173 protein-coding genes, 4 tRNA genes, 7 pseudogenes and 1 riboswitch (1 of these 185 only partly in view) are annotated in these 197,312 nt (G+C 34.8%); of the genes and pseudogenes, 98 read left to right on the top strand and 86 right to left on the bottom strand.

Annotated elements, in window-relative coordinates; translation table 11 throughout:
- Window positions 1-185 precede the first annotated feature (185 nt).
- Window positions 186-1,619, bottom strand: a complete 1,434-nt coding sequence (locus A9G45_RS11345; protein WP_065568441.1) for a sodium:proton antiporter — start codon at window positions 1,617-1,619, stop codon at window positions 186-188.
- 295 nt (window positions 1,620-1,914) lie between these two features.
- Here A9G45_RS11345 and rlmF point away from each other — a divergent pair, with 295 nt between their 5' ends.
- From rlmF to dld, 3 genes are all read left to right on the top strand, one after another.
- Window positions 1,915-2,907 carry a 23S rRNA (adenine(1618)-N(6))-methyltransferase RlmF gene (gene rlmF / locus A9G45_RS11340; RefSeq protein WP_065568440.1) on the top strand — a complete coding sequence of 331 codons (993 nt, stop codon included), beginning with the start codon at window positions 1,915-1,917 and terminating at the stop codon, window positions 2,905-2,907.
- A 305-nt stretch (window positions 2,908-3,212) separates the two neighbouring features.
- Window positions 3,213-4,049 (top strand): YcxB family protein, encoded by an 837-nt coding sequence (locus A9G45_RS11335; protein WP_065568439.1) that lies wholly within the window; start codon window positions 3,213-3,215, stop codon window positions 4,047-4,049.
- Between the two features lie 467 nt (window positions 4,050-4,516).
- On the top strand, window positions 4,517-6,214 hold the full coding sequence (dld, locus tag A9G45_RS11330; RefSeq protein ID WP_065568438.1) for a D-lactate dehydrogenase: 1,698 nt from the start codon (window positions 4,517-4,519) through the stop codon (window positions 6,212-6,214).
- A gap of 96 nt (window positions 6,215-6,310) precedes the next feature.
- Here the strand turns inward: dld and mutS are convergent, their stop codons facing one another.
- Window positions 6,311-8,872: a DNA mismatch repair protein MutS gene (gene mutS / locus A9G45_RS11325; protein ID WP_065568437.1), complete on the bottom strand. Its 2,562-nt coding sequence runs from the start codon at window positions 8,870-8,872 to the stop codon at window positions 6,311-6,313.
- 294 nt (window positions 8,873-9,166) lie between these two features.
- Between mutS and A9G45_RS11320 the strand changes: the two genes are divergently transcribed.
- Complete coding sequence (locus A9G45_RS11320) at window positions 9,167-9,823, top strand: hypothetical protein (protein WP_065568436.1); 657 nt, start codon at window positions 9,167-9,169, stop codon at window positions 9,821-9,823.
- A gap of 962 nt (window positions 9,824-10,785) precedes the next feature.
- Here A9G45_RS11320 and cydC read toward each other — a convergent pair.
- The 3 genes from cydC to trxB are packed head-to-tail and all read right to left on the bottom strand — an operon-like array spanning window position 10,786 to window position 15,110.
- Window positions 10,786-12,417, bottom strand: coding sequence for a heme ABC transporter ATP-binding protein/permease CydC (cydC, locus tag A9G45_RS11315; protein ID WP_065566771.1), 1,632 nt, complete (start codon window positions 12,415-12,417; stop codon window positions 10,786-10,788).
- Complete coding sequence (cydD, locus tag A9G45_RS11310) at window positions 12,411-14,141, bottom strand: heme ABC transporter permease/ATP-binding protein CydD (RefSeq protein WP_065566772.1); 1,731 nt, start codon at window positions 14,139-14,141, stop codon at window positions 12,411-12,413. The genes cydC and cydD overlap by 7 nt, the downstream gene beginning before the upstream one ends.
- Before the next feature lie 15 nt (window positions 14,142-14,156).
- Window positions 14,157-15,110: a thioredoxin-disulfide reductase gene (gene trxB, locus A9G45_RS11305; RefSeq protein ID WP_065566773.1), complete on the bottom strand. Its 954-nt coding sequence runs from the start codon at window positions 15,108-15,110 to the stop codon at window positions 14,157-14,159.
- A 367-nt stretch (window positions 15,111-15,477) separates the two neighbouring features.
- Between trxB and A9G45_RS11300 the strand changes: the two genes are divergently transcribed.
- On the top strand, window positions 15,478-15,663 hold the full coding sequence (locus A9G45_RS11300) for a hypothetical protein (protein WP_065566774.1): 186 nt from the start codon (window positions 15,478-15,480) through the stop codon (window positions 15,661-15,663).
- A 79-nt stretch (window positions 15,664-15,742) separates the two neighbouring features.
- Here the strand turns inward: A9G45_RS11300 and A9G45_RS11295 are convergent, their stop codons facing one another.
- Window positions 15,743-16,414 carry an NAD(P)H-dependent oxidoreductase gene (locus A9G45_RS11295; RefSeq protein WP_065566775.1) on the bottom strand — a complete coding sequence of 224 codons (672 nt, stop codon included), beginning with the start codon at window positions 16,412-16,414 and terminating at the stop codon, window positions 15,743-15,745.
- Window positions 16,415-16,423: 9 nt separating this feature from the next.
- Entirely contained in the window at window positions 16,424-17,686 is a 1,263-nt protein-coding gene (locus tag A9G45_RS11290; protein ID WP_065566776.1) for an AmpG family muropeptide MFS transporter, read from the bottom strand.
- A gap of 285 nt (window positions 17,687-17,971) precedes the next feature.
- Here A9G45_RS11290 and A9G45_RS11285 point away from each other — a divergent pair, with 285 nt between their 5' ends.
- Both A9G45_RS11285 and mltB read left to right on the top strand, forming a co-directional pair.
- Complete coding sequence (locus tag A9G45_RS11285; protein ID WP_065566787.1) at window positions 17,972-18,961, top strand: 2-hydroxyacid dehydrogenase; 990 nt, start codon at window positions 17,972-17,974, stop codon at window positions 18,959-18,961.
- Window positions 18,962-19,018: 57 nt separating this feature from the next.
- Window positions 19,019-20,092, top strand: a complete 1,074-nt coding sequence (gene mltB, locus A9G45_RS11280) for a lytic murein transglycosylase B (RefSeq protein ID WP_065566777.1) — start codon at window positions 19,019-19,021, stop codon at window positions 20,090-20,092.
- Window positions 20,093-20,163: 71 nt separating this feature from the next.
- Here mltB and A9G45_RS11275 read toward each other — a convergent pair whose 3' ends face one another.
- Window positions 20,164-20,970 carry a sulfite exporter TauE/SafE family protein gene (locus A9G45_RS11275; protein WP_065566778.1) on the bottom strand — a complete coding sequence of 269 codons (807 nt, stop codon included), beginning with the start codon at window positions 20,968-20,970 and terminating at the stop codon, window positions 20,164-20,166.
- Window positions 20,971-21,188: 218 nt separating this feature from the next.
- Between A9G45_RS11275 and A9G45_RS11270 the strand changes: the two genes are divergently transcribed.
- The 4 genes from A9G45_RS11270 (at window position 21,189) to A9G45_RS11255 (ending at window position 26,221) form a co-directional block, all read left to right on the top strand.
- Complete coding sequence (locus tag A9G45_RS11270; RefSeq protein WP_065566779.1) at window positions 21,189-21,608, top strand: OsmC family protein; 420 nt, start codon at window positions 21,189-21,191, stop codon at window positions 21,606-21,608.
- Between the two features lie 106 nt (window positions 21,609-21,714).
- Window positions 21,715-23,061: an APC family permease gene (locus A9G45_RS11265; RefSeq protein ID WP_065566780.1), complete on the top strand. Its 1,347-nt coding sequence runs from the start codon at window positions 21,715-21,717 to the stop codon at window positions 23,059-23,061.
- A gap of 84 nt (window positions 23,062-23,145) precedes the next feature.
- A complete protein-coding gene (locus tag A9G45_RS11260) occupies window positions 23,146-23,772 on the top strand; it encodes a LysE/ArgO family amino acid transporter (protein ID WP_065566781.1) in 627 nt (208 codons plus the stop codon).
- A gap of 490 nt (window positions 23,773-24,262) precedes the next feature.
- Window positions 24,263-26,221 carry a glycoside hydrolase family 3 protein gene (locus A9G45_RS11255; RefSeq protein WP_065566782.1) on the top strand — a complete coding sequence of 653 codons (1,959 nt, stop codon included), beginning with the start codon at window positions 24,263-24,265 and terminating at the stop codon, window positions 26,219-26,221.
- A gap of 362 nt (window positions 26,222-26,583) precedes the next feature.
- Here the strand turns inward: A9G45_RS11255 and A9G45_RS11250 are convergent, their stop codons facing one another.
- Window positions 26,584-27,543, bottom strand: coding sequence for a tetratricopeptide repeat protein (locus A9G45_RS11250; protein WP_065566783.1), 960 nt, complete (start codon window positions 27,541-27,543; stop codon window positions 26,584-26,586).
- A gap of 677 nt (window positions 27,544-28,220) precedes the next feature.
- Here A9G45_RS11250 and A9G45_RS11245 point away from each other — a divergent pair.
- Entirely contained in the window at window positions 28,221-28,442 is a 222-nt protein-coding gene (locus tag A9G45_RS11245; RefSeq protein WP_081297903.1) for an EexN family lipoprotein, read from the top strand.
- Window positions 28,443-28,569: 127 nt separating this feature from the next.
- Here the strand turns inward: A9G45_RS11245 and A9G45_RS11240 are convergent, their stop codons facing one another.
- The 4 genes from A9G45_RS11240 to A9G45_RS11225 form a co-directional block, all read right to left on the bottom strand.
- The gene (locus A9G45_RS11240; RefSeq protein ID WP_065566785.1) at window positions 28,570-29,178 is read right to left on the bottom strand and encodes a tetratricopeptide repeat protein; all 609 of its coding nucleotides are present in this window, start codon (window positions 29,176-29,178) and stop codon (window positions 28,570-28,572) included.
- Between the two features lie 367 nt (window positions 29,179-29,545).
- Window positions 29,546-29,621: transfer RNA gene (locus tag A9G45_RS11235), tRNA-Lys, on the bottom strand.
- 9 nt (window positions 29,622-29,630) lie between these two features.
- Window positions 29,631-29,706, bottom strand: a tRNA-Val gene (locus A9G45_RS11230).
- A gap of 35 nt (window positions 29,707-29,741) precedes the next feature.
- Window positions 29,742-29,817, bottom strand: a tRNA-Val gene (locus tag A9G45_RS11225).
- Window positions 29,818-30,020: 203 nt separating this feature from the next.
- Between A9G45_RS11225 and A9G45_RS11220 the strand changes: the two genes are divergently transcribed.
- The 6 genes from A9G45_RS11220 to tusA all read left to right on the top strand — a co-directional run bounded on the left by A9G45_RS11220 (window position 30,021) and on the right by tusA (window position 34,306).
- The gene (locus tag A9G45_RS11220; RefSeq protein ID WP_065566786.1) at window positions 30,021-30,968 is read left to right on the top strand and encodes a PilN domain-containing protein; all 948 of its coding nucleotides are present in this window, start codon (window positions 30,021-30,023) and stop codon (window positions 30,966-30,968) included.
- Window positions 30,961-31,434, top strand: coding sequence for a hypothetical protein (locus tag A9G45_RS11215; protein ID WP_065572410.1), 474 nt, complete (start codon window positions 30,961-30,963; stop codon window positions 31,432-31,434). The genes A9G45_RS11220 and A9G45_RS11215 overlap by 8 nt, the downstream gene beginning before the upstream one ends.
- Entirely contained in the window at window positions 31,431-31,802 is a 372-nt protein-coding gene (locus A9G45_RS11210; protein WP_065566161.1) for a hypothetical protein, read from the top strand. The genes A9G45_RS11215 and A9G45_RS11210 overlap by 4 nt, the downstream gene beginning before the upstream one ends.
- Entirely contained in the window at window positions 31,795-33,126 is a 1,332-nt protein-coding gene (gene pilQ / locus A9G45_RS11205) for a type IV pilus secretin PilQ (protein ID WP_218057114.1), read from the top strand. Before A9G45_RS11210 ends, pilQ begins: the two co-directional genes overlap by 8 nt.
- 120 nt (window positions 33,127-33,246) lie before the next feature.
- Window positions 33,247-34,053, top strand: a complete 807-nt coding sequence (locus tag A9G45_RS11200; RefSeq protein WP_141672097.1) for a Cof-type HAD-IIB family hydrolase — start codon at window positions 33,247-33,249, stop codon at window positions 34,051-34,053.
- A 16-nt stretch (window positions 34,054-34,069) separates the two neighbouring features.
- The gene (gene tusA, locus A9G45_RS11195) at window positions 34,070-34,306 is read left to right on the top strand and encodes a sulfurtransferase TusA (protein WP_065566163.1); all 237 of its coding nucleotides are present in this window, start codon (window positions 34,070-34,072) and stop codon (window positions 34,304-34,306) included.
- Window positions 34,307-34,352: 46 nt separating this feature from the next.
- Here tusA and A9G45_RS11190 read toward each other — a convergent pair whose 3' ends face one another.
- Window positions 34,353-34,757, bottom strand: a complete 405-nt coding sequence (locus A9G45_RS11190) for a protein YgfX (protein ID WP_081297902.1) — start codon at window positions 34,755-34,757, stop codon at window positions 34,353-34,355.
- Between the two features lie 257 nt (window positions 34,758-35,014).
- Here A9G45_RS11190 and A9G45_RS11185 point away from each other — a divergent pair, with 257 nt between their 5' ends.
- The 4 genes from A9G45_RS11185 (at window position 35,015) to A9G45_RS11170 (ending at window position 38,527) form a co-directional block, all read left to right on the top strand.
- Window positions 35,015-37,546, top strand: a complete 2,532-nt coding sequence (locus A9G45_RS11185; RefSeq protein WP_065568160.1) for a PBP1A family penicillin-binding protein — start codon at window positions 35,015-35,017, stop codon at window positions 37,544-37,546.
- Between the two features lie 13 nt (window positions 37,547-37,559).
- Window positions 37,560-38,123 carry a 16S rRNA (guanine(966)-N(2))-methyltransferase RsmD gene (gene rsmD / locus A9G45_RS11180; protein ID WP_065568156.1) on the top strand — a complete coding sequence of 188 codons (564 nt, stop codon included), beginning with the start codon at window positions 37,560-37,562 and terminating at the stop codon, window positions 38,121-38,123.
- Window positions 38,123-38,380, top strand: coding sequence for a DUF1145 domain-containing protein (locus A9G45_RS11175; protein WP_065568155.1), 258 nt, complete (start codon window positions 38,123-38,125; stop codon window positions 38,378-38,380). The genes rsmD and A9G45_RS11175 overlap by 1 nt, the downstream gene beginning before the upstream one ends.
- A 71-nt stretch (window positions 38,381-38,451) precedes the next feature.
- Window positions 38,452-38,527 (top strand) — tRNA-Gly (locus A9G45_RS11170).
- 679 nt (window positions 38,528-39,206) lie between these two features.
- Here the strand turns inward: A9G45_RS11170 and A9G45_RS11165 are convergent.
- Window positions 39,207-39,468, bottom strand: a pseudogene (locus A9G45_RS11165) (integrase core domain-containing protein); the annotation flags it as partial.
- A 40-nt stretch (window positions 39,469-39,508) separates the two neighbouring features.
- Window positions 39,509-40,142: pseudogene (locus A9G45_RS15070) on the bottom strand (integrase core domain-containing protein).
- A gap of 110 nt (window positions 40,143-40,252) precedes the next feature.
- Between A9G45_RS15070 and A9G45_RS14765 the strand changes: the two are divergent.
- From A9G45_RS14765 to A9G45_RS15065, 9 genes and pseudogenes are all read left to right on the top strand, one after another.
- The gene (locus A9G45_RS14765) at window positions 40,253-40,384 is read left to right on the top strand and encodes a hypothetical protein (protein WP_255307152.1); all 132 of its coding nucleotides are present in this window, start codon (window positions 40,253-40,255) and stop codon (window positions 40,382-40,384) included.
- Between the two features lie 3 nt (window positions 40,385-40,387).
- On the top strand, window positions 40,388-40,942 hold the full coding sequence (locus A9G45_RS11155; RefSeq protein ID WP_176701649.1) for a hypothetical protein: 555 nt from the start codon (window positions 40,388-40,390) through the stop codon (window positions 40,940-40,942).
- On the top strand, window positions 40,914-41,333 hold the full coding sequence (locus tag A9G45_RS11150; protein WP_065568154.1) for a DUF596 domain-containing protein: 420 nt from the start codon (window positions 40,914-40,916) through the stop codon (window positions 41,331-41,333). Before A9G45_RS11155 ends, A9G45_RS11150 begins: the two co-directional genes overlap by 29 nt.
- A gap of 478 nt (window positions 41,334-41,811) precedes the next feature.
- Window positions 41,812-42,078 carry a hypothetical protein gene (locus A9G45_RS11145; RefSeq protein WP_065568153.1) on the top strand — a complete coding sequence of 89 codons (267 nt, stop codon included), beginning with the start codon at window positions 41,812-41,814 and terminating at the stop codon, window positions 42,076-42,078.
- A gap of 80 nt (window positions 42,079-42,158) precedes the next feature.
- Entirely contained in the window at window positions 42,159-42,533 is a 375-nt protein-coding gene (locus tag A9G45_RS11140) for a DUF3969 family protein (protein ID WP_065568152.1), read from the top strand.
- A 300-nt stretch (window positions 42,534-42,833) separates the two neighbouring features.
- Window positions 42,834-43,535 (top strand): annotated as a pseudogene (locus A9G45_RS11135) (hemagglutinin repeat-containing protein); the annotation flags it as partial.
- Window positions 43,536-43,537: 2 nt separating this feature from the next.
- Window positions 43,538-43,771: a hypothetical protein gene (locus A9G45_RS11130; protein WP_065568150.1), complete on the top strand. Its 234-nt coding sequence runs from the start codon at window positions 43,538-43,540 to the stop codon at window positions 43,769-43,771.
- Between the two features lie 7 nt (window positions 43,772-43,778).
- Window positions 43,779-44,312: a hypothetical protein gene (locus tag A9G45_RS11125; protein ID WP_065568149.1), complete on the top strand. Its 534-nt coding sequence runs from the start codon at window positions 43,779-43,781 to the stop codon at window positions 44,310-44,312.
- A 258-nt stretch (window positions 44,313-44,570) separates the two neighbouring features.
- Window positions 44,571-44,759, top strand: a pseudogene (locus A9G45_RS15065) (hemagglutinin repeat-containing protein); the annotation flags it as partial.
- A 172-nt stretch (window positions 44,760-44,931) separates the two neighbouring features.
- On the opposite strand, the gene A9G45_RS11120 reads toward A9G45_RS15065, so the two are convergent.
- The 6 genes from A9G45_RS11120 to A9G45_RS11095 all read right to left on the bottom strand — a co-directional run bounded on the left by A9G45_RS11120 (window position 44,932) and on the right by A9G45_RS11095 (window position 50,586).
- Window positions 44,932-46,167 (bottom strand): MFS transporter, encoded by a 1,236-nt coding sequence (locus tag A9G45_RS11120; protein WP_065568148.1) that lies wholly within the window; start codon window positions 46,165-46,167, stop codon window positions 44,932-44,934.
- A gap of 185 nt (window positions 46,168-46,352) precedes the next feature.
- Window positions 46,353-47,465: a ribosomal protein uL16 3-hydroxylase gene (locus tag A9G45_RS11115; RefSeq protein ID WP_065568147.1), complete on the bottom strand. Its 1,113-nt coding sequence runs from the start codon at window positions 47,463-47,465 to the stop codon at window positions 46,353-46,355.
- A complete protein-coding gene (locus A9G45_RS11110) occupies window positions 47,455-48,240 on the bottom strand; it encodes a YchF/TatD family DNA exonuclease (protein ID WP_065568146.1) in 786 nt (261 codons plus the stop codon). Before A9G45_RS11110 ends, A9G45_RS11115 begins: the two co-directional genes overlap by 11 nt.
- Before the next feature lie 12 nt (window positions 48,241-48,252).
- Window positions 48,253-49,431, bottom strand: a complete 1,179-nt coding sequence (gene lapB, locus A9G45_RS11105; protein WP_065568145.1) for a lipopolysaccharide assembly protein LapB — start codon at window positions 49,429-49,431, stop codon at window positions 48,253-48,255.
- A gap of 12 nt (window positions 49,432-49,443) precedes the next feature.
- Window positions 49,444-49,749 (bottom strand): LapA family protein, encoded by a 306-nt coding sequence (locus A9G45_RS11100; RefSeq protein ID WP_065568144.1) that lies wholly within the window; start codon window positions 49,747-49,749, stop codon window positions 49,444-49,446.
- Window positions 49,750-49,866: 117 nt separating this feature from the next.
- Entirely contained in the window at window positions 49,867-50,586 is a 720-nt protein-coding gene (locus tag A9G45_RS11095) for a phosphatase PAP2 family protein (RefSeq protein ID WP_065568143.1), read from the bottom strand.
- A gap of 102 nt (window positions 50,587-50,688) precedes the next feature.
- Between A9G45_RS11095 and ribA the strand changes: the two genes are divergently transcribed.
- A complete protein-coding gene (gene ribA, locus A9G45_RS11090; protein WP_065568142.1) occupies window positions 50,689-51,300 on the top strand; it encodes a GTP cyclohydrolase II in 612 nt (203 codons plus the stop codon).
- A 179-nt stretch (window positions 51,301-51,479) separates the two neighbouring features.
- Here the strand turns inward: ribA and A9G45_RS11085 are convergent, their stop codons facing one another.
- From A9G45_RS11085 to zipA, 4 genes are all read right to left on the bottom strand, one after another.
- A complete protein-coding gene (locus A9G45_RS11085) occupies window positions 51,480-51,668 on the bottom strand; it encodes a 2-hydroxymuconate tautomerase (RefSeq protein ID WP_065568141.1) in 189 nt (62 codons plus the stop codon).
- A 9-nt stretch (window positions 51,669-51,677) separates the two neighbouring features.
- Window positions 51,678-52,193, bottom strand: a complete 516-nt coding sequence (gene luxS / locus A9G45_RS11080; RefSeq protein WP_065568140.1) for an S-ribosylhomocysteine lyase — start codon at window positions 52,191-52,193, stop codon at window positions 51,678-51,680.
- A 71-nt stretch (window positions 52,194-52,264) separates the two neighbouring features.
- The gene (ligA, locus tag A9G45_RS11075; protein WP_065568158.1) at window positions 52,265-54,295 is read right to left on the bottom strand and encodes an NAD-dependent DNA ligase LigA; all 2,031 of its coding nucleotides are present in this window, start codon (window positions 54,293-54,295) and stop codon (window positions 52,265-52,267) included.
- A 225-nt stretch (window positions 54,296-54,520) separates the two neighbouring features.
- Window positions 54,521-55,471, bottom strand: coding sequence for a cell division protein ZipA (zipA, locus tag A9G45_RS11070; protein ID WP_065568139.1), 951 nt, complete (start codon window positions 55,469-55,471; stop codon window positions 54,521-54,523).
- A gap of 402 nt (window positions 55,472-55,873) precedes the next feature.
- On the opposite strand from zipA, the gene A9G45_RS11065 reads away from it, so the two are divergent.
- A complete protein-coding gene (locus tag A9G45_RS11065; RefSeq protein ID WP_065568138.1) occupies window positions 55,874-57,073 on the top strand; it encodes an efflux RND transporter periplasmic adaptor subunit in 1,200 nt (399 codons plus the stop codon).
- A 14-nt stretch (window positions 57,074-57,087) separates the two neighbouring features.
- A complete protein-coding gene (locus tag A9G45_RS11060) occupies window positions 57,088-60,297 on the top strand; it encodes an efflux RND transporter permease subunit (protein WP_065568137.1) in 3,210 nt (1,069 codons plus the stop codon).
- A gap of 147 nt (window positions 60,298-60,444) precedes the next feature.
- On the opposite strand, the gene ruvC is transcribed toward A9G45_RS11060, so the two are convergent.
- From ruvC to A9G45_RS15060, 7 genes are all read right to left on the bottom strand, one after another.
- Complete coding sequence (gene ruvC / locus A9G45_RS11055) at window positions 60,445-60,933, bottom strand: crossover junction endodeoxyribonuclease RuvC (protein WP_065568136.1); 489 nt, start codon at window positions 60,931-60,933, stop codon at window positions 60,445-60,447.
- Window positions 60,933-61,676, bottom strand: coding sequence for a YebC/PmpR family DNA-binding transcriptional regulator (locus A9G45_RS11050; RefSeq protein WP_065568135.1), 744 nt, complete (start codon window positions 61,674-61,676; stop codon window positions 60,933-60,935). The genes ruvC and A9G45_RS11050 overlap by 1 nt, the downstream gene beginning before the upstream one ends.
- A gap of 183 nt (window positions 61,677-61,859) precedes the next feature.
- The gene (gene fis / locus A9G45_RS11045) at window positions 61,860-62,156 is read right to left on the bottom strand and encodes a DNA-binding transcriptional regulator Fis (RefSeq protein WP_034883623.1); all 297 of its coding nucleotides are present in this window, start codon (window positions 62,154-62,156) and stop codon (window positions 61,860-61,862) included.
- A gap of 7 nt (window positions 62,157-62,163) precedes the next feature.
- Complete coding sequence (gene dusB, locus A9G45_RS11040; protein WP_065568134.1) at window positions 62,164-63,171, bottom strand: tRNA dihydrouridine synthase DusB; 1,008 nt, start codon at window positions 63,169-63,171, stop codon at window positions 62,164-62,166.
- A gap of 37 nt (window positions 63,172-63,208) precedes the next feature.
- Complete coding sequence (gene prmA, locus A9G45_RS11035) at window positions 63,209-64,075, bottom strand: 50S ribosomal protein L11 methyltransferase (RefSeq protein WP_065568133.1); 867 nt, start codon at window positions 64,073-64,075, stop codon at window positions 63,209-63,211.
- Entirely contained in the window at window positions 64,050-65,510 is a 1,461-nt protein-coding gene (panF, locus tag A9G45_RS11030) for a sodium/pantothenate symporter (RefSeq protein ID WP_065568132.1), read from the bottom strand. The genes prmA and panF overlap by 26 nt, the downstream gene beginning before the upstream one ends.
- A gap of 7 nt (window positions 65,511-65,517) precedes the next feature.
- On the bottom strand, window positions 65,518-65,754 hold the full coding sequence (locus A9G45_RS15060) for a YhdT family protein (RefSeq protein WP_065568131.1): 237 nt from the start codon (window positions 65,752-65,754) through the stop codon (window positions 65,518-65,520).
- 174 nt (window positions 65,755-65,928) lie between these two features.
- Here A9G45_RS15060 and ilvC point away from each other — a divergent pair, with 174 nt between their 5' ends.
- Both ilvC and A9G45_RS11015 read left to right on the top strand, forming a co-directional pair.
- Complete coding sequence (gene ilvC / locus A9G45_RS11020; protein WP_065568130.1) at window positions 65,929-67,407, top strand: ketol-acid reductoisomerase; 1,479 nt, start codon at window positions 65,929-65,931, stop codon at window positions 67,405-67,407.
- A 292-nt stretch (window positions 67,408-67,699) separates the two neighbouring features.
- Window positions 67,700-68,263: a cell division protein ZapC gene (locus A9G45_RS11015; protein ID WP_065568129.1), complete on the top strand. Its 564-nt coding sequence runs from the start codon at window positions 67,700-67,702 to the stop codon at window positions 68,261-68,263.
- A gap of 82 nt (window positions 68,264-68,345) precedes the next feature.
- Here the strand turns inward: A9G45_RS11015 and A9G45_RS11010 are convergent, their stop codons facing one another.
- From A9G45_RS11010 to greB, 3 genes are all read right to left on the bottom strand, one after another.
- A complete protein-coding gene (locus tag A9G45_RS11010; protein WP_176701648.1) occupies window positions 68,346-69,959 on the bottom strand; it encodes an SEL1-like repeat protein in 1,614 nt (537 codons plus the stop codon).
- A gap of 151 nt (window positions 69,960-70,110) precedes the next feature.
- Window positions 70,111-71,211, bottom strand: a complete 1,101-nt coding sequence (locus A9G45_RS11005; protein ID WP_065568127.1) for a YcbX family protein — start codon at window positions 71,209-71,211, stop codon at window positions 70,111-70,113.
- Window positions 71,212-71,304: 93 nt separating this feature from the next.
- Window positions 71,305-71,787: a transcription elongation factor GreB gene (gene greB, locus A9G45_RS11000; RefSeq protein WP_065568126.1), complete on the bottom strand. Its 483-nt coding sequence runs from the start codon at window positions 71,785-71,787 to the stop codon at window positions 71,305-71,307.
- Between the two features lie 292 nt (window positions 71,788-72,079).
- Here greB and A9G45_RS10995 point away from each other — a divergent pair, with 292 nt between their 5' ends.
- On the top strand, window positions 72,080-73,516 hold the full coding sequence (locus A9G45_RS10995) for a hypothetical protein (RefSeq protein ID WP_065568125.1): 1,437 nt from the start codon (window positions 72,080-72,082) through the stop codon (window positions 73,514-73,516).
- Between the two features lie 161 nt (window positions 73,517-73,677).
- Window positions 73,678-75,847 (top strand): annotated as a pseudogene (locus A9G45_RS10990) (Tex family protein); the annotation flags it as partial.
- Between the two features lie 282 nt (window positions 75,848-76,129).
- Here the strand turns inward: A9G45_RS10990 and A9G45_RS10985 are convergent.
- The 10 genes from A9G45_RS10985 to A9G45_RS10940 all read right to left on the bottom strand — a co-directional run bounded on the left by A9G45_RS10985 (window position 76,130) and on the right by A9G45_RS10940 (window position 89,103).
- On the bottom strand, window positions 76,130-76,996 hold the full coding sequence (locus A9G45_RS10985) for a YjjW family glycine radical enzyme activase (RefSeq protein WP_065568123.1): 867 nt from the start codon (window positions 76,994-76,996) through the stop codon (window positions 76,130-76,132).
- On the bottom strand, window positions 76,971-78,518 hold the full coding sequence (locus A9G45_RS10980) for a YjjI family glycine radical enzyme (RefSeq protein WP_442903046.1): 1,548 nt from the start codon (window positions 78,516-78,518) through the stop codon (window positions 76,971-76,973). Before A9G45_RS10980 ends, A9G45_RS10985 begins: the two co-directional genes overlap by 26 nt.
- Window positions 78,519-78,532: 14 nt before the next feature.
- On the bottom strand, window positions 78,533-80,218 hold the full coding sequence (ushA, locus tag A9G45_RS10975; RefSeq protein ID WP_065568121.1) for a bifunctional UDP-sugar hydrolase/5'-nucleotidase UshA: 1,686 nt from the start codon (window positions 80,216-80,218) through the stop codon (window positions 78,533-78,535).
- A gap of 28 nt (window positions 80,219-80,246) precedes the next feature.
- A complete protein-coding gene (locus A9G45_RS10970) occupies window positions 80,247-81,548 on the bottom strand; it encodes a pyrimidine-nucleoside phosphorylase (RefSeq protein WP_065568120.1) in 1,302 nt (433 codons plus the stop codon).
- Window positions 81,549-81,721: 173 nt separating this feature from the next.
- Entirely contained in the window at window positions 81,722-82,126 is a 405-nt protein-coding gene (locus A9G45_RS10965; RefSeq protein ID WP_442902724.1) for a cytidine deaminase, read from the bottom strand.
- Window positions 82,127-82,149: 23 nt separating this feature from the next.
- A complete protein-coding gene (locus A9G45_RS10960) occupies window positions 82,150-84,123 on the bottom strand; it encodes a bifunctional 2',3'-cyclic-nucleotide 2'-phosphodiesterase/3'-nucleotidase (protein WP_065568118.1) in 1,974 nt (657 codons plus the stop codon).
- Between the two features lie 25 nt (window positions 84,124-84,148).
- Window positions 84,149-85,318, bottom strand: coding sequence for an adenosine deaminase (add, locus tag A9G45_RS10955; protein ID WP_065568117.1), 1,170 nt, complete (start codon window positions 85,316-85,318; stop codon window positions 84,149-84,151).
- 346 nt (window positions 85,319-85,664) lie between these two features.
- Window positions 85,665-86,906, bottom strand: a complete 1,242-nt coding sequence (locus A9G45_RS10950) for a nucleoside permease (protein ID WP_065568116.1) — start codon at window positions 86,904-86,906, stop codon at window positions 85,665-85,667.
- Between the two features lie 198 nt (window positions 86,907-87,104).
- Window positions 87,105-87,821: a purine-nucleoside phosphorylase gene (deoD, locus tag A9G45_RS10945; RefSeq protein ID WP_065568115.1), complete on the bottom strand. Its 717-nt coding sequence runs from the start codon at window positions 87,819-87,821 to the stop codon at window positions 87,105-87,107.
- 52 nt (window positions 87,822-87,873) lie between these two features.
- On the bottom strand, window positions 87,874-89,103 hold the full coding sequence (locus A9G45_RS10940; protein ID WP_065568114.1) for a phosphopentomutase: 1,230 nt from the start codon (window positions 89,101-89,103) through the stop codon (window positions 87,874-87,876).
- 429 nt (window positions 89,104-89,532) lie between these two features.
- On the opposite strand from A9G45_RS10940, the gene murB reads away from it, so the two are divergent.
- From murB to birA, 3 genes are read left to right on the top strand one after another with little or no spacing between them, the layout of a single operon-like run.
- Entirely contained in the window at window positions 89,533-90,543 is a 1,011-nt protein-coding gene (gene murB / locus A9G45_RS10935) for a UDP-N-acetylmuramate dehydrogenase (protein WP_065568113.1), read from the top strand.
- Window positions 90,544-90,600: 57 nt separating this feature from the next.
- Complete coding sequence (locus A9G45_RS10930) at window positions 90,601-91,743, top strand: MFS transporter (RefSeq protein WP_065568112.1); 1,143 nt, start codon at window positions 90,601-90,603, stop codon at window positions 91,741-91,743.
- The gene (gene birA, locus A9G45_RS10925) at window positions 91,718-92,671 is read left to right on the top strand and encodes a bifunctional biotin--[acetyl-CoA-carboxylase] ligase/biotin operon repressor BirA (protein ID WP_065568111.1); all 954 of its coding nucleotides are present in this window, start codon (window positions 91,718-91,720) and stop codon (window positions 92,669-92,671) included. The genes A9G45_RS10930 and birA overlap by 26 nt, the downstream gene beginning before the upstream one ends.
- A gap of 68 nt (window positions 92,672-92,739) precedes the next feature.
- On the opposite strand, the gene A9G45_RS10920 is transcribed toward birA, so the two are convergent.
- Entirely contained in the window at window positions 92,740-95,046 is a 2,307-nt protein-coding gene (locus A9G45_RS10920) for a heavy metal translocating P-type ATPase (RefSeq protein WP_065572408.1), read from the bottom strand.
- A gap of 329 nt (window positions 95,047-95,375) precedes the next feature.
- Here A9G45_RS10920 and A9G45_RS10915 point away from each other — a divergent pair, with 329 nt between their 5' ends.
- The 9 genes from A9G45_RS10915 (at window position 95,376) to A9G45_RS10875 (ending at window position 101,255) form a co-directional block, all read left to right on the top strand.
- Window positions 95,376-95,726 (top strand): hypothetical protein, encoded by a 351-nt coding sequence (locus A9G45_RS10915; protein WP_065568109.1) that lies wholly within the window; start codon window positions 95,376-95,378, stop codon window positions 95,724-95,726.
- A 199-nt stretch (window positions 95,727-95,925) separates the two neighbouring features.
- Window positions 95,926-96,423: a CPCC family cysteine-rich protein gene (locus tag A9G45_RS10910; protein WP_065568108.1), complete on the top strand. Its 498-nt coding sequence runs from the start codon at window positions 95,926-95,928 to the stop codon at window positions 96,421-96,423.
- A gap of 85 nt (window positions 96,424-96,508) precedes the next feature.
- Window positions 96,509-96,946 carry a hypothetical protein gene (locus A9G45_RS10905; RefSeq protein WP_065568107.1) on the top strand — a complete coding sequence of 146 codons (438 nt, stop codon included), beginning with the start codon at window positions 96,509-96,511 and terminating at the stop codon, window positions 96,944-96,946.
- Between the two features lie 123 nt (window positions 96,947-97,069).
- Window positions 97,070-97,552 (top strand): competence protein ComJ, encoded by a 483-nt coding sequence (comJ, locus tag A9G45_RS10900; RefSeq protein WP_065568106.1) that lies wholly within the window; start codon window positions 97,070-97,072, stop codon window positions 97,550-97,552.
- Window positions 97,553-97,616: 64 nt separating this feature from the next.
- Window positions 97,617-98,030, top strand: coding sequence for a DUF6985 domain-containing protein (locus tag A9G45_RS10895; RefSeq protein ID WP_065568105.1), 414 nt, complete (start codon window positions 97,617-97,619; stop codon window positions 98,028-98,030).
- A 273-nt stretch (window positions 98,031-98,303) separates the two neighbouring features.
- Window positions 98,304-98,690 (top strand): hypothetical protein, encoded by a 387-nt coding sequence (locus A9G45_RS10890; protein WP_065568104.1) that lies wholly within the window; start codon window positions 98,304-98,306, stop codon window positions 98,688-98,690.
- A 35-nt stretch (window positions 98,691-98,725) separates the two neighbouring features.
- Window positions 98,726-99,007, top strand: coding sequence for a hypothetical protein (locus A9G45_RS10885; protein ID WP_065568103.1), 282 nt, complete (start codon window positions 98,726-98,728; stop codon window positions 99,005-99,007).
- A gap of 352 nt (window positions 99,008-99,359) precedes the next feature.
- Window positions 99,360-99,752 (top strand): hypothetical protein, encoded by a 393-nt coding sequence (locus A9G45_RS10880; protein ID WP_065568102.1) that lies wholly within the window; start codon window positions 99,360-99,362, stop codon window positions 99,750-99,752.
- A 291-nt stretch (window positions 99,753-100,043) separates the two neighbouring features.
- Complete coding sequence (locus A9G45_RS10875) at window positions 100,044-101,255, top strand: MFS transporter (protein ID WP_065568101.1); 1,212 nt, start codon at window positions 100,044-100,046, stop codon at window positions 101,253-101,255.
- Between the two features lie 64 nt (window positions 101,256-101,319).
- Here A9G45_RS10875 and ypfJ read toward each other — a convergent pair whose 3' ends face one another.
- Window positions 101,320-102,174 (bottom strand): KPN_02809 family neutral zinc metallopeptidase, encoded by an 855-nt coding sequence (gene ypfJ / locus A9G45_RS10870; RefSeq protein WP_065568100.1) that lies wholly within the window; start codon window positions 102,172-102,174, stop codon window positions 101,320-101,322.
- A gap of 222 nt (window positions 102,175-102,396) precedes the next feature.
- Here ypfJ and A9G45_RS10865 point away from each other — a divergent pair, with 222 nt between their 5' ends.
- Both A9G45_RS10865 and proP read left to right on the top strand, forming a co-directional pair.
- Window positions 102,397-103,278, top strand: a complete 882-nt coding sequence (locus A9G45_RS10865) for a DMT family transporter (RefSeq protein WP_065568099.1) — start codon at window positions 102,397-102,399, stop codon at window positions 103,276-103,278.
- Window positions 103,279-103,629: 351 nt separating this feature from the next.
- A complete protein-coding gene (gene proP, locus A9G45_RS10860) occupies window positions 103,630-105,135 on the top strand; it encodes a glycine betaine/L-proline transporter ProP (protein ID WP_065568098.1) in 1,506 nt (501 codons plus the stop codon).
- Between the two features lie 372 nt (window positions 105,136-105,507).
- Here proP and A9G45_RS10855 read toward each other — a convergent pair whose 3' ends face one another.
- Window positions 105,508-106,389, bottom strand: coding sequence for a helix-turn-helix domain-containing protein (locus A9G45_RS10855; protein ID WP_065568157.1), 882 nt, complete (start codon window positions 106,387-106,389; stop codon window positions 105,508-105,510).
- Window positions 106,390-106,683: 294 nt separating this feature from the next.
- Here A9G45_RS10855 and fsa point away from each other — a divergent pair, with 294 nt between their 5' ends.
- From fsa to A9G45_RS10840, 3 genes are all read left to right on the top strand, one after another.
- On the top strand, window positions 106,684-107,346 hold the full coding sequence (gene fsa, locus A9G45_RS10850) for a fructose-6-phosphate aldolase (protein WP_065568097.1): 663 nt from the start codon (window positions 106,684-106,686) through the stop codon (window positions 107,344-107,346).
- A 164-nt stretch (window positions 107,347-107,510) separates the two neighbouring features.
- Complete coding sequence (locus tag A9G45_RS10845; RefSeq protein ID WP_065568096.1) at window positions 107,511-108,317, top strand: siderophore-interacting protein; 807 nt, start codon at window positions 107,511-107,513, stop codon at window positions 108,315-108,317.
- 17 nt (window positions 108,318-108,334) lie between these two features.
- Complete coding sequence (locus tag A9G45_RS10840) at window positions 108,335-108,916, top strand: acyl carrier protein phosphodiesterase (RefSeq protein ID WP_065568095.1); 582 nt, start codon at window positions 108,335-108,337, stop codon at window positions 108,914-108,916.
- Between the two features lie 71 nt (window positions 108,917-108,987).
- On the opposite strand, the gene A9G45_RS10835 is transcribed toward A9G45_RS10840, so the two are convergent.
- Window positions 108,988-111,222 carry a 3-hydroxybutyrate oligomer hydrolase family protein gene (locus A9G45_RS10835; RefSeq protein ID WP_065568094.1) on the bottom strand — a complete coding sequence of 745 codons (2,235 nt, stop codon included), beginning with the start codon at window positions 111,220-111,222 and terminating at the stop codon, window positions 108,988-108,990.
- Between the two features lie 137 nt (window positions 111,223-111,359).
- Entirely contained in the window at window positions 111,360-112,262 is a 903-nt protein-coding gene (ilvY, locus tag A9G45_RS10825) for an HTH-type transcriptional activator IlvY (protein ID WP_065568092.1), read from the bottom strand.
- 206 nt (window positions 112,263-112,468) lie between these two features.
- On the opposite strand from ilvY, the gene prfC reads away from it, so the two are divergent.
- The 12 genes from prfC (at window position 112,469) to A9G45_RS10765 (ending at window position 127,624) form a co-directional block, all read left to right on the top strand.
- Window positions 112,469-114,061 carry a peptide chain release factor 3 gene (prfC, locus tag A9G45_RS10820; RefSeq protein WP_065568091.1) on the top strand — a complete coding sequence of 531 codons (1,593 nt, stop codon included), beginning with the start codon at window positions 112,469-112,471 and terminating at the stop codon, window positions 114,059-114,061.
- Between the two features lie 113 nt (window positions 114,062-114,174).
- Complete coding sequence (gene ptrA, locus A9G45_RS10815; RefSeq protein ID WP_065568090.1) at window positions 114,175-117,072, top strand: pitrilysin; 2,898 nt, start codon at window positions 114,175-114,177, stop codon at window positions 117,070-117,072.
- A 100-nt stretch (window positions 117,073-117,172) separates the two neighbouring features.
- The gene (locus tag A9G45_RS10810) at window positions 117,173-118,045 is read left to right on the top strand and encodes a helix-turn-helix domain-containing protein (RefSeq protein ID WP_065568089.1); all 873 of its coding nucleotides are present in this window, start codon (window positions 117,173-117,175) and stop codon (window positions 118,043-118,045) included.
- A gap of 21 nt (window positions 118,046-118,066) precedes the next feature.
- Window positions 118,067-119,344, top strand: coding sequence for a 3-phosphoshikimate 1-carboxyvinyltransferase (gene aroA / locus A9G45_RS10805; protein WP_065568088.1), 1,278 nt, complete (start codon window positions 118,067-118,069; stop codon window positions 119,342-119,344).
- A 4-nt stretch (window positions 119,345-119,348) separates the two neighbouring features.
- Window positions 119,349-120,029, top strand: coding sequence for a (d)CMP kinase (gene cmk, locus A9G45_RS10800; protein ID WP_065568087.1), 681 nt, complete (start codon window positions 119,349-119,351; stop codon window positions 120,027-120,029).
- 111 nt (window positions 120,030-120,140) lie between these two features.
- On the top strand, window positions 120,141-121,823 hold the full coding sequence (rpsA, locus tag A9G45_RS10795) for a 30S ribosomal protein S1 (protein ID WP_065568086.1): 1,683 nt from the start codon (window positions 120,141-120,143) through the stop codon (window positions 121,821-121,823).
- Between the two features lie 97 nt (window positions 121,824-121,920).
- Window positions 121,921-122,211 carry an integration host factor subunit beta gene (gene ihfB / locus A9G45_RS10790; protein WP_065568085.1) on the top strand — a complete coding sequence of 97 codons (291 nt, stop codon included), beginning with the start codon at window positions 121,921-121,923 and terminating at the stop codon, window positions 122,209-122,211.
- A 333-nt stretch (window positions 122,212-122,544) separates the two neighbouring features.
- On the top strand, window positions 122,545-124,851 hold the full coding sequence (locus tag A9G45_RS10785; RefSeq protein WP_065568007.1) for a DNA internalization-related competence protein ComEC/Rec2: 2,307 nt from the start codon (window positions 122,545-122,547) through the stop codon (window positions 124,849-124,851).
- A gap of 101 nt (window positions 124,852-124,952) precedes the next feature.
- Window positions 124,953-125,960: a tetraacyldisaccharide 4'-kinase gene (gene lpxK, locus A9G45_RS10780; protein ID WP_065568008.1), complete on the top strand. Its 1,008-nt coding sequence runs from the start codon at window positions 124,953-124,955 to the stop codon at window positions 125,958-125,960.
- A 3-nt stretch (window positions 125,961-125,963) separates the two neighbouring features.
- A complete protein-coding gene (locus A9G45_RS10775) occupies window positions 125,964-126,149 on the top strand; it encodes a Trm112 family protein (RefSeq protein WP_065568009.1) in 186 nt (61 codons plus the stop codon).
- 14 nt (window positions 126,150-126,163) lie between these two features.
- Window positions 126,164-126,928: a 3-deoxy-manno-octulosonate cytidylyltransferase gene (gene kdsB / locus A9G45_RS10770; protein ID WP_065568010.1), complete on the top strand. Its 765-nt coding sequence runs from the start codon at window positions 126,164-126,166 to the stop codon at window positions 126,926-126,928.
- 3 nt (window positions 126,929-126,931) lie between these two features.
- Window positions 126,932-127,624, top strand: coding sequence for a DUF2461 domain-containing protein (locus A9G45_RS10765; protein WP_065568011.1), 693 nt, complete (start codon window positions 126,932-126,934; stop codon window positions 127,622-127,624).
- A gap of 22 nt (window positions 127,625-127,646) precedes the next feature.
- On the opposite strand, the gene A9G45_RS10760 is transcribed toward A9G45_RS10765, so the two are convergent.
- On the bottom strand, window positions 127,647-128,309 hold the full coding sequence (locus tag A9G45_RS10760; RefSeq protein WP_065568012.1) for a MarC family NAAT transporter: 663 nt from the start codon (window positions 128,307-128,309) through the stop codon (window positions 127,647-127,649).
- Between the two features lie 311 nt (window positions 128,310-128,620).
- On the opposite strand from A9G45_RS10760, the gene A9G45_RS14170 reads away from it, so the two are divergent.
- From A9G45_RS14170 to A9G45_RS10750, 3 genes and pseudogenes are all read left to right on the top strand, one after another.
- Window positions 128,621-128,767 carry a helix-turn-helix domain-containing protein gene (locus tag A9G45_RS14170; RefSeq protein ID WP_065568013.1) on the top strand — a complete coding sequence of 49 codons (147 nt, stop codon included), beginning with the start codon at window positions 128,621-128,623 and terminating at the stop codon, window positions 128,765-128,767.
- A gap of 129 nt (window positions 128,768-128,896) precedes the next feature.
- Window positions 128,897-129,072 (top strand): annotated as a pseudogene (locus A9G45_RS14755) (helix-turn-helix domain-containing protein); the annotation flags it as partial.
- A gap of 620 nt (window positions 129,073-129,692) precedes the next feature.
- Complete coding sequence (locus tag A9G45_RS10750; RefSeq protein WP_065568014.1) at window positions 129,693-130,760, top strand: beta family protein; 1,068 nt, start codon at window positions 129,693-129,695, stop codon at window positions 130,758-130,760.
- A 951-nt stretch (window positions 130,761-131,711) separates the two neighbouring features.
- Here A9G45_RS10750 and A9G45_RS14495 read toward each other — a convergent pair.
- Together A9G45_RS14495 and A9G45_RS10740 are read right to left on the bottom strand one after the other, a co-directional pair.
- Window positions 131,712-131,870 carry a hypothetical protein gene (locus A9G45_RS14495; protein ID WP_176701642.1) on the bottom strand — a complete coding sequence of 53 codons (159 nt, stop codon included), beginning with the start codon at window positions 131,868-131,870 and terminating at the stop codon, window positions 131,712-131,714.
- Window positions 131,871-132,240: 370 nt separating this feature from the next.
- Window positions 132,241-132,762 carry a single-stranded DNA-binding protein gene (locus A9G45_RS10740; RefSeq protein WP_065568015.1) on the bottom strand — a complete coding sequence of 174 codons (522 nt, stop codon included), beginning with the start codon at window positions 132,760-132,762 and terminating at the stop codon, window positions 132,241-132,243.
- Window positions 132,763-132,981: 219 nt separating this feature from the next.
- On the opposite strand from A9G45_RS10740, the gene corA reads away from it, so the two are divergent.
- The 4 genes from corA to A9G45_RS10720 all read left to right on the top strand — a co-directional run bounded on the left by corA (window position 132,982) and on the right by A9G45_RS10720 (window position 135,779).
- A complete protein-coding gene (corA, locus tag A9G45_RS10735; RefSeq protein WP_065568016.1) occupies window positions 132,982-133,923 on the top strand; it encodes a magnesium/cobalt transporter CorA in 942 nt (313 codons plus the stop codon).
- A 203-nt stretch (window positions 133,924-134,126) separates the two neighbouring features.
- The gene (locus A9G45_RS10730) at window positions 134,127-135,086 is read left to right on the top strand and encodes a glucokinase (protein ID WP_065568017.1); all 960 of its coding nucleotides are present in this window, start codon (window positions 134,127-134,129) and stop codon (window positions 135,084-135,086) included.
- 25 nt (window positions 135,087-135,111) lie between these two features.
- A complete protein-coding gene (locus A9G45_RS10725; protein WP_176701643.1) occupies window positions 135,112-135,360 on the top strand; it encodes a YcgL domain-containing protein in 249 nt (82 codons plus the stop codon).
- Window positions 135,357-135,779 (top strand): YcgN family cysteine cluster protein, encoded by a 423-nt coding sequence (locus A9G45_RS10720; protein ID WP_065568018.1) that lies wholly within the window; start codon window positions 135,357-135,359, stop codon window positions 135,777-135,779. The genes A9G45_RS10725 and A9G45_RS10720 overlap by 4 nt, the downstream gene beginning before the upstream one ends.
- 273 nt (window positions 135,780-136,052) lie before the next feature.
- Here A9G45_RS10720 and tpiA read toward each other — a convergent pair whose 3' ends face one another.
- Window positions 136,053-136,817, bottom strand: a complete 765-nt coding sequence (gene tpiA, locus A9G45_RS10715) for a triose-phosphate isomerase (protein WP_065568019.1) — start codon at window positions 136,815-136,817, stop codon at window positions 136,053-136,055.
- Between the two features lie 100 nt (window positions 136,818-136,917).
- On the opposite strand from tpiA, the gene zapB reads away from it, so the two are divergent.
- From zapB to A9G45_RS10695, 4 genes are all read left to right on the top strand, one after another.
- Entirely contained in the window at window positions 136,918-137,163 is a 246-nt protein-coding gene (gene zapB / locus A9G45_RS10710; protein WP_065568020.1) for a cell division protein ZapB, read from the top strand.
- An 81-nt stretch (window positions 137,164-137,244) separates the two neighbouring features.
- Complete coding sequence (locus A9G45_RS10705; RefSeq protein WP_065568021.1) at window positions 137,245-138,549, top strand: DUF2868 domain-containing protein; 1,305 nt, start codon at window positions 137,245-137,247, stop codon at window positions 138,547-138,549.
- Between the two features lies 1 nt (window position 138,550).
- Window positions 138,551-139,909, top strand: a complete 1,359-nt coding sequence (locus tag A9G45_RS10700; protein WP_065568022.1) for a GTPase/DUF3482 domain-containing protein — start codon at window positions 138,551-138,553, stop codon at window positions 139,907-139,909.
- A gap of 22 nt (window positions 139,910-139,931) precedes the next feature.
- Window positions 139,932-140,396 (top strand): C40 family peptidase, encoded by a 465-nt coding sequence (locus tag A9G45_RS10695; RefSeq protein WP_065568023.1) that lies wholly within the window; start codon window positions 139,932-139,934, stop codon window positions 140,394-140,396.
- Between the two features lie 77 nt (window positions 140,397-140,473).
- Here A9G45_RS10695 and A9G45_RS14665 read toward each other — a convergent pair whose 3' ends face one another.
- The 7 genes from A9G45_RS14665 to A9G45_RS10665 form a co-directional block, all read right to left on the bottom strand.
- A complete protein-coding gene (locus A9G45_RS14665; protein ID WP_442903102.1) occupies window positions 140,474-141,010 on the bottom strand; it encodes an aminotransferase class I/II-fold pyridoxal phosphate-dependent enzyme in 537 nt (178 codons plus the stop codon).
- A 26-nt stretch (window positions 141,011-141,036) separates the two neighbouring features.
- Complete coding sequence (locus A9G45_RS14660; protein ID WP_218057110.1) at window positions 141,037-141,660, bottom strand: aminotransferase class I/II-fold pyridoxal phosphate-dependent enzyme; 624 nt, start codon at window positions 141,658-141,660, stop codon at window positions 141,037-141,039.
- Between the two features lie 276 nt (window positions 141,661-141,936).
- Entirely contained in the window at window positions 141,937-145,479 is a 3,543-nt protein-coding gene (nifJ, locus tag A9G45_RS10685) for a pyruvate:ferredoxin (flavodoxin) oxidoreductase (RefSeq protein WP_065568024.1), read from the bottom strand.
- A gap of 619 nt (window positions 145,480-146,098) precedes the next feature.
- Window positions 146,099-146,854, bottom strand: coding sequence for a hypothetical protein (locus A9G45_RS10680; protein ID WP_141673670.1), 756 nt, complete (start codon window positions 146,852-146,854; stop codon window positions 146,099-146,101).
- Window positions 146,855-147,344: 490 nt separating this feature from the next.
- Window positions 147,345-147,650 (bottom strand): hypothetical protein, encoded by a 306-nt coding sequence (locus tag A9G45_RS10675; protein ID WP_065568026.1) that lies wholly within the window; start codon window positions 147,648-147,650, stop codon window positions 147,345-147,347.
- Window positions 147,651-147,804: 154 nt separating this feature from the next.
- Window positions 147,805-148,119 carry a hypothetical protein gene (locus tag A9G45_RS10670; protein ID WP_065568027.1) on the bottom strand — a complete coding sequence of 105 codons (315 nt, stop codon included), beginning with the start codon at window positions 148,117-148,119 and terminating at the stop codon, window positions 147,805-147,807.
- A 96-nt stretch (window positions 148,120-148,215) separates the two neighbouring features.
- Window positions 148,216-148,521 carry a hypothetical protein gene (locus tag A9G45_RS10665; RefSeq protein WP_065568028.1) on the bottom strand — a complete coding sequence of 102 codons (306 nt, stop codon included), beginning with the start codon at window positions 148,519-148,521 and terminating at the stop codon, window positions 148,216-148,218.
- A 373-nt stretch (window positions 148,522-148,894) separates the two neighbouring features.
- Between A9G45_RS10665 and A9G45_RS14165 the strand changes: the two genes are divergently transcribed.
- The 5 genes from A9G45_RS14165 to A9G45_RS10645 all read left to right on the top strand — a co-directional run bounded on the left by A9G45_RS14165 (window position 148,895) and on the right by A9G45_RS10645 (window position 152,000).
- Window positions 148,895-148,984 carry an integrase core domain-containing protein gene (locus A9G45_RS14165; protein WP_141673669.1) on the top strand — a complete coding sequence of 30 codons (90 nt, stop codon included), beginning with the start codon at window positions 148,895-148,897 and terminating at the stop codon, window positions 148,982-148,984.
- A gap of 245 nt (window positions 148,985-149,229) precedes the next feature.
- Complete coding sequence (locus A9G45_RS10660; RefSeq protein WP_065568029.1) at window positions 149,230-149,619, top strand: DUF1161 domain-containing protein; 390 nt, start codon at window positions 149,230-149,232, stop codon at window positions 149,617-149,619.
- Between the two features lie 129 nt (window positions 149,620-149,748).
- Window positions 149,749-150,417 carry an SMI1/KNR4 family protein gene (locus A9G45_RS10655; protein WP_065572407.1) on the top strand — a complete coding sequence of 223 codons (669 nt, stop codon included), beginning with the start codon at window positions 149,749-149,751 and terminating at the stop codon, window positions 150,415-150,417.
- A 140-nt stretch (window positions 150,418-150,557) separates the two neighbouring features.
- A complete protein-coding gene (locus tag A9G45_RS10650) occupies window positions 150,558-150,911 on the top strand; it encodes a hypothetical protein (RefSeq protein ID WP_065567236.1) in 354 nt (117 codons plus the stop codon).
- 711 nt (window positions 150,912-151,622) lie between these two features.
- Entirely contained in the window at window positions 151,623-152,000 is a 378-nt protein-coding gene (locus A9G45_RS10645) for a hypothetical protein (protein WP_065567237.1), read from the top strand.
- 162 nt (window positions 152,001-152,162) lie between these two features.
- Here the strand turns inward: A9G45_RS10645 and A9G45_RS10640 are convergent, their stop codons facing one another.
- The 10 genes from A9G45_RS10640 to A9G45_RS10595 form a co-directional block, all read right to left on the bottom strand.
- Window positions 152,163-152,615 (bottom strand): hypothetical protein, encoded by a 453-nt coding sequence (locus tag A9G45_RS10640; protein ID WP_065567238.1) that lies wholly within the window; start codon window positions 152,613-152,615, stop codon window positions 152,163-152,165.
- Between the two features lie 41 nt (window positions 152,616-152,656).
- Window positions 152,657-153,778, bottom strand: coding sequence for a hypothetical protein (locus A9G45_RS10635; RefSeq protein WP_065567239.1), 1,122 nt, complete (start codon window positions 153,776-153,778; stop codon window positions 152,657-152,659).
- A 278-nt stretch (window positions 153,779-154,056) separates the two neighbouring features.
- Window positions 154,057-154,596 (bottom strand): methylated-DNA--[protein]-cysteine S-methyltransferase, encoded by a 540-nt coding sequence (locus A9G45_RS10630; RefSeq protein WP_065567240.1) that lies wholly within the window; start codon window positions 154,594-154,596, stop codon window positions 154,057-154,059.
- Between the two features lie 196 nt (window positions 154,597-154,792).
- Window positions 154,793-155,560 carry a histidine phosphatase family protein gene (locus A9G45_RS10625; protein WP_081295803.1) on the bottom strand — a complete coding sequence of 256 codons (768 nt, stop codon included), beginning with the start codon at window positions 155,558-155,560 and terminating at the stop codon, window positions 154,793-154,795.
- A 12-nt stretch (window positions 155,561-155,572) separates the two neighbouring features.
- Window positions 155,573-156,901: an OprD family outer membrane porin gene (locus A9G45_RS10620; RefSeq protein WP_065567241.1), complete on the bottom strand. Its 1,329-nt coding sequence runs from the start codon at window positions 156,899-156,901 to the stop codon at window positions 155,573-155,575.
- Between the two features lie 278 nt (window positions 156,902-157,179).
- Window positions 157,180-158,574, bottom strand: a complete 1,395-nt coding sequence (locus A9G45_RS10615) for a glycoside hydrolase family 1 protein (RefSeq protein ID WP_065567242.1) — start codon at window positions 158,572-158,574, stop codon at window positions 157,180-157,182.
- Between the two features lie 2 nt (window positions 158,575-158,576).
- A complete protein-coding gene (locus tag A9G45_RS10610; protein ID WP_065567243.1) occupies window positions 158,577-160,475 on the bottom strand; it encodes a beta-glucoside-specific PTS transporter subunit IIABC in 1,899 nt (632 codons plus the stop codon).
- Window positions 160,476-160,657: 182 nt separating this feature from the next.
- On the bottom strand, window positions 160,658-161,509 hold the full coding sequence (gene licT, locus A9G45_RS10605) for a BglG family transcription antiterminator LicT (protein ID WP_065567244.1): 852 nt from the start codon (window positions 161,507-161,509) through the stop codon (window positions 160,658-160,660).
- Window positions 161,510-161,686: 177 nt separating this feature from the next.
- Window positions 161,687-163,561 (bottom strand): molecular chaperone HtpG, encoded by a 1,875-nt coding sequence (htpG, locus tag A9G45_RS10600; RefSeq protein ID WP_065567245.1) that lies wholly within the window; start codon window positions 163,559-163,561, stop codon window positions 161,687-161,689.
- Window positions 163,562-163,875: 314 nt separating this feature from the next.
- The gene (locus A9G45_RS10595) at window positions 163,876-165,237 is read right to left on the bottom strand and encodes a sodium-dependent transporter (RefSeq protein WP_218057109.1); all 1,362 of its coding nucleotides are present in this window, start codon (window positions 165,235-165,237) and stop codon (window positions 163,876-163,878) included.
- A 308-nt stretch (window positions 165,238-165,545) separates the two neighbouring features.
- Between A9G45_RS10595 and ubiG the strand changes: the two genes are divergently transcribed.
- Window positions 165,546-166,244, top strand: coding sequence for a bifunctional 2-polyprenyl-6-hydroxyphenol methylase/3-demethylubiquinol 3-O-methyltransferase UbiG (ubiG, locus tag A9G45_RS10590; protein WP_065567246.1), 699 nt, complete (start codon window positions 165,546-165,548; stop codon window positions 166,242-166,244).
- 175 nt (window positions 166,245-166,419) lie between these two features.
- The gene (gene guaB, locus A9G45_RS10585; protein ID WP_065572406.1) at window positions 166,420-167,886 is read left to right on the top strand and encodes an IMP dehydrogenase; all 1,467 of its coding nucleotides are present in this window, start codon (window positions 166,420-166,422) and stop codon (window positions 167,884-167,886) included.
- Window positions 167,887-168,253: 367 nt separating this feature from the next.
- On the opposite strand, the gene pssA is transcribed toward guaB, so the two are convergent.
- Both pssA and ydiK read right to left on the bottom strand, forming a co-directional pair.
- Window positions 168,254-169,609 (bottom strand): CDP-diacylglycerol--serine O-phosphatidyltransferase, encoded by a 1,356-nt coding sequence (gene pssA, locus A9G45_RS10580; protein ID WP_065567248.1) that lies wholly within the window; start codon window positions 169,607-169,609, stop codon window positions 168,254-168,256.
- A gap of 199 nt (window positions 169,610-169,808) precedes the next feature.
- A complete protein-coding gene (gene ydiK / locus A9G45_RS10575) occupies window positions 169,809-170,861 on the bottom strand; it encodes an AI-2E family transporter YdiK (RefSeq protein WP_065567249.1) in 1,053 nt (350 codons plus the stop codon).
- Between the two features lie 120 nt (window positions 170,862-170,981).
- Between ydiK and eco the strand changes: the two genes are divergently transcribed.
- The 9 genes and pseudogenes from eco to A9G45_RS10530 all read left to right on the top strand — a co-directional run bounded on the left by eco (window position 170,982) and on the right by A9G45_RS10530 (window position 179,183).
- On the top strand, window positions 170,982-171,476 hold the full coding sequence (gene eco, locus A9G45_RS10570) for a serine protease inhibitor ecotin (protein ID WP_065567250.1): 495 nt from the start codon (window positions 170,982-170,984) through the stop codon (window positions 171,474-171,476).
- A 339-nt stretch (window positions 171,477-171,815) separates the two neighbouring features.
- The gene (locus A9G45_RS10565) at window positions 171,816-172,925 is read left to right on the top strand and encodes an extracellular solute-binding protein (RefSeq protein WP_065567251.1); all 1,110 of its coding nucleotides are present in this window, start codon (window positions 171,816-171,818) and stop codon (window positions 172,923-172,925) included.
- 100 nt (window positions 172,926-173,025) lie between these two features.
- The gene (potG, locus tag A9G45_RS10560; RefSeq protein WP_218057107.1) at window positions 173,026-174,162 is read left to right on the top strand and encodes a putrescine ABC transporter ATP-binding subunit PotG; all 1,137 of its coding nucleotides are present in this window, start codon (window positions 173,026-173,028) and stop codon (window positions 174,160-174,162) included.
- A gap of 318 nt (window positions 174,163-174,480) precedes the next feature.
- A pseudogene (gene potH, locus A9G45_RS10555) lies at window positions 174,481-175,353 on the top strand (putrescine ABC transporter permease PotH); the annotation flags it as partial.
- A gap of 243 nt (window positions 175,354-175,596) precedes the next feature.
- The gene (locus A9G45_RS10550; protein WP_081295587.1) at window positions 175,597-176,355 is read left to right on the top strand and encodes an ABC transporter permease subunit; all 759 of its coding nucleotides are present in this window, start codon (window positions 175,597-175,599) and stop codon (window positions 176,353-176,355) included.
- A 110-nt stretch (window positions 176,356-176,465) separates the two neighbouring features.
- A riboswitch (FMN riboswitch) is annotated at window positions 176,466-176,645 on the top strand.
- Between the two features lie 163 nt (window positions 176,646-176,808).
- On the top strand, window positions 176,809-177,453 hold the full coding sequence (ribB, locus tag A9G45_RS10545; protein WP_065567252.1) for a 3,4-dihydroxy-2-butanone-4-phosphate synthase: 645 nt from the start codon (window positions 176,809-176,811) through the stop codon (window positions 177,451-177,453).
- 257 nt (window positions 177,454-177,710) lie between these two features.
- Window positions 177,711-178,025: a hypothetical protein gene (locus A9G45_RS10540; RefSeq protein WP_065567253.1), complete on the top strand. Its 315-nt coding sequence runs from the start codon at window positions 177,711-177,713 to the stop codon at window positions 178,023-178,025.
- A gap of 493 nt (window positions 178,026-178,518) precedes the next feature.
- Window positions 178,519-178,842: a DMT family transporter gene (locus tag A9G45_RS10535; RefSeq protein ID WP_218057105.1), complete on the top strand. Its 324-nt coding sequence runs from the start codon at window positions 178,519-178,521 to the stop codon at window positions 178,840-178,842.
- 26 nt (window positions 178,843-178,868) lie between these two features.
- Entirely contained in the window at window positions 178,869-179,183 is a 315-nt protein-coding gene (locus tag A9G45_RS10530) for a DMT family transporter (RefSeq protein WP_065567254.1), read from the top strand.
- 93 nt (window positions 179,184-179,276) lie between these two features.
- On the opposite strand, the gene A9G45_RS10525 is transcribed toward A9G45_RS10530, so the two are convergent.
- Both A9G45_RS10525 and srmB read right to left on the bottom strand, forming a co-directional pair.
- Window positions 179,277-179,879 carry a peroxiredoxin C gene (locus tag A9G45_RS10525; RefSeq protein ID WP_065567255.1) on the bottom strand — a complete coding sequence of 201 codons (603 nt, stop codon included), beginning with the start codon at window positions 179,877-179,879 and terminating at the stop codon, window positions 179,277-179,279.
- Window positions 179,880-179,997: 118 nt separating this feature from the next.
- A complete protein-coding gene (gene srmB / locus A9G45_RS10520) occupies window positions 179,998-181,308 on the bottom strand; it encodes an ATP-dependent RNA helicase SrmB (protein ID WP_065567256.1) in 1,311 nt (436 codons plus the stop codon).
- A 349-nt stretch (window positions 181,309-181,657) separates the two neighbouring features.
- Between srmB and trmA the strand changes: the two genes are divergently transcribed.
- From trmA to A9G45_RS10505, 3 genes are all read left to right on the top strand, one after another.
- Window positions 181,658-182,755: a tRNA (uridine(54)-C5)-methyltransferase TrmA gene (gene trmA, locus A9G45_RS10515; RefSeq protein ID WP_065567257.1), complete on the top strand. Its 1,098-nt coding sequence runs from the start codon at window positions 181,658-181,660 to the stop codon at window positions 182,753-182,755.
- Between the two features lie 362 nt (window positions 182,756-183,117).
- Window positions 183,118-183,804, top strand: a complete 687-nt coding sequence (locus A9G45_RS10510; protein ID WP_065567284.1) for a heavy metal response regulator transcription factor — start codon at window positions 183,118-183,120, stop codon at window positions 183,802-183,804.
- Window positions 183,782-185,194, top strand: a complete 1,413-nt coding sequence (locus tag A9G45_RS10505) for a heavy metal sensor histidine kinase (RefSeq protein ID WP_065567258.1) — start codon at window positions 183,782-183,784, stop codon at window positions 185,192-185,194. Before A9G45_RS10510 ends, A9G45_RS10505 begins: the two co-directional genes overlap by 23 nt.
- On the opposite strand, the gene A9G45_RS10500 is transcribed toward A9G45_RS10505, so the two are convergent.
- The 6 genes from A9G45_RS10500 to A9G45_RS10475 all read right to left on the bottom strand — a co-directional run bounded on the left by A9G45_RS10500 (window position 185,187) and on the right by A9G45_RS10475 (window position 189,980).
- Window positions 185,187-185,387, bottom strand: coding sequence for a YaeP family protein (locus tag A9G45_RS10500; RefSeq protein WP_065567259.1), 201 nt, complete (start codon window positions 185,385-185,387; stop codon window positions 185,187-185,189). The two genes, A9G45_RS10505 and A9G45_RS10500, sit on opposite strands and share 8 nt — an antisense overlap.
- 23 nt (window positions 185,388-185,410) lie before the next feature.
- Window positions 185,411-186,373 carry a lipopolysaccharide heptosyltransferase RfaC gene (gene rfaC / locus A9G45_RS10495; RefSeq protein WP_065567260.1) on the bottom strand — a complete coding sequence of 321 codons (963 nt, stop codon included), beginning with the start codon at window positions 186,371-186,373 and terminating at the stop codon, window positions 185,411-185,413.
- Window positions 186,373-187,422 carry an ADP-heptose--LPS heptosyltransferase RfaF gene (gene rfaF, locus A9G45_RS10490; protein WP_065567261.1) on the bottom strand — a complete coding sequence of 350 codons (1,050 nt, stop codon included), beginning with the start codon at window positions 187,420-187,422 and terminating at the stop codon, window positions 186,373-186,375. The genes rfaC and rfaF overlap by 1 nt, the downstream gene beginning before the upstream one ends.
- Window positions 187,423-187,437: 15 nt before the next feature.
- Window positions 187,438-188,364, bottom strand: a complete 927-nt coding sequence (rfaD, locus tag A9G45_RS10485; protein ID WP_065567262.1) for an ADP-glyceromanno-heptose 6-epimerase — start codon at window positions 188,362-188,364, stop codon at window positions 187,438-187,440.
- Window positions 188,365-188,474: 110 nt separating this feature from the next.
- A complete protein-coding gene (locus A9G45_RS10480; RefSeq protein ID WP_065567263.1) occupies window positions 188,475-189,245 on the bottom strand; it encodes a methyltransferase domain-containing protein in 771 nt (256 codons plus the stop codon).
- A gap of 3 nt (window positions 189,246-189,248) precedes the next feature.
- The gene (locus tag A9G45_RS10475; protein WP_065567264.1) at window positions 189,249-189,980 is read right to left on the bottom strand and encodes a 1-acylglycerol-3-phosphate O-acyltransferase; all 732 of its coding nucleotides are present in this window, start codon (window positions 189,978-189,980) and stop codon (window positions 189,249-189,251) included.
- An 87-nt stretch (window positions 189,981-190,067) separates the two neighbouring features.
- Here A9G45_RS10475 and mnmD point away from each other — a divergent pair, with 87 nt between their 5' ends.
- Complete coding sequence (gene mnmD, locus A9G45_RS10470; protein WP_065567265.1) at window positions 190,068-190,781, top strand: tRNA (5-methylaminomethyl-2-thiouridine)(34)-methyltransferase MnmD; 714 nt, start codon at window positions 190,068-190,070, stop codon at window positions 190,779-190,781.
- Window positions 190,782-190,832: 51 nt separating this feature from the next.
- Here mnmD and tamB read toward each other — a convergent pair whose 3' ends face one another.
- The 4 genes from tamB to tadA form a co-directional block, all read right to left on the bottom strand.
- Window positions 190,833-194,654, bottom strand: coding sequence for an autotransporter assembly complex protein TamB (gene tamB, locus A9G45_RS10465; protein WP_065567266.1), 3,822 nt, complete (start codon window positions 194,652-194,654; stop codon window positions 190,833-190,835).
- A gap of 1 nt (window position 194,655) precedes the next feature.
- Window positions 194,656-196,371, bottom strand: coding sequence for an autotransporter assembly complex protein TamA (tamA, locus tag A9G45_RS10460; protein WP_065567267.1), 1,716 nt, complete (start codon window positions 196,369-196,371; stop codon window positions 194,656-194,658).
- A gap of 17 nt (window positions 196,372-196,388) precedes the next feature.
- The gene (gene hpt / locus A9G45_RS10455; protein ID WP_065567268.1) at window positions 196,389-196,928 is read right to left on the bottom strand and encodes a hypoxanthine phosphoribosyltransferase; all 540 of its coding nucleotides are present in this window, start codon (window positions 196,926-196,928) and stop codon (window positions 196,389-196,391) included.
- 132 nt (window positions 196,929-197,060) lie between these two features.
- A protein-coding gene (gene tadA / locus A9G45_RS10450; protein WP_065567269.1) for a tRNA adenosine(34) deaminase TadA crosses the window boundary here: on the bottom strand, window positions 197,061-197,312 show its 3' portion. 246 nt of this gene lie beyond the right edge of the window; 252 of the gene's 498 nt are visible here — the last part of the coding sequence; the start codon falls outside the window, past its right edge; the stop codon is at window positions 197,061-197,063.

Raw genomic sequence — 197,312 nt, 5'->3', positions numbered from 1 at the left:
TGCCACCATAATTAATGAGTGGTGAGGGCTATTTAAAACGCCAAAATGAAAATTTATTAAGGCGTTATTCTTGTCGAATTTAAAGCAAAATTCACAATATGGCGGTAAATAAAAATTATTTTATCCATAGGTATTTTAGTGCTTAATTTTTAAATGAAATAGTCATATTATTTGATTATGTGCTACTACTCGCTAAAAAACACAAAAAAGACTAAATTATCGATAATAAACACAGGAATTAATATACATATTGACCATTTCATATAACCAAAAAAGCTGGGCATGTTAATCTTATTTTGAGTGGCAATGCTTTTGACCATAAGATTAGGCGCATTGCCGATATAACTCAGTGCCCCCATAAAAACCGATCCCATTGATATAGCGAGTAATGTCTTGTTAAGTGTTGTCATTAATATTACCGCATCACCCGATGCCAAATTGAAAAAAACAAGATAGGTTGGTGCATTATCTAAGAAACCCGAAAGCAAACCAGATAACCAAAAGTACATACTATTAACTGGCTCGCCTTGAGAGTTGGTTACTAGCGATACTAAAGGCGCTAGCGCGCCGTTGCTACCCTTGTGCAAAATAGCGAGTACAGGCACAATAGTAATAAAAATGCCAATAAATAGCTTTCCAACTTCAACGATGGGAGCCCAATTAAATTCATTACCTGCACGTACTTGTTTCGGGGTTATTTTTATCGAAATTATTGTTATGGTAATGAAAATAATATCGCGAATTAAATTAGGTAAAGTAATGTGTGCATCTAAAACGGTAAAGTAAATTGATGAGTGCCAAATGCCCGACATTAGTACACTAGCAATAATTACCAATAATAAAAAAATATTTCTTATACCATAAATTTTAACTTTTGTACTTTTTGTGGTTGAAGCCAAAGTGGGCAAATTACCATATTGTAAACGAAAGTAGTGGCAATCAATCATATAATAAATAAATAATAACAACAATGAGTTAAGTAAAATCGGCAATAACATATATTTAACTGTCCAGCCAAAATTAACACCTTTTAAAAAGCCAATGAATAAAGGTGGATCGCCCAGTGGCGTTAGCCCGCCACCAATATTGGCGACTAAAAAGATAAAAAAGATAATCGTGTGCACGGCGCAGTTTCGCTCTCGATTGGCTCTGATTAAAGGACGTATCATTAACATTGCTGCGCCTGTAGTACCCATGATTGAGGCTAATACCGTTCCGATTGCCAGCAAACCAACATTTAGCTTGGGTGTGCTAAGCACATCGCTTTTAATCAAAATTCCGCCTGAAACAGTAAATAGTGCTAACAATAACAAGATAAAGGGAAGATATTCCACCATAATTGCATGAACGGTAATATTGATGGCGGTTTGCAAACCAAATGAAAACAATAGAAAGGCTAAAAATAACAACGTCCAAAAAATAATGATTTTGCCGTAATGGTAGTGCCAAAGTTGCGGCAAAAATAGTGGAATTAACGCAATAGACAGTAATATCCCCACAAAAGGAATCACCCAAAGTAGTGATAAATCATATTCGTTAAAATCCATTGCATAAAGATCAAAAGGGAAAAGCAATAATGCAAAAAGTGATACCAGCGGTAAGTTAAAATAATTTTTCATGTCATTTTTTACTTTTTTAAATTGGTGCAATTATAACAAATAAAAACTAAAATTAATTTTAAAAAGCGTTTTATTACTTTTTATTCAGTTTTATCAATTAAATACCACAACAGAGACAATGAAATATTATAATCACGCCATTATAAGCTGGCGTTAACCGATAGAGGGTAATAAATTTCTGTACTGATTATTTTTTAGTGATATTACTCTTGTTTTGCAATGTCGGTATTTTCGCTTAATTGCTCTAAATATTTTATAATAGCGACTATTTAATTTTCAATAAAATAGGAACAGTGTGCCAGTATCATTCAAAAAGCCTTCTTTGCATAACCGTAATAAACATCAAGACGGTTATCATTTTGATCTGCTCATTCAAACTTTGCCTAGTTTGGCACAGTTTGTTAAGCCCAATGGTTATGGCAATTTGTCGATTGATTTTGCCGATCCTAAAGCAGTTAAAATGCTCAATAAGGCGCTTTTACTCCATTATTACCAGTTATCGTGGTGGGATATTCCTGATGGTTATTTATGCCCACCAGTTCCTGGAAGGGCAGATTATATTCATTCTTTAGCAGATTTATTAGCACAAGACAACGGTAATCAGATCCCTTGTGGCAAGCAAGTGAAAGTGCTTGATATCGGAGTTGGTGCAAATGTGATTTACCCTATTCTTGGGCGTGCTGAATATGGCTGGTCGTTTGTTGGTAGCGACATTAATCCGATTGCTATTAAAACAGCATCGTTAATTTGCCAAGCTAATAACCTATTAAATGGATCTGTGTTATGTCGATTGCAGAAAGACAAGACGGCCATATTTAAACATATTATTAAACCCAAAGAATTTTACCTGCTAACACTTTGCAACCCACCATTTCATTCTTCTGAGCAAGAAGCATTGGCCAGCACGCGTAAAAAGCTGACAAATTTAGGTAAGTTAACAAGCCCAACACAAAAAGCAGTTCTTAACTTTGGCGGGCAACATGCCGAGCTTTGGTGTCAAGGTGGTGAAAGTGTTTTTATAACAAAGATGATTAAAGAAAGTGTAGTGTTTAAACATCAATGCTTATGGTTTACTTCGTTAGTATCTAAAAAATCCTCATTAGAATTAATACAAAAACAATTAAAAGTGGCAGGTGTCATTGATAGTAAAATTATACCCATGGCACAAGGACAAAAAGTAAGCCGATTTGTAGCGTGGACATTTTTTAATAAAAATGAGCGTAAAGATCTTTTTAAAAAGATTTCAGGAAATACATCCGTTTCAATAAAAAACAACTCAGCATATTAACTACATTGATTTTAAAAGCATCACAATGGTAAACCAAATATGGGGAGAGGCGTGTCAATTTAGATTTTATTGGTGGTTGGATCTTAATATCGACACCGTTTTTAAGGTATTTAATAGAATAGTAAGTCGTTTTAAATAAAAACGTTAAGTATTGGTGGGTTATTTTACTCGCTTTGGATAAGCTTTGAGTAAATTGTTGTGTGCGTTTTGTTCTGATAACCAATAGGCGTAATTAAAAATAGTATACATAATTGGAATTATTAAATAGTATATTTAATAATAATTATTCAATGAAGAGCTAAACAATGAATAAAAAAATAACTGTAGAATATAAAATCAACTCGCAATATTTGTTAGATTCGTACTATGCTCAGTCAGGCGTGCTAGATAAAGAGTTTGCCGAGAATTTAGACCGCTCAATAGCCGACAATATGCGAAATTTTCTAATCACATTTGATGATGAAAAAATGATATTACATAATCAGGATAAAAGTGAAACCAATACTTACTATTATCAAGACTTTTATCAAATCCATAAAAAAGCAGATGGGTATCTATTTTTTGTTAATTGCACAATATTTTATTTTGTTAAATTTGAACTATTTAAGCCCGAACATTTAATAATATTAGACAATAACTTAAAGCCATATTACGAAAAAGAGTGTGACGCACCATTAGCTGTTATTGAAAATTACGAAGTGACAACACAAAGAATCCTAACGGGGCTCAAGTATTTGTACCGTAATATAACGATCGGAATGTTTGTAATACTTTTTATTATACTGATAGGTTTTATTTTTGATCAAATTTCTCTATCTATGTTATTGGGTTCTATTTTTGCCTTGGTTGGGTATCCATTGTGTTTGCGATTATCGGTGAATCGCATTGTTAAATCGGTGAATAGCGTTTACCGCCATGCAATTATCACATTTTATAATGATAAATTAGAATGCACATATAAAGAAAAACTATCTGGAGTTAAAATTAAATATTCGGAATTTTATAAGATAAGAAAATTAAAGAAAGGCTATTTAATACAAATACAAAAATATTCTTTTTATTTTCTTTTTTATGACGAATTTACTCATCAGCAACGGCAAAAACTTGAGGAAAGTTTTAAGCAAAATAAGAATTATTGTTAGTCATATTTGGTATGCATTTAATCTTACGCCTCTCAACCTTCCAGAAGGATATTTTCTTGTCTTATTTCTACGGATGTTACGTTGTTATTTCTAAGATTAAAGTTAATGATTAAGCAAGAAAGCAATAATACATCTCAAAGTAAGATAAATCATATCAAATAACTTTTTTATTTTTAATGATAAAAATTGCATATGCCCACTCCATCATAAAAAAGTGAATGTATAAGAAAGCGTAAATCCTTGCACTTGATGCTCAATGATAACCGATAACTTATCCATTATTTACGCTTAAACTTAACGACTATACTTCACGGTTAATCTATTTTTCATGAAAAATAACGATTAATGCGCGGTAAAGATTGATGAAATACCGATAGCTAATTGTATTGCTTTTAGTTAAGATGGTTGATTATTAAATAACCAGTGTTAACGCAATACAATTTTCAATATACATGGGACATACCGATATGAAAAGTAATCAAACAGCTAAACTCATTGAGAAGCTACAAAGTATTGTTGGACATAAATATACTTTAACTACTCCTAGCCGAACACTCCCTTACCGTCAGGGTATTCGCTTTGGTAAGGGAGATGCCTTGGCGGTAGTTTTGCCAGGCACACTTGTTGAGCAATGGCAAGTTTTAAAAGCTTGTGTTGAGGCTGATGTGATTGTGATTGCACAATCAGCGAATACAGGTTTAACAGGTGGATCTACGCCAGATGGCAATGATTATGATCGCCCCATCGTTATTGTTAGCACTCGCAGATTGGACGGGATTAATGTTATTAAAAATGGTGAGCAAGTTGTTTGCTTGCCAGGTAGCACGCTCTATCGGCTAGAAAAAGAATTAAAAAAATATCATCGAGGCCCACATTCGGTGATTGGCTCATCTTGCATTGGTGCATCAGTGATGGGAGGCGTTTGTAATAATTCTGGCGGTGCGCTTATTCAGCGAGGACCTGCGTATACTCAAATGGCTGTTTTTGCTCAATTAGATCAGCAAGGACAATTGCACTTAGTTAATCATTTAGGTATTGAGCTGGGGGATGAGCCAGAAACGATTTTGCAGAATTTGCAAAATCATACTTATACCGATAAAGATATAAATGCAGATGCAGGTTTAGGTCATGATCATCATTATTGTGAGCATGTTCGTCAAGTTGATGCTAATACACCTGCTCGGTTTAATGCCGATCCAACCCGCCATTATGAAGCGTCGGGCAGTGCCGGACGTTTAATGGTTTTTGCCGTGCGCTTAGATACCTTTCCTTTAGAAAATAAATCGGCTGTATTTTATATTGGCACAAATAATATTACTGAATTAAATGATATTCGCCGCCATATTTTGCGTCAATTTAAAACCTTACCTGTGTCGGGCGAATATATGCATCGTGTGGCTTTTGATATTGCAGCTATTTATGGTAAACCAACCTTTCTTGCTATTCAGAAATTAGGCACAGATATGATGCCACGCCTGTTTGTTTTTAAAAATGTTGTAGATCGCATTACCGCTAAAATTCCGTTTTTCCCTAAGAATTTTTCGGATCGGTTTTCTATTTTTGTTTGTCGATTATTACCAAAGCACTTGCCTAAGTCGTTACGCAATTATCGTGATTGTTATCAGCATCATCTTATCTTAAAAATGGCAGATGATGGAATCGCTGAGGCCGAAGCTTTTTTAAAAGGCTATTTTCGAAATAAAAATGGTAATTATTTTTTATGCAATGAAAAGGAAGCACAAGCAGCGATGTTACACCGCTTTGCTGCCGCAGGGGCTGCAACGGCTTACCGCAATGTGCATAGTAAAACAGTAGAAGACATTGTGGCACTTGATATTGCATTAAAACGCAATGATACCGATTGGTTTGAAACGCTACCAAAAGATATCGATCAACATTTTATTCACAAAATGTATTATGGGCATTTTTTCTGTTATGTTTTTCATCAAGATTATATTGCCAAAAAAGGCGTGGATTGCGATAAAGTTAAGCACGATATTTTAGCATTACTCGACCAGCGAGGGGCTCAGTATCCAGCAGAGCATAATGTTGGGCATTTGTATCATGCGAATGATGATTTGAAAAAATTCTATCAACAGCTCGATCCAACAAATAGCTTTAACCCTGGTATTGGTAAAACATCAAAGAAAAAGCATTGGGCGTAATCACACCTAAAAATCTAACTGCCAAAAGTCAATTTGGCAGTGATTATTGATAGTTGTTAAATTGTAATGTGATAAAACGATTATTGCGCTTGCACATTACAATAATTTTTTTAATTGATATAGCATTTCTAAAGCTTGTTTAGGTGTTAAAGCATCAGGATCGATCTGTTTTAATGCTTCTTCGACTTCTGACGTTGTTGGCTCACTGATCATCAACGAGAGTTGCGATTTATCAATATGGCTACCAGCAGATTGTTTGGAAATAATTTCTAGCTCTTTCAATTTTTGTTTAGCTCGTTTTAATACTACTTTGGGTACGCCAGCAAGCCCAGCAACAGCAATACCAAAACTTTTACTAGCCGCACCTTCAGATACTTCGTGAATAAAAGCAACAGTATTATCGTGTTCAATAGCATCAAAGTGGATGTTATAAACACCTTGCAGATGTTCAGGTAGTTGGGTTAATTCAAAGTAATGGGTGGCAAACAGTGTCATTGATTTGATTTCATTAGCTAAATTTTCCGCACAGGCCCAAGCTAAAGAAAGCCCATCATAAGTTGAGGTGCCTCGACCGATTTCATCCATTAAAACAAGGCTTTGTTCTGTGGCATTATGCATAATGTTGGCCGTTTCAGTCATTTCAACCATAAACGTAGAACGCCCTGAAGCTAAATCATCTGAAGCGCCAATTCGGGTAAAAATGCGATCTACTGGGCCAATTGTTGCTTTTGATGCAGGTACAAAACTACCAATATAGGCAAGCAACACAATCAAAGCCGCTTGACGCATATAAGTACTTTTCCCTCCCATATTTGGTCCAGTAATAATTAACATGCGTCTGCTTGGTGATAATGATAGTGAATTGGCAATAAAAGGCGTCTGTAATACTTGTTCAATAACCACATGCCGCCCATCTTTAATTTCTATACCTGCGTTGGTTGATAGTGTTGGTGTTTGATAGTTAAGTGTTAATGCGCGCTCTGCAAGGTTGGTTAAAACATCAAGCTCGGCAATGGCATCAGCGCTAATTTGCATATCGGCGAGTTCGGGCATTAATAGATCAAATAGCTGTTCGTAAAGTTGTTTTTCGAGCGCTAATGCTCGCCCTTTAGCTGTAAGGACTTTATCTTCATACTCTTTAAGCTCGGGGATTATGTACCGTTCAACATTTTTCAGTGTTTGACGACGAGTATAATGAATTGGCGCTAAATGGCTTTGACCTCGGCTGATTTGGATATAGTAGCCATGCACCGCATTGAAGCCCACTTTAAGCGTATCAATGCCAAGCGTTTCACGCTCTCGTATTTCAAGCTGTTCTAGATAATTGGTTGCACCATCAGCAAGGCTTCGTAGCTCGTCTAGCTCTGCATTATATCCACCTGCAATCACACCGCCATCACGAATAATCACGGGCGGGGCATCAACAATAGCATGATTTAAAATATCTGCTATGCGATCAAATTGGTTTATTTTGGCTCGCAATGTGATTAATGCGGGCGAAGTAAGGCAACTCAATAGATTTTGTAACTGTGGTAATAAATTATAAGCATCACGCAGACGAGCAAAATCACGAGGGCGAGCGGTTCGCAACGCGAGCCTTGCCAAAATACGTTCTAAATCGCCAATTTGTTTTAATAATGGGTTGGCATCATCAATATAATTTTGTAATTCACTGATCGCAAGTTGGCGATTTTGTAATATTGTCAAATTGCGAATTGGTGCATGTAACCAACGCTTAAGCATTCGACTACCCATTGGCGTTTGGGTTTTATCGAGTATTTCAGCAACGGTATTTTCAGTGCCACCAGCTAGATTTTCAGTAATTTCTAGATTACGCCGAGTGGCTGCATCTAATACCACAAAATCATAGGCTGATTGTTTGATAATTGAACGTATATGAGGCAGCGCCGTGCGTTGGGTATCTTTAACATATTGCAATAAGCACCCCGCTGCACAAAGTGCGTAATGGCAGTCTTCAACACCAAATCCGACAAGGTCATTGGTACCAAATTGTAAATTAAGTTGCTGTTTTGCCGTTTCAAGGTCAAAATCCCATTGTGGGCGACGGCGCAAACCATGACGATGTTCAATTAATGGCATGGATTGAAAATCTTCGGGGTAAAGCAATTCAACGGGACTTGTTCGTTGCAATTCGGCTTGAATTGCCTCGAAATTATCACATTCAAAAACAAAAAATCGACCTGAACTGATATCGAGTGTCGCATAACCATAATGGCGGTTTTGTTGCCAAATTGAAGCCAGTAAATTGTCTTTGCGATCCTCTAGTAACGATTCATCACTGACAGTACCTGGGGTAACAATACGAACAACTTTACGTTCAACGGGACCTTTACTGGTGGACGGATCGCCAACTTGTTCACAAATAGCGACGGATTCACCTAGCGAAATTAACTTGGCTAGATAGCTTTCAACAGCATGATAGGGCACACCTGCCATAGGAATAGGCTCACCATTTGAAGAGCCACGTTTAGTGAGCGAAATATCTAAAAGCTGCGAGCCACGTTTAGCATCGTCATAAAACATTTCGTAAAAATCACCCATGCGATAAAAAAGCAAAATATCGGGGTTTTCGGCTTTCAGTTTTAAATATTGCCGCATCATGGGTGTATGGTCGGAAAAATTGTCTTCATTAATCATGGCGTTATTTTTTTAATTTCGTTATGTTCCAATCTGGTAAAACAATAAGCAAGTTTCGTAACGCATTATTGCAATGTATAAAATGATAGGTAGTGCTTATATTATAACTGATTATTAGTTTATCACAGAAAGCTATTTTATGGCATCAGCTATAAAATCAATATCTATATCATAATCAAAAAATTGCATCAAATATTTAACATATTGATTATTATTTATTGTAAAAGTTAGATTCCTTTAATTAGCTTTGTATAGGTGTTATTTTATAAATCTAACTTAAATTAAGGAGTATAAATGTTTAAATTTTTTAGAATGTTATGCGTAGTGGCATTTGCGCTATTTATCGTATCATGCTCCACTTATAAAAGTTCTGCCGAATATCATATAGCGCAATGGCAAGCAGAATTTCATGCTAAATTTTTATCAAAAAGTCGTTTTTATTCTGAAGTTGAACCAACGGGTAATCAAACTAAAGCAAGAGTTACCGTTATTCAAATAGGGGCAAGTGATGTTAACGTAAAGATGCGGATATATGATGAAGCAACCCATTATGACAATGGTGGTCTGGTTCCTTTTCGATTTGGTGATACAGAGGCCGTAACTCCGGTTACAGATATTCATGGCGTAACGGTTTTGGGTGATTACGTCAAACCATTAAATCAAATTAATGTCATTCCAAATAAACCATTTATTTTTGGTTTTACAGTTGGAATGTCAACTAAAGTTGAACCAGGATGGTTTCGTCAAGGTTATACCAAGTTTTTTGTTTGCAACGGGATTAACCGCGCATTTGAATTTACTCCTGAAGCAGGCAAAGATTATTTATTCTCCGTTGGCGCTAAACCGGCACAAGACGAAAACTACCATCTTTGCTTACTCAAGCTAGAAGAATGGGATAAAAGAACTAAACAATATAAAAAAATACCATTTATACTTTATGCTAAAAAATAATGCTTATCAAAAATGTTAAACCGCTTATACTGCGGTTTAACATTATCAATAAAAATAACACGCCAAATCAATCACTAAAAAGTAAATAAAAACATGAGGAAGATAGGAAGCCTTAATATCATCCAAAATTACTATTTTTCCTGAAGGCTAAGTGGTTTGTAAAATCGGCACCATTTCGTTAAAGTCTCTGTGGCAAAAGTGGAGCAAATTTTTCTGCAAAAAATTTGAACACCTTAGCATAGCAAAGATGACCTAGAAGAGACGAGTATCATGGATGATACGAGTAATTATAAGTAGAGCGCATTCTGTGCTATGTGCAGGAATTAAAATACCCCGCTTTGGTGTTATTATTAATCGCTTATTTTATTTACAAAAATTAAAACGCCGGAAATCACAGCTTTCCTATAAGTTGTTTTTCATCCTAAAAATTAGTCAGAAAAGCTATTGATTTTATTGAAGTTTTTGTTTTATAAAAATTAGCGATTTTTTATTTAATTTATGCGTGTGAGTAGAGGATTTCGCATAAAATCCCCGCTTTGGTATTATTATTAATCGCTTATTTTATTTACAAAAGCTAAAATGCCCGAAACCGCAACTTCCCTATAAGCTGTTTTTTATTCTAAAAATTAGTCAGAAAAACCATTGATTTTATTGGGGTTTTTATTTTATGAAAATTAGCAATTTTTTATTTAATTTATGCGTGAGGTTAGGGTATTTCACATAAAATTCTCACTTTGGTGTTATTATTAATTGCTTATTTTATTTACAAAAGCTAAAACGCCCGAAACCGCAACTTCCCTATAAGCTGTTTTTTACCCTAAAAATCAGTCAGAAAAGCCATTGATTTTATTTAAGTTTTTATTTTGTGAAAATTAGCGATTTTTTATTTAATTTATGCTTGAGGTTTGGGGATTTCACATAAAATCCCCGCTTTGATGTCGTTTCTTAAGATCTTATATTTGTTAAAGCGAAATAATTCGATCAAATAGCGGATTGTTGGTCAGGCGATGGGTGACCATGAGCAATGTTTTATCTTTACAGGTTTTCTTTATTAATTGAATAATTTGTTGCTCGGTTTGTCGATCAAGACTTTCTGTTGGTTCGTCCATTAAAATTAATGGGGAATTATGCAGTAAGGCTCTTGCAATGCCGATACGGCGAATTTCGCCACCGGATAGTGTTCGGCCACCTTGTCCAATAAGCAAGTCTAAACCTTGATCCGTAGCTAATAGTTTGTCGAGCTCAACTTGGTGTAATACATCTATTAATTGTTGCTCGGTCGCTTGTTGATTGCCTATGAGTAAATTTTGCTTTAAGGTGTCACTAAATATCGTGATCACTTGTGGCACCATAGCAATCGTTTTCCGTAATGTTTTTTCATCAAGTTGATTGAGTTCAACATTGTTGATATAAATATTGCCTGATTGAGGTTGCCATATGCGATTTATTAGGCTTAGCAATGTCGATTTACCACAACCTGTTTTACCAATTATGCCAATATGTTCACCATGTTCAACTGTCAATGAAAAATCAGTTAATACCGCAAAAGGCTGATTGGGATAAGTGAAATTGATTTGCTTAAATTGTAATTTTGCCAGGTTTAGATCTATCGTTCTGCCTTTTGGCACAAATTTAATATCTGGTGTTTGATTGAAAATAGCGGTGGTGCGTGTGGCAGAAGAAAGCACTTGTCCTAAAAAGATAAATGCACCAGGAATTGGCATAAGGATCTCGGCACTAGCAAGGCTAACAAATACAAATAAAGCCACTAAAGGTGATAAGGTGTATTGGGTAATTAACCATAGCACAAGTAACGTTAAAAAGCCTGCAATTAGTAAGACTAATGCACTTGATAGCGCCATTAATGTTGATTGGCGCTGCTGATTATACAACCAATCTGATTCCAGTTCATCAAGCTGAGTACGATAGCGCAGTTGCGCATTAAATAGAGTCAGTTCAGCTTGCCCTTGCAGGTAATTGATTAATAATGTTCGATACTCACTTTGTTGTTTAGCTAGCGTTTTTCCTAGCTGCTCTCCTGCTTGGTAAAAAATAACGGGCACGACAAGTAACGTAGTTGTAAGTATGATAGTAATGATTAGTGCAATGGGTAAATTGATAGTTGCAAGTCCAATAAATAAAATGCCAATGGTCACTAAAGCAGTTACAATAGGGGCAAAGAGTTTTAGGTATAAATGATCAAGCGCATCAATATCAACAATGAAGCGATTAAGTAAATCTGCTCGTTGGTAGTGGGCAAGTTGATTAGCACTTAATGGCAAAATTTTACGAAAAGCAAGCGTTCTTAGATAAGCTAAGATTTTAAATGTAGTGTTGTGATCAACCAAACGCTCCATATAACGTGAAGCGGTGCGAGCAATCGCTGCCGCACGTACGCCGGCTGCTGGCAACATATAATTAAACGAATACAAACCAGCAACGCCAACAAAAGCGGTAGAAGCTAAAAACCATCCTGATAAAGATAATAGAAAGACACTAGCAAATAGGGTAAGAATTGATAACAATAAACCAGCTAAAATTTGCCAAAAATAGTGTTTATAAAGAACTATATAAGGGCGCAATATGGCTAACATAAATCCTCCTCGCTATCACAAGGCAGCTTACCTTGATGTAGCTTGCTGTGGGCTAGTTGCCAGATTTGTTCATAATTCTGCATATCATCTGTTTGGTGAGTAATGGTAATGCTGTTGGGGGCAATAGGCTGTTGATCTAGATTTTGCATGGTTTGCTTGTCTAAACTAGCCGTTGGCTCATCAAGAATAATTAATTGGCAAGGTTTTAGCATAGCTCTAGCTAAAGCAATTCGTTGTGCTTGTCCAACAGATAAACGCACGGCATCTTCGCCAACTTGGGTTTCAATTCCTTGTGGTAATTTGGCAATTACATCGGTTAATTGTGTTTTGGTGATTACCTCTTCAAGTTCTTGCATTGTGGCGTTTGGCTTACCAAGTAAAATATTATCGCGAATAGTGCTATTTAGCAGATAAGGATTTTGCCCTATCCAACTCACCTTTTGCTGCCAATCATTTATATCTAATTGGTTAAATTCAATGCCATTAATTTTTAGCGAACCTTGATAAGGTAAAAAACCAAGCAACACTTGCATTAACGACGTTTTTCCTGCGCCACTGGTACCAATCAAAGCCAATTTAAACGGTGCTTGCAAATTAAACGATAGTGGACCAACGATAAATTGTTGTTCACTGGATAGTACAATTAAGTTATTTGCTTCAATGGTTTGTAATGGTTCATCCAATTTGATGTTAGTTGCTTTAATGTTAGGTTGTTTTTGCACAATGTTTTTACTTAAAAAAGTTTCGATATTATCAGCCGCTGCGATTGCTTCTGCTTTAGCATGATAGTAGGTGCCTAAATCACGTAATGGTTGAAAATATTCAGGTGCTAAAATTAACGCAAAAAAACCAGCAAATAAGGTAACAGTTCCGTTGTATGCGCCAAAATCAAATTCTCCCAAATAGGAAAAACCAAAATAAATCGCCACAATGGCGATTGAAATTGATGTGAAAAACTCTAATACAGCAGAAGATAAGAATGCAATTTTGAGTACTTGCATCGTTTTTATACGAAAATCCTCAGAAGCACGAGCTATTTCGTTAGTTTGTTTTTCGCCTTGGTTGAATAGTCGAATGGTATTGAGACCTTTTAGACGATCTAAAAAGTGACCACTTAAATAAGCGAGGGCTTTAAAATGGCGACGATTGATATCGGCAGCCCCCATTCCGACTAAGATCATAAAAATAGGAATCAGTGGTGCTGTGCAAAGTAAAATTGTAGCGGCGGCCCAATTAAAAGGGAATATCGCTATACAAATTAAAATCGGTGTCATGCTTGCCAATCGCATTTGTGGCAAATAGCGTGCAAAAAAGTCATGCAATTTATCGACTTGTTCAATAAGTAACGTACTCCATGCGCCGATCGTGCTTTGATTTAAGTAAGCCGGACCATGCAATTCAAGTTGGTTAATTAATTGGTGTCGAATTTGCTTGCGAACTTTTTGACCTATGGCAAAGTTGATTTTTTCACGCAGATAAATAAAAAATGCCCGACCGAGTAATACCCCAATTAGTCCGCCCCAAAAAGGTAAGATATCCGTAAAATGGTGTTGATCAATAATGATTTTTTGTAAAATGATTGCAAGCAACGCAGCTTGGATAATCACTAATATTGTTAAAACAAAGCCAGTTAAAATCGAAGCCCACAAATTACTTTTATGCATTTTTGCATACTGTTTTAACCAGCCAAGTAAATAGGCTTGGCGTTTTTTATCTAATGACATGAAGCTCTTTACTGTTTATTTTAAGTTGTCCAAATAGTGTTCGGCATCTAAAGCCGCCATACAGCCCGTACCTGCTGAAGTAATCGCTTGACGATAAATATGATCCATTACATCACCCGCTGCAAATATTCCCTCGATACTGGTTTGTGTTGCATTTCCTTGTGTGCCTGATTGCACTTTAATATAGCCTTCATTTAATTCAAGCTGTCCTTCGAAAATGGTCGTATTGGGTTTATGTCCAATAGCAATAAATACGCCTAAAACAGAAATTTCTTCAGTTAAATTTGTATCTTGTTTGCTACGGATTCGAACGCCTGTAACGCCCATGTTGTCGCCTAAAATCTCGTCAACGATGCGGTGTGTATGTAAGATCACTTTACCTTCTTTTATTTTTTGGTCTAAGCGATCCATTAATATTTTTTCAGCTCTGAAGCTATCTCGACGATGGATTAAATGTACTTCGCTAGCAATATTGGCTAAATAAAGGGCTTCTTCAACGGCAGTATTACCACCGCCAACAACGGCCACTTTTTGGTTACGATAGAAAAAACCATCGCAAGTTGCACAAGCTGATACCCCTTTGCTTTTGAAAGCCTCTTCTGATGGTAAGCCCAAATATTGTGCTGAAGCCCCTGTAGCGATGATCAATGCATCACAACTGTATTGCGTTTCACTACCATAAAGCTTATAAGGTTTTTCGCTAAAATCGACACGATCGATGTGATCTAAAATAATTTCGGTGTTAAACCTTTCAGCATGTTCTTTCATTTTGACCATTAATTCTGATCCCGTTAAGTCAGGCGCGCCAGCAGGCCAGTTTTCAAGATCTGTGGTTGTAGTAAGTTGTCCACCTTGTTGCATTCCTGTAATTAATACGGGGGAAAGGTTTGCACGTGCAGCGTAAACTGCTGCGGTATAACCTGCAGGGCCAGAACCAAGTATTAACAAACGGGCATGTTTGGTTTTCATTTTAAATCCTTACTTATTTTGACTTTGGTCATTTTTAGCAAAACTAGTGCAATTTATAGCAGATAAGTCTAACATTATTAATCCTTATAGTGTAAAAAAAATTGATTATTGTATCAATAGGCAATCATAACAGGCTGTATTTGTATTATTTGCGTTGAGTTAATTTTTTGCGAATTAATTGGTTATCTTTTTCTTTTCAATTATTTTAAAGATATTTATTCCTTTTTAAACTTTGTTTGTTTTGGTTTTTTACTTTCAGTGTTTAAAATATGCGCTTTTCTTATTCTTAAATTTTTTCCTATCATTTAGCAATAACATTTTAATTATTAGTTTACTCGACATCCTAACAAAACAAGGGGGAGATAAGATGAACAATCCTTCAAAAGAAAATGTAGAAGCAGTGCTTAGAAAAATTGGTTGGGCACAAGAGATTTTAAATTCGGTACAACAAAATATTAGCGATCCTCAAGTTGGTAATATTTTATCTGGTGTTGCCTTTATCATGGATTCGGCTTCATCTGAAGCTGAAGCGCTCTATCAATTAATTAAATAAACAATTAATTAAATAAAGCTCTGCTGTTTTTTCATTTATACCTTCATTCGCCGTTTGGCGATTGAAGGTATTCAATTGGTTAGCTCGTTGAATTGTCATCCGATAAATATGTTGTTATATCTAGCAATGGCCAGCGAACACGTGCTGTAGGCTCTCCGGCTCGATAGCCGAATGCTAAACATAGCCCAACACCAAATGATTCACTACTTAATTGCGGTATATATTTTTCTAAAATTTGTATTACTTTATCGTGATCAAATCCACCTATTGCACATGAGTCAATGCCTCGAAATGCAGCTGCTGTCATCATATTGGCGCTAGCGATATAATCTTGCATTTCTGACCAGTGATTAATGGTTAAACCATCAGCAAGTCCTTGCTCGCAAAAATTAATAAATGCTTGGCAAGCAATGTCGATTGCTGTTTGATCATTGGGATTAGGTAAAGTACGAGCAATAGCTCGGCGTAAGTAATCACTTTGCGAAGTGAAGTTATTGGCTTTGCGATAAAGTATGATCACAAAATGTGAACAGCTTGTCACTTGCTCTTGATTGTAGCAAACCGATCGCAATTGTGCCTTTATTTTATCACTGTCAATGACCACAAAATGCCAAGGCTCCATACCAAATGATGAGGGAGATTGTCGGCCAGCTTCTAATATATATTCAATATCATCATTATTGATTTTTTTTGTTTGATCAAATTTTTTACATGCATGTCTAAAATCAAATGCTTGGGTTAGCTTATCCATATTTTCTCCTTATGATTTGGTATTCCATGGGGCAACTTTTAATAATAATAACATACCTGGGATGGCGAGAATCGTACATAAACTAAAAAATGTTGTCCACCCCAAATATTCAACCATAATGCCTGTTGTCGCATTAATTAATGTTCTTGGAATTGATGCTATGCTAGTAAATAAAGCAAATTGTGTTGCAGTATAAAGCGGATTGGTTGTTTTTGCGATAAACGCCACAAATGCGGCGGAACCAAGGCCAACGCCAAGTGATTCGAAACCAATTACTATTGCTAATAAAGCTTTTTGGTATGTCCCTATAGCATTAAAAGGACCTTCCACCGAAAGCCAAGCAAATCCTAAAATTGAAATAACTTGTACAAGACCAAAGGACCATAGTGCGCGGTTTATTCCTATTTTTATCATCAAAATACCGCCAATTAGTGCACCCAATACGCTTGGCCATAAAGAGGCATTTTTTGCTATCCAGCCAATATCGGGGCGACTATAGCCCATTTGTAAATAAAAAGGTGTGGCTAATGAAGTAGCCATACTATCACCTAATTTATATAAAAAGATAAATGCTAATATTAAAATTGCTGTTTTAAGCCCATTTCGAGTAATAAATTCATTAAATGGTTCAATGATGATATCTTTAAAATGGTGATTTTTTGGCATTTGATTAAGAGGCTCTTTGACCAGCAATGTCATTATGATAGCCGGTAGCATAAATAGTGCTGTAATGATAAAAACACTATTCCACGGTAAATAGTTTGATAATATAAGTGATAATGAACCAGGTACTAAACCTGCAATTCGATAAGCGTTTGTATGAATACTATTACCGAGCCCTAATTCTTTATCAATTAATAATTCTCGTCTAAATGCATCAAGCGCAACATCTTGAGTGGCGGAAAATAGCGCAATAATAAAGCAGGTAATCGCAATTAACCAGATGTTTAACTTAGGCGAAAAAAATCCCAATATTGCGATTGAAAAAGTAAGTATAATTTGGCAACCCAACATCCAACCGCGGCGTCGCCCTAAATTAAACGGTGAAATATTATCCATAAATGGCGACCAGATAAATTTCAAAATATAAGGAATTTGCGTTAACGAAAAAGCACCAATTGTTTTTATATTTACACCATCGCTTGTTAACCAAGCAGGTAATAGTTGTAATAATAAATAAAAAGGAAGACCAGAAGCAAAACCCGTAAAAATGCAGATTAGCATCTTGGTGTTAAAAATTGTTTTCAAAAGTGAATTTTGCGCATTATTCATTATCTATCTTTATTGTTAGTTTTTAGCAAAGTGCTATCATAGCATATAACCTATAAAAATAATTCGATAAGCGAAGGTAAACACTGTTACCTAAAGTGATATTGCCAACATAACAAATTGATACGCAATATTTTTTTGAAAGCTAAAAGTCGTTTTTGTTAAAAATTGTAAAGACTATGTGTTGTGTTTCAGTATAAAAATTGTTTGAGTATAAAGATTAACGCCAACAACCAGTAAAAAATAACTAATTACCATTAAGAGGGGTTTAGTAATATGAAAAGTTCAATTAAAGTCGCTGTCTTTAGTAGCAAGCATTACGATAAAGAACACTTAGAAATGGCAAACAAAAAGTTTGGTTTTGATATTGAATATTATGAACATAAACTCAGTCATAAAACGGCTGTTACAGCTCAAGGGTATGATGCTGTTTGTGCATTTGTTAATGACGAAGTCGATAAAAAAGTACTACAAAAATTAGCCAGTTATGGCATTAAAATTTTAGCACTTCGTTGTGCTGGCTTTGATAATGTTGATTTAGCAGAAGCTGAAAAATTGGGGATTACTGTAGTGCGAGTGCCTGCTTATTCGCCAGAAGCCGTTGCAGAACATGCAGTGGCTTTAATGATGACGCTAAATAGAAGAACGCATAAAGCCTATCAACGCACTCGTGATGCTAACTTTTCGTTAGATGGATTAACTGGCTTTAATATGCACAATCGTACTGCTGGCGTGATTGGTACCGGCAAAATTGGTCAAGCGGTTATTCGTATATTGAAAGGTTTTGGTATGCATATTCTTGCTTATGATCCTTATCCTAATGATATTGTGGTTGAATTAGGAGCGCAATATGTTGAATTAGATGAGCTATATGCCAAATCAGATGTGATCACATTACATTGTCCAATGACACCAGAAAATTATCATTTATTAAATAAAGATTCATTCCAAAAGATGAAAAATGGCGTGATGATTATCAATACCAGCCGTGGAGCATTACTTGATGCAACAGCTGCTATTGAAGCATTAAAACAAACCAAAATTGGTGCTTTGGGCATGGATGTTTATGAAAATGAACGTGATCTATTTTTTGAAGACAAATCAAATGATGTCATTTTAGATGATGTATTCCGTCGTTTGTCTTCTTGCCATAATGTTATTTTTACAGGTCATCAAGCCTTTTTGACGCAAGAAGCATTGTTGAATATTTCTGACACCACTTTGAGCAATATTAAGCAAGTTGCGGAAGGTAAATCATGCTCAAATATTGTTAAATAATAAGAAATCCCTTATGATGTTGTCGATTTTTTAATTACTTAAGATATGGATTTTTTTATGCGCCGTATTATCGTTTGTCTTAATTTAATTTTATTGCTTGTAGCTTGTAGCAGTAATAGATCTTCAACATCGCCAATGAAAGAACACCGTGGGCATGCAAATGTCAAAGGCGGTGTTTATCTCGAAAAAGATCACAACCCATCTAAAACCGCAAGTCCGTCATTAGAAATAGATAAAGAAAAATTTATCGATAGAATGGTGAGCAAGCATGGTTTTAACCGTCAACAGCTTCGCAATGTGCTTGCTCAGACCAATAAACTTGATTGGGTAATTAATTTAATGGATAAACAAGCACCAAAATCAGGACCTGCAACAGGACCAAATGGTGCTTGGATTCGTTATAAAAATAAATTTATTACGGCAAGCAACCTCCCTCGTGGTGTTGAATTTTGGAACCAATACGAAAAAGAGTTAAAGCGTGCTTATACCGAATATGGTGTTCCACCTGAAATTATTGTTGGCATTATCGGTGTCGAAACAGGTTGGGGTAGAGTAATGGGTAAAACGAAAATTATTGATGCGCTATCAACGCTTGCCTTTTACTATCCAAGGCGTGCACAATATTTTTCTAACGAATTAGAAGACTTTTTGGTGATGTGCCGTGATGAAAGCGTTGATCCGTTTGATTTAAGTGGATCATTTGCTGGCGCAATGGGATATGGTCAATTTATGCCGTCAGCGTTTAGACGCCATGCCGTTGACTTTAACCATGATGGTCATGTTGATTTGTGGGATCCAGTTGATGCTATCGGTAGTGTTGCAAACTATTTTAAGTCATATGGTTGGCAACGAGGTAAGAAAGTGGCGGTAATGGCTGATGGTCAGGCTCCATCACTTAACTCAGGTTTTAGCACTAAATACTCAATTGAAACGCTTGCAAAAGCTGGCTTGAAACCACAAGGCTCACTAGATGGTCATACTCAGGTGAGTCTATTGCGCCTTGATATGGGTGATCGTTACCAATTTTGGTATGGCTTACCGAATTTTTATACCATAACCCGCTATAACCATAGCATGCATTATGCCATGGCAGTTTGGCAATTGGGACTTGCAGTTAAAGAAGCAAGATAACTATCGAATATTTAATATCAAATTTTATTAGGTCGTTGTTATGCGACCTTTTTTATATCTGCCAATAATATTTAAGAAATAATCAGTTTTATTGCAAGTAATAATAAAAATACACCAAAAAACTTGATCAGCTTTTTTATTGATAATTTTTGTGCAATTTGTACCCCCACTTTTGCCATAGGAATGCTCGCCAGCATAATAGTTAATGCCGCAGGTAAATAAATAAAGCCTAAGCAATATTGGGGTAATTGTGGGGTATGCCAACCCGCAATGATGTAGCCAACTGTACCACCGATAGCAACGGGTAAAGTGAAAGCAGCCGATGTTCCAATTGCTTTTCGCATATCTATGCCACATTTTTGTAAAAATGGTACAACTAAAACACCACCACCCACGCCGACAAGTGCAGCAAAAATGCCAATTAAGGTTCCTGCAAATATAAAAATGCTGTTATTAATAGAAATATTTTTACTAGTATGATTTTGTGAAACTTTACTCGCTTGTAAAATAAATTGGCCACTAACATAAATAAGAAAAATGATAAATATCCATTTTAACCAACCCCCTGGAATATAAGGCGTCATATACGAACCACCTAAAGTGCCTATGATACAACCTAAAACCATTTTTCTAAGGATATTCCATTGAATATCATTGTTTTTATTATAAATATAGCTTGAAGATAAACTTGTGCCAATGATGGTTGCTAATGAGGTTGCAATCGCGATATGGTTAACCCAAGCATTACCTAGATTAAAATAATTTAAGGTAAAGATTAAGGAGGGCACTATTAATGCACCACCGCCAACACCAAACATACCAGCTAATAATCCCGCAACAGCGCCTATAGAAAGGAATATAATAAATTCAAGAATCATGTTTAATCCTTAAAGTATGGTAACACTAATAACCCATCTTTTTTGTTAAGTAAAAATTAAGATTAGATAATTGATTCTACTGATCTACCGTTTAATATCATTATCAGGTTTGATTGCAAAATAGTAAATTAAAAGATGACAAGATGGTTAAAAAATCTTATGTTATTTAGCCGACGGTAACGAATAAAAGTTTAAAAATAAATTGACGGGAGTGAATAATGAAAGATCGTTTAAAGTGGATTGATGATTTTGGTTTTTTAGGCGAAACAGCCAGTGGGCACTCGTTAGTTATGGATGGCGGTATTGAACATGGAGGGCGTAATCGTGGCGCTCGCCCTATGGAGCTTTTGTTACATGGTGCAGCAGGTTGTATGGCTTATGATATTATCGCTATTTTAAAAAATAATAAAAAAGATATTCGCGATCTTTGGATAGAAATTGATAAAACTCAAGCAGAATCTTCACCAAAAGTCTATACATCTATTAATTTCCATATTGTGATTACAGGTATCAATATAGATGATCAAGCCGTAGAAAGAGCCGTGAAACTTGCTTCAGAAAAATACTGTAGTGCCTCTATCATGCTAGGAAAAACCGCAAAAATGTCTTATACCTATGAGATTAGGGAATATCACTAAAGTTTATTCTTATAACGAATAATTATAATCTAATAACAAGCTGATCTTAGTGTATTTTGCATTAATCATTTAACATTTTATTAGTCAGAGCAATAAGAGAGTGGTTATGCAACAATTAAGTAAAACTATGCGATTTCGGGATATGGTTATTCTGGGATTGCTTTTTATTGGTCCAGCAGCACCAATAGGGTTATTTGGTGTTTTAGATGCAATCAGTGATGGTGCAGTTGTTTTAGTTTATATTGTAGCAACTTTGATAATGGCATTTACCGCATTTTCTTACGCTAGAATGGCAAACGCTTTACCTCATGCAGGAGCGGTTTATGCTTATTGTTCGATTGGTATTCATGCTAATGTGGGATTTTTAGTCGGTTGGTTGTTATTGCTTGATTATATGTTTATTCCTGCTGTTGCTTACTTATTTAGCGGTATTTCGTTCAACGCCTTAATGCCTGACGTACCGGTATGGGGATGGACTTGTTTGGCGGTTGTATTAACTACCACGTTGAATTTAATTGGCATCAAAAAATCAGCTAAAATTACATTAATTATCTTACTATTTGAAATTATTGTATTGTTTGCTGTGCTATTTGTTGGTATTTGGCTAATAGCAACTAGTGATATTAGTCGAGATTGGTTGAAACCTTTTTGGGGCGGTGATTTATTTAGCTGGGCTAATTTGTTTAATGCTGTATCTATTGCGGTACTCTCTTATTTGGGATTTGATGCTATTGCGACTTTTTCTGAAGAAAACGGTGGCTCCCATAATTTAGTGAGTAAAGCCATTATGAGCTGTTTAATTTTAGCTGGCTGCCTATTTGTAATTCAAATTTATGTTGGTGCTTTACTTAATCCTTATAATCCAGAATATTTGCGTAGTCATCCTGAACTACAGGGTAAAGCTTACTATAATATTGTTAATCAAGAAATTAACTTATATCTAGGATGGGCGCTAAGTTTGATGAAAGCCATTGGTGCATCATTTGCTGCAATGGTTGGGCAAGCTGCCGCAAGTCGTCTTTTATTCAGTATGGGGCGCGATAAGCGTTTACCTTCATTTTTTGCTAAAGTGGGTAAAAAAAGTGGCGTGCCGGCAATGGCTATTTTATGCTCTGCGCTATTTAATTTATGCTTAGTTGTTATTGCCGCCAATCATGATAAAGGATTAGCAACTCTAGTGTCATTTGTTGATATTGGTGCGTTAACGGCATTTATTATGTTACATTTATCTGTAATCGGTTACTTTAAGTTCAAAAAACATTCAAAGGGTTGGCGTTCTTGGGTTTTAAATATCTTTATGCCTATTATTGGTATTATAGTGTTATTACCTGTATTACTACATATTGATAATGATGCAAAAATTGTCGGTGTAATTTGGTTAGCAATTGGTATGATTATTCTCTATTTAAACAAAGAGCAGGCCCAATTAGTTTGCTTAGAAAAACATGAATAATAAGCTTAATACATTTATTGAAGATTTATTGCATCTTAATTAAAATGACAATATTTTCCTATTTTCTTCAGGCGTTATAATAAAATGCTATCAGAAATATTACGTGGCGCGTTAATTTCCGCTAGCCTAATTATCGCTATTGGTGCACAAAATTTATTTGTTCTCAAACAGGGAATATTAAAAAACCATATTTTCTATGTGTCGGCAATTTGTTTTATTTGTGATTTTGTATTAATGTCGATTGGCATTCTAGGGGTGGGCTCTTTCATTAGTCGTAATCCTTTAATCACAAATCTGCTAGCAATATTGGGGGCGTTTTTTTTAATTTGGTATGGTTTTAGTGCGTTTAAAAGTGCAATTAAAGGCACAAGTAATATGCAAATAGAATCTCAAGATGTGAATAATAGCCGTTTAATCAAGGTGGTAGTTGCAACGTTAGCGGTCACTTTGCTTAACCCACATGTATATTTAGATACGGTTGTGATTGTTGGGGGAATAGCTGGCACACTAAATAGTGAACAAAAACTGGCATTTTTGATTGGCGCTGTTTGTGTCTCTTTTGTATGGTTCTTTGGTATTGGTTATGGTGCAAGATTGTTAGCGCCATTATTTAAACAAAAAAAGATGTGGATAATCTTAGATTGCCTAGTTGGCACTGTCATGTTGTACATCGCTTACCGACTAGTTTTTTATGTCGTTTATAACAATTAAAGCTAGAACAGTAAATAGGCTATAGCCTATATGATTCAAAGAGCGTTCGGTCTATTAATAAACATCCTTACTTTGCTCATCAAACATCCATTTAAGATCTTTAAATAATAAAGGCTCTTTTGGGCATTTTTATCCCCCTTGAGAGTAATTATCAAATAACATTATGAAATAATAATGTGACTATTATCACAATTACATGTATTTGTTAAATTATAAGATATCTTCTTTATATAATTAGTGTTAGCTTACATAGTATAAATTTGGATTGTTACTGTACAGCTAATTGTTTATACAGGCAAAACCTAAACATTTTGGTTAATAAAGTGTTTAGGTTTTTTTATATAAGGGTTTTGTTTTATATAAAGGAAAGTTGAAGCGTATGGATTAGTTATAGCGTAGATATAAGATGGTTTATTACAGTTTATTCAATTCAGTTATTTTATAAATTTACTATTAATAAATGCGTAATAGATCACTTAAGGAGAAAACAATGAAAAGTAATATTTTAAAACTAACACTATTAATTAGTGCGGTTCTTACCACAAGTCCATTATTTGCTATTGACCAAGTCAAAATTGAAAGCAATCAATTAAAAAAAATGACTGTGGATGGTCTTGAGTTTAAAGATATGGATAAAAATGGAAAATTAACTCCATATGAAGATTGGCGTTTATCGCCACAGCAACGAGCACAGGATTTGCTTTCAAGAATGTCATTAGAAGAGAAAGCAGGGATAATGATGCATGGCAATGCGCCAAGTGTAAATAATGAAATAGGGCGTGGTGATAAATATGATTTTAAAAAGCTGACTGTTTTGATTCTGAAAGATAAAGTTAATAGCTTTATAACCAGATTAGAAGTTAATCCTAAAGATTTTGCAGAGCAGAATAATCAGTTACAAAAAATAGCTGAATCTTCTCGTTTATCCATTCCATTGACAATAAGTGTTGATCCTAGAAATACGTTTTATTATGGTAATGAGTTAGGTATAAAAAGTGGTTTTAGTCAGTGGCCTGGAACATTAGGCATGGCGGCTATTGGTCGTGAAAAAGATATCAATGAATATGGCGATATTATTCGTCAAGAATACCGATCATTAGGTGTAACGCAAGCCTTGTCACCCATGGCCGATTTAGGTACAGAACCGCGTTGGGCTAGATTTGAGGGGACATTTGGTGAAAATCCTGAGTTAAGCAAAAAAATGGTTCGTGGTTATATATCTGGAATACAAAATGGTAGCAAAGGTCTAAATTCGCAAAGTGTCGCTGCCGTTGTGAAACATTGGGTGGGATATGGTGCTGCCGAAAATGGGTTTGATAGTCATAGTGCTTATGGTAAATATGCGCTTTTTACCCATAAAGATAGTTTAAAAGAACATATTATTCCATTTACAGGCGCTTTTGAGGTAAATGTTGCAGGTGTCATGCCAACTTATTCTATATTAAAAAATGCTCAGTTAGGTGATCATAAGTTTGACGCTGTTGGCGGTGGGTTTAATTCATTTTTATTGCAAGATCTATTACGTAATACCTATCAGTTTAAAGGTGTTGTTATAAGTGATTGGAGTATTACTAATGATTGTAATGATGTTTGTGTCAATGGAACAGCTCCGGGGGGTAAACCTAAAGTTGAAGGCATGCCATGGGGAGTTGAGGATCTTACTAAAGAGCAACGCTTTATTAAAGCTTTTCATGCTGGCATTCAACAGTTTGGCGGGGTTAGCGATAGTTCAATTATTGTAACTGCTGTTAAGAATAAAAAAATTGCCGAAAAAGATATCGATAAAGCCGTTTTAGCGATTTTGATTCAAAAATTTTCTCTAGGTCAATTTGAAACACCATATGTAGATCCAAACAAAACAAGTATTGTTGGCAACAAAGATTTTCAAAAGATGGCGAGTCAGGCCCAATATAATTCTTTGGTATTACTTGAAAACGCACAAAAAACATTACCACTAAACGCCAATAACAAAATCTATTTATATGGCTTTTTACCAAATGCTAAAAATCTGTTAAAGAATAAAGTGAATATTGTTGATAAATTAGAGCAAGCTGATGTGGTTGTTGCCCGAATAAATGCACCTTATGAGCAAAATCATAAAGGTTACTTTTTTGGCTTAGAGCATCATGAGGGATCTTTAGCATTTCCTCCTAAAGATAAAGATATTGAATTTATTGCGCAAGCAAGTAAAACGCATCCTGTTGTTGTTACTGTTTATTTAGATAGACCAGCAATTGTCACTCCATTAAAACAATACGCTAGTGCTGTTATTGCTAATTTTGGGGTAAATGATGAAGTGTTGTTTGATAGATTATTTGATGACAAACCTTACGTAGCTAAAATACCATTTTCACTACCAGACTCGATGGATAGCGTACAGCAACAATCTTCAGATCTGCCTAATGATATGAAAGCACTCTATCCGCTTGGTTATGGTTTAACGCAGTAAGGGATAACGCATTGGCTTTATAAATTATTTTTGTAAATTATTTTGTGTGTTTGCCTGTTTTTAACGCATTCTAATGCACAAAGAAAGCCAATAAACATGGATGAAAAAAGATTAATAGGCTTGATAATAGAATTAGCGAAGATATTAAAACTAAAATATTAAAAATTAAGACGATTTGGGTAATTTTGAATAAATTAAATCATCAAAATTACCCTCAATGCAGAAATAGGGTAATTAATAATGTTGCCGATACAAAGTTATTTTCCCATCCACAAATCATTTATATCATTGCTTGTTTAAATAAAAAGTTATTTATTAGCAATACAATAAGGTCTGAAAAATTCGTTTGGGAATAATCATAATCAAAGAATATTTTTTACATATTTACAAGCATCTTTATGGTTATTTTTACAAGCTTGCTGAAAATAATATTTTGCTTTGTAAATATCTTGTGCAACTCCTTGGCCATTTTGATACATGATACCTAAATAGTATTGAGCTTCCGCATAATTTTGTTGCGCAGAAAGCTGAAACCACGCTAATGCTTTACTGTAATCTTTTGCAAACCATGACCCTTGATAATATAACCAGCCTAAGCTACATTGCGCATCTGGATTGCCAGATTCCGCAGCTTCAGTATCTAACTCAACGCCTTTGGCAAAATCTTTTTTTAACCCACCCAATCCATTGTAATACATATTAGCTAAATTATGTTTTGCCATCATATTGCCTTTTTGGGCTGCTTGCTCATAAAGTTTTCTGGCTGTCGTGTAGCTTTTTTTTACCGCAGTTCCGTTATAATAGAAAACACCTAGATTATTGAGTGCCTCTTTATTACCTTGTTTTGCTGCTTTTTCATACCACTCTTTGGCTTTATAATAATTTTGACTGATACTGTTATCATTTAAATTTTGTTCAATTCCTTTACGATAATGTTTTTTTTCTGCAAATTCGTAAAGTGTCCCCATATTATATTGACCTAGAGCATTACCACTCAATGCTGCTTTTTCATATAACTCTTTTCCTTTTAGTAAATTTTGCTCTACACCTTGACCTGTAGCATACATATAGCCTAAAGCTACTTGGGCATCAGAGTGATTTTGATTAACTGCTTTTTGATACCATTCAATAGCTTTTGCATAATCTTGTTTAACACCTAGGCCATAGTTATACATATAACCTAAATTGTATTGTGCTTCAGCGTTATTTTGTTCAGTTGCTTTTTTATATTCAACATTAAAATTGTATTTTGTATTGAGTTGTGCAAAAACTGAAATGTTTACAGATATTAATAAGCAAATTATCAATGTTAATTTTTTCATTTATCTGCCTGTGTTAATTGGGGAAGATTGTTTTTATTAAAGGATCTTTTTTATTTATTTGCAAGCTTATTTATGATTATTTAATAAGCATAAATATCTTTTTTATCTTTATCTGATTACATATCGATTTATTTTAATGTGCAGACATGTTCATTTATTATTGCTGTCTAGTTTTCAAGTTTACGTGATGGAACGTGAAGATAAAGAATTACAGTATACCGTATAGAAACAAGCACCAAAAAGAATCATAATATTTTTATTCGGATGTAATGAGAAGATCTATATTGTAGAAGATTTCAAAAATAACAAAGAACTATTAGATAAATACCTTAAAAAATGTGAACATGGTTAACTTGATGGTGATAGTTTAAATTGTCAAAACTTTTTCAAAGCTATTTGAAGTTTAAACTTATCAAAACACAATCCTCACGCACGGGATTAATTTAACTAAGAAACTACATTGTGGCTTTTAATATTCTTTGTGATGACGCTTTTATAATAAATTGATTTTTCTTATTTATTATAAATATGTCACCATTTTGAATAGTCATCTTATTTCTTGGCAAAGTTGACTTTGAAAACAGTTTCTGATTTATTTAGGTTAGCTGTAAATGATTTTTTAATAAAACACAATAAAACATTTATCTAATGTTAACCAACGATTGTAAGGAATTTATATGAAAAAAATACTAATATTGATTACTGCCATGTTCTTATTCGGATGTAATGAGAAAACCTATACAGTTGACGATTTCAAAAATAATAAAGAACTACTAGATGAATACCGTAAAAAATGTGAGAACGGTGAAATAGATGGGGATAGTTTAAATTGTCAAAACTCTTTCAAAGTAATAGTTGAACTTAGTAGACCAACTAATACGGGAAAATGGACGGATTAATTTAAAAGTATAAAAGCCACTTATGTGGCTTTGAAAATTTTATCTGTGATCAGTTTATAGACTTAATTTGATTCTTATTCATTATAAACTTAATGTCGCTATTATTTGATTTGAGCCTCATTGGGCTTTAGTCACAACCGCAATCATTATCACTAGCTTGTTTTTTCTTAGCTTGCTGTTTGGCTACAATGGCATTGACCTTTTTTGTTACAACAATTAAATGATCTTTTGCATCAGAATAATTTTGTTCTGCAGCCTTAGCAAACCATTGTTTTGCTTTAAAATAGTTCTTTTTTACACCTGTGCCTTGGTAGTAGAGCATGGCTAATGTATATTGGGCAATTGCATCCCCTTTTTTAGCAGCTTTTGTATCCCACTCAATTCCTTTTGAATAGTTTTGTTTTGTGCCTTGTCCGTTAAAGTACAATAAAGCTAAGCTATGTTGAGCGGCAATATTGCCTTGATTGGCTGCTTTTTCAAACCACTCTTTTGCTTTAATATAGTCAGGCTGTGTTTCTGATTGCTGTTCGAATCCATTTTCGATCCCTTTAAATTGGCGTTTTTTAGCGTATGAACCATCGGCATACATAAGACCTACGTGGTACTGCGCTTCAGCATCATTTTGTTCTGTTGCTTTTTGATACTCTTGATTAAAATCAAACATAGTTTGTTGATCGGCATTTGCCGCAATACTAAAACATAAAACTAGTGATAACGTAGCAAAAAACTTTAGCATACAACTTCCTTCAAAAATAAATACCAAGTATTTTATCGTATTTATTTGTTTAGTATAGCTTAATTAGTTTGTTTCAACCTTAATCGCGATTGTAAAAGAAGTATAATATTGTTATTTATTCAATAATACACTGTAATTAGCCATGACTTTTTAGCTTAGGGAATGAGTATTGATTAGACTTTAAAGCGAAAATAGTAAATTGTGATCTTAACTATTCAGCGCGTTATGAGTTTTATTCGTTTAAGGCAGCACTACCAATTATAACAGTTTATTTTAAATAAATTTGCTAGATACTAGTTAGCATTTCTATTACTTTTCTTACTTGATATTAGGTAATGTCTATCTGCTGAGTGTCAATATGATGAAATGGTGGGTCGTGAGCGATTCGAACGCTCGACCAACGGATTAAAAGTCCGCTGCTCTACCGACTGAGCTAACGACCCATCTAAAGATGGTGGGTGATACCGGGTTCGAACCAGTGACCCCCTCCTTGTAAGGGAGGTGCTCTCCCAACTGAGCTAATCACCCCAAGTGTTTCATTACAGAAACGTCACGGTAAAGATTGGTGGGTGATACCGGGTTCGAACCAGTGACCCCCTCCTTGTAAGGGAGGTGCTCTCCCAACTGAGCTAATCACCCTTACCGTGTGGATGTGCATTATAAGGCACGCCTTATTTCAGTCAACCTTTTTTTTTAAATTTCTTTAAAATTTGCTTTGTTCGATTTAATTTTAAACATTTTTTGGGTAATAGTTCGCAAAAATACCTTTTATCCATTCTTATTTTAAAAAGGACGATTAGGATTAAGCCATGTTGTTAGCTAAAATAAAAAGATAATCCATCATGCTTTTTAATAAAAAACGTATCATTATTTATGTCGAACCTACTATTTTACGTTATAGGATAGTGAACGCAGTTAAGCAACACACTACATCAAATGCTAGCGAAGATCTAATTGTATGGAATTATCAAAATGAGGCTGATTTAGCGGTTTTCATTGATGATCTACAAAAAAAATTTTCTGCTCGTACTGAATTTGAGCTCAATTTAGACATTAATTTAACCCAAATGCAACAACTAGCTTTGCCAGATGTAAAGCTCAAATTCAATGAATTGAATTTATATGTTGAAGCTAACATCCATAAATTATTTCAATTACCAGCTAAAAGCGTGTTTTTTGATTTTGCTTATACAAATGAACAAACAAAACAAATTACTGTGGTGATAGCTGAACGTCATTATATTGAAAATTGGATTAATCTTTTTAATAAGTATGGATTGTTATTAACGTTTGTGGGGTGTGGGTTTGAAAATACTAAAATTAATTTTTTACCTTGGCGGCAAGAGAAGCAAACAAAGCAACAACGGCAACTGATATTCGTGGCGACTAGTGTTATTGGCGCAATCGGTTGCTTGCTTTGTTATTTGTGGATGCAAGCTCAAAACGAGCTACAAACTTATGATGAAAAACGCTTGCAACAACAAGGTATAACACAAAAACTAACTGAAGAACTAATGCATGATTTGCCTAATCCATCATTAAGCCAAAAACAAATTCAGCAATCTTTAGTATTGTTTTCACAGCAGTTACCTTCTGTAATTTGGCTTGATTGTTTTTATTATGAACCACAAAAAGTAAAGATTGAAGGGCAAAGCTTTAGTTATGTTGAGCTAACTAAATTTAATCAAAGTTTGTTAACGCTAAAAAATATAAGCAACAGTCAAGTTAAAACAATCTTATCCAATAAAAATCATTTATTTTTTGAAATGGAAATAATGCTTAGTGAATAGTGATTTTTTTGAACGCCCAATTTGGCAACAATATATGCTTTGTGTTTTATTTGGTTTGGCGTTTTTTGTAATCGTTTATCTGTTGTTTATTAAAGATATTCGGCAACAAGCACAGCTAGCAGTCGAGTCATATCAGCAAATAGTTATTGAAAATGAGCAATTACAAGCAAAAGCTAGTCGTTATCAGGCAAGTAAAAATACTTTATATAGTTTGATATCAGATAGGGAATTCGCATTGGCGATCGAGCAAAATCATCTTTCATTAGTATCTTTTAAGCATTATCAAACAGATAAAACAGCTAATTGGGAGATTGAGTTAGAGGGGAAGTTTTTTGATTTTATGAATTTAATTTCATCATTAACCGATGATTTTTACTATCTTGATTTTAAAAATCTTAAAATCAGCAAGCAAGATCAGCAGTTACAAATAATGTTTACTTTATTGTTTGAAAAGGACTATCAATGAAGCCCTATCTTTATAAATATATCGTTTTATTTTGTGCTATCTGTTTTGAGTTAAAAGCTAATATCCTGTTGGAAAGCGATCCTTTTCAACAACATTACCGAGTTTCTTGTAGTGAACAAACAACATTACTACTTGAGCAAATTCAAGCTTGGCATTTTAGAGGGTTTATGAAACAAATTGATCCGAATTATCAACAAATTTGGTTAGCTTCTGATAATCATTGGCTAGCAATAACTGATAATACAGTGCCAAATGTTTTGTTTCCTTGGTATGTACAATCTTCACTAAACGATAAAATAATATGGCAAGCAGATTTACCTGATTATTGCCATAATATTGTATTATGGACGATGTTGCTAAATGAGTAATAAAATTGCCGAAAACAAAAAATATCAAGATTTACAATTGGTTATTTACATATTAACTAAGGTTAAAAGCCGTTTGCTGATAGTATTTATATTTTTAGCAATCAACACAAATGTTAGTAATGCCAATATACTCCCATCATCAAACGCTGATCAGCAAAAAAATATTTCAATGGCATTTTATCAAACGGATATTGCAATTATCTTGCAAGCGTTAGCCGATAGTAAACAAATGAACCTGGTTATGTCAGAAGATATATCAATTAAACAGACCATTAAACTCAATAATGTTGATTGGCATAAAGCGCTAAAAATCATATTAGATTCAGCGAATTTACAAGCAGAAATTGATGATAATATTTTGCTTATTTCTAAAGCGATAGATCCTGAAATTTTATTGCAAAAACAACAATCAGAACAAAGAGAAAAAGAATTAAACCAACCTATTAGTTCTTTATTTATAGCTGTTAATTATGCAGATCCAACAACTTTAATTGAAATGATTCAACAGCAAGATTTGTTATCACAACGAGGCCGGGTTACATTTGATAAACGGACCAATTCCCTCGTTATTGCTGATGTGCCAAAACAATTTGCAAATATCAAAAAATTAGTTAAAACACTGGATAAACCGATGCCCCAAGTTCATATCTCAGCGCATATTGTTACCATGAGTGATGAAAGTATGTCAGAACTGGGTATTAAATGGGGGTATGAAGGGTCTTCATCGCAATTATTAGATAAGTTTGATGTTGGGCTTGGGGTCAGCCATTCAACCTCTACAGTTGGTTTTAATTTAGCTAAACTATCGGGACATTTACTCAATTTAGAGCTGTCAGCGCTTGAATCTGAGAATCAACTTGAGATTATAGCCAGCCCTAATTTACTTACAGCTAATCAAAATATGGCGTCGATAAAACAAGGTACTGAAATTCCTTATGAGGTTTCTAGCGGTAGTAATGGTGCTACTTCAATTGAATTCAAGCATGCTGTTTTGGGGTTAGAAGTGACACCTAAAATATTATCTGATGAGCTTATGGTTTTAGATTTGTATATCACGCAAAATACGGCTGGGCGTTCAATAAAACGTAGTGATAACGGTGAAGTATTAGCTATTGATACGCAAGAGATTAAAACACAAGTTCAGATAAAAAATGGAGAAACCGTTGTATTAGGTGGTATAGTTCAACAAGTTAATACTAAAAATAAGCAAAAAGTGCCTAGTGCTGGGGACATACCATTAATTGGTCGCTTATTTAAACACAATAGTAACAAACAACAAAAACGTGAGCTGGTTATTTTTATTACACCACAATTGGTTGAGTAAATGTCAATGGAGTTGTATTATATTTTAACTTGTTTTAGCTTTGGCTTTGATAAGTAATTATTGTTTTAAAGTCTATAATTTTAGTCGTTATTATTACCATTTATTATAAAAGTAGAGAATATTATGCATGTTGTTGCTTCTGATCTAGACGGTACTTTATTAACACCTGAACATAGCTTATCGCCTTATACCAAACAAGTTCTTCAAGCGCTTCGTAAAAAAGGTATCCATTTTGTTTTTGCAACTGGTCGGCACCACATTGATGTTGCCCAAATGCGGGAAAATATGGAAATTGATGCTTTTATGATTACTTCTAACGGTGCGAGAGTGCATGATAGTGCGGGCAATTTAGTTTTTAGCCAAAGTATTGAGCCATCGCTTGCTTGTGAAATAGCTAAAATGAGTATGGATGACCCTTTAGTTTATACTCATTTATATCGTGGTGATCATTGGTTAATCAATAAAGAAGATACATTTTCATTAGAATTTTACCAAGACACCCAGTTTACTTATCAGTTATTTAACCCACTTGATTTTGATACTAATGATATTGCTAAAATTTATTTTACTACTACTGACGATGCGCTTTACCCACATTTGGTTCAGTTAAAAAATCGGTTAGAAGCAAAATTCGGTAATAAAATTAGCATTGCCTTTTCAACATTAAATTGCCTTGAAGTAATGGCTGAAAATGTGTCTAAAGGTAGTGCATTGAAAAAGGTTGTTGAAAAACTAGGCTACAGTTTACAAGACAGTATTGCTTTTGGTGATGGCATGAATGACTACGAAATGCTAAAAGCTGCCGGTAAAGGTTGCATAATGCAAAATGGCAGTGCTGAGCTAAAGGCATTGTTACCAAAATTAGAGGTTATTGGATCAAATGCTGAAGAGGCTGTGCCACATTACCTAAGTAAATTATTTTTATAATGATCAGATTCAAAAAATGAATATAATTTTTGATAAAGAACTCAATACATTAGGACTGCGCTGTCCTGAACCGATTATGTTAATCAGGAAAGCAATTCGAGATCTGGCTATCGGGCAAGTCCTTTATGTGATTGCCGATGATTTGGCGACGACCCGTGATGTTCCTAGTTTTTGTCGCCATATGGAGCACCAATTGCTGTCATCACAAATAGAGTCTCAACCTTATCAGTACTGGATTAAAAAATCACATTAGTTAAACAGCTATTTTGATGAAAAATTTTATAAAAAAAGTACGTGAGTTAAGTTAGATCAACTTGTTTTAGGTAAAAACGTAATGCACGCCAGTCATTGGCTTGAAGATTATCGGCCATTAACAAAAGTGTACAGTGCTTACCGTCATGTCTGGATTTTAAATTCAGGATAATAACATAGCGGAATATAAGCGGTGTATGCATTAAATACCAGCGCTGTTTATGCCAATAAATTTGATTGATAGTGTGAAATAACACAAATTCACCTTTAATTGTTTTGAAATAACATAGGCTATGCCACCATTGAATTATTAATAAGATTAGAATAATAAAGGTATAAGTATTTAAGGATGTATTAGCAAACATGACTAGACAAAGCATCATAAGTATTGAATAAAACAGAGTTGAAATCATTAATTGTAGCTTGGATACGTTAAGTTTTATGCTCCACATAATGTAAGATGTATTGGGTTAAAATAGAATTATTTCACGATTTCTTTAAAAATTGCTTAAAATAATGCTAAAGATGGGAGATAATGCACACAATTTTAGTGTGTTTTAATGGGTGAGCGATCAATCATTAGCATTTTCTTTTAATGTCAATGTGAAGATCCTTATCGAAAGATAGGTTGAGTAAATTTGGCGCAGAGATAACTCTGATGCCATTATTTTTGCCTCAAAAATTTAGATAGGAAAGATTTGTGATATTAATTAAAGTGTTAAAATTTCTTCTAAAATTATTCATCGGTTTATTTCTTTGTGGCTTGGTTATTGGTATTGCTGGTTATGCTTATTATTCTAAAGACCTTCCGGACGTTACAACATTAAAAGATGTTCGATTACAAACGCCAATGCAAGTATTAAGTAAAGATGGCGAGCTAATCGCTACCTTTGGTGAACGTCGTAGAACCCCATTAAAATATAACGAAATTCCTCCAATTGTGGTTAATGCCGTTATAGCAACCGAAGACGCTCGTTTTCATGAACATTTTGGTATCGACCCAATTGGTATTGCTCGAGCGATGTATATTGGTTTAAAACATAAAGGGTTTTCTCAAGGTGGTAGTACAATCACTCAGCAAGTCGCAAAAAACTTTTTCTTAACTCCTGAAAAAAGCATAACCCGTAAAGCTAAAGAAGTAATTTTGGCTATTCGTATGGAAAAAGAGTTATCGAAAGAAGAAATCATGGCACTGTACCTTAATATGATTAATTTTGGTTCTAGAGCATATGGTGTTGCAGCGGCATCTTATACATTTTTTGGTAAAACACCAGAACAGTTAACCATTGATGAAGCTGCTTTATTAGCAGGCTTACCAAACGCGCCATCTGCGTTTAACCCTATTTCACACCCTGATCGTGCATTGGCTAGACGTAATTGGGTGTTAGGTCGTATGTTAGATCAATCCTATATCACTCAAGCTGAATATAATGAAGCGATTACAAAACCTTTAGGAGCAAGTTATCACTCACCACAAATTGAATTTTCTGCTCCTTATGTAGCTGAAATGGCGCGCCAATTTATGTACGATAAGTTTGGTGAAAATGCTTATACGGACGGCTATAAAGTCTATACGACTATCTCGAAAACAGATCAAATAGCGGCTACTGAATCAGTACAAAAACATATTATTGATTATGATATCAGGCATGGTTATCGAGGTGCTGAAAAAGTATTATGGAAGCAAAATGAAACGCCATGGAATTCGGAGCAAATTCAACAAACTCTTGATAAATATATTTGTTATAGCGGTATGTGCCCAGCGGTTGTCATGACTTCATCAGATAAAGAAGCAACGGCTGTATTATCTGATAAAAGTAATATTACTATTACATATCAAAATATGAAATGGGCTCGACCATTTATTAGTGATACTCGGCAGGGGGCATTTCCTAAAAAGGTGTCTGACACGTTAACAGCAGGACAACTAATTTGGGTGAAAAAATCTGCTGATAATTGGGAGTTAGCACAAATCCCAGCAGTTAATGCTGCTTTAGTATCGCTTGACTCAGATAATGGCGCCATTAAAGCAATTGTAGGCGGTTATGATTTCAATTTAAGTAAATTTAACCGAGCAACTCAAGCGCTTCGACAATTAGGTTCGAATATTAAACCGTTTATTTATACTTCAACGTTAGAGCAAGGTTTAACAATGGCTACACTTCTTAATGACGCGCCAATTGTCCGCTCTACAGGTAGTGCTACATGGCGCCCGAAAAACTCGCCGCCTAATTATGCTGGCCCATTACGTTTAAGAATAGGGCTAGGTATGTCTAAAAATGTAATGATGGTAAGAGCCTTGCGTGCAGTTGGTATTGATTATGCTGCGACTTATTTAGAGCGTTTTGGATTCCCTAAAGAAAATATTTCACATAATGAATCGTTAGCGTTAGGCTCTGCTTCATTTACACCGTTACAAGTAGCAAGAGCATATTCTGTTATCACTAATGGTGGTTATTTAATTACCCCATACTTAATTGAAAAAATAGAATACAATAATGGATCTGGTACAATTTATCAGCATCAACCGGTGATTGCTTGTCAAAATTGTAATGATGATGTTGTTACAGAAGAAGCAAAATCAATATCATTAGATAATGTTGAGAATGAATCTGATGGATCTGATAATGAAGAACCAGAACAAGCCAACCTTAAATCAGATGATAATATCGTATTGCCAGATATAAACCTCGATAATAAAACGATTGATGTAACGCCAAAATATGCACCGCATACGGTAAATAGTGGAATCGCATTTATTATGAAAGATGGTCTTCGCTCTATTGTATTCGGTGGTTCAAATTGGCAAGGTACTGCATGGCGTGTAAAAGCATTGGGCAGGAAAGATGTTGGCGGTAAAACAGGAACGACCAATGCATCTAAAGACGTTTGGTTTTCTGGATTTGGTGGCAATATTGTAACGACTGTTTGGATGGGATTTGATGATCACCGGCGTGAGTTAGGGCGAACTTTCCGAGCTGAAGCAGGGGCTGTGACTGCAAATCCTGTATGGGTTGATTATATGAAAGTTGCCCTAAAAGATGTACCAATAAGAGAAGATGTCAAACCAGAGAATGTCATTTCTGTTACTATCGATGAAAAAACAGGATTACTGCCTCAATCTGGCTCTAAAACAATGTCAGAATATTTTATCAAAGGGACTGAACCAACAAGTTATGCTACGCAGGAAGTTGGTACTAGTGTAACAGATTCAGAGGGTAATACTTCAGAGCTTTTCTGATAAAGGATTTAAAATGAATGGTTCAATAAGAATTATTGGCGGAAAATGGCGTGGGCGTAAATTGCCAGTTTTAGACAAACAAGGGTTGCGTCCAACCACGGATCGTATCAAAGAAACTCTATATAACTGGTTAATGCCAGTGATACATGATAGTGATTGTTTGGATTGTTTTTCAGGGAGCGGCTCATTAGGATTTGAAGCCGCATCGCGAGGCGCTAAAAGTGTTACCTTGCTTGAAAAAGATAAGCAAGTAGCACAACTACTTAATAAAAACAAACAGCTTATTGATAAAGATACTATCAATGTCTATCATACTGACACCTTACAGTGGTTAAATAAGCCTGCTGAAAAACAGTTTGATATTGTATTTATCGATCCACCATTTCATCAAGCATTGGTAGCAAAAACGGTGAGTGCGCTTGGTAATAACAACTGGTTAAAACCATCAGCTTATATTTATATTGAAACAGAAATAGGGCATGATTTAACAGCTTATATTCCAACTCATTGGCATTTGCATCGCGAAAAAACTGCTGGGCAGGTTCACAGTTATCTTTTTATACAAGAAGGCATTTAATGTTTATATTTATTGGTAAAGTATTATATTCGTTTATATGGTTGTTTTTATTATTTAACCTTATTCACCCTTATCCAAAGCCAGCCAATGTGGTCGCCAATGTTGGTTTAATTGCGTTTGCTGTTACTCATGGTTTGCAAGCGTTGATGTTAAATTCTACCATGACCAATCAAGAAAAGCAGCAAGACAAATTTAAAGTATTACGTTTGTTCTTATTTGGTGTTTTTGAATCACTTAGCTGGAAAGATAAAAAATGAAAGCAAAAATAGTTGCCAAATAAAAAATTTTTTGTATAATGCTCTCCACTTCTTCCGAAGTATTCAAATAAGCGGGAATAGCTCAGTTGGTAGAGCACGACCTTGCCAAGGTCGGGGTCGCGAGTTCGAACCTCGTTTCCCGCTCCAATATAACATCACAGTATTGTAATACTCGCCAAGAAAATGGGTAAATGCCTTCTCTAGAATATAAGTAAAAATCATACGAGAATACATTATAGTACCGAAAGTTTAGGACAGATTATAAACAATAGACGGTGAGTTATGCCTTATCTAATATGCAGCTTGCTAAAAAACTGAAAATGACAAATAGCATCTTAAAAAAGTGTCAGTGTGCTTTATCAATAATCCAAATCGGTGAAGTATAAATATAGGGAACAACATTTGTCATAGCATTTTGTACCTCCGATCAGCCGTCAATTAAAGATTAGCGTGCCAGATTATTACACTTGGCGTAAACGTGAATCAAAATCAAATCGGTTATTTGATAATATCAAAACGCTCTATTAGCAACATAAAGTACGGTTAAGCTCACCAATCAGGGAGATAGGTTATGCGGTGTCAAAAAGAACGGGGAATCGAGTATGATAAAAGTCATTCAGAAAAGCTATTGATTTTATTGAAGTTTTTTAAGTGGTAACAAATGGTAACATTAATCCTTTTGCAGCAAGACTATTTTATGATGTACAGGCCAATATACTATGTACTAGCTCAAACCTAATCTGACAGTTACCAGTTTTTATTGGGTGTCTGTCAGGTTAAATCTGGTTCAGATTTTTTCCCAGATCCGTTTTCCATCAAGCAATGTTTAAATTGGTGTTCGACCACAGCACATTTTTCCCTGATGAGTTCGTTCATTATTGTAATAATGCAGCCAATTGTCCAGATCTGTTTGGAGTGTTTCTAAATCTGAATAACGCTTTTTTACGGAATGTCACCATATAAAACTCATGTAAAATAGTTTTATGAAAGCGCTCGCAGATCCCATTCGTTTGTGGCAACATAGCTTTTGTCTTAGTATGGTCAATATCATTAATCGCCGGATAAAGTTGATAATCATGCTTTTCAATTGTAAATACCCCAAACTTAGTACACAACTCACGTAGAAAATTAAGCAGCCTGTTTTAGTGTTTTGTATTCAATCGGTGTCATGTTATTTAGTGCCTCATACGGTCTTTCGGTGTTATAAAGGGTTAGCTATTCTTCGATTACCTTTCTTGCTTGTTCTAGATTATTAAATAGGTATAAATCGAGCACCTCAGTGCGATAGGTACGATTAAATCGTTCAATATAGCCATTTTGATATGGGCTACTAGGCTCTATATAATCAATGGTTATATCATGTGATTTAGCCCAGTTTATCCAAATAACGAGTCGCTCTACCTGCGGGTAAACTCACGCCAATATCAATGCCTAATGCCTCGTAATAATGACTGAATGATTTTTTTTAGCGCCTATGCCTACGTTTTACGTGCCTTTGTGGGCACTAAAGCTTTTTTATGATTTCTTCCTGGAGCTGTGATTTTAAACTTAGCTCAGCAAACATCTGTTTAAACTTACGGTTTTCGGCCTCCAGCTCCTTTAAGCGTTTAATATCCGACGTTTCCATTCCGCTCTATTTTTCCCGCCATTTATAAAAAGTTGAATTACCCATGCCCTATTTACGGCACAACTCTTTAACGGGAATACCTGCCTCTGCTTCTTTTAAAATAGATACGATTTGATGTTCAGTCATTTTTTTCATAATTGAATCCTCTTTTACTTTTATCAGAGAATTTTATAATTTTTTGCTGTACTATTTTAGGGGGTAGTTACAGGATTGCTGCGGGGAAAAATGCGGTTGAGAATAATAATTTGTGTGTTACCGATTCCTGTAAATATCGCTATGGTGATGTAAGAATGATAGGTGGTGGTGGTGCTATCGTTGGTGGGGTAGTAGTCGGTAGTGCAATTCTAGCAGAAGAAACGGAATCATTTCAAGAATAGTTGATGACAGGTAGAGATGGCGTTCTTATAAAATCTGATGATGATTCATCAAATGATAATAACTCGCCAAATAAAGAACAAGAAGACTCAAGCCCTGCTGTGGCAAACGGAGCCCCAGGATTACCGCCTGATGATGACGGAGATAATGATAAGCGACAAAATGAAAATAGCCAAAAATATCAAAAACAAAAACAACAAGAGCGATTTGACGAATTAAAAGATATCTACGATAAAAATAACCCTACCACAGATTTAAAAATTGATGGACAATTAATTAGGCAAAATGGTGGTAATCGTTATACAACTCGAATTTACGAAAGTCAAAATTTGACCGATAAACAAATATATAATTATGCGGAGGAACTAGCTGGACAGCCATTAACCAAAGTTAGAGATGGTATTTATACAGCACGATTACAAGATGGTACAAATATTACATTAAGAAATGTGTCGAGTTCTAATACTGGTGCACGTTGGACCGTTGAAATAAGAAATAGTCAAGCATTAGCTAGGTTATATAGGGGATTGCATGATAAAGTTGAAATTAAATTTAGATAAATATTTTATAAAGAATCAAGAAGAATACAATGAAATAGTTGAATGCTCTAGATTACAGTCTTTTAATGGGTTATGGGCATATACTTCACCAAATATGCTTTCAGCTCTAAAATCTAATGAAGAAAAATTTCCATTTCAAGAGAGAAAAGAACTCTTTTTTTATTTTGTGAAAAGATTATTAAAAGAAGGTCGGCTTAAATTAGCAAAAAATGGTCAGTTATTAGGAGGCTCAATCGATGAACAAGTCAAACTGTTTTATGATGCTTTTCCAAAAACAGAAGACGGCATGTTTGATAAACAAAAACTGATGGATGATTATTGGTTTTTTGATGAGTCTTGTCCAGCAGAAGCGGTGTGGGTTAATGAAGATGGTTCGTTAGAGTGGACTTAGTTTGCTGAGTTGTTTAAGCTTCTTGTAAATTTTGGGCATTAAATAGTTAAGGGTGATAGTTAATTTGTTAACCTGACATACCTTATAAAACTTTTATTTATTTGGTGGCAGTTAACACTGTCACCAAGTCCTCTAATAATAACTGAAGAATAATAGTTTTAAATTGATTTTTACACATAGTGCACTTGTTTTTGCCTATTCAAAATACAAAATAACACGCCAATCTACCGTTTTACTCACAAAAATTGGTCAGAAAAGATATTGATTTTATTTGGTTTTTTATTTTAAGAATGATAGCTAAGAATAACATGAACTCTTTTACAACATCATCGACCTAAAAGGTGTAAATACCCCAAACTTAGTACACAATTCATGTAGAAAAACATTAGGAATTTTTACGGTTATTGGTTATGAGGTGATAGATGCAAGTATAAATAATAATTCACCAAATAAAGTATAAGAAAACTCAAGCTCTACTGTGGTAAACGGTGTCCCAGGATTACCGCCTGATGATGACGATGATAAAAGTGATAGGAATAACATCTCAAGAGATCCTAATGAAATTAAAAATACTTATAATTCTATTAAAGATTCACCTAATTATCCAAAAGGGTTTAGAGATGTACAAACTGGAACAGTTAATAATACAGTTAAAGATAAACCTTTGTTGGAACAATTAAGAAAAATTGAATCAGGGCGTTGGAGCAAGGTTTATAAAGATGGATATGACGCTACAGGAAAATAAAGTATCAATTCACTATTTTCGTAGCCAAAGTGGTAGAGTTTTTAATGTGAAAGTCAAAACAGATTGGAGCAATTTATAAAATGAAGCTATATTACAGTATTGATAAAGAGCAATCAGAAAAGTTTGTTGATCTTTTTTTATTAGGCACTCTATATGCGTTAAAAAATAAAGTAATTTCGATTGATGAGGCAGAGGGGTTTATTTTTACTCCAAAAGTATCAAAATTATTATCCCAAAATAATTTTACAAATGACTTATCAAACCTAATTATTGATGGTTGTGAGCTTGAAGACTATGAAAGCCTATTGCCTGATAAATTAGACGATAGAATTGATGAATTAATTGTTAATGTAATAAATATGATTAGAAAACAGCCTGAATTTGGTCGATTAATTAATAAAAATATTTCTATTCATACTTCTGAAGCATCAGGTAGTAACCATTATCCTAAATAGCACAGAAAAAAGTAGAAAGTTCTCTATGCTAAAAGTAAGAGGGAATTTAGTTATAAAAAATGACTGAACATCAAACCGTATCTATTTTAAATGAAGCTGAGGTTGGTATTTCCGTTAAATAACTGTGCCGTAAATATGACATGGTGTGTCAGTTCAAACTTAATCTGACACGCCTTATAAAATTTTTATCTATCTGGTGGTAGTTAATTTTTCTATCAAATCCCAACCAAAATAAAACGGTATAGACTCCTGAATTATTTTTACAAAACGAAGCTGTAACTATCCTCTAACTTCCGCTTTAAAGGCAATGCCAACTTTAGCCGAGAGCGAGAAAATGCGGACGGTAGTGCTTGGACAGAAAGCGTGATTGATGCCAAAAACAAGCTCACCATCAAAACGGGCAACGATACTAACCTCATCGGCGGACAATTAAAAGGCAACACGGTCAACATGGATGTGGGTAACAACTTAAACATCCAATCACTGCAAGATACGGACGGCTATGATTACGAAAAAATCAGTGCTTCGGTCAGTGGTAGTGGTGGCTTTAGTGCCAACGGCTCATTATCGAGTATGGACATCGACAGCAAATGGGCAAGTGTCACCGGCCAATCGGGTATTTTTGCCGGCAAAGGTGGTTTTGACATCAAGGTAGGTAACAACACCGACCTAAAAGGAGCGGTAATCTCCTCAGAAGCAAAAGACACCAGTAAAAACCGCCTTGATATAGGCACAATCAGCTTTAGTGATATCAAAAACAAAGCCGAATTTAACGTCAGCCATATCTTGGTCAGTGGAGGCACAGGTGGCGCGAGCGCTCAAATGGCGTACCATAACAGTGAAAAAGATTCAAGCATTACCCATTTAGCGATAGAGCAAGGTCAACTCATCATCCGCAATCAGGACAAACAACAACAGGATATCAACGCATTAAGCCAAGATACCGAGAATGCGAACCACACGCTAAAACCGATTTTTGTAATGGCACAACTTGCTCAATAGAAGTGAAAAATTATAATATAGAAAAATATTCTGATAATCTGATTAATAATATTTCTAAACAAGCCATTGAACGACAAAGACATTTACCAAATGGTATGCAACAACAAGTTCGGATAGATGTTAGAGGGCAGCATTTAACGCCAGCGTTAGAATTTAAAATAATACAAGGAATCATTCGAAAATCTAACGGAATCATTAAACGAGAACAAATTGAATGTTTAAAAGATAAAAGGTAATTAAATAATGTTAATAACTATTGGTATTAGAGGTGGGAGCTCTGTATTTATTCTAGGTACGGACAGTGATATGAAATTATTTTTTGATTGTATTTCATATTATCTGCAACCCAAATACCCCGAAGAAAATTGGTCTATTTTAACAGACCGTTTATATCGTCGATATTTAAAATTAGAAGAGCTAGATACGGCTGAATCTTTAATGAAATTGGTTGAGGAAGAGTTTAAACAGTTAGATAGAGAAGCCATTGATTGGGGTCCTATTTTATCAGGTAAAGCCAAAAGTGATTTAGACAGAACAAAATCAACTTTATATGATATTTTTAATGGTTATTTTTATGCATTTCATTATTGTGTTGAATCTGCCAAAATAAATTATGAGGGCTTTAAATCAGATCCGGATTATGAGTATGAACCAGTAATGGTGGCTATAACTACATTACCTTACTCAATAAGTTATAAATATATACCTTTATCTGTTTTTGATAACTTAGGCGCGGATGAAAAGCCGATTTGGTGGACAGGAAAAATTCCTAAATAGCGAATGTTTTTTTGATTTATTGGTTTTCAGCTTTGGCAAGATATCGCTGAGCTGAAACCAACATCTCATAAAAAGGCAAGAAACAATCTAAAACAAGCTCAACAATAACCCAAAACCAAATCCAACCAAACAAAAAACCAAAACGAAACGGTATAGACTCCTGAATTATTTTTACAAAATTGGTTGTAATTATCCTCTAACTTCCGCTTTAAAGGCAATGCCAACTTTAGCCGAGAGCGAGAAAATGCGGACGGTAGTGCTTGGACAGAAAGCGTGATTGATGCGAAAAACAAACTCACCATCAAAACGGGCAACGACACTAACATCATAGGCGACCAATTAAAAGGCAACACAGTCAACATGGATGTGGGTAACAACTTAAACATCCAATCACTGCAAGATACGGATCACTATAAAACCAATTATAAGCGGGTTCGCCGACATTGAGCTGATGGCTGGATATCACCAGCGCAATACCCAAATCCGTATTACCTTAATAACGCATTGATATCGGCGAGTATAGTCTCATATTTTGGCGAGGATTAGTTATTATTAGGTTAAGTTGATATAAACGCTGATATAAAAGACAGAACAAGCGCCCTGTCTTTTATTTATCTATTTATTCTAGCGCTTTACCTTTTGTTTCAGGTATTAAAAAGACAAATGCAGCTGCTGATAATAAGTAAGCCGCTGAAAGTAATGCAAGTGCATAGCTAGTTGAGTATATTTCGGCTAAATAAGCGATAAGCACTTGGGATATTCCCGCGATACCTCGCCCAACGTTGAAGATAATATTTTCGGCGCTTGAGCGTGCATCAGTTGGATAATGTTCAGCAAGCAATGCACCGTATCCGCCCATCATGCCATTGACAAAAAAGCCAATGACTGAGCCAAATATGATTAATATCAACATATCCGTTTGATGGAAATAGAACCAAATCGAAACAGCTGAAATGAATAAAAATAGGATATAAGAAGGGCGACGGCCAAATTTATCACATAACCAGCCAAAAATTAAGATCCCTAATGACATGCCAATGGTGGTTGAAATGGTCCAAAACATGGTGTTTTTAAACGGTAATTTGAGTTCTGTTGCAATCATATTTGGCATCCAAACCATCAGCCCATAAAAGCCGAAGTTTTGTACAGCACAAGCAATGGTTAATCCTAGTGTTGTTGCTGTAGTTCGTGGAGTTTTAAATAATTTACCTATAGCAATTTGGTTTTTGTTTTGGTTTTTTAGATTTTGCCATATTTCTGGCTCTTTTAATCCATTACGTGTCCATGCAACAAATAGAGCAGGTAGAACCCCCATGGCAAACGCCCAGCGCCAACCATAAACTTCACCAATAAAGTTTACCGTTAGTGCAGCCAAAATGATACCGACTTGAAAGCCTAATGCCACAATTGATGTGGCTCTTGAACGTTTATGTTTAGGCCAGCTTTCAGAAACTAAGGTCATACCAATGCCGAATTCGCCACCAAGTCCAAGCCCACTTAAAAAACGGAATATCAAAAAACATTCATAGTTAGGTGAAATTGCACATAACCCAGTAAAGAGGGAGAATATCAAAATTGTCCATGAAAAGACTTTTACTCGTCCATATTTATCTGCAAGCACCCCAAATAAAATACCACCCAATACTGCGCCAAGTAAGGTTACTGATGTTAAAGTTCCTAAATCTGTTTTTGTTAGGTTAAAACTGACTGAAATTAGGTTAAAGCAGACGGCTAAAATCATCATATCCATGCCATCCAGTGCATAACCTACTGTGGATGCAAAAAGTGTTTTCTTTTGATATGGGGTTGTGTGTTCACTTTCAGCTTGCGTGGCGAAGTCTACGTCAGGTTTCATGTTTACCTCTAGTTATTAAAATAGATAGTTACTTAAAATTTGTGTTTTATGGTGTTTAATTTGTGATTAAACGGCAGGTAAATTATAGCGGGGCAAGTATATACTTAAAACTTATAAAAAGCCAAGTTTAAAGCTTTTAAATTGTATTTTTATCCACCTATTTTATTATCGGTGGATAAGTTATGTTATTCTTCAGTAAAATACCAATAGCCTTTGTTGACAAAATCATGCATTACTTGAAGTGTATTTTTGTCTTGTATCTGTTGGTAACATAGTGTGTCTGTTTTACAAAGCAGATCAATAATTGGCATAGGTAAATCAATTTTTTCACCATGAATGTAGCCAAAATCACCCACTTTAAGTATACGAATGCTGGGAACCCGATGTAACTGTGCGCCATTTTTTAGTAGTGATTCAAATTCATAATAATCGTATGGCGTTTCAACTGGGATAATATTTAAATCGTGCATAGGTATTGTAATATGCTTGCCAAACCAGTCGTTGAATAATTTGGGTGTTTTGATTAAGTCGATGAGTTGATCTTGTATTTTTGCAAGTTCATAAGGTTGGATTCGGTACGGATCGTCAGGTAGCTTCAAATCTTTATCTTGATAATAAATAGCTGTTGGTAAGTTATCAATGATATAATCGGCAAAGTTACTTAGCAATGTTTGCGATGTTTGCGTTATAAAACCGACAGAATAACTTAATGATTCACCAATTGATACGCCATTATGTGGACAACCTAGGGGGATGTATAAAATATCACCAGCGGTGATCTCTTCGTCAATGATTGGTTGATAGTCTTCAACATGCAATAATGCTTTGTGTGCACTATATTGCTTATAATTTTGATTGCGATCACCTACTTGCCAACGTCTACGCCCCATACCTTGAATAATAAAGACATCATAATTATCAATGTGTGGTCCAACGCCAGCACCTTGTGTTGCATAAGAAATCATTAAGTCATCAAATTGCCATTGTGGAAGGCATTTAAATGGTTCAATTAAGCGCGCTGCTTGCGTATGCCAATGATCAACGGCTTGAACTAGCAAGCTCCAATGATCTTCACCTAAGTCATCATATTGGGTAAATGGCCCAAATTGCGCGTCCCAGATACCATTTTTATTCGATACGATACGGCTATCTATCTCTTCTTCCATTGCTAGACCTGCTAGTTCATCAGGCGTAATAGGATCAATAAAATTAGCAAACGCTTTACGCAAGATTACAGGCTTTTTTTGCCAATAGTTTGTTAAAAAATCATCCCAATCAATGGCTAATTTATAATTCATTTAATTTTCCTTGCAGATTGAATAATTGACAAAAATTATACGTGGTTTTTTGTGCGATCTGTTCCAATGAAACACCTTTTAACACAGATAAATATTGTGCAACTTCACGAACATAAGCGGGTTGATTTTCTTTTCCTCGGTATGGAACAGGGGCAAGATAAGGAGAGTCAGTTTCGACCAAAATACGATCAAGCGGTACATATTTAGCAACTTCTCGCAGATTTTCGGCATTTTTAAAGGTGATAATCCCTGAAAATGAAATATAAAAACCAATGTCTAATAGTTGTTTTGCGGTTTCGATGTCTTCTGTGAAGCAGTGTAGTACACCTGAATAGACATGCTCGTCTTTTAATATTTTTAAAGTGTCTTGTTTAGCATTACGGGTATGAACAATAATTGGTTTGCTGTACTTTCGACCTAGTCGAATATGTTCTTTAAATATAGTTTGTTGTAATTCTAGGTTGTCTTGTTGGTAATAGTAATCGAGCCCTGTTTCTCCAAGTGCTACAACGTTGTCTTCTTGTGCTAAGATTTCAAATCTTTCCGCATCGTACGTTTCATCATCAAGGTTAAGCGGATGAATTCCACATGAAAACGAGCATTGATTTTTGTAGGGCAAAAGTTGCTTTTTCATCGATTCATAGCCCGATAATGTTGTTGCCACGCTTAAGCAGTGTTTAACATCGTTGTTGTTTGCTTCTTGTAAAACATCTTCGATAGATTTAGTACTAAAATCCAAGCTATCCAAATGACAGTGGGAATCAATTAAAAACATAAAGATCTCTTTTTATTTATCAGAAAGTTGTTCAAAATCACGAACGGGTTTGATTGTGGACCAAGAACGGCAAGCTGGGCATAACCAATAAATGGAATTAACTGTAAATCCACACTTTTGGCATCGATAATTGGGCACTGCTTTTATTTGTTCTCCCACCATGTTGCGTAAAAGTAAAAGACTTTGTTTTGCTTTGCCTTGTTCCGCATCAGCAACATGATAATCCATTAATCGATAAAATCCTTTTAAGTTAGGATGTTTAAGTAATTCACGATACATGTAGTATTGTGCTGCATCTAGACCTTTTTGTTTTTCAATAAGATCGGCAAGCATTAATTCAGCTACACTGCCAGAGTCTTGATCGACACATAATTGTAAAAATTGCTGAAATTCATGTTGGTTATTTAATTTTAAATAGCACTCTTTTAATAAAGGTAACGCTTCGCCAATAAAGGCTTTATCTTGCTGTAATATTTGTTGAAAACAGTTGATAGCTTGCTCTGTTTTATTTTGCATCATAAAAATTCGTCCTTGCATGAGCGAAGTTCGAGCGCATTTTGTGTCAGCGTTTGCTGATTTTTGTAATAAACTATTTGCTTTGTCAAGCTCATCATTAGCAATAGCCTGTGATGCTAATTCGCAGTAAAATTGTGCAATGTCGGTTTTATATTTTTCATTACCAAGTTTGACCAGTTTTGACGCCATGTTAATGGCATTTATCCATTCGCTGGTTGATTGATAGATGATGATAAGTTGTTGCAATGCGTATTGTTGGAAATCCTCTTCATCAATTAATTGTAAAAACATCTCTTCGGCACGATCGTAAAGACCTGCAACCATATAATCACGACCAAGTTGTTGAATGGCTAATAGTCGTTGTTCAAACGTTAAAGACGAGCTTTCTAATAGCGCTTGGTGAATTCGTATTGCTCTGTCAACTTCTCCCCGTGAGCGAAATAAGTTACCTAATGTTAAATGAGCTTCAAGCGTGCCTTCGTCTTCTTTTAACATGTCTAAGAAAAGATCGACGGCTTTATCTTTTTGGTTAGACAAAAGAAAGTTCAACCCATCTACATATTCACGAGATAGGCGATTAGATTGGTTTAGATGTTTTTGTTTAGCATTTCTGTCACCCATATACCAACCGTATCCAGCCGCAATAGGAAGTAACAGAAATAACAGTTCAAACATAGTAATCTGTTCTTAATGGTTTTTAGTTAAGTTTAATTGTTGATGATTAGCCATGCTTTCATCATATTTTTTTTGTAGCTTGTTCAGTTTTCGTTTTGTTGATGAATGCTGTAATTTAGATTTTATAAAGAAAATACCAGTTAAGATCCAACCAACAAGGAAACCAGAACCAAATAAAATGGCTAATAACACCGATAAGCGGATTTCAGTTTTAGCAACCAAATAATTAAATGTGACAATTTGATCATTGGACGAGCCTATCGCAATTGAGATAGCAAAGATGATAATTATTAATAAAATTGAGATAACAAATTTCATAATGTTGACCTTTCTTTTTTATTTTTAGTTAAAACGTTTTTGTTTATTATACCTGTTTATTTATACAAATTGCTTTGGCCAGTTAATCTATCTATCAAATATAGTGACGTTCGAAAATTACCTTTCTACTATATGCCATTTTCTATTACAAAAACAGCAGATTAATGAAATTATCCATGCAATTAATACGCTTGCTATTATATCAATAGGGCTGTGCATTCCTAATAATAATCGGCTGATTTCAATTAATATCGACCAAATAATCATAACCGATGTTATCACATAATGCTGTTTGAATTTCAGTAATAGCAAAGCTAAAAAAGCCCAAGTTACAGCAAATAAAGTATGCCCAGACGGAAATGAAAAACTAGTTTCATTTTGCCAGTGGTAAGATAACCAACTTGGGATTGTAGATGAATTTTTAAATAATTGCTGGATAAACTCTTTTTTTTCTGATGTCGTTTGTGAATAAAATTGTTGTTTACTAATATTAAATTCTTTTTCCATCCAAAGTACATAAGGCCTTGGTTCAGTTGTTTGTAATTTTAAAAAGTGTTTAATTATTTGCCCACTTAATATTGCGCTAACAAGAAGCAACCATAATAATATAATTTTATTTTTGGTTTTACTGGACTGTAATAGGCAAAAGACTAAAAATAAAATTGTCGATGTAATTATTGCCCAAGGAAAGCTTGCTGTTTCAGTTATTAAGAATAAATATTTAGATGTATTATTTAATGATGCTGGTTGCCAATGCCAATTTATGGCTATAATAATTAAAGGTGCAATCAAGAAAATAGCTAGTATGGCTATTGTTTTTTTTATTACTAAACCCATTTATAAACTCAATTAAGTATAATCTTGCTTAATATTTTAGCATAGAAGATAAATTTATTTTTATAAAATATTTTTTATGTTTTACTTAAAACGGAGACAATAATGCAATTAAAACGTGTTGCACAAGCAAAACTGCCAACGCCATGGGGATGTTTTACTATTGTTGGATTTGAAGAAATTGCAACAAAAAAGGATCATGCTGCATTAGTATTCGGTGATATATCCGATGATACACCAGTTCTTACAAGAATTCATTCTGAATGCTTAACTGGCGATGCGCTTTTTAGTTTACGCTGTGATTGTGGTTTTCAGTTAGAGGCAGCTTTAAAACAAATTGCAAAAGAAGGCAAAGGTGTTTTAATTTACCATCGCCAAGAAGGACGTAATATAGGTTTACTAAATAAAATTAGGGCTTATGCGTTACAAGATCAAGGTTTAGATACTGTTGAAGCCAATGAAAAGTTGGGTTTTGCAGCCGATGAACGTGATTTTACTCTATGTGCTGATATGTTGACGTTATTAGGTGTATCTCAGATACGTTTATTAACCAACAATCCAGAAAAAATAAGAGTGCTTGAACAGTCTGGAATTAAAATTACGCAACGTGAGCCATTGGAAGTTGGCGAAAATCCTAATAATGAACACTATTTAGAAACAAAAGCAAGCAAGATGGGGCACTTACTTCATTTGCATCACTGTCATTGTAAACATTAAGCTATTTGGTTAAATAGCGGTCAATTCATTTATGATTGAATGTTTATAAAACAGTAAAAGTTGTTAGAATAAAAAATCTCAAATGTTTTATATTTGAGATTTTTTTACAAAATGTAATATAAGAGCGATTTTAACTTATTGATCTTGTCTGTTTTACCAATAATTTTTTAATGTTAATATCAATCTTTATCACTGCGCAGCACGCCACCATTAGCGATCTGATCTTTTGATATTTCGTGCATGATAATTTGTACGGCTTCTGGCTTGCAGTTGAGGGTTTCAACAATAGCATTAGTGACGCGTTTTGCCATTTCTCTTTTTTGCTCTATTGTACGACCTTCTAAAAAGTCGATAACGACATTTGGCATAGTTTGCTCCTAGTTATTTATTTTAGCTAGTTGTTCATCCGTCAATGCAATTTCATCATTATGACATATGCCAATACCCGATTTTATAATTTGTTCAGCAATGGCTTTGGCTTCATCTAATGAGTGCATTTTATAAGTACCACACTGATATTCGTTTAATTCAGGAATCTGGTCTTGTGATTTTACAGCTAATACTGCATGCATTGATTTTTGCCATGCATCAACAACTAATTCCTCGTTGGGTTTGCCAATTAAGCTCATGTAAAATCCTGTACGGCATCCCATTGGTGAGATATCGATGATTTCAATTTTATCACTGTTGAGATGCTCACGCATAAATCCTGCAAATAAATGCTCTAATGTATGAATCCCTTTTTCAGGTAAATTGTCTTTGTTTGGAATAGTAAAGCGAAGATCAAACACAGTAATGTCATCGCCTTTTGGGGTTATCATTGTTTTTGCAATTCGCACAAAAGGTGCTTTCATTTTTGTATGATCAACTTTAAAACTATCTAATAAAGGCATAATATCCTCCTTGTTTTTTTGATACTCGTTATTTTAATCAACCTATTAATTAGCAACAATAAAATTTATATTTATTGAGCAATTAAATTTAGCATTTCCTGCTCGTCAATCACTTTTATTCCCAGTTCTTGGGCTTTATTTAGTTTAGATCCAGCGGCTTCTCCAGCAATAACTAGATCGGTGTTTTTTGATACGCTACCTGTTACTTTGGCACCGAGTTGCTTTAATTTGTTTTTGGCTTCATCTCGTGTTAAAACCGATAAAGTACCAGTTAATACTATAGTTTTACCTGAAAAAGGTGAATTAGAGTCAGATTTTTGTTCTTGTAGATTAAGATCTTGCCAGTGAATGCCAATTTCATTGCTGGTTAATTGTTCAATAACATCGCGATTATGCGGTTCTTGGAAAAAGTCTATAATGCTTTCTGCAATAACGGCACCAATGTCATTTACTGTTTGTAGCTGTTCAAGTGAGGCATTTTCAATCGCCGGTAAACTGCCAAGCTGGTTAACCAGATTCTCGGCTGTAACTTCACCAACATTGGGAATGCCAAGCGCAAAGATGAAGCGGTTCAATGTTGTATTTTTAGATGCTTCTAGTGCATTTAGTAAATTATTAGCAGATTTTTCGCCAACTTTATCTAAGCTACATAGCATTGGCAGTGTTAGTTTATATAAATCTACAGGCGTTTTAACATAATTTTTATCAACTAATTGCTCGATAAGTTTATCACCCATCCCATCTACGTTCATTGCTCGGCGTGAAACAAAGTGCTTTAAGGCTTCTTTGCGTTGTGCAGGGCAAATTAGACCTCCTGCACAACGTGAAACGGCTTGACCTTCGTCTCGAACTATTTGTGAGCCACAAATTGGGCAGTGCGTTGGAAATATGATTTCTTTTGTGTTTTTGGGTCTTTTATCTAATATAACAGCAACAATTTTAGGAATAACATCACCTGCTCGACGTATTGTTACATAGTCACCTTCACGGATACCTAATCGAGCAATTTCATCACTATTATGTAATGTTGCATTGCTGACAATAACACCCGCCACTGAAACAGGTTTAAGTCTGGCTACGGGAGTAATTGCTCCTGTGCGTCCAACTTGAAAGTCTACTTTGTTTAATTGTGTCACTTCTTCTTGGGCGGGAAATTTAAATGCGGTAGCCCATCTTGGTGCACGAGCAACAAAGCCCAGTTTATTTTGTTGTTCAATGCTATTGACTTTGATGACCACTCCGTCGATATCAAAATCTAATGACATTCGTTGTTCACCAATTTGTTTAAAATAGTCTAAAGCAGCTTGCGCACCTTGACGTTTTTCTACTTTATCACTTACTGGTAATCCCCACGCTTTAAATTGCATTAAGCGATCATAATGAGTGTTAGGTAATGCAACACCTTCGACAATACCTACACCGTAACAAAAAAATGTCAGTGGCCGTTTAGCGGTGATTTTAGGATCCAATTGTCTTAATGAGCCAGCGGCTGCGTTACGTGGATTGGCAAATATTTTTTCATTGCGTTTTTCTGCGTCTGAATTGAGTTTTTCAAATCCTTTATGTGTCATAAATACTTCACCGCGCACTTCTAATCGAGTTGGGATATTGTCTCCTTTTAAGATTAGCGGAATCATTTTTATGGTTTTTACATTTGCGGTGATGTCTTCGCCAGTTGTTCCATCGCCTCGTGTTGCGGCTTGTATAAAGTGCCCATTTTCATAAAGTAGGCTGACGGCAAGTCCATCAAGTTTGAGCTCACAACAATATTCAACATGTTCATTGTCATTAAAATGAAGACGATCTTTAACACGTTTGTTAAATGCAATAAAACCAGTATCATCAAAGACGTTATCAAGTGATAGCATAGGTATTTCATGCTTTATCGATGAAAATTGCTCTAATGGGGTGCCACCAACCCGTTGAGTTGGTGAATCGGGAGTAATAAGAGCTGGATATTGTTGTTCTAATGTTTGTAGCTGTTTTATTAATTTATCATATTCAACATCGGGAATTTCTGGGGTGTCAAGTACATAATAACAGTACTCATGATGCCTAATTAGGCTTCGTAGCGAGGTCAATTGTTCTGTTATATCTTCAATCGATTCAGTTAAATTTACTGGGTGTTCATTTTTATTCGATAGGGACATGATAATAGGCTCTTAAATTAAAACGTCGGGTTTGGGAATATTATTACAACTTTAATTGAAATAATGTATGACTAAATGAGATCATTTAAATAAACATTTTTCATCAATATTCATTCGCACTCACCAACCGTGGTTGGTGATTTGTGTTAAATTTACTGATAAATATTGATGTTGTGGTTAAATTTTGTTACAAGATTTTTTAATTCGCTCTTTGTAACTGTCGATTTTTTGTGGTGTCAGCATATGGTGTTCATCATCTAATACCACACCGTTGACATCATCCGCTATGCGTTGTGCTGTTTGTAACATTAATTTGAAGTTTTGCTGGTTGTTACCTTCAGTTGGAGCTATCATAAAAATAGATACCCCTGGAGTGGTAAATTCATGCATGGTTTCAGGATCCAGATATCCTGGTGTGACCATATTAGCTAAACTAAATAATATTGAGCCGTTACCTGCAGGATCTACATGGCGGTGAAAAATTCTCATATCACCAAATTGAAAACCTGATTGCATAATACTTGCAAGTAGTACATCACCTTGAAGTAATTTTCCATTAATACCGGTGACATTTAATACGATAATTTCGGTTGCGGGATCCTCTTCATTTATATCTAGTTTTTCAGGTTTGTTGTTATGGTTAATTTGATTATTGGTATCAATATTAACATCACCATCAACATCAACATCAACATCAACATCAACATGTTTTTCCTTGGTGGTTTGGATTAGATTAAGTTGTTGTTCATTTTCAAAAAGGTCATGATTTTCGTCGATAGCGGGTTCTTTTGCTACGTCTGTATTAATTTGGGGTAGCTCATCCCGATCAGTAAATAAATCATCTTGTTGTGGTATATTTTCTTTTATAGATTCATTGATAATTACTTTATTTTCAACGATTTCATTATTTTTTGTTGTTTTTGGAGTGAGTAAAATGACCTCATCCTCTTTTTCTATATCATTTGTAGGAAAGTTTTGATCTTGTTGCGCGCTTTGTGAAAATTTTTCTTTTTTATCTGAACTAAAAAGTGAAGATCGTTCCTTTTTATTAATCCAAAATCCATGGATGAACAATGCAATAATGACTAAGGATGCAACAACAACTAGAACAATACGTAAATTATCCATAATAACCATCTCTGTATTAAATTAAATATAGACTTAAATTATTCAATCATATTTTGAAAAAAATGATTATGGAGTATAGCAATGTAAATATTAATTTCTTTAACAATCTAGATTAATCTTCATTAAAGCAACCCCACCTAGTTTTTAGTATAACATTTTCTTTGAAATACGTTATAGCACTAAAAATTAATTAATATATATTACTTGATTTCTGACAATATTCATAATTATCAATATATATTTTTAATATCATAACTTAGTTCTTCATTTTTTAGAACTCCGTGCTATTAACTTGTAAAGTTACTTACAATTTATGCATATTTTTTGTAAAATCGCCAATTACGTTTAAAGATAAGATCTATTTTTAATAAAATAATTATTAAGTGTACTGAGGTCATTTTTATGAGATTTAATAAGCTATTATTAGCCTTGCCTGTGGCGCTTGCCAGCCTACTTTTACTAACAAGTTGTGATAATGGTAAACCGCAGAGGGGTTTACCAAAGGTAACTGTATTTAAGGTTGAGCCATTAAGTTATACATTAAAAATTAATTTACCAGGTAGAGTTGTCGCATCTCAAATTGCCGAAATTAGACCTCAAGTGAGTGGTATTGTTTTAAAACGTGAGTTTGATGAAAGTTCAAATGTTAAGGCAGGTCAGTCTCTTTATCAGATAGATCCAGCTATTTATCAAGCTAACTATGATAGTGCGGTAGCTAGTGTTGCTAGTGCTAAAGCAAATGCAAATATTGCTCAACTTACTCTTAAGCGTTATGCTGGATTATTAAATAGTAAGTCGATTAGTCAACAAGATTACGATAAAGCTGCCGCTGATGCTAAGCGAGCCGAAGCTGCAGTATTAGTTGCACAAGCTGCAGAGCATACAGCTAAAGTCAATTTGGATTATACGAAAGTGTATTCGCCGATTGATGGCTATATTGGTAAATCAAGTATTACCGAAGGCGCTTTGGTTTCAGCAGGGCAACCTTCCCCATTAGCATTAGTTCAACAACTTGATCCTATTTATATTGATATGACTGAAGCAGCAACTCGTTACAATAAATATCTTCAAGATGAAAATGTAATTTATGAACCAATTAAGAGCAATAATGTTGAACTCTTTTTCAGCGATGGTTCAAAATATCCCGAAGCTGGTACTATTAAATTCTCTGATATGACGGTTAACGAAACAACGGGTACTGTAACTTTGCGTTCGCAATTTTCAAATAATGATGGAAAGATTTTACCAGGTATGTTTGTTAAACCTAGACTAACATTAGGCATAATAAAAAACGCTATACTTGTTCCACAAAAAGGAATTACGAGTAATCAATTTGGACAATATACTGCAAAAATTTTAAAACCAGATAATACAGTAGAATATCGCCAGGGTATCCAAGTATATGCAGGAATAGGTGGCTACTGGATTGTAACAAAAGGGATTAATGCAGGAGAAGAAGTCATTATCACTGGATTACTTAATTTAACCGCTGTCGAAAAGCCAATTAAAGATGCCCCTCCAATGAAAGTAACAAAAATAGGTGATCCTGATAAGCTTTCGCAGGAGCAATTAGATGGTATTCTCCAAAATAGTATGAAATAAGGGTAGATTGAATTATGGCTAAGTTTTTTATTGATAGACCAGTGTTTGCATGGGTAATTGCTATCATGATGATGCTAGGCGGTGCCTTATGTATAAAGTTGCTGGCTGTTGAACAGTACCCAGATATTGCTCCCCCTTCTGTAACTGTTAGTGCAACTTATCCGGGTGCTGATGCACAAACTATTGAAAATACAGTAACTCAGTTGATTGAACAAAATTTAACAGGGCTAGATAACCTCATTTATATGAAATCAACCAGTAGTGCACAAGGCTTTGTTCAAACAACATTGACTTTTGCGCCTGGTTCTAATCCTGATTTTGCTCAAGTGCAAGTTTTAAATAAGATAGAGAGTATTAAGTCTCGCTTACCTGAGAGTGTGCAAAAAAATGGCGTATCTGTTGCTAAAAACAATACCAGCTTTTTAAAAGTTGTTGGTTTTTATTCAACTAATCCGAAAAAAACACAGGCTGATATAGCTGACTTTGTCTATTCTACTGTGCAAGATCAAATTCGACGAGTTCAAGGGGTGGGTGATACTCAATTATTTGGTTCTGAATATGCTATGCGTATCTGGCTTGATCCCAATAAATTAACCTACTTTAATCTATCAATTGAAGAAATTATTGCAGCCATTCAAGCGCAAAATGCACAAGTAACCGCTGGACAGTTAGGCGCTTTACCTGTAAATGAAGGGCAAGAACTTAATGCAACCATTACCGCACAATCGCGTTTAAAAACACCTGAACAATTTCAAAATGTTCTTGTTCGAGTTAATACCGATGGTTCTAACATTTTATTAAAAGATGTGGCAATCGTTGAAATTGGCGCGTCGGATTATAACTTTATTTCTCATTATAATGGCAATGTATCAGCTGGTCTCGGGATATATTTAGCAACGGGCGCTAACCAATTAGATACTTCGGTAAAGGTAGATAAAAAATTAGAAGAGTTATCTCAAATTTTTCCAGAAGATATTAAATATTCTTTTCCATATGATACAACTCCATTTGTTAAGTTATCCATTAACAATGTAATTCATACATTAATTGAAGCAATCATTTTGGTTGTTATTGTCATGTATGTGTTTTTACAAAATCTTCGATCGACACTTATACCTACCATTACTGTACCTGTTGTATTATTAGGGACATTTGCGATCCTCTATATTTGTGGATTTACCATTAACACCTTATCCATGTTTGCTATGGTACTTGCGATTGGATTGTTGGTGGATGATGCAATCGTTGTTATTGAAAATGTTGAACGTATCATGCACGATGAGGGGTTATCGCCTTATGATGCAACGGTTAAATCAATGGAGCAAATCACTTCAGCATTAGTTGGGATTGCTGTTGTTTTATCTGCTGTATTTGTGCCGATGGCGTTTTATGGTGGTGCTGCTGGGGGAATCTATCGCCAGTTTTCAATTACCATAGTAACGGCAATGGGATTATCAGTATTGATGGCGATTATATTGACGCCGGCACTTTGTGTGCAGATTTTAAAAGCGCCGTCTAAAAATAAAGTTAAGAAAACTTCATTAGGTGAGAAATTAGAGTCGGTCCCTCCATTTAGTTGGTGCTCAATAGGCACTAAACGCTTTTTTAAGTGGTTTAACAACTTTTATGATAAAAGTTTACGTTCTTATGAGAAAAGCGTTATTAAGGTTATCCGTAAGCCTATAATTGCTTTTGTTTGTTATGCTTTAATACTGGTTGGATTGTTATTCGGTTTTAACCGTTTACCTACAGGTTTTTTACCAAACGAAGATCAGGGCGTGCTTTTGGTTTTAGTTGAATTACCACCGGGTTCCACATTAGAGCAAACCATGTCAGTTTTAAATAAAACCTCTCGTTTTTATACTGAAGAAAAAGTAAATTCTGTTGAGGAAATATTTACTGTTGCTGGTTTTAGCATGGTTGGTCGTGGGCAAAATATGGGGATGGGTTTTATCCGATTAAAAAATTGGGATGAGCGCAAACGTGCCGATCAAAAAGTTAACGCTTTAGTTGGAGACGGCATGAGATTTGCGTCAACCATAACCGAAGGTCGTGTAATTGTAACTAATTTACCAGCAGTGCCATCTTTAGGTATGGCTAATGGTTTCTCTTATATGCTTAAAGACACTGCGGGATTAGGGCATCAAGCATTAGTTGCTGCGTTTTTCCAAATGCTTGAGCAAGCCTCTCATCATCCTGATTTGCAACAAGTACGTCCGGCTAGTATGTTAGATGTTCCTCAATATAAAATTAATGTTGATTTTGAAACGGCTCAAGCCCTTGGTGTCTCAGTCAGTAGCGTCAATACTGTATTATCAACCGCTTTAGGTTCTGCATATATTGATGACTTTGTTTATAATAACCGTGTAAAAAAAGTTTACTTACAATCAGAAGCACCATACCGTATGTTGCCTGATGATTTTAGTTATTGGCATGTCAAAAATAAAAATGGGCAAATGGTACCTTATGATGCATTTGCGAGCACATCAAAAACTTATGGTTCACCCTCTTTAGAACGTTATGATGGTGTAGCAGCAATGGGTATAAGTGGTTTAGCTGCGCCTGGGATGAGTTCTGGTCAAGCAATGACTGTGATGGAAGAATTATCAAAACAGTTACCAAAAGGTTTTACATTTGATTGGACAGACATTTCGTATCAGGAACGTCAAACAGGCTCACAAACAACGACACTTTATATTATTTCAATCATTGTGGTATTCTTGTCACTAGCCGCATTATACGAAAGCTGGACAGTACCTATTTCGATTTTGTTCATTATTCCTCTTGGTATTTTGGGAACGGTTTATGCAACGATGTTTAGAGGACTTGATAATGATATTTACTTTATCGTTGGTTTATTGACCACTATGGGGCTGTCAGCTAAAAATGCTATTTTGATTGTTGAATTTGCCAAGGATGCGCTTGAAAAAGAAGGTAAATCGTTAATAGATGCAACACTTGAAGCTTGTCGTTTGCGTCTACGTCCAATTTTGATGACTTCATTTGCCTTTATTCTTGGTGTACTACCGCTAGCATTAAATAGTGGTGCTGGTTCTGCAAGTCAAAATGCAGTAGGTACTGGGGTAATTGGTGGTATGTTAACAGCAACATTTTTAACTATATTTTATGTGCCGTTATTCTTCTTATTTATAACTAAATTATTTACTAAACATAAAAATAAAGCTGTGTTACCAACCAACTGCTCAAAAGCAAAAACTGAATAGTTAGTTTTAATGCATGTACCGAATTGCATATTGGGCATGCATTTTCAATGCGATATTAAGATAAAAAATACGCCAATTTATTGGCGTATTTTTTTGTCTATATTTTTTGTTTATAGATGTGTACCATTACTTGATATTTAGTATATGTTACTTACGGGACTGTATTAACTGTTGGCTGGTATGCGCGTGGGTAATTGCTATAGCTAAAGCGTCAGCAGCATCGGCTTGCGGGCTAGCTGGTAATTTTAATAATAATTTTACCATATGCTGTACTTGTTTTTTATCTGCAGCACCAGTTCCTACTACACACTGTTTAACTAAACGAGCAGCATACTCAAAAACTGGTAAATTATTATTAACCGCAGCGACAATAGCAGCACCTCTGGCTTGACCTAATTTTAACGCAGAGTCGGCATTACGAGCCATAAATACTTGCTCAATAACAAATATATCGGGTTGAAATTGGAGTATAATTTCACTGACACCTGCATATATCCGTTTTAAACGAGTAGGCAGATCATCAACAGAAGTACGGATACATCCACTGCCAAGATAGGAAAGTTGACGCCCAGTTTGACGGATTACACCGTAACCCGTCAAACGAGAGCCAGGATCGATGCCAAGAATAATGGCCATTAGAGCGTTGCTGCGACCTCGTCAGAAACTTCACCGTTATGATAAACTTCTTGAACATCATCGCAATCTTCGAGCATATCAATCAGACGTAATAATTTTGGTGCAGATTCAATATCAAGATCGACTTTTGTTGCTGGGATCATTGATACTTCAGCGGCTTCAGCAACTAATCCTGCTGCATCAAGTGCATCTTTTACTTCACCAAATGTTTCAGGTGTGGTAAAAACATCAATAGCGCCATCATCGTAAGTAACAACATCATCAGCACCTGCTTCAAGCGCAGCATCCATCACTTGATCTTCATTGGTACCCGTCGGATATGAAATAACTCCTTTTTTGGTAAATAAATATGAAACTGAACCATCAGTACCTAAATTGCCACCTGTTTTAGTAAAGGCGTGGCGCACTTCTGATACGGTACGATTACGATTATCACTTAAGCATTCAACCATGACAGCAGTACCAGCAGGGCCATAGCCTTCATAAATGATTGTTTCCATATTGCTATCATCTTCACCACCAACACCACGAGCAACGGCTCGATTCATGGTATCGCGGGTCATATTATTTGATAATGCTTTGTCCATTGCTGCACGTAACCGTGGATTTGACGCTGGATCGCCGCCACCAAGTTTTGCTGCGGTTACCAACTCACGAATAATTTTGGTAAATATTTTACCGCGTTTTGCATCTTGCGCTGCTTTACGGTGTTTGGTATTGGCCCATTTACTATGACCTGCCATAAAATTCTCCAGATTAAATAATTTTAAAATCGCTGTATTTTAACAAACTTTTACTTAAAATTCATTATCAATATGTCTATTCATGTTTGATAGATTGATTATAGTGATTTTTTAGTTGTTAGCAAAAAAGCGCCTTATGTTAAGGCGCTTTTTTGTCATAGTATAATATAAAACAATAGGTGATTAACTCATTCCATACTGTTTTAGTTTTTTGCGTAGTGTACCGCGGTTGATACCAAGCATGTTAGCTGCTCTAGTTTGATTACCACGTGTATATTGCATAACCATATCAAGGAATGGATGTTCAACTTCAGCTAACACTAACTCATAGAGATCAGTAGGGTCTTCACCATTTAATTGAGATAAATAGTTTTTTAAAGCTTGCTTCACTGAATCCCGCAAAGGTTTTTGTGTTATTTGGTCTTGAGAATTTACAGTCGTAAATTTAAGTGCTGCAGCTGTAACGCGTTGTTCTGACATAGTATTCTTAACTCTTTGGGTTATTTCTAATTTGACTAAAAAATGCTTTTAGTGTGCTTACTTGCTCACTTGTATTGCTAAGTACACTAAAAAAGCGCCTGAATTGATCGCTGTCAGCATAATTCTTGGTATACCAATTTACATGCTTTCTGGCAATCCTTAATCCTTTGTATTCTCCATAGAATTGATAAAGCTCATCAAGATGCGATAACACAACTTGTTCTACCTCATCAATACTTTTATTTTTTTGTAACTGTCCATGTGTTAAATAGAATGCAATTTCTTCAAATATCCAAGGTCTCCCCTGTGCCGCTCGACCGATCATTATAGCATCGGCTTGCGTATATTGAAAAACATCTTTTGCCTGTTCGGGTGTACAAATATCTCCATTGGCAATTACAGGAATCGTAACATTTTCTTTAACTGCCTTAATCGAGTCATATTCAGCCACACCGTTGAATAAGCATGCACGTGTTCTTCCATGAATAGTAATTGCCTTTATGCCACAATCCTGTGCAATTTGTGCGATTTCAATGCAATTTCTATGATCTTTATTCCATCCAGTCCGCGTTTTTAATGTTACCGGCACATCGACTGCGCCGACAACTTTCTGCAAAATATTTTTAATAAGTTTAGGATACTGCATTAAGGCAGATCCAGCCAATTTTTTATTGACCTTTTTTGCAGGGCATCCCATGTTAATATCAATTAATTGGGCGCCATGTTTGACGTTAAACTCAGCAGCCTTTGCCATTTCATCAGGATCTGAACCGACAATTTGTACTGCACGAATACCAATATCATCACTTGCTTTCATTCGCAAAGCTGATTTATCAGTATGCCAAACATCCGAATTTGCTAAAAACATTTCTGAAACTGTCATACCAGCACCAAATCGATAACATAAATTACGAAATGGTTTATCGCTGATTCCAGCCATTGGTGCTGCAATTAAATTATTCTTTAATTTTACTTCACCAATGCTAAGCAAATTAAGGTCGGCTATATTACGCATTTTTTTTCTAACTTAAAAGGGGGTAATGTTATTTTTTTTACTTTTTTTTGCCAGTGATACGGCACCACTCTTCTTGTTCAACTACAGGGTCTAGTTCAAAATGGGGTTGATAAGCCATGCAAACACTAGATGATTGGCTGGACAAAATACCAGATAACCCTAGCTTACCTTGTGGTTTTACTAATTTGCTTATATGTGGCTCAAGCTCTTTTAATGGCCCAGCTAAAATGTTGGCAACAACAACATCTGCCTGTAAATCATTAGGGATATCTTTTGATAAATAGAGTTCTAGTTTTTCGCTAACATCGTTACGCTGTGCATTGTCTCGGCTAGCTTGGATGGCTTGAGGATCGATATCAATACCAATTACACGTTTTGCACCTAATTTTAGTGCTGCAATGGCTAAAATACCTGATCCGCAACCATAATCAATAACCAATTTATCTGTAAGATCTAAACTATCGAGCCAAGTTAAGCATAATGCAGTAGTTGGATGAGTACCTGTGCCAAATGCTAAGCCTGGATCCAACATAACATTAACTGCGTTTGAATCAGGTACCTTGCGCCAGCTTGGGCAAATCCAAAGGCGTTTACCAAATTGCATAGGATGAAAGTTATCCATCCATTCACGTTCCCAATTTTTATCTTCTAATTGCTCAATTTTGTAAGAATATTGCTCAATATTTAATATTGCTTTTAATTCATCAATGTTTGTTTGCGCATCATATAACCCAATAACATCGGTATCTCCCCAAAGCTTAGTTTCACCCGGTAAAGGTTCAAAAACAGGATTATCATAAGTATCTTGAAATGTGACCGATACTGCACCTGATTCTTCTAACTGTTCGCTGATTTGTTCAGCAAGTTTGTTAGTTGTGTTAATTTTGAGTTGAATCCAAGGCATAATTTTTCTCTCTATTACAAAATATACCGAATATATTGGCTATAATAAAAACAATTAATCCAATAGCTAAAGATGGCACAATTGGATGAAGTGATAGTAGTTTAATATTATAACCAGCTAATAATGTGTAACTCACTGCTCCAGCAAGCATTGAGTAAAGCGCACCAGTTGCATTGGCTTTTTTCCAATATAATCCAAGGACTAATGGCCATAAAAATACTGCTTCAAGCCCACCAAAAGCGAGTAAATTTAGCCAAATTATCATATCTGGTGGATTCCAAGCAGCCAAAATAAGTAATCCGCCAAAAATAAAGGTGATAATAACGGATAGGCGAGTTAGCGTTTTATCACTATAGCTTTTACTATGTCTTGTGCTTAAAAATAGGTCTTTAATTATTACCGATGAAACTTGTAATAATTGAGCATTAATTGTTGACATAATAGCAGCAAGTGGCGCAGCCAAAAAGATTCCAGCAGCAAAAGGGGGTAATACCTTGATGATCAATGTCGGCACTATTTGATCAGGAATTGTTAGATCATCAACAATAGCACGACCTAAAGCGCCAGATAGGTGCATTGTGAGCATGATAATGGTAACAACAATAGTACCAATAATAATCCCCTGATGTACAGCTTTGCTGTCTTTATAAGCCATACAGCGCACAGCGGTATGAGGTAAACCAACTACACCAAAACAGACTAATATCCAAAATGAAGCCATGAACGGAAAATCCATAAAATCATTTGGTCCTTGTGGTGTTAGCAGTGCGGGATCAATTTGTGCTAATCGAGTGATAATTGCCGTAATTCCACCACCATTATAAATGATAGCCCCAAGTAATAATATAGCACCAATGATCATTATTAAACCTTGAAATGCATCATTTAAAATGCTAGCTCTAAAGCCACCAAAAGCGGTGTAAATTACAGTGCCAATACCAAATATTAATAATCCAGTATGATAAGGAATACCAACTGAAGATTGAAGTAAGCGAGCACCACCGACAAATTGTACTGTCATTGCGCCAATAAAGGCAACGACAAGCGCTATGCTTGCAAACCAAACAATAAGTTTACTTCGGTAATGGGCATAGAGCATATCACTTAAGGTAATTGCATTATATTTACGTGCTAAAATCGCAAATTTTTTACCTAAAATACCAAGTGAAAGTAAAACGGTAGGGACTTGAATCATGGATAGCAATACCCATCCAAGGCCAAGTTTATAGGCTGCACCAGGACCACCAATAAACGAGCTGGCACTAATATAAGTTGCAGCTAATGTCATGGCGAGTAGAAATCCACCCATAGTTCGATTACCAATAAAGTAATCAGTAAATTGATTTACTTTTTTGCGTTTAACATAAGCATAAATTGATAACGCAAATACAAAAATAAGGTAGATAACAAGCGGTAAAATAATATCAAAATGCATTGGTTAATCACTTAGTTTGTTCTAACGAGATATTTTTGAATTGAAATTTTACAACTACCCAACACAGCAATATAAAACCTAAAGGTACCATAATGCAAGATAGTTCAAACCACAATGGGAGTCCTAAAAAACCTAGTTTATTGCTAACGCAGTAAGCACAAACAACCCAGCTAAGAAGATAAATAAAAGTTAATAATAACGATAGTTTAGCTTCTTTATTTGCTTGCTTATATCGAGCATCCATATTGATTTATTGGTGAATTGAAGGTTGCTTAGATTAAAAGAAAGTGCTTAACTTAGCAAGTTTATTGCAATTTATGCAATATAATTTTTTAAATATATCAATTTCAGCAATAACAAAAGTAATATATAGTGCTTGATAAATTGATTATGAATAATTCAACTCATGGAGAGAATAATGTCAAATTATTTTAATACACTAAATTTACGTGAAAAATTAGAACAACTAGGTCAATGCCGTTTTATGGCTCGCAATGAATTTGCGTCGGAAGCTGATTTTCTAAAAGGTAAGAAAATTGTAATTGTTGGTTGTGGTGCTCAGGGACTGAACCAAGGTCTTAATATGCGTGACTCGGGTTTAGATATTGCTTATACATTACGTAAAGAGGCTATTGCTGAAAAGCGTGCATCATGGAAAAAAGCAACCGAGAATGGTTTTAAAGTTGGCAGTTACGAAGAGTTAATTCCTACAGCAGATCTTGTTATTAACTTGACACCAGACAAACAACATTCAGCTGTTGTACAAGCTATCCAACCATTGATGAAACAAGGTGCAACGCTAGGTTATTCACACGGTTTTAATATTGTTGAGGTTGGGGAAAAGATTCGACCCGATATCACTGTTGTAATGGTAGCACCTAAATGCCCAGGCACAGAAGTGCGTGAAGAGTATAAACGTGGCTTTGGAGTGCCTACACTTATTGCTGTTCACCCAGAAAACGATCCAAAAGGTGAGGGGTTAGCTATTGCTAAAGCATGGGCAGCAGCAACTGGTGGGCATCGAGCGGGTGTTTTACAGTCATCGTTTGTCGCTGAAGTTAAGTCAGATTTAATGGGAGAGCAAACCATTCTTTGCGGCATGTTACAAACAGGATCATTACTTTGTTTTGATAAATTAGTGTCAGATGGTGTTGATCCAGCTTATGCATGTAAATTACTCCAATTTGGTTGGGAAACGATCACTGAAGCCTTAAAACAAGGGGGTATTACTTTAATGATGGATCGTTTATCAAACCCAGCTAAATTAAGAGCAAATGCTTTAGCAAAAGAATTAAAAGTGATCATGACCGATCTTTATCGTAAACATATGGATGATATTATTTCTGGCGAGTTTTCATCAACGATGATGAAAGACTGGGCTAACGATGATGTTAACCTGCTTAAATGGCGTAAAGAAACTGGCGAAACCGCATTTGAAAAAGCCGCTGAATATCAAGGTAAAATTGACGAGCAAGCTTATTTTGATCAAGGCGTTGTTATGGTCGCGATGGTTAAAGCTGGTGTTGAACTTGCGTTCGAAACTATGCTTGAATCTGGTATTTTACCTGAATCAGCTTATTATGAATCATTACATGAATTACCACTTATTGCTAATACTATTGCGCGTAAGCGTTTGTATGAAATGAATGTCGTCATTTCAGATACAGCTGAGTATGGTAACTATCTGTTTGCTAATGCAGCGGTACCATTGCTAAGAGAGAAATTTATGCCAATGTTGCAATCTGGTGATCTTGGTAAAGCGATTCCAGAAGGTCGCGTTGATAATGCTTATTTACGTGATGTAAATGATGAAATTCGCAATCATCCAATCGAAATTATTGGGCGAAAACTGCGTAGCTATATGACAGATATGAAACGTATTAATGTTGCAAGCTAAACTATGTTATCACGGAATAGAAAGGTGCTCAAAAGCACCTTTTTTATTTAAAATTATGCTTTAAAGTTTATTGTAAAAACTATTCAGGAAATAGCGGATCTGAGTATAGAATAAATAGATTAAAAACGCTCAAAATTAGATCATCTTTATTTTAATGATTTAAATAGATATTTAAAGTTTTTAAAAATTATATAATTAAATAATTTTTATTTTAGCTTTTTATTTATTTTTTTGTTAAGTTATGTTATCTTTTTGAGTAAATTTAGTTCAATTATAAGAGGATAACATATTAATGAAATTGGCTTTTCGACCAACTGATTGTTGGCGATGGTATTTTGATAGTGAATATGATAGTTTGATGCTTGAAGTTTCATCTGAAATGTTATTCCGTTCTTGTTATCCAAGTAAGATATTAATTCCTGATGTTTTTTGTGAGTTTCCATTTTCAGTTAGTGATGCAACATTTTATTATCAATTTCATGATAGGTGTCAGTTGCTTAATTTGACTGATTCGCAAAAAATTGAATTATCAATTAATGCTATTGTGGCGGCTAATTTTTTAAAACCGCAGATGCCCAAAAGTTGGTATTTTTCTCAACAACCTATGTTTTATAAACCGAAAGTTGCTGATATTGTAGAAGTGAACTTACAAGAAACTGGGCAAAAAGTTTGTTTATTGGTGGTTGAAGCTGGCGAAAAAGCCTCGCTTTGTATTGTTGCTCAACCAACATTTGTTGCAATGAATAAAACCTTCTGCTTTTCAGAAGCGATTAAAGTGATGAATGATCGATTAAAGTTTATGCAAGATAATAAAACTCATCACTTAGAAGATCTGAAATTAGAAGCCATTTCGTAACATTAAAACCGCACTTTATTATTTAAGCTGTAAAACGTCGTCGTTCAGTATCAGGATACCTATAGCACGGTTATTAAATAATCTAACATGAAAAGCAAGGCGCTTTAGGGAGATATGGATTTATAATATAAAGAATTTTGGCTTTTTCATGACCTTGATCTGCTGCCAATTTAAGGTAATATAGTCCAATCTCCTCCAAACCCGATGGCTTAACAAATTTGACTCCAAGTTCATATTGTGCTTCTTTATTGCCACCATCAGCTTTTGCAATCAAATTAATCATGTCTTTAGTATCGCCAAGAAAAGGTTCACAAAAACTTTCAAAACCATATCCACTGTTAATTGAAATTTTACAATAGTCACCATACCAATACAGTGCTTTTGTATAGTTTTGTGTAAAATATTTTCCACTTTCAAATAGTTTTGCCATTTCCAATTTTGCTTTGGCAGATCCTGTAATTGCTGCTTTTTTCAACCATGCTAAACCTATTTTATTTGTTTCAGAAGCAGGATCATCATAATCCATTGAAGGATAGTAAAGTAAGTAAATTTCATATTTGATATCACTACGATCAACAAAACTATCATACTTAGTATAGATTTTAACAAGCATATCTGTTTTTAAGTCGTAATTTAGATCTGACTTCTTAAATAATGCTGCTATTTTAAGTAATAACTCGGGATCTTTATTAATAATATATGAATAGTAATTAATTGCTTTATATAGCTTCTTTGAATCTTCATACCATTTCGCAATATCTGTAGTGATTTTAATATCAGGGTTAGTTTTGTCAAATTGACGAAATAATGAATATATCTTGTTTTTTTCGGGCTGTTTTAGCTGTTTTTGATATAAATTACATGCACTAGATGATTTTATATTACAAGCTCGTTCAAAATACTCAATTGCTTTATTTAATTTTTCATCGTCAGCATAATAAAGACTAAGATGCAATGTATGTAAAACATCATTAGGAGTTAATGTTTTTTCAAGTTGCTTTATAATTTCAGCATGTTTTGTGTGGTGATTATTACTATTTTGTAAAATAGAGATATTATAAACATCACTGGATGGCGATTCAATCATTTCTTCCATTTTTGCAAATACAAGAAAATACCATAATTCATCACCTTGAATATCTTTTGCCTTTTCAAATAATTCTATTGCCTTATGGAGATCTCTACTGAAAAAGCGTTCATCAATATATAATTGACCAACTAAGAAACTACCATATGGATTATTACTGAAACTATTATCTTCTGAAAAGTCATAGAGATAATTCCTTGGAATTTTATAAGTTGCAAAATCAGTTAACAATATTGGTATTGATTCAATATCACCATTTAATATTGCTGTTTTATATAACGAAACACCCTCATCAAATAGCTTAGGTAATAAAATATAATTTATTTCATTATCGGTTAATCCAGTTAATTTACAACCAAATTTTTTATAATTGTCATCTAAATCTTCGTTTTCATAATAATCTTCTTCATAATCTAAGTTAACTTTTTCTTTTTTTGTATTGAACAGATCGGAAAGTGTTTTCAACTTATTGCAGTCGTTAGGTGTCAGATTATTAGCTAAATTAATATAAGCTGCTGCTAATTTTCTCATATTACCTAAATCATTCGTATCTTGATTTGATTTTTTTTGGTTTTGTTTTTGGTGATTATCTTCAAAACTTTTTATCACGAGACTAAAATCATTAGCTGAAAATACAGCAGGTGAAAACATAAATAACAGAACAAATAACCCTATTTTTTTCATGATTAACCTTATATTTCTATTTTAATTCTTGGTATTATGAGTATTACAAAACAAATATTATATAATTAATGTTATATTACTTTTTAAATTCTATTGCGATATCCCCTTTTGGTATACAACTACAGGCTAAAATTTGCTTATTCTTTTTTATCGCTGATGAAGTCAATGCTTCTACTTCTCCTTTTTCCAAAACCACTAAACAACGCCCGCATACGCCAGCCCGACAAGAATTGGGTAGGGCAATATGCTGTTGTTCAAGCTGTTCTAAAATAGTTTGTTGATTATTACCTATAATTTTCTGATTTTTATAAGTAATAGTGCAAGGCTGAATGTCTTTTTGTGCTTTTTTAGGAAGATTTTTAAGGTAGTTTTTGGCTGTTTGTCGTTCAAGTATTTCAATTTTATCACCGATAGACACCGTTCCACTGTTTCGGGCAATCATATTCATCCCAAAATCAATGTCACCTTCTGAATCAGAACGAAAATATGCTAATGTTGTTAAAGGTTCATTATTGTGTAGTGCTTTTGCTGAATTGACATTGAAAGTGGTTAATACACAACGAGTACAAGGTTTTACAATATCAAAAATCACCTCGCCAATTTTAATGGTCTTCCATCCATCTTCAGCAAAAGGCAATGCGCCATCAATAACAATATTTCCTCGAAATTGTCGAATATCCAATTTTTCAGGGCAATGTCGCTCAAGATAATTAAATGAAGCTTGATTTAACAACAAATAAGGATAACCATCAGCAAAGCTAACTGGCACATCAGGATAGCGCTTGGTTCGACGATTTAATTGTTTGCCGATCCAGCGTAATTGAACATCTTTTTGAAGGAAATGACTAAAAAATTGATTCACTTTAATTGGCGCAATATGTGATGTAAAGTGATTTCCCCAAACTTCTGTAGCTTCGTTACTTTGCGAAAATTCATCAAAATTAATTGCTATCGACTCATTGGTTGGTAATGAAGTTTCTATCTGATTATCAATTATTGTCGTTTTAACTTTTAAAAGTTCAGGATACCGCCTTGCAGTAATAAATGTACCATCTGGTTCACTTAGCATTAAAATGCGATCATGTTCAAAACCACCATCAACACATTTAGCATTAGCTAACGCAATACCTTGCATTGACTTAATTGGGTAGATAAAGAGCTGGTTAACGGCAATCATAAAGTTAAGCATTTAATTAGTTTTTCAAAATTATAGCGTTAATCATTTCGAATTCATACATTGAAACACAAAATGCGATAAATTGGTTCAATTTTACACAAAATCCCGATAACTAATATCAACAACATAATAATACGTTTTACCGTTTGGCGTAATGACCGATATTTCATCATCAATTTTATGCCCTATTAGCGCTCTTGCTACAGGGCTGTTAATCGATATCCAATTTTTTTTAGGATCAAATTCATCCGTTCCTACAATACGATAAATATGTAGATTTTCTTTTTCATCTTCTAATTTTACCCATGCACCAAAAAATACTCTGCCTTCCTGTTTTGGATTAGGATCGACAATTGTCAGTGATTCTAATCGTTTAGTTAGAAAACGAACCCGCCTATCGATTTCTCTCAACCTTCGTTTGCCATAGATATATTCGGCGTTTTCACTGCGATCGCCAAGGGCTGCTGCATCAGATACTGCTTGAGTAACTTTAGGTCTTTCTTCTTTCCACAAATATTTTAATTCGTGTTCGAGCGCTAAATAGCCTTCTCTTGTTATGTAATTTGCTATTCGCATAATTTAACGTCCTTTCGTTTTTATTTTGTGTATTTTAGTGTTTAATTGAGTATTTAATACGCATTACAATTATTTTTATTGTTTTTCTTTTGTTATTTTTGATTTAAATTGTACCGCAAGGATAAAAATAAAGTTTTATCATGGTTTTTCGTTTTTTTCTTTCTGTTAATGATAAATGGTTTACCTAATAATTATATTAAGTTATGTGCACTACATAAATAGGTTTAATTCAACAATCATTGAAATTCAATAACAGATTTTATATAACTTGAAATTATTATTAGGTATTAATATGGCTACACGGTACCAATTAGCTTTTAACTTAGTTTTTTTTGTAAGTTTTTTCTCAACAGAGTCTTTAGCATTATCGGCTGTTACCACTAATGTTATTGAAGGACACAGCCCTCGCTTTATTACTTCGATTGAAAATAGTATTGAATCGAATGCTGAATTTGATTATTTTGGTGTTACCTATGATGGAAAAACTTATTTTAATACAAATGATTTAGATTCTGCACTAGGCATTAATATTGCGACTAAAACTCCAGTGAGTTTGAAACTATCCTCTGCAATCAAACAACCGCAAAATACAGATGTAATAGATGTTGATGGTGATGGTGATATTTCTTTATCAGAAGATACAGCCCATCCTCTTTCTCTAGTATGGTATTATGAAGATTCAGATAACAATGAGGTTAAATTAACAGCAGCTCAGACAACAACGACATTTAGTACATTATTGAAAAATGGTGTTTACCCATATATTAAAGTAAGTGGCTCTGTTTCTTTGAATACAAAGTATGGTGTGCCAAACTCTCAGAATTACCCAGATAATAAGATAGCCATAACTAAGACTCCTTATCGAAGATTTCATATCAAAATAGGTGGCGAAGCAATTAAATATGCCAGCCCAAATATGTCTTATGCTGGTGGAGGCTATACCTATGGCGATAAAAGCATTTTTGACCCAACAACTAACAATGGTCATGTACCACAATCTGATTATTTAGATAATTTCCCATCAACAGGTGCAAATGGGCTTTATTTCTATTTAGTGACCAATGGAATAGATAATTCATTAGATACAACAACATGGGCGGTAAAAACATCAAATGTTGATGATAGTTCGCTTAATGCAATTACCGCAAGCATAGAAAAAACAGAAGCTCCAAGCTCAAAAGGATTCAAAGTTTATGATAACAAGAATATGGTGCTTGTCACGTTAAAAGGTCCTGACTCATCAAGTAAAGGTGAAGATAAAGCTACAGCACCAACAGCCAACTTACCTGTTGATATTGAATTAATTGGCACAACAAAACAGGGTGTAAAGCTCATTTATAAATTTAGAATAACGCAGTGGTTTATTAATCGAGGGGATTTTGTTGCTTGGCCTGCTCAGCAAAAAGAGTGGTGTGAAGGGTTAGGCAATTATCGACAAGCAAATGTTAGGGATTTGAGTAATGCTAGGTTAAATAGTTTAAGTGATAATTTTCATCCTCATCATAATTATAAAAGAGCTGTTCACCAAGGATTGCTTACTGAATGGGGAGCAATGGCGTATTTTTCAGGGGCTAATTTTTATAATCAAACTTATGGTTGGACGAGTGGAATTTCACCAAGTAATGGCAATGTTATTTATGTAAATATGAATACTGGAGCATTGTATGATAATAAAGTGACGACTAAGGAACCAAGTTATGATTATTATGGGATATGTGTTGCTAAATAAAATGGTGAGTTTAATTATCAGTTTTATTTAATATTCTTTTACGCAATAAAAATTAATGATAAGTCGTGCTATTTTTAGATAACTGATCAAATTCGTTAAATTGCAACAAAAACGAAGATAGGTATATAATTACCGCATGTTAAAAAATAGATAAAATAACCATGATTAATAAACAAATTAGCCATATTATAGCTAGTGAGCTGACGGTAAAACCAGAGCAAGTTTTAGCTGCAATCCAATTATTGGATGAAGGTAGTACCGTTCCATTTATTGCCCGTTATCGAAAAGAGGTGACAGGAGGCCTTGATGATACTCAATTACGCACTTTAGATAGCCGATTGAGCTATTTACGTGAACTTGAAGATCGCAAACAAACGATTTTAAAGTCAATTGAAGAACAAGGTAAATTAACACCAGAATTAAGCCAAAGTATCATACAAACGTTAAGTAAAACCGAACTTGAAGATCTTTATTTGCCTTATAAACCTAAGCGTCGTACTCGTGGTCAAATAGCTATTGAAGCGGGTCTTGAACCATTAGCTAATGACTTATGGCAAAACCCAATACTTGATCCTGAAATTGAAGCGGAAAAGTATATCAATTCGGACAAAGGTATTGCGGATACTAAATCTGCATTAGATGGCGCACGCTATATCTTAATGGAGCGATTTGCTGAAGATGCAGCATTACTGGCAAAAGTACGGCATTATCTTTGGAATAATGCGCATTTAGTTTCACAAGTGGTTAGTGGCAAAGAAGAAGATGGCGCAAAATTTCGAGATTATTTTGCACAAGGTGAACTTATTTCAAAAGTGCCGTCTCATCGAGCTTTAGCGATGTTTCGCGGTCGAAATGAAGGCTTTTTACAACTTTCAATTAATGCTGATCCTCAATATGAAGAAGCACCGAAAGAAAGTTATTGTGAACAAATTATTACCGATCATTTAGCGATACATTTCAATAATGATCCTGCTGACAAATGGCGTAAAGCTGTTATTAATTGGACATGGCGTATTAAAATTTTAATGCACATGGAAACCGAACTTATGACGACCCTACGTGAACGCGCCGAAGAAGAAGCGATTAACGTATTTGCCGCTAACTTGCATGACATGTTAATGGCTGCGCCAGCGGGTATGAAAGTCACGATGGGGATGGATCCTGGATTAAGAACAGGGGTTAAAATTGCGGTTGTTGATGCGACAGGCAAATTAGTCGCAACTGAAACAATCTACCCACACACAGGGCAAGCCGATAAAGCCGCTATGATAGTTGCAGCGTTTTGTATTAAATATCAAGTCGAATTAGTTGCTATTGGCAATGGTACTGCATCGCGCGAAACAGAACGCTTTTATCTTGATGTTCAAAAAAAATATCCAGAAGTTAAAGGGCAAAAGGTCATTGTTAGCGAAGCTGGAGCATCAGTTTATTCTGCATCTGAGCTTGCAGCACAAGAGTTCCCTGATCTTGATGTGTCGATCCGTGGTGCGGTATCAATTGCAAGGCGCTTACAAGATCCATTAGCCGAACTTGTTAAAATTGATCCTAAATCAATTGGCGTTGGTCAATACCAGCATGATGTCAGCCAAACGCAGCTTGCTAAAAAACTTGATGCCGTGGTTGAAGATGGTGTAAATGCGATTGGTGTGAATTTGAATACTGCTTCGATGATGTTACTTGCGCGTATTGCTGGGCTTAATAAAGTTATTGCCAAAAATATTATTGATTGGCGTAATGAAAATGGTCAATTTACTGATCGTAAACAATTATTAAAAGTATCGCGCTTAGGTCCTAAAGCCTTTGAACAATGCGCTGGTTTTTTAAGAATTATGGATGGTAAAAACCCACTTGATGCATCAGCGGTTCATCCAGAGGCTTATCCTGTTGTTGAGCGAATTTTAGAAAAAAATCATAAATCTTTAAAAGAAATTTTAGGTGATACAAATTACTTAAAATCCCTTAAAGCGATAGATTATGTGGATGACCATTTTGGCGTTCCAACCGTCACAGATATTATTAAAGAGCTAGATAAACCAGGGCGAGATCCAAGACCTGAATTTAAAACAGCTCAGTTTGCAGATGATATCGAAACAATGGAAGATCTAAAACTGGGTATGATTATGGAAGGTACAGTAACCAATGTTACTAATTTTGGCGCATTTGTTGATATTGGCGTACACCAAGATGGCTTGGTACATATTTCAGCATTGTCAAACAAATTTGTTGATGATCCAAGAACTGTTGTAAAAGCTGGTGATATTGTTAAAGTGAAAGTGATTGAAGTAGATATTCCTCGCAAACGTATCGCTTTAACCATGCGTCTTGATGATCCTGCTTCATTAACTAAACAGGAAGATAATCGATCTTCTAAAAGTCGCTCACATACTAGCAAACAAAATAATATGCCATCATTAGGCAACAGCGCGATGGGGAACGCATTTGCTGTAGCGTTTAAAAAAGGCAAATAATAAGTTATCACATGCTAGCAAATATTTCTTGTAATACATCACAATAAATTGAGTCAAACAAAATAATAAAGAGGCTGGGGGAAGCTCCCCACCTCTATAACGTATATTTAATTTATCCGTTATTACTCAATTTCAGCAAAATAGATTATAAATATACAGATGGTAAGGTAATTTTATTTAACCCATTTTGTTCTAATTGTTCTGCAAAAAGTTCGACTTGCTGTTTAGTGGCTACAGACCATGTTTTAGCGATACCGTGCACTCCATGATTATGAAATGCATTAATTCTTATTCGAATATTAGGATCCAAATCCATTAAAAATTCAGCAATATTTTTAGCATTGTCTTGTAGATCGGTTTGTTTTGGAATAATTAAAAATCTTACTTCATATAATTTATTTATCTGTGAAAGATATTTAATCGTCTCTTTTACGCGTAAATTATCCCGACCTGTTAGCTTTTTATGAACATCACTATTCCAAGCTTTAAGGTCGATCATCGCACCATCCATTACGTTTTCTACTTTTTGCCAACCTGTTTTCACTAAGTAACCATTGCTATCAATAAAGCAGGTAAGGTGCTTTAAATCCTCGGCTTGTTTAACAGCATGAAAAAGCCTTTCAATAAAAGGTAACTGTAATGTCGCTTCGCCACCACTAATGGTAATACCATTCAAAAAAGGCAAGTATTTACGGATCTCAAGTAAAACATCTTCAACACTATATTGATAGGTCATTGGAGTAGAACTGTGACGACAAGTATTAATACATGTATCACATTGCTCACATTGTGAAGATTGCCAGATAACTTTATTATTGATAAATGTTAACGCTTGATGGGGACAAGTTGCCACACAATCACCACAATCCTTACACGGCGAAATAGTATAAGGGTTGTGGCAATTTAAACACTTAAAATTACAGCCTTGTAAAAAGATGACTAACCGGTTTCCCGGTCCGTCAACACAAGAAAAGGGTAACAGTTTATTAATGATTGCCCATGGCTTGTTCATGGCTGATTACTCGAGGTGTGCGGCATAAGTAACTCTTGTTGTCAGGCGCTTCCGCTGCTTCGCTACCTAAAAATGTCGTATTAATCCGCGATCCTTCTTGTTTATATTTTTTGATATCCGATAGTCTTACCATATAGCCAGTTACTCGCACAAGATCATTACCACTGATATTAGCCGTAAATTCACGGAAACCAAATTTAAATGCGGCTTTACAAATTTGTACTAATGCTAATGGATTATTTTTTATCGTTTCATCAATCGTTAAAATATCACTAATGCCAGAGGTGTAATATTTATGGTGTTTAAATAATGCCATAATATGTGTAACAGGATCAGGTTCATGCCCATAAGGTATGCGTAAACCAGGGGTGGCATCTCTATCGGAACTGATGCCCGATTGCGCATGTAACATCGCCTTTCCTTTCCAAGCGTAGTTAACCTTATGATTATCAACAAACTCAGCAAGTTGTTTAGAAATTGCTGAAGCTAGCTCATTGGCCTCTTCGTTTTTACCATAACATCCTGCCAATCCTGATTTTTCTTGTAAAATATTAACCGCTTCTGCCATCGCATAAATACCAAACATTGGTGCGAATCGAGTTGCGTCAATTAATCCTTCATTAACTAAAAAACTATTGCTAAAAAAGTTAGATTTTTCAAAAAGAAATGCTGATCTTGCTTGAATTAAATTCATCTGTAATTGGCAGTAGTGCGGAAGAACATGTTTTAAAAAATCATCAATATCTTGACTACGTAATGCTACTTCTTTCAAATTAATTCTGGATAATGTGCTCCCACCACCAGCAACAGGCAGTGAGTTATAACAGCTCACCACACCGTAGCCTTTTTCATCAAAATCTTTTTTAATCATCATATTATTAGCAATATGAGGTTTTGCTGTTTCGCAAATATTCTCAATTGCGGTATTGAGTAACGATTCTGGCGTGATATCTTCATCATAAATAAACGTTAGATTCGGAGCAACTTGTTTAAGTTCGCGATCAACACGTAAAATAACGCGGCAGATCACATTATCTGTTGGCCCAATATTGGCATGCATGAATGCATCTGGTAAATTACGATCAAGCATAATCCAAAAGCGCTTTAATCGCTCATAAACTTCATTTTCTGTTAGATTGCCAACATAAGGGAGTAATATTTGATCTAAACAGCCTAAATAAACAGGCATACCAGTTACAGAAGGAACGTGATGATAAATGATGGTAAGCATATTTAATGCATCATCAAATGTTTTTGCTGGCTCAAGTTCTAGCCATTTTGAACCTTGCTTTAAAAATTTAGCATAATCAGGTAGCACATAGCGGGGCTTATAGGGCGCATGACCTTCATACATATCGCAAATCACACGTTCATCTAAAGCATGTCGGGTTTCACTATCTAGATTTACATAAGGTAAATTATTTTCTGCTGCAAGTGCAAGTAAATGGGATTTTTGTTTAGGTGATAGATTAGGATCAGTCACTATATTATAACAATTTAGTTGAAATTCTGTCATGTTCATAGCTACCTCAGTACTTATTTTTCAATAATAAATGGTGTTGGTTCATAATCTGATGCATTAATAGGCGAGTATTTCTCAAAATACTGTTTTACTACATCAGCATCACGATAACCCGTATCAACATAAGTTGGTGAAGTATTGGTTATTGGGTAACCATCACCACCAGCAGCTAAAAAGTCTAGCGTAACTATGCGATATGATTTTTGTAAATCGATAGGTTCATTTTTAATTTTTATATCTTCAATGTTATTGTTTGATCGTGTCAAGGTGATATTTTTCATATGCGCATATCCGCCAGAACCTGGTTTTTTGTTAAGAGCTATTTTAAGGTAATCAATTAATTCACTACCCGTCAGATCAAAATAAACAACGTTATTACCAAAAGGCTCAACTTTTAAAATATCGCGATAAGTAATATTACCTTCAATTAATGAATCGCGAATCATACCACCTGACATAATCCCCATATCAGCACTGGTTTTTTCAATAAAAGCGCTAAGCAATAATTGTCCCATATTGCTTTGTTGATATCTTACAATATTACGATCACCTTCAAGTCGGCCGGATAACTCTCCGCTTTTAATTAGTAAGTGTTGCTTTCCTTGTTCTTGATAAGGCTTTAGATTTTCAAGTAATTTTTTATCTTGTAATATCTCTTCACTGTAATATTCAAGGCGTTTTGTACCATCACCATTATCAACTTCTTTTTTTAAATTGATAGGGATTAGTTGATAATTTTGCAAAGTTATTTTGCCGTTTAAAAAGGTAAAATCTGCACGCCCAACATATTTACCCCATTCATGCGCTTGAACAATCCAAGTTCCGTTTTGCTGATCGGGTGCACAAGGGGTTCCTGGGACATATTCGGTAATGCGCTTATTTGGACTTGCCATACAAACGGGATTTTGTGAATGACCACCCACAATCATATCTAATTCACCACTTTTTAACCCGCGGGCTAATTCAACATCTCCAGGCGCCATTGAACCATGTTCGCCATTTTCATAATGTCCCATATGCGTTAAAGCAATAATCATATCAGGATGTTCCATCTTTTTTATCTGAGCTATAATTTTTTGCGCCTCGGGTAAGGTTTTATGAAATTCAATGCCATCAGTATTTTTAGGTGAAGCTAAAAAAGTTGTATCATCCGTGGTTAATCCAAATACTGCCACTTTAATACCATTTAAATCAAATGTTGTGTAGGCATCAAAAACGCGATTATCGGTGCCTTTAAAGTAAGTATTTGCAGATAGAAAAGGAAAATTTGCCCATCTTTGTTGTTCACGAATAATCGTTAAAGGGTGATCAAATTCATGATTACCCACAGCCATCGCATTGTAGCCAATTTCATTCATACCTAAAAAATCAGGTTTTGCTTGAAGCACATCGGATTCAGGAACGCCAGTATTAATATCACCGCCAGATAGAAGCAACAATTTTCCGCCTTTAGCAGCTACCTCCTTTCTTATTTTATCAACGACTGTTTTTTGTGCAGCAAGTCCATATTCACCAATATCATTTTGCCAAAAACGACCGTGGTGATCGTTAGTGTGTAAAATAGTAAATTGATAAATTGTGTTCTTTTCCCAAGTGGGTGTTGTTTGTTTTTTGTTCGAAACAGTCGCTATAACATTAGCTGAAAACATACTCAAAACAACAAGTAGTGATATTTTTTTATTTAATTTTGGTTGAAACATGGTTCCTCCTAAATCCTTATTATAATGACTACTCCGTAATCACTTTATAAATCAATTGTGGCTCGCTTGCACTATCACTAACAATAATATTGTCATACAATTTTTGTTTGATTGCATCAAGCTTATCAGTATTGGCATGAATCGTTAATAAAGCTTCACCCTCATCAACTTTATCGCCGACTTTTTTATGTAATACGATTCCAACCGCTGGATCGATGATATCATCTTTGGTTGCTCGCCCCGCGCCTAATTGCATTGCAACAATGCCAATTTGATCCGCAATAATCTTTGTAATGTAGCCTGATTTTTGCGCAGGTAGTGCGATTTGGTATGGCGCGCTTGCTAATTTTTCAGGATGATCAACAACCGAGCTATCACCACCTTGCGCTTCAATTAAGGTTTTAAATTTTTCAATTGCTTTACCATTTTTTATGACCTCTTGCAGTTTAGCTCTGGCTTCTTCTAATGTTTTCGCTTTGTTGGCAAGCACAACCATTTGGCTACCTAATGTTAAAACTAGCTCAGTTAAATCAGCAGGACCTTTACCTTTCAAAGTATCAATCGCTTCTTTTATTTCAAGTGCATTACCAATTGCAAAACCAAGTGGTTGTGACATATCTGAAATAATAGCCATGGTTCTGCGACCAATTTGGTTACCGATATTGACCATTTCGTGAGCTAAATTTTCTGAATCAGCCATATTTTTCATTAGTGCGCCATCACCGGTTTTAACATCAAGCACAATAGCATCAGCACCAGCAGCTAATTTTTTACTCATAATTGAGCTTGCAATAAGTGGAATAGAATTAACGGTGCCAGTTACGTCACGTAGTGAATAGAGCTTTTTATCGGCTGGTGTTAAATTACCTGACTGACCAATTACTGCTAAACCCTTGGTATTCACCTGATTAATAAAATCTTGTTTGCTTAATTCAATTTTGAATCCCGCAATCGACTCAAATTTATCGGTGGTGCCACCAGTATGCCCAAGTCCACGCCCTGACATTTTAGCGACCGGTACATCTAATGCTGCAACTAAAGGAGCAAGTACTAATGTTGTGGTATCACCCACACCACCAGTTGAATGTTTATCGACCTTAATTCCTTTTATTGATGATAGGTCAACAGTATCACCTGAATACATCATGGCACTGGTTAAATCCGCACATTCTTTTGATGTCATACCTTGATAATAAATTGCCATTAATAAAGCGCTAACTTGGTAATCAGGGATAGTACCATTAGTGTAATTAGTAATAAAAAATTGAATTTCGTCAGTGGTTAATGCATGTCCATCACGTTTTTTTTCAATAATATCTACAAATCTCATTATTCGTCTCTCTTAATATCAATAAATTAGGATTATATTCTTCTCATCCATAATTTGGCTTGATGAGAAGGCTAATCCTAGCTAACAATAAGTATCAATTTCTTTTTATTTTTAATTGCGTTCAATTTTAACTATTTTCAATATAGCTAAAATTACATTGCTCACAAGCAAAACTAATCTAAATCACTTGGCGAAAAAGACCAAGGTAACAATTCACCAACAGTGGTTTCTTGGATTTTACCTTGCATATTCGTTAAAATAACTGGCATATCTTTAGCACAAAACTCACTGATTACTTGACGGCAAGCTCCACAAGGTGAAATTGGACCGTCAGTATCACCAATTACCACTAATTTTTTAAATTTTCTTTTACCTTCTGAAACTGCTTTAAAAATAGCGGTGCGTTCTGCACAATTGGCTAGGCCATAAGAGGCATTTTCAACATTGCAACCTAAAATCGCCTCATCATCTTCAGTGATTAATACTGCACCAACCTGAAATTTGGAGTAAGGAACATAAGCTTTAGAGCGAGCAGTTTTAGCGAGTTCAATGAGTTTTTCAATTTTCATATTGAGAATCCTTTGTTTCGTAATAATATTAATTAAATTTTAGGTTGAGCGTTAGCTGATGACTGTAAATCTAATCGATAAACACCAAAACCTAATTTATCTTTTTCGATAAATTCAGTAGGGTATAGTGAATGTTTTTCAATATAAGTTTTAGCTTCATCTGTTGGAGATGATTCAAAACGAATATCTAATTTGGTATCACTTGATATTGGCGCAATTTGCCAGTTGTTATCAACAATAACATTGACCGATCCTTCTTGTTTAGTAACCTTAGTGATATAAGCTGACAGGATCACTCTTAAATCATCCGGTGAATTAAATTTAACATTTTTTTCACCAGTACCTGGGAATATGCCGCTATAAGCTCGATAATTATTTGTAGCAATTAAAAACATTTGATTAGGATCAAGTGGTTTTTGTTGGTAAGTCAGATTAGTTATTCTTTCAGATGTTGGATTGATTAACTGGCAGTTAGCATCATAACGTGGAGGTTTGGTGATATCAATTTGATAATTTACACCATCAATTGTATCAAAATTATAGGTTCTAAATTTATCCCAATTAATTAGGTATTGTGGATTTGCTGTATGAATATCTATTTGGTTATACATACCCGCAGAACATTCAAGCCATTCTTTTACATTTTTGCCTGTAATTTTAATCACAGATAAAATATTAGGATACAGATAGATATCTGCTGCATTTCTAAAGGTAAGATCACCCTTTTTTACATCAACAAAAGCGCTTGGATCGTTTTTTCTGCCACCAGCTTTAAATGGTGCAATAGCTGATAAAACTGGCAGGCCATCCAGATCTGGATCGCCTTGAATAAATTGCTTAACGTAATCGGTTTGTGCATCATTAATAATTTGTAAGGCAGATGTATCTTCGACTAGCGCTAAATAGCTAGTAATATCGGTTGAAACTTTACCAATAGGTTTACTTACAAATTTACGCGTACCTTGGTGGTCTGTTGTTAGAATATCAACGAGTTTTTGATCAGCTTCAACTAAGGCTTTTTTATTCATTTGGTCATAAATTGGCCGTGCTTCAGATTTCCCTGAAATAGCTTGCCAATTGGATTTATCTCCCGTTAGAACTAAATCCACTACGCCTAAATGGCTTCCCCATTGTCCTGGCATGACCGCGGGAACATGATTGATATTTCCTGTTTTTATATCAGTATTAGGCAGTGATTTAAATTCTTCACTTGGGAAGACGCCATGTGAGTGACCAAACATAATTGCATTAATTCCCTCTACTTGGCTTAAGTAATAAACCGAATTTTCAGCTAACGCTTTATAAGGTTCAGCCGACACGCCAGAGTGTGGAATTGCAATAATGACATCAGCGCCTTGTTTTTTCATTTCCGGTACTAGTAATTTAGCGGTTTCGGTAATATCTTTGACAACAACTTTGCCATTAAGGTTAAGTTTGTCCCATTGCATAATTTGTGGCGGGACAAAACCAATATAACCAATTTTGATAGTATGCTTATTATCATCTCTATCAATAACAGGAGTATCTACAATAATATATTGCTTGAAATATGGCTTATTGGTTTTAGCATCATAAACATTGGCATTAATGTAAGGAAATTTAGCTCCAGAAAGGCTTTTTTTCAGAAATTCCAATCCAAAATTAAATTCGTGGTTACCAATATTACCAACAACATAATCAAGGGTATTGAGTGCTTTATATACTGGGTGTATCTCGCCCTCACTAAGGCCTTTATCAACTGCATAATCAGCCATTGGGCTACCTTGAATTAAATCACCATTATCAACAAGAACACTATTTTTTACTTCACCTCTTGCTTGATGAATTAAATTGGCAGTTTTAACTAACCCATATGAATCAATAGTTTGATCTTTAAAATAATCATAATTCATCATATTGCCGTGTAAATCAGTCGTTTCGATAATTCTTAAATCGACTGTTGCAGCATTAACAGCACCAGATATAAATAGGGGTAAAAAACTTAGGGCTAACTTATTTTTTTTCATGTAAATCTCCAAATATTCTGATGAGTTAATTAATGGGGATAGCTAATAATAATTTTTGATATGTTAAAAAACGTTCAATGATTGCTGGATGATATTTTTTATCATGAATAAATTTTTTCAGTAATTTTCTATCATCCGAGGTAAAGTATGAGAGTGCCAAATTCATTAAACGAACTCTAATAGGCTCATCAACAAAAGCTGCTTGGATACCACATAGTGTTATATCAAGCAATTCTAATCGCGAAAAAGAAAATATCGATTGAGCAATATGGTATTCTTTTTCAATGTCGGTACCAAAAATTCCGGCATCATCCGTGTTAAGAGTAATGCGAACACCTTGGTCATACAGTTGTCTAATTGGATGATTAAGTATATCACCCTGTAATTTATTCACTAAAATACGATTGCTGGTGAGAGCAATTTCTAAAGTGATTTTGTTATCAACTAATTGCTTAATCAATTTATCATCTTCAATAGCAGCAATACCGTGCCCAATTCGATTTGCGCCATGTTTTAGCGCTTGAATAATACTTTCCGCTGAGTCAATTTCACCAGCATGGTAAGATTTTTTTAAATTTAATTCAGAAGCAAGTTGATGAGCCTTTTTAAAATCATCAAAATGTCCTGCTTTCTCATTGCCAGCAATATTAAATCCAGTAATAAATGGATGATAATTATTTTCAATAAAACGCAGTGTATCATGCACCACATCGGCGCCAAGGTGTCGTACGCCAATTACATGGTACCTAACGGTAATATTATGCTCTTTTTGAACATCAATAATTGCTTTATCCATTTGATTAAGAGTTTGTTGAAATCTTTCTTTGTCCCAAACAACTTTTCCTTGTCTTTCTGTTGCGCAAATATGATAGGGCGACAAGAACAGTTCACAATAGATTAACCCTTGCTTGGCATTTCTGCTTAAAAAATCGTAAGTAATCAGGTAATAATCGTCAGGATGTTTAACAAAACTCGAAACAGTGTCATAAGTTTGAATAAATGAAACAAAGTCGGATTCATCATAGTTATATCGACCATTTTTATACTCGGTCGCATCATATTCGCCTTGTTGATAACATAATGAATCAGGGAAAGTTAAATGATTTTTATTGGCTAATTTTTTAGCCATAAAGGGAGTAATACTGCCTTCGACATGCTCATGAAGTATAACTTTGGGGATTATGTGTTTATTCATCTTGTTCTAATCTGCTTAAATACGCTTATAAGGTACTTGTAATAGTGATTATTAATCAACTGGCAAACGTATCAAATACCAGAATTGATACACTTATTATAAGCATTTTATGCTATCTTGATAAGATACTTGTTTTCCATACCTTTGTTTCCCATCAATTTATTTTCTATACATTTTGTGCAATTTATCGATTTTCTGTGAGGCCGATAACATTTTGTCACAATCAGGAATTAGGCAACAATTAAACTGTTGCCTATTTATAGAACAAATTATTAGTAGAATAATCTGACTTATCTATCTATTTCAACATTAATTAGGTAGTTAATGCCAATTCACTGCTTGATTTTTAGGCTAATTTTTTATCGGCGTCATCATTTTTGAAAATAAAAACAAAAACAATTGCAAGCACTAATGAATAGCCTGCAAATATAAGCCAAACAGAATGCCAATCTACAATTTTTTCTATTGTATAGTAATTAACCACAAAACCACTAGCCATGGTACCAATATAAGCACCAATACCATTTGTCATCATCATAAATAGCCCTTGCGCGCTATTACGGATATCTGATGATACAGTCTTATCAACATACATAGAACCTGAAATGTTGTAAAAATCAAAGGCACAACCGTAAACAATCATTGAAAGAAGCAGCAATACAAAACCAACAGGGGATGGATCACCATAAGCAAATAGCCCAAAACGAGCCACCCATGCAAGCATACTGATTAGCATGACATATTTGATGCCTAAACGTTTCATAACGAAAGGAACAAATAAGATAAAGACGACTTCTGATATTTGCGAAATAGAAAGTAATACTGCGGGATACTTAATAACTAAACTATCTTTAAATTCTGGAATATCTTTAAAACTATGCAAGAATGGGTCACCAAAAGTATTGGTAATTTGTAAAATACCGCCTAATAACACTGCAAATAGAAAAAAGATCAACATTCTAGGTTGTTTTAAAAGCACAAATGCATCTAAACCTAATGAACTCAAAATCGATTTTTCTTTACTAGTATCGTGAGTAATTTGAATTAAAGGTAAAGTTAAAGAATACAGACTTAACAACACAGAGCTTCCAGCTGCAATATAAAGTTGCATATTACTGAGTTCTAATTGCATAAAGCTCACTAACCACATCGCAACAATAAAACCGACGGTACCAAAGATACGAATTTTAGGGAATTGCGTAATAACATCAAGCCCTTGTGACTCTAAACAAGAGTAAGAAATCGAATTAGAAATCGCAATAGTTGGCATGAAAGCAAAACAATGGATAAGCATCACAATCATCATTAAAAATGGTGACGTGATAGATGCAGCAATGAATAAGGTTATAGCACCAATCAAATGGCAAAGTGCATACAATCGGTTAGCAGGTATCCATCTATCAGCTACGATACCAAGTAAGCTCGGCATAAATAATGAAGCAATACCCATGGTACCATATACGGCGCCGACATCAATGCCAGTAAAATTTAAATTGTTCATCATATAGGAGCCTAAGGTAATTAGCCAACTTCCCCAGATAAAAAATTGTAAGAAAAATATAATTCTCAGTTGTAGCTTGATATTCATTTTTGTTCCTTATTAAATGAGCTCTTTTCTAACCTATTAGATAAAAATTAATGAATAAATAAAAATTTGTTATCGCTATTAAAAACTAGCTATAACGCTAAAAATATTCACGTTTAAAGCTGTTGGTTTACAGCTAATGCGACAATTAGTTGGTTTGTTTTTAACCTAAAAAAAATGGCAGAAATTCTGCCATTAATTTTAATTTGAATTAAGTAATACCGATTCTAACGCAACATTAATCATATTTTTAAAGCCTAATTGTCGCTCTTCTGCCGACATTGCTTCGCCTTTTCGTATGTGGTCAGATACTGTACAAATTGTTAATGCTTTAGCTCCATATTCACTAGCCACACCATAAATGCCCGCTGCTTCCATTTCAACGCCTAAAATATTGTACTTTTCCATAATATCAAACATATCAGGTTCAACACTATAAAACAGATCGGCAGAAAAAAGATTGCCAACTTTAACATTTACGCCTAAGTTTTTAGCAGCATTAACGGCATTGCAAGTCAAACCAAAATCGGCGATAGCGGCAAAATCGTGATCTTTAAAACGTAAACGATTGACTTTTGAATCGGTACAAGCACCTAAGCCAATAACAACATCACCAAGATTAACATCAGGACTGATTGCGCCACACGAACCGATACGAATGATATTTTTAACACCATAAAATTTGATCAATTCGGTTGTATATATAGAACAAGATGGAATCCCCATACCATGTCCCATAACAGAAACTTGCTTACCTTTATAGTGGCCTGTAAAACCAAGCATTCCTCTTACATTAGTCACTTCTTTTGCATTTTCTAAAAAAGTTTCGGCAATAAACTTAGCTCGCAATGGATCGCCAGGCATTAATACCGTTTGAGCAAAAGCATTATCGGTGGCGTTAATATGTGGGGTAGGCATTTAACTCTCCTCAATTTATTACTAAAAATGTACTACACTAACTAAAAAATCGTTATTTACGAATAAATGATTTGCCATAATCCATTGGTGACAAATCAAAGTAATCAGCAACACTTTGCCCAATATCTGCAAATGTCTCTCGATGCCCCAAAGATCCAACAGGCACGCTATCACCGTAAACGATGACGGGAATATGTTCACGAGTATGATCGGTTCCTGGCCAAGTTGGATCACAACCATGATCGGCACTGATAATAAGCAGATCACCAGGCTTAATAAGTGCTAACATTTCAGGAAGGCGACTATCAAAATATTCTAATGCGGCAGCATAACCCGATACATCTCGTCTGTGCCCGTAAGAGGAGTCAAAGTCAACAAAATTAGTAAATACAATCGTGTTATCTTTAGCTTGTTTTATTTCTTCAAGCGATGAATTAAATAGTGCTTCAAGACCAGTTGCTTTCACTTTTTTGGTAATACCAACTTGTGCATAAATATCAGCAATTTTACCGATTGACACAACGGTACCTTGTTTTTCATCGACTAGCTTCTTAATCATTGTTGGTGCTGGTGGCTCAACTGCTAAATCATGGCGATTACCTGTACGTACAAATTCGCCTGACTTATTGCCTAAAAATGGGCGAGCAATAACTCGACCGATATTATAATTGCCTTTGTTAAGCTCATCACGAGCAATTTCACAAACTTCATAAAGCTTATCTAAACCAAATGTTTCCTCATGACAGGCAATTTGGAATACAGAATCAGCAGAAGTATAAAAAATAGGTTTTCCTGAAGCCATATGTTCTTCACCAAGCTCATCAAGAATAATTGTGCCTGAAGAGTGACAATTACCAAGGTAGCCAGGGAGTTTTGCTCGAGAAATAATTTTATTTAAAAGATCTTGAGGAAAGCTGTTAGTTGTATTTGTAAAATAGCCCCAGTCAAAAAGTACGGGCACACCAGCTATTTCCCAATGCCCTGATGGTGTATCTTTACCAGAAGAAATTTCGCTAGCATAACCATATGCGCCAATAATTTCGCTTTCAGTTTTCATGTCTTTAGGATATTGACCAGTTGATTCATATGCCGCTTCTATTAAACCTAATTTGCTTAAATTAGGCAATTTTAATGGGCCGCTACGACCGTGCTCTGCTTTACCTAAAGCACAAGCTTCAGCAATATGACCTAAAGTATTAGCGCCTTCATCACCATATTTTTTTGCATCCTCAGCGCCACCGATCCCAAACGAATCTAGGATCATAATAAAAACTCTTTTCATAATTTCCTCTAACTCATAAGCAATGTAATCAATAATAGCTAGTTAAATAATAATCACTGCATTTTGTGCTGACTAAATAAGTTGATTATAATTTATAAAAACATTATTCAGCTAGTTATAATACACGATAACAAAAAACAAAAAAGATTTAAGCGCTACTTTAGGCGAATATTTGCTTAAATAGAGCAAGGAATTTGATCTTAGTCATACTTTTGAAATAAAAATGTGAATAAACCTGTTTTTATTGAGCTGATTCAATAGCAAATTTACACTAATTTTGCGCAACCCACGCTTAAATAATTAATAAAATAAGATTAACCAATGTGGTAATATAGTTGCTAAATACGAAAAATTCCAAGCTATAAAAAAATAACATATAAAATAGATTCATTTTTGGGCATATATACAAAAATAAAAAGGTAGTTATCAATGAAACAAAAAATTCCTAACACTTTTGGTCTTACTGTTTTTGCACTAAAAGTTATTACTGTAACCACCGTTGAGCAATTACAACAAGTTTGGCAAGATAACTCCCAAAATTTGCCCATTATGATTATTGGTGAAGGTAGTAATTCGCTTTTTACTTGTGACTTTGATGGTATTGTTATTGTTAATCGAATCAAAGGGATGACCATAACCGAAACTGAACAAGCATGGCATTTAAAAGTGGGGGCTGGTGAAATTTGGCACGATTTAGTGTCAACAACTATCGAACAAAATATATCAGGGCTAGAAAACCTTGCATTGATTCCTGGTTGTGTTGGATCTGCGCCCATTCAAAATATTGGCGCTTACGGTGTTGAGTTTCAAAAAGTTGCTGATTATGTGGAACTGCTTGAGCTTGCTACAGGTAAAATTATCACTGTCACCGATGGTCAATATGGATATCGTGAAAGTATCTTCAAAAAAGCGTATTTGCAAGGCTATGCGGTTATTAATGTCGGAATCAAGTTACCAAAAGATTGGCAACCAGTTTTAACTTATGGAGAATTACAAAACTTTGACCCTAAAAGTGTTACGGCAAAAATAATATTTGATAAAGTGTGTGACATTCGGCGCAGTAAATTGCCCGATCCAAAAGTGCTTGGCAATGGAGGCAGTTTTTTTAAAAATCCTGTAGTCGATAAAATTGTGGCAGACAAGCTACTTGAAATTTATCCAAACATGCCAATATATCCACAAGATCATCATCAAACAAAATTAGCCGCTGGCTGGCTTATTGAGCAATGTGATCTAAAAGGATATCAAATAGGTGGTGCTGCTGTGCATCAACAACAAGCGTTGGTATTAGTTAATAAAAGCCACGCAACAGCGGAAGATGTGGTTGAATTAGCACGCTTTATTAAAAAAAGCGTTTTACAAAAGTTCTTGGTGAATTTATCGCCAGAAATCCGGTTTATCGGCAACACGGGCGAAATTGATGCAGACAATTATTTGTAACTAGCAAAAATTATAATTGATTGTAAATTTAGTCCATAAATTAAACTCAATAACACTATGAAACGTTCGTATTCATTTCCGATTTTATTAACTAGTTTACTCTTTGTGACAATCTCATTGTCAGCATTAAATACGCAAGTGCCGCTGTGGTTAGTGCGTAATGAGTTTTCGCTCGGGCAAATTGGTTTTGTGGGTTCAAGTTATTTTACTGGCAACTTGATTGGTACTATTTTTGCCAACTGGTTTATTAGTAAATTCAATGCTCGTTACACATATACTTATAGTTGCATTATTTTTGCAATAGCAACGATTGGCCTAGGTTTTTCAATGAATTTTTATAGCTGGATAGTGTGGCGATTTTTTATTGGTATTGCTTGTGCTGTCACTTGGGTGGTCATTGAAAGTTGCATCTTAGTTACTGGCAGTGTGCGTACTCGCGGTAAAATGCTGGCAGTTTATTTAACTACTTATTATTTAGGAACAGTTCTTGGGCAGGCTCTATTACAGTACTTTCCACAAGATGTATTGTATTTTGGATTGGTTATTACATTATTAATGGGATTAGCGATTTTATTTATTTTGCTCACTCATTATAAATTACCAAAAAGAAAGAGCAGCAGTTTTAATATCATGCCAATGATATTAAATAAACCTTCACGTATTGGGCTTATTGGTTGCGTTATTGCAGGTATGTTAATTGGATCGTTATATTCGCTCTTACCCGTTTATTATTCGCATCTAGGTTATAGTGATATTCAAGTTGCTAATTGGATGATTTTACTTATTCTATCTGGAGTGGCTGCGCAAATGCCAGCTAACTGGTGTGCTGACAAATTTGGACGGCAAATTATATTGCTGGTTGAGTCATTGTTAATGCTAACCGCATGCGTAATGCTAATATTTAATTGGTTTGGTGTTTTGGCGATTATTTTATTAGGTGCAACCATTTACACTATTTATCCAATATCCATGGCTTGGGCCTGTTCGTGTGTAAAAAAACAAAATATTGTGGCGATGAATCAAGCTATGCTGTTGACCAATACCTTGGGTAGCTTGATTGCTCCTGCACTAATAGCACTTATTATGGATAAAACCAGTAATGCTTATTTATTTGTCAGTTTTGCTATAATTTCGTTATACTTCATAATCTTGTTAGCTAAAAAAAGAGGAACGGATGCGCAGTTACAAAAATCCACTTAAATTAATTGAAATACTCTCTGATGGACAGTTTCATTCAGGCGAAGAGTTGGCAGATGTATTTGGTATAACTCGCGCTGGTATTAATAAATATATTAAACAGCTGCGTGAATGGGGAATAGCGCTAACGTCAGTACAAGGCAAAGGTTATTGCCTTGCATCTCCTCTCGATTTACTCAATAAAGCTAAAATTGACCAGTATTACCAGTCAAATAGTCATTGCGAAATATTGCCAATTATTGATTCGACTAACCAATATCTGCTCGATCGCATTGATCAACTCACGTCTGGTAATTGCTGTGCAGCTGAATTTCAATCAAAAGCGAGAGGAAGACGAGGACGTAAATGGTTTTCTCCGTTTGGTAGTAATATTTACTTTTCGATGTATTGGCGGTTAGATCAAGGTATAGCGGCAGCAATGGGGCTAAGTTTAGTTGTTGGTATCGTTATTGCAGACACTTTACGTGCATTATCAGGTCAAGATATCAAAGTTAAATGGCCAAATGACCTTTATCTTAATGATCAAAAGCTAGCAGGTATTTTAGTTGAATTAGCAGGGAAAACGGGGGATTGTGCTCATGTTGTCATTGGTGTTGGTGTCAATTTAACTATGACTAATCCAGATATTAATATTGTTAACCAAAAATGGGCTAATTTAGGTAATATTAATCGTAATTTGTTAGTTGCACAGATTGCTAAGGCCTTAAAAAGTAAATTAACGGAATTTGAAAAATATGGTTTAACGCCATTTATTAACGATTGGAATAGATTAGACAACTTTACTAATCGTCCAATAAAACTATTAATTGGCGAAAACATCATTCGTGGGGTTGCTAAAGGCATCAATGAGCAAGGCGCCCTAATGTTAGAAAAAAATGGTAAAATCGACGCTTATATTGGTGGTGAAATATCTTTAAGAAGTGATGAATGATAATTTTCAAAAAACATGAGAAACCTATTCCACTTTTTTTAAGCGAAATAGGTTAAATAATAAAGTTGTTAACTTTTATTTTTAAATCTTAAAACTCGAAGAGCATTTGCCGTCACAATCGCAGTTGTGCCTGAGTCGGCTAACACAGCGAGCCATAGTCCAGTAAAGCCAAATAAGCTAGTAATTAAAAATACTAACTTAACCCCTAATGCAATCGTAATATTTTGTTTAATATTACGACGGGCAAAGCGTGTTAAATGAATTAATTTAGGTAAACTAGACAAGCTATTTTTAGTTAATGCGGCATCGGCAGTTTCTAATGCAACATCTGTACCTCCTCCCATAGCAATGCTAACCGTTGCGGCTTTCATTGCTGGTGAATCGTTAATACCATCGCCCACCATAGCAATTGGCATGGTATTACGAATTCTTTCAATTTCAACCAATTTATCGGTTGGTAATAGCTCTGCGCGATAGTCCATTTTTAATTGAGAGGCAATGGCTTTAGCTGCTCGTGCATTATCTCCTGTTAACATTAAAGATTTGAGTCCAAGCCGATCAAGTTCATTCATTGTCGTAATTGCATCTGAACGCAATACATCTTGCAATGCAATAATGCCTATCAATTGTTGACTTGTCACTGCAACTACCACTGTTTTACCTGCATTTTCAAGCTCCTCAATGATTTGGGCGTGTTCATTATTTAAAGGTAGTGAAACGGTTGCTACTTTGTTTGGTGAAACAATATAAAAAGTCTTGTGATCCACTTCGCCTTGAATACCAACTCCCGCAATAGCTTTACGATTATTAGCCTCATTAATGCTTAGTTGATTTTGTAATGCATAATCAACAATCGCCTTAGCTATGGGATGATGTGACCCACTTTCAATCGCAGCAACTAATGTTAATAACTGTTCTTTTGTTATACCTTGATTAATTACATCGGTTACTTGTGGTTGACCTTTGGTTAAGGTGCCTGTTTTATCAAACGCAATCAATTTAACAGAACCAATATGCTCTAAAGCCGCACCACCTTTAATTAGCACGCCTTGTTTTGCGGCATTAGATAAAGCCGATGTTATTACCGCTGGTGTTGATATAACTAGTGCACAAGGGCATCCAATTAATAATAGTGTCAAGCCACGATAAAACCAAGTATACCAATCAGAATTAAGTAATAATGGTGGCACAATAATTACTAATAGTGCAAACAAAGCAATTGCTGGCGTGTAATAGCGGCTAAATTTATCAATAAAACGTTCAATAGGCGCTTTGCGCTCTTCGGCATCTTCAATGAGTTGTAAAATGCGATCAACCGCATTTTGTCCAACTTCTGAAACTACTTTAAGTTGAATCGTATTATCAACCACTAGCGATCCCGCCAAAATCTTATCACCAGAAAGATAATTAATCGGGATAGATTCCCCTGTTAATGCGCTTTCATCTATATTGGCTTGTTCGCTTATTAAAATGACATCGGCGGGGAAAAGTCCACCCCCCGAAAATTTAATAATATCATTGGGTTTTAAACTATGGCTAGCAACAGTTTTTCGTTCGCCATCAATAATTATCACAGTTTCTTCTGGCATTAATTTAGCAAGTGATGATATCCCCGTTTTGGCTTTATTTGTTGCTATGCTTTCCAGCATTTCACCAATCATAAATAAAAAAATGACCATGGTGGCTTCTTCTGCTGCACTAATAAATAATGCACCAATAGCCGACACACTCATCAACGACTCAATAGCAAATGGTGTACCATTACGTGTTAAAATCCATGCTTCTTTCAAAATAGGAATTAACCCTATTATTGCCGTTGCCATAAATGCATATTCGCCAACGGTTTGATTACATAATAACAGGATATAACTCATCACAATTAAAGTTCCTAATACAACTAAAGGGATTAGTGCCTTTTTGTCAAAATGATGATGATCGTGATGATGCGAATGGTTATTGGAAGGCTCGAAAATAGGTTTATAACCCAACTCGATAACTTTATTTTCAATTAATTGAATAATTTCCTGATTTTTTTTGGGAACAAAAACCATTAATTTTTCGGTAGAAAATATCATCTTTGTTTGGCTAACATTGGGTAAGGTTTTTAAACCATTTTCAATTTTTTGAGCGCAACTGGCACAATCCATACCGGCTATTTTCCATGTTAATTTAACATGTTGGCTTTGCCTATCAGGATCTTCTGGAGGATCGTCAAAGCGACTTTGGGATTTGGTAGTATGTGTATCTCCTCCGCAACAAGGCGTGGATTCTTGATGACAATTTATATCATCAGGTATCTGTATATGATTGTGCGCTATATTTTGACAATTACCATGACAACTATGATGGTGTATGTATTTGTTATTATATAACATAACATTACCTACGTGAGTGGATGATTTTGATTGTACGCTAAAAAATAAAAAAGGAAATTATTTTTATTTTCATTATGTGCTAAATAAGGAGGATCAATTAAAAATGAGTTGAGCAAGTATGTTGTAGTTGCATTAGTTGTTTAGTTTTTTTTAGTTATTATAAATGGCTAGTTTACCAAACATTTAGCTAAATCTATAATCGTTATTTTTGTGATGTAATTACCCTATGTCTTATTGATGATAGGATATTAATTTTGTTTTATTATGTAGATTCCAACCCTAATCGTTTTTCAACTTACTATAAACAACGTGAGGACTTTCTATAAATTATGAAATTTATTTATAGCAATGATAAGGCAAGGGCTCTTCATTGGGCGCTTTGTGAGAAAAAGCGAGCTCCTTTTATAGAGTTAAGTAAGATTAATAATCAATACACTAATATTTTTTATGATATAACAAATTATCATATTTCTTTAGAAGAAATCTCTAATGATATAAAAAAATTATATTTAGCCTACCTTGAGTTTTTTATGCTTTCCGACCCTATGATTGATGAGTTGTATGATCAATATTATTTTTTTAATTTAATAGTAAAAAGTGAACATGCTAATTTTTTTGCGGAAAAATTATATGACTATCTTTTGTTTAAATTAGATAATTTCAACCACAATAAAACTTAATACTATCAATGATGAAGGAAAATCACATTGAAGCTTTACAACATATTTAATGATATCAAAAGATTGGTTTTAAATAGATGAACCTAAATCAAAGTAACTTTAATTGTGACATATTAAACAACATTTAATTTTGCATAACATCATGAAATAGATAGGTTAATTTATACGTGAGAAATGGAATAATGATAGGGCATTTGCAATGAAGACACTTAGCCGTAAACTTGCTTTAACACAATTAGCTATTAATATGATTATACAATATCCAACAAAAGAGATTGAGAATATTCTCTTTGCTGATTACCTTGATGAGCATGGTCAATCTTTAACATATACAAGTATTTTTGATGGTGCCGTTCAAACATTTTTATTGGACTATTTTATTGATATTAAGCTGAAAGGATATTCTAATCACTATTTAAAAAAATACATTAGTGATTTATATAATGAACCTATCACTATTATTGGCGATGAAGATATTTTGTATATATGCCCATGTTGTAGCTATTTAACCTTAGAACATCAAGGGCAATACGATGTTTGCCCATTATGTTCTTGGGAGGATGATGGCACTTTGCATCATGAGTTAGATAAATACAGTGTAGTTAATCATTCAACTTTAAAGCAATATAAAGGAAAATTTGAAAAACAAAAAGTTAACTTCATTAATATTCCATATAAATCAGGTAATGATAATTAATAACAATTGTATAAAACGAGTATTTCAGGGTACATACAACAAAATGCTTTTTGATATCTATTTATAAGTATTAAAGGATGATTAGATGACCAAAATATTGGCGTTATGGGATAGGCAAACACTACCGATAAAAGATGGCATTTACTTTGCCACTGGTGATTCAATTTCTTTTACAACCCAATTTTATCCCCAATTATTTATAAAAAAGGGGAAGCCATTTAATTTGAATTTTTTTTTGAGCGAAGATCCTGATAATATAACTAGTATTGATATCATCAAAAAAATAACCCTAAATGATGGTAATAACTGCTATTTAGGAGAGGGGAGTTATGGCTCTGAAGGTTTTATCGCCTACTTAACACCAGAAAATGCTTTAAAATGGGTGATCTATTTTGAAACATCAAATCCATTTATTAATGCAATTGAACTACCTAACAATTTCCTTATGGTACAATCCAGCGCTAATTTTAAAATAACTATCGAATTAAATAACCCAATTAACCTTGTTTTATCTAAGAATTAGCAATAACAATCCTAACATAGAATGTCATTCTACAATAAGCCAAATATTGATAATATATATTACTTATAATAAATATTATTTTTGATTTGATGATTTTATCAAATGTAAACGCGAGTATTATTTATGAGGCAAAATAACCAACAAATTGTGGATTTGTTAATATCAAATAGTCAAATTTTAGTCAGATCCAAACCGTATTGTGAAACGTTGTCGCAGTGGGGGCAGAAAAACATTGAGCAAGGTGCAGTGATTCATCGTGATTATGCCATTTTTGATCCGTTACCTGATGATACTTTCGGTGCAAATGTTTTTTTAACATTAGCAGATAGTTTTACAATAGATACCCAAACCTTACGATGTATTGCTATTCCTTTTTACACCCATCATGAATATAGCGTTGAAGTTGCCTCTGCTACAGAAAAGTTTACCATTGACTTACCATTAAGTGCGCCATTGTATTCGCTGTATTATGAAATTTGTGAAAGTGATGAAGTTTTTTATAAATTTACTTTTGTAGCTACCTCAACCCCAATCGTCGCACACTATATGATTGATGACGAATGGGGAGGAAAAAAACAAAAAATAATTCAATCAGGAGTACTATAATTCCACCTTTGCTATGATTAGCTCTAATTTATAGCCTGTTGTCAAAGCGAATAAAGAACAATAAATGAAAAAGAAAAATAGCCAAAACACCATAAGCTATGTTGTCGAAGACGAAGGCATCGCAGTAGATATTATTTTGCCCCGCTTTGGCCAGCAACCTATCCCAGTTATTTATTTGGAATCATTTGAGTATAACAAGCAAATGAAAGATGCTATTGATTTCATTACATCCCATCAAATTGAATTATACAACATCATCAATAATGAAATGACGACTTATATCTCTCAAGTTTATAATCAAGATGGTAATAAAGCGCTATCACAAATTTCATTAACTAAAATTTACATCTTGCTAGATGAAAAAGATGAGTACGGCTTGATGTTTGCGTGGTCAGGGGATAGTGAACATGGTATAGGTATTAAAATGAAAAACATGTCAATAGTAAAAATAGGTGCTGCAGAAATCGCATTTTTATAAAGAAAGTTTGCTATTAGGAATAGAATGTGATCAAAAAGCAATCCCTTCTTTGTAAAAGATCATGTGAAAAATTTGCAATGCTTTCAAATATTATTAAAATAATATCATTTAGCTAATTACTTGAATTAATATACTTTAATGCTCCGAATTGGAATTAAGTTAGCATAATGAAGTCGTAGTCAAAAAATATTGCGCTGAATCTTGGCTAATTAACTTAATTATAAGTAACGTAATTATCAGCAACATAACCGTTAAAATCTAAAATTAAGCAAGATGTATGAACTAAAAAAACTATGTCATGATTTACATTTACCAAGTGGTGATAAATTCACTCAAGATTGGGCGTATGAATTGCCAGAGCAATACCGAACCGAAGAATGGTTAGATAGATATATTCGTGCTTATACTCATTCAACTTATTCAAAAACACAAAAACGTATATTAATGACTTTGATACTGGATGTCACGAATGATTTAGTTTCATCAGGCATTAGTGTATCCTCCTTAACGATTAATAAAGCCCTAAAACTTTTATTGCAGGATTATAATTATCATATGGAACTAATTGAGTATTGGTCATTATCTGACGAACCATTGGCGGACTGTTTTGCGCTAACTCCTGAAATAAGAAAGCTAAAAATGCAATTAACTAAAAAATAATATCCATTATCATCAATTTGCCAATGAGGTTGATTATGCAACAAACGACTAATCTATCTGATGATGAATTAAAACTGATACAAATGCGATGTGAGAAAGCAACGGCAGGACCTTGGATCTCTTATCTTGAAGGTCGCGATCATAACAGTGGCAGTAATTTTATTATGACAGGTGATAAAAGTAACCGCGGTGAAGATATTGAACTTATTGGTGCAACTATTGCCGATCAAGAATTTATTGCTCATGCTCGACAAGATATACCAAAATTAATTAATGAAATTAGAAGATTAAAGAAGTTAATTGCAAGTTCTACATAATATTACCCAAACACATAAATGAAAGAACAACGCTTGATGAATTTACCATAGTGGGGGCTACTACTTATTACCTATATTCTTTTTCAACGCATTTATAGATTAATATAAATTGATAGAGAATCTTGGCAGATTAAAATGTTTTTAGTGAATGGATTAGCGATGGAAATATTTGTAAACCAACAGTAATGCAACAAAATCAATGAACACTATTTTCATGGTAAGATGCAGTATTCAATGTGACTATTTAAGCTTATTTTACGACTATTTTGTGTACTTTATTGCAATGAATAAAAACATTATAACGGCTTAATATATTATAATTGTTAATATCATAAAAAACACAAATAACCCAATGAAAAATTATTACGCATTTGAAAAGTTAAACCCAAAAGAATTTATATTAGGAGCAGAAAAACAGCATATATTTCTTAATATGTTAGATATCGTATGCAAGGGAAATTTAACTTTATTTACGCAATCTTTTTCAAATTTTGTTCATCTATTTCAAAGTGATAGCTTTTACATAGCACATAACCTAGTTTTCTATAAAGGTAAAAAAGCTATATGCAAAGGGCATGTTGTGAAAGCATTAAAAACTCAATTTATTGATTTTATAGAATATGCAATTAATCATGATGATCTTCGTTCATTTTTAATAACGCCTATTATAGCTAATCCAAATAACAAACAGGTTTTTTATCTTACGGAGGAAGGATTTTATTTATACGAAATATCAATAATTTAAGTTTTTTCTAAATTTTAGTATAACGATAAGTGGTGATCATTACTTCTTTAATTTTTACAATCTGGTGTGACTAATTCTTAATGCCCCGCCATTTTTGCAAACAGAGTTATCATTACCATATAAACATAATAAATCCTATATTAATAAAGGTAGCAAAATCTAAAGGCATATTTATCAGTAAAGTGAGGAAAAATACGTTGCCTTATTTATTTTTAATTTTATTACGTTTATATTAAATTTAAGTATATAATTGGTCAAAATCCCTTTAATCTAATTCTTCAGTGTATTTTTATGACTAATATCTCTTCGTTTCGCCAAAAGCAAAGCGTTATTTTTGTTGCTTTTTTAGTCACTACATTTGTTGTTGGAATTGCTGGTGCTTTACAAGCCCCCACATTAAGTCGGTTTTTAACTTTCGATGTTAATGTTAATTCACGTCTGGTTGGGCTTTTTTTCTCGGTTAATGCCTTAGCCAGTATTGTTGGGAGTTTTCTATTGGCTAAATATTCCGACACAAAAGGTGATAGGCGTTATATTGTTATCTTCTGCTGTTTAATGGGCGTAGCTAACAGTATCACTTTTGCGTTTACGCGCCATTATTTGATATTAATTACCTTGGGCGTTTTATTTGCGGCGTTATCGTCGGCTGCTATGCCACAAATTTTTGCATTAGCGCGTGAATATGCTGTTAAAACAGGGCGTAATGTTGTGGCATTTAATTCGCTTATTCGGGCTCAACTTTCATTGGCTTGGGTGTTTGGTCCACCAATCTCATTTGGTTTGGCTATTAATTTTGGTTTTACGGCAATGTATTTAGCTGCCATGGGTATGTTTATGGTGGCGATGCTATTTGTTGCTGTATTTTTACCTTCAGTTGAAAAAAATCCTACCTCATCAATAAATAACAACCTAGATCTAAAAGTAGCAAATCAACCACTTTGGCAGAACAGAAATGTGCTATGTTTACTGTTATCTACTGTATTTATGTGGGCTGCGAATATGATGTATATCATCGATATGCCACTTTATGTTGATGAAGTCTTACATTTGCCAGATTCTTTACCTGGCGTATTAATGGGGCTAGCTGCGGGTATTGAAATTCCAGTAATGCTCATCGCTGGATATTTAGTGCCTTATTTAGGTAAACGAAATCTGTTTTTTATTGCGATTACTTGTGGGCTAATTTTTTATACTGGTTTGATTCTTTGCACTGATAAATATGCTTTATTAATACTACAACTTTTTAATGCATTATTTATTGGGATTGTTGCAAATATTGGTATTATTTACTTTCAGGATCTATTGCCAACTCGAATGGGGGTCGCATCGACTTTATTTAATAATGGTGTCATTTTTGGCGTAATTATAGCTGGAATGTTGCAAGGGGTGTTATCTGATATTTATGGGCATAAGATTATTTATTGGGTTGCATTGATTATGGTGGCAATATCGTTGTTATTTTGCCTGTTGGTTAAAAAAGACACTGCTAGCCAAGTCAATTAAAGGCGAACGAGTAACCAAAGTTAATAAGTAATCATTAACGCATAGCCTATTCGCCTTTTATTATCTATTCCGTAAAGGTATTGCATTGGTTGATTGCACCACTATCAAACCCACGTTTAAACCACGTGTAACGTTGTTCAGATGTGCCATGAGTAAAACTATCGGGTACAATGCGCCCCTCGCTTTGCTGTTGTAAGCGGTCATCGCCAATGGCTTTTGCAGTGTTTAACGCTTGTTCAATATCGCCAACTTCAAGAATATTCTCTTTTTGCATGGCATTCCCCCACATCCCCGCGTAGCAGTCGGCTTGCAATTCTAACTTAACGGATAATTTATTATCGATATTTGCTTGGCCTTGCTTTAACCGCTCCACTTGGTCAAATGTTCCAAGCAAATTTTGCACATGATGACCAATTTCGTGAGCGATTACGTAACCCTGTGCAAAATCACCTCCACCGCCCAGCCGTAGTTTTAACTCTTGATAGAACGAAGTATCAAGGTAAACAGTTTTATCAATACTGCAATAAAATGGTCCCATAAAAGCTTTACCCATACCGCAAGATGTTTGGGTTGCGCCATTATAAAGCACTAATTTAGGAGGAGTGTAGGTTTTACCTAAATGTTGAAATTCTTGATGCCAATAATCTTCAGTGCTTGCTAAAATGATTGATGTAAATTTGGCAGCATCTTCATCATTAATTGAATATTGGTTTGAGCTTTGTTCAGTGCTATTTGTGTCAATAAGATCTGAATTTAGTAGCCCTGTTAAATCAACACCATAATAGCCAGCAACTAATACCACCAGCAATAACGCAACTTTACCTTTACCACCAATAGGGATTCGAGCACCTGAATCACCAATCGATTGTGAGCGACGATCTTCAATATTATCGCTTTCTCTTTGGTCTCTCCAACGCATAGTCATTACCTTTGTTAGTTTTTATTCATTTTAGATGATAACAAGTAAGGATTCTAGATTAAACTGATGTTATCGTTGCAATTTGAAAAACTTAATAATAAATAACCTGCTTTACAATCTTTACGATGAGTAAAGCATTTGTTCTCAAAAAAGTTATTTCTTATTATTTTTAGGTATATAATATCACTATCACAGTGTTGTTTAATATTTAAAGGTATTATCATGCCATATTTATTGCTGACATTAGCGGCTTGTTTTTGGGGCGGTAATTATGTGGTGGGGCGAGTTTTAGTTACCCAAGCCGATCCCATGGTGATATCTGAAGGGCGTTGGGTTATTACTGCGCTGTTACTATTGTGCCTTTATTATAGCCAAGTGCGTAGCGACTTATCCAAAATTAAAAAGTCAATCTGGCCAATATGTTTGCTAGCTATTTTTGGTCAAATTATATTTCCATTAGCGCTATATATTGGGCTTCAATATACTTCATCGCTCAATGCGTCAATTTATTTGTCAGCCACACCTGGAATGGTTTTAGTAATGAATAAATTACTATTTAATGATGCAATTTCAAAAAATAATATTTTAGGCGTTTTGTTCAGTACTATGGGGGTTATTTATCTTATTCTGCAAGGAAATATCGCCAATTTAAGTGAGCTCAGCAATATTAATAAAGGTGATTTATGGGCGATGGCATCAGCAATAAGCTGGGCTTGCTATAGCGCATTTTTACGGTTAAAAGATAAATCGATATCAGGTAATGCCTTTGTGACTGTGAGTGCCGTATTAGGCTCGGTAATGTTGTTGCCTATTGGGTTAGTCTATTTTTATTTTCATCCTATTGAGAACCTTGCTCATTATACTGATACGAGTTTTTTGCTTGGCTTATTGTATATTGCCGTTTTTGCATCTTGGCTTTCTTATTTATTTTGGAATAGAGGCATTGTGGCTATTGGTGCAACACGAGGGCAAATATATACTCACATTATTCCTTTGTCAGCAGGCATTTTCAGTATTGTCTTTTTACATACACAAGTTGCGTATTTCCATATTGTTTCGATCATATTCATTGTCATTGGGATCTATTTTTGCTCAAAAAGATAAATTGCTAACTCAGTATAAAATAGTGTGTAAAATATTTAGTATTAGTTGGTTAATTAGCCGAATATTTACAATATCATGTTATTTTGCTATAGTTAGCACTCAATTTTCACAAAAAGGAATTGTTTTGTTGTTATTTAGTAGAAATCAAGATAGACAATAAAACATCGGTTTTTGCTTTTTTATTATCCTCATTTTTTATCTTTGCTGTATTTTTGCTTCAATTTTAATTAGCTGATAAACACATTTTTAATGTGTAATCTAAAAAGTACGTTCTTTGTGTATTAAAAGGTAACCGTTTACCTTGTTGCATCATTCCTTTTTTATTCTTTGCATGTAAACAGGCGGTATTTTATGAAAAAGACAAAAAGATCCAAAAACAAACCATTAAATATTAACGATATTACCATAATTGATGATAACAAGTTAAAAAAAGCCATTACTGCAGCAGCGCTCGGTAATGCGATGGAGTGGTTCGATTTTGGTGTGTATGGCTTTTTAGCTTATGTGTTAGGGCAAGTGTTTTTTCCTGATGCATCGCCTAGTGTTCAAATGGTGGCGGCATTAGCCACGTTTTCGGTCCCGTTTTTGGTCAGACCGTTAGGTGGGGTGGTTTTTGGTATGCTTGGTGATAAATTTGGACGCCAAAAAGTACTATCCATCACTATCATCATTATGTCGTTAAGTACTTTTTGTATTGGTTTAATTCCTTCTTACGCTTCAATTGGCATTGCTGCGCCAGTGTTATTATTGTTAGCTAAATTTGCGCAAGGGTTTTCAATTGGCGGTGAATATTCTGGCGCAGCGATATTTGTTGCCGAGTATTCGCCAGACCGCAAACGTGGTTTTATGGGGAGCTGGTTAGATTTTGGTTCTATTGCTGGTTTTTTAGTGGGTGCGGGTTTGGTGGTATTGTTATCAAGTATTCTTGGCAAAGAAGTGTTTCATAACTGGGGATGGCGAATTCCATTTTTATTTGCCCTACCATTAGGATTGATTGGGCTTTATTTACGTCATGCATTAGATGAAACGCCTGCATTTCAACAGCATACTGATTTAATGGATCATAATGATCGCAATCATATTGAAAATCAACCTAAAATGACATTTAAACAGATCATTACAAAATACTGGCGGAGTTTGCTTATTTGTGTAGGGCTGGTGATTGTGACCAATGTGACTTATTACATGCTATTAACCTATATGCCTAGTTATTTATCTCACAATTTAAATTATGATACAGATCATGGCGTGTTAATTATTATAACCATCATGATTGGTATGTTATTTGTGCAACCATTGATTGGTTTTATTAGCGACAAAATCGGGCGAAAGCCATTTATTATTGGTGGTAGCTTAGGGTTATTAATTCTTGCTTATCCTGCATTTGTTATGATCAACAGCGATATTATTGGGCTTATTTTTTTAGGATTGTTGATTTTGGCTATATTACTTAACTGTTTTACTGGTGTTATGGCCTCTATTTTACCTGCTATCTTTCCAACCAGTATTCGTTACAGTGCGTTGGCTATATCTTTTAATATTTCGGTATTGGTGGCTGGTGCTACACCAACAGTTATCGCTTGGTTAGTTGCAGAAAGTCATAATTTATATATGCCAGCTTATTATCTAATGGCTGTGGCATTAGTTGGTTTACTTACTGGCATAAAAATGAAAGAAACCGCTAATCGACCATTGCGTGGCGGAACGCCTGCGGCATCTGATCGGTCAGAAGCAAAAGAAATTTTATCAGAACATTTTGATTCGATTGAACATAAGGTCGAAGATATTGATGAACAGATTGAAACATTGCAAGAACAGCGCCAAAACTTAGTCGATCAGCATCCTAAATTAGATTAATTTTTGTTGCGTAATTTTAGTGCATCCGAGTTAAGACATTTTCAGTAACTAACTCGGATTTTTTTATAATGAGATTATGTAAGCATAACAAACCTAAAATTTTTCTCAATGATAACGACAAAATAGAAATAACAAAATAAATGGGTAAGTGTAAGGTTGGATAAAAACTTCAATAAAATCAATTACTTTTCTGAACGACTTTTATAAGTTTAAAACCTATTTTTTAAGTGTGAAAACGAGTATAAATTTAGTCTAAAAATAACTATTTGCGGTGTTTTGCGCTGTGCCAGTTTTGGCATTATCGCTGAATATCAAAAGTTTGGAAATTAACAACAAATAGCTTATTCAATACTAATTTATATCTATCAAAACCTATTTTATGCTAGCTGACTTCATCATTAGTTTACTATGATACTGTCGCCGATACTCAGTTGGGGTTCGATCTGTCTTTTTTTTAAAAATCCGACAAAAATAATTACTATCTTTAAATCCTGATGCTTGAGCAATTTCTTTTATATTTAGATCATAATCTTTCAATAGTGATTTTGCATATTCTAAGCGAATTTGATTAAGATATTCATTTAATCCTATTTTACCTTCGCGTTGAAATAGATGTGATAAGTAATTGGGCGAAATGTAAAACATATCGGCTAAAAAATCACGCGTAACATCTTCACGAAAATGCGTATCAATGTATTGGCGAATCGCCTCAAAAAGACTGGTAGTTTTGGATGATGTTTTAATATCGACATTTAGCAAATCAAGGGTGTTGCTAAATAAACTGTGAATAAGGTGATAAGCTGTTTTATTTTGTTTGCTCGGCTGGTTATACCGAGTTAACTCGGTCAGTGCTTGAATAATAAATGATCCAACCCGAGGACCACGCCTTGGGATATTGGCTTGCCCATGGGGAATCAATTGTCTGCCATCCCAATGTAATAGTGTTATAGCAATTTGCTGTTTGCCAAATAAAATAGTTAATAAGGTGGATGGGGCTTGCCAAATGGGTTTGTTCCAGCTGTGAGCAGCGATATAAAGTAAATCGTTGGTTGAAAGTACTTTTTCAAGTACGTTGCCGTCGTTATTAGCCCATAGCATTTTTTGTTTACCATCTAAGACGATCTCAATTCTAGGAAAATCGACTTGATAGGCATGTAAAGGGGCACAATTGCTGTTATTAGCGAAATAGATGTGATTGATTGTTAGCGGGTGATTGACTAACTTAGTTAATTTGTTGTTAATGAAATCTGTCATAAGATTAAATTGATGATAAATCAAGTTGTGCGCAATTGTTGAGATTATATACAGATATAAAAAATATGAAATCAACATAAATTATTTTTTATTTAATAGGCTATTTTTAATTTATGATTGTGTGATCTAAGTCTAAATTTTTCATCTAACGTATATAAATCCAGTAAATGGCAAAAACGTCTTCTAGGCGGTTGGGTGATTTTTTTTTACTATGTTTAGTATAAAAATGATGTTTAGTATAAAAATGTTGTTCTAAGTTAATAGATGATGATTGATCTGAATTAGGAGTGAACCATGGAACTATATCTAGATACCGCTGATGTTACGGCCATTAAACGTTTAGCTAAAGTGTTGCCAATTAATGGCGTAACCACCAATCCTAGTATTGTGGCAAAAGCAGGTAAGTCTATTTTTTCATTATTGGCTGAATTACAAGACGTGCTGGGTGCTGATAAACTGTTATTTGCGCAAGTATTGTCAAGCAATGCTGAAGAGATGATAAAAGAAGCGCATCAGCTAAGAAAAGCAGTGCCATCGATTGTGACAAAAATTCCCGTTAATGCGCAAGGGTTGATGGCAATCAAAGAACTCACCCTGCAAGGTATTCCAACCTTAGGTACTGCTGTTTATGGCGCAGGGCAGGGGTTTTTAGCAGCATTAGCGGGCGCTAAATATATTGCGCCTTATGTTAATCGTATTGATGCTCAAGGTGGAAGTAGCAAAGATACTGTACAAGAATTACAAAAATTGTTAGATTTGCATTGCCCACAGTCAATGGTATTAGCTGCCAGTTTTAGAACACCGAGACAAGCGTTAGATTGTATGCTGGCTGGATGCCAATCGATTACTTTGCCCATAGATGTGGCTGAACTGTTTATTTCTGATCCAGCAGTCGATGCGGCAATCACTAAGTTTGATGACGATTGGTGTAGTGCTTTTGGTGCACTAACGTTTTAACTTTGTTTACCTATTTTTGTTTACCTATTTTTTGACTTGAGCTTGTTTTGCTGCTTTGGCGTGGAACAAGCTGATCTGCCTTTTTCAATTGTAAAAATAGCATAACTCTAACATTTTTTATTGTATGATGATTCTTAATATTAATCACTATAAGGTGCAATGCTATGGATGAAAAAAATAATAAAATCAAAGTAAATAAAAAAGCTATTGTTAATGCATTACTCACAGTATTAAATGTTGAAAAAATCTCGCCTAGTTTTATTCGTGTCCAATTTAGTTGTAATAAGCAAGTTGATATTAATCCTTTATGGATTTGTCCTTACTTAAAATTGTTATTTCCTGATCCTTTAACTGGTAAAATAGAATTTCCCAAGTTTGATGATAATAATAAAATCGTTGTTGACGATAAATTACGCCGACTTATTCGTAGTTATAGTGTGCGTGAGTTTGAATGTGCTAATAATGAGTTTTTTGTCGATTTTGCTATTCATCAGACTGGTTTAGCGTCGGTTTGGTCACAAAAAGCTAAGATTGGGGATCAAATTGGTTTGATTGGTGCTGCCAGTAAATTGCAGTTTACTGATGATCGTTTGGTGTTAATGGGGGATGTTTCAGCCATGCCAGCGATCTGTTATACGCTTGAGCATCTACCTAAAAAGCATAAAGCTTTTGCCTTCATTGAAGTAAATCATAAAAATGATATTGTTTCATTATCAGACAATAAAAATATTGAAGTTTGTTGGCTAGTACAAAATCCAGATAATCCCCATCAATTAATTAATGCGGTAATCAACGCTAATTTATCAAGGCAAGGTAAACTGCTGTTTTGGGGAGGAATGGAGCGCTCGCTTGCACAAGCTCTTCGCCATGCGGTTAAGGATAAATATACACATTTACCGCCGGATGCTTTTCATATTACTAGCTATTGGCGAGAAGGTTTTGCCGAAGGTGAATTTAAACATCGTGAATAATTAGCGGTTGCTTTTTTATGAATATTCTTGCTCATTTACATTTGGCCACGTTAGCACATAGCTCATTAATTGGTAATACTGTGGCCGATTTTGTTCAAGGTGATCCGTATTTAATTTATGATACTGATATTGCTGATGGCATTATGTTGCACCGAAAAATTGATAGCTTGACTGATAACCTGCTTGAAGTTAAACAAGCTAAATTACTGTTCCGTCAATCGTATCAGCGCGTTGCTGCCATTACATTGGATATTGTATGGGATCATTTTTTGTCAAAGCATTGGGATAGCTATGGGCTGTTGCCTAGTGTAGCTCAATTTAATGAAGCAACCAAAGCGCATATCCAACCATATATTAGCGCTTATCCAGTTGATTATCAGCACTTTATGAATGCGATGTGGCGTGGGTTGTGGCTCGAAAATTATGCATCTCTCGATTTTGTTGGCGACGTGTTAGCTGGTATGGCACAGCGGCGACCGAAATTATATTTGCTAGAAGAAACGATTATTGATATCAAACAACATTATGGCCAATTAGAGGCGCTGTTTTTTTTGTTATATCCTAAAATTTGTTTAACAGTAAAACAAGGCATTAACTAAGTTGGATTTAGTGCTATCGGTTTAAGTTTTATACACTGTAGCTTAAGCCGATAGCGGTGAGTATTTTTCGATTAATTAGGTAATATTAGTTTACCATCGTTTATTTGGATAACATCCTTACGATTTGGCAATTGGCTAATCGGTTTTAGATTTTTGTTTGTTACTTGTGGGGCATAGCCACTTTTACCACCTCGAGGTTTTGTGCGCACAACTTGGCTTACAGGTAATGTTGCTTTGTTGGTTAAGTTAGCCCATAACCATTCAATGGCGTCTTCACCATAATAATCAATCGGTAATAAGGTATTGTCAAACGGTGGCCTACCATCTAAGTAACTAGCGTTTTCAACTTCAATATATCGCAGTTGTGACTGACTTCCTTCAACTAAACTATTTAATGCCACATAAGGGCGCGATGTGTAGTTTGATAGTTGTTTAACATTATTACGTCCATGTATAATAAAGGTTTTTATGCCATGTAAGTTGCCAGAAGCGCTAACTTGTTTTATACCTTGTTCAACGCGTGGCTCTTGTGATTTTTTATAAACACAAATAGATCCTTTAGTACCATAATCAACTATCCCCTTCGTTTGAGAGCTAGAATAGAACTCTCGCCTTGGTGTATTGAGATCCTCGTTTTCAACGAGATCCAAAATAGTTGCATTCGGTCCATTCCACAGCGGTAAATGCCCGTTGGCCATTCCCCATATTTGCTGAAACGATATTTCCTCTAATGGTGCAACCTTACCTGTATAATTAATTGGATTTTGCTGAGTGCTTGCCACTGAAAAGTTACACATATTTTCGGTGACATCGTATTTACCATATGCGCTAATATATTGGTAAGGCAGTCCGATAGATTCAGTATAGTAAAAATACGGTAGCTGGATATCCATTTCTGGTGTCCAACCATATTTGTGTAGTTTTTCTAGTGCTTCTTTGGGCGTGCCTGTGGTGAGTAATTTTGCTTTTTTAAGGGCGTTACAGCGTTCTTGTGAATAAAGAAAGTAATCGGCATACGGCACGTAAGAATCATTTTTATGTGCTTTTATTGCTGGGATTGCACATGGTATATATAATGCGCCATAAGCACTGTAATTGGCAATGGATCTGGCTTGTAGTTTGTGTGATTTGCTATCGCCTATCTTGATCGAGACAGGGGTATTATCAAGTTTTGGTTGAATTTGTGGATTGACCGCAACAATACCATCAATCATATTTTGGTCATCTAATTCGCCGGCTTTTAATGCTGCTCCACCACCATCGCTTGCGCCATAGACTAAAACAAGGGTGTTATCTTTGTTAAAGATAGCTTGATCATTAGGTGAAAACATACTATTGAGTTCATAAAAGGCAAATTCTATGGATTTTAATACATGCTCACCCCAGCGGGATTCGGCATTTAGTTTTGAGTGCAACTGTTTTACCGCATAGCGATGCGGGTATTTTTTTATGTATTTTTCTTTATTATCAATTGAAGTATAAAATAAGATATTACCAGTTTGTACTTCTCCCCATACGGTAAAGCCAACTTTGTGTTCCATATCATAAATACCGTTGCCTAATCCTTTGTCATTATAGACCACTGCGCAGTTGTGACGAAGTCCCCATAATCCACGAATTTGGACATCTTTGGCATTTAATATCCCGTCCGAATCACTAGCTGGAACTGCAACAATGCAGGGCTTATGTTTATTAAAATCAATTGGGATTTGTAATAACATACCTACGCCATCATTTCTTTGTACGGCTGTTATTTCGGTGCCTGCAAATTTGCCGTCAAATAAAGGTGTTAATTCTTGCTTCCTAAAACCAAATAGTGATCCTTCCCCAATTTTAGTATCAATATAGCGATTTAGCTTGGCTTGACGGCGTTCTTGAAAGTGTGGTTTGGTCGGAATTTCAACGTCAGGCGTGATACTACTGGTTGATAATGGCGTAAAACCGAGCCCAGCAGTAACAAGATCGTTGCTATCGCCATCATAATATGCCAAGGTACTGCGAACTAGCCATTTAGGTTTTACTATTGTATTGTCAATTTTTTTTGTGTTATGGCTCTGAGCATCTACATTCTCATTTACTACTTTCTCATTTACTGCTGATTCCATGCTCGCAACGGTATTGCTTGAATCAGGAGTTGTTTTATTGTCAGTATTGGTGATTTTGCTAGTATTTTCTTGAACTGTGTTCGTTTTTGCGGTTTCGCCCAATGAAGTTGATTTTGTTGGTTTTCCTTGTGCAATTAATGGCATGGCGACAAGGGCAAAAAATACCAATTTGGCTAATGTTTTTATTTTTTTCTGTTTCATTTTTAATTCCGTTGCAATCACGTTTTAGCAGATATAATTATTATGGTTTATTGCAAAAATTAGATGGTTATTTATTGATTAATATACCTATTATGATAGTTTTAGTCTTTTACTATGTAATTATACACGAATTTTTGTTATTCGTTATTGAGTAAATTTAAATTACAAATTTTCCAAAAAGCGGCAATGATTTTTTCAGATAAGCGTCTTTTTTGCACACAAATCCCTACATCAAATGGCTCCATTAAATTGGTGGACCATTCTGTAATTCGTTCTCGGACTCTTTCTGGACTGTTGTCCATCACGACTTTTGGCAATAAGGCGACACCACAACCCAAAGCAACCATCGACACAATCGCTTCATGCCCTGCGACAGTAGCATAAATTTTGGGGTTGGTTATTTTCTTTTGTTTAAACCATAAATCAATGCGGTGACGGCTTGGGCCATGTTCTGGCAATATAAAAGGGATATTGTGCCAATCAGGTTTTTTTTGATGCAATTTATCGCTAAATGAGCTATTTAGTTTGGGAATCAACAAAACCATGTCAATTTCACCAAATTTTAAAAACTCAATGCCCGTAGGTAGCTGTTTAGGTTTTCCTGCAATGGCTAAATCGGCGGCATTGGATTGTATTTTTCCAACCGCATCGGCGGCATCGCCCGTTGATAGTTTGATTTCAACTAATGGGTAGTGGATCCTAAAACGATCAAGTATTTCAGGCAAATGGCTGTAGGCTGCAGTAACAGAGCAAAATAGAGTTAACTCCCCAACTAATTGTTGTTCTGATTGATCTAAATCCTGTCGCACTTGTTGGTGTAAATTGATCACTTGCTGGGCAAAACGCTTTACTTTTTCCCCTTCATGAGTCATTTGTACTTGCCGATTATCACGAATAAACAGTGCATGGCCAAAGTGTTCTTCTAAACGTTGAATTTGTCTCGATAACGTTGATGGGCTGACATGCATGGCATTAGCTGTCATGCCAAAATGACAAGTTTCACACAAATGTAAATACAATTTTAGATCTCGAATATTCATAACTAGTTCCGTTTTTATACTGAAAAGTTAGGTTTAGCCTGAAACTTTTTGGCAAAAAGACAAACAGCATTTAGCAATATTAAAGTCAAATATTATGCATAGATAAGGCAATAAGGCAAATAACAGCAATAATAACATCAATGGCAAAATAGATAGATACCTGCTAAAATAAATGATTATTTTGTGTGGATTAAAAAGTTAATTTTATGACAGAACAAGCGTATTTAGACGAAGTCAAAGCTCGTCGCACTTTTGCGATTATTTCTCATCCTGATGCGGGTAAAACAACGATTACCGAAAAGGTGCTATTATTTGGTCATGCTATACAAACTGCGGGTACCGTAAAAGGTCGTGGTGCCAATGCTCAACATGCTAAATCTGACTGGATGGAGATGGAAAAGCAACGTGGTATCTCAATAACAACCTCGGTCATGCAATTCCCATATAATGACTGTTTAGTCAATTTACTTGATACCCCTGGACATGAGGATTTCTCAGAAGATACTTATCGCACGTTAACTGCGGTTGATAGTTGTTTGATGGTGATTGATGCGGCAAAAGGGGTTGAGGATCGCACACGTAAATTAATGGAAGTGACAAGGCTACGCAATACACCAATTTTAACGTTTATGAATAAATTAGATCGTGATATTCGCGATCCTATGGAACTGCTTGACGAAGTTGAAAACGAGCTAAATATTATGTGCGCACCCATTACTTGGCCTATCGGTTGTGGCAAGTTATTTAAAGGAGTTTATCATTTAGCGAAAGACGAGACTTACCTTTATCAAACAGGTCAAGGCCATACTATCCAAGAGATTCGAATTATTAAAGGGTTAACTAACCCCGATTTGGATTTAGCTGTTGGCGATGATTTAGCGCAACAACTACGTGAAGAACTTGAATTAGTACAAGGCGCGTCAAATGAATTTGATCTAGAGGCCTTTTTATCAGGTGATTTAACGCCCGTTTTTTTTGGTACGGCATTAGGCAATTTTGGTGTTGATCATATGCTTGATGGTCTAACAGCATGGGCACCAACGCCACAACCACGGCAAAGTGATAAGCGAGAAGTCAAATCTTCGGAAGAAAAATTCAGCGGTTTTGTGTTTAAAATTCAAGCCAATATGGATCCTAAGCATCGTGACCGAGTTGCATTTATGCGTATTGTGTCAGGTAAATATGAAAAAGGCATGAAGTTACGTCATGTTCGTATTGCTAAAGATATTAATATTTCTGACGCCTTAACGTTTATGGCTGGTGATCGTGAACATGTTGAAGAAGCCTATGCTGGCGATATTATTGGACTACACAATCATGGTACTATTCAAATCGGTGATACTTTTACTCAAGGGGAAGATTTGAAATTCACAGGTATCCCTAACTTTGCACCAGAATTGTTCCGCCGAATCCGCTTAAAAGATCCACTTAAACAAAAACAGTTATTAAAAGGACTAGTGCAATTGTCTGAAGAAGGCGCTGTACAAGTATTTCGCCCACTAGCTAATAATGACTTAATTGTGGGCGCTGTTGGGGTTCTTCAGTTTGATGTGGTTGTTGCACGTTTAAAATCAGAATATAACGTTGAGGCGATTTACGAATCAGTTAATGTCACAACCGCTCGCTGGGTAGAGTGTAGTGATGTAAAAAAACTAGAAGAGTTTAAACGTAAATGCGAGCAGAACCTTGCTTTAGATGGCGGAGATAACCTTTCTTATATTGCGCCAAGCATGGTTAATTTGAATTTGACTCAAGAACGGTATCCTGATGTTAAATTTAGGAAAACTCGTGAGCATTAATTTAGTCATCTACCAAATCACAGAGTTTATCAAGATGCTGTAGTATTATTGATAAATTTGTTGTTTTTATTTTTTGTTATTGCTATTAAAACTGAGTTGAGCGAGCAGAAATTATGATTTATAAGAATAGAAGAAAATTAGTTAATTTTATTATTAGTGGATTTATTGGGGCTTTACTTACCACTTCATATTCATCTTTTGCCATCGAAAACAAGCTTGCTAACCCAGTTTTGTTAGAAAAGGTACAACAAAGTGAGCGCGACAAGCGTCAATATGAGGTTATTGAACTGGCGAATAAAATGCGCGTTTTATTGGTTTCAGATCCTAAAGCGGTTAAATCGTTGGCGTCATTAGCATTACCAGTTGGTTCGTTGCAAGATCCCAAAGATCAGCAAGGTTTAGCTCATTATACTGAACATATGGTATTAATGGGATCGAAAAAATACCCTGAACCAGCGAGTTTTTCGCAGTTTTTAAGCCGTCATGCTGGTAGTTATAATGCTAGCACTGCTGCGCATCGTACTGCGTTTTATTTTGAGGTCGAAAATAGCGCATTTGAAACAGCATTAGACCATTTGGCTAATGCTATTGCTCAGCCAAATTTAGATCCTAAATTTGCCGATAAAGAACGTAATGCGGTAAATGCAGAACTGACCATGGCGAGATCAAATGATGGTTTTCGTATTGGACAAATTGATTCGGAAACTATTAATCAAAACCACCCAGCTTCTCAATTTTCGGGCGGTAATTTACAGACATTGAGTGACAAAGAAAGCAGTAAACTACAAGATGCTTTAGTTAATTTCCATCAAGGCTATTATTCTGCCAACATTATGGTAGGGGTAATTTATAGTAATCAGTCTATTAATAAATTGGCAAAGTTAGCAGAAAGCACTTTTGGTCAAATTGTTAATAAAAATATTGATGCACCTAAAATTGATAAGCAAGCGCTGACCGTTGAGACATTAGGTAAACAAATTACGATGGTACCAGCGCAACCAAAAAAATTGTTATTATTGCAATTCCCCATTGAAAATAATGTGGCTAAGTTTGCTGACAAGAGTGATGAATATATTGGCTATTTAATTGGTAACCGTAGCAAAAATACATTAGTTGATCAGCTTCAAAAGCAAGGTTTGATTGAGAGCATTCAAGCGTCAAGTAATCCAATTAAATATGGCAATAGTGGGTTATTTAGTATTTACGTTAATTTAACAGAAGATGGTCTTGCCCAAAAAGATAAGGTTATTGCAGCTATTTTTAATTATTTACAATTAATTCAACACGAAGGGCTTTCTGACGCTTATTATAAAGAAATGCAAAAAGTGCTAGCGTTAGAGTTTAAATATCAAAATGTTGAACGTGATATGTCTTATGTGGAATGGCTGTCTGATCAAATGTTGTTATACCCTATTAAAAATGTGTTGAATTCTGATTATGTTGCTACGCATTTTGACAAAACAACGGTAGTTAATCGTTTAAAAAGTTTCACCGTTAATAATGCAAGGGTTTGGGTTATTTCTCCTAATCAATTGACGAATAAGACCGCTTATTTTGTTGATGCCCCGTATAAAATTGATAATATTACTAATGAAGAAAAAGTAAATTGGCTAAATTTAAGTAAAAGTTTTTCGTTTAGCTTGCCTGAACTCAACCCTTATATTCCAGATGATTTTACGATTTTGAGCCAAAACAGCAATCAATCACAACCAGCGGGATTCAGCAAGCGCGGAAACCATTTCCATTTCGTTAGTCAGTATTTTCGTCAAGAACCGAAAGCTGAAATTGTAGTTTCGTTACGAAATAATGAAGCTTTTATTGATGCGAAATCCAAAGTGGCGTTTGATTTACTCGATTACATTGTTAGCCGTCAATTAGCGCAATTACAATTTCAAGCAAGTATTGCTGGTATAGCCTTATCTACGGGTAGCGATGATGGTTTGATGATTACGGCTAGTGGCTTTAATCAACACTTACCTGAAATGATATTAGCGATACTTAATAGTTATCGCCAAATAACGATTGATGAACAAAGCTTAGCTTTAGCCAAGTCATGGTATTTGCAAAAACTTGATGCAGCGGAACATACAAATAGTTACCAATTAGCTGTTAATCCTGTGAGTGCATTATCTTCTGTTCCTCATTATTATGAGCGAAGTGTCAGGCGTCAAATCACAGAAGATATGAGTATTAATGATATTTTAGCTTATCGTGATAATCTAATGACTAATTCTGTACCTTATATGCTAAGTTTGGGAAATTTATCTAATGAGAATTCATTAGATCTTTATCATGCTATTCAAAAAATGCTTGCACGCAAAGCTGAATTTACCCCAATGAAAAGCATCAAAATTAAATCACCTTTATTGGCACAAATTACTCAGCAGGCTAAAAGTACTGATAACGCCTTGATGATGAGCTATATCCCAACGAATTATGATCGTATTACAAGTAGTATGTTAAGTTATACACTTTATAAAATAATCTCACCATGGTTCTTCGATCAGTTGCGAACTAATGAGCAACTTGGTTATGCTGTATTTACAACACCAATTACGGTTGGGGATTCTGCGGGGATGAGTTTTATTATCCAAAGTAATCAATATGATCCAGCTTATTTGCTTAAGCGTTATCAAGAATTTTACCCAATTATGTTAAGTAAGTTAGAAGCTTTATCAGAAAATGATATTGAGCAATACAAAAAGGCGATACTTGAGGAGCTGACAATGCCACCTCAAACATTGGATGAAGAATTAAGCCGTTATATGCCAGATTATCGTTTATCACGTTTTGCCTTTGATTCACGCAGTAAAAAAATAGCGAAGGTAAAAAACATCAATAAACAAGATTTGATCGATTTTTATCGTTATTCAATAATCAATCAAAAAGGCTTAGTGCTTGCTTCGCAAGTGCTTGGTAAGCGTTCAGATGATATTAAACAGCCTAGTGCAATTTCAGAATTTACTGAATTTGAAAATGCATCAGCACTACAAGATATTTTATTAAAATAATATACTAAAATGTATATATTACCTGAAATATTTTTATAGAAAATTGGCAATGTAACTACCTTGTGATACACTGCCAAAATTCGAATAATTTGAGTTAATTATGGTGAATGGAACAGTCGATTATTTGGCTATAGGACAGCGGTTACGTGCTTATCGCATCGCTGCTTCGCTTAAAGCTGAAGATGTAGCTCAAAGCCTGAAAATATCAAGAGCAGCGGTTTATCGTTTAGAAAAAGGCGAAATCGTTAAAATTGAGACATTAGCTCGTTTAGCCCTATTGTTGGATACTTCTTTAGCCAGTTTACTTGGTATAGATACTGAATATTACTCTAGTGGTGAAGGTTTTTTTGAGCGAATGCGTCAGCTAGAAGAGCAATCAACCCACATCTATTCCCATTTTGATCCATTTTCTTTTTTATTAACTTCTCCAAACTATCTATCTCATTTAGCCATGATGCTTGAAGAATCAAGTGAATCGGCTGAGATGAAAAAATACGCAGTCATTTTATCAATTTTAAAAGATCGTAAAACACAGTTTTACCAATCAGTTCCTAAAGTAATTAATTTGATTAGTTTGCGTAATATAGAGCGGTTTTTGCACCTTGGCTTAGTAGGCGATTTAACCATTTCGCCGGGTAAAAAATCTGAAAGAATGTTGTTGGCACGCAAAGAGATTTACCATTTAATTGAACTATTAGAACAACAATCTTATGCGCCAACTATTGCAATTACGCAACAAGCAATTCCATCGATTGCTTTCCAAATTTTTTATCAAAGCGAGACTCCAATTTCGCTAGCAATTAGCCCATTTCGATTAGGTGAGTTACCAAATGTAACAACGGGCATTGCATCGATTACCTCATCGCCTGACGCAATTAAACGTTATCGTTCATTATTTGATAAACTATGGCAAAATAGCGCTAAAGAGCAACAAGCCATTGATTTGCTAAAAGCAACGTTAGATAAATTTTAAAGAATATTAAAGAGAGTCATTATGTTATCCTTAACATTACAACCCATAAAAAGATTTAATGGCACCATTAACTTGCCAGGATCAAAAAGTGTTTCTAATCGAGCACTATTACTATCCGCTTTGAGCCAAGGCGATACTCGCTTAACAAATTTACTCGATAGTGACGATGTTCGTTACATGCTTGATGCATTGACGGCTCTCGGTGTGAAATATCAATTATCCCATGATCGTACTATTTGTGATATTGAAGGTGTAGGCGGCAAACTATGCTCTTCACATGCATTAGAACTATTTTTAGGTAATGCAGGCACAGCAATGCGTCCTTTAGCAGCTGCGCTATGCCTTGGCCACAATAACATTGTATTAACTGGCGAGCCACGTATGAAAGAGCGCCCAATTGGTCATTTAGTGGATGCATTGCGTCAAGGAGGGGCTAAAATTGACTATCTTGAAAATGATGGTTATCCTCCGTTACATATTCATGGTGGTTTCATCGGAGGAAAAATTCAAGTTGATGGTTCTGTATCAAGCCAATTTCTAACAGCACTATTAATGGCTGCGCCATTAGCTGAACAAGATACTGAGATAACTATTATTGGTGATTTGGTATCTAAACCTTATATCGATATTACTTTAAAAATGATGGCGATATTTGGCGTTACAGTGGTTAATCAAAACTACCAAACTTTCATGATTAAAGCGAAGCAAAGTTACCAATCCCCGAAAAATTACTTGGTTGAAGGCGACGCTTCTTCTGCATCTTATTTTCTAGCCGCAGCCGCCATTAAAGGTGGCACTGTAAGAGTAACAGGGATAGGTAAAAAAAGTTTACAAGGAGATACACAATTCGCTCATGTTTTAGAAAAAATGGGTGCTAAAGTGACTTGGGCTGATGATTATATAGAATGTTCGCATGGCCAATTAAATGGTATTGATATGGATATGAATCATATTCCTGATGCGGCAATGACGATTGCAACCACCGCTTTATTCGCTAAAGGGAAAACCACTATTCGTAATATTTATAATTGGCGAGTTAAAGAAACTGATCGTTTATACGCTATGGCAACAGAATTACGTAAAGTCGGAGCAACGGTTGAAGAGGGTAGAGATTATATTACTATTGAGCCACCGGCAAAATTAGCCCACGCTGAAATTGAAACTTATAATGATCACCGCATTGCCATGTGTTTTTCACTTGTTTCGCTATCCGATACACCTGTGACAATTTTGGATCCTAAATGCACCATGAAAACATTTCCAGATTACTTTGAACAATTTAAAAGATTAAGTGAATAATAGTATGAATAACACTATCCCAGTTATAGCCGTTGATGGACCCAGTGGAGTAGGAAAGGGCACTCTGTGCCAAGCGTTAGCGAATCATTTTAATTGGCACCTTTTAGACTCGGGGGCAATTTATCGTGTACTGGCATTATCGGCGTTGGAAAAAAATATTGCACTAGATGATGAGAATCAGTTAGCTAACTTAGCATTAAATTTACCTTTATCTTTTGACACAAGTGATATTGAAGTTAAAGTGCGATTAAATGGGATTGATGTGTCTAAAAATATTCGCACAGAGCAAACAGGCGGGGCAGCATCAAAAGTGGCTTCGCTTAATCAAGTTAGAGTTGCGTTATTACAACGTCAGCGTGATTTTAGACAGGCTCCAGGATTGATTGCTGATGGTCGAGATATGGGTACGGTTGTTTTTGCTGATGCGCCAGTCAAAATCTTTCTTGATGCAAGCGCCCAGTCTCGTGCAGAAAGAAGGATGAAACAGTTGCAAGATAAGCAGAATCATGCTAAATTTGCCAACATTTTGCAGGAAATAACTGCACGTGATGAACGCGATCGTAATCGAGCCATTGCGCCGTTAAAACCTGCTGTTGATGCGCTAATAATTGATACCACATCACTGTCTATTCAAGATGTTTTTAATCAATCTATTACGTATATAAACGAAAAACTTGCGCTGTAAGCTAACTTACGGCGTGAACTAAGCTCCATTATATGGATGAGTGGAGTATCGTAAACAACCCCACAAGACATGATGTAATGTGGACGTTAATATTAATTTAAGTATATAAATATGACTGAATCTTTTGCTCAACTCTTTGAAGAGTCTTTAAATCAGCTAGACACTCGTTCTGGTAATATGATCCGTGGTACTGTCGTTGCAATCGACAAAGATGTTGTTTTAGTTGATGCTGGATTAAAATCTGAATCAGCAATCCCAGTAGAGCAGTTTAAAAATGCCCAAGGCGAATTAGAAGTTCAAGTTGGCGACGTTGTTGACGTTGTACTTGACTCAATTGAAGATGGCTTTGGTGAAACCATCTTATCTCGTGAAAAAGCTAAACGCCATGAAGCGTGGTTAGTATTAGAAAAAGCAGTTGAAGATGCTGCAACAGTTTTAGGTGTTATCAATGGTAAAGTTAAAGGTGGCTTTACGGTTGATCTTAATGGCGTACGTGCGTTCCTTCCTGGTTCACTTGTTGATGTTCGTCCATTACGCGATACTTCTCATATCGAAAACAGAGAAATTGAATTAAAAGTTATTAAGTTAGATCAAAAACGCAACAACGTTGTTGTATCACGTCGTGCGGTTATTGAATCTGAAAATAGCGCAGAAAGAGAACAACTTCTTGAAAATCTACAAGAAGGTTCAGAAGTTAAAGGTATTATCAAAAATCTTACTGATTACGGTGCGTTTGTTGATCTTGGTGGAGTTGACGGTTTACTTCATATCACTGATATGGCTTGGAAACGTGTTAAACACCCAAGTGAAGTGGTTGAAGTAGGACAAGAATTACTTGTTAAAGTACTTAAATTTGATAAAGACCGCTCACGTGTTTCTCTTGGCTTAAAACAATTAGGCGAAGATCCATGGGTTTCAATCGCTAAACGTTACCCAGAAGGCACTAAAGTAACAGGTAAAGTAACCAACTTAACTGATTATGGTTGCTTTGTTGAAATTGAAACTGGCGTTGAAGGTTTAGTACACGTTTCTGAAATGGATTGGACAAACAAAAACATTCATCCTTCTAAAGTTGTTAGCCTTGGTGATGAAGTTGAAGTTGTGGTACTTGAAATTGATGAAGAACGTCGTCGTATTTCTCTTGGCCTTAAACAATGTAAACCAAACCCATGGTTACAATTTGCTGATTCGCATAGCAAAGGCGATAAAGTTAGTGGTAAGATCAAATCAATCACTGATTTTGGTATCTTCATCGGCTTAGAAGGTGGTATTGATGGTTTAGTTCATCTTTCTGATATTTCTTGGAATATGCCAGGTGAAGAAGCCGTTAAAGCTTATAAGAAAGGCGATGATATCGAAGCTGTTGTACTACAAGTTGATGCAGAACGTGAGCGTATCTCTTTAGGTATTAAGCAACTAGAAGACGATCCATTTAGCAGTTTTGCTTCTAACTTCAAAAAAGGTGCAATTGTTAAAGGAAATGTGACTGCAGTTGATGCTAAAGGCGCAACCGTTGAAATTGCAGATGGTATTGAAGGTTATTTAAAAGCACAAGATATTGCTCGTGAGCGTATTGAAGATGCAACAACTGCATTAAAAGTTGGTGATGAAGTTGAAGCTAAAATTATCAATATCGATCGTAAAACTCGTGCAATTTCGTTATCAGTGCGTGCAAAAGATGAAGCTGACGAAAAAGAAGCACTTGCGGCTGTAAATAATTCTTCAACTCAAGAAGATGCATCATTTACTAATGCAATGGCTGAAGCATTCAAAGCTGCGTCAAAAACTGAGTAAAAAATGTTTATGTAAAGAGTAAAGAGGGCTTGCCCTCTTTTTCTTTTGTGGTATAGAATGGGTAAATTCCATGCCACATAAAAAATTAGGAGTGATCATGAACAGATCAGATTTAGTAGAACGAATTGTAAACTGGCGGACACACCTTCCTGTGCAACTAGTTGACGATTCGGTTAGAGATATCATCGAGCAGATCGCTTTAGCCATGGAAGGTAACGATCGTGTAGAAATTCGAGGCTTTGGTAGTTTTAGTTTAAATTATCGAGCTCCACGCAAAGCTAGAAATCCAAGAACTGGCGGTAATGTTGAAGTCAAACATAAGTACATTCCTCATTTCAAACCAGGTAAAGAGTTGCGTGAAAGAGTAAACAACGCTGCAAAAGCATAATCTCTAAATTCTATATTTAACTAAAAGCCTTTGAGTAAAATCAATGGCTTTTTTATTTTAAGTAATGCCATTACTGTTATTTAATTACACTCATCAGTTTAGTAAATTCATTTACTCCTATTGATTAACTAAGATCTTCTCATATTTTGTTTTTCATCATTATGAATTGTTTGCAATTTTTAAAATTTGAAAGATTATTAACAATTTTTAGTAAATTGTATCTGGTTTAATGATCAAATTGGAAGACTTCTCAAAAATTTCAAAACCATTTATTTTTTTATGATAGTAAGTGATAGGCTAGTTGTTAGTTTAGACTAACAATAGTAGGCACTAATGAGACAAAGTTGTTCCCTTGATTTAATGGCTATTATGTTTTCATTAGGTTGCCTACCATTACTATTTTTACCACATTTATTTTCTGATTTTCAGTGGTATTTTATTGCCGTTACCTTAGTTATTTTGTTGTTAGTGACTTCAGATAAATTTCGTTGGCTTCTATCTATTTTTATTATATTTTGTTTAGGTTTTTTATGGTCTATTGCTTATTCTAAGCAATATTTAACCAATATCACGCCTTATATTGACAAAATATTAATTGTTAAAGCTAAAGCAGTAAGTATCAATACACGCCAAATAACAACAAATGAGCCTTATCATTTGTCGTTTTCTATTTTTTCTGTTTCAGACCATATGCTTCCTAATAATATTCCAATCACAGTTTATTGGGATAAGTTAGCACTTCCTAAATCTGGCCAAATTTGGCAATTAACATTAAAAGTTAAAGTAGCACACGGTTACTTAAATGAGGGAGGATTTGATAGCCAACGTTTTTCTATTGTCAATCGAAGTTTATTATCAGCTAAATTAGTTGATGCAGAATTATTGCTAGATGAATCTGATGTAAAGCAAGCAATTACTGATTCGGCATTACCCTATATCAATTTGTTTCGTTATAAAGGCATTTTACTTGCTCTCGCTTTTGGCGATCGTTCCCAATTAGATAATTCACATCGTACAGTGATGATGCAAACTGGTATTGCCCATTTAATGGCAATATCGGGTATGCATATCTTAATAGTTTTTGGGATGAGTTGTTTTTTTATCAAAGTTTGCTTGTTTTTTATTCCAAAGCGTTTTATGCATTTTTTCGTTCCGATTATAGCAGGCTGGTTATGTGCATTTTTTTATGCATGGTTAACAGGCTTAAATCCGCCAGCTTTGCGCGCCATATTTGCTTTATCTATCTGGATTTATTTGCGTTATAAAAAAAAACAAATAAGTGCATGGCAAAAAGTCAATCGAATTATTGCGTTATTATTGTTATTTGATCCGTTAATGATTTTATCTGAAAGTTTTTGGTTATCTTGCTATGCGGTAATAAGCTTGATTTTTTGGTTTGACTGGTTACCACTCCCTAAAATAATGAAGTATAAAAAACGTTGGTATGTAATAAGGCTATTGCATTTGCAGTTTGGGTTAACCTTATTATTGCTACCTATTCAATTTTTTGTCTTTCAAGGAGTGAGTGCCGTCTCGATCTTAACTAATTTAATTGCGATTCCCATTATTTCACTATTTACATTTCCAATTATTTTAATTGCGTTAATATGTAGCGCAGTTGACTGTTTTTATATTGCATTATGGTTTTGGTTTATTGCTGATAAGTCTTTGGAATGGTTGTTTTTAAGTTTAGATTGGCTTAATTGGTTATGGATTAAAATTCCTTCCGACTTTTATTTATTAAGTTTTTTCAGCTGGATAATTATAGTTATAATACGCACCGGTGTTTGGCGCCGATTTAGCATGACTTTGCTGGTAATTTTGCTGATGTTACTGTTGCCATTTTTTAAAGATCAGAACTATCGTTGGCGGCTAGATATGTTAGATGTTGGGCATGGGTTGGCTATGGTTATTCATAATGGCAAATCAGCAATTTTATATGATACAGGTGCAAAATGGGATAAAAGTTCGGCTGTGGAAAGAGTTATTATTCCTTTTCTACAGTGGCATAATTTGAACGTGGAAGGTATTATCATCAGTCATCAACATAATGATCATGCAGGCGGTTTGACTATGCTTCAACGTGTTTATCCAAAGGCATGGTTAATGAGTTCATCTTCTGATTACAATAATACTTATCCATGCTTAGCGGGTAATCGTATTATTTGGCATGATTTGACATTTAATGTGCTGTGGCCGAAAAAATTGGTTGGTTATGCACAAAATGACGATTCCTGTGTGGTACAAGTTACTGATGGGCGATTTTCTGTATTATTAACTGGAGATTTAGAACGAAATCAGGAGTATCAATTAGTCACAACATATCGAAACCAGTTGGCATCTACCATTTTGCAAATTCCACATCATGGTAGTAACACTTCATCAAGCTATGCATTTTTAAATCATGTTAACCCCGTAGTCTCGTTGGTATCAACGTCCCGTTATAATCCTTGGAAACTGCCATCTCATAAAGTAATGAAAAAATATCAAGATCTAAAGCTAAATCATTATATTACCGCAAGGTCAGGGCAAATAAGCCTGTTTTTTGATAAACAAAAATGGAGCTTAAAAACCATGCGAAAAGAAATTACTCCTCGTTGGTATCATGATTGGTTTGGTAGTTTACCAATTTATGAGTAAAATAGATTATCTTTCGCTATAGATAGCCGTTTTAATAATTGTTATATCGATATTAAGATATAAAACAATTTTACTAAATGTAATTGAGTGATGTTAAAGTTATGATTGAAAAACTATGGTATGGTAAAAATTGTTTATTTTGGTTATTCATACCATTTGCCTTGTTGTATGGTTTGATTGCATTTGTTCGTCGCTTTTTATATCGAGTTGGCGTGCTTAAGTCTTGGCGCTCTCCTGTCCCGATTATCGTTGTTGGCAATTTATCCGTGGGTGGCAATGGTAAAACACCACTGGTTGTTGGTTTAATTGAAGCACTAAAACAAAAAGGATTACAAGTTGGCGTTGTTTCACGGGGTTATGGTGGTAAGTCTGATAACTATCCGCTTATATTGAATGATACCACCACAACGGCGCAAGCGGGTGACGAACCTGTACTTATTTATCAACGCACTAATGTGCCTGTCGCGGTGGCTCCACATCGTTCGCAAGCTGTTCAAGCATTATTAAACCAGTACCAATTAGATGTTATTTTAACAGATGATGGGTTGCAACATTATGCATTAGAGCGCGATATTGAAGTCGCCGTGGTTGATGGAAAGCGCTTATTTGGTAATGGATGGTGGATGCCAGCAGGACCAATGAGAGAGCGAGAAGACCGTTTAAAATCAGTTGATTTAATTATCATAAATGGGGATAGCATAAATAATTTAGCAACGAAATATGCCCATAAAACCTATACAATGCAATTAACGCCATTATATGCAGTGAACTTGCTTACTCAAGAAAAAAAGCCATTATCATCCTTGCAAAATATTTGTGCTATTGCGGGTATTAGCCATCCGAAACGCTTTTTTGATATGTTGGAAAAAATGCAAGCTAATGTGACTAAAACCGTTTCTTTTGCTGATCATCAAAAATTTACTTTGTCGTTATTAAATGATGTGGCAAGTTGTCAGCAAACCCTTTTAATGACAGAAAAAGATGCAGTTAAATGCAGGCAGTTTGCCCAACAAAATTGGTGGTACTTACCTATTGATGCGCAGATACCAGCGCCAGCTATTGAGCAAATCTGTTTGCTATTAACGAAGATACAATCCCAAAGAGAATAAAATATGAAAGAAACCCTTTTAAATGCACTTGCTTGTCCTAAATGCCATGGTCAGTTGCAATATGATGCCCATAATCAACAGTTAATCTGCTATGCTGATAATTTAATCTATTCAATCAAAGATAACATTCCCGTATTGCTTGAGTGTGAAGCTAAACCGCTTAACCGACCACAGCCTAACCAAGAATAAATAAGGTATTAATTATGAATTTTTCGGTTATTATTCCCGCTAGATACGCATCAAGCCGCCTACCTGCTAAACCACTAGCGGATATTCATGGTAAACCTATGATTGTACGAGTAATGGAACAAGCAAAAAAATCATCAGCCAATCGTGTCATTATTGCAACCGATCATCAGCAAGTCTTTGATGTAGTCAAGGCGTACGGTGGTGAGGTCATACTTACTAGCGATAAACATAACTCTGGTACTGAACGGTTGGCCGAGGTGATAAATAGCTATCAGTTTGCTGATGATGAAATTATTGTCAATGTGCAAGGCGATGAACCTTTAATCCCGCCTATTGTTATTGATCAAGTAGCTGAGAATTTAGTGCAATATAAAACAGGAATGGCTACGTTAGCCGTGCCGATCCATTCTGCTCAGGAAGCGTTTGATACTGGTGCTGTTAAAGTTGTGACCGATAAAGATGGCTATGCGCTTTATTTTTCACGTGCTACAATTCCTTGGGAACGCGATCGTTTTGCTAAATCGACTGATCTATTAAAACAATCCAGTATTGGTGATTTTTATCTTCGTCATATTGGTATTTATGCTTATCGTGCAGGTTTTATTCGCCAGTATATTAATTGGATGCCAACTTCACTTGAACAAATTGAGATGTTAGAACAACTTAGAGTGCTTTGGTATGGCGAAAAAATTCATGTTGCTGTGGCAAAACAGCCTCCTGCAATTGGTGTTGATACGCTTGAAGATTTAGAAAAAGTAAGAACGTTATTTAAGGAATAAGCAATGGCAAACTTTACGGGGTTTACACCAGCTGGACTTAATTTTTTACAAGATGCTTGGATCAACAATAGCAAAACATGGTTTGAAGAACATCGTGCGATTTATGATAACGATTTAATTAGGCCGTTTAGGCTATTGGTGGAACAGTTAACCCCCGAAATGCTCAAAATTGATGAATGGTTTGAAACTAAACCCGCTATAGGTAAAACCATTTCACGCATTCATCGAGATACACGTTTTTCAAATGACAAATCACTTTATCGTAGCCGATTATGGTTGACCTTTAAACGACCTAATCGAGATTGGAAAGAAGCACCAGCCTATTTTTTTGAAATCAGCCCAAGCAGTTATCAATATGGACTTGGCTATTACTGCTCATCCAAAAAAACGATGGATATTTTTCGAGAAGAAATTCTTCATGATACTAAAAAGTTTTTATTGATGACACGTTGTATTAAAAAACCATTTGAACTTGTAGGTGAGAGCTATAAACGACCGTTAATCAAAGAACAAGATACCCAAATAGCGACATGGTACAACCGTAAAAATCTTGCTGTTATGGTGACAAGCAATCATATTGAAGATATATTAAATGCTGATTTACCACAAAAATTGGTTAAAGGATTTAAGCAATTAGTTCCGCTTTATGATTATTTAATGCGGGTTGAGTTAATTAAAAACATACCCGCATTTTAGTTTTGTAACATGAGCTTTAATATTAGATATTAGGAAAGTTTAATATTAATTCTTTAACGCCATTGATAATAAATTGCGTTCCAACGCAAACCAATAAAAATCCTAAGATTCTTGTAGTGGCTTCAATGCCACTTTTCCCCATAAAACGCATTATGCTACCTGCGCTGCGCATACAAAACCAAAGAATAATACATAGCAGTAAAGGCACTAATATTGAAGCAGAGTAAATAACCCAAGTTGCAACATCATAACCACCGCTTTTTACTGTTGATGACATACTGATTATCATGGCAATGGTTCCCGGTCCTGCGGTGCTTGGCATGGCGAGCGGGACAAAAGCAATATTATTTGACACTTCTTTCTTTTTGGCATCGGCCTCCAGCGTTTTATGCGCAGGCTGCTGAGGAAATAACATTCTAAAGCCAATAACGCCAACAATCATACCGCCTGCAATGCGTAATCCTGGAATTGATATACCAAATGTATTCATGACCAGTTGCCCGCAATAAAACGATACCACCATAATCATAAACACATAAATACACGTGAGTTTCGATTGGTAATTGCGCTCCTCATTGGTCATATCGCCCGATAAACCTAACAACAGTACCACAGTGGTTAATGGATTAGTTAATGGAATAAATAAAATTAAACCAAAACCGACAGTTTGTAAAAGTTCTAACATAAATGTGCTTGGTATCTAACAAAAACTGTAGCTAAGTATAATTGAAATATATAAAAAATGCTCGAAATAAAGTTATTTAAAAATAACTAAAAAATAGGATAAAGCAGTATTGGTTTTTATAAAGCATTGAAATAAAATTAAATAAAATCAATACCTTTTCTGACTAATTTTTAGGGCGTAATCGCAGGTTGAAATGCTTTAGAAAAACAATTTATATAAATAAGAGGTAATAAAATGAGAAAGTGATTCTCGCAAAAAAATAGACAAATGTTACCTCTATGATATAACTAACAATCATAGGGGAACACATTATGGTCAAAAAATTCAGTGCAGGCTTCAAACAACAAGCGATGGATTATGCTTTATCTAATGTTCACTTTTCATTAGCTCAAATCGCTAACCATTTAGGAATAGGCAAATCAACACTGGATAAATGGGGTAGACAACTTAAATCCTAACAAAACCAATAAACTTGAGCTAACTAGTGATCAGCAAAAAATTATTGAACTAAAAAAGGCACATGTGTGTTTCATCAACAATCGGAATCGGAGTTATTTTATAATTAAAAAAGGCGTGGCAGAAAAGAAATGAATCAAACAGCAAAAATCATCAACCTAAATTAGGTCTTTTAGCGTTCAGCAAACAGTTAGGAAATGTTCGACAAGTCTGTAAAGTGATGGGGTATAGTCGGGATAGCTATTATCGCTTCAAAAAAGTTTATAAGCAAAGCGGTGTGCTAGCGCTTCAGAAAATAATTCGTAAAAACTAATTTATAAACTTTATTTTAGCTTCGAAGATGCAAAGTACACCAAACCAAAGTATACAGCCAACAGATAAATGAGATTGGTGAGCAATTTTATAAAACGATGAAAACCGAATGTTATGATGTGATGTTCTGATGTAAGATTTATAATGAATTGTCTAAAATTCAATAGGATATTAAAAAAAAGCTGAAATTTTATAATAAAGAAAGAGCGCATTTAGGCAAGTATTTTTGTGGCAAAACACCGTGGTCAACTTGGCTAAACACAAAGGCGTTAGTTAAAGAAAAGTAACTGGAGAATTTATTTTGTGCATTAGACATACATTTTGTTAAAATAAATTCTGGTGAATAATTAGTGTTCGTTAGTTTAAGTTTGAGCTACTATACGTAATTTATATGCCAAACGATTACAAGTAATATAAAAATATTATTCGGGTGAAATCCGACAATAAACTGTACGACTCGTGAAAAATACATGAAGATGAGCTAGATCAACTTTACATACACGGCAAGGTAATGTTAAGCCAATCAATACTATTAAGAAAACACAGCTAGCCGCTTGAGTTTTTTGAATATAATAAAATAGATAATATAACCAGTTAGAAAGTAAGGAGAAAACAATGTTTCATATAGTAAATTTAAGATTAGGAATGAATGATATCAATGCATTAGTTAACACGTATGACAGCGATAAAAATCAAATTCTGCCGTTTATAAATACAAGAGGAGAATTAAAGGCGGATTACTTATTCAATAATTTTCTCCCTAATTGGGGTAATTATCCATTTATGATTGACGCTTCTTTTATTACTCCTGATATGTATGATGAGTATAATCAAGTTAATGGTTTATTAGATCATACTAATGCTTTTCAACATAAATACGAATTTTATGAAAGAATTGTTAATGTTAATAACAATTTAATCCCAGTTATCAGTATATTACCGTCTAGAACGAGAGATAATCTTCAATTTTTATTTAAACTTGAAAATAGACAATACAAAAAAATTGCATTAAGAATAACGGATTTGTCACAAAGCTCAATTAATAACTTATTTGCATTATTAGCGGCATCATATGATGTTAAGAAGATGCTAGTATTATGCGATATAGGATCAATAGTTGGTGAAAATATCAATGTAATTCAAAATAGATTGGATTATATTTTACAGAGGCTTTCAATTGAATATGAGGGTATTGATGTTTCAATAATCTCAACATCATTTCCATCACAAAAAATACCCAATCGAGATGTTGGGGAAGCAATGCCTCACTCTGAAACACCCAATCGAGATGTTTGGGATGTAATACCTAATCTTGACTTACTTCTATATTTTAACTTAAAAAGTTCATTTCAAGGAATAAACCTAATTTATGGAGACTATGGTGCAACTAACCCAACATCTCCAATTGAATATGTTCCTGGAATGCAAATAATACCATGTGTAACTTACTACGATAATTATAATTGGTATCAAATGAAAACGGGCAATAACCATGAATTTAGTAAATTTATTGATTTAGCTAATTGCCTTGTTTCAGAAAATTTTTATCACGGTAATTATTTTAGTTGGGGAGACACTCAAATTTATAACATTGCAAATAAAACCATTAATAATGGTCATTCAGGAACATGGGATGGCATAAGGATTAATCAACATATTACTTCTATTGCCAGAATGCCTTAAGCTTGATCCTGTAAATAAATTTGTGTATTTGCCTATTTTTAACTTATTCTAATGTACAAAAAATAGGTGAATAAAAATGGATGAAAAAAATCAAGAGAGTTAGTGACTGAACTAGCCAAAAACATAGAAACTCAAGACGATTTAGGCGTAAAAAAATGCATAATTCAGTATAAATATTACGACTGAACATTACATTGTAATATTCGGTGTTTATTGTCTTATGAAATCGTTCACAAATCCTATTCGTCTGCGGGCTATAAGCTTTGGTTTTGGTGTGTTCAATCTCTGCTAGTTAGGATAAAGTTCATAAGCATGGCTTTCCTTTATGTCCATTATATTCTGTGCCTAGGTTGATTGGTGTGCGTAATAGTGGCATCTGTTCTCTATCGAAAAAGAAAGCGCTTTATCAGCTACAATTAAACTGATTTTTTAGTATAGACTTTGGCAAAAGCCCGCCTTGAATAGGTATCAATAAACGTTTGTTAGTCTATTTTGAGTGAGTTACAAACTAAATACTTATCAATATACTTTATGTATTAGTCAGCACATCATAATGATAGGCTTGTAGCAAAAGAATTAATGTGATTATTTTTCATTATGTTATAAAATAAAAACTTTAATAAAATCAATGGTTTTTCTGACTGATTTTTATCATGCTCAGCTAATCTAATCTAATCTTTCTTTATGATACATCCTAGCCCTTGTCCTTGATATCATCTACTAAGCTTGGTGCATCTAAACGAGCTTTATGTTGCCAATAAAGCGCTTTGATATTCTCAAATAGTTCATTTGATTTGATTCACGCTTTAGCCAAACAGAATAACCTGATACGCTAACTTTTAACTGACGGAAGATTAGCGGTAATGGGTATGGTAACAAATGTTGCTTCGTATATTGGTACTTCACCGACTTGGATGGTTGATAAAGTACACATACGCCTTTTTTAGCATTTCATTGGCTATTTTTTTGTGCTTTGTTTTTTTCTAGCGCAATCATTTTTTGTTGCTCACAAATTAGCTCGCGTTTACTAGTTTTGTTAGGGTTAAGTTGCCTAAGCCATTTATCCAGCGTTGATTTATCAATACCTAAATAGTTAGTGGTTTTAGCCAATGGAAAATGCGCATTAGCTAATGCATAATCAACCGTTTGTTATTTGAACTCTGTGCTGAATTTTTTGACCATAATGTGTCCCTTATGATTGTTAGTTATATCATAGAGATGGCATTTGTTCATTTTTTGCGAGGATCATACCGGTTTCAGCTACTTTTAAAGGTTCAGCTACTTTTAAAATAGTTACGATTTGATGTTCAGTCATTTTTTTATCATTAAATCCCCTTTTACTTTTATCATAGAGAATTTTCTACTTTTTTGTTGCACTATTTTAGGGGGTAGGTACATAAAGCGTGACCAACAAATGTAAAAAAGAGATGCATTGATATTAAATGCATCTCTTGGTTTCTTTATGTTTTATGTATAGTATTTAAAATGGAATATCGTCATCAAAATCCATTGGAGGCTCAGGCATAGCTGCGGGTTGAGGGGCTGAAGTTGGTGCACCTTGCATTGTTGGGCGAGATTGTGCTTCTGGCGCAGATGAATAATTATTGGCACTTTGTCCCCATGAACCGTTACTTGCTGCTTCGTTGTTATTGCGAGAACCTAAAATTTGCAATGTACCGCCTATTGGGTTGATAACAACTTCTGTTGTATAACGATCGTTACCTGATTGATCTTGCCACTTTCTTGTTTGTAATTGACCTTCAATATACACTTGAGTGCCTTTTTTTATGTACTCACCTGCAATTTCGGCTAATTTACCAAAAACAACAACTCGATGCCATTCAGTGCGCTCACGAGTTTCGCCAGTCTGTTTATCTTTCCAGGATTCTGATGTTGCTAAACTAAGATTAGCAACCGCGTTACCATTCGGCATGTAACGAACTTCTGGGTCTTGACCTAGGTTACCAACTAAAATGACTTTATTTATTCCTCGATTGGCCATTATTAACTCCTAAAAATTGCATAAGTATTTTAAACTATGTATTGTAGCATGAGACTATAGTAATATCAGCGAATTTAATTCTATTAATGGAATTTTGTTCACATTTTGTAAAGATATAGAAACATTAGTCTAATCATAGGAATTTGTTACTATAACGAGTATAATACCCGACATTTGTTGATGTATTGTTCTAAACATATTTCCCCTACTGGAGACCTTATGATTAATGCGTTTGGGTTAAAAAACAAACAATTGGTAAAAATTAATGAAGACGATATAAATAATGCGACTTGGATTGATTTAATAGAGCCAGAAGAGGCCGATCGTGATTTTGTTTTAACACATTTAGGGCAAAACTTAGCAACGAGTATTGAATTAGATGATATTGAAGCGTCAGCTCGTTTTTTTGAGGATAATGAAGGATTACATGTTCACTCTTTCTTTTTTTATGCTGATGCAGAAGATCGAGCAGGCAATTCAACAGTAGCATTTACTGTGCATAATGGGCGACTATTTACATTGCGAGAACGTGATCTACCCGCATTTCGCTTGTACCGAATGCGCTCACGTTATCAAACTATGATTGATGGTAATCCCTATGAAGTATTGCTTGATTTATTTGAAGTTAAAGTGGAGCAATTAGCTGATCAAATCGAAAATATTTATAGCGAATTAGAAGAGCTAAGCTCCATTATTATGGATCGTTCTGCACAGGAACATTATGATGAAGCGATCACCTCATTGGCAGAGCTTGAAGATACTGCATGGAAAGTACGCTTATGTTTAATGGATAGCCAACGTGCGGTTAACTATTTAGTTCGTCGCGCCAAAATGCCGACCGATCAGCTTGAACAAGCACGTGAAGTTATTCGAGATATTGAGTCGCTTGTTCCTCATAATGAGTCGTTATTTCAAAAAGTAAACTTTTTAATGCAAGCTGCGACTAGCTTCATCAATATAGAACAAAGCCGAATTATTAAGATTTTCTCGGTTGTGTCGGTTGTATTTTTACCGCCAACTGTGGTTGCTTCTGCTTATGGTATGAACTTTGAATTTATGCCCGAATTAAAATGGGAATATGGTTATCCATTTTCGTTACTATTAATGTTGTTAGCGGGGGTTGCACCTTATATTTATTTTAAACTAAAAAAATGGTTATAGTTCTTGGTTATTTTAAATAATCTTTAAGACTTTTTCTCCGCTAACTTAGCTTAGCGGAGCCTCGCCTAAGTAATATCATTAAGGTAAATTAGTTAAATGATGATAAATAGTTCATAATATTACCTGTTGCACTTTGTATAGCGGATACATATAAATACTGCTATTTGAATTAGTATAATTAATTTGTCACAGAAGGGAACAACATGAGTCAATATGCACTAGTTACTGATATTGGTGGAACCAATGCGCGATTTGCACTGTATGATTTAACAACTAATAAGTTATCGGCAATCACTAAAATTCTTATCTCAAAAAATGATGTTTTATTAACATTAATTAAAGATTATTTAGCATCCCAATCAGTAACTGTTAAAATGGCTTGTATTGCTATTGCTTGCCCCATTGATAGCGAGGATGTGATCAATCTGACAAACAATGATTTGTCATTTTCACGTTCTGAGTTGATTCAAGCATTAAATCTTACAAAACTGGAAGTAATTAATGATTTTACCGCTGTGTCAATGTCGATTCCTCAATTATCAAAAAATGAATTAGTTAAAATTGAGGGCGGTGAGCCTGATTTAAATTATCCAATTGCAATTTATGGCGCTGGCACTGGGCTTGGTGTTTCTCATTTAATCAAAGTTAACCAACGCTGGGTTAGTTTATCTGGTGAGGGTGGGCACACAGAGCTACCGATGATTAGTGATGAAGAGGATCGTATTTTAGCTCAACTAAGAAAAAAATTTGGACGAGTTTCGACCGAGCGGTTTCTTTCAGGCAGTGGCATTGTTAATATTTATCAAGCTTTGTTACATATTAATAATAAACCTATAGAAGAGGTGACACCTGACATTATTGTCAACAATGCTTTATCAAATAGTTGCCCACTTTGTTTGCAAACTTTAACTTATTTTTGTACCTTTATGGGGCGGTTTGGTGGTAATTTGGCTTTAACACTTAATACACAAGGTGGGGTTTATATTGCTGGAGGGATTGTACCGCGTTTTATTGAGTTTTTTAAAGCATCACCATTTAGAGAGGCATTTGAGCATAAAGGTCGAATGTCATATTTAGTCAAAAAAATCCCCGTTTATGTAATAACTCATGAGGATCCAGGGCTATTGGGTGCAGGTGTTTATTTGCAAAATAGTCTTAAATAAAGATTTATTGATAAGGTTTTATTTTATGATGTGGTGTTATATTTATCGAAGTACCAAAAAAGAAAACTGTTATTTATATATGGAACATGAAAATAACTTTTCAAGCATTCCAGATAAGATACTTTCGATTTTTGGTACGCCAGTATTTGTGATGAAAGTATTACTTGATGGCAAACGACGTTTTGTTGTTGGCTCTTCAGATGAAATCGAACAAAAAATAAAAACAGATGGCTTTTTCTTGCAGATGTTAAAAGAAGATGATTTTAAGGTATGATTGAACCATTTTGGGAATATAAAACGTTAGATAAAATGAGCGACGAAGAGTGGGAACAACTTTGCGATGGTTGTGGTCAGTGTTGCCTGAATAAACTTATGGATGAAGATACGGACGAAATCTTATACACCAATGTGGCTTGTAATTTGCTTGATTCTAATACTTGTCAGTGTAAACATTATTATAATCGCTTTGATTATGAACCAGATTGTATTAAGTTAACACGTGAAAATTTACTTACTATCGAATGGTTACCTGTTACTTGCACGTATCGTTATTTTTCTGAAAAAGGCACGCTACCTGATTGGCACCCACTTATTACAGGCAATAAGAAGCTTATGCATAAGCTAAAAATATCGGTTAAAAATCGCATTGTTTACGAAAAAGATGTGATCTGTTGGGAAGATCACATTATCTAATACAGACCAGCATTATTGCCTTCTTAAAACTGTGGTTAAACCTGCGTTTTTAATAGGTATTTCTATACTCAATTTGGTATGGATTGTTAATAACCTAAAGTGATTTTTTGTTGTTAAAAATCAGACAGATAGTCTCAATAGGAAGTAATTAATTTAGTCCTCAGTAGAAATAAAGGCATCAATAAATAGACCTCGAATTATATCGAGGTCTATTAACAATGAGCTAAGGCGCAATAAATGCCTTTTCTTATATATTTTTCTTATATATGTGGTTTATTTTTTAGCTTGCTCAGCGGCTTTAACAATTGCTGCAAAAGCATCTGCTTTTAGTGATGCCCCACCAACTAATGCCCCATCAATATCTGGTTGAGTAAATAGCTCAGCGGCATTTTTGTCATTAACCGAACCACCATATTGAATGATTACTTGTTCAGCAACTTTAGCATCTTGTTTAGCTATATGGTCACGAATAAATTTATGAACAGCTTGTGCTTGTGCTGGAGTTGCTGATTTGCCAGTTCCAATCGCCCAAACGGGTTCATAAGCAATAACTGCGCCGATAAATGCTTGAACGCCAAGCGCTTTAATTACCGCATCAATTTGGCGAGCGCAAACAGCTTGTGTTTGTCCAGCTTCGTTTTCTGCTTCTGTTTCACCAATACATAAAACAGGGACTAAACCAGCTTCTTTTATTACACCAAATTTTTTAGCAATAAATTCATCAGATTCTTTGTGGTAAGTGCGACGTTCTGAATGCCCAATAATTATATGGCTAACGCCGATATCTTTTAGCATTTCAACAGAGACTTCACCTGTATAAGCACCAGACAGATTAATGCCGACATCTTGAGCTCCCAAAATAATATTAGAGCCATCTAACTGATGTTTTACCAAATCAAGGTAGACTACCGGTGGTGCTATTGCAACATTGCAAGCCGTGTTATTTGATAGCTCATTTCGTAGCCCTGCGACTAAGCTTTTAGCCATGTCGGTACTACCATTGAGCTTCCAATTTCCCATAACAAGTGGTTTACGCATAATTTTCTCCAACTTAAAGTTTAAAATAGTGTTGATTTTAGAATGAATTCGGTATAATGATTGGCATTATACACCAAATAATTTGAGCTTGAGGAAAAATATGTCATTAGAAATATTGAATCAATTAGAGAGTAAAATCCAACATACTGTTAATACTATCACGACATTACAACAAGAGATTGCTACTTTAAAACAAGGCAATCAGGAGTTGGAACAGTTGATTAATGATAGTTCTGATGAAATGAAAGCGTTGCGTGATGAAAATGACAAGCTAAAACAAGATCAACAAATGTGGCAACAACGTATTCAAACGTTATTAACTAAAATAGGTGAAATTACCCAATAAGTTAGCTACTTTACTTGTAAACGCGACTTATGTCGCGTTTGTTTTATTTTTTACTAAAGGCTATGACGAAATTTAAGTTCAATGCGAGAAGAGCTAAAATCTTTATGGATCACTCAGACTATTCATTTAATTGAAAACGAATCTGGGCGGTTTGCAGATCAAGATATTAATAGACAAGTAAGAGCGATGCAGACATCACTTACTAATCGTATTGTGATGCGTGCTGTCATGTTGTCTAAAGAAAATGGTTTGCTTTCAGCGCAAAAAACATTATTACGTGCAGCAAAACTTTCTTTTATTATATTACTTTTTTTATCCACTATATTTGGGGCAACCTTGGCTTTTGGCGCTTTAAGCCAAGATCCGATTAATTTGTATTGGGCTATTTTTAGCTTATTAGGCGTACATTTAGTTACCTTATGCATTTGGTTACTTTCTTTTTTCTTTTTTTCAAATCTTGGTGGGAGTTTACTTGTTTATTGTTGGCTATGGCTGACTAAAAAATTTTCTCAGAAAAAGACAGTACAGCAGCTTATTCCCGCTTTTGTTGAGTTATTTGGTGTACGTATCCGTTGGTTAATTGGTTTTGTTCTCAATCTTTTTTGGACCCTTATATTAAGTAGTGCGCTATTAGTATTAGTTGTTTTATTTTCAACTCAACATTATCGATTTGAGTGGAAAACAACATTACTGAGTTCGGATGCTATTATTAACTTAACTCATTATTTTGGTTGGTTGCCTTCTTTAATCGGTTTTACTATTCCAAACAATGATATTATAAGACTCAGTGAACAAGCATTAAATGCCAGTGACGCACGTTCTGCATGGGCAATTTGGCTACTTGGGATTTTTTGTGTTTATGGATTAATCATTCGATTGCTCTGTATGGTGATTTGCGGGCTTAACTGGATAATAAGCTGTCGGCAAATTAAATTAAATACTCAAACTGCCTGTTACCAATTGTTAGCTAATGACTTACAACCATTGTTAGTTAATGTTGAAGATGCGGATAGTAAAGGAAAAGATAAGGTATCTCGCTTAACCAACCACTTTATAGAAGATGGGCAAGGCGCTTTTTTGGTCGCCATTGACATACAGGAAGATTGGTCACCACCAGGTTCAGTTACTTTTTTAGGTTTTTTAAATACACGCGAGCAACGCCGTAATATTTTAGATTATTTACAATTATCACCAGCTAAAAAATTATTAATTGCTATTGATACTGATAGGACTCCTGATAGGGGAATGTTAAATTTAATTAATCAATTGATGAATAAATCACAACAAAACCGAATTTGGTTTATTAATCAAGGTAAGCAACTTAATAATTGGCAGGTTTTATCACTACAATCAGCTACACCAACATGGTTAAACGAGGAATTTTAACATGTTAACAACATTAAAATTAGCCGTGGTAGGGCATGCAAATGTAGGTAAAACTTCGTTATTACGAACTTTAACTCGAAATAGTCGCTTTGGTGATGTTTCTGATAAACCTGGAACAACTCGGCATGTTGAGTCCATTAAAGTGCCTTTAGATGAGCAAAAGTCAATCATTTTCTATGATACGCCTGGATTAGAAGACAGCTTGGCATTATATGATTATATTAATCATATAACGCCAGCAAATAGTAGGCTCGATGGTGTTGATAAATTAACAAATTTTTTACAAAGTCCTGAAGCAGAAAATTCTTTTGATCAAGAAGCCAAAGTCATTAGACAGTTATTAAAAAGTGATGCGGCTATATATGTTATTGATGTGCGAGAACCTATTCTTGCTAAATATCATGATGAATTGACTATTTTAGCCAGCGGTGATAAGCCATTGTTAGCCGTGCTAAATTTTACTGCCCATGAGGAAAAAAATGAAAAGGAATGGAAAAAATTGCTTTCACGTGTGGGGATTCATGCTATCATAAAGTTTGATGCTATAGTGTCACCCATAGACGGCGAGGAGCGGCTGTACAAAAGCCTAGCTTTATTAATTGAACCTGCAAAGGTTATTTTAGAACAATGGCTAGATCACATTGTGCAAATGCGCGAATCTCGCAATCACAGTGCTAATTTGATTATCGCAGAAGCATTAGTTGATGTCACTGCTTTTTATAAAATGGTAAAGTCAGATGACAAACAAGCTATTGTAGATATGCAAAATCAAGTAAGAAAGCGGGAACAATTAGCAATAAACGAATTGTTAAAACTTTATCAATTCAATTCTGTACTAGAGAGTGAAGAGCATTTACCTTTAATAAAAGGTCGTTATAATGCCGATCTATTTAATATAGATGCGCTAAAAACGATGAGCAAACAGCTGGCAAAAGGTTTTGTGTCAGGTGCAACTATTGGGGCAAGCATCGATTTAGCTGCAGGCGGAATTACGCTTGGCTCAGCAGCCTTAATTGGGGGCGCTGTTGGTAGTTTAATGCAAACAGCTAAACATTATGGCTCTAGAATGCGATACCAACTTTCTGGATATAGAAAATTAAGTATTGATGATGTGATTATTTGTTTTTTTTCTTTAAGGCTTATGAATCTTAAAGAAAGTTTAAATTATCGAAGCCATGCGAACACATCGCCTATTAAGTTATCAAAATTAGACAAACAAGAATGGGAAAAAGGTGTGTTGCCTAAAAGTTTAAAGGTAGCTAGACGTTATTCGCATTGGTCGACTTTAAATAAAGGAACAAAAAGAAATGATAAAAAATGGCAATCGACTATTAGGAACGTTGCTGAGCAGTTGCATTAGCACGCAGAAATGTTTTCTAATAATGACATTTGTTTTGTCTATTTTTATGCTATTTGGCTGTAGTTCTAGCCAACCTCAGGTTTCAAGCAAAAAAACTAAATCTGATTCGATTATGTTAGCTAAAATAGACTCCCATTATAAAAAATGGCAAAATACGCCCTATCGTTATGGAGGCACCACGTTAGCGGGTAGTGATTGTTCTGCATTGGTAATGAATTTTTTCAAAAACAAACTCTCAAAAAACTTACCAAGAAGTGCGGCTGAGCAAGCTCGATTAGGTGTTAAAGTTAATAAGCCTAAAGCAGGTGATTTGGTATTCTTTAAGACAGGCCGTAGCCGCAGTGGTTTACATGTTGGGATTTATTATGCTAATGGTAAATTTTTACATGCTTCAACATCAAAAGGTGTGATTTATTCAAACTTGAATGATAGTTACTGGAAGAAGCATTATTGGATGGCACGCCGTTTAATAACTAGCAAAAGCTAAATCTATATGAAATTAAAGCACTCTAAATTCAATCTATTTAGAGTGCTTTAATGTTATTTTATTCTTTTCCTCTATAATTAAATCATTGATTTTTGTCTTAATTCACGCATTACTTTTGCTACATAAAGCATTTCTTCCGGAGTGCCAAGTGATATACGACACCAATCAGTGGCAGGGGAAAAATCTCGGCCAACTAATATAAATTTTTCTTTCATTAATTCCCGATAATCATTTAATGCAATAGAGGTTTTATGAAACATAAAATTGGTTTCTGATTTAAGATAATGAAATCCAAGCTCGGACAATACTTTTTCCATAATTTCACGTGATACATCAATTACTTTTTTACAATAAGCCAAATATTGAGTATCTTTTAGTGATGACAATGCCGCACAAACTCCACAGTAATTAAGCTTTTCGCCTGCTACATACTGGGCTATGTTTTTAGTGTTTTCTTCTGTACTGACAATGTAACCTACTCGTAATCCAGCCATTGCATGAATTTTAGAAAATGTTTTAAGCAGTACAATATTGTCATACCCTTGGGTAATAAATTTGTCTGCTGACTCAAAAGCTGGATCATTGACAAACTCGGCATAAGCTTCATCAAAAATAAAAATGGTGTTTTTAGGTTTACTTTTTATCCATGATTCAATTTCATTAATGCCAAATACAGAGAAGTAGGATTATTGGGGTTAACTAAATAAACAATAGAAAATCCTTGATAATTTTCAACCGCTTTTCTTAAACCGTTTATATCAATTTTCCAATCGGTTAAACATGGCACTTTAGTGATTTTTAAATGAAATATTTTGGCAAAATGTTCACCATCACTATAGGTGAGTTCGGGTATCACTAATTGAGCATCACGTTTTACAAAAGCAGAAATAGTACTACGGATCCCTTCTGATGAACCTGCTGTCAAAAGAATTTGTGTATCACTTACTTGATGGTATTGAGCTAATGCTTTATTTAAAAGTGGCATTTCAGCTTTTGCATATCTATTTGCTTTCCAAACAGCATCAATGGCTGCTTGTTTGGCTAATGATGACATGCCCAACGCATTTTCGTTAAAATTGAGCCGAATAGGGTGAGTTGCATCTGGCACTACGGCTTTATCAAGCACCGGCAGTGAGAATGAAGTCGAATTTTGTGCTTGTTGAGCATACGCTTTAGATAATAGTTGATTAACGGATAATCCGGCAATTGCTGCACTTGAAAATGTTAATAGCTTTCTTCTACTGATATTTAGGTTACACACCATGATTCACCTCATCTTTAATTATTTTTTATGTGGTCAATAATAAATTATGCAAAAATAATACCAAGCTTATAATAAGTGCAAGAAAGGAAGCACTTTGTGTGATAAAAATAATAAAATAATGATTATTCTTGTTTAACATCTACATTATGTACATCATGCTGATTTAAGTGTGCACTAATGTGGCGCTTTACTGTGCAAAAAGGGCGCAAAAAAAGAACCGCTATTATTAACGGTTCTTTGAGGGATATGTTATCAACTATTCGTGGATAATAGCGCTTAACTCTCTGCTGGTGTTTCTATGTCTGAATAGGTTGCCAGCATCTGTAAGAATTTATATTTAGAATCCACCATTTTAGTTGAACGTTCATGTAAGGTATTAGCAATTGTTGGTTCAAGTGTTTCTAAGCGACGGAAACGCTGTTCTTTCAATAATATCCCAGATAATAAATCGCTGTTCGGTGCTTTTGAATCAAGCAATAAACCAGGCTTACCTTCAGCCATGCGACGTGGATCGTAACGATACAGCGGCCAGAATCCTGATTTGACTAAATCTTTCATTTGTTCGTGTGATTTAGCAAGATCATAACCATGCTCTTCACATGGGCTATAAGCAATAACTAGCGATGGTCCATTATAGGCTTCGGCTTCTTGCAAAGCTTTAAGTGTTTGATTAAGTTGCGAGCCTAACGCAATTTGTGCGACATAGACATGACCATACATCATTATATTAACACCAAGATCTTTACGGGCTTTATGCTTACCTAAATCTGCAAATTTTGATACAGCGCCCATAGGGGTTGCTTTTGACTGTTGGCCACCAGTATTAGAATAACACTGAGTATCTAATACTAATATATTGACGTTATCCGTTAAGCTCATCACATGATCAAGCCCACCAAAGCCAATATCGTAAGCCCAGCCATCGCCACCAATGGCCCAAACTGATTTATCAATCAAATAATTGGCATCTTCGATCAATTCTTGTGCTTGCGCAGAACCTAAATGGGCAAGCTGTTCACGTAACAAGGCGACTTGTTGGCGTTTTTCAGCAATTGATGTTTCTGATGATTTTAAAGCGATAACAATTTCTGGTGAAATGTCGCCTGCAACATAATCAAGCAAACGCAATGCTCGTTTTTTATGTTGATCATAAGTAATGCGATAACCTAATGCAAACTCAGCATTATCTTCAAATAGCGAATTTGCCCAAGCAGGTCCTCGCCCATCACGATCAGTGGTATAAGGGGATGATGGAAGGTTGCCACCATATATTGATGAACAACCAGTAGCATTAGCAATAGCTAAATGATCGCCATAAAGTTGTGTTAACAATTTTATGTATGGTGTTTCACCGCAACCAGCGCAAGCACCAGAATATTCAAATAGTGGTGTAAGTAATTGTGATGTACGTACATCAATGCGTTCAAGCGTTTTGATATCACGATCTGGCAATGCGGTAAAGTATTCAAAATTAGCTCGCTGAGTATCAAGATTGTCGATACGTGATTGCATATTGATGGCTTTAATTTCAAAATTATTACGATCACGTGCAGGGCAAACTTCAACACATAAATTGCAACCAGTACAATCTTCTGGCGCAACTTGTAATATATAGCGTTGGCCTTTCATATCGCGAGCTTTCACTTCAAGCGAGCTTAATGAATCTGGTGCATTATCCATATCGTTAGGCTCAACAACTTTGGCTCGAATGGCTGCATGTGGGCAAGCAACGGCACAATGATTACATTGAGTACACAATTCGGGTTGCCAAATCGGAATTTCTTCAGCAATATTACGTTTTTCCCATTTAGTTGTGCCTATCGGCCATGTGCCATCAGTTGGAAATGCTGATACAGGTAAGCTATCACCCAAACCAGCTAACATGGCAGCAGTGACTGTTTTAACAAAATTTGGTGCATTAGCTGGCACAATAGATGGCATAGTTGCACTGCTTTGATCAACGCAACTAAGCGGAACTTGTTCCAACGAAGCAATAGCTAAATCGAGAGCTTTCCAGTTATTTTCGACCAAATTTTGCCCTTTACTACTATAACTTTTAGCAATGACTTCTTTTAATTGGCTGATATTAAAATCATTTTTGAAAATTTCAGCAAGGTGAAAAAATGCTGCTTGCATGACGGTATTTATTCTGGCACCTAAGTTACATTCACGAGCAATTTTGGCCGCATTTATGATATAAAAATGTGCGCGTTTTTGAATTAATTGTACTTGCACTTCTTTGGGTAGACGATGCCAAATCTCATCTTTACTATAGGGTGTGTTAAGCAAAAAGATACCATCATCTTTTAGTTTATCAACAATCTGATATTTATCGATAAACTGATCTTGATGGCAACCAATAAAATGGGCGCTGGTAATTAAATAAGGTGAATCGATTGGATCTAAACTGACACGTAAGTGAGATGCAGTTAAACCGCCGGCCTTTTTAGAGTCATACACAAAATACCCTTGTACATAAAAAGGTGAGCTATCGCCAATAATTTTAATATTATTTTTGGTTGCTGAAACGGTGCCATCACTACCGAGCCCATAAAAAAGAGCTTCAAGTGCAGATTTTTGTGGGATAGAGCAGTTTGGTAATGGTAAAGAAAGACCTGTTATATCGTCATAAATACCAACAGTAAAACGAGGTTTTGGCTTATCCGCTCTTAACTCAGTAAAAATCGCAAGTACACAGCGAGGATCGAACTCTTTTGACGATAACCCATAACGCCCCCCAACAATCAGTGGCATGCATGTGCGCTCTCCTCGCGATAGGCTTTCGGCAAAAGCAGTAATAATATCTAAATACAGAGGTTCGGCTTGCGCTCCTGGTTCTTTAGTTCTATCAAGAACTGCGATTTTTTGGGCAGTATTTGGGATCACTGCAAGTAAATGTTCGGCAGAAAAAGGGCGAAATAATCTAACGATCACAACACCAACTTTTTCATTTTGTTTAAGTAGCACATCAACCACTTCTTTGGTTGTGCTAGCTCCCGATCCCATAATCACAATAATGCGTTCGGCATCACTAGCGCCGTAATATTCAAAAGGCTGATATCTTCTGCCTGTTTCTATTGCAAAAGCATCCATAGCATTAACAACATGCTGATAAGCATTATCATAATAGGTATTTATTGCTTCTCGGCATTGAAAATAGGTGTCAGGATTAGCTGATGTACCGCGTGTTATTGGTTTGTCAGGCGTTAAAGCTTGTGCTCGATAAGCTTTAATAGCCTTATGCGGTAATAAGTTATGGATCTGTTCATCACTCAGTGGATAGATTTTATTAACTTCGTGCGATGTTCTAAATCCATCAAAAAAGTGAGCAAAAGGAAGGCGACTATTTAAACTGGCCATTTGTGCAATTAAGGCAAAATCTTGTGCTTCTTGCACCGAACTTGAACAAAGCATGGCAAAACCCGTTTGCCTAATGGCCATGACATCAGAATGATCGCCAAAAATTGAAAGGGCATGCGTTGCAACTGTTCGTGCAGCAACATGCAAAACAAAAGGTGTAAGTTCACCAGCTATTTTATATAGCGATGGGATCATTAAAAGTAAACCTTGTGACGAAGTAAACGAAGTCGCAAGCGCACCAGTCATTAATGCACCATGAACCGTAGCAATTGCGCCTGCTTCGGATTGCATTTCAATTACTCGTGGCGTATCGCCAAACACATTGGGCTTATTAAATTCCGCCCATGTGCTAGCTTGCTCTGCCATTGTTGAGCTTGGCGTAATTGGATAAATAGCGATGACTTCGTTTGCACGATAAGCAACAGATGACACTGCACTATTAGCATCTGATATGATCATTAAAAAACCTTTAATTTTATAGCGTTATGACATTACTAACTTTTTAATTATTAATATATTGTAACAGAAACTAAGATAGCTTTTAGTTATTTTTATGTTAAACATTTTGCTATTGCCTTACAAAATAAAAACATAAAAAGACAAAATTAATTAATTCAATTAATTAAATTAATATATACCTAAATGACGATTATAAAAATGATATCAGCAAGCTAAAAAACTAAAATAAGAATAGAAAATAATGAGCATAAAAGCGCAAGGTAATCATTAATAGGATGACGTTGATATGTTTTAGATATGTTATGCTAAAATTCATCAATATGTTATGGGTAGATATATAGATTTTTAAAAACAAAAGCAACAGCCAAATTGATTGACAAAATATCAGATAAGCAAGTAATTGATATACTACAAACTGGTGATACCTATTTCCAAGAGTGTTCAAAATTCTGTGTCATTTCCTTTTTTACACCTAGTTAATCGAAATGACACAGAATTTTGAATACTCTCATCCTATGTGTAACTAATCAACTACCATTTTTCTTAGGCTTTTTTATCCATTTTGTATCTAGCTATTTTTTACCCATTCGCTTAGTTCAAAATAGGCAAATACATAAATTTATTTACAGCGCCATTTTTCTCGTTGCTTAGCAAGGTCAATAAGTTTGTCTAGGCTAATTAAAGAATTCATTACATCATTTTGACATAGACTTTCATCATTTTGATAGATATCTTCATCATCTTGATAGGTATCTTCTCTTGTAATCCATATTAACCAAGCTTTAACTGCTAAATATTCTTCAATGGTTAATGTTGTCCAGCGTTCAAATAGATGGCTCTCAGACAGTATTTTTTCAAAATCCATAATCCAAAATACGATTTTATCTATAAGATCTTTAATTCTTGCTTTTTTATCCCATATAACTCTTGCTTTAGCTAAAGACTCAGCTCTAGCCATAGCTCTTGCTTTAGCTCTTACTTTAGCTCTAGTTCTACCTAAAGCTATATCTATAGCTTTAGCCTCAGCTTCAGCCTCAGCCTCAGCTCTAACTATAGCTTCATCTTCAGCTATAGCTATATCCATAGCTTTAACTGAAGTAATAAGTAACCCAGGTAAATAATAAGCATAGGCTGATGGAGTAAATAAAAATAAAGCATCATCATAGTTTACGTATATATCAAGAGTAATATCTTGCCAATTCTTACCCAAAAATTGTTTTAGCGCTATTTCATCATCAGGCATCATTATTGGACCTAATTCCCGCATCGCTTTCGGTCGCTCTCGCCAAGAAAATGCCTCCGTTATTTTATTGAATAATATTTTTTCATATATAACATCATATTTTTCCTGTTCAGGTGCTATTACCTTTTTCACCATTGAAGTTCCTTTTTTAATTTATCACTAATTTTATAACATCTTTTTATTTCACTATCTATCTGATTGATACTCATCAAAATATTTGGACTGGCTATACTAATTAGTACCCGTTTTATCAGGTTATTGTTACGATAAACAAAAAAACAAAAGAAATCACCGATGACAAATCGCATTTCAAGAAGAAAAAAACGCCGTTTTACTTACCAATTAAAAAAACAAATGGTGATTCTATATCAACATGCTAAAAAATAAACGAATATTATTGCTGAGTATGACATCACTAAATCCGCATTAGATAAGAGGATAAAGCAATATCAAACCACTGCCTATTGTTTAAACTCTGCGCTAAATTTTTTGACACATAATGTGTTCTCTTATGATTGTTAGTTATATCATAGAGGTGACATTTGCCCATTTTTTGGCGAGAATTAAACCTATTTCGCTTTCCAACAGAATTCAATTTAACTTGAAATAATAGCCATTACAATTAATTGAGATGGCCTCCAATTTTCTCCAATTCAATATAAAAATGATTAATGATATTTTCTTCCAATTCATCATAATTAATTAAACAACGATTAAAATTATTATCTAGAGTAAATAGGTTTTTATCGATACCTATAAAATTTCCATCATAACGAGCTAACATTCTATAGCAATCCTTTCTATAAATAATTCCTTTAAATCCGTTATTTCCTTTATAGACTTCTAATTTATATTCTGCGTAATCATCTTTGGTATCAACTTTGTAAATTATTGTTTTTATTAATTCATATTGTTTTAGTTCTGCCATTGAGTTTTCCCATTATTTATTAGTACTCTTAATTCTATTTTATATCAATTTATATAGATACTTGTCCAAAGGTATTATGGTTATCTATCTTAGCAAAGCTAGGCTGGTACTGAATAAGCTACATTAGTTTAATTAATTTTAAGAATAATAATAATTATAACAAATTGAGTGGCCCAAATATTTTCTCTAACCTAATATAAAAATTATTAATGATATCTTCTTCCGACTTGTTGTAACAAATTAAATCATTATAAAAATTATGATTTTCAAGAAATAAAGATACATCGCTATTTACAAATCCTTTAACATCATCACGACGTTTCAATCTATATGAGTCTAACCAATAACCAATACCTCTAAAATCTTTGTCTCCTTTATAAATTTCTAATTTAAATTCTTCGTAATGCTCATCTTTACTTAATTCATAAATGATTGTTTTTATTAATTCATATTTTTTTATCTTTGCCATTTTAATTTTTTCCAGTGTTTATTTGAGTATTACAAGATACTAAGCAACACGACTCAACTTTTCTTTAACCTATATCAATTTATATAGTAATTATAATTAATTGAGAGAGCTAACATTTTTCTCTAATTCATTATAAAAAATATTAATGATATCTTCTTCTGATTCATTATAATTCATTAAATTAAGACTGAAATTATTATCTGGACTAAACATAGATTCATCGCACTTTGCAAGACCTCCTTTATAATTAGCTCGCATTCGATAGAGTTCCTTTCTATAGACGATGCCTTTAAATACGTTTTCTCTTCTATATATTTCTAATCGATATTCTATGGAATCTTCATCAGTATCTACCTCATATATCATCGTTTTTATTAATTCATATTTTTTTAGTTCTGCCATTGGATTTCCCCATTATTTATTAAGGCTATTAATTCTCTTTTACATCAATGTATATCTTACCCCAACCTTATTTTTTACTGAATGAGGGGGATTTAATTTAAAATAATTATACAGAACAAATAAATATATATTAATTCTTAAAAAGAAACTTGCAATTGTAACTACCCTCTAAAATCGTACAGCCAAAAAGTAGAAAATTCTCTATGATAAAAGTAAAAGAGGATTCAATTATGAAAAAAAGGCTGAACATCAAATCGTATCTATTTTAAAAGAAGCTGAAGCAGGTATTCCTGTCAAGGAACTCTGTCGTAAATATGGCATGGGTAATTCAATTTTTTAATAATCTAGAACAAGCAAGAAAGATAACCAAAGAATGGCAACTATTTATAACACCGAAAGACCGCATGAGGCATTAAATAATATGACACCGATTGAGTATAAAACACTAAAACAGGTAGCTTAATTTTTCTACATGAGTTGTGTACTAAGTTTGGGGGGATTTACATTTACAATGCGTAAACAACATAGGAAAATCCAGCAGATGAAATCTTTTTAAATAAGATTAATAAAATATAAGATTTTTTAGATTTATTCTGGCCAACTAGGCCTTTGCTAGAAAATAATTGAATAAAAATATACAGTTTATCTATTTATCTAATAGGTTATAATACCCATACTAATCAAACTACATAGAAAGGAATGAAAGGAATGAAAAAAATAATTGGTATATTTTTACTTGGATTGCCCATGTTGTCTTTGGCATCAAATTGTGATGAAGTGAGTGGCAAGATTGCTGAAAAAATTAAAAACAACGGTGTTGATCAGTCTAAATTTCAATTGAAACTCGTGCCAACCGATCAATCGCAACAACAGCATGAAGGAAAACTCGTTGGATTTTGTGATAATGGACAAAAGAATATCTTTTATGTACGTTTAGATGGTGTATCAACAAAATCCTCTAAATCTACAAATAAAAAGGTAAATAATAAATCGAAAAAAACAAAAGTAATAGACCAAAATGCTGAACTACCTGAGTTAAAAATAGATACGTCAGTACCAAACCCAAAAACACAAACAATACCTGTCATAGTAAAGTAATAGCAAAATATAATAGTGCAAATTAATTTTAATATGCATTAAATGATATTTTATTGGCACAAATCATATTATCACTTTTAACATGTAGGCGTGCCAGTCTTTATATTAAGCAGTATTTCAGGAGTTAGAGTGTTTAAATCAAAATATAGTGTTCCTAAAAATATAGATAAACGCATTTCAGCGTTAAAATTAAAAATATCTTCAAGCAATACTTATATTGATTTTTTGAAAAAATATAATGTTGTTGTTTTTGATAATGAAGCCAATATTGACTACTGTATTGATTGTGAGGGCGAGTCATTGCCCTTAGAGGTCATTTTGGGTTTTTCAAAGGAAGATAGAGAAGATTTATTGGCTACCAACGATGGCTATTTAAATAGGATACCTGAGGATTATTTTGCCGTAGCAACACTTAATTACGGCGATTTGCTTTGCTTAAGCCCAAATGGCGAAGTTTATTATTGGGATCATGAAGTGAATGATCTCTATTTTGATATGTCTGTAAAAGGCGGTTATCTAGAACAAAATACTAATCTGAAGTTTGTTGCAAATTCGTTTGATGCCTTTTTATCAATGATTATTAAAAGTGAAGTTGAGGATGATTATGATCCTGATGAAGATGAATATAATAATCCTAATATTCCTTTTCCTGATGAAACATTAGGTTTTTGGTTGGTATATCCTAAAGTTTTTTTTGGTTTACCAAAAAACATGATTGCTATTTATCTTAAAAAACTAGCGATTTCTGAAAAAGGGCGTGAAGTGCTTGCTAAATTTAAAGAAGAAGCTCTTTTGTGATAATTGTTAAATTTATTAGCTTGATCTTGCCTAAAATGGCGAATTAATCACTTAGAAATAGCACATATCCCTCTTAACAAAGTTAGTTGAGCTTGTGTGTTTTTTTAACACGGCTTTCTAAGATATATGATGAGTAATAAATGAAAAAATCATACTTTGTAACATACGGTAGTGATAAATCTAAAGAAGAAATAAGTGAATTTTTGCATAGTCAATTAGATATAACTTGCTGTGAACATGATAGTTTTTATTTTGGCGTGTACTTTTCTTACTCTGGAACTTATGCGGATAAATTGACTATTAAAGATAATTATATTTCACTATCCAATGAGTGGTTGAATGAAGAATATAAACAGTTCAATACACTGATTGAAGCTTCTTTTATCAATGGAAAAAATGTTGATAAGCTAGATAAATATAACACATTAAAAAAGCAGTTTAATCAATTCAGTGTGTTATTGATTATTAGTGATAAATGCATTGAGGAGGATTAATTGCCACTAAATATAGTGAAAATATCAAACCTAAATTAGGTAAATGTTGGGAATTAAGTCTCTATTCAGATAAATATTAATACGCAAGTTTACGTAATGCTTGCCTAAAATGGTACAGCTAAAAGTAGAATATCTTTAATGGTAGAAATAATAGCAATGGTAGAAATAATAGCGGATTTAGTTGTGAAAAAATGACAGAACACCAGATTATATCCATATTAAAAAAAGTCCAAATAGGATTTTTTTTAACGCATTGAAAATCTAGATGCTAATTATATAAGGATCATACAAGAGTCATTTTTGATAATTGCCATATTTTGTTGATTTTGTATACCCGATACGTTTACTACCAAGGTTAACAATATCATTTTATCCATTATGTAAATTAGCTATACCTAAATCTTTTTTCCATTTACTCATCAATTTTACGTTAAAGATTTTATTTATTTCTTTTGGGATTTATATTTTTATAAAAAATATTCAGGATTCTATACCGTTTGAGTGCGAAACTAATTGATTACATCAAATTTGATGTTAATAATCTAAATCAAGCAAGAAGCATAACCGAAGAATGGCGAATCATTTATAATACCTAAATGTCTTATAAGGGCTTAGATAGTATGACATCTTTATCATGAAGAAATATTAATTTATGCAATTTACTAGTGTAATAGATGTTGATAACAGAGAGATTAAAATCGTATTGCCAAAATGAAAATTACTTTAAAAAATAGAATAGACAAGCGTTTAGTTGAGTTCGAATCTGACTTAGGTTATGGCGTTGCTATTTGGGGGGGAAATAAACCATTATTAAACGTGGCTTATCATGTTGAATTAGATATTAACGATTTTTTTCAATGGGGTAGAAATATAACACTTGGCAAAAAACATGAAGCTTACATCAATTTGATTGATAACAACATCGTGTTTAATGCAAAAGTAATATCTTGTGAAGATAAAGGGGTTTTAGTTTTGTCAGTTGCAAATGATATTGTTTTTATAGAAACATCTGACACATGTGAAGTTGGCGCTTATGTCTCATTTTTTACTACGCCTGATAAAGTGATATTACATCCAATAGAACTGTAATATTTAAATAACTATGCCAGTGAGTTTGGCTGATCCATTTTGCTTGCTTCATCTTATTCGTCATTGCGAACTTTGGTCAGCGTAATAACCCAAAGTTTATTAACAGAATTTAAAATCAATAGATTAGATAATATGTTAATGGTTGGTTAACGAATTTTAAATTTAAAAAATATCCACCGTTAACGAGTTTGATATCAATACTGGCGGTAAATTAGCATTTTGATAAATTAGCGTGCTTCCACTGTAGAACAGTATTTCGATTTGTCCTATATCATCTATATGGTTTACTGTATACTTTGGTAATGATTGAATGATATTAGAGGATAACAAATCATTAAAATTGGTTTTCATTATTCCATTTTTATCATCAATAGCTATATCACTCAAGGCTTGTTTATCCTCTGATAAGTTAAGTAGTTCGTAGTTATTATCCCCTTTTTTGGATATGCCTATTTCGATATCAAAAATCCCTATTTTAGCCGTGTATAAAATTGCTGATTTCATTGTTTCTATTTGGCAATGATGAAGAAAAGCCTCTCTTTTTAAACAAGGTAAGCTTTTTAAAAAACCGCCATTATTAATGATATCAATAAGATCAATATGTAATGTTTTCATCTTTATAATATATATCTTACACTAAGTTGTAGCCATTTAAATTAATCATCATCATATACATAGCCATCAATTATTTTACCTTTATACCATACCATATTTTTATAGAGTATATTATCCTCATCAATGTAGTGGGGATTATCAAAATGAATATTATTTCTTTTTAGCAAACAATTATTATATTCATTGTCATTGCATTGCCTGTCTTGGTTGGTATCAATATTTTTTAACAGACAGCTGTTTTTTATATGGATATATTGGTGTTTTTTATAATGGTAGATGCTTTGTATTGTTGTCAAAATCTTTTGTTGTTTTTCATTATAATCGTAACAATCTTTTTGGCCCGTAGCTGTGCTATCTTTTGAGTTAAAATAGATATTACTGCCCCATAAGTTTGTTGCAACAAATTTACCATTGACATTAATATAGTAATCTTCGTTATCTCCTAATCTAGACTGTGAAGGATATTTTTTAATGGCTAAATCAAGTTGGCCATCAAAATTGATATCTTTTAACTCAATACTATTAAAGTAATTGTAGCTATAATTTAAATTTCTTATTTTTTGTAGTAATTGGTGGTTATTTTTGGCATAAACATTAATACCAACCAGTCTAATTTTTTCTTGTTTTTTTTTCGATAATACCGCAGTAAAGTAGGCTTTATCTGATGAATCAGATTGTAATAATTCTAAATGATTAAATTCATCCTCTTTTTTATTACTTATTTCAAATTGCTTTTGTAAAGTTACCGTATATTGTTGGTTTTTCTTGCCATCAAACCAATAACCCATCAAATTCTGGCCAAAAATTTTTGGCGCCTTGTTCTGTTCTGCCCATATATGATTAAATTTAAAATAACTGATTGAGTCTTTAAACTTTATTTGGTTAGTATTGTTATCGATATAAATATCGGTATCATCATAAAGCGTTAAATCAGTTTGCTTGCTTACATTATCGCATGAGCTAATAAACTTACAATCAGAGGATAATGGGTGTTGTATTTGTTTATGATCATCTTTATCAACCCAAAAAGCATTGATAAAATTGCTGTCTGAATATAACGTTATTTCTTTATTGGCAATATGGCCTTTGTAAACATAGGTTGAACCTAATACAGGAGAAGAGAGTATTAAAAGTAAAACAAGTGGTATATTTTTAATTTTCATTATTCCCTATCCGTAGGTATTATTTTAAATTTGAGTGGGTTAAATAATTAATTCTTATAGCTGCGATCATTATTCAATCGTTTTAATTAGTCATGTTTACGAGTTTGAGTATAAACTAATTAAATCATTTTTTTAATATCAAATGAACTTAATCTTTTAAAAAGAGTGCATCGAAAAATTTATTTCATATCAAGAAACTTCAGTTAGTGTCATATCTCAGTATCAAAATAAGTGTTTTAAAAAAACAATGAATATTAAGTTAGTGCAATTTTTATTCTCTAAATGGCGGTACTTTTAGTTGGAAGATGAAATTGAGAGGTATCTATACCTTCGTATTTAAGTAGGGCTATTTTTTTATCGATCCCGCCTGCATATCCTGTTAAGTTGCCATTTGCACCGATAACTCGATGGCAGGGAATAATGATTGATATGGGGTTATGACCAACAGCACCGCCCACAGCTTGGCTTGACATGCTTGCTTGGTGGTTTTGTAACGCTATCTGTTTTGCAATGTCGCCGTAAGTAACAACCTCACCATAGGGAATTTTGCATAGAATTTCCCATACTAAATGGCGAAAAGGTGTACCCTTGGGTGCAAGTTCTAGTCTATTTAGATTCGGTCTTTTCCCTAAAAAATAATCATCAAGCCATTTTTGGGTAGAATTAAAAATGGGTAAATTAGGCTTTTCTTCTTTTTGTGCAGTTATCATATCACCAAAATATTTTTGTCCTTCAATCCATGCTCCAACAAGTTTATCTTGCTGGCTGGCTAGGGTAATATGCCCCATTGGTGATGAATATTGGCATACATAAAACATATTAGCCTCCTTAATGCCTGATAAAATAATGGCAAATTATGCTTGTTTATGGTGATAAATACTACAAATTTATTTAATAATATTGCGAATAAATGGCAATGAAAAATATGGCTCATTAGTGAGCCATATATTGTAAAGCTATTTAGCCTAAAGTTTTTGGCTGATGTTATTTAAACTGAAGTTGCTTAGGATAAAGTTAGTTAGTCTGATTTTTACCTTTTTCGACGTAGCTCATATCACCTAAACTTTCGACAATAAATTTTCCATCATCTGTATAGCGAATTTTAGTAACACTAGCATTACCTAAACCTTCAGTAATCGGTTTATCTAACCATTCTTCAACCATTGTCATGATTGCTAGCCCATGTGATACCACTAGCACGTTACCACCACCTTGCGCTTTGGCTGATTCAGCAATCGTTTTTAATGCTTCTTGCATACGTGTTTTGACTTTATTATAATTTTCAGCTTCGCCAGACTTTTCGACAACAGCGATAGCATCAAGCATCTTGTTAAGTTTGATGTTGCCTTTTGCCATATCTGCCATAAGATCTTTATCTGAGGCATAACCTAAATGTTTGGCTGCAGGGTTCCACATATTAGGATCGAGATCACCTTCAAAATCGCCAAAACAGGTTTCGCGTAATCCTTCCATTTCATTAATATTAATTGTTGTATCGCCTTTAGATTCTAAAACAATACGGGCGGTTTGGCGTGCTCGTCCTAAATCGCTTGAATAGGCGCTTATAAATTTGACATTTTTTAGACCTCGCCCTAGCTGTTCGGCAACTTCAACCCCAGGTTTTGTTAGTGGCGTATCAGACCAACCTTGAACACGGTGCACATTATTGAACATGGTTTTGCCATGACGTGTGACATAAAGATAAACGTCATCAGCAAAAGCTTGTGATACACTTAATATCGAAATTATTACTGTAGTGATTGATATAATAAATTTTTTCATTTTTTTCCTCATTTATAATAAGTTAAATCGGTAATCAATAACGGTTTCTGCCGAAAGTGTAGGTGAGCGCTGGTATTTCCCATGTCTAAGTTTTGGCGTAATATCTGATGCGCTCACTGTTTTATAAGACCATCCATATCCCACTTTAGATAAAATAGAAAGGTTTTTAAACATGCCACTGGTTGGTTTCCATATATCAAAAATGTTTATTTCGCCATTTTTTAATGTATTGTGTTTATAGTTAAATTGTCCATAATTCATATATAAACCTGTACTATTATCTTTAACAAAATCGTAGCTCATTACGGTGGTTAGTACGAGCTCTCCGTCTCGCATATAATCTGCGCCTGCAGCCGCAAGACCATTAAAACGCGCCCGCGTATTTTTGCCTAAATGTCGATTATAATGGCCTAAAGCATTGTGTTTATTGGCATCGGTATAAGCCAATCCAACTTTGACACTCCAATCTTGCTCTTTCCATTCAACATCAGTTGCATAATGCCAAGCGTGATCTTCAAACTCTTTTTTGTTTTGTTTCATCGCATTATAATTATCAAGTGCATAGCTACCATAGAATTGTCCGCCTAAAATAAGTTTTTGTATTGGCTTATAGGATAATTCAATTGCATGGCGTCTTAGGTAATCTTTGGCAACGCCATAAGAATAATCTAAAGTGATATTTTTATCTTTGTAAGCAATTTCTGCTGTGGAAATATTATTAATGACTTTTTTACGGTCATTCGTTAAAAAATGTAATTTTTTAGAGGATTCTCGTGGTAGGGTGCTATTTATATAAGCTAATGAAAAGTAAATATTATCATATTTAAAAATACCACTATAACCAAGATAACTATTCCGAGTCAGATGCTGAGTTGAGCTAATTACACCTAAATCTTTCAGACTATGCCAACCTGCTTTACCATTGAAATTAACGGCGTCATTGCCCAGCTTAACTTTTGCATAACGTTGGGTAAATTTATTAAAGCCGTGGGCATGGTGTTTGTTATAGCTTTTACCATCATTATACAATAAATTCCGGGTCGCAAAATAATCGCTCGCACCTAACTTAATTATATTGCTATATGTTACATCAAAACCAATTGTATCAAGTAAATAGCCTGATTTATAATCAAAAGTAAATGCTTGCCCCCAAGCACTATGAACTTCTTTGGGTTGGGCTGCATTTTCTTTTAAATACTTCCAGTGATTACGAGTTGAAAAATCAAATTTAGAATCTTTAAAAAATGCATTATCTAAGATTGAGTTATTGATGGTTTCATTTGCAAATGTGGAACAACTTGATATCCCTATTAACATCATTATTAGATATTTTATTTTCATTGTTATTTTCCTAACTTATTTTTATATTTAAAAAAAACTAAATGCTAAATCGGAGAACAATGCTCTAATTAATATTTAGATTTTGCCTGCTAAAAAAAGCAGTGACAATCCAACATGTTAAAGTTCAATTTTTTATTAATGTTGTTTTATAGTAATTATGATTAATAATATATTTTTATTCTTCTATTAGGCTAATTGTTTGTCTAGCTACATATTGCGATATTGTTATTGGGATAAGTAGGGAATTGATATGGACAATCCCCCCTCTTTAAATTAACTTATTTTTTTAAATTTTCACCTTTCGATGCAATTACTGATTGATACCAATAGAAGCTTTTCTTTTTATAGCGATTTAGTGTTCCAGAGCCATCTTGGTTTAAATCTACATAGATAAACCCATAACGTTTAGTCACTTCCGCTTTTGATGCACTGATAAGATCTATTGGCCCCCAGCTGGTGTATCCCATCACTTCAACACCATCATTAATGGCTTCTCGAATTTGTACTAAATGATCATTCATATAATTTATTCGATAATCGTCATTGATAGTACCATCAGCTTCTAATTTATCTTTAGCACCTAAACCATTTTCGACAATAAATAATGGTTTTTGATAACGTTCATAAAGTAAATTAAGCAAGTAACGAATTCCAACAGGATCGATTTGCCATCCCCATTCTGATGCTTTAAGGTAAGGATTAGGAACCATGTCTAAAATGTTACCTTTAGTTTTTTGTGATTCATCTGAAGTTGCACAGCAACTCATGTAATAACTAAATGAAACAAAATCAACCGTTTCTTGCAGATCTTCTTTATCTTGTTCGGTAATATCAAGGTGGATGTTGTTTTCTTTAAAAAAGCGATTCATATAAGTTGGGTAATAGCCACGCACTTGCACATCGCCAAAGAATAGCCAGCCATGATTTTCTTGGAGAGTAGCCCACACATCTTCTGGTTTTGGCGTAAGCGGATAAGCAACGGCACCTAATAACATATTGCCAATTTTGGCGTCAGGAATGATTTGATGACATAATTTTACTGCTCGGCTACTTGCAACCAATTGATGATGAATCGCTTGATAGATTTGCTGTTTGGTGCTATTTCTATCCAAGCCTACACCTGTGAATGGTTCATGTAGTGACATATTAATTTCATTAAAGGTTAACCAATGTTTGACCTTATCTTTATAGCGTTCAAAAACAGTTTTAGCGTAGCGAGTAAAAAACTCAATCACTTTACGATTACCCCATCCTCCATATTGAGTGACAAGATAGTACGGCATTTCATAATGAGATAAAGTGACTAATGGCGTAATATTGTGTTTTGCCATTTCATCAAATAACTTGTCATAAAAGGCTAAGCCATCTTCATTGGGGTGTTGTTCATCGCCATTAGGAAAAATTCGAGTCCAAGCAATCGATGTGCGTAAACATGTAAATCCCATTTCTGCAAATAGCGCGATATCCTCAGGATAACGGTGATAAAAATCAATGGCGTTATCTTTTATGCTGGAAATCTTGGTTTCATTGCGATTGATAATATCACCAAACAAACCATTGGGTGTGCAATCTGATGTTGATAAGCCTTTACCTTTTTCACGATAAGCGCCTTCAACCTGATTGGCGGCAATGGCACCTCCCCAAAGAAAATCATTAGGAAATTGTGTTGACATTTTTACTCCTTATTTTGGGATAACGCTAATAAAGCCTCTCCACTTTGTATATTTTCTTGTTTAAAAATACGTTGTATATCTTGATAACTATCACTGTTAGTAATAATAATTGGTGTGGTAACTTCAAAACCAGCTTGTTTGATGGCTTCTATATCAAAGCTCACTAATAAATCACCTTTTTTTACTTTACTACCCGCTTCAATGTGTGCTTGGAAATGTTGTCCATCTAATTTTACGGTATCAATACCGATATGGATTAATATTTCGGCTCCAGAATTTGTTTGAAAACCAATGGCGTGTTTAGTTCTAAAAAGTGAAACGACTTCGCCATCGTCAGGCGCTACGGCTTGACCGACTGTTGGAATGATTGCAATACCTTTGCCCATTAACTCACTAGCAAAAGTAGGGTCATTTACTTCTTTTAAGTCAATCAGTTTACCGGTCAATGGGCTTGAAACAGTGACGGTATCGGCTTGTTTAACTTCATTAGCTTGGCTAGCTGCCTCATTGTTTTGTGCTAGCTCTGCATCGTCTGCTTTTTTATCTTTAGGCATACCAAATAGATAAGTGACGACTGCGGCGATAACAAATGAGATAATCGAACCAAACAGAACTGCATAAAATTGTGCACCAATTCCGGTTGGTGGGATCAATTGTAAGAAGGAAAAGATACTAATAAAACTGAATGAGTAGATAACTGAATGAAAATAACCAACAATACCACCACCGATCATAGCGGAGACACAGCCGATAATAAATGGACGTTTTAGTGGTAAGTTAACCCCATAAATTGCCGGCTCTGTTACCCCGAAAATCCCTGATAATACAGAAGAACTAGCTAACGCTTTAACTTGTTGATCTTTACTACGTAACATAACCGCCAATACAGCACCGACTTGAGCAAATACCGCAGGGAATAAGATTGGGATCATAAAATCTTCTTGCTTCAGCGAGATATTGTTCATCGAAAATGGCACTAGTCCCCAATGGATGCCAAAAACAACCATTACCTGCCAAAGCCCTGCTAAAATCATGGAAGCAATGACGGAGTTAAGTTCATAAACATAGAGGATACCGCTAGCAACAATATTACTCAAAAATGACACTACTGGACCAATGATGGCAAAAGTTAATGGTACGGTAATTATCAAACCAAATAGTGGTGAAATAAATTTTTTGAACGAATCATGCATGATCTTGTTAAAGTTACGTTCTAATAATGAATAGAACCACGCCGCTAAAATTACCGGAAAAACCGATGAAGGATAAGGAATTAATTCAATAGGAATGCTGAAAAACTCGGTTTTTAATTCAAAAGCATTACCTAACATACCAACAACACTAGGATGAACTAACGCTCCACCTAATGCCATACCGACATAAGGATTACCGCCAAATTTTTTAACGGCTGAAAAACCGAGAATTATTGGTAAATAATAAAAAGGTGCATCGGCAATTGCATTTAAGAAGTTGTAAGTTGGCGTGTTAGTTGTAACAACTTCCATCATTTGTAACATCGAAATTATTCCTTTGAAAATCCCCCCAGCGACAAGTACCACTAAGGCAGGAATAAAAATGCCTGACACTAAATCAATCAGTTTTGACATTACGCCTTTTTTAGCGCCTGTTGGTTCCTCCGTTGCTGGTTTTTCACTAAGGTTTGTCAGCGCCATAATATCACTAAATACATCAGCAACATTATTGCCGATAACAACCTGAAATTGCCCACCACTTTGTACAACAGTAATCACACCAACTTGTTTTTTTATTGCTTCTGCGTCTGCTTTTGATTCATCTTTTAATGCAAATCTAAGCCTAGTTGCACAGTGCACTAGGCTGATAATGTTTTCCTTACCGCCTACAAGTTCAATAATTGACTCGGCAAGTTGTTTGTTTTTCATACCTTATCCTTTTTTATGCAAAAAAAAACCTAAGTCCCTTTTTAAGTTAAGGTACTCAGGTTTTGCTCACATAGCAATTCATTTTATACTATGCAATAACAATCCAAAAATGATTGACTTAAGCTAACATAATTTAGGCAGGATGAACATAGTGATTTGAAATATAATGATTAAAATGTGACTCATGTCACATTATTGTTTTTAAGTTCCATGCGCAATCGTTCAATATGTATGGTTAAATATAAACTTTCATCGTCAGTCAAAGGATGCCGGTATTGTTGTATTAAATGTAAATCGATCTGTTTAGTACAAAGATAGGCTAGCTCATACTTTTGCCGAATTAATTCATACAAGGAGCTATCTTGTTGTGTTTGTTTGCTTTGACTTAAGATACGATGAGCAAAAAATTTTAAATGGGTAACAAAGCGCTGATAGGACAAACAATCTTCATCATATTCAAATTTAAAATGATATTTTACGATATTAAGAATTTCACGCATGATTTTTGTCATGTTAACAATATTGGGCATGGTACCATTTAATTGTGCATTGATGATATGAAAAGTAATAAAGCCCGCTTCGTCTTCGGGTAACTCAATTGATAACCGCTTTTTTATAACTGATAAGGCATATAAACCAATTTGAAACTCTTTAGGGTAAAATTTTTTGATCTCCCATAAAAAACCGTTGGGTATATTAAATCCTTGTTTATGGCGCTCAATGGCAAAATGGATATGATCTGTTAACGAAATATAAATGCTATCTTGCAATTTGCCATCTATACATTTTTTTGCATGATTAATGATAACTTCAGATGTCGTTAATACTTCAAAAGGGATTTCTGAAAGCAGTTCTTTAAATTTTGGCAATATGACTTTATTATCTAGTGAAAACTGCTTTTCTATCTGACTAGGATCGATTAAATCGCCTTCACGCTTTTTAAACCCAATTCCACGCCCAGTGACAATTAATTCACTGCCTTTATCATCAAGTGTAACAATAACATTGTTATTTAATATTTTATAAACTTTCATTAGATATGATCAATTCCTTATGTTGGTTTATTATGAATCGTCATAAAAAAATCGAAAGAAGAAAAACAAAAAAATGTGACAAGTATCATAATATTTAAATAAATATTATGATACTTACGAATAAAGAAGCCTCGATAGCGCTAACTTATCGAGGCTGATATAGGTAATATTATCTGATTATTGCGCCAATAATTTATTCATGGTTTGAATAAACTTACTTGGATCACTTAACGAACCTTTTTCCGCAAGTAAAGCCTGATCAAGCAATAATTCAACCCAGTCATTAAATGCGCTTTCATCTTGCGTATCGGCAATACGTTTAACTAATTTATGATCTGGATTGATTTCAAATGTATATTTAATTTCTGGCGCTTTTTGACCTGCAGCCGCCAACAATTTAACCATTTGTGTAGTCATTTCATCGTCAGATGTAGTAACAATTGCTGGTGTATCGGTTAAACGATGAGTTAATTTGACTTCTTTCACTTTATTGCCTAACATGGTTTTAACTCGTTCGATAAATGGCTCAAGTTCTTTTTCAACTTGTTTTTGCTCTTCAGTATCTTGATCGGCTAACTTTTCGATTGACTCGTCAGATTTACTGATAGATTGGAATTGTTTACCATCAAATTCCATTAGCTTACTCATCATCCATTCGTCAATGCGATCAGATAATAATAACACTTCAATACCTTTTTTGTGGAATAACTCAAGATGAGGGCTATTTTTTGCTGCACCATAACTGTCTGCAGTAATATAATAGATCTTCTCTTGCCCATCTTGCATTCGGCTGATGTAATCTTCTAGTGACACCGTTTGCGCATCGCTATCGGTATGCGTTGAAGCAAAGCGAAGTAATTTAGCGATTGCGTCACGATTTGCAAAGTCTTCACCAGCACCTTCTTTTAATACTAAGCCAAATTCACTCCAAAATTGTTGATATTGTTCTTTGTCGTCTTTAGCCAGTTTTTCAAGCATTTGTAACACACGCTTAGTACAAGCATTACGCAAGTTTTGTGTGATTTTGTTATCTTGCAAAATTTCACGCGATACATTTAATGGAAGATCGTTTGAATCAATTAAACCTTTTACAAAACGTAAATAATTAGGCATAAATTGTTCGGCATCATCCATAATAAATACACGTTGTACATAAAGTTTTAAGCCGTGTTTATTATCACGATTCCACAAATCCCAAGGCGCTTTCGCAGGAATATAAAGTAAGCTGGTATACTCTTGCTTACCTTCAACGCGATTATGACTCCAGCTTATTGGATCGGCAAAATCGTGCGATAAATGTTTATAAAACTCTTTATATTCGTCATCGGTCACCTCAGATTTGCTACGAGTCCAAAGTGCTTGAGCTTTATTGACTTTTTCCCATTTTACTTCTTTGCTTTCTTCATCAGTAGTTTGCACTTCAACAGGTAGTGAAATGTGGTCAGAATATTTACTAATGATTGAACGTAAACGCCAGTCATCTAAAAACTCTTTTTCGTCTTCTTTTAAGTGTAATGTGATTTCGGTACCACGAGTTTCTTTATTATCATCAGAGATGGTATATTCACCTTCACCGGCAGATTCCCACATAACCGCTTCGTCAGCTTTGGCTGTGGCTGCGCGCGTTCTCACTGTAACTTTATCAGCAACAATAAAGGCTGAATAAAATCCAACACCAAATTGACCAATGAGTTGGCTATCTTTTGCTTGATCGCTACCAATTGATTCCAAAAATGCTTTAGTACCTGATTTAGCAATAGTCCCTAAATTTTCAATCACTTCATCGCGGGTCATGCCAATGCCATTATCAGCAATGGTTAATGTGCCAGCTTCTTTATTAGTAGAAATTCGCACACCCAGTTCACCATCACCGGCATATAGATTTGGGTTTTCAAGTGCTTTAAAACGTAATTTATCGGCTGCATCAGACGCGTTTGAAATGAGTTCTCTTAAAAAAATCTCTTTATTTGAATATAAAGAGTGAATCATTAAATGTAGAATTTGTTTAACTTCAGATTGAAATCCACGAGTTTCAGTACCTTGCTTACTCATTGACTAGTTCCTCTATCATATTTAGTCATTTCAATTAATGCTAATGGCGAAAATGACTTTGTTATCAACTAACTTTTTCATTTCGCTAGCTTATTAGTTCATCGCTAGTTAGTATTAATTGAATAAATTAACATAATGGTTTGATTTATTGATGTATTGCTATATGGGAATAAAAAAATGAATTTCAATAGAAAATGTCAAATTTATTCATTAGTTGGTTGTTTTTTGTTAAACAATTTTGTTAAAAACATTTTTAATGAAAAGAAAAAAGCCTTGAATATATCAAGGCTTTTAACTGGAGTTATAATGGCTTTTTAGACGAATCCATAAACCAAAATTATGATAACAGCTACTGGCACAACATAACGAGTTAGTATTGTCCAAATGTTAAACCAAAAATCGTTTAAATTTAACTCTTCACGAATGCGTTTTTGATTCATCATCCAAGCACCAAATACAACCGTACCTAATCCAGTAACTGGCAACATGATTTTACTTGTTAGGTAATCAAGTAAATCAAAAATATTTTTACCAAATAGTTTTACTTCGGCCCATTCATTAAATGACAAAATACAAGCAATACCTAATGCCCAGATAACTAGGCTACTTAAAATCGTTGCTGACTTTCTACCTAATGGTGTTTTTTCTTCTAATAATTCAACCGTTGGTTCAAGTAATGAAATAGAAGAAGTTAGTGCTGCAAAAGTTAGGAAGATAAAGAAAAATACCCCTAATATAGTGCCACCAGCCATATTTCCAAATGCAATTGGTAGGGTAACAAAAATAAGCCCAGGGCCTTCACCTGCTTGTAAACCATTTGCAAAAACTAGTGGAAATATAGCCATACCTGATAGCATTGCGACAATAACATCTAAAATTACCACTGTGCGGGCGGTAGATAGTAGGTTAACATCTTTTCCTAAGTACGAGCCATAAGCCATCATAATGCCCATACCTAAAGATAAGCTAAAAAATGCATGCCCAAGAGCGGCTAGCATAGCAGTGCCATTAATAGCCGAAAAGTCTGGCGTGAATAAAAATCTAAATGCTTCACCAAAAGATGGACCACTGACATACGCTGCGTATCCAACTAATACTAACAACAAGATACCTAGTCCTGGCATCATAATTTTACACGCTCGTTCTAAACCAGCACCAACGCCCAGTGCTACAATAAATGCGGTAGCAGCCATAAATACAGTGTGCCAAGTTAATAAATGGCTCACATTGCCAAGGAAGTTACTAAAAATTTGTTCTGTAACTTTGCCATTAGCGCCTTCAAAAATCCCTTGACCAGCTAAAATAATGTAATCGGTCGCCCAACCACCAATAACACTATAAAATGATAGGATTAAAAATGATCCTACTACGCCAATAATACCAACCCAACGCCATGATTTAGAACGATTTTCAGAAACAGCAACATCTTCCATGGTATGAATAGGATTTTTTTGCCCACGACGCCCAATTAACCATTCTAAAACTAAAATCGGCAAGCCAATAACAAACATAAAAAGCAAATAAGTGAGCACAAATGCTGAGCCCCCCATTTCACCTGCCATATATGGAAATTTCCAAATGTTACCCAACCCAACAGCAGAACCAGCCGCAGCAAGCATAAATCCCATGCGCGAGCTCCATTGTGAGTGATTTTCCTTCATAGTACCCGTACTCATGAATATTTTTTTCCTTTATTCTTAATTGGTTAATCCTAGTATAAGCTAATGCTTAAAAACGTTTTTATTAGAGATAAGATGTTAAATCATGCCATGAAATAAGCATGGAAACAAGAAATCATTAAAACTATTAATATAAATAACAATTTGACTATTAAATTTTATAGTAACTTGAATTCAATTTGTGACAAGCTAATAACTAAATATTAACAGCAGGATAAATTTATATTTTGCCCTTTTATTGATAGTAGTGATGCCTTAAAATGTATGATTATGAATTTAGGCTGTGCTTTATAGGAAAAGTTATTATGTCACAAAATGTTGATTTTAATGAAATAAATAAATTTGCACAATTAGCTGCTCAGTGGTGGGATCTTGATGGCAAATGTAAACCTTTGCATATTATCAACCCATTACGTGTTAATTATATACAACAACATTGTGGATTATTAGATCAAAAAACGGTATTAGATGTGGGGTGTGGTGGTGGTATTTTATCTGAAAGCTTAGCGAAGCTTGGTGCTAATGTGACAGCCATTGATCTTGCTGATGAGTCACTCGCTGTGGCAAAACTGCATGCTGCGCAAAATGGTTTATCTATTGCCTATGAAAAACAGACCGTAGAAGAGCATGCAGAGCAAAATCCTATGCAATATGATATTGTAACGTGTATGGAGCTGTTAGAACACGTCCCCGATCCATTTTCAATTATTGATGCTTGTGCAAAATTGCTTAAACCAGGGGGTAAATTATTTTTATCGACGATTAACCGCAATCATAAGGCAAAATTGCTATTAATTTATGGAGCAGAATATATTGCTCGGCTAGTACCTAAAGGTACACATGATTTTAATCGCTTTATTCGTCCCTCAGAATTAATGTCGCTTGTTGAGCAAGCAGGTCTCACTGTTGGTGATGTGATAGGCATGGAGTACCACCTATTGAGAAACCAATTTAAATTAGGACCTAATATTGATGTCAACTACATCTTAATGGCAAACCGTTAGGAAAATAAAAGAGCAATGTGTAGGTTAAAACAAATTGTCTATATAATATGCATATAATTTTATATTATCTTAATAAATCGTATCTAATATAAATATCACTGGTTTTTTTAAGTAAAAGTAAGTAAAATGCTTTGGCAATATTTTATCAACAATCCAACCAATGGTGAATATTGTCATGTCTCGTATAGTTAAAGAAGCACTCACGTTTGACGACGTGCTATTAGTTCCCGCCCATTCAACGGTATTACCGAACACAGCTGATATTAGTACGCAACTAACCCAAACCATAAAACTTAATATTCCAATGCTATCAGCAGCAATGGATACAGTAACCGAATCAGATCTAGCCATTGCGTTAGCACAAGAGGGGGGGATTGGTTTTATTCACAAAAATATGTCAATTGAAAATCAAGCCAATCATGTAAGGCGAGTAAAGAAACACGAAAGTGGTATAGTTCAAGATCCTGTATCTGTTTTACCTACTGCAACCATAAAGCAAGTTATTGATCTAGCTAAAGAGTATGGTTTTGCTGGATTTCCTGTTGTGACTGAAACCCAAGAACTGGTTGGAATTATTACTGCACGAGATGTACGATTTGCCACCGATTTATCTTTACCTGTTACTGCCGTTATGACGCCTAAAGATCGCTTAGTTACCGTCAAAGAAGGTGAGCAACGTGAAATCGTACTTCAAAAAATGCATGAGCACCGTATCGAAAAAGTGCTTGTTGTTGATTCACGCTTCCACCTAAAAGGTATGATTACCGTTAAAGACTACAACAAAGCCGAGCAAAAACCCAATGCCTGTAAAGATGAAAAAGGGCGCCTGCGTGTGGGAGCTGCTGTTGGGGCTGCGCCAGGTAATGAAGAGCGCATCGCCGCATTAGTTGAGGCTGGCGTTGATGTGTTGCTAATTGACTCTTCACATGGCCATTCGCAAGGTGTACTTGACCGTATTTATCAGACTAGAAAGAATTATCCTAATTTACAAATTATTGGCGGTAATGTTGCCACCGCTCAAGGTGCCAAAGCCTTAATTGAAGCTGGAGTTAGCGCTGTTAAGGTGGGGATTGGACCAGGATCTATTTGTACAACACGCATTGTAACAGGTGTTGGTGTGCCACAAATTAGTGCGATTATGGATGCAGTTGAAGTCGCACAAAAACATAATATTCCTGTTATCGCTGATGGTGGAATTCGTTATTCAGGCGACATAGCCAAAGCTATTGCCGCAGGAGCATCTTGCGTTATGGTCGGTTCAATGTTTGCAGGCACAGAAGAAGCACCAGGCGAAATCGAATTATTTCAAGGCCGGGCCTATAAATCATATCGTGGCATGGGATCGCTTGGCGCAATGGCAAAAGGATCGTCTGATCGCTATTTTCAAACCGACAATGCTGCAGATAAACTGGTACCAGAGGGAATAGAAGGGCGCATTGCCTACAAAGGACAATTAAAAGAAATCGTCCATCAACAAATGGGAGGATTAAGATCTTGTATGGGGCTAACTGGTTGCGCAACGATTGATGCATTAAGAACTCAGTCTAAATTCTATCGAATTACTGGCGCAGGCATGAAAGAAAGCCATGTGCATGATGTACTTATCACCAAAGAGCCACCTAACTATAGAGCGGGCGCGTAAAAAAGGGGGGGGGGAACCTCCTTTTTTTGTAAATAAAAAACTTCAATAAAATCAATGACTTTTCTGAATCATTTTTATAGAAAACGTACTGTTTTTATAACGTCAAAAGTTATTTTAGGGGGAGTATTGGGGGGAATGTTTTATTCTTTTGGTGCCCAGAATAATTGATGCCATCACGCCTGAATTGGGAGATTCAGTTCTGAATTCTCTCTCAACCCTAACATAAGGCTGCAAAACATGATTTGGGTTATTCCACCTTTTTATTTAATTTTAATGAGTTGTTCCTGATAAAGCATAGCACTGCCCCAGCAAACAAGGGTATTTGGCTAGGCAGTGCTTATTTTAGTTATCTAAAATATCAATAACTTCATAGTAATCGTTTAATAATTCTATCCACTTTTATACGGCTGAGTCGCTTTATTAATTTATGCACTTGGCTAGGATAAAATTGGCTTGCCTGTATTTGTTGAAAATGAGTGACCAAGGTGGTTTTTTGGCGTATAGCGTTTAGTTCTTGGGTGAATTTGTCACTCAATTCTTGTTTTGGATCATGTATTAATATGCCATTTTCAAGATCTAGCCGCCACGCTCGCGGATTTAGATTGTTGCCTGTTATAAGCACCCATTTATCGTCTACCCAGATACCTTTAAGGTGGTAGCTTTGTTGTTCATCCTTCCATAAGCGGATAATCAGTTGTTCTTTGTCAATAAAGAGTTGCAGGCGCTCGATAAAGCTTCTTAAGTTGATTTCGTATAAATAGGGTAGTCCACCTGATATGTTAAAAGGCTTATCTGGTGGAATATAAAAATCGTTGGCTTCTTTGTCACCAATAATCAGTTCCACTTGTCGTCCTTTACGTAACAAACGGATAATATCGCGGACTAAAATACTTGGTAAATTAAAGTAAGGCGTGCAAAAGATCACTTTTTGTTCGGTAACGTTTATTAAGTGATGAATAACTTTATTTAAAGCATTATTGCGCCCAAGCCCCATTATTGGTGCAACCGATAAAGTTTCATTGTCAGTATTGGCGCTGTATTGGTAGTTTGCATCCATTAAATGTTGGCGCAGGGCTTTGATTTCAGATTTGATCTGTTTGCGGGTTTTATACGTGCCCAAATTAAGCAATTGCAATGCTTGATATGGTAAAAAATGCTCATGAATAAATTGTACCATACTATCAGCTAATACTGGATTAGTAATAAAGTGGTAGCGGTCGTAACGGTATTTATCGCGTTTGTGTAAATAGACATTATTAATGCTTGCACCGCTGTAAATAACCGTATCATCTATAATAAAACCCTTAAGGTGTAATACACCAAGCACCTCACGACGATTAACTGGCACACCATAAATTGGGATGTCAATTTCTGGATTCTTTTGTTTTAATTGATAATAATAATTGGCGTTAGTATGCGCTTTATCTTCACCAATTCTTCCTCGCTGTGCTCGATGCCAGTCAACAAATATTTTGATATCTAAATTTGGACGTTGCCGTTTAACTTGATAAAGCTCATCAAGAATTTCTTGACCAGCCTCGTCTTGTTCTAGATAAAGTGCGACAATATAAATACGTTGCTGAGCGTTTTTTATCTTGTCAATTAACGCTAGTCGATACGCTTTTGCACTATTGAGTATCTCATATTGCTTGGCATTTTGTTGAATTTTTGCTAATTCATCAAGATGCTTTTGGTGATTATATTTTATAAATGGTATTCGCATGATTTATTTATCATTATAACTGGTAAATTACTTTAGGCTAATGATAGTTAAAAGTAATGTAAATAAGACCAGTAAAAATAACACTCCTTTTAAAATGTGCGCATTTTGATTAAGTTGCTTTAGGCTAAATACGCCATATCATTATGTTTATTAACCTTTAGCAACATGTTTATGCTTTATTGCTAGGATAATAAATGGTTTAAGACTGCTCATCAACCCATGTTTCAATTATTTTGTAAGTTAATGCAAGTACTACTGGACCAATAAACAATCCCATTATACCAAAACTAAGTAAACCACCAATTACGCCAAATAAAATGAGTAAAAATGGTAAATTAGCTCCTTTTTTTATTAAATAAGCACGCATTACGCTGTCTAAAGTGGTTAAAATAATGGCAACAACAATTAAACAGATACCTTCAATGGTATGACCTGACCAAAATTGCCAAGCGATGCAGCCAAGCATAACCACTACAGGGCCAATTTGGGCTACACAGCAAATAAATAAGATGAGTGTCAGTACGCCAGGTAATGGCATATTGGTGAGAAGAAAACTCAATCCGCCGATTAACGCTAAGGTGATGGCAGTCACCACAACGCCTAATGCTACTGCACGGATAGATTGCCCTGCTAAAGTAACGGTGGTTGCACCGTATTGCTTAGAGAGTCGATTAGCTAGTAAGTAGACATATTTAGTGATGCTTTCACCTTTTAAAAAGAGTAATAGACTAAAAATAATCATGACGCCAGCATGAAAAATAAATATACCAATGTTAGTGGCTTGTTCAAGTAGCCAACCTATCATGGTACCAATATAAGGCTGTATGCTTGAAACTAAATCGGTACCATCGGTTTGAATCAGATTTAACCATTTTTGATGTAACTCGGAACCAAAGGTCGGTATGTTTTCAAGCCAGTCAAACGTGGGTAGTGTTTGATGTTGTAGCGTTTTAGCCCATTCAATAAGATGGTGGCCATTTTGTGCTACAGAGCTAATAATTAATATAAATGGAATAATGCAAACAAATGCAAGTATTAACGCCATAACAAGCAACGATAACCAGCGCTTGTTAAACAGTTTTTTTTGGATTTTTATCATTAATGGCCAAGTCGCAATGACTACCATTACCGCCCAAAAGAATCCAAATAAGAAAACTTCAACAATACGATAGGTAATAATGATTAGCAACCCAATAATTAATAAGTTTAAAATTAACTTGAGTAAATCGGTAGTATTTTTTTCTGCTGGCATTTTAACACCATATTTATTAATCTATATTGTGTTATTATACGCATTATCAATTAAAATTAATATGATGTATTGATGATATGATGTATCGATGATTCATTCTTTCATACTGGAGATTTAAAAATGAAAAAATTATTATTATTGGCATTATTAGGTGTGTCATTAACGGCGTGTGCCAACACACCAAAAATTAAACCTGTTGCACAAAATGCTAATGATACAGCGCCATTTCCAACTGCTCAAGAGGGCACTACACGTTATGCTATTTATCTGCCCGCTATTGCTAACGAAAATAATGCAAAAGTTGAAGTAATAATTGGCAAGGAAATGAATGTTGATTGTAACTTACATAATATTGGTGGTACGGTTAAGCAAGAAGAGCTTAAAGGTTGGGGATATTCATACTATGTGGTTGAAAAGGCCGCAGGTAATATTTCAACTTTAATGGCTTGCCCTGAAGGAAGCAATAAAAATCAATTTGTGACCCTTAGCCACAATTTAGGTTTATTTAACTATAACAGCAGTGTGCCATTAGTTTTTTATGTGCCTAACGATTTGCAAGTTAAATACCGTGTTTGGCAACCTAAGGATAAAATTCTAGAAGCTAATGCAGAATAGTTTGTATTTATGAATTATTAATTGGTTATCAATTATCGATTGAGTGGTTAAAATATGCCCACTCAATCTTGAAACTTTCAATATTTGATTTTTTAAGTGGACATCTTTGAAAAAAAAGGTATTTTATCCCTTGTAATGCAAGGTTAGCTCGACATGTTCATTTATCATTATTAATGACTTGTGATTGCCTGATTACCTCGGTTTCGCTTGGCGGTGTTACATTGATAATTTATATCATTTTCTCAACGTCGATGGCAAAATTTGGGGGTCCGTTGTGTCTTTGCAATGGGCTTGTGTCTAACATGTAATATCCCTACAACTAGAGGAGAAGTGGTGAGCATGTTTACTCAACGTAAAACAATTCTTTCAATCGTGGCTGGTGTTTCACTAGCGTTATCTCAACCTGCTATTGCTAAAGATCGCGTCGTGCATTTTTACAATTGGGCAGGGCAAATCGGCTCTAATACAATTACTGATTTTGAAAAATCTACAGGTATTAAACTTGTTTATGATGTGTATGATTCAAATGAAGCACTTGAAGGTAAATTAATGGCAGGCCATTCTGGTTTTGATGTGGTTTCGCCATCAGATAGTTTTTTAGCAAGACAGATTAAATCTGATATTTATCTTCCATTAGATAAAAGCAAATTGCCTAACTGGAAAAATCTTGATCCTAATTTAATGAAATTAATGGCTACCCATGATCCTGATAATAAATATGCCATCCCTTATGTGTGGATGACAACAGGCATTGGTTATAACATTGATAAAGTTAAAGAGCGTTTAGGTAGTGATGCGCCAGTTAATAGCTGGGATCTAGTATTTAAGCCTGAAAATATGGAAAAACTGAAAGATTGTGGCGTAGCATTTTTAGATGCCCCAACCGAAATTTTCGCAAGTGCTCTTCAATATTTAGGAAAAGATCCGAATAGTACTGATGCTAAAGATTACACAGGCGCCGCTTACGAGCTGTTAGCAAAAGTTCGCCCAAATATTCGCTATTTCCATTCTTCACAATATATTACCGATTTAGCAAATGGTGATATTTGCGTGATTTTAGGATGGTCGGGTGATATTTTACAATCACGCGATAGAGCTGATGAAGCAAAAAATGGTGTGCATGTGGGCTATCAAATTCCAAAAGAAGGAGCATTAGTCTTTTTTGATACTTTTGCCATTCCAAAAGATTCAGCCAATCCTGACGAAGCACACGAGTTCTTAAATTTTGTCATGAAACCTGAAATTGCAGCGCAAGTGACTAATGATGTTAATTTTGCTAGCGCCAATAAAGAAGCAAACGACAAATTTGTAAAACCAGATGTGAAAAATGATCCTGCGGTTTATCCAAAACCAGAAGTAATGGAAAAATTATTCACCCTGAAAGTTAAAGAACCTAAACTTGAACGTGTTATCACACGTACGTGGACAAAATTAAAAACTGGTAAATAAGCAGTAATTATCTAATTATTTATTGGTCTATTCTAGACGGGGAGATTAATTTGATCTTTCCGTCTCGTTTTTTTTGGCTTGTTGTTATGAGGAAAAAAGAGTGAATAATAAAACAACAAATCAGGTACAGCCTAAAAAAAAGATGATAACTCCGCTATTGGAGATCAAAAATTTAACGAAAGTTTTTAATGATGATTATTATGCTGTTGATGATGTCAACTTGACTATCTATACTGGCGAAATTTTTGCTTTACTGGGTGCATCAGGAAGCGGTAAATCAACACTACTACGTATGCTTGCTGGTTTTGAACAACCAACATCAGGTCAAATAATTCTTGATGGTAAGGATTTATCACAAGTTCCACCTTATAATCGCCCAATTAATATGATGTTCCAATCGTATGCTCTATTTCCTCACATGTCGGTTGAGCAAAATATCGCCTTTGGTCTAAAGCAAGACAAGTTAAGTCATAATGAGATTAAACAGCGTGTTGAAGAAATGTTAGCGTTAGTGCATATGGAGCAATTTGGCAAACGCAAACCCCACCAATTATCTGGCGGGCAAAGACAACGTGTGGCATTAGCTCGAAGCCTAGCTAAACGACCAAAATTATTGTTGCTTGATGAACCCATGGGTGCACTAGATAAGCAACTACGTGATCGTATGCAACTTGAAGTGGTGAGCATTTTAGAGCAAGTAGGAGCAACTTGCGTAATGGTAACCCATGATCAAGAAGAAGCCATGACAATGGCAGGCCGTATTGCCATTATGAACAAAGGTCAATTTGTTCAAATTGGTGAGCCAGAAGAAATTTACGAACATCCAAATTGCCAATACAGTGCTGAATTTATTGGCTCAGTTAATATATTTGATGGTATTTTACAAGATACATTAGAAGACGGCTTAATTATCAGTTGCCCTACCATTAAACATCCATTAAAAGTCGATTATGATTCACCAGCGGTAGAAGGTGTACCAGCTAAGATTGCCTTACGTCCAGAAAAAATCCAATTATGTGACCAACTCCCTGAAGATGGGTATAACTGTGCTACAGGTGAGGTTGTCGAAATTGCTTATTTAGGTGATCTATCGATTTATCATGTGAAATTGCCAAGTGGCCAAATTATCATTGCACAATTGCAAAATGAACACCGCTATCGTAAAGGTATGCCAACTTGGGGAGATATTGTTAACTTAAGTTGGGAAGTTGATAGCTGTGTTGTGCTTACCGAATAAACAAAAGAGGATATAGTGATGCGATCCATTTTATTGGGATTGTTATTAAATGCATTTGTGTTACTCAATGTTTATTGGCGTTTTGTAACAACAGGTGCTTTTGATAACTTATTTTTAGATGCGCTATTTACCGCAATGACATTGAGTTTTTTGCTGTCATGTTTAGGTTTATATTTAGTTAATTACAAGCCATCTAAATTCGCCTATCGGCTAATAATTGCTGGTAGCATAGCGTTTATTCCTGTTGGGTTTGTAGTAATTTATTTTGCTTATAAAAAAATGCGCCAACAGCATAGCGATTCAGATTTGATGACGTTATATGGTAGATTAGTGGTCATTGCCATTCCTTACTTATGGATGTTGCTACTATTTTTATTGCCATTTTTAATTGTATTTAGAATCAGCTTTTCAGAAATGGCTTTGGCTGTACCACCTTATACTGATTTACTCAGTTATGATGATGGTATGCTTAATATTGCGCTAAATTTTGGCAACTATTTAAACCTAATTAGCGATACTATTTACATCGATTCCTATTTGCAATCACTTAAAATTGCAGCCATTTCAACCATACTGTGTATTTTGATTGGCTATCCATTGGCATGGGCGATTTCACAATGTAAACAGTCAACCCGTAACATTTTACTATTATTGATTATTTTACCTTCGTGGACATCGTTTTTAATTCGTGTTTACGCATGGATTGGTATTTTGAACCCTAATGGACTGTTAAATCACTTTTTGATGTGGTTAGGCATCATTGATCAGCCATTGATTATTATGAAAACCTATTTTGCGGTATATATTGGTATTGTTTATTCGTATTTACCCTTTGTGGTATTGCCAATTTATACATCGTTAAGTAAGGTCGATTCGACATTAATTGAAGCGGCACTAGACTTAGGTTGTAAACCAATTAAAACGTTTTTTAAAATTATTGTGCCTTTGACCAAAAATGGTGTTATTGCTGGGGGAATGTTGGTGTTTATTCCTGCTGTAGGTGAATATGTGATCCCTGAATTATTAGGGCCTTCTGAAGGCATTATGATTGGTACCCAGCTTTGGACCGAGTTCTTTAACAATCATGACTGGCCAGCAGCTTCAGCCGTTGCAAGTGTGATGTTGATGATATTAATTGTACCAATTTACTATTTTAATAAATTCCAAAATCGACAAATGGGGGGTAAATAGATGAACAATTTACCTGTTATTACACGATCCGCCCTGATTGTATTTATCTCCTCTTTGCTGGGTGCAATTTTATTGAGTATTTTGATTTCATCATCGGGATTAGCGCTTTTGGGGCAAAGTGGCTTTTATTACGGCTGTATTACTTTTAGTTTTATACTTACGGCTTTAGTTACTATAGCGCTGTTTTTTCGATGCTTGAAGGGGCTTATCTTTTTAGTTGTCTTTTCGTTTTTATATATCCCCATGATCATTTTGATTGTTTATTCGTTTAACAGTTCTCGGCTAGTAACAGTTTGGGCGGATTTTTCAGTCAAATGGTATTTTGAGCTAATTCACAATGAAACACTACTTAAAGCTGTCGGATTAAGTCTATCTATTGCTGCATGCGCTGCTACTTTTGCTGTTGTGCTCGGCACATTAGCCGCTTATGCAATTATCCGTTTTAGACGATTCCGTGGGTCTAATTTGTTCTCATTTATGACAACAGCGCCGTTAGTTATGCCTGATGTTATTACTGGTTTGGCATTGTTATTATTGTTTGTGGGCATGGGGCAGGTCTTGGGGTGGCCAAAAGATCGAGGTGCAATAACTATTTGGATGGCACATGCGACTTTCTGCACTGCCTATGTTACGGTAGTCATTAGTGCAAGGCTTCGTGAACTTGATAAATCTATTGAAGAAGCGGCTTTAGATTTAGGTGCTAACCCATTGAAAGTCTTTTTTGTTATTACATTACCAATGATTGCACCGGCATTAGTTTCTGGCTGGTTACTTGCATTTACCTTATCACTTGATGATGTCGTAATTGCTAATTTTGTAACAGGGCCAGGCGCAATGACATTACCTAAATTAATATTTTCAAAAGTACGTTTAGGGGTCGATCCACAAGTCAACGCTTTAGCCACAATTATATTACTCATTGTCGGGATTATCGGTTTTATTTCGTGGTTATGGATGCGTCAGTCTGAGCGACGTCGCATTCAAGAAACACATAAGCACTAAATCCTGCCTCTTATCTCAATATTGCCGCATATTGCGGCAATATTACGTTTTAAAATCTCCGTGTTTTTTCCATCATTTTGTATTATAGTGTGAATGGTCAATTTATTTGGCTAAATTCTCAGGGCGGGGCGTAATTCCCCACCGGTGGTATAGCCCACGAGCGCTTAATATTTTAGATTTTAATGGTCTGTTTATTTTATTAACAACAAACCATCTAAATATATTAAGGTCAAGCAGATTTGGTGAAATTCCAAAGCCGACAGTTAAAGTCTGGATAAAAGAGAGTTGCTTATCTTTCTCATGTTTGCTGAAAGGCAAAGTCATACTGGTCAAGCACAGCCCTGATTCTGGTATTTTATTTATTTGTACTTAATTAATTTGATGCATCAATAATGATTCAAATTTAATTAAGTAAATAATGAAATGAGCAAATTAAAAATATAGGTATTTACCATGAATCAGTTTAATCTGAATGAGTTTGGAACTCCAATCGAACGAGTCAAAAAGGCCATTGCATCAATTCAAGCCGGTCAAGGTGTGCTAGTTTTAGATGATGAAGATCGTGAAAACGAAGGCGATATTATTTGGGCTGCTGAGTCAATCACCCCCGAACAAATGGCTATTACTATTCGTTATGGTAGTGGCATTGTTTGCTTATGTTTACCGCCAAAACGTTGCGAAGAATTGGAATTGCCTATGATGGTGGCCAATAATACCAGTAAAAATAATACTGCGTTTACTATTTCGATTGAAGCTGCCGATGGTGTAACAACGGGGGTATCAGCTGCCGACCGCGTTACGACCATTAAAGCTGCGGTTAATGATAACGCTAAACCTAGCGATCTTAATCACCCCGGGCATGTCTTTCCATTAGTTGCTAAAGAAGGGGGGGTATTGGTTCGCCGAGGTCATACCGAAGCATCAATTGATTTAGTGACATTAGCGGGTTTAAAACCTGCTGCAGTCCTGTGTGAGTTAACAAATGATGATGGCACAATGGCAAGAGCACCTGAAGTGGTAAAGTTTGCCAAACAATACCATATGCCCGTTGTAACCATTGAAGATATAGTTGAGTATCGTAACACTCTCAACGCTTGAGCTAACAATTGTTCCGCCGATGAAATTGTTCGGCGGAGTTATTTATACTCATCATATTTAACGTTAAAAAATCTAACTTATTTTTTTGTATCGAAACCCTATTGATAAAGCTGCTATCTGAAATATTTTTTAGGTTTATAAGTTAATGTTTTTTATCGGGTTAGTGAAGTTAGTCTTTTTATCGATTTGGCTTGAAAAGCGTGACTTGTTCGCTTATTTTATTAAGAAGAAAAATTTTGCTTACATCTGGATAATTTATGCTACGTTCTATTTTTATTTATCTTATGGCACTTTTAACACTTACTGGTTGTCAAGCTGAATCAACAAAATCGATGAATGTGATTGTAACTAATTCTAAAACAGAGGTTTTTTATTCAAGCTCTCATAGTGATTATAAAATTACTATTTATGCACCTAATCCACCCGCTCCCAAGGGTGGTTGGCCAATTATTTATCTTCTTGATGGCGATAGTTATTTTTTAACAGCCCATAGTATTTTGACTAATTACTTTCCTTTTCCTATGCTTAACCAACTTAACTGTCCTATAAATAGCGATACTAAACAAGTATGATAACGCCTACTTTAGATTTATAATAAAAACGGTTTAAAAACAACATCTTATTATTCTATACTGATTTAAAATTAAATTAAAAAAGTATAATTATTTTTATTTTTTTCTATCAATTTATCTATTTCTTTTATATCTTTCTAAAAGCATACGATATGGTATGATATGGAATAGGCAGGCTAACTTATATAAATTGTAATACATTGAATTATAAAAGTTTGCTCTTGCTATTGATGATTCTTCATTATAGAATTATCTACCTTATTGAAAAATAATAATAAAACTTATAGTAAGGTATCATGAAGGTTAGTTGCTTTGACTTATTCGTTTTTTTGACTTAATAGTTAAAAACATACAGTAATTAAGCTCTTTTGGTGGCAAATGTTCTGTTTGCGAACCATCTTTTATTTTGTCGTTGTTTATCGACGATAGATCATTATCAAGTGCTATATAAAATAGGTTATGACAAAAAATAAAGTAGCAAAACGAGGTAGCTATGTTAAGCGTGAATAAAGAGTGGGCATTTGTAGTGCTGACTTGCTTTTTTGAGTTATGTTGGATTTTAGGGTTTAGCATCGCAACCGAGCTATGGCAGTGGGGTATCATTGTGTTGCTAATTGTTGTCGATTTTACTTTTTTAACCAATGCTTGTAAAACAATACCCACAGGTACAGTGTATGCCATATTTTCAGGCGTTGGTGCAGTTGGTGCGACAGTGATTGACATGTTGCTTTTTGACAAAGAAATTAAATTAATTCAACTTTTTTTTGTGGCACTTATCATTATTGGTGTTGTACAACTTAAACGTGCGGATAGTTAATATTACAATAAAGGACAAATTTAATCATGGGATGGCTATTGATATTAATTGCAACTGTTTTTGAAGTTCTTGGAGCGATTGGTCTTAAGTTATATGCAGAGCAAAAAAGTCTGTTTAGGCTTGTTTTATATTGGGGAGGATTTTCTGTTTCTTTTATGCTTTTTTACTTTTCTCTCCATTATCTTGAATTGAGTATTGTGTATCCTGTTTGGGTTGGTCTTGGCACATCGGGGGCAGTGTTAGCTAATATGTTATTGTTCAATGAGCCTAAAAACTTTTCTCGATTATTTGGTTTGAGCATTATTATTATTGGTGTTGTTGGTTTACATGCTACTTTATAATCAGTTTTGATTATACTGACAAAAAAACCGGAGATAAACTCCGGTAAAATATAATGTAAGGTTGAATAAAAAAAGAAATGAAATTAAATTAAATTAAATTTCGTTAGCATGCTCTTTTAAGAAACTTGCAACGCCTTTCGGGTTTGCTTGCATGCCTTTTTTACCTTTTGTCCATTGTGCAGGGCAAACTTCTCCATGCTCTTCATGGAATTGGAACGCATCAACAATACGAATCATTTCGTCGATATTACGACCAATTGGTAAATCGTTAATCGTTTCATGGCGTACAATACCTGATTTATCAATAAAGAATGATGCGCGTAATGCCACACCGGCTTCAGGATGTTCAACACCATATGCTTGCATAATTTCGTGTTTGATATCTGCAATAATCGGGAATTTTACCTCACCAATACCACCATTGTCTCGAGGTGTGTTTCGCCAAGCGTTATGTACGTATTCAGAGTCCATTGAAACACCAATAACTTCAACTCCTCGCTTTTTGAATTCTTCTAGGCGGTGATCAAATGCGATGATCTCTGATGGACAAACAAAAGTAAAGTCCATTGGCCAGAAAAAAACCACAGCATATTTACCATGAATATGTTGTGATAAATTGAAATTGTTAACAATTTCTCCAGATCCTAAAACTGCTGCTGATGTAAAATCTGGGGCTTTGCGAGTGACTAATGTCATAGTGTTTCTCCTTGCTAATTAAATGTAAATCATATCGTGAAGCATTATAGCAACTAAAATCGATTGTCCAAGTTGTTATAAACAATCGGTATCATAAGTTTAAGCTATTAACTGTTGATTATTGTTCGGTATTATTTATTAATTTTTTAGGTTTACCTTTATTTTTGGTATCTCGATGACGCTGTTTTATCTTTTTCTTCTTGGTATCTTCTTTTTTGCGAGCACTTTTTAATTTTGCTTTTTGCGAAGGTTTTTTCTTTGTTGCTGGCTTTGGGGCTTTTGTTTTTGGTCGCAATTCATCAATGGTTCTTAGCTTTATTGGTTCTTGGATATAGCGCTCAATTTTTTGTAGTAATTCGTTATCATGAGCTTCAATTAGCATAATTGCCGTACCTTTTTTACCTGCACGTGCAGTGCGACCAATACGGTGTAAATAAACATCGGCCGTTTTTGGCGCATCAAAATTAATAACATGGGTGATATCGTCAATATCGATTCCACGTGCTGCGACATCGGTTGCAACAAGCACATTGACTGTGTTGTTACTCATTCTTTTTATTGCTTCGTTACGTTTCGCTTGCACCATTTCGCCTTCTAAATAGCAACTATGGATGCCAGCTTGATGTAGCAGGCTTACTAATTCGTGCACACGTTCACGTTTACGGACAAATACAATCGTTTTTTTTAATTCTTGTTGTTTTAGTAAGTGAGTAAGTAGTGCCACTTTATGAGATAGGTCGTCAGCACGATAATAAAATTGTAAAATCTTTTTACGTTCTTTGCGTGATGGATCAGCATTGATTTCGATTGGTGCATTTAAAATACGGCTAGCAAAATTATGTAACCCTTCTCCTTCAAGTGTCGCTGAAAATAGTAACGTTTGTTTACGCCAGCGAGTCTCGGCTGATATGGTTTCGACATCTTGTGAAAAACCCATATCGAGCATGCGGTCTGCTTCATCTAAAATCAGCATCTCAACTGCTCGGCAATCAAAATTTTCTTCTTTTATATACTGTAATAATCGACCTGTTGTTGCAATAACAATATCTTGATTTTTGCTAAATACTTCAGCGTGATTCATATAAGCAACCCCACCAGTGATGGTTGCGATGCTTAGCGGTGTCGATTCGGTTAATAATTTGGCTTGCTCGGCAATTTGCATGGCGAGCTCACGCGTTGGTGTTAATATCAAAATGCGTGGTGGCCCAGATTTACGACGAGGGAAATCTAATAAATGTTGCACAGCAGGAATTAAAAAAGCGAGTGTTTTACCCGTACCAGTTGGTGCTGAGCCTAAAATATCTTTGCCATCTAGAGCAACAGGAATCGTTTGTGCTTGGATTGCTGTCGGGGTGTTTATATCCTGCGTTTGAAGATTGTGAATTAATATATCATCTAGCTCTAAATCAGAAAAAGTGTGTACTGTCATAATGATCTTTTCATCTAAAATTATAAGACACATTATAACGGCAATTACTATAACTACAATCAATAAAAGTGTGATGGATTATTATTCGTTCTTTATACGTTATTTGCTTACAGATAAGTTATCTTGAAGAAAATGTTAACTTGTATGCCTAAAAACTTAACGATTTATTTAAGCAAAACTTATCATCTTTGAGTGTTTATGGTAAGATTAGATAAATTATTACAGCATGTAAAATGGCGATTAGGCTATTCCGTTGCGGTTTAACGCTTAATCAATTTGTACCTTAATACAAGCTGGTTCAAAATTTCCTATTAAATAATATTTCTATAATAACCATCAGATAATAACTATGACTGAATGTTTTTCGATTGATAACTATAATAAGCAATTAGAACGGAAAGTAGATATTTTAAAAACATTATTATCAGACTTTTCTCTTCCCGAATTAACAGTCTATTCATCGCCCATTAGCCATTATCGAATGCGAGCTGAGTTTAGAATCTGGCATCATGGTGAGGAGCTTTATCATATTATGTATGATAAAAAGACAAAAAAACGGGTACGCGTGGATGAATTTCCTATTGCGACTAAATTAATTAATCAAGCGATGCAAACTATTTTGCCTTTATTACAGCATAATCATCTACTTCGGCATTTATTGTTTCAAATCGATTATTTTTCAACCTTAAGTGGTCAGTTATTAATTACGCTTTTATATCATAAAAAGTTAAATGATGAATGGATAATTGAAGCAAAAAAATTAAAAATGCAATTAGCTAAACAAGGCGTAAATGCGAGTATTGTCGGGCGCGCTAGCAATCAAAAAATTGCAATTGATGTCGATTATGTTGATGAGATTTTACCCATAATGGGTAAAACGTTTACTTATCGTCAAGTTGAAAATAGTTTTACTCAACCTAATGCGGCGGTGAACATTAAGATGTTACAGTGGGCTGTATCAGTCACTAAAAATTTGTCGGGTGATTTACTAGAGTTTTATTGTGGTAATGGTAACTTTTCAATTGCACTGGCACAAAACTTTCGAAAAGTATTGGCCACTGAAATTGCTAAAGCGTCAGTTTATTCTGCTCAGCATAATATTGCCATTAACCATATTGATAACCTTACTATTATCCGATTGTCGGCTGAAGAGTTTACCAGCGCAATAAAAAAAGAGCGTGAGTTTAATCGTTTAAAAGGAATTCATTTAGATGATTATCAGTGTGATACGGTACTGGTTGACCCGCCTCGTGCAGGATTGGATTTAAATACTATTGATATATTGAAATCCTATAAAACTATTATTTATATTTCGTGTAATCCAAATACATTGCGCGACAATTTGCAGTTATTGAGTAAAACGCATTCAATTCAACATTTTGCGATGTTTGATCAATTTCCTTATACCGATCATATCGAAACAGGCATAGTATTGTGTAAAAAGTAAAAGGATCTGATATTCAAAACAGGATATTTTTGCTACAATAAGCCCAATTTATGTGTGACTAATTATTGTTTTCAGTATATATACAGACTTGCGCTAAATTAGATAAAAAAAAACCCTAGATAAACTAGGGCTGCATTAAATTGCAAGGAATGGATGAAAGGAAATAAAACAATGAAACAATAATGTCTAGCCTCATGAATCATTGTGTAGCTACTATAGCAAAGACAAACCAACTGATTGGTGACATAAACATTACAAAATGGTCATTAATATATCATGATTGATTTAATGTTTATCATTTATTCTATAGCAGTATTATGCAATTTCGACAACCAGGCAAACAACAAAGGAAGTATTCAGATATGAAATTGTTAGTAGTTGAAGATGAGCAAAAAACAGGTGAGTATCTTCGTCAAGGTTTAGTTGAATCTGGATTTGTTGTTGATCTAACAAACAATGGTCTTGATGGTTATCATAGAGCGATGACAGAAGATTACGATTTAATTATTTTAGATGTCATGTTACCTGACATTGTGGGTTGGAAAATTGTTCAGTCACTGCGTGAGGCTGGCAAAGATACCCAAATTATGTTGCTCACTGCTATGGGCAGTGTTGAGGATAAAGTAAAAGGTCTTAACTTAGGTGCAGATGATTATTTGGTCAAACCTTTTTCGTTTGCTGAATTACTGGCTCGGGTTAAATCCTTGCTTAGACGTAATGTCCCACAGGTTAATAATTCTCAATTGAGTATTGCTGACCTAGTCATGGATCTTCCTAAGCGCACGGTAACACGTGGTGATAAGCGCATTGATTTAACCAATAAAGAGTTTTTATTATTAGAGTATTTTTTACGTTACCCAGGTGAAGTATTACCACGTTCACTAATCGCCTCGCAAGTTTGGGATATGAACTTTGATAGTGATACCAATGTTATTGATGTCGCAATTCGACGCTTACGTAATAAAATTGATGCCGATTTTGAGCCTAAATTAATTCATACAGTCCGCGGAATGGGGTATAAGTTAGATGTCTTGGATGAACCCGAATAAGTTAATCTCATTGCGTTTGCCTCTTATTGTTTGTTTAATAACGTGTGGTTTACTTTATTGCTTCAGCTTTCTAATTGAACGTTCTTTTGAAAAACTTTCAATTCAGCAAAATGTGTCCGAACTTAATTCGGTTATTGACTCTATTGAGCGTGAGCTTGTTTATTATTCTCCCGACGAGAACCGTGATGAGTTTATTCAAAATTTGTTATTAATTTTGACAGGGCACCATCGGTTATTTGTTTATATTATTGATGAGCAGGGAAAAATAGTTTACCGAACCCGTGGACCCAATCTGGCTTTTGCTAAAACACAAATTGATTTTGATAACATTGTTGAAAATCACGGGACAGATATTTGGAATCAAGACAAATCATCATATCGAGTTGCGGCCTCATATGTTGCCATTGAAAATGGCAAGCACTATACCACAATCGTTGCTATTGGCCGTGATCTACAGATTGAATTCATTCGACGTTTACGTGACGGTTTAGGTTTACTTATTGGTATTGCTTGTATTTTGGTATTAATTGGTTCTTTTATTAGTATCTATTTTACCCAAAAGCCGATTAATCGATTGATTAAAAAGATTGAAAAAATTAACCTTAAAAGTTTGAATTACCGCATACCTACTTCTTTAGTGCCAATTAAATACGTGAGTTTGGTCAAAGCATTTAATGATATGCTTAATCGTATGGAGGATGTGTTTCATCGGCAACGCAATTTTACAGCAGATATTGCCCATGAAATGCGAACTCCAATTACTAATCTAACTACTCAAACGCAAATTGTGCTCAATAATGCTAGAACGACAGATGAATATCGTGAGATTTTATACTCTAATTTGGAAGAATATGAAAAAATGTCACAGATGATTTCCGATATGCTGTTTTTGGCTCAAGCAGATAATCGCCAATTGGTGCCTAATTTAATTGATATTGATTTACATAATATGATCACATTAATGTGTGAGTATTTTGAGCCACTGACTGACGAGAAAAATATCACTTTCAACCTTGATGGTAACTGTTCTCATATTCAAGGTGATAAAATGATGTTGGGACGAGCAATCAGTAATATTTTATCTAATGCTATTCGTTATACTCCAGAAAATCAGGTAATAACCATAACATTAAAGCAAGTGAATGAAAAACGTGTGCAAATCGTTATTTCTAACCCAGGTAAAAAAATTGACAGTAAGCATTTGCCACATCTTTTTGACCGATTTTATCGCGTTGAGGAATCACGCCATCGTAACGGAAATGATAGCGCGGGCACTGGAATAGGGCTTGCGATAGTTAAATCTATTATTGAAACGCATAAAGGTACGATTTCTGCCGAATCTGACGAGCAATCGACACGCTTTATTATCAATTTACCAACTGCTATTTAACATCAAAGTCACTAATCAATAAATTAGCTGCTGCATAAGCAGCTTTATCTTTTAGTTCTTGTGGTACAAGGTTGTTAAGCACAACTTCATTTAACACTTGCATGACAGCACCTAAGGCATCTTCAATATAACCGAGATCATTACTGCCAATTTGTGCGTATTTTTCATAAATAAGATCGCTATATTTTTTCATTAAATTCGCTCCTTGAGGTGCCGTTATAAAAAATTAGCCAATTGTTGGTAAACTTGCTCGGCTTGAATAGTTTGCATCATTTTTTCGTTTGAGATAATGCTAAATTGGTTTTTTCCATAACCACCAATCAACTTTGGATCAGTTTCACCAAATAAAGTGATATTTGGGCGATCTAATGCTGCGGTTAGATGGCTTAATCCGGTGTCTACTGAAACCACTGCTTTTGCCCCAGCAATAATGGTTGCTATGTCGGAAAGTGATAGTTTGGGGAGTACTTCGACGTGTTTAAATCCTTGAGCTAGCCGGATTGCTCGCGCTTGCTCATGTGGCGCTCCCCAAGGTAATTTTATTTTTAAGCCTGTTGGTTCAACCAGTTTGATCAAATTTCGCCAGGCTTCTTCACTCCAATGCTTTTCATCTCGCGTTGTTGCGTGTAAAAAAATCAAGTATTGCTGATTATCATCTGGTAATGAAGATAAAAAATGTTGAGCAATTGCATAATCACCAATTGAGTCAGGCTGTTTGTATTGTAGACTTTGTGCAAACAACAATCTAATGCGCTCAATAGCATGCATTTGTTTCGGTATGCTGTGTTTTACATCATAAAACCAACTTGCAATAGGTTCTTTTATGCTTTTTCGATCTAAACCATGTTTAATACCATGTGCTTTGCGTGTGATTAAAAAAGCACTCTTAATTAACCCTTGTGCATCAATTATACAATCATATTCTTGCTGGCTAAGTGTTTGGATAAATTTATGGCGTTCTTGACGAACATTTTTAGCAAACCAATTTTTTCGCCAACGTCTTATCGCAACAGGAATTACTCTATCGACGGCAAAATGCCAGCTAGGTATTTGAGTAAAATTTTCTTCAACTACCCAATCAAATGTGATGTTAGATAAGCTATTGGCTGCATCGGTCAAAGCTGGTAATGTATGTAGTACATCACCCATTGAAGATGTTTTAACAATTAATGCACGCATTATTCATTACTCTTTTGACAACGCATAATAAGATTCATTAATGTTTCAAAAACACTATCTGGCTTAATATCAATTAAACTTTGATGATAACCTTGCTCGGTATCACCTCTACGAACACGATGGTATCCAGTCATTAAACGGATAATTTCTGCCTTATCTGATAGCGGCGGAGTAAAATCAGGGCTACTAGGCCCATAAAGAGCCACCAATGGTTTATTTAACGCAGCTGCCACATGCATTAATCCAGAATCGTTAGTCACAATTGCTTTACAAGCTGCAATTAAACTAACGGCTTGTTCTAATTGAGTTTGACCAGCCAAATTAATGCATTTATTTGCATAGGTCATTTTTGCCATAATTTGTTCACCTACATTTTTATCATTTGCTGAACCAAAAATAATAATTTTGGCATGCTGTTTAACAAGCATATCGGCAAGTGTAGCGTAATGATAATCAGGCCAACGTTTGGCAGGTCCAAATTCAGCACCAGGGCAAAAACCAATTAAAGGCTCTTCTTGAGTTATTGAAAAGGTTGATAGAACTTGAGTTATTTCATCCTGCTTGACATTGAGCTTTGGCCACAATAGCGGATGAGGTAAATCGGAAGCTGAATGAATTTGATCTTTAGGATAAGCAAGCGCAATATAGCGTTCAACCATTAATGGAAAAGCTTGTTTATCAAGTTTACGTAAGTCGTTTAATATTCCATAGCGCATTTCGCCTTTCCAACCAGTGCGTTTAGGAATTTTTGCAAAAAAAGGTATCAATGCTGACTTGAATGAATTAGGCAATACAATGGCCTGATCATAATGATTATTTCGCAGTGATTTAGCTATCTCACGACGTTTTGTTAAAGCAAACTCACCATGACCCAATGGCATTGTAATTGCTTGATTCACCTCTGGCATTCTATTTAATAGTGCAGAGCACCAAGCTGGTGCAAGCACATCAATTTCGTTACTGGGATCAAGTTGTTTTAATGTACGATATAGGCTTTGCGACATCATCATATCGCCAACCCATGAAGGGCCGATAATGAGTGTTTTCATTTAATCAGATCCTTTTTATTGCTCATTGAGCCATTTCATATATTCTGCGGTGCCTTCTGCAACAGTTTTAAACTCGATTGGGCATTTTGTCTGCCTAAATTTAGTTAAGTCAGCCTGCGTATAGCTTTGATAGCGTCCTTTTAGGTGTTCAGGAAAAGGAACATAATCAATTTCATCTTTTTTATGGTAATTAAGCACTGCATCGGCAACAGCTTGGAATGATTCTGCTCGGCCTGTTCCACAGTTATAAATCCCCGAGATTTTATTTTTCCAAAACCATAAATTGACCTCAACCACATCACTGACGTAAATAAAGTCACGTTTAAAATTATCGCTGCCAGTAAATAGTTTCGGTTTTTCGCCTTTATTAATTTGTTCATTTAAATGAAATGCGACACTAGCCATACTGCCTTTATGTGATTCGCGAGGTCCATAGACATTAAAATAACGGAATCCGCAAACTGGCGAGTTAGCTTGTGGTAATAGACCTCTTACATACTGATCAAACAAGAATTTAGAATACCCATAGACATTTAATGGTTTTTCATAAGCGCGATCTTCAATAAAGTTATCACTGCGCCCGCCATAAGTGGCGGCAGATGAAGCATACAAAAATGGAATGTTGAAGTCTAAGCAGTAATGCAATAAATCTTTGGAATAGTCGTAGTTATTTTCCATCATAAACTTGCCATTCCATTCAGTGGTTGATGAACAAGCACCTTGGTGAAATATGACATCAATATCAAGATCTTCATGACTGATAATGGCTGTAATAAATTCATCTTTATCCATATAATCAGCAATATCTAAATCAGTCAAATTGGCAAATTTTGTGCCATCAGTTAAATCATCAACAACCAAGATGTTTTTATATCCTTGGTCGTTTAAACCTTTAACAATATTACTACCAATAAATCCAGCGCCGCCTGTTACCACGATCATGTTTATTTTCCTTAACCAATAAAATCAATCCGCTTATGATACCGATTTATGGCAAAATTTTCGAGTAATCATTTAAAAAAACGTGAATGAAAGCCAGACTATTTATAAAATTATCTTAATTTTGCTGTAACTAAAATATATCTGGCCAAATTAAGATAAGGCTCAGTTTGGCAGTACTTTTGTTCAAGTTCTAATAGTTGCTCAAAGTGAGTTTCTGCTTTGGCTTTATTGGCAAGATAGTCGTGGAAAATACGAATGCCTGTTTTTTGTAGGATGGTAAAATCGATTTGATTAAGCCATTGATATACATCAATGGGTTCTCTTGGAAAATCGGGCGAAAGCGTCTTTTTTTTGCGCTTAGCTAAACCTGCTTGTGTATAGCCAAAATTACCTAATGTGACAGTTTTAAATAAAAGGGCATGATAGTTATAAAACATTAACGATAAGTAGCCATCGGGTTTAAGATGTTTTTTTAATGCTTTTAATAACGCAATTGGTTCAGCGATCCATTCTAATACAGCATGACAAATAACTAAATCAAAAGGTTGGTTAATTAAGCTATCAAGCTGCTGAATCGGGCAGCAAAGACAATTTATCTTTACGTTTTCCATCTGTGCTTTTTGTTTAGCAAGTGCTAACATTTGTTCTGAGATATCGCAAAGTGTGACTTGATGCCCAAGTTTTGCAAGACGGCAGGCAATTTGACCTTGCCCTCCGCCCGCATCAAGTATGGTGAGTGGCCTATTAGGTGGGTAGGTTGCTAGGATCTCTTCTAGTGTTTGCCAAACTATCGCTTCGCGAATTTTACCTTTGGTTGTGCCATAAATGTTTTGTGCAAACTTGTTGCTGATATCATCAAAATTGCGATCTTGTTTATTCATAAGTTATTTTTGATTGTTCAACTGTTTTGCTTCATCATTTATTTGTGCTATTTTGTTTGCCATCTTCGTGTAGCATTGTTCCATTAATGCTCTAGCATCTTCTTTGCATAGATTTTTGGTTTCAATTGGTTCTAGCATTTCAACAATCATATGGCCATTATTTAAACGGTTTAATTTAATGTCATTGGTTTGCGATACACAAATTGGCACAATTGGTACACCAGCAGCAATTGCTGCTTTAAATGCACCTGTTTTAAATGGCAATAGTCCTCGACCACGGCTACGAGTGCCTTCAGGAAACATCCAGATAGATATACCGCGTTTCTTAATTTCATTGACGACTTTTCCGATTGTATTGCGCGCTTTTGATTTATTGTCCCGATCAATAAGAATATTGCCTGTAAGATAGTAAAGTTGCCCAAAAAAAGGAATCCAAGCTAAGCTTTTTTTACCTACGGTAACCGTTTTGGGCTGTAGTACATTAGCGGCTACAATTACATCGTAATTATCTTGATGATTAGCGATATATACGCAACTACCTAATTTATCAATATCAGGATAGATGCGAGTATCAACTTTTATGCCCATTATGGGTTTAAAGACAAACCCAAACAAATGAGCAAATCTTGCTACATTTTTGGGATTTCTTGGGTTAAGTAGGCAAAAAATGATGCCTAAGACACAAATGATAATACCAATTATTACAACGCTAATTAAGCGAAAAAGAAATACCATAATTTACCTCATAAGTTGACTTGGCGTATTATATACATAATCTGAGTTAATATACAGTTTGTTAAAAATAGTTATTCAAGGTGGTTTATGCATAAATCGACTATTATTTGGGATGAAAATCAGATACCTGTTTCTACTTATTTTGATGATGTATATTTTAATACACAAGGCGCAATTGATGAAACAACGTATGTATTTATAGATGGTAATAATTTACAGCAACGCTTTGTTGAGCATAACAAAGATACCTTTGTTGTTGGCGAAACAGGCTTTGGCTCTGGATTGAGCTTTTTGATCTTATGGCAATCTTTTTTGCATTTTAGGCGTCATAATCCAGAACATATACTTAAATACCTTACTTTTTTTAGTATCGAAAAATACCCACTATCGTTAGATGAATTAATAAAGGTTCATGATAGTGTGATTTCTAAAAATACCCCCCTATTTTTGTTAGCTAGGCGTCTTCAAAACGGTTTAATTAACTCTTATTGCCAGTTTGATAACGTCAGTTTAGCAATTTGTTATGCTGATATCAGCCATTTTTCGACATTTTTAACTAAACAAAAGGTATTAGTTGATGCTTGGTTTTTTGATGGGTTTTCGCCAGCAAAAAATCCAGATATGTGGACAGAATCCTTATTTAAAGATTGTTATGCATTAACTGCCTTAAATGGTTCATTTGCCACTTTTACTGCGGCTGGATTTGTGCGACGAAATTTGCTTAATGCAGGATTTAACGTGCTTAAACGTAAAGGTTATGGGGTTAAGCGTGAAATGTTAATTGGTTATAAAGATAAGTAGCCTTGCCAAGGAGTTTGGCAAGGCAAAATGGTTATTCAAATTTTATTCAGCTTAAAAATCAAATTGATAAATTAGATCTAATGTTTGCGCTAAGCTTGATGTAGCCTCTAAATAGAGGCTCGGCATTAAACGATAACGTAAAGTAAATGTAGCTAATGAATCAAATATACCAACGCCATATTTGAGTTGCAAATTAGGTAATATATAACCGCTAACCACAACTTTAGAGCTATTGCCTGCGCCTTGTGTATCAAGTGTTAGATTTTTGATACCAAATAGGTTACCGATATCGCCAACATATTTACCTGTTTTTGCTGTGCCAATACCAACTAGCAGTGCTGTCATCATGTCGCTATCACTTTGTTCTGCGCTATCAAGCCCTTGACCGCGAATTATGTAGGAAAGGGCTTCTTGTTGTGACATAGCTGGGTCTGAGAATATTTCAATTTTAGGTGATTGAGACGATCCTGTAACGCGAATTCCCGCCATGATATTGCTATTATCCATTGATTCAGGATTGCGTATAGCTTCAATATCAAGCCTAGCTTGATCTGCCGATCCTGAGAATGTGATAATGCCTTTATGAATAATTAAATCTTGCCCATAGGCGTGGAACCGACCTGTTGGTATCAACACTTCTCCATGCAGATCAAGTCCTTTATTGGTTTGTGTCGCAATCAGATTACCTTTAAGAGAGGCATTTAACCCAAATGCATCAACAGTGACTTTATCTCCAATATTGATCTCAAGGTGGCTAAAGATGTTCATGCCAAATTTTTGTGGTTTAATTTCTTTTCGATTTGTATCAAGCATGACTTCATCAGGAGATACATCAATGCTTGATGGCGGAAGTGATTCAACCGTTATTTTCCCTTTTGGTATGTTAACTTTGCCTAATAATGTTAATTCGTCTTGTGTCGCATTGATTTTAATATCTGGAACAATGGTCATAACAATCATTGGCGGTACCGAAACTTCCATAGCAGCTCCATTCACGGTTAACGAAGCTTGCCATTTGTCAAAGGTATTCCAGCTGGCATTACCATTAATATTAACATTGCCTGCTTGCGTAGTTAACATACCTTTTAATGTGGATGATTTTCCATTGAAATTGATATCAACTTTGGCTGATTTAACATCAATGGGTAATTGACTTGACTTTATTTCGCTATGTTTTAAGCCAATACTTCCAGTTAGTAACGGATCATTTAGTGAACCAGAAAATTTAACCGTGCCATTAATAGCGCCTTTAGCATAATCTTTGCTATCCAATAACGGATTAATAATTGCCAAAGCTAATTGATTGATATTTAATTGACCACTTAATTTTTTTTGTTTTACTGGATCAGTGATAATAAGGTTACCATTGATTTTTCCTAGCTTATTTAAACTAAAATGCCAATCGAGTTTGGCTTGTTGCTCATTAAACTCAGCCTCTATTTTAAAAAGATCGAAAGGTAGAGGCAGCGCTTTTGAGGTAAGCATTTGTTGAATATAAACATCAGAACTAGTTATATTGGCTTTGATTGATGGTAGCATACTATCATGATTAAATTGTATGATGACTTTACCATTAACATTACCTGCAAGTTTGGTTTCACCATCGGTTGGTATGGGCAATTTAGACAGATTAATCTCTTTTAAGGTAATGCTTGTATTGGTATTATTAGTTAATGATAATTGTTTATCAAGACAAATACTTGACTGATTATTATTCCAACAGTGGGCATTAATACTGGGCACTTGATGGGCTACATCATAAGATAAGTCCACTGATTTAGTGAGTTGCCAATTGTTATTATTGCCTAAGTGTAGTCGGGCATGAGGAATCGTTCCGTTCCATTTTGTACGCGCTTTATTCAGTTTTCCTATTAACGAAGTTTTTAATGATGCTGGTTCACCATCAATATCAACCGTTAAAGTATGAAGGTTTTCACTGCCAGATAGTTCAATATTGGCTTTTTTGATTGTTTGACCAGGTAGCTCTATTGTTTGAGCCGTTAACTTCATGTTGCCACTGGCTTGGTTTTTATATTCCACTTTGCCAGTAACATTGGCTTTAGCTATTTTTATTGTATCGAAAGATAGTGAATTAATGGTTAAATTCGTGTCTACGATTGCATTATCAGATGTGCCATTGAGTTTTATATTTCCAGCAATAGATCCTTGCATACCATCAACTAATAGCGGTAATGATTCAAGATTCAATTTTGCTAACAAGTTGCCTTTATCGTTCGCTCCATTTAAATCTATCTGATTTTTACCCCATTTAATCACAAGATTATTAGCAGAGATTTTATTTTCTAAATTACTAGACATGCTACCAGATGCGAAAAAATCAGCATGATTAATATTACCTTTTAACTGCAAATCGGATAAATTTACTATCCATTTACCCTCTTCAAGCTTACCAGTTGTTTTTAATAGACCATTTAATCGAATAGGATAACTTGGTAGCTCGTTAGTGAGATCGACATTATTTAGCTTTAGGCTTGTATCCCATTGTAATGCTTGTAACCAACTTATATTTCCCGCTACATTAATTTCCCCATGCGGTAATTTTATGTTGGCACGCTCTATCATTGCGTCTTGGTTGGTTCCTGTGCCCACAATCTCAAACTTGGTATTGGCTAGTTCTTGTCCCTTTATATTACCTTTGGCTGACAGTTGATATTGTTTTACATTACCCTTTATTGATGTTGAAAAATCATCTAGCTGGTATTGCGCTGATCCCTCAATTGGCCATTGAATATGCTTACCTTCAAGTTGAGCCATTATAGGTAAGTATTTTTCAATAAAATTAAGGTGCCCACTCATAGCCATTTGATTTAAACCACTCATCTTTATATTAGCTAATAGTTCGCCAAGCAATTTTCCTGAAAACTGAGCATTTAATTGGTTTTGTTCAGTATTCGCTTTAATTAATGCTAGTACAGGCCAGTTATCGTGTAATGTAATTTCGCCCGAGGCAGAAGTATGTCCATTGGCATAAGGGGTGCTAGCATCAAATTCCACTTGTTTTACAATAATGTGACTATTGACAATATCGGTTTGAATAACAACGTTATTAAATCGATAATCTTGTCCACCAATATGTAATAACCAATGATTACCAGTTAAACTTGTGACATTAATATCTAATGGAATATTAACTTGGGGCAATGAATCAATTAGCGGTTGATTAAAAATCTCGGTAATTTTTTCATTAAGTGCAATGTCTTTGTCTGTTGTTGTTACGGTTTGATTTGTCAGTGTTTTATCCGCAAAAATAGCACTTAGATCTGTTGCAACAGCAGGGTAAACATAAATCTGATGATTCACCCATGTGGCTTTTCCTGTAAAGTCTGACATGCCAAATTGCATATCATCAACAATAACATTGACATCCGTTAGGTGGGTCTGTTTAAGATCTATCGGTAATGGTGTTTTGAGCTTGAAGAAGTTTTCTTCATTAGGTTCACTTGCTGGTTCACTTGATTCACTTGGCGAACTGTCAATTTGTTCGGTGTTAATGGAAACTTTTACCCCATTGGCATTAAATTGATCTACACACACTTCTGTTTTTAGTAAGCAAAGCCCAGAAAGTGACAATGAAGCCTCATTGACTTGAACATTAACACCTGGTAATTCAAGGGAGAACCCTTGTATATGTAGATCATGAAACGTACCCTCAACTTGGGCAATTTTTAGCTCGGGTAAAAATTTATTTAAAACATAAGTGGTTATTTTGACACCTAAACTTGTGTAGATAAGTAGAATAGTAAAAACAGTGAGAAAAACGATAACAGATAAAATGGCAACGCTTCGTTTTTTCCATTTACGTATCCGTTTTAATTTTTTTACTTTTTTAATTCTAGCCGTGTTGTTATTCATTTTATAATTCACTTCCTAAACCAATATATAGGTGAATAGAACCGCTTTTTTGGTTAAGTGGCGTTGCTAAATCGACTTTTATTGGGCCAACAGGTGAAGCCCAGCGAATGCCGATCCCTGTACCTGTATAGAATTTAGTTCTATCAACTTTGTCAATAGCTTCGCCTGTATCGACAAATGCGGCTCCCCACCATGAGCCAGATAAATTATATTGATATTCAAGTGAGCCAGTGATGAGTTTTGAGGCTCCTTTTAACTTGCCTTTTTTATCTTCGGGTGAAATAGATTGATAACTATAACCTCGAATACTACGTTCACCACCAGCAAAAAATCTAAATGACGGTGGAACACGGTCAAAATTGCTAGCTTGTATAATGCCGAAATTCCCGCGAGCTATAAATCGATGGGATTTTTGTAACGAGCGAATCCATGTGTGTTGTGCTTGAAAGCGCACCAGATTAATATCAGAGCCTAATGATTCACCAGCAGCCTCAAGTGAATAACGTTGAGAATCTCCCCACATTGTTAATAAATTACCGTCAGAACGAATTCTAGATAAACTAAGTGATGGATAATATAAAAATGTTCTAAAGCTGGCATCGCCTTGGGTAAAGTCATCACGTAATACATTAAAACCTAAAGCGGTTTGCCAACCATAAAAATTATCCCAGTTGCGTAAAACGCCAAATGTATAAGATTGTGAGTAGGTATCATTATTATCAATCTTTTTATAACCACCTTGAATGGTGTAATACTGTTCAAGCGGTGATTTTTTTAAAGGAATTTTATAACTCATCGTAACCAATTGTTCTGGCGAGGATAGCGATAAATTACTTTGAAAACTCTGCCCACGGCTATTGATCCATGGTTTGTTCCAGCCAATTTTTCCGTGCACACCGTTATCTGTTGAAAATCCTAATCCTAGATCCATATTATTTTTCTTTCTAGGCGATGTATCGACATCAATTGGGAGTATTTTACCTTCTGTTAAATGAGGAAAGTCAGGCACAACTACAACTGAGTTAAACCAGTTTGTTGAGGTAAGGCGCCTATTTAATAATGACAACTGCTCTGCCGTATATTCTTCACCCTCTTTAAATGGCACAATATTAGCTAAATAATCTTTACGGATTTTAGCATTATGAAAAGTGACTTTACCAAATCGATAGCGTTTACCTGTTGTATAATCAATATTCCAAAAAGCTTGATGTTCAGACAGCAAAACTGCTAACTGATGCTTGGGCATATTGGCATCAAAGTAACCTTTTTTTAGTGATAAATCTTGCAGGTTTTTCTTAAATGATTCATAAACACCATGATTTAATATATCGCCGATTTTGGGTACGTTGTTTTTTTGTAAATATTCAAAATCGGGATCGTGTTGACCTTCACCAGTAATATTCACATTGAGTTGCTTAACGAGCACAGGCTCGCCTGGCGATATATTGACAACAAGAACTTTAGGATTTTGCGCGTTATACTCGAAAGTCGGTGAATAATAACCTAATGCACGAAGCGATTTTTGCACTTCATTTTCAAAATAACGCTTAAAATTGGGTGTATCATCAATTTTATTGGGCGCGATTAATGATATACGAGCATCGACATTGTCAGCAAGTTCACCTGATAATCCCTTAATAGATAACTTCATATCAGCATAACTTGATGTAGCGCATATCACTAAAAGCAAGCCTAATGACCAAGAAAATCGTGACACATACACCTCGATATTTGTTAAGATTCAAGTAATTTTATATGTCCAATATAAGGCAAATGGCGGTAATGTTGTGCATAATCGATACCATAGCCAACCACAAACTCATCAGGAATGGAAAATCCAATATATTTTACGGGTACAGCTACTTCACGACGTGACGGTTTATCTAATAACGTACAAATTTCAATGCTACGAGGATGACGTAATTTTAAAATCGCCATCACCTTACTAAGCGTATTACCGGTATCAATAATATCTTCGATAACCAACACATCTTTATCACGGATATCTTCATCTAAATCCTTTAATATTTTGACGTCCCGATTACTTACCACCGCATTACCATAACTTGATGCTGTCATAAAATCGACTTCGTGTCCAACGGTAATGGCTCGGCTTAAATCTGCCATAAAGATAAATGAACCACGTAAAAGTCCAACTAAGATTAGCTCATTTTGACTATGTTGATAATCTTTACTGATTTGTTGACCTAACTCGATTACTCGTTTTTGGATATCATCTGATGATATCATCATGCTTAATTCGTGTTTTTTCATTAATAATGCTCAAGTTAATTTTCAAAAAAATTTAATTAGATTCTAGCAATTTTCCTTGATAAAAAGAATAAGCAAACTTACTTTTTATCAAACTAAGATAAGAATGAATTTTAATATTTTATACTGAAATGCTTAGTTACCTAAAACCGTCTGACCACTCTCTTTAACTTTCTTTTTTTGTAAACGCCGTTTTTTAAAAAAATCACTTAAAATAGTACTACATTCATTAGCTAGCACTCCGCCAGTAACTTCAGCATAGTGATTAATACTTGGATAAGCAAGAATATCAATAAAAGAACCTGCGGCGCCAGTTTTGTAATCACTTGCACCATAAACAACACGTTTAATACGACTATGAATAATGGCACCAGCACACATAATACA

The sequence above is a fragment of the Gilliamella sp. HK2 genome, assembly GCF_001690265.1.
Taxonomy (GTDB): Bacteria; Pseudomonadota; Gammaproteobacteria; order Enterobacterales; family Orbaceae; genus Gilliamella; species Gilliamella apicola_C.
Note: the sequence above shows the minus strand (reverse complement) of the source record. Positions and strands in the feature narration are given on the sequence as shown.

Excerpts from the sequence above, each read along its gene's own strand:
- A9G45_RS11345 (WP_065568441.1), bottom strand. The coding sequence starts at position 1,619 with ATGAAAAATTATTTTAACTTACCGCTGGTATCACTTTTTGCATTATTG.
- A9G45_RS11335 (WP_065568439.1), top strand. The coding sequence starts at position 3,213 with ATGAATAAAAAAATAACTGTAGAATATAAAATCAACTCGCAATATTTG.
- dld (WP_065568438.1), top strand. The coding sequence starts at position 4,517 with ATGAAAAGTAATCAAACAGCTAAACTCATTGAGAAGCTACAAAGTATT.
- mutS (WP_065568437.1), bottom strand. The coding sequence starts at position 8,872 with ATGATTAATGAAGACAATTTTTCCGACCATACACCCATGATGCGGCAA.
- A9G45_RS11320 (WP_065568436.1), top strand. The coding sequence starts at position 9,167 with ATGTTTAAATTTTTTAGAATGTTATGCGTAGTGGCATTTGCGCTATTT.
- cydC (WP_065566771.1), bottom strand. The coding sequence starts at position 12,417 with ATGTTAGCCATATTGCGCCCTTATATAGTTCTTTATAAACACTATTTT.
- cydD (WP_065566772.1), bottom strand. The coding sequence starts at position 14,141 with ATGTCATTAGATAAAAAACGCCAAGCCTATTTACTTGGCTGGTTAAAA.
- trxB (WP_065566773.1), bottom strand. The coding sequence starts at position 15,110 with ATGAAAACCAAACATGCCCGTTTGTTAATACTTGGTTCTGGCCCTGCA.
- A9G45_RS11300 (WP_065566774.1), top strand. The coding sequence starts at position 15,478 with ATGAACAATCCTTCAAAAGAAAATGTAGAAGCAGTGCTTAGAAAAATT.
- A9G45_RS11295 (WP_065566775.1), bottom strand. The coding sequence starts at position 16,414 with ATGGATAAGCTAACCCAAGCATTTGATTTTAGACATGCATGTAAAAAA.
- A9G45_RS11290 (WP_065566776.1), bottom strand. The coding sequence starts at position 17,686 with ATGAATAATGCGCAAAATTCACTTTTGAAAACAATTTTTAACACCAAG.
- mltB (WP_065566777.1), top strand. The coding sequence starts at position 19,019 with ATGCGCCGTATTATCGTTTGTCTTAATTTAATTTTATTGCTTGTAGCT.
- A9G45_RS11275 (WP_065566778.1), bottom strand. The coding sequence starts at position 20,970 with ATGATTCTTGAATTTATTATATTCCTTTCTATAGGCGCTGTTGCGGGA.
- A9G45_RS11270 (WP_065566779.1), top strand. The coding sequence starts at position 21,189 with ATGAAAGATCGTTTAAAGTGGATTGATGATTTTGGTTTTTTAGGCGAA.
- A9G45_RS11265 (WP_065566780.1), top strand. The coding sequence starts at position 21,715 with ATGCAACAATTAAGTAAAACTATGCGATTTCGGGATATGGTTATTCTG.
- A9G45_RS11260 (WP_065566781.1), top strand. The coding sequence starts at position 23,146 with ATGCTATCAGAAATATTACGTGGCGCGTTAATTTCCGCTAGCCTAATT.
- A9G45_RS11255 (WP_065566782.1), top strand. The coding sequence starts at position 24,263 with ATGAAAAGTAATATTTTAAAACTAACACTATTAATTAGTGCGGTTCTT.
- A9G45_RS11250 (WP_065566783.1), bottom strand. The coding sequence starts at position 27,543 with ATGAAAAAATTAACATTGATAATTTGCTTATTAATATCTGTAAACATT.
- A9G45_RS11245 (WP_081297903.1), top strand. The coding sequence starts at position 28,221 with ATGAAAAAAATACTAATATTGATTACTGCCATGTTCTTATTCGGATGT.
- A9G45_RS11240 (WP_065566785.1), bottom strand. The coding sequence starts at position 29,178 with ATGCTAAAGTTTTTTGCTACGTTATCACTAGTTTTATGTTTTAGTATT.
- A9G45_RS11220 (WP_065566786.1), top strand. The coding sequence starts at position 30,021 with ATGCTTTTTAATAAAAAACGTATCATTATTTATGTCGAACCTACTATT.
- A9G45_RS11210 (WP_065566161.1), top strand. The coding sequence starts at position 31,431 with ATGAAGCCCTATCTTTATAAATATATCGTTTTATTTTGTGCTATCTGT.
- pilQ (WP_218057114.1), top strand. The coding sequence starts at position 31,795 with ATGAGTAATAAAATTGCCGAAAACAAAAAATATCAAGATTTACAATTG.
- tusA (WP_065566163.1), top strand. The coding sequence starts at position 34,070 with ATGAATATAATTTTTGATAAAGAACTCAATACATTAGGACTGCGCTGT.
- A9G45_RS11190 (WP_081297902.1), bottom strand. The coding sequence starts at position 34,757 with ATGTGGAGCATAAAACTTAACGTATCCAAGCTACAATTAATGATTTCA.
- rsmD (WP_065568156.1), top strand. The coding sequence starts at position 37,560 with ATGAATGGTTCAATAAGAATTATTGGCGGAAAATGGCGTGGGCGTAAA.
- A9G45_RS11175 (WP_065568155.1), top strand. The coding sequence starts at position 38,123 with ATGTTTATATTTATTGGTAAAGTATTATATTCGTTTATATGGTTGTTT.
- A9G45_RS11155 (WP_176701649.1), top strand. The coding sequence starts at position 40,388 with ATGACAGGTAGAGATGGCGTTCTTATAAAATCTGATGATGATTCATCA.
- A9G45_RS11150 (WP_065568154.1), top strand. The coding sequence starts at position 40,914 with ATGATAAAGTTGAAATTAAATTTAGATAAATATTTTATAAAGAATCAA.
- A9G45_RS11140 (WP_065568152.1), top strand. The coding sequence starts at position 42,159 with ATGAAGCTATATTACAGTATTGATAAAGAGCAATCAGAAAAGTTTGTT.
- A9G45_RS11125 (WP_065568149.1), top strand. The coding sequence starts at position 43,779 with ATGTTAATAACTATTGGTATTAGAGGTGGGAGCTCTGTATTTATTCTA.
- A9G45_RS11120 (WP_065568148.1), bottom strand. The coding sequence starts at position 46,167 with ATGAAACCTGACGTAGACTTCGCCACGCAAGCTGAAAGTGAACACACA.
- A9G45_RS11115 (WP_065568147.1), bottom strand. The coding sequence starts at position 47,465 with ATGAATTATAAATTAGCCATTGATTGGGATGATTTTTTAACAAACTAT.
- A9G45_RS11110 (WP_065568146.1), bottom strand. The coding sequence starts at position 48,240 with ATGTTTTTAATTGATTCCCACTGTCATTTGGATAGCTTGGATTTTAGT.
- lapB (WP_065568145.1), bottom strand. The coding sequence starts at position 49,431 with ATGTTTGAACTGTTATTTCTGTTACTTCCTATTGCGGCTGGATACGGT.
- A9G45_RS11100 (WP_065568144.1), bottom strand. The coding sequence starts at position 49,749 with ATGAAATTTGTTATCTCAATTTTATTAATAATTATCATCTTTGCTATC.
- A9G45_RS11095 (WP_065568143.1), bottom strand. The coding sequence starts at position 50,586 with ATGGGTTTAGTAATAAAAAAAACAATAGCCATACTAGCTATTTTCTTG.
- ribA (WP_065568142.1), top strand. The coding sequence starts at position 50,689 with ATGCAATTAAAACGTGTTGCACAAGCAAAACTGCCAACGCCATGGGGA.
- A9G45_RS11085 (WP_065568141.1), bottom strand. The coding sequence starts at position 51,668 with ATGCCAAATGTCGTTATCGACTTTTTAGAAGGTCGTACAATAGAGCAA.
- luxS (WP_065568140.1), bottom strand. The coding sequence starts at position 52,193 with ATGCCTTTATTAGATAGTTTTAAAGTTGATCATACAAAAATGAAAGCA.
- zipA (WP_065568139.1), bottom strand. The coding sequence starts at position 55,471 with ATGGATAATTTACGTATTGTTCTAGTTGTTGTTGCATCCTTAGTCATT.
- A9G45_RS11065 (WP_065568138.1), top strand. The coding sequence starts at position 55,874 with ATGAGATTTAATAAGCTATTATTAGCCTTGCCTGTGGCGCTTGCCAGC.
- A9G45_RS11060 (WP_065568137.1), top strand. The coding sequence starts at position 57,088 with ATGGCTAAGTTTTTTATTGATAGACCAGTGTTTGCATGGGTAATTGCT.
- ruvC (WP_065568136.1), bottom strand. The coding sequence starts at position 60,933 with ATGGCCATTATTCTTGGCATCGATCCTGGCTCTCGTTTGACGGGTTAC.
- A9G45_RS11050 (WP_065568135.1), bottom strand. The coding sequence starts at position 61,676 with ATGGCAGGTCATAGTAAATGGGCCAATACCAAACACCGTAAAGCAGCG.
- fis (WP_034883623.1), bottom strand. The coding sequence starts at position 62,156 with ATGTCAGAACAACGCGTTACAGCTGCAGCACTTAAATTTACGACTGTA.
- dusB (WP_065568134.1), bottom strand. The coding sequence starts at position 63,171 with ATGCGTAATATAGCCGACCTTAATTTGCTTAGCATTGGTGAAGTAAAA.
- prmA (WP_065568133.1), bottom strand. The coding sequence starts at position 64,075 with ATGCCTTGGATTCAACTCAAAATTAACACAACTAACAAACTTGCTGAA.
- panF (WP_065568132.1), bottom strand. The coding sequence starts at position 65,510 with ATGCATTTTGATATTATTTTACCGCTTGTTATCTACCTTATTTTTGTA.
- A9G45_RS15060 (WP_065568131.1), bottom strand. The coding sequence starts at position 65,754 with ATGGATGCTCGATATAAGCAAGCAAATAAAGAAGCTAAACTATCGTTA.
- ilvC (WP_065568130.1), top strand. The coding sequence starts at position 65,929 with ATGTCAAATTATTTTAATACACTAAATTTACGTGAAAAATTAGAACAA.
- A9G45_RS11015 (WP_065568129.1), top strand. The coding sequence starts at position 67,700 with ATGAAATTGGCTTTTCGACCAACTGATTGTTGGCGATGGTATTTTGAT.
- A9G45_RS11005 (WP_065568127.1), bottom strand. The coding sequence starts at position 71,211 with ATGATTGCCGTTAACCAGCTCTTTATCTACCCAATTAAGTCAATGCAA.
- greB (WP_065568126.1), bottom strand. The coding sequence starts at position 71,787 with ATGCGAATAGCAAATTACATAACAAGAGAAGGCTATTTAGCGCTCGAA.
- A9G45_RS10995 (WP_065568125.1), top strand. The coding sequence starts at position 72,080 with ATGGCTACACGGTACCAATTAGCTTTTAACTTAGTTTTTTTTGTAAGT.
- A9G45_RS10985 (WP_065568123.1), bottom strand. The coding sequence starts at position 76,996 with ATGAACAAGCCATGGGCAATCATTAATAAACTGTTACCCTTTTCTTGT.
- A9G45_RS10980 (WP_442903046.1), bottom strand. The coding sequence starts at position 78,518 with ATGAACATGACAGAATTTCAACTAAATTGTTATAATATAGTGACTGAT.
- ushA (WP_065568121.1), bottom strand. The coding sequence starts at position 80,218 with ATGTTTCAACCAAAATTAAATAAAAAAATATCACTACTTGTTGTTTTG.
- A9G45_RS10970 (WP_065568120.1), bottom strand. The coding sequence starts at position 81,548 with ATGAGATTTGTAGATATTATTGAAAAAAAACGTGATGGACATGCATTA.
- A9G45_RS10960 (WP_065568118.1), bottom strand. The coding sequence starts at position 84,123 with ATGAAAAAAAATAAGTTAGCCCTAAGTTTTTTACCCCTATTTATATCT.
- add (WP_065568117.1), bottom strand. The coding sequence starts at position 85,318 with ATGAATAAACACATAATCCCCAAAGTTATACTTCATGAGCATGTCGAA.
- A9G45_RS10950 (WP_065568116.1), bottom strand. The coding sequence starts at position 86,906 with ATGAATATCAAGCTACAACTGAGAATTATATTTTTCTTACAATTTTTT.
- deoD (WP_065568115.1), bottom strand. The coding sequence starts at position 87,821 with ATGCCTACCCCACATATTAACGCCACCGATAATGCTTTTGCTCAAACG.
- A9G45_RS10940 (WP_065568114.1), bottom strand. The coding sequence starts at position 89,103 with ATGAAAAGAGTTTTTATTATGATCCTAGATTCGTTTGGGATCGGTGGC.
- murB (WP_065568113.1), top strand. The coding sequence starts at position 89,533 with ATGAAACAAAAAATTCCTAACACTTTTGGTCTTACTGTTTTTGCACTA.
- A9G45_RS10930 (WP_065568112.1), top strand. The coding sequence starts at position 90,601 with ATGAAACGTTCGTATTCATTTCCGATTTTATTAACTAGTTTACTCTTT.
- birA (WP_065568111.1), top strand. The coding sequence starts at position 91,718 with ATGCGCAGTTACAAAAATCCACTTAAATTAATTGAAATACTCTCTGAT.
- A9G45_RS10920 (WP_065572408.1), bottom strand. The coding sequence starts at position 95,046 with ATGTTATATAATAACAAATACATACACCATCATAGTTGTCATGGTAAT.
- A9G45_RS10915 (WP_065568109.1), top strand. The coding sequence starts at position 95,376 with ATGAAATTTATTTATAGCAATGATAAGGCAAGGGCTCTTCATTGGGCG.
- A9G45_RS10910 (WP_065568108.1), top strand. The coding sequence starts at position 95,926 with ATGAAGACACTTAGCCGTAAACTTGCTTTAACACAATTAGCTATTAAT.
- A9G45_RS10905 (WP_065568107.1), top strand. The coding sequence starts at position 96,509 with ATGACCAAAATATTGGCGTTATGGGATAGGCAAACACTACCGATAAAA.
- comJ (WP_065568106.1), top strand. The coding sequence starts at position 97,070 with ATGAGGCAAAATAACCAACAAATTGTGGATTTGTTAATATCAAATAGT.
- A9G45_RS10895 (WP_065568105.1), top strand. The coding sequence starts at position 97,617 with ATGAAAAAGAAAAATAGCCAAAACACCATAAGCTATGTTGTCGAAGAC.
- A9G45_RS10890 (WP_065568104.1), top strand. The coding sequence starts at position 98,304 with ATGTATGAACTAAAAAAACTATGTCATGATTTACATTTACCAAGTGGT.
- A9G45_RS10885 (WP_065568103.1), top strand. The coding sequence starts at position 98,726 with ATGCAACAAACGACTAATCTATCTGATGATGAATTAAAACTGATACAA.
- A9G45_RS10880 (WP_065568102.1), top strand. The coding sequence starts at position 99,360 with ATGAAAAATTATTACGCATTTGAAAAGTTAAACCCAAAAGAATTTATA.
- A9G45_RS10875 (WP_065568101.1), top strand. The coding sequence starts at position 100,044 with ATGACTAATATCTCTTCGTTTCGCCAAAAGCAAAGCGTTATTTTTGTT.
- ypfJ (WP_065568100.1), bottom strand. The coding sequence starts at position 102,174 with ATGCGTTGGAGAGACCAAAGAGAAAGCGATAATATTGAAGATCGTCGC.
- A9G45_RS10865 (WP_065568099.1), top strand. The coding sequence starts at position 102,397 with ATGCCATATTTATTGCTGACATTAGCGGCTTGTTTTTGGGGCGGTAAT.
- proP (WP_065568098.1), top strand. The coding sequence starts at position 103,630 with ATGAAAAAGACAAAAAGATCCAAAAACAAACCATTAAATATTAACGAT.
- A9G45_RS10855 (WP_065568157.1), bottom strand. The coding sequence starts at position 106,389 with ATGACAGATTTCATTAACAACAAATTAACTAAGTTAGTCAATCACCCG.
- fsa (WP_065568097.1), top strand. The coding sequence starts at position 106,684 with ATGGAACTATATCTAGATACCGCTGATGTTACGGCCATTAAACGTTTA.
- A9G45_RS10845 (WP_065568096.1), top strand. The coding sequence starts at position 107,511 with ATGGATGAAAAAAATAATAAAATCAAAGTAAATAAAAAAGCTATTGTT.
- A9G45_RS10840 (WP_065568095.1), top strand. The coding sequence starts at position 108,335 with ATGAATATTCTTGCTCATTTACATTTGGCCACGTTAGCACATAGCTCA.
- A9G45_RS10835 (WP_065568094.1), bottom strand. The coding sequence starts at position 111,222 with ATGAAACAGAAAAAAATAAAAACATTAGCCAAATTGGTATTTTTTGCC.
- ilvY (WP_065568092.1), bottom strand. The coding sequence starts at position 112,262 with ATGAATATTCGAGATCTAAAATTGTATTTACATTTGTGTGAAACTTGT.
- prfC (WP_065568091.1), top strand. The coding sequence starts at position 112,469 with ATGACAGAACAAGCGTATTTAGACGAAGTCAAAGCTCGTCGCACTTTT.
- ptrA (WP_065568090.1), top strand. The coding sequence starts at position 114,175 with ATGATTTATAAGAATAGAAGAAAATTAGTTAATTTTATTATTAGTGGA.
- A9G45_RS10810 (WP_065568089.1), top strand. The coding sequence starts at position 117,173 with ATGGTGAATGGAACAGTCGATTATTTGGCTATAGGACAGCGGTTACGT.
- aroA (WP_065568088.1), top strand. The coding sequence starts at position 118,067 with ATGTTATCCTTAACATTACAACCCATAAAAAGATTTAATGGCACCATT.
- cmk (WP_065568087.1), top strand. The coding sequence starts at position 119,349 with ATGAATAACACTATCCCAGTTATAGCCGTTGATGGACCCAGTGGAGTA.
- rpsA (WP_065568086.1), top strand. The coding sequence starts at position 120,141 with ATGACTGAATCTTTTGCTCAACTCTTTGAAGAGTCTTTAAATCAGCTA.
- ihfB (WP_065568085.1), top strand. The coding sequence starts at position 121,921 with ATGAACAGATCAGATTTAGTAGAACGAATTGTAAACTGGCGGACACAC.
- A9G45_RS10785 (WP_065568007.1), top strand. The coding sequence starts at position 122,545 with ATGAGACAAAGTTGTTCCCTTGATTTAATGGCTATTATGTTTTCATTA.
- lpxK (WP_065568008.1), top strand. The coding sequence starts at position 124,953 with ATGATTGAAAAACTATGGTATGGTAAAAATTGTTTATTTTGGTTATTC.
- A9G45_RS10775 (WP_065568009.1), top strand. The coding sequence starts at position 125,964 with ATGAAAGAAACCCTTTTAAATGCACTTGCTTGTCCTAAATGCCATGGT.
- kdsB (WP_065568010.1), top strand. The coding sequence starts at position 126,164 with ATGAATTTTTCGGTTATTATTCCCGCTAGATACGCATCAAGCCGCCTA.
- A9G45_RS10765 (WP_065568011.1), top strand. The coding sequence starts at position 126,932 with ATGGCAAACTTTACGGGGTTTACACCAGCTGGACTTAATTTTTTACAA.
- A9G45_RS10760 (WP_065568012.1), bottom strand. The coding sequence starts at position 128,309 with ATGTTAGAACTTTTACAAACTGTCGGTTTTGGTTTAATTTTATTTATT.
- A9G45_RS14170 (WP_065568013.1), top strand. The coding sequence starts at position 128,621 with ATGGTCAAAAAATTCAGTGCAGGCTTCAAACAACAAGCGATGGATTAT.
- A9G45_RS10750 (WP_065568014.1), top strand. The coding sequence starts at position 129,693 with ATGTTTCATATAGTAAATTTAAGATTAGGAATGAATGATATCAATGCA.
- A9G45_RS10740 (WP_065568015.1), bottom strand. The coding sequence starts at position 132,762 with ATGGCCAATCGAGGAATAAATAAAGTCATTTTAGTTGGTAACCTAGGT.
- corA (WP_065568016.1), top strand. The coding sequence starts at position 132,982 with ATGATTAATGCGTTTGGGTTAAAAAACAAACAATTGGTAAAAATTAAT.
- A9G45_RS10730 (WP_065568017.1), top strand. The coding sequence starts at position 134,127 with ATGAGTCAATATGCACTAGTTACTGATATTGGTGGAACCAATGCGCGA.
- A9G45_RS10725 (WP_176701643.1), top strand. The coding sequence starts at position 135,112 with ATGATGTGGTGTTATATTTATCGAAGTACCAAAAAAGAAAACTGTTAT.
- A9G45_RS10720 (WP_065568018.1), top strand. The coding sequence starts at position 135,357 with ATGATTGAACCATTTTGGGAATATAAAACGTTAGATAAAATGAGCGAC.
- tpiA (WP_065568019.1), bottom strand. The coding sequence starts at position 136,817 with ATGCGTAAACCACTTGTTATGGGAAATTGGAAGCTCAATGGTAGTACC.
- zapB (WP_065568020.1), top strand. The coding sequence starts at position 136,918 with ATGTCATTAGAAATATTGAATCAATTAGAGAGTAAAATCCAACATACT.
- A9G45_RS10705 (WP_065568021.1), top strand. The coding sequence starts at position 137,245 with ATGCGAGAAGAGCTAAAATCTTTATGGATCACTCAGACTATTCATTTA.
- A9G45_RS10700 (WP_065568022.1), top strand. The coding sequence starts at position 138,551 with ATGTTAACAACATTAAAATTAGCCGTGGTAGGGCATGCAAATGTAGGT.
- A9G45_RS10695 (WP_065568023.1), top strand. The coding sequence starts at position 139,932 with ATGACATTTGTTTTGTCTATTTTTATGCTATTTGGCTGTAGTTCTAGC.
- A9G45_RS14660 (WP_218057110.1), bottom strand. The coding sequence starts at position 141,660 with ATGGTGTGTAACCTAAATATCAGTAGAAGAAAGCTATTAACATTTTCA.
- nifJ (WP_065568024.1), bottom strand. The coding sequence starts at position 145,479 with ATGATCATATCAGATGCTAATAGTGCAGTGTCATCTGTTGCTTATCGT.
- A9G45_RS10675 (WP_065568026.1), bottom strand. The coding sequence starts at position 147,650 with ATGGCAGAACTAAAACAATATGAATTAATAAAAACAATAATTTACAAA.
- A9G45_RS10670 (WP_065568027.1), bottom strand. The coding sequence starts at position 148,119 with ATGGCAAAGATAAAAAAATATGAATTAATAAAAACAATCATTTATGAA.
- A9G45_RS10665 (WP_065568028.1), bottom strand. The coding sequence starts at position 148,521 with ATGGCAGAACTAAAAAAATATGAATTAATAAAAACGATGATATATGAG.
- A9G45_RS14165 (WP_141673669.1), top strand. The coding sequence starts at position 148,895 with ATGGCAACTATTTATAACACCGAAAGACCGCATGAGGCATTAAATAAT.
- A9G45_RS10660 (WP_065568029.1), top strand. The coding sequence starts at position 149,230 with ATGAAAAAAATAATTGGTATATTTTTACTTGGATTGCCCATGTTGTCT.
- A9G45_RS10650 (WP_065567236.1), top strand. The coding sequence starts at position 150,558 with ATGAAAAAATCATACTTTGTAACATACGGTAGTGATAAATCTAAAGAA.
- A9G45_RS10645 (WP_065567237.1), top strand. The coding sequence starts at position 151,623 with ATGAAAATTACTTTAAAAAATAGAATAGACAAGCGTTTAGTTGAGTTC.
- A9G45_RS10640 (WP_065567238.1), bottom strand. The coding sequence starts at position 152,615 with ATGAAAACATTACATATTGATCTTATTGATATCATTAATAATGGCGGT.
- A9G45_RS10635 (WP_065567239.1), bottom strand. The coding sequence starts at position 153,778 with ATGAAAATTAAAAATATACCACTTGTTTTACTTTTAATACTCTCTTCT.
- A9G45_RS10630 (WP_065567240.1), bottom strand. The coding sequence starts at position 154,596 with ATGTTTTATGTATGCCAATATTCATCACCAATGGGGCATATTACCCTA.
- A9G45_RS10625 (WP_081295803.1), bottom strand. The coding sequence starts at position 155,560 with ATGAAAAAATTTATTATATCAATCACTACAGTAATAATTTCGATATTA.
- A9G45_RS10620 (WP_065567241.1), bottom strand. The coding sequence starts at position 156,901 with ATGAAAATAAAATATCTAATAATGATGTTAATAGGGATATCAAGTTGT.
- A9G45_RS10615 (WP_065567242.1), bottom strand. The coding sequence starts at position 158,574 with ATGTCAACACAATTTCCTAATGATTTTCTTTGGGGAGGTGCCATTGCC.
- A9G45_RS10610 (WP_065567243.1), bottom strand. The coding sequence starts at position 160,475 with ATGAAAAACAAACAACTTGCCGAGTCAATTATTGAACTTGTAGGCGGT.
- licT (WP_065567244.1), bottom strand. The coding sequence starts at position 161,509 with ATGAAAGTTTATAAAATATTAAATAACAATGTTATTGTTACACTTGAT.
- htpG (WP_065567245.1), bottom strand. The coding sequence starts at position 163,561 with ATGAGTAAGCAAGGTACTGAAACTCGTGGATTTCAATCTGAAGTTAAA.
- A9G45_RS10595 (WP_218057109.1), bottom strand. The coding sequence starts at position 165,237 with ATGAGTACGGGTACTATGAAGGAAAATCACTCACAATGGAGCTCGCGC.
- ubiG (WP_065567246.1), top strand. The coding sequence starts at position 165,546 with ATGTCACAAAATGTTGATTTTAATGAAATAAATAAATTTGCACAATTA.
- guaB (WP_065572406.1), top strand. The coding sequence starts at position 166,420 with ATGTCTCGTATAGTTAAAGAAGCACTCACGTTTGACGACGTGCTATTA.
- pssA (WP_065567248.1), bottom strand. The coding sequence starts at position 169,609 with ATGCGAATACCATTTATAAAATATAATCACCAAAAGCATCTTGATGAA.
- ydiK (WP_065567249.1), bottom strand. The coding sequence starts at position 170,861 with ATGCCAGCAGAAAAAAATACTACCGATTTACTCAAGTTAATTTTAAAC.
- eco (WP_065567250.1), top strand. The coding sequence starts at position 170,982 with ATGAAAAAATTATTATTATTGGCATTATTAGGTGTGTCATTAACGGCG.
- A9G45_RS10565 (WP_065567251.1), top strand. The coding sequence starts at position 171,816 with ATGTTTACTCAACGTAAAACAATTCTTTCAATCGTGGCTGGTGTTTCA.
- A9G45_RS10550 (WP_081295587.1), top strand. The coding sequence starts at position 175,597 with ATGATCATTTTGATTGTTTATTCGTTTAACAGTTCTCGGCTAGTAACA.
- ribB (WP_065567252.1), top strand. The coding sequence starts at position 176,809 with ATGAATCAGTTTAATCTGAATGAGTTTGGAACTCCAATCGAACGAGTC.
- A9G45_RS10540 (WP_065567253.1), top strand. The coding sequence starts at position 177,711 with ATGCTACGTTCTATTTTTATTTATCTTATGGCACTTTTAACACTTACT.
- A9G45_RS10535 (WP_218057105.1), top strand. The coding sequence starts at position 178,519 with ATGTTAAGCGTGAATAAAGAGTGGGCATTTGTAGTGCTGACTTGCTTT.
- A9G45_RS10530 (WP_065567254.1), top strand. The coding sequence starts at position 178,869 with ATGGGATGGCTATTGATATTAATTGCAACTGTTTTTGAAGTTCTTGGA.
- A9G45_RS10525 (WP_065567255.1), bottom strand. The coding sequence starts at position 179,879 with ATGACATTAGTCACTCGCAAAGCCCCAGATTTTACATCAGCAGCAGTT.
- srmB (WP_065567256.1), bottom strand. The coding sequence starts at position 181,308 with ATGACAGTACACACTTTTTCTGATTTAGAGCTAGATGATATATTAATT.
- trmA (WP_065567257.1), top strand. The coding sequence starts at position 181,658 with ATGACTGAATGTTTTTCGATTGATAACTATAATAAGCAATTAGAACGG.
- A9G45_RS10510 (WP_065567284.1), top strand. The coding sequence starts at position 183,118 with ATGAAATTGTTAGTAGTTGAAGATGAGCAAAAAACAGGTGAGTATCTT.
- A9G45_RS10505 (WP_065567258.1), top strand. The coding sequence starts at position 183,782 with ATGTCTTGGATGAACCCGAATAAGTTAATCTCATTGCGTTTGCCTCTT.
- A9G45_RS10500 (WP_065567259.1), bottom strand. The coding sequence starts at position 185,387 with ATGAAAAAATATAGCGATCTTATTTATGAAAAATACGCACAAATTGGC.
- rfaC (WP_065567260.1), bottom strand. The coding sequence starts at position 186,373 with ATGCGTGCATTAATTGTTAAAACATCTTCAATGGGTGATGTACTACAT.
- rfaF (WP_065567261.1), bottom strand. The coding sequence starts at position 187,422 with ATGAAAACACTCATTATCGGCCCTTCATGGGTTGGCGATATGATGATG.
- rfaD (WP_065567262.1), bottom strand. The coding sequence starts at position 188,364 with ATGATCGTGGTAACAGGCGGCGCTGGATTTATTGGTAGTAATATTGTT.
- A9G45_RS10480 (WP_065567263.1), bottom strand. The coding sequence starts at position 189,245 with ATGAATAAACAAGATCGCAATTTTGATGATATCAGCAACAAGTTTGCA.
- A9G45_RS10475 (WP_065567264.1), bottom strand. The coding sequence starts at position 189,980 with ATGGTATTTCTTTTTCGCTTAATTAGCGTTGTAATAATTGGTATTATC.
- mnmD (WP_065567265.1), top strand. The coding sequence starts at position 190,068 with ATGCATAAATCGACTATTATTTGGGATGAAAATCAGATACCTGTTTCT.
- tamB (WP_065567266.1), bottom strand. The coding sequence starts at position 194,654 with ATGAATAACAACACGGCTAGAATTAAAAAAGTAAAAAAATTAAAACGG.
- hpt (WP_065567268.1), bottom strand. The coding sequence starts at position 196,928 with ATGAAAAAACACGAATTAAGCATGATGATATCATCAGATGATATCCAA.